This is a genomic window from Pseudoalteromonas aquimarina, assembly GCF_049257255.1.
In the GTDB taxonomy this organism is placed as follows: Bacteria; Pseudomonadota; Gammaproteobacteria; order Enterobacterales; family Alteromonadaceae; genus Pseudoalteromonas.
Map to the genome: position 1 here is coordinate 807401 of NZ_JBMMUG010000001.1, position 230686 is coordinate 1038086.

At 40.2% G+C, this 230686-nt stretch carries 200 protein-coding genes and 22 tRNA genes (2 of these 222 cut by a window edge); 117 read left to right on the plus strand and 105 right to left on the minus strand.

Annotation, left to right across the window (positions count from 1 at the left end):
- The 4 genes in view from AAEU29_RS03700 to AAEU29_RS03715 are tightly spaced (at most 57 nt apart) and all read right to left on the minus strand, a layout consistent with a single transcriptional unit that may run on beyond the window.
- Positions 1–298, minus strand: the 5' end (the start) of a protein-coding gene (locus AAEU29_RS03700; RefSeq protein ID WP_421972117.1) for an alpha-amylase family glycosyl hydrolase. 1505 nt of this gene lie to the left of the window's left edge; only the first 298 of its 1803 coding nucleotides appear in the window; its start codon is at positions 296–298; its stop codon lies beyond the left edge, outside the window.
- Entirely contained in the window at positions 299–1795 is a 1497-nt protein-coding gene (locus AAEU29_RS03705) for a tryptophan halogenase family protein (protein WP_421972118.1), read from the minus strand.
- 57 nt (positions 1796–1852) lie between these two features.
- Positions 1853–4648, minus strand: a complete 2796-nt coding sequence (locus AAEU29_RS03710) for a TonB-dependent receptor (RefSeq protein WP_421972119.1) — start codon at positions 4646–4648, stop codon at positions 1853–1855.
- 26 nt (positions 4649–4674) lie between these two features.
- On the minus strand, positions 4675–4818 hold the full coding sequence (locus AAEU29_RS03715) for a hypothetical protein (protein ID WP_421972120.1): 144 nt from the start codon (positions 4816–4818) through the stop codon (positions 4675–4677).
- Between the two features lie 475 nt (positions 4819–5293).
- Between AAEU29_RS03715 and AAEU29_RS03720 the strand changes: the two genes are divergently transcribed.
- Positions 5294–6895, plus strand: coding sequence for an alpha-glucosidase (locus tag AAEU29_RS03720; RefSeq protein WP_421972121.1), 1602 nt, complete (start codon positions 5294–5296; stop codon positions 6893–6895).
- A 112-nt stretch (positions 6896–7007) separates the two neighbouring features.
- Here the strand turns inward: AAEU29_RS03720 and AAEU29_RS03725 are convergent, their stop codons facing one another.
- The 4 genes from AAEU29_RS03725 to AAEU29_RS03740 form a co-directional block, all read right to left on the minus strand.
- Positions 7008–7406, minus strand: coding sequence for an FAD synthase family protein (locus tag AAEU29_RS03725; protein ID WP_421972122.1), 399 nt, complete (start codon positions 7404–7406; stop codon positions 7008–7010).
- A 141-nt stretch (positions 7407–7547) separates the two neighbouring features.
- Positions 7548–8618, minus strand: coding sequence for a CDP-glycerol glycerophosphotransferase family protein (locus AAEU29_RS03730; RefSeq protein ID WP_421972123.1), 1071 nt, complete (start codon positions 8616–8618; stop codon positions 7548–7550).
- Positions 8619–8687: 69 nt separating this feature from the next.
- Positions 8688–9746, minus strand: coding sequence for a CDP-glycerol glycerophosphotransferase family protein (locus AAEU29_RS03735; RefSeq protein ID WP_421972124.1), 1059 nt, complete (start codon positions 9744–9746; stop codon positions 8688–8690).
- A gap of 40 nt (positions 9747–9786) precedes the next feature.
- The gene (locus tag AAEU29_RS03740) at positions 9787–11076 is read right to left on the minus strand and encodes an NCS2 family permease (protein ID WP_421972125.1); all 1290 of its coding nucleotides are present in this window, start codon (positions 11074–11076) and stop codon (positions 9787–9789) included.
- A 143-nt stretch (positions 11077–11219) separates the two neighbouring features.
- On the opposite strand from AAEU29_RS03740, the gene AAEU29_RS03745 reads away from it, so the two are divergent.
- From AAEU29_RS03745 to AAEU29_RS03755, 3 genes are all read left to right on the plus strand, one after another.
- Entirely contained in the window at positions 11220–11690 is a 471-nt protein-coding gene (locus AAEU29_RS03745) for a tetratricopeptide repeat protein (RefSeq protein WP_421972126.1), read from the plus strand.
- A gap of 83 nt (positions 11691–11773) precedes the next feature.
- Positions 11774–12211: a SulA-like leucine-rich domain-containing protein gene (locus AAEU29_RS03750; protein WP_274760025.1), complete on the plus strand. Its 438-nt coding sequence runs from the start codon at positions 11774–11776 to the stop codon at positions 12209–12211.
- A gap of 63 nt (positions 12212–12274) precedes the next feature.
- A complete protein-coding gene (locus AAEU29_RS03755; RefSeq protein ID WP_421972127.1) occupies positions 12275–12697 on the plus strand; it encodes a YchJ family protein in 423 nt (140 codons plus the stop codon).
- A 136-nt stretch (positions 12698–12833) separates the two neighbouring features.
- Here the strand turns inward: AAEU29_RS03755 and AAEU29_RS03760 are convergent, their stop codons facing one another.
- Positions 12834–13343 (minus strand): VC2046/SO_2500 family protein, encoded by a 510-nt coding sequence (locus tag AAEU29_RS03760; protein ID WP_421972128.1) that lies wholly within the window; start codon positions 13341–13343, stop codon positions 12834–12836.
- A gap of 112 nt (positions 13344–13455) precedes the next feature.
- Here AAEU29_RS03760 and AAEU29_RS03765 point away from each other — a divergent pair.
- Positions 13456–13540: transfer RNA gene (locus tag AAEU29_RS03765), tRNA-Tyr, on the plus strand.
- A 331-nt stretch (positions 13541–13871) separates the two neighbouring features.
- A tRNA-Tyr gene (locus AAEU29_RS03770) sits at positions 13872–13956 on the plus strand.
- Between the two features lie 16 nt (positions 13957–13972).
- On the opposite strand, the gene AAEU29_RS03775 is transcribed toward AAEU29_RS03770, so the two are convergent.
- Positions 13973–14662: a M48 family metallopeptidase gene (locus AAEU29_RS03775; protein ID WP_421972129.1), complete on the minus strand. Its 690-nt coding sequence runs from the start codon at positions 14660–14662 to the stop codon at positions 13973–13975.
- A gap of 60 nt (positions 14663–14722) precedes the next feature.
- Here AAEU29_RS03775 and AAEU29_RS03780 point away from each other — a divergent pair, with 60 nt between their 5' ends.
- Both AAEU29_RS03780 and AAEU29_RS03785 read left to right on the plus strand, forming a co-directional pair.
- Entirely contained in the window at positions 14723–16369 is a 1647-nt protein-coding gene (locus AAEU29_RS03780) for a response regulator (protein WP_421972130.1), read from the plus strand.
- A gap of 56 nt (positions 16370–16425) precedes the next feature.
- Positions 16426–17403 carry a pentapeptide repeat-containing protein gene (locus tag AAEU29_RS03785; RefSeq protein WP_274763156.1) on the plus strand — a complete coding sequence of 326 codons (978 nt, stop codon included), beginning with the start codon at positions 16426–16428 and terminating at the stop codon, positions 17401–17403.
- 382 nt (positions 17404–17785) lie between these two features.
- Here AAEU29_RS03785 and recD read toward each other — a convergent pair whose 3' ends face one another.
- The 3 genes from recD to recC are packed head-to-tail and all read right to left on the minus strand — an operon-like array spanning position 17786 to position 26430.
- Entirely contained in the window at positions 17786–19600 is a 1815-nt protein-coding gene (gene recD / locus AAEU29_RS03790) for an exodeoxyribonuclease V subunit alpha (protein WP_421972131.1), read from the minus strand.
- A complete protein-coding gene (recB, locus tag AAEU29_RS03795) occupies positions 19593–23162 on the minus strand; it encodes an exodeoxyribonuclease V subunit beta (RefSeq protein ID WP_421972132.1) in 3570 nt (1189 codons plus the stop codon). The genes recD and recB overlap by 8 nt, the downstream gene beginning before the upstream one ends.
- Positions 23149–26430: an exodeoxyribonuclease V subunit gamma gene (recC, locus tag AAEU29_RS03800; RefSeq protein WP_421972133.1), complete on the minus strand. Its 3282-nt coding sequence runs from the start codon at positions 26428–26430 to the stop codon at positions 23149–23151. Before recC ends, recB begins: the two co-directional genes overlap by 14 nt.
- Positions 26431–26575: 145 nt before the next feature.
- Here recC and xthA point away from each other — a divergent pair, with 145 nt between their 5' ends.
- The 3 genes from xthA to rlmA all read left to right on the plus strand — a co-directional run bounded on the left by xthA (position 26576) and on the right by rlmA (position 28939).
- Entirely contained in the window at positions 26576–27382 is an 807-nt protein-coding gene (gene xthA, locus AAEU29_RS03805) for an exodeoxyribonuclease III (protein ID WP_421972134.1), read from the plus strand.
- Positions 27383–27397: 15 nt separating this feature from the next.
- Positions 27398–28045, plus strand: a complete 648-nt coding sequence (locus AAEU29_RS03810; RefSeq protein WP_421972135.1) for an energy-coupling factor ABC transporter permease — start codon at positions 27398–27400, stop codon at positions 28043–28045.
- A gap of 84 nt (positions 28046–28129) precedes the next feature.
- Positions 28130–28939 (plus strand): 23S rRNA (guanine(745)-N(1))-methyltransferase, encoded by an 810-nt coding sequence (rlmA, locus tag AAEU29_RS03815; protein WP_421972136.1) that lies wholly within the window; start codon positions 28130–28132, stop codon positions 28937–28939.
- 62 nt (positions 28940–29001) lie between these two features.
- Here rlmA and yfbV read toward each other — a convergent pair whose 3' ends face one another.
- A complete protein-coding gene (gene yfbV / locus AAEU29_RS03820) occupies positions 29002–29448 on the minus strand; it encodes a terminus macrodomain insulation protein YfbV (protein WP_421972137.1) in 447 nt (148 codons plus the stop codon).
- 139 nt (positions 29449–29587) lie between these two features.
- On the opposite strand from yfbV, the gene AAEU29_RS03825 reads away from it, so the two are divergent.
- The 7 genes from AAEU29_RS03825 to AAEU29_RS03855 all read left to right on the plus strand — a co-directional run bounded on the left by AAEU29_RS03825 (position 29588) and on the right by AAEU29_RS03855 (position 36047).
- A complete protein-coding gene (locus AAEU29_RS03825; RefSeq protein WP_421972138.1) occupies positions 29588–30784 on the plus strand; it encodes an acetate kinase in 1197 nt (398 codons plus the stop codon).
- Complete coding sequence (gene pta, locus AAEU29_RS03830) at positions 30784–32931, plus strand: phosphate acetyltransferase (RefSeq protein ID WP_421972139.1); 2148 nt, start codon at positions 30784–30786, stop codon at positions 32929–32931. Before AAEU29_RS03825 ends, pta begins: the two co-directional genes overlap by 1 nt.
- 79 nt (positions 32932–33010) lie before the next feature.
- Positions 33011–33397 carry an ACT domain-containing protein gene (locus AAEU29_RS03835; protein WP_274762103.1) on the plus strand — a complete coding sequence of 129 codons (387 nt, stop codon included), beginning with the start codon at positions 33011–33013 and terminating at the stop codon, positions 33395–33397.
- Positions 33397–33909, plus strand: a complete 513-nt coding sequence (locus AAEU29_RS03840; protein WP_421972140.1) for a PTS glucose transporter subunit IIA — start codon at positions 33397–33399, stop codon at positions 33907–33909. The genes AAEU29_RS03835 and AAEU29_RS03840 overlap by 1 nt, the downstream gene beginning before the upstream one ends.
- On the plus strand, positions 33902–34246 hold the full coding sequence (locus tag AAEU29_RS03845; RefSeq protein WP_421972141.1) for an ArsC family reductase: 345 nt from the start codon (positions 33902–33904) through the stop codon (positions 34244–34246). Before AAEU29_RS03840 ends, AAEU29_RS03845 begins: the two co-directional genes overlap by 8 nt.
- Positions 34243–35376 carry a succinyl-diaminopimelate desuccinylase gene (dapE, locus tag AAEU29_RS03850; RefSeq protein ID WP_421972142.1) on the plus strand — a complete coding sequence of 378 codons (1134 nt, stop codon included), beginning with the start codon at positions 34243–34245 and terminating at the stop codon, positions 35374–35376. Before AAEU29_RS03845 ends, dapE begins: the two co-directional genes overlap by 4 nt.
- Positions 35364–36047 carry a M15 family metallopeptidase gene (locus AAEU29_RS03855; protein WP_421972143.1) on the plus strand — a complete coding sequence of 228 codons (684 nt, stop codon included), beginning with the start codon at positions 35364–35366 and terminating at the stop codon, positions 36045–36047. The genes dapE and AAEU29_RS03855 overlap by 13 nt, the downstream gene beginning before the upstream one ends.
- On the opposite strand, the gene AAEU29_RS03860 is transcribed toward AAEU29_RS03855, so the two are convergent.
- Both AAEU29_RS03860 and AAEU29_RS03865 read right to left on the minus strand, forming a co-directional pair.
- Positions 36028–37245, minus strand: a complete 1218-nt coding sequence (locus AAEU29_RS03860; protein WP_421972144.1) for a pyridoxal phosphate-dependent aminotransferase — start codon at positions 37243–37245, stop codon at positions 36028–36030. The two genes, AAEU29_RS03855 and AAEU29_RS03860, sit on opposite strands and share 20 nt — an antisense overlap.
- Before the next feature lie 204 nt (positions 37246–37449).
- Positions 37450–37791: an Hpt domain-containing protein gene (locus AAEU29_RS03865; RefSeq protein ID WP_421972145.1), complete on the minus strand. Its 342-nt coding sequence runs from the start codon at positions 37789–37791 to the stop codon at positions 37450–37452.
- A gap of 133 nt (positions 37792–37924) precedes the next feature.
- Here AAEU29_RS03865 and AAEU29_RS03870 point away from each other — a divergent pair, with 133 nt between their 5' ends.
- Complete coding sequence (locus AAEU29_RS03870) at positions 37925–39835, plus strand: putative bifunctional diguanylate cyclase/phosphodiesterase (RefSeq protein ID WP_421972146.1); 1911 nt, start codon at positions 37925–37927, stop codon at positions 39833–39835.
- 60 nt (positions 39836–39895) lie between these two features.
- Positions 39896–40486 (plus strand): tRNA-uridine aminocarboxypropyltransferase, encoded by a 591-nt coding sequence (locus tag AAEU29_RS03875; protein ID WP_421972147.1) that lies wholly within the window; start codon positions 39896–39898, stop codon positions 40484–40486.
- 2 nt (positions 40487–40488) lie between these two features.
- Here AAEU29_RS03875 and dcd read toward each other — a convergent pair whose 3' ends face one another.
- Both dcd and apbC read right to left on the minus strand, forming a co-directional pair.
- Positions 40489–41079 (minus strand): dCTP deaminase, encoded by a 591-nt coding sequence (gene dcd, locus AAEU29_RS03880; protein ID WP_421972148.1) that lies wholly within the window; start codon positions 41077–41079, stop codon positions 40489–40491.
- 2 nt (positions 41080–41081) lie between these two features.
- A complete protein-coding gene (gene apbC, locus AAEU29_RS03885) occupies positions 41082–42194 on the minus strand; it encodes an iron-sulfur cluster carrier protein ApbC (RefSeq protein WP_421972149.1) in 1113 nt (370 codons plus the stop codon).
- 171 nt (positions 42195–42365) lie between these two features.
- On the opposite strand from apbC, the gene metG reads away from it, so the two are divergent.
- Positions 42366–44393, plus strand: a complete 2028-nt coding sequence (metG, locus tag AAEU29_RS03890; RefSeq protein WP_421972150.1) for a methionine--tRNA ligase — start codon at positions 42366–42368, stop codon at positions 44391–44393.
- 99 nt (positions 44394–44492) lie between these two features.
- On the opposite strand, the gene AAEU29_RS03895 is transcribed toward metG, so the two are convergent.
- The 4 genes from AAEU29_RS03895 to AAEU29_RS03910 all read right to left on the minus strand — a co-directional run bounded on the left by AAEU29_RS03895 (position 44493) and on the right by AAEU29_RS03910 (position 50403).
- The gene (locus AAEU29_RS03895) at positions 44493–47147 is read right to left on the minus strand and encodes an ATP-binding protein (protein ID WP_421972151.1); all 2655 of its coding nucleotides are present in this window, start codon (positions 47145–47147) and stop codon (positions 44493–44495) included.
- Between the two features lie 21 nt (positions 47148–47168).
- Positions 47169–49400 (minus strand): TonB-dependent receptor, encoded by a 2232-nt coding sequence (locus AAEU29_RS03900; RefSeq protein ID WP_421972152.1) that lies wholly within the window; start codon positions 49398–49400, stop codon positions 47169–47171.
- Positions 49401–49471: 71 nt separating this feature from the next.
- Complete coding sequence (locus AAEU29_RS03905; RefSeq protein ID WP_038641204.1) at positions 49472–49744, minus strand: acylphosphatase; 273 nt, start codon at positions 49742–49744, stop codon at positions 49472–49474.
- Positions 49745–49779: 35 nt separating this feature from the next.
- Positions 49780–50403 carry a dienelactone hydrolase family protein gene (locus tag AAEU29_RS03910; RefSeq protein WP_421972153.1) on the minus strand — a complete coding sequence of 208 codons (624 nt, stop codon included), beginning with the start codon at positions 50401–50403 and terminating at the stop codon, positions 49780–49782.
- 97 nt (positions 50404–50500) lie between these two features.
- Here AAEU29_RS03910 and AAEU29_RS03915 point away from each other — a divergent pair, with 97 nt between their 5' ends.
- Positions 50501–51691, plus strand: a complete 1191-nt coding sequence (locus AAEU29_RS03915) for a class I SAM-dependent methyltransferase (RefSeq protein ID WP_421972154.1) — start codon at positions 50501–50503, stop codon at positions 51689–51691.
- A 514-nt stretch (positions 51692–52205) separates the two neighbouring features.
- Complete coding sequence (locus AAEU29_RS03920; protein ID WP_421972155.1) at positions 52206–53042, plus strand: pirin family protein; 837 nt, start codon at positions 52206–52208, stop codon at positions 53040–53042.
- 202 nt (positions 53043–53244) lie between these two features.
- Here the strand turns inward: AAEU29_RS03920 and AAEU29_RS03925 are convergent, their stop codons facing one another.
- From AAEU29_RS03925 to AAEU29_RS03940, 4 genes are all read right to left on the minus strand, one after another.
- A complete protein-coding gene (locus AAEU29_RS03925) occupies positions 53245–53517 on the minus strand; it encodes a hypothetical protein (protein ID WP_421972156.1) in 273 nt (90 codons plus the stop codon).
- Positions 53518–53655: 138 nt separating this feature from the next.
- Positions 53656–53952, minus strand: coding sequence for a PilZ domain-containing protein (locus AAEU29_RS03930; RefSeq protein WP_274762084.1), 297 nt, complete (start codon positions 53950–53952; stop codon positions 53656–53658).
- 92 nt (positions 53953–54044) lie between these two features.
- Positions 54045–57938 (minus strand): ATP-dependent RNA helicase HrpA, encoded by a 3894-nt coding sequence (gene hrpA / locus AAEU29_RS03935; protein ID WP_421972157.1) that lies wholly within the window; start codon positions 57936–57938, stop codon positions 54045–54047.
- A gap of 112 nt (positions 57939–58050) precedes the next feature.
- Positions 58051–59067, minus strand: coding sequence for an isoaspartyl peptidase/L-asparaginase family protein (locus tag AAEU29_RS03940; protein ID WP_421972158.1), 1017 nt, complete (start codon positions 59065–59067; stop codon positions 58051–58053).
- A gap of 154 nt (positions 59068–59221) precedes the next feature.
- On the opposite strand from AAEU29_RS03940, the gene AAEU29_RS03945 reads away from it, so the two are divergent.
- Complete coding sequence (locus tag AAEU29_RS03945; protein ID WP_421972159.1) at positions 59222–59536, plus strand: TraR/DksA family transcriptional regulator; 315 nt, start codon at positions 59222–59224, stop codon at positions 59534–59536.
- Positions 59537–59548: 12 nt separating this feature from the next.
- On the plus strand, positions 59549–59797 hold the full coding sequence (locus tag AAEU29_RS03950; protein ID WP_421972160.1) for an HP1242/YdcH family protein: 249 nt from the start codon (positions 59549–59551) through the stop codon (positions 59795–59797).
- 62 nt (positions 59798–59859) lie between these two features.
- Here the strand turns inward: AAEU29_RS03950 and AAEU29_RS03955 are convergent, their stop codons facing one another.
- On the minus strand, positions 59860–60570 hold the full coding sequence (locus AAEU29_RS03955) for a SapC family protein (RefSeq protein ID WP_421972161.1): 711 nt from the start codon (positions 60568–60570) through the stop codon (positions 59860–59862).
- A gap of 249 nt (positions 60571–60819) precedes the next feature.
- Here AAEU29_RS03955 and AAEU29_RS03960 point away from each other — a divergent pair, with 249 nt between their 5' ends.
- The 3 genes from AAEU29_RS03960 to AAEU29_RS03970 all read left to right on the plus strand — a co-directional run bounded on the left by AAEU29_RS03960 (position 60820) and on the right by AAEU29_RS03970 (position 64620).
- Positions 60820–62364, plus strand: a complete 1545-nt coding sequence (locus AAEU29_RS03960; RefSeq protein ID WP_421972162.1) for a tryptophan halogenase family protein — start codon at positions 60820–60822, stop codon at positions 62362–62364.
- A 7-nt stretch (positions 62365–62371) separates the two neighbouring features.
- A complete protein-coding gene (locus tag AAEU29_RS03965) occupies positions 62372–63871 on the plus strand; it encodes a tryptophan halogenase family protein (RefSeq protein ID WP_421972163.1) in 1500 nt (499 codons plus the stop codon).
- 86 nt (positions 63872–63957) lie between these two features.
- Complete coding sequence (locus AAEU29_RS03970; RefSeq protein ID WP_421972164.1) at positions 63958–64620, plus strand: DUF6445 family protein; 663 nt, start codon at positions 63958–63960, stop codon at positions 64618–64620.
- A gap of 97 nt (positions 64621–64717) precedes the next feature.
- Here the strand turns inward: AAEU29_RS03970 and AAEU29_RS03975 are convergent, their stop codons facing one another.
- The 4 genes from AAEU29_RS03975 to pgi all read right to left on the minus strand — a co-directional run bounded on the left by AAEU29_RS03975 (position 64718) and on the right by pgi (position 72718).
- Positions 64718–67318: a TonB-dependent receptor gene (locus AAEU29_RS03975; RefSeq protein WP_421972165.1), complete on the minus strand. Its 2601-nt coding sequence runs from the start codon at positions 67316–67318 to the stop codon at positions 64718–64720.
- Between the two features lie 875 nt (positions 67319–68193).
- On the minus strand, positions 68194–68907 hold the full coding sequence (pgl, locus tag AAEU29_RS03980) for a 6-phosphogluconolactonase (RefSeq protein ID WP_421972166.1): 714 nt from the start codon (positions 68905–68907) through the stop codon (positions 68194–68196).
- Positions 68907–70376, minus strand: coding sequence for a glucose-6-phosphate dehydrogenase (zwf, locus tag AAEU29_RS03985; protein ID WP_421972167.1), 1470 nt, complete (start codon positions 70374–70376; stop codon positions 68907–68909). Before zwf ends, pgl begins: the two co-directional genes overlap by 1 nt.
- 698 nt (positions 70377–71074) lie before the next feature.
- Positions 71075–72718, minus strand: a complete 1644-nt coding sequence (gene pgi / locus AAEU29_RS03990; protein WP_421972168.1) for a glucose-6-phosphate isomerase — start codon at positions 72716–72718, stop codon at positions 71075–71077.
- Between the two features lie 288 nt (positions 72719–73006).
- Between pgi and AAEU29_RS03995 the strand changes: the two genes are divergently transcribed.
- Positions 73007–74035 carry a LacI family DNA-binding transcriptional regulator gene (locus AAEU29_RS03995; protein WP_421972169.1) on the plus strand — a complete coding sequence of 343 codons (1029 nt, stop codon included), beginning with the start codon at positions 73007–73009 and terminating at the stop codon, positions 74033–74035.
- 97 nt (positions 74036–74132) lie between these two features.
- Here AAEU29_RS03995 and AAEU29_RS04000 read toward each other — a convergent pair whose 3' ends face one another.
- Together AAEU29_RS04000 and AAEU29_RS04005 are read right to left on the minus strand one after the other, a co-directional pair.
- A complete protein-coding gene (locus AAEU29_RS04000) occupies positions 74133–75980 on the minus strand; it encodes an aminotransferase class V-fold PLP-dependent enzyme (RefSeq protein WP_421972170.1) in 1848 nt (615 codons plus the stop codon).
- Between the two features lie 164 nt (positions 75981–76144).
- Positions 76145–77482, minus strand: coding sequence for an ankyrin repeat domain-containing protein (locus AAEU29_RS04005; RefSeq protein WP_421972171.1), 1338 nt, complete (start codon positions 77480–77482; stop codon positions 76145–76147).
- A gap of 132 nt (positions 77483–77614) precedes the next feature.
- On the opposite strand from AAEU29_RS04005, the gene AAEU29_RS04010 reads away from it, so the two are divergent.
- Positions 77615–77794: a DUF2897 family protein gene (locus AAEU29_RS04010; RefSeq protein WP_274761534.1), complete on the plus strand. Its 180-nt coding sequence runs from the start codon at positions 77615–77617 to the stop codon at positions 77792–77794.
- Here the strand turns inward: AAEU29_RS04010 and AAEU29_RS04015 are convergent.
- Both AAEU29_RS04015 and bamC read right to left on the minus strand, forming a co-directional pair.
- Positions 77791–79191 carry a YjiH family protein gene (locus tag AAEU29_RS04015; protein ID WP_421972172.1) on the minus strand — a complete coding sequence of 467 codons (1401 nt, stop codon included), beginning with the start codon at positions 79189–79191 and terminating at the stop codon, positions 77791–77793. The genes AAEU29_RS04010 and AAEU29_RS04015 overlap by 4 nt on opposite strands.
- A 159-nt stretch (positions 79192–79350) precedes the next feature.
- A complete protein-coding gene (bamC, locus tag AAEU29_RS04020) occupies positions 79351–80415 on the minus strand; it encodes an NlpB/DapX family lipoprotein (RefSeq protein ID WP_421972173.1) in 1065 nt (354 codons plus the stop codon).
- A gap of 254 nt (positions 80416–80669) precedes the next feature.
- Here bamC and AAEU29_RS04025 point away from each other — a divergent pair, with 254 nt between their 5' ends.
- A complete protein-coding gene (locus AAEU29_RS04025; RefSeq protein WP_372770353.1) occupies positions 80670–81203 on the plus strand; it encodes a glycine cleavage system transcriptional repressor in 534 nt (177 codons plus the stop codon).
- 11 nt (positions 81204–81214) lie between these two features.
- Positions 81215–81688 (plus strand): thioredoxin-dependent thiol peroxidase, encoded by a 474-nt coding sequence (bcp, locus tag AAEU29_RS04030; protein WP_421972174.1) that lies wholly within the window; start codon positions 81215–81217, stop codon positions 81686–81688.
- 71 nt (positions 81689–81759) lie between these two features.
- Here bcp and rluB read toward each other — a convergent pair whose 3' ends face one another.
- From rluB to rnm, 5 genes are read right to left on the minus strand one after another with little or no spacing between them, the layout of a single operon-like run.
- A complete protein-coding gene (rluB, locus tag AAEU29_RS04035; RefSeq protein WP_421972175.1) occupies positions 81760–82635 on the minus strand; it encodes a 23S rRNA pseudouridine(2605) synthase RluB in 876 nt (291 codons plus the stop codon).
- Between the two features lie 53 nt (positions 82636–82688).
- The gene (gene scpB / locus AAEU29_RS04040; RefSeq protein WP_421972176.1) at positions 82689–83267 is read right to left on the minus strand and encodes an SMC-Scp complex subunit ScpB; all 579 of its coding nucleotides are present in this window, start codon (positions 83265–83267) and stop codon (positions 82689–82691) included.
- Between the two features lie 17 nt (positions 83268–83284).
- Entirely contained in the window at positions 83285–84079 is a 795-nt protein-coding gene (locus tag AAEU29_RS04045) for a segregation and condensation protein A (protein WP_421972177.1), read from the minus strand.
- A gap of 24 nt (positions 84080–84103) precedes the next feature.
- Positions 84104–84724, minus strand: a complete 621-nt coding sequence (locus AAEU29_RS04050) for an L-threonylcarbamoyladenylate synthase (RefSeq protein WP_421972178.1) — start codon at positions 84722–84724, stop codon at positions 84104–84106.
- Between the two features lie 9 nt (positions 84725–84733).
- Positions 84734–85591 (minus strand): RNase RNM, encoded by an 858-nt coding sequence (gene rnm, locus AAEU29_RS04055; RefSeq protein WP_421972296.1) that lies wholly within the window; start codon positions 85589–85591, stop codon positions 84734–84736.
- Positions 85592–85731: 140 nt separating this feature from the next.
- Between rnm and AAEU29_RS04060 the strand changes: the two genes are divergently transcribed.
- From AAEU29_RS04060 to AAEU29_RS04110, 11 genes are all read left to right on the plus strand, one after another.
- Positions 85732–86577, plus strand: a complete 846-nt coding sequence (locus tag AAEU29_RS04060; RefSeq protein WP_421972179.1) for a DMT family transporter — start codon at positions 85732–85734, stop codon at positions 86575–86577.
- A gap of 393 nt (positions 86578–86970) precedes the next feature.
- On the plus strand, positions 86971–88554 hold the full coding sequence (locus AAEU29_RS04065) for an anthranilate synthase component 1 (RefSeq protein ID WP_421972180.1): 1584 nt from the start codon (positions 86971–86973) through the stop codon (positions 88552–88554).
- On the plus strand, positions 88554–89153 hold the full coding sequence (locus tag AAEU29_RS04070; protein ID WP_421972181.1) for an aminodeoxychorismate/anthranilate synthase component II: 600 nt from the start codon (positions 88554–88556) through the stop codon (positions 89151–89153). Before AAEU29_RS04065 ends, AAEU29_RS04070 begins: the two co-directional genes overlap by 1 nt.
- Positions 89153–90160: an anthranilate phosphoribosyltransferase gene (trpD, locus tag AAEU29_RS04075; protein ID WP_421972182.1), complete on the plus strand. Its 1008-nt coding sequence runs from the start codon at positions 89153–89155 to the stop codon at positions 90158–90160. The genes AAEU29_RS04070 and trpD overlap by 1 nt, the downstream gene beginning before the upstream one ends.
- Positions 90153–91514, plus strand: coding sequence for a bifunctional indole-3-glycerol-phosphate synthase TrpC/phosphoribosylanthranilate isomerase TrpF (gene trpCF, locus AAEU29_RS04080; RefSeq protein WP_421972183.1), 1362 nt, complete (start codon positions 90153–90155; stop codon positions 91512–91514). The genes trpD and trpCF overlap by 8 nt, the downstream gene beginning before the upstream one ends.
- A gap of 1 nt (position 91515) precedes the next feature.
- Positions 91516–92706, plus strand: coding sequence for a tryptophan synthase subunit beta (gene trpB / locus AAEU29_RS04085; RefSeq protein ID WP_105171562.1), 1191 nt, complete (start codon positions 91516–91518; stop codon positions 92704–92706).
- A complete protein-coding gene (gene trpA, locus AAEU29_RS04090; RefSeq protein ID WP_421972184.1) occupies positions 92703–93509 on the plus strand; it encodes a tryptophan synthase subunit alpha in 807 nt (268 codons plus the stop codon). Before trpB ends, trpA begins: the two co-directional genes overlap by 4 nt.
- 113 nt (positions 93510–93622) lie before the next feature.
- The gene (locus tag AAEU29_RS04095; RefSeq protein WP_421972185.1) at positions 93623–94201 is read left to right on the plus strand and encodes an inner membrane-spanning protein YciB; all 579 of its coding nucleotides are present in this window, start codon (positions 93623–93625) and stop codon (positions 94199–94201) included.
- A 415-nt stretch (positions 94202–94616) separates the two neighbouring features.
- Positions 94617–94856, plus strand: coding sequence for a hypothetical protein (locus tag AAEU29_RS04100; protein WP_421972186.1), 240 nt, complete (start codon positions 94617–94619; stop codon positions 94854–94856).
- A gap of 228 nt (positions 94857–95084) precedes the next feature.
- Positions 95085–95594, plus strand: a complete 510-nt coding sequence (locus tag AAEU29_RS04105) for an HNH endonuclease (protein ID WP_421972187.1) — start codon at positions 95085–95087, stop codon at positions 95592–95594.
- 85 nt (positions 95595–95679) lie between these two features.
- Positions 95680–96012, plus strand: a complete 333-nt coding sequence (locus tag AAEU29_RS04110) for a hypothetical protein (RefSeq protein ID WP_421972188.1) — start codon at positions 95680–95682, stop codon at positions 96010–96012.
- Between the two features lie 29 nt (positions 96013–96041).
- Here the strand turns inward: AAEU29_RS04110 and AAEU29_RS04115 are convergent, their stop codons facing one another.
- Together AAEU29_RS04115 and AAEU29_RS04120 are read right to left on the minus strand one after the other, a co-directional pair.
- Positions 96042–96599, minus strand: a complete 558-nt coding sequence (locus AAEU29_RS04115; RefSeq protein WP_421972189.1) for a hypothetical protein — start codon at positions 96597–96599, stop codon at positions 96042–96044.
- A 150-nt stretch (positions 96600–96749) separates the two neighbouring features.
- Positions 96750–98186 carry a sodium-dependent transporter gene (locus AAEU29_RS04120; RefSeq protein WP_421972190.1) on the minus strand — a complete coding sequence of 479 codons (1437 nt, stop codon included), beginning with the start codon at positions 98184–98186 and terminating at the stop codon, positions 96750–96752.
- A gap of 149 nt (positions 98187–98335) precedes the next feature.
- On the opposite strand from AAEU29_RS04120, the gene AAEU29_RS04125 reads away from it, so the two are divergent.
- The 5 genes from AAEU29_RS04125 (at position 98336) to AAEU29_RS04145 (ending at position 101389) form a co-directional block, all read left to right on the plus strand.
- Positions 98336–98635 (plus strand): YciI family protein, encoded by a 300-nt coding sequence (locus AAEU29_RS04125; RefSeq protein WP_274761513.1) that lies wholly within the window; start codon positions 98336–98338, stop codon positions 98633–98635.
- A gap of 67 nt (positions 98636–98702) precedes the next feature.
- Positions 98703–99014 carry a PepSY domain-containing protein gene (locus AAEU29_RS04130; protein ID WP_421972191.1) on the plus strand — a complete coding sequence of 104 codons (312 nt, stop codon included), beginning with the start codon at positions 98703–98705 and terminating at the stop codon, positions 99012–99014.
- Positions 99014–99688, plus strand: a complete 675-nt coding sequence (locus AAEU29_RS04135; protein WP_421972192.1) for a response regulator transcription factor — start codon at positions 99014–99016, stop codon at positions 99686–99688. Before AAEU29_RS04130 ends, AAEU29_RS04135 begins: the two co-directional genes overlap by 1 nt.
- Positions 99682–101007, plus strand: coding sequence for an ATP-binding protein (locus tag AAEU29_RS04140; RefSeq protein ID WP_421972297.1), 1326 nt, complete (start codon positions 99682–99684; stop codon positions 101005–101007). The genes AAEU29_RS04135 and AAEU29_RS04140 overlap by 7 nt, the downstream gene beginning before the upstream one ends.
- The gene (locus AAEU29_RS04145; RefSeq protein WP_421972193.1) at positions 101000–101389 is read left to right on the plus strand and encodes a hypothetical protein; all 390 of its coding nucleotides are present in this window, start codon (positions 101000–101002) and stop codon (positions 101387–101389) included. Before AAEU29_RS04140 ends, AAEU29_RS04145 begins: the two co-directional genes overlap by 8 nt.
- Positions 101390–101421: 32 nt before the next feature.
- On the opposite strand, the gene AAEU29_RS04150 is transcribed toward AAEU29_RS04145, so the two are convergent.
- Positions 101422–102177, minus strand: coding sequence for a Nif3-like dinuclear metal center hexameric protein (locus tag AAEU29_RS04150; RefSeq protein WP_421972194.1), 756 nt, complete (start codon positions 102175–102177; stop codon positions 101422–101424).
- Between the two features lie 152 nt (positions 102178–102329).
- Here AAEU29_RS04150 and AAEU29_RS04155 point away from each other — a divergent pair, with 152 nt between their 5' ends.
- Positions 102330–102722, plus strand: a complete 393-nt coding sequence (locus tag AAEU29_RS04155) for a hypothetical protein (protein WP_421972195.1) — start codon at positions 102330–102332, stop codon at positions 102720–102722.
- 341 nt (positions 102723–103063) lie between these two features.
- On the opposite strand, the gene AAEU29_RS04160 is transcribed toward AAEU29_RS04155, so the two are convergent.
- Genes AAEU29_RS04160 through AAEU29_RS04170 form a run of 3 tightly spaced genes read right to left on the minus strand, consistent with a single transcriptional unit; the run spans position 103064 to position 105219 of the window.
- Positions 103064–104041, minus strand: coding sequence for a glutathione S-transferase family protein (locus AAEU29_RS04160; protein ID WP_421972196.1), 978 nt, complete (start codon positions 104039–104041; stop codon positions 103064–103066).
- A gap of 10 nt (positions 104042–104051) precedes the next feature.
- Positions 104052–104750 (minus strand): pirin family protein, encoded by a 699-nt coding sequence (locus AAEU29_RS04165; protein ID WP_421972197.1) that lies wholly within the window; start codon positions 104748–104750, stop codon positions 104052–104054.
- A 16-nt stretch (positions 104751–104766) separates the two neighbouring features.
- Positions 104767–105219 (minus strand): DoxX family protein, encoded by a 453-nt coding sequence (locus tag AAEU29_RS04170; RefSeq protein WP_421972198.1) that lies wholly within the window; start codon positions 105217–105219, stop codon positions 104767–104769.
- 142 nt (positions 105220–105361) lie between these two features.
- Here AAEU29_RS04170 and AAEU29_RS04175 point away from each other — a divergent pair, with 142 nt between their 5' ends.
- The gene (locus AAEU29_RS04175) at positions 105362–106255 is read left to right on the plus strand and encodes a LysR family transcriptional regulator (protein ID WP_421972199.1); all 894 of its coding nucleotides are present in this window, start codon (positions 105362–105364) and stop codon (positions 106253–106255) included.
- On the opposite strand, the gene AAEU29_RS04180 is transcribed toward AAEU29_RS04175, so the two are convergent.
- Positions 106252–107073: a M90 family metallopeptidase gene (locus AAEU29_RS04180; RefSeq protein WP_421972200.1), complete on the minus strand. Its 822-nt coding sequence runs from the start codon at positions 107071–107073 to the stop codon at positions 106252–106254. The genes AAEU29_RS04175 and AAEU29_RS04180 overlap by 4 nt on opposite strands.
- Before the next feature lie 63 nt (positions 107074–107136).
- Complete coding sequence (locus tag AAEU29_RS04185) at positions 107137–108084, minus strand: TRM11 family SAM-dependent methyltransferase (protein WP_421972201.1); 948 nt, start codon at positions 108082–108084, stop codon at positions 107137–107139.
- 65 nt (positions 108085–108149) lie between these two features.
- On the opposite strand from AAEU29_RS04185, the gene AAEU29_RS04190 reads away from it, so the two are divergent.
- Positions 108150–110516 (plus strand): helicase-related protein, encoded by a 2367-nt coding sequence (locus AAEU29_RS04190; protein ID WP_421972202.1) that lies wholly within the window; start codon positions 108150–108152, stop codon positions 110514–110516.
- Between the two features lies 1 nt (position 110517).
- Here AAEU29_RS04190 and AAEU29_RS04195 read toward each other — a convergent pair whose 3' ends face one another.
- From AAEU29_RS04195 to AAEU29_RS04205, 3 genes are all read right to left on the minus strand, one after another.
- Positions 110518–111165, minus strand: coding sequence for a CatA-like O-acetyltransferase (locus AAEU29_RS04195; RefSeq protein ID WP_421972203.1), 648 nt, complete (start codon positions 111163–111165; stop codon positions 110518–110520).
- Between the two features lie 106 nt (positions 111166–111271).
- Entirely contained in the window at positions 111272–112312 is a 1041-nt protein-coding gene (locus AAEU29_RS04200) for a Leu/Phe/Val dehydrogenase (RefSeq protein ID WP_421972204.1), read from the minus strand.
- A gap of 552 nt (positions 112313–112864) precedes the next feature.
- A complete protein-coding gene (locus AAEU29_RS04205) occupies positions 112865–114391 on the minus strand; it encodes a fumarate hydratase (protein ID WP_421972205.1) in 1527 nt (508 codons plus the stop codon).
- Between the two features lie 156 nt (positions 114392–114547).
- Here AAEU29_RS04205 and pabB point away from each other — a divergent pair, with 156 nt between their 5' ends.
- The 3 genes from pabB (at position 114548) to AAEU29_RS04220 (ending at position 117968) form a co-directional block, all read left to right on the plus strand.
- Positions 114548–115903: an aminodeoxychorismate synthase component I gene (gene pabB / locus AAEU29_RS04210; protein WP_421972206.1), complete on the plus strand. Its 1356-nt coding sequence runs from the start codon at positions 114548–114550 to the stop codon at positions 115901–115903.
- A gap of 20 nt (positions 115904–115923) precedes the next feature.
- Positions 115924–116496, plus strand: a complete 573-nt coding sequence (locus AAEU29_RS04215) for an NUDIX hydrolase (RefSeq protein WP_421972207.1) — start codon at positions 115924–115926, stop codon at positions 116494–116496.
- Positions 116497–116591: 95 nt separating this feature from the next.
- The gene (locus tag AAEU29_RS04220) at positions 116592–117968 is read left to right on the plus strand and encodes an L-serine ammonia-lyase (protein WP_372769442.1); all 1377 of its coding nucleotides are present in this window, start codon (positions 116592–116594) and stop codon (positions 117966–117968) included.
- Between the two features lie 113 nt (positions 117969–118081).
- Here AAEU29_RS04220 and cysB read toward each other — a convergent pair whose 3' ends face one another.
- The gene (cysB, locus tag AAEU29_RS04225) at positions 118082–119059 is read right to left on the minus strand and encodes an HTH-type transcriptional regulator CysB (RefSeq protein ID WP_421972208.1); all 978 of its coding nucleotides are present in this window, start codon (positions 119057–119059) and stop codon (positions 118082–118084) included.
- 178 nt (positions 119060–119237) lie between these two features.
- Between cysB and AAEU29_RS04230 the strand changes: the two genes are divergently transcribed.
- The 3 genes from AAEU29_RS04230 (at position 119238) to AAEU29_RS04240 (ending at position 122385) form a co-directional block, all read left to right on the plus strand.
- Positions 119238–120827 (plus strand): response regulator, encoded by a 1590-nt coding sequence (locus AAEU29_RS04230; RefSeq protein WP_421972209.1) that lies wholly within the window; start codon positions 119238–119240, stop codon positions 120825–120827.
- Between the two features lie 2 nt (positions 120828–120829).
- Positions 120830–121513, plus strand: a complete 684-nt coding sequence (locus AAEU29_RS04235; RefSeq protein ID WP_421972210.1) for a sensor histidine kinase — start codon at positions 120830–120832, stop codon at positions 121511–121513.
- Positions 121514–121623: 110 nt separating this feature from the next.
- Complete coding sequence (locus AAEU29_RS04240) at positions 121624–122385, plus strand: hypothetical protein (RefSeq protein WP_421972211.1); 762 nt, start codon at positions 121624–121626, stop codon at positions 122383–122385.
- A gap of 49 nt (positions 122386–122434) precedes the next feature.
- Here AAEU29_RS04240 and AAEU29_RS04245 read toward each other — a convergent pair whose 3' ends face one another.
- From AAEU29_RS04245 to AAEU29_RS04255, 3 genes are all read right to left on the minus strand, one after another.
- A complete protein-coding gene (locus AAEU29_RS04245) occupies positions 122435–123031 on the minus strand; it encodes a CBS domain-containing protein (RefSeq protein WP_421972212.1) in 597 nt (198 codons plus the stop codon).
- 91 nt (positions 123032–123122) lie between these two features.
- Positions 123123–125300 carry a response regulator gene (locus tag AAEU29_RS04250; RefSeq protein WP_421972213.1) on the minus strand — a complete coding sequence of 726 codons (2178 nt, stop codon included), beginning with the start codon at positions 125298–125300 and terminating at the stop codon, positions 123123–123125.
- A gap of 201 nt (positions 125301–125501) precedes the next feature.
- On the minus strand, positions 125502–126302 hold the full coding sequence (locus AAEU29_RS04255) for a M48 family metallopeptidase (protein ID WP_274762305.1): 801 nt from the start codon (positions 126300–126302) through the stop codon (positions 125502–125504).
- Positions 126303–126504: 202 nt separating this feature from the next.
- On the opposite strand from AAEU29_RS04255, the gene AAEU29_RS04260 reads away from it, so the two are divergent.
- Positions 126505–127683, plus strand: a complete 1179-nt coding sequence (locus tag AAEU29_RS04260; protein WP_421972214.1) for a multidrug effflux MFS transporter — start codon at positions 126505–126507, stop codon at positions 127681–127683.
- A gap of 72 nt (positions 127684–127755) precedes the next feature.
- On the opposite strand, the gene grpE is transcribed toward AAEU29_RS04260, so the two are convergent.
- Together grpE and AAEU29_RS04270 are read right to left on the minus strand one after the other, a co-directional pair.
- Complete coding sequence (gene grpE, locus AAEU29_RS04265; protein ID WP_274762303.1) at positions 127756–128337, minus strand: nucleotide exchange factor GrpE; 582 nt, start codon at positions 128335–128337, stop codon at positions 127756–127758.
- A gap of 56 nt (positions 128338–128393) precedes the next feature.
- Positions 128394–129338, minus strand: coding sequence for an HrcA family transcriptional regulator (locus tag AAEU29_RS04270; protein ID WP_421972215.1), 945 nt, complete (start codon positions 129336–129338; stop codon positions 128394–128396).
- 71 nt (positions 129339–129409) lie between these two features.
- Here AAEU29_RS04270 and nadK point away from each other — a divergent pair, with 71 nt between their 5' ends.
- The 3 genes from nadK to recN all read left to right on the plus strand — a co-directional run bounded on the left by nadK (position 129410) and on the right by recN (position 132666).
- Positions 129410–130288, plus strand: coding sequence for an NAD(+) kinase (gene nadK, locus AAEU29_RS04275; RefSeq protein WP_372768794.1), 879 nt, complete (start codon positions 129410–129412; stop codon positions 130286–130288).
- Between the two features lie 33 nt (positions 130289–130321).
- Positions 130322–130840, plus strand: coding sequence for a hypothetical protein (locus tag AAEU29_RS04280; protein WP_421972216.1), 519 nt, complete (start codon positions 130322–130324; stop codon positions 130838–130840).
- A gap of 158 nt (positions 130841–130998) precedes the next feature.
- The gene (recN, locus tag AAEU29_RS04285) at positions 130999–132666 is read left to right on the plus strand and encodes a DNA repair protein RecN (protein WP_421972217.1); all 1668 of its coding nucleotides are present in this window, start codon (positions 130999–131001) and stop codon (positions 132664–132666) included.
- Positions 132667–132744: 78 nt separating this feature from the next.
- On the opposite strand, the gene AAEU29_RS04290 is transcribed toward recN, so the two are convergent.
- From AAEU29_RS04290 to AAEU29_RS04305, 4 genes are all read right to left on the minus strand, one after another.
- Positions 132745–134160, minus strand: coding sequence for an FAD-dependent oxidoreductase (locus AAEU29_RS04290; RefSeq protein WP_421972218.1), 1416 nt, complete (start codon positions 134158–134160; stop codon positions 132745–132747).
- A 10-nt stretch (positions 134161–134170) separates the two neighbouring features.
- Complete coding sequence (gene gltB / locus AAEU29_RS04295; protein ID WP_421972219.1) at positions 134171–138628, minus strand: glutamate synthase large subunit; 4458 nt, start codon at positions 138626–138628, stop codon at positions 134171–134173.
- Between the two features lie 476 nt (positions 138629–139104).
- Complete coding sequence (locus AAEU29_RS04300) at positions 139105–140004, minus strand: substrate-binding periplasmic protein (protein WP_421972220.1); 900 nt, start codon at positions 140002–140004, stop codon at positions 139105–139107.
- A 78-nt stretch (positions 140005–140082) separates the two neighbouring features.
- The gene (locus AAEU29_RS04305; RefSeq protein ID WP_274762296.1) at positions 140083–140415 is read right to left on the minus strand and encodes a Grx4 family monothiol glutaredoxin; all 333 of its coding nucleotides are present in this window, start codon (positions 140413–140415) and stop codon (positions 140083–140085) included.
- A 234-nt stretch (positions 140416–140649) separates the two neighbouring features.
- Between AAEU29_RS04305 and AAEU29_RS04310 the strand changes: the two genes are divergently transcribed.
- The 4 genes from AAEU29_RS04310 to AAEU29_RS04325 all read left to right on the plus strand — a co-directional run bounded on the left by AAEU29_RS04310 (position 140650) and on the right by AAEU29_RS04325 (position 146221).
- Positions 140650–141231: a Fe-Mn family superoxide dismutase gene (locus AAEU29_RS04310; RefSeq protein ID WP_010560387.1), complete on the plus strand. Its 582-nt coding sequence runs from the start codon at positions 140650–140652 to the stop codon at positions 141229–141231.
- A 224-nt stretch (positions 141232–141455) separates the two neighbouring features.
- A complete protein-coding gene (locus tag AAEU29_RS04315) occupies positions 141456–143378 on the plus strand; it encodes a PrkA family serine protein kinase (protein WP_421972221.1) in 1923 nt (640 codons plus the stop codon).
- A gap of 38 nt (positions 143379–143416) precedes the next feature.
- Positions 143417–144697 (plus strand): YeaH/YhbH family protein, encoded by a 1281-nt coding sequence (locus AAEU29_RS04320; RefSeq protein WP_421972222.1) that lies wholly within the window; start codon positions 143417–143419, stop codon positions 144695–144697.
- 15 nt (positions 144698–144712) lie between these two features.
- Positions 144713–146221, plus strand: a complete 1509-nt coding sequence (locus AAEU29_RS04325; protein WP_372768776.1) for a SpoVR family protein — start codon at positions 144713–144715, stop codon at positions 146219–146221.
- Between the two features lie 50 nt (positions 146222–146271).
- Here AAEU29_RS04325 and AAEU29_RS04330 read toward each other — a convergent pair whose 3' ends face one another.
- Entirely contained in the window at positions 146272–149418 is a 3147-nt protein-coding gene (locus AAEU29_RS04330; RefSeq protein ID WP_421972223.1) for an HD domain-containing phosphohydrolase, read from the minus strand.
- An 84-nt stretch (positions 149419–149502) separates the two neighbouring features.
- Positions 149503–151236, minus strand: a complete 1734-nt coding sequence (radD, locus tag AAEU29_RS04335) for a DNA repair helicase RadD (RefSeq protein WP_421972224.1) — start codon at positions 151234–151236, stop codon at positions 149503–149505.
- A gap of 196 nt (positions 151237–151432) precedes the next feature.
- On the opposite strand from radD, the gene AAEU29_RS04340 reads away from it, so the two are divergent.
- From AAEU29_RS04340 to AAEU29_RS04385, 10 genes are all read left to right on the plus strand, one after another.
- Complete coding sequence (locus AAEU29_RS04340; RefSeq protein ID WP_421972225.1) at positions 151433–152038, plus strand: 50S ribosomal protein L25/general stress protein Ctc; 606 nt, start codon at positions 151433–151435, stop codon at positions 152036–152038.
- Positions 152039–152057: 19 nt separating this feature from the next.
- The gene (gene pth, locus AAEU29_RS04345) at positions 152058–152648 is read left to right on the plus strand and encodes an aminoacyl-tRNA hydrolase (RefSeq protein WP_421972226.1); all 591 of its coding nucleotides are present in this window, start codon (positions 152058–152060) and stop codon (positions 152646–152648) included.
- A gap of 32 nt (positions 152649–152680) precedes the next feature.
- Entirely contained in the window at positions 152681–153772 is a 1092-nt protein-coding gene (gene ychF, locus AAEU29_RS04350; RefSeq protein WP_421972227.1) for a redox-regulated ATPase YchF, read from the plus strand.
- 617 nt (positions 153773–154389) lie between these two features.
- A tRNA-Met gene (locus AAEU29_RS04355) sits at positions 154390–154466 on the plus strand.
- Between the two features lie 110 nt (positions 154467–154576).
- Positions 154577–154661 (plus strand) — tRNA-Leu (locus AAEU29_RS04360).
- A 37-nt stretch (positions 154662–154698) separates the two neighbouring features.
- Positions 154699–154773 (plus strand) — tRNA-Gln (locus AAEU29_RS04365).
- Between the two features lie 22 nt (positions 154774–154795).
- Positions 154796–154880 (plus strand) — tRNA-Leu (locus tag AAEU29_RS04370).
- Between the two features lie 166 nt (positions 154881–155046).
- A tRNA-Gln gene (locus AAEU29_RS04375) sits at positions 155047–155121 on the plus strand.
- Positions 155122–155123: 2 nt separating this feature from the next.
- Positions 155124–155200: transfer RNA gene (locus tag AAEU29_RS04380), tRNA-Met, on the plus strand.
- A gap of 51 nt (positions 155201–155251) precedes the next feature.
- Positions 155252–155336: transfer RNA gene (locus AAEU29_RS04385), tRNA-Leu, on the plus strand.
- Between the two features lie 139 nt (positions 155337–155475).
- Here the strand turns inward: AAEU29_RS04385 and AAEU29_RS04390 are convergent.
- Complete coding sequence (locus AAEU29_RS04390) at positions 155476–156633, minus strand: FAD-dependent oxidoreductase (RefSeq protein WP_421972228.1); 1158 nt, start codon at positions 156631–156633, stop codon at positions 155476–155478.
- Between the two features lie 223 nt (positions 156634–156856).
- Between AAEU29_RS04390 and miaB the strand changes: the two genes are divergently transcribed.
- The 6 genes from miaB to AAEU29_RS04420 all read left to right on the plus strand — a co-directional run bounded on the left by miaB (position 156857) and on the right by AAEU29_RS04420 (position 164817).
- Positions 156857–158287, plus strand: a complete 1431-nt coding sequence (gene miaB, locus AAEU29_RS04395) for a tRNA (N6-isopentenyl adenosine(37)-C2)-methylthiotransferase MiaB (RefSeq protein ID WP_421972229.1) — start codon at positions 156857–156859, stop codon at positions 158285–158287.
- 50 nt (positions 158288–158337) lie between these two features.
- Positions 158338–159390 (plus strand): PhoH family protein, encoded by a 1053-nt coding sequence (locus tag AAEU29_RS04400; RefSeq protein WP_421972230.1) that lies wholly within the window; start codon positions 158338–158340, stop codon positions 159388–159390.
- A complete protein-coding gene (ybeY, locus tag AAEU29_RS04405) occupies positions 159390–159839 on the plus strand; it encodes an rRNA maturation RNase YbeY (RefSeq protein ID WP_421972231.1) in 450 nt (149 codons plus the stop codon). Before AAEU29_RS04400 ends, ybeY begins: the two co-directional genes overlap by 1 nt.
- Before the next feature lie 99 nt (positions 159840–159938).
- Positions 159939–160826 carry a CNNM family magnesium/cobalt transport protein CorC gene (corC, locus tag AAEU29_RS04410; RefSeq protein WP_372770639.1) on the plus strand — a complete coding sequence of 296 codons (888 nt, stop codon included), beginning with the start codon at positions 159939–159941 and terminating at the stop codon, positions 160824–160826.
- Between the two features lie 29 nt (positions 160827–160855).
- The gene (gene lnt / locus AAEU29_RS04415) at positions 160856–162364 is read left to right on the plus strand and encodes an apolipoprotein N-acyltransferase (RefSeq protein WP_421972298.1); all 1509 of its coding nucleotides are present in this window, start codon (positions 160856–160858) and stop codon (positions 162362–162364) included.
- Between the two features lie 104 nt (positions 162365–162468).
- Positions 162469–164817: an ATP-binding protein gene (locus AAEU29_RS04420; RefSeq protein ID WP_421972232.1), complete on the plus strand. Its 2349-nt coding sequence runs from the start codon at positions 162469–162471 to the stop codon at positions 164815–164817.
- 113 nt (positions 164818–164930) lie between these two features.
- Here AAEU29_RS04420 and AAEU29_RS04425 read toward each other — a convergent pair whose 3' ends face one another.
- Together AAEU29_RS04425 and AAEU29_RS04430 are read right to left on the minus strand one after the other, a co-directional pair.
- Entirely contained in the window at positions 164931–167321 is a 2391-nt protein-coding gene (locus AAEU29_RS04425) for a Lon protease family protein (RefSeq protein WP_421972233.1), read from the minus strand.
- Positions 167322–167415: 94 nt separating this feature from the next.
- Complete coding sequence (locus tag AAEU29_RS04430) at positions 167416–167892, minus strand: zinc ribbon-containing protein (RefSeq protein WP_421972234.1); 477 nt, start codon at positions 167890–167892, stop codon at positions 167416–167418.
- A gap of 238 nt (positions 167893–168130) precedes the next feature.
- On the opposite strand from AAEU29_RS04430, the gene leuS reads away from it, so the two are divergent.
- From leuS to lipA, 13 genes are all read left to right on the plus strand, one after another.
- The gene (leuS, locus tag AAEU29_RS04435) at positions 168131–170719 is read left to right on the plus strand and encodes a leucine--tRNA ligase (RefSeq protein ID WP_421972235.1); all 2589 of its coding nucleotides are present in this window, start codon (positions 168131–168133) and stop codon (positions 170717–170719) included.
- Positions 170719–171207, plus strand: coding sequence for an LPS-assembly lipoprotein LptE (locus AAEU29_RS04440; RefSeq protein ID WP_421972236.1), 489 nt, complete (start codon positions 170719–170721; stop codon positions 171205–171207). Before leuS ends, AAEU29_RS04440 begins: the two co-directional genes overlap by 1 nt.
- Positions 171207–172262, plus strand: a complete 1056-nt coding sequence (holA, locus tag AAEU29_RS04445) for a DNA polymerase III subunit delta (protein ID WP_421972237.1) — start codon at positions 171207–171209, stop codon at positions 172260–172262. The genes AAEU29_RS04440 and holA overlap by 1 nt, the downstream gene beginning before the upstream one ends.
- On the plus strand, positions 172259–172873 hold the full coding sequence (gene nadD, locus AAEU29_RS04450) for a nicotinate-nucleotide adenylyltransferase (protein WP_421972238.1): 615 nt from the start codon (positions 172259–172261) through the stop codon (positions 172871–172873). Before holA ends, nadD begins: the two co-directional genes overlap by 4 nt.
- Positions 172874–172934: 61 nt before the next feature.
- Positions 172935–173252 carry a ribosome silencing factor gene (rsfS, locus tag AAEU29_RS04455; protein ID WP_038641035.1) on the plus strand — a complete coding sequence of 106 codons (318 nt, stop codon included), beginning with the start codon at positions 172935–172937 and terminating at the stop codon, positions 173250–173252.
- A gap of 4 nt (positions 173253–173256) precedes the next feature.
- The gene (gene rlmH, locus AAEU29_RS04460) at positions 173257–173727 is read left to right on the plus strand and encodes a 23S rRNA (pseudouridine(1915)-N(3))-methyltransferase RlmH (protein WP_372771258.1); all 471 of its coding nucleotides are present in this window, start codon (positions 173257–173259) and stop codon (positions 173725–173727) included.
- Between the two features lie 16 nt (positions 173728–173743).
- Entirely contained in the window at positions 173744–175618 is a 1875-nt protein-coding gene (gene mrdA / locus AAEU29_RS04465; protein WP_421972239.1) for a penicillin-binding protein 2, read from the plus strand.
- A complete protein-coding gene (rodA, locus tag AAEU29_RS04470) occupies positions 175615–176718 on the plus strand; it encodes a rod shape-determining protein RodA (protein ID WP_421972240.1) in 1104 nt (367 codons plus the stop codon). Before mrdA ends, rodA begins: the two co-directional genes overlap by 4 nt.
- 4 nt (positions 176719–176722) lie before the next feature.
- Entirely contained in the window at positions 176723–177466 is a 744-nt protein-coding gene (locus AAEU29_RS04475) for a septal ring lytic transglycosylase RlpA family protein (protein ID WP_421972241.1), read from the plus strand.
- A 59-nt stretch (positions 177467–177525) separates the two neighbouring features.
- On the plus strand, positions 177526–178677 hold the full coding sequence (locus AAEU29_RS04480) for a serine hydrolase (protein ID WP_421972242.1): 1152 nt from the start codon (positions 177526–177528) through the stop codon (positions 178675–178677).
- Positions 178678–178892: 215 nt separating this feature from the next.
- A complete protein-coding gene (ybeD, locus tag AAEU29_RS04485) occupies positions 178893–179171 on the plus strand; it encodes a DUF493 family protein YbeD (protein ID WP_274762989.1) in 279 nt (92 codons plus the stop codon).
- Between the two features lie 5 nt (positions 179172–179176).
- Positions 179177–179821 (plus strand): lipoyl(octanoyl) transferase LipB, encoded by a 645-nt coding sequence (lipB, locus tag AAEU29_RS04490; protein WP_421972299.1) that lies wholly within the window; start codon positions 179177–179179, stop codon positions 179819–179821.
- Between the two features lie 3 nt (positions 179822–179824).
- On the plus strand, positions 179825–180790 hold the full coding sequence (gene lipA, locus AAEU29_RS04495; RefSeq protein ID WP_372769981.1) for a lipoyl synthase: 966 nt from the start codon (positions 179825–179827) through the stop codon (positions 180788–180790).
- Between the two features lie 33 nt (positions 180791–180823).
- Here the strand turns inward: lipA and AAEU29_RS04500 are convergent, their stop codons facing one another.
- Together AAEU29_RS04500 and AAEU29_RS04505 are read right to left on the minus strand one after the other, a co-directional pair.
- Positions 180824–181324, minus strand: a complete 501-nt coding sequence (locus tag AAEU29_RS04500; protein WP_421972243.1) for a DUF2867 domain-containing protein — start codon at positions 181322–181324, stop codon at positions 180824–180826.
- A complete protein-coding gene (locus AAEU29_RS04505) occupies positions 181314–181514 on the minus strand; it encodes a hypothetical protein (protein WP_421972244.1) in 201 nt (66 codons plus the stop codon). The genes AAEU29_RS04500 and AAEU29_RS04505 overlap by 11 nt, the downstream gene beginning before the upstream one ends.
- Before the next feature lie 122 nt (positions 181515–181636).
- Between AAEU29_RS04505 and AAEU29_RS04510 the strand changes: the two genes are divergently transcribed.
- The gene (locus AAEU29_RS04510; protein ID WP_421972245.1) at positions 181637–182167 is read left to right on the plus strand and encodes a TetR/AcrR family transcriptional regulator; all 531 of its coding nucleotides are present in this window, start codon (positions 181637–181639) and stop codon (positions 182165–182167) included.
- 108 nt (positions 182168–182275) lie between these two features.
- Positions 182276–183061, plus strand: coding sequence for an META domain-containing protein (locus tag AAEU29_RS04515; RefSeq protein WP_421972246.1), 786 nt, complete (start codon positions 182276–182278; stop codon positions 183059–183061).
- 54 nt (positions 183062–183115) lie between these two features.
- Here AAEU29_RS04515 and AAEU29_RS04520 read toward each other — a convergent pair whose 3' ends face one another.
- Entirely contained in the window at positions 183116–183964 is an 849-nt protein-coding gene (locus tag AAEU29_RS04520; RefSeq protein WP_421972247.1) for a 23S rRNA (adenine(2030)-N(6))-methyltransferase RlmJ, read from the minus strand.
- Positions 183965–184135: 171 nt separating this feature from the next.
- On the opposite strand from AAEU29_RS04520, the gene AAEU29_RS04525 reads away from it, so the two are divergent.
- From AAEU29_RS04525 to AAEU29_RS04550, 6 genes are all read left to right on the plus strand, one after another.
- Positions 184136–184360: a DUF904 domain-containing protein gene (locus tag AAEU29_RS04525; RefSeq protein WP_421972248.1), complete on the plus strand. Its 225-nt coding sequence runs from the start codon at positions 184136–184138 to the stop codon at positions 184358–184360.
- Between the two features lie 3 nt (positions 184361–184363).
- Positions 184364–184639, plus strand: a complete 276-nt coding sequence (locus tag AAEU29_RS04530; protein WP_421972249.1) for a cell division protein ZapA — start codon at positions 184364–184366, stop codon at positions 184637–184639.
- 659 nt (positions 184640–185298) lie between these two features.
- A complete protein-coding gene (locus tag AAEU29_RS04535) occupies positions 185299–186654 on the plus strand; it encodes a LysM peptidoglycan-binding domain-containing protein (RefSeq protein ID WP_421972250.1) in 1356 nt (451 codons plus the stop codon).
- A 60-nt stretch (positions 186655–186714) separates the two neighbouring features.
- Positions 186715–187194 carry an FKBP-type peptidyl-prolyl cis-trans isomerase gene (locus AAEU29_RS04540; protein WP_274762981.1) on the plus strand — a complete coding sequence of 160 codons (480 nt, stop codon included), beginning with the start codon at positions 186715–186717 and terminating at the stop codon, positions 187192–187194.
- 3 nt (positions 187195–187197) lie between these two features.
- Positions 187198–187923 (plus strand): SDR family NAD(P)-dependent oxidoreductase, encoded by a 726-nt coding sequence (locus tag AAEU29_RS04545; RefSeq protein ID WP_421972251.1) that lies wholly within the window; start codon positions 187198–187200, stop codon positions 187921–187923.
- A complete protein-coding gene (locus tag AAEU29_RS04550) occupies positions 187904–188764 on the plus strand; it encodes an amidohydrolase family protein (RefSeq protein WP_421972252.1) in 861 nt (286 codons plus the stop codon). Before AAEU29_RS04545 ends, AAEU29_RS04550 begins: the two co-directional genes overlap by 20 nt.
- 6 nt (positions 188765–188770) lie before the next feature.
- On the opposite strand, the gene AAEU29_RS04555 is transcribed toward AAEU29_RS04550, so the two are convergent.
- From AAEU29_RS04555 to AAEU29_RS04650, 20 genes are all read right to left on the minus strand, one after another.
- A complete protein-coding gene (locus tag AAEU29_RS04555; protein WP_421972253.1) occupies positions 188771–189727 on the minus strand; it encodes a phosphotransferase in 957 nt (318 codons plus the stop codon).
- A 98-nt stretch (positions 189728–189825) separates the two neighbouring features.
- Positions 189826–192429 carry an ExeM/NucH family extracellular endonuclease gene (locus AAEU29_RS04560; protein WP_421972254.1) on the minus strand — a complete coding sequence of 868 codons (2604 nt, stop codon included), beginning with the start codon at positions 192427–192429 and terminating at the stop codon, positions 189826–189828.
- Positions 192430–193222: 793 nt separating this feature from the next.
- Positions 193223–193312, minus strand: a tRNA-Ser gene (locus AAEU29_RS04565).
- A gap of 105 nt (positions 193313–193417) precedes the next feature.
- The gene (gene nadA, locus AAEU29_RS04570; protein ID WP_274762976.1) at positions 193418–194476 is read right to left on the minus strand and encodes a quinolinate synthase NadA; all 1059 of its coding nucleotides are present in this window, start codon (positions 194474–194476) and stop codon (positions 193418–193420) included.
- A gap of 125 nt (positions 194477–194601) precedes the next feature.
- Positions 194602–194677, minus strand: a tRNA-Lys gene (locus AAEU29_RS04575).
- Between the two features lie 163 nt (positions 194678–194840).
- Positions 194841–194916, minus strand: a tRNA-Lys gene (locus AAEU29_RS04580).
- A 41-nt stretch (positions 194917–194957) separates the two neighbouring features.
- Positions 194958–195033, minus strand: a tRNA-Lys gene (locus tag AAEU29_RS04585).
- 22 nt (positions 195034–195055) lie between these two features.
- Positions 195056–195131: transfer RNA gene (locus AAEU29_RS04590), tRNA-Lys, on the minus strand.
- Between the two features lie 23 nt (positions 195132–195154).
- Positions 195155–195230: transfer RNA gene (locus AAEU29_RS04595), tRNA-Lys, on the minus strand.
- Between the two features lie 42 nt (positions 195231–195272).
- Positions 195273–195348: transfer RNA gene (locus tag AAEU29_RS04600), tRNA-Lys, on the minus strand.
- Positions 195349–195557: 209 nt separating this feature from the next.
- A complete protein-coding gene (ybgF, locus tag AAEU29_RS04605; protein WP_421972300.1) occupies positions 195558–196319 on the minus strand; it encodes a tol-pal system protein YbgF in 762 nt (253 codons plus the stop codon).
- A gap of 16 nt (positions 196320–196335) precedes the next feature.
- A complete protein-coding gene (gene pal, locus AAEU29_RS04610) occupies positions 196336–196863 on the minus strand; it encodes a peptidoglycan-associated lipoprotein Pal (RefSeq protein ID WP_274763611.1) in 528 nt (175 codons plus the stop codon).
- A gap of 38 nt (positions 196864–196901) precedes the next feature.
- On the minus strand, positions 196902–198257 hold the full coding sequence (tolB, locus tag AAEU29_RS04615; RefSeq protein ID WP_421972255.1) for a Tol-Pal system beta propeller repeat protein TolB: 1356 nt from the start codon (positions 198255–198257) through the stop codon (positions 196902–196904).
- A gap of 8 nt (positions 198258–198265) precedes the next feature.
- Positions 198266–199153 carry a cell envelope integrity protein TolA gene (gene tolA, locus AAEU29_RS04620; RefSeq protein ID WP_421972256.1) on the minus strand — a complete coding sequence of 296 codons (888 nt, stop codon included), beginning with the start codon at positions 199151–199153 and terminating at the stop codon, positions 198266–198268.
- Between the two features lie 2 nt (positions 199154–199155).
- The gene (gene tolR / locus AAEU29_RS04625; protein WP_421972257.1) at positions 199156–199581 is read right to left on the minus strand and encodes a protein TolR; all 426 of its coding nucleotides are present in this window, start codon (positions 199579–199581) and stop codon (positions 199156–199158) included.
- Entirely contained in the window at positions 199581–200267 is a 687-nt protein-coding gene (tolQ, locus tag AAEU29_RS04630; protein ID WP_421972258.1) for a protein TolQ, read from the minus strand. Before tolQ ends, tolR begins: the two co-directional genes overlap by 1 nt.
- Positions 200268–201108: 841 nt before the next feature.
- Entirely contained in the window at positions 201109–202116 is a 1008-nt protein-coding gene (gene ruvB, locus AAEU29_RS04635) for a Holliday junction branch migration DNA helicase RuvB (RefSeq protein ID WP_421972259.1), read from the minus strand.
- Between the two features lies 1 nt (position 202117).
- On the minus strand, positions 202118–202735 hold the full coding sequence (gene ruvA / locus AAEU29_RS04640) for a Holliday junction branch migration protein RuvA (protein ID WP_421972260.1): 618 nt from the start codon (positions 202733–202735) through the stop codon (positions 202118–202120).
- Positions 202732–203256 carry a crossover junction endodeoxyribonuclease RuvC gene (gene ruvC / locus AAEU29_RS04645; RefSeq protein WP_421972261.1) on the minus strand — a complete coding sequence of 175 codons (525 nt, stop codon included), beginning with the start codon at positions 203254–203256 and terminating at the stop codon, positions 202732–202734. Before ruvC ends, ruvA begins: the two co-directional genes overlap by 4 nt.
- 114 nt (positions 203257–203370) lie before the next feature.
- On the minus strand, positions 203371–204459 hold the full coding sequence (locus AAEU29_RS04650) for a DUF418 domain-containing protein (protein WP_421972262.1): 1089 nt from the start codon (positions 204457–204459) through the stop codon (positions 203371–203373).
- Positions 204460–204730: 271 nt separating this feature from the next.
- Here AAEU29_RS04650 and AAEU29_RS04655 point away from each other — a divergent pair, with 271 nt between their 5' ends.
- Complete coding sequence (locus AAEU29_RS04655) at positions 204731–206578, plus strand: methyl-accepting chemotaxis protein (RefSeq protein ID WP_421972263.1); 1848 nt, start codon at positions 204731–204733, stop codon at positions 206576–206578.
- Positions 206579–206645: 67 nt separating this feature from the next.
- Here the strand turns inward: AAEU29_RS04655 and aspS are convergent, their stop codons facing one another.
- Entirely contained in the window at positions 206646–208418 is a 1773-nt protein-coding gene (gene aspS, locus AAEU29_RS04660; RefSeq protein ID WP_421972264.1) for an aspartate--tRNA ligase, read from the minus strand.
- A 174-nt stretch (positions 208419–208592) separates the two neighbouring features.
- Here aspS and AAEU29_RS04665 point away from each other — a divergent pair, with 174 nt between their 5' ends.
- Positions 208593–209441, plus strand: a complete 849-nt coding sequence (locus tag AAEU29_RS04665) for a DUF72 domain-containing protein (protein ID WP_421972265.1) — start codon at positions 208593–208595, stop codon at positions 209439–209441.
- 1 nt (position 209442) lies between these two features.
- On the opposite strand, the gene AAEU29_RS04670 is transcribed toward AAEU29_RS04665, so the two are convergent.
- Positions 209443–210108, minus strand: a complete 666-nt coding sequence (locus AAEU29_RS04670; RefSeq protein ID WP_421972266.1) for a M15 family metallopeptidase — start codon at positions 210106–210108, stop codon at positions 209443–209445.
- Between AAEU29_RS04670 and AAEU29_RS04675 the strand changes: the two genes are divergently transcribed.
- Entirely contained in the window at positions 210099–210632 is a 534-nt protein-coding gene (locus AAEU29_RS04675; RefSeq protein WP_421972267.1) for a M48 metallopeptidase family protein, read from the plus strand. The two genes, AAEU29_RS04670 and AAEU29_RS04675, sit on opposite strands and share 10 nt — an antisense overlap.
- Positions 210633–210713: 81 nt before the next feature.
- Here the strand turns inward: AAEU29_RS04675 and AAEU29_RS04680 are convergent, their stop codons facing one another.
- Positions 210714–211397, minus strand: coding sequence for a DUF3334 family protein (locus tag AAEU29_RS04680; protein WP_372771449.1), 684 nt, complete (start codon positions 211395–211397; stop codon positions 210714–210716).
- Between the two features lie 183 nt (positions 211398–211580).
- Here AAEU29_RS04680 and cmoA point away from each other — a divergent pair, with 183 nt between their 5' ends.
- From cmoA to AAEU29_RS04705, 5 genes are all read left to right on the plus strand, one after another.
- Complete coding sequence (gene cmoA, locus AAEU29_RS04685; RefSeq protein ID WP_421972268.1) at positions 211581–212303, plus strand: carboxy-S-adenosyl-L-methionine synthase CmoA; 723 nt, start codon at positions 211581–211583, stop codon at positions 212301–212303.
- An 11-nt stretch (positions 212304–212314) separates the two neighbouring features.
- Positions 212315–213283, plus strand: coding sequence for a tRNA 5-methoxyuridine(34)/uridine 5-oxyacetic acid(34) synthase CmoB (gene cmoB, locus AAEU29_RS04690; protein ID WP_421972269.1), 969 nt, complete (start codon positions 212315–212317; stop codon positions 213281–213283).
- A 191-nt stretch (positions 213284–213474) separates the two neighbouring features.
- Positions 213475–214515: a phosphoribosylformylglycinamidine cyclo-ligase gene (gene purM / locus AAEU29_RS04695; RefSeq protein ID WP_038640961.1), complete on the plus strand. Its 1041-nt coding sequence runs from the start codon at positions 213475–213477 to the stop codon at positions 214513–214515.
- On the plus strand, positions 214515–215153 hold the full coding sequence (purN, locus tag AAEU29_RS04700) for a phosphoribosylglycinamide formyltransferase (protein WP_421972270.1): 639 nt from the start codon (positions 214515–214517) through the stop codon (positions 215151–215153). The genes purM and purN overlap by 1 nt, the downstream gene beginning before the upstream one ends.
- Entirely contained in the window at positions 215104–215856 is a 753-nt protein-coding gene (locus AAEU29_RS04705; RefSeq protein ID WP_421972271.1) for a DUF3108 domain-containing protein, read from the plus strand. Before purN ends, AAEU29_RS04705 begins: the two co-directional genes overlap by 50 nt.
- Before the next feature lie 68 nt (positions 215857–215924).
- On the opposite strand, the gene AAEU29_RS04710 is transcribed toward AAEU29_RS04705, so the two are convergent.
- Positions 215925–216689 carry a class II glutamine amidotransferase gene (locus tag AAEU29_RS04710; protein ID WP_421972272.1) on the minus strand — a complete coding sequence of 255 codons (765 nt, stop codon included), beginning with the start codon at positions 216687–216689 and terminating at the stop codon, positions 215925–215927.
- A 242-nt stretch (positions 216690–216931) separates the two neighbouring features.
- Between AAEU29_RS04710 and fadE the strand changes: the two genes are divergently transcribed.
- Both fadE and AAEU29_RS04720 read left to right on the plus strand, forming a co-directional pair.
- Complete coding sequence (gene fadE / locus AAEU29_RS04715; protein WP_421972273.1) at positions 216932–219382, plus strand: acyl-CoA dehydrogenase FadE; 2451 nt, start codon at positions 216932–216934, stop codon at positions 219380–219382.
- A 93-nt stretch (positions 219383–219475) separates the two neighbouring features.
- The gene (locus AAEU29_RS04720) at positions 219476–220636 is read left to right on the plus strand and encodes a hypothetical protein (RefSeq protein WP_421972274.1); all 1161 of its coding nucleotides are present in this window, start codon (positions 219476–219478) and stop codon (positions 220634–220636) included.
- A gap of 48 nt (positions 220637–220684) precedes the next feature.
- On the opposite strand, the gene AAEU29_RS04725 is transcribed toward AAEU29_RS04720, so the two are convergent.
- Together AAEU29_RS04725 and AAEU29_RS04730 are read right to left on the minus strand one after the other, a co-directional pair.
- On the minus strand, positions 220685–221761 hold the full coding sequence (locus AAEU29_RS04725; protein WP_421972275.1) for a DUF6136 family protein: 1077 nt from the start codon (positions 221759–221761) through the stop codon (positions 220685–220687).
- Complete coding sequence (locus AAEU29_RS04730) at positions 221754–222344, minus strand: ABC transporter ATP-binding protein (RefSeq protein ID WP_421972276.1); 591 nt, start codon at positions 222342–222344, stop codon at positions 221754–221756. Before AAEU29_RS04730 ends, AAEU29_RS04725 begins: the two co-directional genes overlap by 8 nt.
- A 132-nt stretch (positions 222345–222476) precedes the next feature.
- Between AAEU29_RS04730 and AAEU29_RS04735 the strand changes: the two genes are divergently transcribed.
- Entirely contained in the window at positions 222477–223004 is a 528-nt protein-coding gene (locus AAEU29_RS04735) for a prepilin-type N-terminal cleavage/methylation domain-containing protein (RefSeq protein ID WP_274762934.1), read from the plus strand.
- 32 nt (positions 223005–223036) lie between these two features.
- On the opposite strand, the gene AAEU29_RS04740 is transcribed toward AAEU29_RS04735, so the two are convergent.
- From AAEU29_RS04740 to dnaQ, 9 genes are all read right to left on the minus strand, one after another.
- Entirely contained in the window at positions 223037–223303 is a 267-nt protein-coding gene (locus AAEU29_RS04740; RefSeq protein WP_421972277.1) for a hypothetical protein, read from the minus strand.
- 296 nt (positions 223304–223599) lie between these two features.
- A tRNA-Asp gene (locus AAEU29_RS04745) sits at positions 223600–223676 on the minus strand.
- 22 nt (positions 223677–223698) lie between these two features.
- Positions 223699–223775, minus strand: a tRNA-Asp gene (locus AAEU29_RS04750).
- A 28-nt stretch (positions 223776–223803) separates the two neighbouring features.
- A tRNA-Asp gene (locus AAEU29_RS04755) sits at positions 223804–223880 on the minus strand.
- A 35-nt stretch (positions 223881–223915) separates the two neighbouring features.
- Positions 223916–223992 (minus strand) — tRNA-Asp (locus AAEU29_RS04760).
- 31 nt (positions 223993–224023) lie between these two features.
- Positions 224024–224100, minus strand: a tRNA-Asp gene (locus AAEU29_RS04765).
- A 23-nt stretch (positions 224101–224123) separates the two neighbouring features.
- Positions 224124–224200: transfer RNA gene (locus tag AAEU29_RS04770), tRNA-Asp, on the minus strand.
- Between the two features lie 123 nt (positions 224201–224323).
- On the minus strand, positions 224324–225664 hold the full coding sequence (locus tag AAEU29_RS04775; RefSeq protein WP_421972278.1) for a TIGR03503 family protein: 1341 nt from the start codon (positions 225662–225664) through the stop codon (positions 224324–224326).
- Positions 225664–226380 carry a DNA polymerase III subunit epsilon gene (gene dnaQ, locus AAEU29_RS04780; RefSeq protein WP_421972279.1) on the minus strand — a complete coding sequence of 239 codons (717 nt, stop codon included), beginning with the start codon at positions 226378–226380 and terminating at the stop codon, positions 225664–225666. The genes AAEU29_RS04775 and dnaQ overlap by 1 nt, the downstream gene beginning before the upstream one ends.
- Positions 226381–226442: 62 nt before the next feature.
- Here dnaQ and rnhA point away from each other — a divergent pair, with 62 nt between their 5' ends.
- The gene (rnhA, locus tag AAEU29_RS04785; protein WP_421972280.1) at positions 226443–226913 is read left to right on the plus strand and encodes a ribonuclease HI; all 471 of its coding nucleotides are present in this window, start codon (positions 226443–226445) and stop codon (positions 226911–226913) included.
- Between the two features lie 61 nt (positions 226914–226974).
- Positions 226975–227829, plus strand: coding sequence for an MBL fold metallo-hydrolase (locus AAEU29_RS04790; protein ID WP_421972281.1), 855 nt, complete (start codon positions 226975–226977; stop codon positions 227827–227829).
- Here the strand turns inward: AAEU29_RS04790 and AAEU29_RS04795 are convergent.
- The gene (locus AAEU29_RS04795; RefSeq protein ID WP_274762352.1) at positions 227822–228592 is read right to left on the minus strand and encodes a class I SAM-dependent methyltransferase; all 771 of its coding nucleotides are present in this window, start codon (positions 228590–228592) and stop codon (positions 227822–227824) included. The two genes, AAEU29_RS04790 and AAEU29_RS04795, sit on opposite strands and share 8 nt — an antisense overlap.
- Before the next feature lie 60 nt (positions 228593–228652).
- On the opposite strand from AAEU29_RS04795, the gene gloB reads away from it, so the two are divergent.
- A complete protein-coding gene (gene gloB, locus AAEU29_RS04800) occupies positions 228653–229411 on the plus strand; it encodes a hydroxyacylglutathione hydrolase (RefSeq protein ID WP_421972282.1) in 759 nt (252 codons plus the stop codon).
- 99 nt (positions 229412–229510) lie between these two features.
- Positions 229511–230686 carry the 5' portion of a LysM peptidoglycan-binding domain-containing protein gene (locus AAEU29_RS04805; protein ID WP_421972283.1) on the plus strand. The gene runs 396 nt beyond the window's last position, so the window shows 1176 of its 1572 coding nt (coding positions 1–1176); the start codon lies at positions 229511–229513; the stop codon falls past the right edge of the window.

Here is a 230686-nt window from a genome sequence, read left to right on the forward strand (position 1 = left end):
CAGTGTAATCGTCAGCCATTGCATGATGCAGCACACCTGTGTACCAAATGTGGCTAACGCCCATGCCTTTAATTTCATTAAGTGCTTTTGGTGTAAAGTCATCAAATTTACCAATACCGTTTTGTGCTTTACTACCCCAGGGTTTATTGGTGGTATTTGTATTACCGAACAAACGTGTAAATACCTGATAGACCACAGGCTTCTGCTCTGCGTTTTTTTCTTCAACTAGTTTTGATTGGGCACTGCCATTATGCGACACCATTAAAAGTGCAAATAAGGCATACATCTTCTTTTTCATTTAATTACCAAATCGTTTTAAAAATTCGTTATGGGACGGTAGCTGTTCGCTAGTATGGCGCATCAATACTTTTAAATTAGCCAGCATTTCGGTTAATTGCTGAACGGTCAGATTATCTGCCAATGGGTGATATTGTTTTGGCGTAGCACCTTGTCCTAGCATCACTTGCTGCCACGCAATTTCACTAAAAAGCTCATCGTCTTGTCTAAAAAACAAGGCATTTTCAATAAACAACTGCATTTTATGATCAAGGCTTGGGGGAATTTCCATATGTTTACATTGGCGCCAAAATGCACTGTCTTCGCGTTTCGTTAATTTGTAATGCAGAATAATAAAATCACGAATACGCTCAAATTCAATTTGGCTTTGACGATTGTATTCGGTCACCACTTCATCAGTTATGCCCATCAGCGGGAAATGTTTTAGTAAACGAGTAGCTGCCGTCTGGATGAGGTGAATACTAGTAGATTCAAGTGGCTCTAAAAAGCCGCTTGAAAGCCCTATCGCTATCACATTTTTATGCCATTGCTTTAAGCGGCGCCCTGTGCGAAAGCGAATAAGCTTAGGCTCTGCAAGTGCTTTGCCCGGTAAATTATTAAGTAATAACGCTTTGGCATTGTCATCTGAAAGGTGTTTACTCGCATAGACTAAGCCATTACCAATGCGATTAGTCAGTGGAATTTGCCATTGCCACCCTGCAGAATGGGCAATTGAGCGTGTATAGGGTTTTATTTCACTTTCACCATGTTCACATGGCACAGCCAAAGCACTGTCGCATGGCAACCAATGGCTCCAATCTTCAAAGCCAACATTCAAGGTTTTATCTAGCAATAAACCATGTAAACCTGAGCAATCGATAAATAAATCACCATTTATTTGTTGCTGGTTATCTAGCAGTAGCTCAGTAACAAAACCGTTTGTGACATCCGTTTTAACCTCAATTACTTTTCCTTCCATGCGCTTAACGCCAAGCTTTTCTGCATGACCTCGTAAGAACTTCGCATACAGGTTGGCATCAAAGTGATAAGCGTAAGTAATTCCGGGTAATTGGGTATTGGGTATGGCCGCTAATTTATTAAAGCGATTACGTTTTGCGGCTTGGTAGTTTATTGAGTAATCCCAAAAACAGCTGTCATCACCTAGTTTTTTTGCTTTTAGCCAGTAATTCAAGAAATTACAAAATGGAAAGTCTTTACCAAAACCACCAAAAGCATGCATATAGCTTTCGTCTTGTTGCCCCCAGTTTTCAAACTGAATACCCAATTTAATGGTGGCATTAGTGGCTTTGATAAAGTCTTTTTCGTCAACACCAATTGCGGCATTAAACGGAATAATTGGCGGAATAGTTGCTTCGCCCACACCAATGGTGGCGATTTGTTCAGATTCTACAAGTGAGATGTTTATTTGCTTGCCGAGAACCTTTGCTAACAGGCTCGCAGTAAGCCATCCTGCCGTTCCCCCACCAACAATGACCACATTTTTGATTTGTTTTGTCATAGCAACCTCACATAAAAACAAAGCCCTTTTCAGGGCTTTGTTATTTTTATCAAACCATTAGAACTGGTAGTTCACACCTAACAAGTATGTGCGACCGTAGTCTTGGTAATCACGTACTTGCAGTGCATTGTCGCCTGATAATGACACAAATGGCTCTTCAGTGATGTTCTGTACTTGGAAAGTCACTGTCATGCCCTCTAAGCTCTTTAAGCCGCTTTCAGAGAAATCATAACCAATTTGCGCATCCCAAATTGTTTCACCAAGGATATCAACTTGTTGTGAGTCGAAACCACGGCCGTATACATCACCTTTAAAGTCATCACGCTTACGCATGCTAGCACGCGCTTGGAAACCAAAGTTTTCATAGTAGAACGTTAGGTTTTGAATACTCTTCGATAGACCTGGAATTTCATAATCGTTGCCATCTTGGTCAACCATGTCAGAACTATTTACAGTGTGACTTGCAATAACACCAAAGCCATCAAGTACATCTGCAAAGTAATTAAATGGTAATGTTACTGAGAACTCTGCACCTTTTACTGTGCCGTCACCACCGTTTACTTTACCGTTACCTGTACCGTCTGGATTAGCTGGAATTGCACCTGTTGATGGGTCTGCAACACCTGTCATATCAATATAGTAGCTACCGTCGAAGATCCAATCTTTTAGGTCTTTGTGATATAGCGCAACTGAGAAGTAACCTTCAGGGCTAAAGTAGTTTTCGTAGCTTAAGTCAAAGTTAATTGCTTGGTACGGTTCAAGTGACGGGTTACCACCACTAACTACCCAGTTACTGCCGTTTTCATCTGGCTGTTGATTGTACGTTGCATTTACAGACGCGTTCATTTCGTCCATACGTGCACGTGAAATCGTCTTAGCTGCACCAAAGCGAAGTGATTGTTGCTCATCAATCGCAAGTGATAAGTTCAGGCTTGGTAACACATGTGAGTAATCGTGCTCAATGTGCGTAGGAGACGTAATAACCTTGCCATCTTGCGTATTAAATGCGCTGCCTTGTGATTCTTGTTTGGTATTCACATAGCGCACACCTACATTACCAGTTAACGGCATACCAGCAACTTCAGTATCTACATTCGCTTTAACAAATGCGCTAGTAAGCTGCTCTTTTACCGTCCACGATTTCGTTGCGTGGCTCGGATCCGTTAAGCTTTCAGCAAGTAAGTCAAAATAACCGTCTTCAACCATGGCACGTGAATTAAATGCAATCATGTCGCCCATGCCGATGAAATCAAGGTTTGCTGTACCTAGGCGGTATTCTTCTGGCACCATCATCATGCCTGGGTTATCAAGCGAGAAACTTGAAACTGTTAAGAAGTAACCTTCAGAACGCTTCGTCTTTTCACGTTCACTGTAAGAAAGACCAAATTCAAATGAACTTACATAGTCATTCTCAACAACTTTAGTCGCAGCAAGTTTTAGTGCATTTAACTCATCGTCAACTTCTGGTGTATTTAAGAAACCGTCTTGTAGTTGGTTTTCATATTCTGTGCCTACAACACCGTATTTTTCGTTAAGCGCTGAGCTCCAACCCCAAGAAAGTGGACCACCGATTTGAATAAGGTTGTAATCGCTGTAATCAAGACCATGCGTAAATGTTGCGCCTGCATTACCTGCATTTAATGTATAACCTAAGTTATCTGCAACACCGCGCGAATCACCACGACCGGTACCTGCGTAACTTTCCATACTCCAAATACGGCGCTCAACGCTTGAATGGCTTGCATCAAATTCAAGTGACCATGAGTCATTTAAATCATATTCAACGTTAAAGCCAAATGACGTTAGTTCTGCGCTACGATCTTCGTAGTCGTTACGTACAACAACGCGTTGACCTTCAGTAATCGCTGACGTTACAAAACCTGTTTCAGCGTCAACAACAGCAGTATCAGGGCTGATTGAACCTTGACCCCAAGCAAATGGAATTTCGATACCACGTAGAATTTTTTCATCAACAAAATCAACATATAGCGTATCAAATACCATGCGAAGTTTATCGCTAGGTACATATTCAATTACCGCCATTACAGAGTCACGCTCAAGTGTTGATGAACGTACAAATGGTTTTGCACCACCTAATACAGAGTATGTTTGACCATCTTCACCTGTGAATTCTGGGTAACCCCACGAGTTCCAGCGCTTTTCTTGGTTTGGAGAAGACATTGTATTAAATGCAACTGCAACACCTAGAGTGTTATCTGCAAATTGGTCAATATATGAAAGCGTGCCACGGAAACCGTTGTCGTCTGCATCTGGGTTTAATTTATCGAAACCAGTTTGTTCGTACATCGCATTAACTTTAACAACACGCTCATCCATTGAAAGTGGTTTGATTGTTTGTAAGTCAATAACACCCGCTAAACCAGAAGCTTCTAGGTCTGCACTTGGTGTTTTATATACTTTTACCGCACTCATAATTTCAGACGGGTATAAGTCTAATTCTGCACCACGGTTATCAGTGATTGATACTTGCTCACGGCCATTGAATGTCGTACCAACATGATCTTCACCAAAACCACGAATAGTCACTCGGCTTGCGCGACCATCTAAGCGCTGTGCAGCAAGGCCTGGTAAACGTGCAATTGATTCAGCAATTGATGAATCTGGTAATTTACCAATGTCTTCTGCAGAAACTGATTCTACAACTTCTGGAGAAAAACGTTTGGTGTTAATCGCTTTCACTAAACTTGCACGAAAGCCCTTAACTTCAATAACTTCAACTTCTTTTTCTTGTTCTTTGTCGTTACTTGCGTTCTCTGCTGCATAAACAGTTGCTGATGAAACACCCGCGGCGATCATCGCAAGAGTTAGCATGCTTGGTTTAAAAATAGACATAAATTTCTGTTCCCGTTTGACTATTACTAGTGCAAATCATGGTGCGAAATACCATCACTATTAACATTACGTTTAGTCACAATATTTGTAGCAGTTGCACCAAATGAGTTCGCGTTTGTTGCCGACGGTGATAGTAACGCTATAAATTTAGCAACCACAACAAAATGCATACGTATTCAAATTTATGCAAAGACGCAAATAGTTACAATTTTTTTACATTTAATATTCCTTACTTGTTGATATATATAGGATTTTATTTTTTAAACCCCATTAAAAATAAAACTTAAACAAAATGACATAAATTGATCACAAAGTTTAACCAAAACTGTGCAACCACCTTAAAATTTAACATGCTGTGCACCTTTAAAGTGCAAATGACTTTAAATTATAAATTGGTAAGACCAATATTAGACCTAATTTTAAAGGGGCAGCGTTAGCTTGGCACAAATTGGTAATATAGTGTGACCAATCTGCCTGATTAAAAATAATATTCAACATAAAACTATTTTCAATGCATACGTATGTAGGCTTTTTACTCGCAACTAAAAGATGACGTAAGCTGAACGCTATTCGCTTGAAGAAACAGCTGCGAATATACGATTAAATAAATTAAAACGAATAGCATCAATTAGTAACGAGAACACGATGTCGAATTTAACAGCGCAATTACATTGGTGGAAAGGTGCGGTAATTTACCAAGTCTACCCACGCAGTTTCCAAGACACTACCAATAATGGTGTGGGTGATTTAAAAGGAATTATAAAGCGACTTGATTATATTAAGGCTCTCGGTGTAGATGCTGTTTGGATATCACCGTTTTTTAAATCACCGATGAAAGACTTTGGTTACGACATTAGTGACTACCGTGATATCGATCCCCTATTTGGCTCGCTTGCTGATTTTGATGAGCTAATTGAACAAGCGCATCAGCGAGACATTAAAATTGTGATTGATCAGGTATTAAGTCATACCTCAGATCAACACCCATGGTTTATTGAAAGCCGTGAAGATAAAACCAATGAAAAAGCAGATTGGTATGTTTGGGCCGATGCAAACGAAGACGGTTCGCCACCAAACAATTGGCTGTCGATTTTCGGTGGCTGTGCATGGCAATGGGAACCTCGTCGCTGCCAGTACTATTTACATAACTTTTTAACGCAACAACCGGATTTAAACTTCCATAACGAAGACGTGCGTAAAGCGGTTTTAGATAATGTTGAATTTTGGCTTGCACGCGGTGTAGATGGCTTCCGTTTAGATGCGATTAACTTCTGTTACCACGACAAAGAACTACGTGATAACCCAGCAAAACCAAAGCATTTAAGACAAGGCCGTGGTTTTAGTGAAGATAATCCGTATGCCTTCCAGTACCACTATTATAATAATACGCAGCCTGAAAACTTAGCGTTTATGCAAGCTATTCGCAGCCTAATGGATAAATACCCTGGCGCTGTAACCTTGGGCGAAATTTCTTCTGAAGATTCGCTTGCGACCATGAGCGAATACACATCAGGTGGCGACAAATTACATATGGGCTATAGCTTTGAGCTGCTAACCAAAGACTACAGTCCAAGTTATATCCGAAATACAGTCGAAACTCTCGAGTCGCAAATGACTGAAGGCTGGCCATGCTGGGCATTTAGCAACCACGATGTTGAACGTGTTGCCTCGCGCTGGAGTAAGGACGGTGTTGTAAACACTGAGCAAGTTAAAATGCTACATGCGCTTCTTGCAACACTGCGTGGCAGTGTGTGTATGTATCAAGGTGAAGAGCTTGGTTTAGGGGAAGCTGAAATTAGTTTTGAGCAATTACAAGACCCTTACGGTATTACCTTCTGGCCAAACTTTAAAGGCCGTGATGGTTGTCGTACTCCACTCCCTTGGGAAAATGAAAGTGCGTTTGGTGGATTTTCACAGAGTGAAACATGGTTACCTGTTGTTGAAGCGCATAAAGCCGTTGCAATAAATAAACAGTTGGCTGATAACAACTCTCCGCTTATTCATTGTCAGCAGTTTTTAGCTTGGCGAAAAGAGGTTGAAGTATTGCTCTATGGTGATATTACCTTTACGCAAAGCGATGAATCTATTCTTGCTTTTGAGCGTAGTTATAACGGTAAGACACTTTGTTGCTACTTTAATTTAAGTGCAGAAAGTCAACCGCTTACACTGACAGGCAAGGTACTTAAGGCAAATCATTTTGATAACGCAACATTAAATAGCTTTGGTTATGTGATTGCAGAGCGCTAAGAAAAGTTACTAACGCAGGGTAAATGGAATTACCATTTTAATAAATTGAAAGATTTACGTATTGTTCTTCCCATGTGAACGTGAGGCTAACCCATCTGGGTTAGCCTTTTTTTTAGCGTTCTGTAGAGCGAACGACTTCTATAATTTCAGTAGTAGAAATAGACGGAGTGCGAGGTAAATATACTACTTCACATTGCGAACGGAAATTATCAAACTTGCCTTGCCAATCATCGCCCATCACCAGAACATCTGCTTTGAATTGCTCAATATAATCACCTTTTAGCTCTAGTGACTCTTCAAAAAACACTTCATCAACAAATTGCAAAGATGAAATAATCTTCTTACGATCTTCTTCTGAGTATATTGGGGTACGCCCTTTTTTTGAAAAATTTAGCGCATCTGAAGAAACACCAACAATTAAATAATCACCAAGTTCTCGTGCGCGCTCTAAAATTCGCACATGACCAACGTGAAACACATCAAAGGTGCCAAAAGTAATAACTCTTTTCATTAAAATGCAATAATTCTGTGATATGAAACTTGGCACGTACTATATCACGAGTACACACCAAGATGACCTATGAGAGCAATAAATTCTAAAATGGCGTAAAATACTGGCTAAGCCATTCTATTTGTAAATGTATAAAAAGGATTAGTGCTTTATCAGGTAATCAACAACTCGCTGAGCACAATTTCCGTCTACATCACCTACATATTCTTTTGTGATATCAACTCGAATTGCGTGTTTTGCCTGAGGGTTTTCAACTGCATTCGTCACGCACTTGGCAAGTGCTTTGTAATTTGCAGCACGTTCACAGAGTTGATGGAAAACCTCAATGCTCTCATCGATACGCTTTTTGAATCTAAATGCGAAAATGCCACGGTAACTCCAGCGTAGCTTATAAAAATCACACCAAATAACGGGTTTATCTAATGCTGCAAACTCAAAGATAGCAGAAGATGCATCTGATATCAGCACATCAGAAATCGCCATAAACTCTAACAGGTTATATTCTTCAACCCCTGCTAAATAAACATTGTCTTGCTTAGCCCAATTTTCTAACAAGGCTTTTTGCTTTTTATAACGCGGTTTTGTGAGCGAGAAAAAGTGCGGCTTTAAAATAATATTGTAATTGGCAAAATCATCCGGGAATGATTTTGCAAACAACTCAATTGAGCTTGGGTAGAAGGTCGGTGCATACAATAAAGTAGGTTTAGTTTCATCAAGCCCAAGTGAGGCTAAACTGCGCGTGGCTGTTTGATTGTTAATCGCAGGGTCTAGCTTGGCATAACCGCTGTCTACAAAATTTCCGCTTGGAAACATAGCTTGAAGATTACCAAGGCGCTTTTCACCTTCAACAAAACGCACTGTTGTAGGATTTTTTGATACATCATAGTAACAACTTTTAGGGCCAACACCGTGCTGCATCAGTACTGTTTTGCTCACTTCATGCAGTTGCTCTAAATCAGATACAGCATTACCAAAGACAATCCAATCAGCTTTTTGAGCTAAATAATGTGTTAACGCTTCTTGCCAATTTTGCACAATTTTAAGTGGCAAGTTCGTCGCTTGAAGAGCCTTTTCAACAATGCGGTTTAAATCTTCATCATCTGTTTTGTAACCGATCAACTCAATATCGGTATCGTGCTGTTTTAACACATCGATTACCGGTAAATATTGCGGTAAATAATAGAGATGTTGAATATCGAAAATAACCTTCATTGCGCTGCCTAAATCATTTATGTGACATTTTTATGATCTCACAAAAACTTAATGTCAGGCAAAAGCTTTTTAGCTGAATTTCCAGTATTTAAGTTTTTTTCTTAATTTAAAATTGCGCAGCAAATTTAGCGGTTTGTTTTTTTCTGTCGTGAGTTTACCTTGCAGCACTTGTTCAACCGCTTCAAGTACACGTGCACTTGATTGGCCGTCTCGGTAAGGGTGCAACTGCTCAATGTACTCGCTTACACTGGTTTGTAAACTGGTTGGAAACTGAAGCGCAAATGCCAGTTTTTCTTCAAGTAATTCAGGCTCTGTAAAATTCACCATATAGGGTTGTGGCTCGATGTTATTGAAGGTAACTACTGGTTTATTTTGTACCAAAAACATTTGAATAACCGATGATGTATCGCACAGCATAACATCTGCCTGTGTTAATAACGGCAATACATTGTCGGTTTCAACAAAGGTTAAATGTTCGCTTTCGAGGGATTTATATTGGTCAACAATCTGCTTGGGCATTTTGGGGTGAAACTGAACAAGCCAACGCCACTTACCCGTTGCGCTCAGTTTTTTAACTTGCTCAAACAAATGAGGCGCACAGGTCAAATTACGTGAAAAGGTTGAGCACATAAGTACCGTTTTCTTATCACTTTTAATATTTGAGCTTTTATTTTCGCTGTCTACTGATTTGAAAAGTGGATCCAGCGTCGGCCAGCCGGTTTCAACTACATTAAAATAACCATGCTGTTTCGCTAACTTTTCAAACGTTTCTGTGGTGTTAGGGCCTTGTGTGCAATAAAGATCAAAACACTGGCGAATATTAAAATGGTCGTTCTGACCACGGCGATTAATTTTCCCAGCATTAAAGCCATGAAATACGGCAACTTTAACCCCAGGAAAAAATCGAGGAACGGTATTACCCGGCACAAAAACCGCATCGGGTTGAAATGCTTTTACCTCATCAACTGTATGAAGTTGTAATTCATCTTCTTTTAGATAACTCGCATTTACTTCATTACCCCATAAAAACCACGCTGCGGTATCGCCACGACGTAATATTTCCTGTTGTAATGGTCTTAAAATAGCATAGCTATAGTTTTGAGAAATAAAAAAGAGGTACTTACGCATACACGTTCCATTGATTTAAAGGCGCATTAAGCGCCTTGAATTATAATACTGCGAACTTAACCACAAAAAGGATTGATAATATCCATACACTGATACTGACTTCATTACCGCGATTACACATTACTTTCACCGCAGTGTAAGCAATAAAACCCAATGCAATACCATGTGCGATTGAGAACGTTAATGGCGTCATTAATAACACAACTGCAACAGGTACAGCTTCTGTCATATCATCCCAATCTACTAGTTTTAAGTTTTGTAACATCAGTACTGCAACATACAAAATAGCACCCGCCGTTGCGTAAGCCGGAACCATAGCTGCAAGCGGTGCAAAAAACAGCATTAGTAAAAAGCAAATACCAACAACCACAGCGGTTAAACCTGTTTTACCACCAACAGAAACACCTGCCACCGACTCAATATACGATGTTGTTGTTGATGTACCTAACGTTGCACCAGCAATCGTTGCACAACTATCTGCACTAAGCGCTCTTCCCATTCGCGGAATGTTGCCCTTTTCGTCAGAAAATCCTGCTTTTTGTGAAACAGCAACTAAAGTGCCTGACGTATCGAATAAATCGACGAATAAAAACGCAAAAATAACACTTAACATTGAAAGCTCAAGCGCACTTGCAAAGTCGAGTTCCATCCAAGTTGGTGCAAGTGAAGGTGGCATAGATACAATGCCATTATATTCAACTAAGCCAAGTGATAATGCGATTGCGGTTACACCTAAAATACTAAATAACACGCCGCTTTTAATATCACGGTACAAAAGCGCTGCGATAAAGAAAAAACTAATAATCGCAAGTAAAGGACCAGCTTGGGTAATAACACCTAATTGCACTAATGTCGCTGGACTTGCCACAATAATGCCTGAATTTTTAAGGGCAATTAACGCTAAAAATGCACCAATACCTGTGGCAATTGCACGTTTTAATACTAATGGGATCGCATTGATTATCCACTCTCTTACTTTAAATAAACTTAATAGTAAAAAGATAATTCCTGAGAAAAACACGGCTGCCAATGCACTTTGCCAACTATAACCCATGCCAAGTACAACACCGTAGGTGAAAAAGGCATTTAAGCCCATACCAGGTGCAAGTGCGATTGGGTAATTTGCCCAAAAGCCCATAATAAAACAACCAATCGCAGCTGCTAAACACGTAGCAACAAATGCCGCACCTTGATCGATTCCCGCTTCTGCAAGCATTGCAGGGTTAACGAATACTATGTAAACCATAGTGACAAATGTGGTGATACCAGCTATCACCTCACGCTTAACCGAACTGCCCTGTTGGTTTATTTTAAAAAGTTGTTCAAACATGATTACGTTACTGTGTCTTAAGGGGGTTGTGATCATACCAGTGACACACAAAAAATTAAATTTTTAAGTCATTGTGAATCGAAATTAAGTGAAAAAATCAAAAGCTTCTAAACTTACTTTAAGTTCACTTTATTTGGGGCATCATGGAAAACACGAATCAACACATAGAAATAGACGCGTTAACAATCGCTGAAGTTGAACAACTTATTCTCTCTACGTTACTTGCAATAAAAAAAGAGCTCAGTGAAAAACACGCCAAGGCTGACGCAAAAGACAGCGAACGACTATTTGCCACTTCGGTATCGATGTCAAAAGCACGTAATGATGTCGGTGCAGCAAAATATATGCGATTTGCCGCTATGCAAGGCCATGTCAAAGCGCAATTTTATTTAGGCATGATGTTCGCAAAAGGTTCGGGGCTGCCTCAAAGTGTTTACCATGCATATACCTGGTTATGTTTAGCTGAAAGCCAAGGGTCAATTGAAGCAGTCGAGGCGATAGGCAAACTTCAACCTCTTTTACAGGCAAAACAAATTACGGATGCAAAAAAGCAAGCTGCTGATTTATATGAACTTATCCATGACAATATATTTAACAATGAAAAAATTGTGTAAAAAATAGCAAAAAACGCTTGAAACAGATTACTGTATAAAATACTGTATAGATAATTCCACTGTATATTTAAACAGGTATCGTTATGTTACAAGCTCAGCACCTTTCAACACAGCAAACGTTAGAAATAAGTGAAATCGCGTCAGACAAACTGAAAGTAATAAATGTGCAAGATGATATTCAAGAGACACTTGCTCTCATTGAGATTTTGCAAAAACATACCTGTGAAAATAAATGGACTTTGCTGTTAGCACCAGATGCAGTACCAAGCAAATCATTATTAGAAAGCCTATCGATTGATCACAGTAAACTTCTAATTATTCGTAAGCGTCATTTAATTAACATTGAATATGTTGTTAACTCAGCGCTTAAAAACGGAAATTTTGGTGCAGTTGTGTCGTGGACAAATATGTTAGATGAGGTGACATTAAGTTCGCTTGCGGCAAACCAATCTCACTTTAATGGCTATTTTTATCATTTTGCAGCAAGTAAAGGTATGACGACTAAACCTACACTTTGCTAAAATACCTTTTTAACTTAACGAAACGAAACTATGTGTTATTGCGGAAATTCTATTGCATTTGAGATGTGTTGCTTACCGATTATTAACGGTGAAACAAAAGCTGAAAATGCTGAACAACTTATGCGTTCTCGCTACAGTGCATATTGCATAAATAACAGTGACTATATTCATAACACCTATGCAAGTTCTAAACAGGCAGAAAATAGTGTTCGTGATATTGCTGCATTTGCCGAACTAGCAAACTTTATTGGTCTCACTGTTTATAATTTTGAAGAAGTTGATAACACAGCAACAGTGCATTTTAAAGCTGACTATTTGTGTGATGGTTATTATTGTCAATTAGAAGAAACTTCAAACTTTATAGTGGAAGACAATCAATGGCGTTACTTAGATGGCACTATTACACAGCACGCTGAGGAAAAAGTAGGTAGAAATGACCCATGCCCATGCGGTAGTGAAAAAAAATACAAAAAGTGCCACGCTTAATAATTAATACACAACCGTTTTAATTAGTGTGTTCACAAATAAAAAAGGCGATAACTATTATCGCCTTTTTTGTGTTTTAAATTGTGTGTGTTTTAGAATGATTCAAGTGTTATTAATGCTTTGCTTATTATTAAGCCTAAGCAACGGAAGCAAAATCGTAGTTTTGACTTTTTTCAATACTGCTATAAAAGCCGTCAATATCCATTTTTTTATTTGTTAAAGCCACATTCTTGGCTGCAATTAATTTTTTTTGTGTTGCAGGTGGGCAATTGTCGATAACAACCGGAGAAATGTATTTTGTATCATTTTTGCAAGTGAATGGTTCTGGATTCAAGCATTCGTTAAGATGAATAGCATTTAAGCCTTGCTCGATTAGTAACAGACAGTTTTGTTGACCTATCAATCCATTAAATGGCTCAGCAGCTAATGGCTTTTTCGGGCCAGCTCCTTGCTTAGCAAACTCAAGTAATGGATCACTGAGTAATTCTTTTTCACTTTGCGGAAGATTAAACTGTGAAAATTCGGTTGCATCATGACTAAGCATGGCAAGTAAAAATGCAAAATCACTTTGACGATCTGTAGCAACACTTTGGCAGAGTTGTTCTCCAAGTTGCGCTTCATGTGTGATGATCTGTTCAATTTGCATTTTTAATAATCAATTTGTTCAATAACAAAGCTGTTATCGACAAAAATATAAAAAACTTTAGCTTTAACCTTTACTTAATTTTTTAGTTTGTTAATATTCGCCTCGTTCTCGTGGAGGGGTTCCCGAGCGGCCAAAGGGATCAGACTGTAAATCTGACGGCATTGCCTTCGATGGTTCGAATCCGTCCCCCTCCACCACTTCTCTTTTATTCCAAATTCCAAATTCCAAATTCCAAATTCCAAATTCCAAATTCCAAATTCCAAATTCCAAATTCCAAATTCCAAATTCCAAATTCCAAATTCCAAATTCCAAATTCCAAATTCCAAATTCCAAAAAGTTAAAAATCTAAGCCTCTAATGAGTCAAGTTTCTTTGTTTTAAAATCGTGGCCAATTTGTGTTTTTATCGATTTAGAGCATGCTTGTATGAAATTTAACTATTGTGGCTGGTTTTCGAGCAGTTAAACGCTAAATTTTAAAAAGTACTTTACAGCTAGATAAAGCTTCTCTAATATTGCGCCTACTTCAGTGGAGGGGTTCCCGAGCGGCCAAAGGGATCAGACTGTAAATCTGACGGCATTGCCTTCGATGGTTCGAATCCGTCCCCCTCCACCACTTTCTTTCTGAAGTTTCAAACCTTAAATATATCTAACTTAAATCCATTTTCTTTTAGCCAACTTTCAGCCTTTTTGTATTCTGGATAAAGCATTTTTACTACTTGCCAAAATCGGTAGCTGTGATCCATCACCTGCAAATGTGCAACTTCATGAGCAATTACATAATTAATCACCCAAAGTGGTGCACTCGATAATTGCAAATTAAATTGCAAACGCCCTTTTGTATCACATGACCCCCAGCGGCTTTTAATATGTTTTACACTCACCATTTGGAAGCTCACTTTCAATTTATTAGCCATATCAGCTGCTTTTTCTTCGCAGTAGCTTGTAAGTTGCTGAGCAGCAAATTGCATTAATAAACTAAGTTGTTTCTCTTCAATATGTTTAACACGCTTAGAAGTGTTAATGCGAAGTACGTCACCATCCAGCATTACTTTGGATTGAACAGAATCTGATTCATAAACGAGTGAATAAGTCTTACCCATGAATGTTACACACTCTAGCTCTAAAACTGATTTGGCTAGCGGTCTTTTTTGCTGATTAGCAAGGTGCTTTTCAATCCAATCTTGTTTGCTAGTAAGCCATTGTTCAATCACATTAAGCGCAAGGTAATTTGGTGCGTATACTAATACTTGATTTTCCTTAATTTTTATTGCCAAGGTTTTGCGTTTTTTACTGCGTTTTAACTGATATTTGATCGACATTATTTTCTATTGTGGTTAACTTGCTATAGTTATAAGTATCTTGCGCTAATACGTATATAAATGAGCCAAATCAGCGAAAATTCTTTAAAAGATAAGAGCATTCTTATTATTGATGACCAAAAGTCGTTCCAAAAACTACTTAAAGGTATGCTGGTACAACTCGGTGCTAACAATATTTCATTTTACGATTCGGGTGAAGCTGCGCTTAACAAAATCGAAAAAGATTCCGTAGATATTGTATTTATTGATTATAACCTTGGGCAAGGTAGAAACGGTAAACAGTTTCTTGAAGAATTAAAATACTTAAATAAACTCTCGCGCCACAGCATATCCATTTTAGTCACAGGTGAAAGCACACGCTCAGTTGTATTATCTGTACTCGAAATAGAACCAGATGATTATCTAATCAAACCATTCTCAAGTGGTATGTTAAAAACACGTCTAAATAAACTCTCTGCGAAAAAGAAGTTATTTTATCACGCCAATCAAGCGATCGAAGACGGCCAACTCGCACTCGCTGCTGAGCAATACCTTGAAATTTCAAAAAAAGGTGCTCGCAATGCGCAATTTTGCTTTAAGCGTGCTTGCCAAGTTTATTTTGATTTAGGCGAAAACCAAAAAGCATTTGATCTACTTAATTCAGTGCTCGAAAGTGCAAGGCCAACATGGGCACTGACCTACCTAGCGCAAGCCTGTTTTTATTTAACTAAGTATGATCAGGCCATTCGCATATGCGATGAATTGTTAGGCCAAAATCGCTTTAATATTGATGCGTTAGATATAAAAGCCCTTTGCCTTAATCAACTTAACCAAGGGAAAGAGTCTCTGTTTTTAATAGAGCAAAGCTGTAATATTTCGCCACACTCTTTTGCTAGGCAACGCACTTTTGCAGAAATTGCCCAGGCAAATAATGATCTTGATGCGCTTGTCAAAGCGCAAAATACGTTACTTGCGATGTCGAAAGGTACTGCGTTTGCACATATTGATTACCAATTTAATTATATTCGTGCCATGTTTAGCCAACTCAATAATGCAAACTCTAAACATGAAAAATCAGAGCTAACATCGCAAATTAAAAGCTCGCTTCGTCAAGCACAAAGTGACCCAACGGTTGTTGAGGAGCCTATTCTTTTTAATGAGTTTAATACCTTTTGTGAAGCACGATTGAGTGTCAGTGAAGGAGAATATTTAACTGCCAAGAAAATCATTGCACCGCTTACTGCAGAGCAATCGTTAAGCCATTCCATTTTGCCTGATTCAATTATGACGTTATTCGATTTGGGCGAATTTGATGATGCCAATGCCCAACTTGAAAAATACCAATCGTCCAAACAAAGTAATAGCCAAGTATTAGCCCAATTACACAGTCGCAATGATGACTTAGCTTCTAAACAATCAGAGTTTCAGCAACATAATACAAAAGGTATTGAGCTTTATAAGCAAGGTAACTTTCAAGACGCTATTGTACAATTTGAAATGGCGCTCAAGCATGCGCCTATGAATACCGGTAGCGCACTAAACTTATTACAAGCATTACTGCAATTACTGCCACGCGCAAGCCAAGCTGCCGATGTTATTTTAGAGAAATGCCAAAGCAACTTTGTTCTTGTTGATGGTATGGCATTGCCGCCACAGCACGCCAAACGTCTCGAAGATCTTAAGTTTGAATACAATAAGTTAGCCAAACTCTATTACCAAGAAAGTTAGCAAAATAAGATTCAAGTGCTAGGCTTACAATATTGCAAGCCAGCTAAATATTGCCTATGAGTCATGCACCTAAATGCCAGTATGTTTCCCCTGAAAATGAACAATGTTGTGAATTGGATATGGGTGGCGGTTACTGTTTTTGGCATGACCAAAAATATGATAAAAGCGGTTTAGCACTTACTGAAAAACTTGAACGCTACGCCCAACGTGGTGGTTTATTAAAAGGGCTGCAACTTAAACGCGCAGATCTCACTGGTTTAAATTTGGTGAACCACCAAGGTGAACATTTCAATTTATCCTACAGCAATTTTTATCGCGCCAATATGCAAAATGCACATCTTTATAATACCTGTATTCGCAATGCATCGCTTATGAAAGCAGATTTGCGGGACGCTAATTTACACTGTGCCAAGCTCGAAGGTACTAACCTACTTGGCGTAAAATTAATTGGTGCGCGCATCGATAATATGAAACTTGGCCACACCCTGCTACAAGAAGACCTTGCACGCAAAGCTGAAAAACAAAATGACAGCGATAAAGCGCTCGACTATTTTGAGCAATCTGAAGAAATTTATCGAGACTTAAGAAACGCCGCTGAAAATCAGGGGCTTTTAGAAGTATCAGGCAAGTTCAATCACAAAGTGTTGATAATGCGCCGCCATCAATACCCTAAATGGTCTCGTCATCGTATGGCATCTAAATTTTTTGATGTGTTGTGTGGCTACGGCGAGCGCCCTGTTAATGTGATTTTCTTTTCAATGATGTTAATTTTGATTTGTGCTCTTTGTTACTTTGCGTTTGGCGTGAGCTATAACGAACAAACCTTACAATTTAACCCAGCTCACAGTTTAAAAGACAACTTAATGGCACTTGGTAACAGCTTATACTTTTCCGTTGTCACCTTTACTACCCTTGGCTATGGCGACATAACACCGCTTGGATATTCGCGCTTAATTGCCGCAGTCGAAGCCTTTTGCGGCAGTTTTTCGTTAGCGCTTTTCGTGGTTGTGTTCGTTAAGAAAATGACACGATAACATCAATGAATGTTACCAATAATAAACAACATCATAAACACAACACTAAGCAATCTAAAAAAGAATAGCTGACCTTTTAAGCTTCTAACCTGTTTAGAGGTTTTAAATACTTTTAACTCTAATGCTTTACAATATTCTCGACTAATCATAATAGGATCCTCATCAATTGGGTTTAGCCCTATCAGTTTTGCCACCTTTGGCATCTCACGTTAATGCATGCATAAATGCGACCAAGTTTTGGTGACAATTTTACTTATTGTGATCCCTAACGTTACATTAATACCAACCATGATTACCTTATTAATACGTAATAAACCTTCATTAGGTTGATATTAACTGCGTCCTATTTTAACCATCGGCCAAACTGCCTAAATATTGAGCGCTATAAGCGAGTTTGTTGAAATCGTCCAAATAACCCTGAATAACGCGATACGGTTTTTGCCATTGCCCTTTCTAAACCACCAGCAAGCGATATTAATTCAAACGAAGTTTTCGCGCGGGTAATACCAGTGTATACCAGCTGGCGATTAACTACTGGAGAGTTTGCAGGCAATACCATGGCAACATCTTTAAATTCAGACCCTTGCGATTTATGTATGGTCATAGCATAAACGGTATCAAACTGAGGCAAACGGGTCGTAGAAATCACCCTTTCCGCTCCTTGGTCATCAATAAAACTTGCCATTAAACGGTCGTTTTCGTCTTTGATAATAATGCCAATATCTCCGTTAAACAGATTCAACTGGTAATTGTTTTCGCTCACCATAATTGGCATACCAATATAAAAAGCACCACTGCGCTGGATCAAGTTGCTGTTGCTTAACTCTTTTTCAATTTTTGTATTTAGCTCATTGGTGCCATAAGGCCCAACGCGGGTTGCACAAAGTACTTGATAATTGGCAAATGCACTGTGAATTTCACTAATTGATGCGCCTTGTTTTATTGCAGATAAATACGCTTCATACTTACTTGCAGCACGTTCAACAAATACTTTGAAATCAGTCTCTAATGAGCTAAACGTTAAGTCACTAAAATTATCTGAATAAACCTGATGTAGCGCATTAATATCATTGCTGTTTACCGCTTTTGCCAAACACCCAATACCACTGTCTGATTTAAAGCGATGACTCACCTGTAAAAAGGCTAGATTATCATTTAATAAATAGTCATTTTGCTGTGTTGCACTAATAGGTTTACCTAATAACTGTGCAAGTTGCTTTGCCGTTTGCCCAGTATAAGAATGATCTTTACCTAACATCAGCGGTTTACATAAGTCCGACAACACATTACCAGTATCAACTGATGACAATTGATCTTTATCACCTAATAAGATCACGCGTGCATGCTTAGGCAAGGCATCAAACAACTTAGCTAACATGGCTAAATCAACCATGGATGCTTCATCTAAGATAACTAAATCGACATCCAATGGGTTTTGTTGATTATGACGAAATTTATTGGATAAATGGATCACCCCCAATAAACGGTGCAGCGTTTGCGCTGTATCAGGGATATGCTTTGCAATTTGCGAATCAATATTCAAAAACTGTTTTGCATTAGCAATCGACTCGCTTAATCTGGCAGCGGCTTTACCAGTAGGTGCAACAAGTTGTACTTTTAATGGCACTTTACTGTAAAGCGATTGCAAAATTGCCAATAGCTTTGTCACTGTGGTGGTTTTACCTGTCCCAGGCCCGCCCGAAATAATACAAAAGCGCTTAAGGCAAGCAACCGCACACGCCACTTTTTGCCAATCTATGTCGTTGGTCGGTTCAAAATAGTTTGTTAGCAAGTTTTTTAGTTGCTCATTATCTAAATTAAGCTCTAATGCGTTACGTGCTGTAATGGCGTTAACAAACACCTTTTCATAATCGTCATAGCGGGCAAAATAAAGGTTGTCGTTATATAAACGCAGTGGCTTGTCATCACCTACTGCAATATGTGATGTCAGCAGTGCTGCAAAATCATCCTCTGCGGTAAAAGGTGATTCTTTTTTACCATGGCTTGTTAACGCTAAATGAAATGGATCGTCTCTATCAATACTCGTAAGCGGTAAACACGAATGTTGCGAACGCACTGCACGGCTTAATAACAACACTAAATAAAATACGGGTGAATCTGATTCTGCTACTAAAATGTCAGCAAGTTGAATATCAAACGCATCGATTTTGTCATGTTCAATAAGTAACTTACGCATTGAATGTCCCCTTATCGAATAAACTATCGAGTGCCAATACTTGCTCTATACTGGGCTCTTTATAATAAATGCCATGCCCTGATGGCATACCACGCATAAACAAATAAAAGCTGCCGCCCAAATGGGTATGAATATCATAATTTCGAATACGGCTTTTTAATAAACGGTGTAGTGCAACGGTATACAGTAAATATTGTAAATGGTAATGGTGAGAACTCATGACACTTTCCATATTATCTTGGCTGTAATCATCCCCACTCTCACCTAAGTAATTCGACTTATAATCAAGAACATAATAACGCCCGTCATAACAGAAAATTAAATCGATAAAGCCCTTTAACATGCCACTAATGGTGGCATTGGTAAGTGGCGTAAAATGGTCACGGCTTTGCGTTAATAAAATATCGTTTAGTTTTCGGGTAACAAGCGCATTTACCGGCAGCATAAATTCCATTTCAATTAAACACTGCGCCATATTTAAATCACTCATTGCTACAGTAAGTGGCGCTAATGGCTTTGTAAGTAATTGCTTTATCCAATTTTCAACCACACTTTGCCATTCACTTTCTATTTGGTAAGCCAAGAGTTGTTTTTCAACCACCTCACTGAGCGGCAACTTTTGTTGATAAATAGGTGTGTTGGGTGCATTAAAATCAATTTCTTCCATAATGGCATGTAAGCAACTACCCGCATTTGCACCTTTTGGAAAACTAAACTCATTTTGTAATTGGGTAATGACTGCTGTTTGCCAATCAAGCAAATGCATTTCATCATTAGCACCTTGTTTATAGTCAAACGCTTCGCTATCGCCATGACTTACTTTTGTTAGCGATGAAAAGCTGGTTAATCGCCATTGATTAGGTACAGCTTGCTCTTTTCGTTTTACTAGGCACTCAGTGTTTGCGCTGCTCTCTGATGTATAAATTTCAGCGGCTTCTGGCAAAGAGTAACAGCTTGCGCTTAGCCCAGTATGTCCAGCACAAAAGGTGCTGAGCTGTGCGTACCAATCATGGCCGGTATCGATATCATCTTTATCAAACAACAGATGACCAAGCGGCGTTTTGCTTAAACCGGGGGTTTTACTACGTCCGTCTTTGCAGTTATAAAGCCCAACCACCAAGTAGTGCACAGCCCGTGTAAGTGCCACGTAGAGCAAACGCAAATCTTCTGCAAGGCTTTCTTTATTGGCAATAGCTTTAGCGTCATCCGATGGGTTTAAATCGTAAATAAGTTTGCCGCTTTCATCGTGGTATACCGCTTCGCTGTTTTCTCTAAAACTAGCGGCAAAAGGCATATAAACTACCGGGTATTCAAGGCCCTTCGAGCCATGCATAGTCACGATATTTACCAATTGCTGATCGGTTTCTAAACGAAGTTGCGAACCTTCTGCGGCAAATTTAGTAATTTGATCATGCAGCCAATGTAATAAACGATGATAGCTATTCAATGACAGTTGTTTCTGCTGCAGTAACTCACCTAAGTGACGAATATCTGTGAGTAAGCGCGCTACATCCCAGCCTTTTTGTTGCCAACGGCTCGGCAGTGCGTTTTGCTCAACCAGCGACTCAATAACCGCCATCACGCCTTTTTGCTGTAGCAATAATTTAAGCGCGGCAAAGGTATCTAAGGTGTATTCCCAAGCTTTGGTATTTTGCGTAAGTTGATGCACATCCGCATAATTAAGGGCAAAAAGCGGCCCAACTAACACTCCGCGAAAGGTTGCCTCATTGTAGGGTGCAAGTAACGCTGATAAAAACGTTAATAAATGGCTTGCTAACGGTGTTTCAAACACACTATCACGAGAGAGAAACACGCTAGCAACACCTAGTTTTTGCAGCGCCGTTTTAATCATATTCGCTTGGTTTCTATCACGCACCAATACCGCAATATCACTCGCTTTAAGTGGCACTTGTTCGATTACGGCGCGTTTATCTTTTCCTGCAGTCAGTAACGATGAGATTTGGGCTGCACAAATGGCGGCCAGTTGGCTATCACCTGCGCCTTTGGCAATGGTGTCTTCCAGTTCATCAAGCACACAAAAATGAATGCCCGATTTGCCTTTACCATCAACAAATAAACCATCTTCTGCACTTTTACCAAAGGCATTTACTTTGGCAAAAGGAATGTCTTTATTGAAAATAAAGCTATCGTCTTTCAGCGAGAAAATACTGTTAACGCCATCCACAATCTGCTTGGAAGAACGATAGTTGGTATCAAGCGTATAATGACTATCAATAGGTACTTGGTGCTTTGCATCAATGTAGGTAAATATATCGGCACCACGAAAGCCATAAATGGCTTGTTTTGGGTCGCCAATCATAATCAGTGCATTGTCTTTGTCTGATACGCTGCTATTGCGTAAATAGATATTGGCGAAAATACCGTATTGAATTGGGTCGGTATCTTGGAACTCATCAATTAATGCCACTGGGTACTGCGCTAAAATGGCATTGGCCAGTTCACCGCTGGTGTTACTTTCAAGCGCTTGGCTTAAGTTTTTTAACAAGTCATCTGGGTTAATCAACTGATGCTTTTGCTTTTCGCTTAGAAGCCAATCAACTAAATAATGATAAGCACTAATTAAAATAGACACCGGCAGTGCAGCCTCGGCTTTTTCTTTAAGTACGCTTAATTCATCAAACTGTGCCGCAAGCGGATGAGTAACAGGTGTTTTATCTTTTAAATAATTGCCTTTGTCGGCAAATGCCCCCTCACCCCATATTTCAAACGAACGATTTGAAGCGCCGACAAAGATAACCTCATCACTCTCACAATAATCCTTTAATAAGCCTAAGTTTTTACTGCTGGCAATCGGTTTAGATTTTTTAAATGGCGTATTCTCAATAAAACCTATAAATTCTTCTGCTAACACTTGGTCTTTTAAGTTATTAGCTTTTTCAACTAACTGACTTTGCAGTAATAACGCATCATCAAAGCTATATTGCGGGGTGATTTCTATGCCTGTACGACTGAGTAAACCAAATAGGTTTTTAAGGATCGCATCTGGTGATGAAAAACAGTTGGTGACTGCGGCATAACTTTGTTTATTAAGCGGAAATACAAACTGGCGCCAAAAATCTTTAATCGCCGTTTCAAGCAGTTCACTTTGATCCATAATAAACTGCAAATTAAACGCCATACCCGATTCAAACGCATGCTGCTTTAACATGCGTTGGCAAAAGCCGTGAATGGTAAATATCGCAGCATCATCGAGTGATTTAACTGCGCTATCAATGCGGTAAAATGCATTGTGGTGATCGTCAATCAATTCAAACAGCTGATTAACCACCTCGTCTTTTGTGTCTTTACCCAGCAGTTTATCGCGCAGCGTAATTAAGCGCTGACGCACCCGGTCTTTAATTTCAGCGGTGGCGGCCTCGGTAAACGTCACAACCAGAATTTGTTCGATGCTAAGCGGTGTTTGTTTTTCACCCTCGGTGCTAAAGCCCAGTAATAAGCGCAAATAAAGCGCGGTAATGGTGTAAGTTTTACCTGTACCGGCACTTGCTTCAATTAAGTTCGCGCCACACAGTGGCATCGCCATTGGATTAAGCTTTTGCATGTTTATGCTCCGTGATAATGGCATCGATTGGTGCAAGGTAAGATTCTGTTAATGCGATAAATTCATCTGCCACACTCTCAAGTGTGGTGAAATCAAGTGAAATGTAAGGGTCGCTTACCTCATTCCTGCCAACAAACGGCGTGCCAGAGAAAACAGCTTCAGCTGAGGCAAGTTCACGTTTTTGTAAATAACTAAAACCAGCATTAGCGAAAAACGGTAACGGACGCGTAAATATTTGGGTATAAAGCGCAACCCACTTTTCAAGCAGTGCATAGGCGTCGTCTTCTGCTAATTTTTGGTACTCTAAATAGCCATTTAGTGATAAAAATAAAGTGGTGTTCACATTACCTGATGCACAGCCTGCAAGGTGATATAAATACCCAGCTATTTTATCTTTTGCTTTCAAGGCCCCTGTTGGCCTGTAGAGGTATTGATTCCCTAGGGATACTGATTTTAATGTGCCATTAAGCTGTAACTGCTTAAATGCTAACTCAATACGAATAAGTTCATTGCTTTGTGCTTGCTGTGTAATAACCTGATGACGCTTAAGTTCAGTTAACAGTGGCGTTACTGCAGTAACCATTGTTTCTAAAGCAAGCTCTGCCCCAGCACCTTGGGGTAAATCACCTCTGGCAATAATAGCATCAAGGTTTGGCGTATTATCAAGGTAATCTTGTTCAATAATTTCTTGATAATAGCGATAGCGTGTTAAGCCATCTAACACAAAGGTTTCATCATCTTGGTTATTATATTGATAGTCGCCTAAGCGTGCGCCTATGGTGTAGCGATAAAATGATTGCTGTGGCGCAAGCAACTGCTGAATAAACATCGCTAGGTCAATTTGCGAGTCTAATTCAGGCGCAAGTGACTCAACATGTGTACTCGTTAATTGTGCTTTGGGTAGCCAAATCGGGTTGTAACTTTGCATTGATGATACTTGGTAATACGCAGGGTTAAACGGCTGCAAGTAATGATTTACCGTGAGTGAATCGATTAGTTTATTTTCTGGATGGGTAAATACTCGCGCTAAATAATCCGTCAGTTCACTCACCAACACGCTAGGAAGACGCTCTGAATTATCAACGCACGAATTGCCCATATAACTTAAATACACGTGTTCGCGCGCACTTAGTAGCGCCTCTAGGAAGAGATAACGGTCGTCCATTTTACGCGAACGGTCGCCTTTTTGAGGTTTACTGTGTTGCAATAAATCAAAACCAAGGGGCTGCACACTGCGCGGATAATCGCCATCGTTTAACCCTAAAATGCATACCACTTTAAACGGTACTGCACGCATTGGCATTAAAGTACAAAAGTTAACTTGCCCCATAAAAAAGCGCTGTCCAACGCCTTTTTGCATTAGCTGTTGTTTTAAAATGTGTACCATTAAGGTTTGCGACACTAATCCGCTATGATCGCCATTATCAAAATGCATAAGCATTTTTTCTAGCGCTTTTTGAATAAAGCTTAAGTCGTTATTTTGACTGGCGTCCGTTGCATAAAAACGCATTGCTAACTGTTGTAGTTGCCCTACTTTATTTGCTAAATTCCCGCTCACTTTAAGTGCACTTTGCGTGTCTTCTAAGGCTTCAAAAAAACGAATTAACTTTGCCAGTGTTTCCACTGCCATGCCTTCCACTTCATCTGCGGCATAGAGCGAATTAAATTCAGTGGTTTCATCTTTCATGGCAAAGCCAAGCACTAAACGGGAAAGTCCTTGGCGCCAGCTGTTAATATCGATTTGAGGTTGGTTAAACTCACCTTTATGTTGGCCATCGATGCCCCAACGAATATTCACTTGCTCTAACCAATAACTAATTTGAGTAAGCTCTTCACTGGTAATCTCAAATTTTACTGATATCTCGTCAACTTGCAGTAAATCGAGAATATCTGAAACGTAAAAACGACAAGACCCTATATCGGCAAGCTTGATAAAGCTGTTCACTATCGGTTTTTCTTGTTCTACACCTAAATCAGATATCGCAAACGGAATATAACGATTGTCTTTGGCACTACCAAACACCGCTTCAATATATGGGCTGTATTGGCCAGAGTCTGGCATCATTACAATAATATCGCGCGGGGTAAGTTCTGGGTTTTCAGTAAACAAATTAAGTAAATGGTCGTGCAAGGCTTCAACTTCACGCAGCGCATTATGACAGCGTGAAAACATCAGTGATGGTAAGGCTGAGCTTTCACTAAACGAAAGTTTGCCCTCATCTGAGACAAACCAGGTTGGATCGCTGGCCAGTGGCACGCCTTTAAAGGCTAATTCAAAAATCTCTTGTTGTAATTTGCCGAGCAAATTTTCTTCAAACTTTTCAATATATAAATCAGTCCACTGTGCATCTAGCTCTACTAATTGCTCTAAATATTCGCGCCCGAGTTTACCCCATGAAGCTAACAGTGGATTACCAACGATATAGTAGTCTTCACCTTCAGCATCGATATTTGGCTTTACTTCATAATTGGCAATGATTTTTGCTTTGGTTTTTTCATCAACCACATCACCCCAATAATGCTTACTGGGGTTGCACAAATAAATATATACATCAATGTGCTCTGCCAATGCTTGAAATACTTCAAGTTGTTGGCTTGGTATTGCTGAGAGACCAAAAATATATAAATTTTGATGGCTAAGTGAAACCGGCTTGGTGGTAAGAGCACTGATTAATTCTTGATGCAAATTAGCTCGGTGATACGGGTTTTGCCCCAAAGTTTGAGTGTGTTCAAGTAACTTACGCCAAAGAATTGGCTGCCAAGGTGCAATTGATATATCTACATCCGCTAATTTATCATTCCCTTGTTGCCAACTTTCTAACCACTGAGGGCGGTACATTAAATATTGGTCAAACGCATCGGCAATTTTTTCACATAATCCAAATAAACGCGTGTCACTATCAAGTGCGGTTTTAGTCTCAATTAAATACTGCTTCAACAGGGAAAATTCCGTTTGGTCTAAACAACTTGGCAAAATGTTAAACAGCTTCCACGCCATATTATTTTTATTAAATGACGAATCTTCCGGTACATCGGGCAGTAAATTTTGGTACAAACGCCAGATATAACTTGATGGCAGCACATAATCAATTTGCCCAGTAACACCATGCTGCTCGGCAATCAGAACCTTTAACCACTGCGCCATACCGGGTGATTGCACCAGCACTTGCTCTTGATCAAAAATGCTAGGGTTGGGACTGTGCAGTAACGACTGAGATAAGTGAAGCTGAAGCGCTTCCATACGGTTTGATTGAATAATATGCAGCATTTTTAGAACAAACTAACTAATTGGTTTACCTTATATTAATTTAAATAAATGCGGCTGACTATGAAAGAGTAAAAAGCTAACGTGCCGCTATTCTTTTTGTTAGACTAAAGGCATTTAAACACCCATAAATATTTTTAGGTGAACAATGAAAGTAATCAGTTTTAATATAAATGGCTTACGTGCCCGTTTACACCAACTTCAAGCAGTGATTGATAAGCACCAACCTGATGTTATCGGCTTGCAAGAAATTAAAGTGCATGATGAAGCGTTTCCGGTTGCAGATGTTGAAGCAATGGGTTATCACGTGGCATTTCATGGTCAAAAAGCCCACTACGGTGTGGCGGTACTAACAAAGCAAGCGCCAATCGCCATTGAAAAAGGCTTTCCAACTGATACCGATGAATCGCAAAAGCGTATGATTATCGCAACGGTAACTGATAAAAATGGCAACCCAGTTAAAATCTTAAACGGTTACTTTCCTCAGGGCGATAATATTGCCCACGAAACTAAATACCCATATAAGCGTCAATTTTATTCTGACTTAATGACTTACCTTGCTGATCATGATCCAAATGAGCAGATTATCGTAATGGGTGATATTAATATCTCACCAATTGATTTAGATATTGGTATTGGCGAGCCTAACCGTTTGCGCTGGCTTAAAACGGGTAAATGTTCATTCCAACCAGAAGAGCGCGAATGGTTAGCGCGTTTATTAGATTGGGGCTTAGTTGATACCTTTAGAGCATTAACGCCAGATGCCACTGAAAAATACTCGTGGTTTGATTATCGCTCTAAGGGCTTTGATGATAACCGCGGCCTGCGTATTGACGTTGTTCTTGCAACCAAAGGGCTTGCTGAAAAATGTATTGAGTCAGATATTGATTACGAACTACGCGGCATTGAAAAACCATCGGATCATGCACCAATTTGGGCGACATTCGATATTTAACCTCAGGTACGCTTTGTGGAATTTGATTTAGCTGAATTAAACTGTTTACTGTTATTTGCTATTGCGCTAATTAAATCGCTCGATGCAAAAACACGCAGTATTTTATTTAGCAATCAAGTTGTTCAGCGAAGTGTACTTGCCATCAGTTTAATGCTGGTGGGGTTTTGGTCTTTAAAGGCTGGGCTTTACCCCGGCCTTGATATTCATGTTTTAGCACTAACTGGCGTAACACTGACACTTGGCCCTCGCCTCGCGATCATTACCGCAGCGCTTAGCCATAGCTTGCAATTGGGCCTTGGTTTGGTGCCTATTGAACAAATCGGCAGTTATGCCCTGCTTACTTCCTTAGCGCCAATTTTATTTAGTTATGCCCTGTTTTTGCTGTGCTATCAGTATATTACTCGTCATTTATTTGTTTATATTTTTGTAAATAGCTTTTTAGGGGCTGGTCTTACCGCCATATTTCATATTGGCTTAATGACTGGCTACCACTATTTTTCGGGTCATTATGATTGGCAAACCCTATTTGATAACTACACCTTTTTAGCAAGTTTAATCTGGTTTCCAGAAGCCACAATCAATGGCATGGCAATGACGGTACTGATAATTTACCGCCCACATTGGGTAAGAACCTTTTACGATAACGAATATTTAGCAAAATAAGCCTCTTATTTAAGACGGCAAATCTCGAATCCATGCTGGGTTTAAGGTTATAATCACTCAATTATTTACTGCTTTGCTATGCTAATGTCACAAATCTATTTTTGCCCACTTTGCCAAACGCCCCTTTCAAATGACACACATCGTCTAATATGCAGCAATAACCACAGCTTTGATAAAGCCAAAGAAGGCTATGTTAATTTGCTGCCAGTACAAAATAAAAAAAGCAAAGATCCCGGTGATAATAAAGACATGGTAATCGCACGTCGCGAGTTTTTAGCGCGCGGATATTATGATTTTTTACGTGAAGCAATGTGCCAAAAAATAAGCGAAGTTGCAGGTGAAAATACGTTGTTAGATGTGGGCTGTGGCGAAGGCTTTTACACCCATAAGTTTAATGAGTGTGGCAATGTGATATCAACGTATGGCCTTGATATTTCGAAGCCTGCTGTAAAATACGCGGCTAAACGCTTTAAAGACTGTCACTTCAGTGTTGCCTCCTCATCAAATGCTCCATTCGAGAATAATGCATTTGATATTGTCACTAGTGTTTTTTCGCCTCTTTTTGATAAAGAACTTGCACGTCTAACCAATGACAATGGCACACTTATCGTGGCAAGCCCAGGTGGCAATCATCTAACAGAATTAAAAGCGCTTATTTATAAAGAAGTTAATCCGCACCAAGCCGTAGAAGCACCTAGTGGATTTGAGCTTGTTAATCACAACTTACATACCGAGGTGGTAGAGCTTGAGCTTGAAGCGTTAACTGAGCTGATAAAAATGACGCCGTTTGCTTGGAAGTTTAGGCCAGAGCATTGGCAATCGCTTGCGCAAAAGGTGCCTTTTAAGGTGACTTTATCATTTTACGTCAGTGTCTTTAAAAAAGTGAAAGCTTAAACATAACGCTCATACAAAAAGTGTCGCTTTAAATGCGACACTTTTGTTGACTCTGAACGTGTTTAAAAAAGATCGCGCTTAAATGCATTATCCATTTTTTCATACACTTCTTTAAGTAGATACGCCAAATCACCATAGCGCGGCTTGGTAATAGATACGGGAGGTTCTACTCCGTGTTCAGTCATTTTACCGTACACCTCTCGAAACCAAATTGCCTCTTGTGGTGGCAGTAAGGTATTCGCGCGCTTGCCAAGCCAATATAGGCCTTGCACTGGCATTGAGAGTAAAAATAATGAAAAGGTTAATGCTTGCGGTAAGTAATCCGTTGTTAGAAAGTTAACTTGCACAAAAATACTTAACACAGCGAGTAACGGCACAATTTTAATCGCCAACCTTGTAGCTTTAATTACTCGGAACTCAAGAAAAACTGCACCTAGCTTTGGCTCTAGCGGCCATGTTTTGCTGTAATGATGCCCATCAGAAATTTGCGCTAACATTGATTTTTGCATTACCACCTCGAAATTGCATTGAGCCTCTATAATTACCTAACGAAAAAGTAATTTTTAGGGTAAAATTGCAACTATTAAAGTCAAGTATACCATAGTCTGAAATGACTGCCGAAAAATCTGTTTAAGGAAACTATTAACTATGTCGCACAATGTGCTCGTACTAAATTGTGGAAGTTCAAGTTTAAAATTCGCCATTATTGACGCAACCTCTGGCAACGCTAGCCTGACAGGTCTTGCCGAATGTTTATCACTGGATAATGCATCGCTAAGCTACAAACTTAACGGCGAAAAACACAAAATAGACTTAGCAAAAGGGGCACAACACGACGCTGCAATCGCAGAAATTGTTAACTTAATTAAACAACAGCATTTAAATGAAAGCCTAATTGCTGTTGGTCACCGCGTAGTTCATGGCGGTGAAGCATTTACCGGCTCAGTTATAATCGACAATGCAGTTATCAATGGTATTGAAAACAATGTTGCCCTTGCGCCACTACATAACCCAGCTAATTTAATGGGGATTCGCGCTGCGCAAGCTGCTTTTGTAAATTTACCTCAAGTAGCTGTATTTGACACTGCGTTTCACCAAACTATGGAAAAGCAAGCATATCTCTACGCCCTGCCATTATCACTTTATAAAGAGCACGGTGTGCGCCGCTATGGTTTCCACGGTACAAGCCACTTTTTTGTTGCAAACGAAGCAGCTAAGTTAATTAACAAGCCAATTGAACAAAGTGCGATTATCACTGCGCATTTAGGCAATGGCTGTTCTGTGACGGCAGTTAAAAATGGTAAAAGCGTTGATACCAGCATGGGTTTAACACCGCTTGAGGGCTTAGTGATGGGCACGCGCTCTGGTGATTTAGACGCTGGTCTTTATAACTATTTATCTGCCACTTTGAACTACTCAAATACACAAATTGACGCAATGCTAAATAAGCAAAGTGGATTACTTGGGTTAAGTGAACTTTCAAGCGATTGCCGTGAAATTGAAGAAGCCGCAGAACAAAATCATGTGCAAGCAAAACTTGCCTTAGACGTGTTTTGTTACCGCTTAGCAAAATACATCGCTTCATACGTTGTGCCATTAGGCGCATTAGACGCCATTGCATTTACTGGCGGCATTGGTGAAAACTCATCGCTTATACGTGAGAAAGTAATTAATTTACTTAGTTTTTTTGCTTTTGACCTTGACCATGATGCCAACCTTGCAGCGCGTTTTGGTAACGCTGGCGTAATTGCAACAAACCCATTAGGTGCAAAAGTACTCGTTGTACCAACTAATGAAGAATGGGTTATTGCGATGGATGCGCATAAGCTTGTGGAGGCAAAATAATGTCTCATCGCATTATGCTTATTCCAGTATCAACCGGTGTTGGTTTAACGTCTGTCTCTGTTGGCTTAGTACGCGCCCTTGAAAAAAAATCGGTTAAAGTAAACTTCTTTAAACCAATTTCTCAGCCTCGCGGCAAGAAAAATGGCCCTGAGCTGTCGTCTGAAATTGTCAAAATTGGTTCCACAATAAACCCTGCCCCCTCTTTTGATTTGCACACAGCAGAGCAAATGATTGGTGATGGTAAAACAGAAGTATTACTTGAAGAGATTGTTGGGCGTTTTGAAAAGCACGTTGGCAAAGATGACGTAGCGATTATTGAAGGAATGGTGCCAACCCGCAAACAACCTTATGTTGGCCGCGTAAACCGAGAGATTGCACAAACCCTTGGCGCGCACATTGTGTTTGTTTTAACCCCTAGTAACGATGATGTTGATGAAATTGAAGATCGTATTGAGCTAGCTGCTAGTTTATATGGTGGTGTAGAACACCCTCGTGTACTTGGTTGTATTTTCAATAAAGTAAATGCGCCGCTTGATGAAGAAGGCAATATTCGCACAGACTTTATTGAGCCAAGCAACGATGACAGTTTGCAAATTGAGCTTAATCGCATTGCTTCATTGCCACTATTTCGTAAAAAACCGTTTAAACTTTTAGGCGCTGTGCCTTGGTATCAAGATTTAGTAGCCCCACGTGTGATGGATCTTGCTAAGCACTTAAATGCTGAAATTTTAAATTATGGCGACATTGAACACCGCCGTCTGCGAAGCGTTACTTTCTGTGCGCGCACAGTGTCTAATATTCTTAATCACTTCTCTCCTGGTGCATTATTAGTGACCCCAGGTGATCGTTCTGATGTACTGGTCGCAGCCTGTTTATCCGCAATGAACGGTACCAAACTTGGCGCGGTATTGCTTACTGGCGGTTTTAAACCGGAAGAACGTATTTTAAAGCTTTGTGAACAAGCGTTTGACACTGGCTTACCAATTATTTGTACGCAAAATGATACTTGGCGCACCTCAATCCTATTACAAAGCTTTAACTTAGAAGTTCCTGTAGATGATGAACAGCGCATCGAAAAAGTTAAAGATCATAATGCCCGTCATATTGATAAAGACTGGTTAGAGTCACTAACGCAAGGTGTTGCCTTAAACCGTAAAATGTCACCACCTGCGTTTCGTCATTTACTGTCGTCAACGGCACGCTCAGCACAAAAAACCATTGTTCTGCCTGAAGGTAACGAACCACGTACCATCAAAGCGGCTGCGATTTGTGGTGAGCGAAATATTGCACGCACCGTGTTATTAGGTGACCGTGAAGAAATTGAACGTATTGCTGAACAACAAGGTGTTCAGCTTAACGATAACGTTGAGATTCAAGACCCTAGTGTTGTTCGTCAAAATTACATCGCACCGATGGTTGAACTTCGTAAACATAAAGGGTTAACCGAGGTTATCGCTGAAGAACAACTGCAGGATAATGTGGTGCTTGGTACCATGATGCTAGCCGAAAATAAAGTTGATGGCTTAGTGTCTGGCGCAGTTCACACCACTGCTAATACCATTCGCCCACCACTACAATTAATTAAAACCGCGCCAAACAGTTCACTGGTTTCGTCGGTATTTTTCATGTTATTACCGGATCAAGTACTGGTTTATGGTGACTGCGCAATTAACCCAGACCCTACTGCTGAGCAATTAGCGGATATTGCTATTCAATCTGCAGACAGCGCTGCAGCGTTTGGTATTGAGCCACGTGTAGCCATGATAAGCTACAGTACTGGTACTTCAGGCACCGGCGATGATGTTGAAAAAGTACGTTTAGCAACAGAACTTGCGCAAGCAAAACGCCCTGATTTATTAATTGATGGACCACTGCAATATGACGCTGCAATTATGGAAAGCGTTGCAAAGAAAAAAGCGCCAAACAGTAAAGTAGCAGGTAAAGCAACCGTATTTGTCTTCCCTGATTTAAATACAGGTAATACAACTTACAAGGCTGTTCAACGTAGTGCGGACCTTATTTCAATCGGCCCGATGCTGCAAGGTATGCGCAAGCCAGTTAATGACTTATCACGCGGCGCATTAGTCGATGATATTGTTTACACAATCGCGTTAACAGCAATTCAGGCGACACAAGAAACCCGCTGATTTGCTTGAAAATAGCCTTACAGACATCAATATTTTTGATATTGTAAGGCTATAAATCAAAACGAAATATGGGAGCTTTATGTCACAACAAACGTTAGCCGTAATGCAAGAAACATTTACGATACATAGTTTTGACGTAGACACGCCTATTCCGCAAGCAGTTTATCAAGCCAAGGTCTTTTTTATCGCCCGAACGTATGATGAACTGTCAGTTGTTTGCCCATCTTATGTTGAGTTAGATTCAAACGAACAAGAAGATGACTGGGCTGCACTAGAAGTGCTTGGACCACTGGGGTTTTCAATGACAGGGATCTTATCAAATATTTCTGGTGTCTTAGCGGCTGCAAAAATCTCCATTTTCGCCATTTCAACATTTGATACCGATTACATCTTGGTAAAAGAAGCACGTATTAATGATGCAATCTCCCACTTAAGCAAAGCCGGTTATAAAGTGGTGAACAGTTAATGCGGGTATTAAAGCAAGATTTTTATGCTGTAAAACATACCGCCCTTATAATCCACGCCCCTTTCTCTGGGCGGATTTTGCCGCAACGCGAGTCAAGCAACCCGTTAGTCAGCAATCAGTTACTTGGTTTAGGTGTTGAACTTGAAGTCAGTAATTATCAGCTCTATGCCCCGTTTAACGGCACCCTGTTGTCGGTAAATCAGGGAGGTTTAGAGTTTATTTTTAAGTCAAAGCAAGGGGTTAAGTTATTAGTGCTAATCACGCTAAAAGATGACTTTGGTCCGATGACAGGCTTTAAACAGCACTTTAAGCTTGGTGAGCAATTTAGCGCAGGGCAACTTATTGCAAGTTTTGATTTTCGAAAACAACAACACACAGTTCACGCCAGTGTTTTATTACTTGATACTGAGCGATTAAATAAGGTGCTTGATAAATGTTACTATCAAGCAAACCGCGTAACTGCTGGCAATGATATTCTCTTTAAACTAACAAAACGAATTAACCATGATTAAACTTTTTGGCATTCCAAACTGCGACACGATTAAAAAAGCAAAAAAATGGCTTGAGCAAAACAATATTGAATATACCTTTCACGATTACCGCAAAGACGGTATTGATGCACAAATGGTAACTCAATTTTGCCAGCAACTTGATTGGCAACATGTCTTAAATAAGCGTGGCACAACTTATCGCCAACTGGACGATGCAACAAAAGAATCATTAAATGCCGAGTCTGTAGTGTCTTTATTAGTTGAACAACCAGCCATGATAAAACGCCCTATTTTAGACAAAGAAGGTGAGCTTCATTTGGGCTTTAAAGCAGAACAATATAAAAGTATTTTTGCATGAGTTCAAATGATGTAATTAGCCTAACGCAGGCGCTTATTCAAAAGCCGTCGGTAACGCCCGATGATGCTGGCTGCCAAGAGATAATGGCAGATATTCTTAGGCCGCTAAACTTCAATATTGAAGAGTTATTCTTTACCGATACGCTTAATATGTGGGCACGAAAAGGAAAAACTTCGCCTGTATTTTGTTTTGCAGGTCATACTGATGTGGTACCAACTGGGCCAGTTGAAGAGTGGCATCAACCGCCTTTTTCTGGCAACTTGCTCGATGGTTATATTCATGGCCGTGGCGCCGCTGATATGAAGGGCTCTCTTGCGGCAATGCTCATTGCCACAGAGCGTTTTGTAAAAAAACACCCAGACCACAAAGGTAGCATTGCATTTTTAATTACCTCTGATGAAGAAGGCCCGTTTATTAACGGCACCACAAAAGTAATCGACCTGTTAGAAGCGCGCAATGAAAAAATAGATATGTGCTTAGTGGGCGAGCCATCATCAAGCCATACCCTTGGCGATGTAGTTAAAAACGGCCGCCGAGGATCATTAACAGGCTTTGTCACTGTTAAAGGTATTCAAGGGCACGTTGCCTACCCTCATTTAGCAAAGAACCCTATTCATTTAGTTGCTCCTGCACTTGATGAGCTTGCTAATACAACATGGGATAAAGGTAATGACTACTTCCCTGCGACCAGTTTTCAAATTTCCAATATCAATGGCGGTACAGGTGCCGGTAATGTGATCCCAGGAAGCGTCGAGGTTCAATTTAACTTCCGTTACAGCACAGAAGTTACCGCTGATGAGCTTACTGCGCGCACCGTCGCGATTTTAGACCATCATGGCCTAGACTATGATATTCGATGGATCTATAACGGACTGCCGTTTTTAACTGACTCAGGCCCGCTGCTAGAAGCAACGGTCGCTGCAATTAAAGATATTCAGCATATTGATACATCTGTGGAAACCACTGGTGGCACTTCAGATGGTAGGTTTATTGCGCAAACAGGCGCACAAGTAGTTGAGCTTGGCCCTATTAATGCCACCATTCACAAAGTGAACGAATGTGTGAATGCACGTGACCTTGAAGTGCTGACCGACATTTATGAAGCGATTTTGGTTAAATGTTTAACTTAGTTGAGCAAGCCTCACTTGGCTTATCGCAAGCTCATTTATGCGATTTTCAAGGTCGATTAGTCGAACATAGGATTAAACGCGATCTTGAACAAATGGTTAGTGCCGCTAAAAAAAGCGGCATTACCCTCACATTGGCATCAACGTTTCGTGATTTTGAAAGACAGTCGCTAATTTGGAATAACAAATTCAATTTAATCAGGCCTGTTTTTGATATTCACGATAATCCAGTAGACATGGCCTCTCTTAACGATGCCGAGAAGTGTTTTGCGATAATGCTTTTTAGTGCAATTCCGGGGGCTAGTCGGCATCATTTTGGCACCGACATGGATGTGTTTGACGCAAGTAAAGTCGCTGATGACTATCAGTTGCAATTGTGCCAAGCAGAATACAGTGAACATGGGCCGTTTTGTGAGCTCAGTAACTGGTTAGTTAATAACGCTGAAAAATACGGCTTTTTCTTACCTTATAAACACTTCAATGGGGGTGTTGCCAAAGAGCCATGGCACATTAGTCATATTGAACGTTCTGAGTTTTATATGAATGTGCATTCAGAACAATTATTAGTTGATGCTTTAAAACAGTCTAATGTTGCGGGTTGGCCAACCTTAGTTGACCAACTCGATGAAATTTATCCGCGTTTTGTTACTAACATCACACTTGCTGGTAGCTAGCAAAAAAGCGTTGAATACCTTCAATTGCCGGTTTGAGCTGATCTTGGTGAGGTAAAAACACTAATCTAAAGTGATCTGGCTTTGGCCAGTTAAATGCTCGACCGTGTACCAACAGAATACGTTCTTGTTTTAATAGGTCGAGTATGAGTTTTTCGTCATCTTTAACGTTGAAGCGTTTGCGGTCAAACTTCGCAAAACCATAAAGCGCACCTTTTGGTTTAACGCACGATACACCTTCAATTGCATTCAAGCCTTCAAAAATAATATCGCGTTGTTGATATAAACGGCCACCTGGCAGGATCAGCTCGTCAATCGATTGTACACCGCCTAACGCTTGCTGAATTGCATATTGTGCCGGCACATTGGCACAAAGACGCATTGACGCGAGCATCTCTAACCCTTGAATATATTCTTCAAGTTGCGATATTTTACCGCTTAATACCATCCAGCCCATACGTAGCCCTGCTGCACGATAGGTTTTCGCAAGACCGTTAAAAGTAATAATTGGCACATCATCACACAGACTTGCTATCGAGGTATAAGGTATGTTGTCGTAAATAATCTTTTCGTAAATTTCATCACTAAATACGAGAAGATTATGTTCACGGGCCAACCCTAATAAATCATTTAACAACGCTTCATCATACACAGCACCGGTTGGGTTATTTGGGTTGATTAGTACAATCGCTTTGGTTTTAGAAGTAATCTTACTTTTAATATCATTAATATCTGGGAACCAATCTTGCTCCTCATCACAAATGTAATGAACAGGATTGCCCCCAGCTAATTTTACCGACGCAGTCCAAAGCGGATAGTCAGGTGCAGGAATAAGCACTTCATCATTACTATTTAGCAATGCTTGGGTTGCCATTTGAATAAGTTCACTGACCCCATTTCCGATAAAAATATTGTCTATCGACAGGTTGGTAAACTTTTTATTTTGATAATATTGATAAATAGATACGCGGGCTGAATAAAGCCCCTTTGAATCACAGTAGCCTTGGGCAGCGCTTAAATTACGAATCATGTCTTTTAACATATCCTCTGGCATATCAAAGCCAAAGGCGGCTGGGTTACCAATATTTAGTTTTAATACTTGTTCCCCTTGATCTTCCATTTCACGTGCCATTTTTAAAACTGGCCCACGAATGTCATAACAAACCCCTTGTAATTTATCGCTTTTTTTAAACACTGCCAAACGTCCCCGAATACAAATAATGTGAGCGTTTTGTGTAACACTCATCGAATTAAAATGAAAACAAAGACATGCACCCTTGTTTAGTAAAAATTAAACAAGAAAATCATACTAGAAATGAGAGTAAGAAATAGCGCATGCTTCCACCACAGGCTACCCCATTTGCATAGAAAGCGAAAGTATAAAGCGCTTTTTAGAATAAAATAATTAAATGACTTTATTAATGGCTTCTTTAGTAGCTGAAATATGCGCAGGCAAAGCTTCTCTCAGGCTTTGCGATAACGTCATATCCCCTTGTCCTAACGCATGTTCAAGTTCTTTTGCAAGTTGCGCTAGAGAGTCTGCACCAAATTGTGCAGCGTTCGATTTTAAACTATGTGCATGACGTATGGCATCGGTAGTATTTACATCAAAATCACGCTCAAGATCGGCCTGTAACCTGTCAAATTCTGTTAAACAAAACTCAAGGGTTGGTAAAAATTGGTCTTGTAACAGGTCTTGCATAGCAAACAAGGCATCGGAGTTAATGTTTACGGCTAAATCACTCATAAAAACGCTGGTTTGTTAGTGTAGTTACTTTAACCTTAAACCAAGTTTCATAAATTTTCTATCAAGATTTGAAAACTTCTAAATCTCTCCTATAGTTACGTGAACAAATATAAATATAAAAACAAACTTATAGATGATTAATCGGATTAATACTGAGTTAACGGAACTAATATTTAATAGCCATCAGGCTGGCGTTTTGATCGTTTCAAATACCCATCAATTGCTTTATTCAAATAAACAAGCCTTACACCTCAATACAAAACAAAAAACTTTCTTTTGTGACTCATCCGATAAATTGACCCATTTGCAGCTCAAAGAAAATTTACATACTCATAAACAATTTTCGATTAAAAACCTTACCGTTTCGATAGTGCCGATTGAATACAATAATCAGCCCTGTAAATTGATTAGCCTTGATGAAAATGCACCGCAAGCGGATGTGGTTAGTAAGCTCAATTTAGGCCTAATTTCGTTTGATATGAACGGCAATATCATCTCAACCAATGATTATTTTGATGATATTTGTAAAAGGCAGGTAAAACACATAGAAGAGCTTCTTTATGATCCTTATTCGCAAATTTTTGATGCTGTAAACCCCTGTCCAAACACACACTGCCATTGGCAAAGTATTAAACTGAAATATTTACCGCGAAACCGCCATTATGAATACGTAATAAATCAACATCATCAACATTATTTACTGCAGATACGCGACGTAACAAAGCTCACACTGAAACACCGAGAATTACAGCAACAAGCAGCATTAGACCCACTCACAGGGCTAGCTAACCGACAGGTATTCGAAGATAGATTAAGCCAAGCCCTGATCCGTACCAAACGTAATCAACAAAAATTAGCCCTCGCTTTACTCGATTTAGATGACTTTAAACAAATTAATGATTCCCTTGGTCATCATGTTGGCGATCAACTACTTAACGCGATTGCACATCGCCTAAAAGAGCATGTAAGAAAATCAGATACTGTAGCACGCCTTGGGGGAGATGAATTTTGTATTATCTTTGAACAAGTTAATTCTGAGCAATCGGTAAGAACTAAACTACGTAAATTAAATGACGTTTTATCACGTCCAATCATGTTACAAGGGCATACCCTCTACCCTAAAGCCAGTCTAGGTGCATGTATTACTGATGGTAGCCTTGACGAAAACGAGATTTATAAACGCGCGGATGCCGCCATGTACGGCGCTAAAAATATGAAACGCGGCTCGGTAAAATTACACCAAGTAACGGAAAGCTTTAATCACAGCTCATCAATTAAAGAGCAGCTTAATAATGAAATTGATTACAGCCAATTCGAGCTCTTCTTTCAACCCTCAGTGACAACCAATGATCAGCAAATTTGCTCAATAGAAGCACTGTTACGTTGGCGTGAAAATGGCAAACCTAGTCTACCAAAAGAATTTTTTAACGTGATTGAAAGTGAAGGACATGCCAATAAAATTGAAAGCTGGGTTATTCATGAAGCATGTCGTTGCCGTAAAACATGGGCTGAGAAAAAACTAATTGATAGCTCAGTGCCTATTAGCATTAATATTTCTAAATCCTATTTTTATCACCCTAATTTTTTACCCCACCTGCATAACGAAATTGCGCGATTTAACATCGCACCTGAGATGATAGAACTCGATATTCAAGAGTCTTGTTTAACCTCATCAGAAAAAAAATCATTTCAAATCACTAAAAAGCTGGCTGACTTAGGTGTGAAGATTGCCATTGATCGCTTTGGCTCAAGCCATACGTCACTTCGCACATTGCATGATTACCCGATTGACCGCATTAAGTTAGATCGCAAACTAGTTACTAATCTAGACACAGTAAATAGCTCTTTAGTAAAAAGTATTATCAATGCAGCACAGCAGCTCAATATTGAAGTCGTTGGTGAAGGTGTCGAATCTGACGAGTTAGCTGATTTTTACACGGATTGTTGTTGTGATGCTTTACAAGGATATATGATTTCAAGGCCTGCAAAACAGCATAATTTAGAGCAATTTTTGAGAAGTCACTGTGAAGCCGTATATCAATAAGGCTTGAAAGCCTTATTGCAGCTATTTAAAATACTGCGTTTTCACTTACACCACTATTTTATGTCCCGCTCTCTTTGTGAAAAATGCCAATTTGTCTTAGCTGATTGCATCTGTGATCAGTTACAAAGCGTCAATAACAAAATACATGTTGTTGTACTTCAACATCGTTCTGAAGAAAATAACGCTAAAAATACAATTCGATTGGCTAAGTTGCTGTATAAAAGAATCACGGTTTTAACTGGCGACAATAGCGACGATTTTAGTGAGTTAAACAGCTTACCACTTGCAACAACTGCACTACTTTACCCTGGCGCAGATGCTGAGACACTCGATAACACAAGCACAGATTTAAACTTAACTCATTTAATCGTGTTAGATGGCACCTGGAAAAAAGCCAATAAGCTATTTTTTACTATCGATATTCTGAAGCAGTTGCGCCAAGTGAGCTTCGCACAATTGCCAGATAATCGTTATCACCTGAGAAAGGCAAATCGCAGTGATAGTTTATCAAGCCTTGAGGCTATTGCGTATGCCCTGTTTTGCGCGGAAGCATTACCTATGGCACCTGCTTATTCAGCGCTCGATGCAATGATGGAAAATCAATTTAAGTACATGCCCGCCGAAGTGCGAGCACGTTATAAATCAAAATAAGATTATGACTGGCTATCGTCACTAATACGCGAAGCCACGGCGCCAGACTGCCCTTTATATTTTGCGTCTTTACGGCGGTTATAAGGGTTTTCAGCAGGACCAGACATAGTTTCAAAACTAAGCGCACCAATTTTCATATAAGGGCGAAGCGCTAAAGGTAATTTTCCTGAATTATAAAATTCAAGTACGATATTACCCGACCAGCCCGGATCGATACGGTGTGCAGTCACATGCACCATTAAGCCTAAACGCGCAAGTGATGAGCGCCCATCAAGCCAACCTACAATGTCATCAGGTAAAGTGACACTTTCATGTGTAATTGCAAGCGCTAGTTCCCCTGGGTGTAGAAAAAAAGCTTCACCCTCTTCAAGAATAATTTCATCGCTCATAATTGATTCCATAGCAGCAGAAACCAATTCTTTTGGTCCACTTAAATCAACATAAGGCGCTTTGTGATCTTGAAAGACACGAAACTTATTACCTAACCTTAAATCTACCGTGACACCAGAAATCATGTCTTCTTTTGGCGCAGGTTCAATACTAATTTTACCCGCAGCTAGATGTTCTTTAATATGGGTATCACATAAACGCATAGTTAATCGTCCGTTATAATAATTTCGACGGGATTGCTGCCACTTCCTTGATAAAACAAATGACTAGCAACAAGTTTTGCCGCCCGATTATAAATGGCAACGAGCGCCTTGTCAGCATTATGTGAAAGAAACTCACCTTGCTCACCTACCTCTCTAATGCGATGTGCTAAAGGAACTTGTCCAAGTAAAGGAATATCAATACGCTGTGCCAGTTCCTTTCCGCCATCTTCGCCAAAGATATGGTTAACGCCATTACAATGTTGGCAATTAAAGTAACTCATATTCTCGATTAAGCCGAGGATCGGCACTTTCACTTTATTGAACATATCAATGCCTTTATTGGCATCTGCTAATGCTAAATCTTGCGGCGTTGTCACAATAACCGCACCACTGGCTGGAATTTTTTGTGACATGGTAAGTTGAATGTCGCCCGTACCAGGTGGCATATCAACAATTAAATAATCTAAATCTGGCCAAGCGGTTTCATTGAGAAGCTGCATCAATGCTGTTGATGCCATTGGCCCACGCCATACAGTGGCATCGCTTTTACCCAATAAAAACCCAATAGACTGCGCGACAAGTGCATTTTTTTCCATCGGTAAGAGGGTTTTATCATCTTTCGCTACGGGTGTTTCGTCTTCAAGACCTAATAACAGAGGAATAGATGGCCCGTAAATATCGGCATCTAAAATACCTACCTTGGCACCATTTTGCTTAAGTGCATTTGCAAGATTAACCGCACTGGTTGATTTGCCTACGCCACCTTTGCCACTTGCCACCAAAATAATATGTTTAATAGTACCGTGACGGTTAGGCTCCAATAGCTGAACTTGCACTCTAAGCGCAACAGGTTGCCCTAACTTCTCAGATAAAAAGTTTGCAATATCAGGTTGTTCACTTGATGCAGCAAAATGCAAAAGTAGCGATACGTTTAAGCTATCGCCCACTTCAACAGAAAGTAAGGTGGTTGCTTGCTGTAAACCAACGGGGAAAGTATCAGAACGATAATCTGCCAACAGCTGCGTAATACGTTCAATCAGTGATGAATTTTGCGCGTTAGTAACGGCTTTATCAGCTTGTTTTGACCCTGAGAAAAGATTTTTAATATTAAACATGTAAATCTGCATTTGGCTAATGAAATACGCGCTGGAATTATGTAATATTCCTGACCTTAACTCCAGTTATATACTTAGCTTGTTACTACATGAATTTCTATGTAACAGGTTAAGGGTTACCTAATGGGTAAATTTTTGGTGTTGTCACCACACTAGTTTACGGTAAACGATATGTCGCAAAGAAAAATCTTAATTACAAGTGCATTACCTTATGCAAATGGCCCAACGCACTTAGGCCATTTACTTGAATATATTCAAACTGATATCTGGTCTCGTTTCCAGAAGTTACGTGGTCATGAAGCGTATTATGTATGTGCCGATGATGCGCACGGTACGCCGATCATGCTTAACGCACAAAAACAAGGTATCACTCCAGAAGAAATGGTTGCCAATGTGAGTGTTGAGCGCCAACGCGATTTTGCCGATTTTCATATTAAGTTTGATAACTATCACAGTACGCATTCAGAAGAAAACAAAGCGTTTTCTGAGCTTATTTATAATCGTTTAAATGACGGTGGCTACATCAAAAAACGCACTATTTCGCAATTATTTGATGAAGAAAAAGGCATTTTCTTACCAGACCGCTTTGTAACGGGTACTTGCCCGCGCTGTAAAGCAGAAGATCAAAATGGCGACAGCTGTGATGTGTGTGGCGCAACCTATAGCCCTACTGAATTAGAATCACCAAAATCAGTAATGTCAGGTTCAACGCCTGTACTTAAAGATTCAGAGCACTACTTCTTCGACTTACCAGCGTTTGAAGACATGCTAAAAGCATGGCTAACATCTGGCGCAATCCAAGGTGAAATGGCAAACAAACTAAATGAATGGTTTGAAGATGGTCTACAGCAGTGGGATATCAGCCGCGATGCACCTTATTTTGGTTTTGAAATTCCAGGTGCCCCAGGCAAATACTTTTATGTATGGTTAGATGCACCTATTGGCTACATGGCAAGCTTTAAAAACTTATGTGATAAAACCGGCCTTGATTTTGACGCATTTTGGTCAACGGATTCAGAAGCTGAGCTTTACCACTTTATAGGTAAAGACATTGTCTATTTCCACAGCCTGTTTTGGCCTGCGATGCTTGAAGGTGCTGGCTTTAGAAAACCAAATAACGTATTTGCCCACGGTTTTGTAACCGTAAATGGCGCAAAAATGTCTAAGTCGAAAGGGACCTTTATTAAAGCCCGTACTTACTTAGATCACATTGAAAATCCAGAATATTTACGTTACTACTTTGCAGCTAAACTTAATTCAGGCATTACCGATTTAGACTTAAATCTGGATGATTTTGCCCAGCGAGTAAACTCTGACCTTGTAGGTAAAGTTGTTAATATCGCAAGCCGTTGTGCGGGTTTTATCGCTAAGAAGTTTGACGGTAAGCTAAGTGATGAAATTGCAGAGCCTGAGCTACTTGCTGAATTTGTAAATGCACAAGAGTCAGTAGCAGCGTCATTTGAAAACCGCGAATATAGCCGTGCGATTCGTGAAATCATGGCACTTGCAGATAAAGCAAATCAATACATTGATGCCAAAGCACCTTGGGTGTTAATTAAAGATGAAGCAACACAGCGTGATGCGCACTTGGTTTGCTCTATGGGTATCAACTTATTTAAGTTATTAATGACTTATTTAAAGCCTGTGTTACCTGCAATGGCCGAGCAAGTTGAAACCTTCTTAAATACCGAATTAACGTGGCAAAGTATCAATACTGCGCTAACTAGTCATGAAATCAGCAAGTTCAAAGCATTAATGCAGCGAGTTGAAATGGATAAGGTAAATGCTATGGTTGAAGAATCTAAAGAAAGTTTAGCGCCAGCAAAACCTCTGATTGATCCTAATAGCCCACTTGCGAAAGAGCCAATCGCAGATGAAATTGAGTTTAATGATTTTGCAAAAGTAGATTTGCGTGTGGCAAAAATTGCCAAAGCTGAACACGTTGAAGGCGCAGAAAAGCTGCTTAAACTAACGCTTGATTTAGGCGGCGAAACACGCCAAGTATTTGCAGGTATCAAATCAGCATATCAACCTGAAGATATCGAAGGCAAACTAACAGTGATGGTTGCAAACCTTAAACCGCGTAAGATGCGCTTTGGCATGTCAGAAGGTATGGTACTTGCAGCAGGCCCTGGTGGAAAAGAGATTTATATCTTAAACCCAGATGACGGCTCAGAGCCAGGTATGCGTGTAATGTAATTACCAAGCACAAGCAAAAAAAACCGCTATTTAGCGGTTTTTTTGTTTTAAGGCTTAGCGAGAATAAACTCAATAGCATCTTACATAAGCAATTGGTGATTACGCGTGGATCTGTTTGATTGAACGCATAAAAGACTGATATGCGGTACTAATTTCTTTTTGTGAATCATTCTTCAAAGCCTGCTCTAAAGATTTGGCCATATTGCCAAGCTCAGCAAAACCAAACATGCCCGCAGCGCCATAAATTGCATGGCAAAGTTTGGCAAGTTCTGGATTGTCTCCCAAACAAAATAAATGTTCAGCAAGGGCTTTTTGCTCAGTTAAGTTATTGATAAATTGCAGCCGCATAATTTGTAAGTCTTGCTCAGGAATTGCAGCCACCTCAATTGGCACATCAATATACTTGCTCAATTTCTCATAAAATTCGTTTTTATCGATTGGTTTTGCAATATGATCGTCAAAACCGACAGATAAATAATGTTTGATCTCATCAGTCATTGCATTAGCAGTAAGCGCTAAAATTGGGCACGACACACCGGTAGAACGCATTAAATCATGGGCTTCTAAGCCATCCATCACTGGCATTTGAATATCAAGCAGGATAATGTCAAATTCATCATTAAGCGTGGCTTCAACCGCCTCTTTGCCGTTATTCGCACTGACAATGCTAAAACCTAAGTTTTCAAGCATGCGTTTTATCAGCACTCGGTTGTCTGGGTGATCTTCTGCAAGCAAAATTTTACCTTCAAGTTTTTTAATTGCCGCATTACGTTTTGTGCTTTGTTCGCTTTCTTTAGTTATTTGATATGAATCGAGCCACTGCGTTTCCGTAGTCGTATAACATGGCAAGGTAAAACTAAATTTAGAGCCTTTGCCTTCCTTACTAGATACCGACATAGTGCCACCTAAGCGCTCAACAAGGTTCTTTGAAATATGAAGGCCTAATCCAGTACCGCCATATTGTCTGGTAGTAGACAGATCCCCTTGATGAAACGGACTAAATAACTTTTCAAGTGATCCTTTATCCATACCAATACCGGTATCCACAATCGTCACTTTTAGATCGTCATCTTCCATTTCAACTTTAATGCTCACACTGCCTTTTTGCGTAAATTTAACTGAGTTACTGGTGAGGTTCAGTAAGATTTGGCGTAAACGCACAGGATCCGACATAATTTTATTCGGCAGTGGAAAATGATAATCAATATTAAATTCGAGCCCTTTATCACGTACTTGACGGCCAAGAATAGATCCCACCTCAGACATTAACTGGAAGATATTGGTAGGCACTTGTTCAATTGTCAGCTTGTTGGCCTCGATTTTGGATACATCTAATATATCGTTAATCAAGCTCAATAAGTGTTTACTGTTTTTTTGAATTACTCTTAGGCCATGGCGCTGCTCGTCAGGCGTTAGCGTATCGTCGCTGTTTAATGTATCAATGTAGCCTAAAATCGACGTCATGGGTGTGCGAATTTCATGACTCATATTTGCTAAAAAGCGCGACTTAGCAAGGTTTGCGTCTTTTAGCTCTTCGGTTAGCACTTCAAGTGCAGTGGTACGTTCTTTTACTTTTAACTCTAGGTTTTGGCTTAAATCGAAATTTTGTTTGTTAATTAAGCGAAGCTTATCTGCAACGGCAAACGCTAATAATAATGCATCGAGGGTTGTGCCTATTAAGCCATACAAATAAAAATTAGCATTAAAATCTGGCAGTAAACCAAGGTTATTTAAATTGCCCACCATATTTGGCAGCAACATCGCAATATAAGCCAAAATAAAGTATCGGGCAGGTTTAAAACCATGTTGCCAGCTTAAAAGGCCAGCCGCCATTCCAATCACCATCATAATGCCGGTAACAATCGTTGCCCAAATAAAGCCAAAACCCGGCATAAAAAAGCTAATAGGTACACCAACTAATGCCACAATACCTATGCCAATGGCTGCTTTAGCAAGTTGTGGGAAGCGCTCATCTAATCTTAAAAATGGAATGAAAAAGAGCGCGTTGGTGAGTGGTAGTAAAATAAACCCTAGCCAGTGTACTTGCGCACTGTTAATACCAAATAGCTGTTGTGGAATTAAAAAGAAATGGCTCCATGCAAACACCCAAGATGCGGTAAACAGCGCATAATGTAGATGCATTTTTTCACGTGATACGAAGTAAATAAGTAAATTATATAATCCAAGCGCAATACCAATGCCGAAACAAAGCAACATGATGGTCGAATTAACCGTCGATGATTGCGCGAATTCAGCATCTTCATAAAGGGTGATTTTTGGCGCAGTATAAAAATAATCACTGCTAATACGCACAATAACCATGTAGTGCTCGCCTTTGGCTAATTGCACTTTATTGGCAAAATGAAAAGGCGTATTTAGTGGATGATCTGCCCCAGAAACGGAAACTTGAGTATTACGCTTGTCATATACACGCAACTCAATGTTATCAGCCATAAAATTGGCTGGCGCAAACACGTAGTCACCTGAAGGTAATTCATTTTTAAATGATAAAGCGTACCACACCTCATCACCGAAAATATTTGGCCGTTTTGTTTCGTGTTTTTTGTGTTGCCATGTCGTTGCTTCAGCATAATTAAGCGGGAAACTAAGGGGCTGTTCTGAACCTATTTGAATTGACTTGGCGAGTAAATTGGTTGAAAGCTCATTTTCAGTCAATGTGATAGATGCCAGCACTTGTTTGCTGAACAATAAAACACAGATTAATGCAAAAATAGTAACAAGTGTTTTTCTCATCTACCACATTCCGAGCAAGGCTTAAAATTGATATCGAAGATTTATACCATATTGACGCCCTTGCGCTTTAAAATCTTCTAACATGCCTAAAAATGAACTTAAGTCGAATTTTAAATGACTGTAGTGCTCATCTGTTAAGTTCTTGCCCCACAGGTTAACATGCCAACTAGCAATGCTATATGAAATATTTGCGTGCCATAGCAAAACATCGTCTTGCATTGCTGATTCGTTCATATTTTGGTCAAAGTAATATTCAGATTGGTAATCATTACCTATTGAAAATGCCAACTCACCACTACTAATATTCATTGAATAATTTACATTAGTTGCAATATTCCATTCTGATGTAAAAGGTAAACGGTGGTCGGTTAACTTATTACCAAGGGGATCGGTATATTCATCAAATTCAGCATGGGGTAAATAACCAATATTAAACGACACATCTAAATTACTGCCCAAATACCAAGTATTTTCAATTTCAGCACCATAAATCGTCGAAGATGCAACATTTTCAAGTAATTGTAATGGCGGAGCAGTTGGAATAGCACTCGCCTGATTCATAAAAACTTGCTGATCTTGATAATCATAATGAAAGGCTGCAGCTGAGATTTCCCAAGTGTTATCAAACAGTTCTGTGCGAAGGCCAAGCTCATTAGCAAGTAAATATTCAGGGCCGTAAGCAGCAAGTGCGGCTTGTTCTGGGGTTGCAATAAAACCACCATAATAGCCTCCACTTTTATACCCATTTGAAAGCGAGTAATACACTTGCATTCCACTTAAAGTTTGATAATTAAGTGCAATTTTTCCTGATACCTGATCATCGCTTTCACTGCCTGAAACAGTATAATAATCAATTGTCTGACCATTTAAATCACTCGGGTCTAAGACAATATTTAAATCACTTTGAGATTCGTAACGCGTTGTTTCATCGGTATAACGCGCACCTAGCACAACCGTAAATTGATTACTTACTTTCCAGTCAAACTGCGCAAACAATGCTGTCGATTCAATGTTAATGTTATTGTCGTAATAAAAGGTCGTGGTTAGTGTTGGATCTAATATTCCTCTGAAATCACGTAAAATATCATTAAAATTAGCTTGTTTAATATCTTCATGAAGGTAATAAATACCCGCCATTAAATGGCCCATGTCAAAGGCACTTGATAAACGTAACTCTTGGCTAAACGCATCATCTTTGGTGCCTAAGTGCCCTTCACACAACTGTGCTGGACTACCATCGCAATTAAAACCATGGTCACGATTAAGCGAGTTATAAGCAGTAATACTGGTAAGTTCAAGTTTGTCATTAAATTGGTAATTCAGTTTTAATGAAGCCCCAACATTTTCAGTATCATGTTCTTGTTCGTTGTTTACCATGACATCAAAAAAGCGCTCACTGCCATCATTAAAGCCAAAAGCATCAAAGCAATCATTTGAGCCTAACTCACCCACGCTACACAGCACACCATTAGTAGGATCTTTAAAAATACCGATAGAGCCAACGGGATTTACCGTGCCATTCCAATCGTTGCCATTGATTTTAAAGAGCATATCTAACTTATCCCACTGCCCTAATAAGGCAACGCGATAATCAGTTTGCACCATACCAGCTTGTTTTGAACCAGGTAGTAAATTGTTGGTAGAGTAATCATATTCTTTACTGCTCACAGCAATTCGCGTAGCTAAATTGTCAGAAAGCGGGAGATTGGCAACACCTTCCAGTAAACCAAAATCTAAATTGCCACGGCCAACTTTAATGTAACCATCTAGAGTGTTGAGCTCAGGGAGTTTATTACGAATTAAAATCGCACCGCCTGTGCTATTGCGTCCAAATAACGTGCCTTGTGGACCACGAAGTACTTCAATACTTTCTAAATCAAATAAATTCACTAGTTGGTTATTTGCAGCTCCAACAGTGACATCATCTTGGTAAATGGCGATGGGTGAAGTATTAGACGTGTTGTAATCTATTAAACCAACACCACGAATATTAATTGCGGGTGTTGTGCCTTCAGCGGCATTTTGTGAAATTTTAACATTAGGAATGAGATGGCCTATCGCAGTAACATCCTTTAATTGCTCTTTATCGACTTGTTCGCCATCAATAGCCGAAAGCGTAACCGTTACTTGTTTAATCGGTTGTGCACGTTTGGTGGCATAGACTTCTATGACTTCCATATCTTGTTTTGATATTTGCGCAAAAGAAGGGGCGCAAGCGAGAGCACAGGCAACATAAAGTGAGCGTAATTTCATACGAAAGCAATCTTTTTGTTAGTTATAAATCTAAGTATAATCAATGAATTGCAAAGGTACTAATTTTTTAACTATTGTACCTCAAACCCATCAAACTGTTTGGTTTGAATATAATCCCAAGATACTTTTTCAACGTCAGCTTGGCTGGGACCTTGTTCTAGAAACTCAGTAAACTTAATCAATTTTAAATCTTGGCCAGTTGCTTCAACTTCAACCTCACCATTGGCAAGGTTTTTTGCATAACCACAAATGCCTAATTGTTCAGCCACCTGTTTAACCGATGCACGATAAAAAACACCCTGTACTCTGCCAGCAACAATGGCTTTTAAAGTTCGCTCAGACATAACAACACCAATTTAAATCGATTGTTTAATCAAACTTAGTCGGTGACTATGGGATTGCCAAATTTTTCATAATATTTTGCAAATTCAGCCTCTAATTTGGCTGTTTGATCAGTTGCTTTTAAATTTGAAAAAAAGTTAAGTGCATTTTTGCGGCCAGTTTCATTAAAATTTTCAGACTGAGGATTAATAAAGCCATGCTCAAAAGGTGCACGGTACAGTGACAAGTTTTTATTTTTGGCAAGCGTGTTAAGTACATCTTCTTGATTAAAGTGGCGCTCAAATTTTGCAAACACTATTTGCCATGGGCAAATGACGTTAGTCTCTAAATAATGACGTATTTGCCCTGGGTAAAACGCAATCCCTTGAACTAACGCCGGAAAAGTATTTTGACTTGCCCAAATAGCTGCGCCACCGGCACTGAAACCCAGTACAACTTCTGTCTCATTGGCGCCTTCTACAGTGTTAATGCGGGCAGTATAATTTTCCATACCACCCATCTTTAAAAAAGTGTGATATGCATCCGATTCACTGTTAAATCGCGGCGGGGTTTGTACGTAAGGAGAGATAGAAGTGACTAAATGGTATTTACTTAAGCGTTCACAAAGTTCCAAATGCGATGCGGTTTCACCAAAAATATCACTCGCTATAAGTATGTTCATTGCAATAAGCCCTTGCTCAAAAGCGTATTCTACTTGTAAGCACCTACGAGGTTAACTAAAATAACGACCTTTTTTAGCTGCAACAATTGGAGCCACTATGTCTGGGGTTATTTATCTTCAACCAGGGCGTGAAAAGTCGCTAAAGCGCAAACACCCATGGATTTTTTCTAAAGCCATTAAAAAAGTCAAAGGCAACCCAGGCTTAGGTGATACCGTAAGTGTTTATGATGCTGATGGTAAATTCTTAGCAATCGCGGCTTATAGCCCGCAATCACAAATTCGCGCACGTGTTTGGTCATTTGATGAAAACACGATGATCGATACTGACTTTTTCTATCATCGACTAAAACAAGCCCTGAGTCTTCGTGATTACGTCATTGAAGAAGGAGGCTTAACCGGATTTCGTCTGTGTGCAGCTGAATCGGATGGTTTACCGGGCATTACCATCGATAAATTTGATAACTATTTAGTGTGTCAATTATTAAGTGCAGGTGCAGAGCGCCATAAAGGGGATATTGTACAAGCACTTATTAAGCTGTTTCCAGGTTGTAATGTTTATGAACGCTCAGATGTGGATGTACGTAAAAAAGAAGGCCTTGAACCAATTACAGGCGTATTACACGGAAACGCGCCAACAAAGCCTGTAAAAATTCTGGAAAATGGCCTGGCATTAGAAGTTGATATTTTAGGCGGCCACAAAACTGGCTTTTATTTAGATCAGCGTGACAGTCGCAATGCTTTAAGCCGCTTTTCAAAAGATAAAACGGTACTTAACTGTTTCAGCTACACAGGTACATTTAGTTTATATGCACTAAAAGCAGGCTGTGAAAAAGTGACTAATGTGGATGTATCTGAAAGCGCATTAGCCATTGCAAAACGAAATGTTGAACATAACAATTTAGATTTATCTAAAGTGGATTTTATCAAACAAGACGTATTTAAATTGCTTCGTGAATACCGTGAGAAAGGCGTGCAATTTGATACCATCGTAATGGATCCACCAAAGTTTGCCGAAAGCAAAGCACAGCTAACGGGTGCCTGTCGTGGTTATAAAGACATTAATATGATTGCGATGCAAATTCTAAAACCGGGTGGCACGTTACTTACATTCTCATGCTCTGGCTTAATGGAACAAAACCTATTTCAAAAAGTGGTAGCAGATGCCGCACTTGATGCTGGACGTGAACTTCGTATCATGGAGCGCTTAAACCAAGCACCAGATCATCCGATTGCAGGTGAGTACCCTGAAGGGTTTTACTTAAAAGGCCTTATTTGTAAAGTGCTTTAGGTTTATTCAATAACCGTTCTACAAGGCATTTTCAACTACAGAGTTGGCCTCGCCCAACTCTCACTTCTAAATATTAAAGCGGGCGTTTGTTCGCTTTAATATGATAACTGCAACAAAAAATCCGCAAATACAACTCTATTGATAGCCACAAGTAGCTTATGCATACTTACCTTATAAATACTTTGCGCGTTATCTTAAGCCAACACAATTACACTTTACCTTAGCAACATACTACAGAATGGCAACGTCCTAGCATTCGAAATAGTGCTCTCCAAATTTGATCGAAATACGGGAAATCGCGTATGTTATGGTTATTTAAATCCCTCCGGAGTCATTAATGAGCGCAATCCAACAAACCTTCAAACTCGGTTTTCCCTGGCAGACATTCGACCCTTTCCTTTTTTGTGTCTACCACAATGATAAATTCCCCAAAGGTAATGGCAACTTTGGGCCAAAAGCGTCACTAGAAGGCAGAAATATAGGCCAGGATTTCGCGTGGAAAGACGGTTGGAATATGTACCATGGAACAAAAGTGCCTGGGTTCCCCGGCCACCCGCACCGAGGGTTTGAAACCATAACAGTGGTTAATGAAGGGCTGGTCGATCATGCGGATTCACTTAGCGCTGCTGGACGTTACGGTGGTGGTGATACCCAGTGGATGACGGCCGGAAAAGGCGTGCAGCATTCAGAGATGTTTCCGCTGGTTAATACCGATTCACCAAACCCGTTAGAGTTATTTCAAATATGGCTTAACCTCCCCGCTGTTAATAAAATGAGTTCACCTGACTTCAAAATGCTATGGCGAGAAGAAATACCTGTTGTAAATGTGAGTGATGGTAATAAAACCTCGACGATTAAGATTATTGCTGGCGAATTTGAGGGTCATAAACCGCCATCTCCACCAGCAAATTCTTGGGCTGCGGTGTCATCAAACGAAGTAGCGGTATGGCAAATCAAAATCCCGCAAGGTGGCTCAATAACAATACCCGCAGCCTCAAAAGGTTTAAATCGAGTGCTGTATTTGTTTGAAGGTCAATCGGTGAACATAGACAAACAGGCTTTGTCATTGAATTACGGTGCAAAATTACACTCAGACCATGCAGTAACAATCACTGCTGATGAAGAGCCAGCACAATTGTTAATGTTGCAGGGACGCCCTATCAACGAGCCCATCGTACGATACGGTCCGTTTGTGATGAATTCGGAAGCAGAAATACACCAAGCCTTTGAAGACTTTAGACAAACTCAGTTTGGTGGCTGGCCTTGGGATTCGATTGAACCGACCCACGAACACGCCAAAGGACGCTTTGCTAAATATATTGACGGACGCCTAGTCGAAAAGGAGCTCTGAGTTCCGCTCTTTATATGAAGTAAAACCAGAGCCTAACTGCTCGGGATTGCTTACGAATCAAAAACTTGTGAACGAGTAATTTTGTTGAGCTTTTGCGAGCCTGAAAGGTTAACATGCAAAGGCTTTATTTGTAATATGCTTTAGCCTAATGTCAGTCAGATCCTATTTATGGATCTTACAGCTAGTTTTATATTGTTCGGAATTAACAATCCCCGCCTCCGCCTGAACAATCACTTCCCCCGCTTGAGCTACCACTGCCACTCATAAAGCCACCACCACCCAAAAATCCGCTGCTGTCTGCACTACTGCGGTCACTAGCAAAACTCGGGTTAATTGCTGCTTTTATAATTGAAGTAATAATTAGCAGTGTAAAAATAAGTGGGCAAACAATTGCTTGCATCGTTGAATCGGAATACACATCCGTACAATACCCAGATGTCACTAAACCAAATAAAATGATTATCCATGATCGCATATTTAAATCCTTTGCTTGAACTCACAACATCTTCAACAGTATCAGTTAAAGTAGTTAAATTCAAAGCGAGAGACAATCAATAAATTGACTCAGCAATGCGTACTTTGAACATTAAAAAAGGAGCTTAATGCTCCTTTTTTAGTTTATTTCTAACACTTCTAATCCCAGTAAGAATTCTTTTTCTTCTACTTCACTGCACCTCACAACTCTCGCTAACGCGTCAAGTGATGGCACACTGTTGTTACTGGCATCAATTCGCACTTTTACCTCTGTTGCTACTTCTAAAGGTTCGTCAATTTCAATCGACATACCACTGGCACTTAAATCGCGGCATACTCCATCAATTTTTCTTCCGGCTTCAGAGTCTAAAATGACGAGCTGCGCTTCTGCATTTACCAGCATGCGAAAAAAATTACGTTTATCTTCATACAACATTAGATTTCCCCTAAACTTCCTGTCGCAGGACTATTATTACCACAGCAAAATGCGTTTTCCAATAACAAAAAATTTACATTTCTTTCTGTTTTTTATTCAGAACCGCACTCTTTAATCGCGTTTTGTATACGCTTCAACGAGATAGGATACGCTGTTCCTAAATTCTGGGCAAATAAAGAAATGCGTAACTCTTCTATCATCCACCTGACTTCTTCAAGTTTTTGCTTTTCTGTATTAGAGCGCGCCTTGCCAATGGCCTCTTTTAAAATGTGCTCAGCCTTTTCAACATCCAGCATTTTTAATTTATCTTGATGTGGATCGATAGGCAGTTTTTCTAATCGGCGCTCTACGCCTTTTAGATAGCGAATCACATCTTTAATGCGCGCCGCACCATGGCTTGTTACAAAGCCTTTAAATATCAGTTTTGAAAGCTGCTCTTTAATATCACCTTGCGCCATGATCATGGTGAAATCCGATTTGCCTTTCAGTTTCTTGTTAAGGCTACTGACCAAACTCAGTGCCGCTTCAACATCTAGGGCAATGGCAACAACGGCATCGCCGAGTTCGCCACGAATGGTTTCTTTGACATTATTAAATGACTGTTCATCACGAATATTACTATTCGACGCTAAAATGCTGTCAACCGCAGCCGCAATACAATCATCAATAAGCTCATTAATTTTACCAAACGGATTAAAATAAAGGCCTAGCTTGGCTTTGTTTGGCAGCTTTTGCTGTAAATATTTAATTGGCGATGGAATATTCAATAGCACTAAACGACGCAGGCCTTTCAAATGTGCCTCATCCGCTTTTTCTTTGGCATCAAACAACTTAATGCTGGTTGCTTTACCATCATCAACAAGTGCTGGATAGGCTTTGACTTCGTATTGACCTTGCTTTTGAACGTACGACGAAGGCAGCTCGCCAAAAGACCATTCAATTAAATCACTTTGCTCAATGCCTTTCTCTGCCACTTTGGCAAGGTTATCGTTGACTTTACCTTTAAGTTTTTCTTTAAGTTCATCTAAGTCAAAGCCGCTGGCAAGTAACTTATTGTTTTCATCTTTCACCGCAAATTGCAGTTTCAAATAAGCCGGCAATGCGCCGAAATCCCATTCTTGGCTTTTAATTGTCACACCCGACATGCGCAATAGGTGTTTACTAATAGCCTCAATAAAACTGCCCTGCATTGGCTCAAGCGAAGCCATTACAGCATCAGCATAATTCGGTGCTGGCACAAAGTTACGGCGTGTGGTTTTTGGCAATGATTTAATCAGCGCAGTAATTAACTCATGACGAAAAGCCGGTATATGCCAATCAAATCCCGTATTTTCAACTTGGTTTAGCAAGGCCAATGGAATTTGCACGACCACACCATCAAGTGCCTGTCCTGGTTCAAAATGATACTCAAGTGGTAAAAACAGGTTGTTCTGCTGCCAAACGTCTGGGTAGTTTTCTTTACTGATATGCGCAGCATCATGTTGCATTAATGCCGCTTTATCCATATGTAAGAATTTAGGTTCCGCTTTTTTCTGTTTCTTCCACCAAGTATTAAACTCGACACGGCTGGTGATATTGTCTGGCAAGCGTTGGTGGTAAAAATCCATCAAGGTTTCTTCATCTACCAAAATGTCGCGACGACGTGCTTTGTGTTCAAGATCTTGTACTTCATCAATTAGTTTTTGATTGAAGTTTAAAAAGCTTTCACTCTGGCCAAGTTGCTGTTCAACCAATGCACTACGAATAAAAATTTCGCGGCTTAATTTGGCGTCAATTTTGTTAAATTGCACGCTTTTACGCGAAACGATGGTTAGGCCATACAAAGTTTGTTGCTCAAATGCCATAACCGCACCCGTTTTCTTTTGCCAGTGCGGTTCACTGTAACTGCGATTCACTAAATGCTGTGCCAGCGGTTCAACCCAAGCTAAATCAATTTTCGCATTAATACGGGCAAACAGTTTACTGGTTTCAACCAGTTCAGCCGCCACAAGCCATTTCGGTGATTTTTTGAAAAGGCCAGATCCTGGGAATACAAAAAACTTGCTTTGACGGGCCCCGGTATACATTTGGTTATCGTCTTTCATACCAATGTGACTGAGCATACCTGCCAAAATTGATTTATGAATTGCTTCATAATCACTGGGATTTTGATTAATCTTAAAACCCATTTCTTCACAGGTAGACACCAACTGGTAAACAATATCTTGCCATTCACGCACACGCATATAAGCCAAAAACTCGCTTTGACAGAGCTTTCTGAACTGGCTGCGCGATAACGCTTGTTGTTGCTCTTCTAAATAGCGCCATAAATTTAAATAGGCAATAAAGTCAGAGTCTTTATCAGCAAAACGGCCATGGCTTTCTTGTGCTTTGGCTTTTTTATCTTGAGGAAACTCTCGCGGGTCTTGAATCGATAACGCTGCCACAATCACAATAGCTTCAAACATAGCATCAAAGCCGTTGGCAGCATGGACTATTTTGGCAAGACGTGGATCAACAGGTAAACGGCTAAGCTCTTTACCCGCTTTTGTTAGCTTATAATCCTTTTTCCGAGTAACCGGTGTAATTGCTTGAATTTCTTCAAGTAAACGTAGGCCATCGGTAATATTTCGGTTATCTGGCGCCTGTACAAATGGGAATTCACTAATATCACCTAAACCAAGGGCTAACATTTGTAGAATGACTGAAGCAAGGTTTGTTCTTAAAATTTCAGGATCGGTAAATTCTGGACGACCTAAGAAGTCTTCTTCTGAATAAAGACGAATACAAATACCTTCAGCCACACGACCACATCGCCCTTTTCGCTGATTAGCACTGGCCTGCGAAATAGCCTCTATTGGAAGGCGCTGTACTTTGGTGCGATAGCTGTAACGGCTTATACGCGCTGTACCTGGGTCAATAACATAGCGAATGCCCGGTACCGTTAACGAGGTTTCAGCCACGTTGGTTGATAACACAATACGACGGCCCGAGTGCGAGGCAAAAATACGGTTTTGCTCAGCATTGGAAAGCCGCGCATAAAGTGGCAACACCTCAGTATTTGTAAGGCCACGTTTTGTGAGTGCATCGGCAGTATCGCGAATTTCACGCTCACCATTCATAAAAATAAGAATATCGCCCGGCCCTGCTTGCATTAGTTCATCAACTGCATCAAAAATCCCTTGTAGCTGATCGCCCTCAGCTTCCATTTCGGTTTTGTTGATTTCAGTTAACGGACGATAACGCACTTCCACAGGGTAAGTACGGCCCGACACTTCAATAATCGGCGCATTATTAAAATGTTTTGAAAATCGCTCTGGGTCGATGGTCGCAGAGGTAATAATCAGTTTTAAATCGGGGCGTTTCGGTAACAGGTTTTTCAAATAACCTAAAATAAAATCGATATTTAAACTGCGCTCATGCGCTTCATCGATAATAATGGTGTCGTATTGATTTAAAAATCGATCTTGTTGAATTTCCGCAAGTAACACACCATCTGTCATCAGTTTTAAATAGCTTGATTGTGAAACTTGATCGCTAAAACGAATTTTAAAACCCACTTTATCGCCAATGGTGGTACCAATTTCTTCAGCAACACGGGCTGCAACGCTTCGCGCCGCTAATCGACGTGGCTGGGTATGGCCAATTAGACCAGCAACACCACGGCCTAATTCCATACAAATTTTTGGCAACTGCGTGGTTTTACCTGAGCCGGTTTCACCCGCCACAATCACCACTTGGTTTTCACTAATAGCTTTTTTGATATCGTCTTTTTTCTGACTGACTGGCAGGTTTTCTGGGTAGCTTACTTTCGGTAGCTGCTTTAAGCGTAACTCACGCGCTGCAATACTTTTTTCAATATCTTGGGTGATAGTTGTTAGTACTTTTAACTGTTTTGCTTCATCACTTATTTTTTTGACACCATCAAGACGACGTTTAAAGAGAAACTGATCTTTTTTAAGGCAATTTTTTAGAAGTGAATACAGTTGCTGTTGTGGATTAGCCATAGATAGAATAAAGCGGAAATTCAAAAGCCTAATAATACCAAATTGATCACCATAAAATAAGGGAAGCGATGTGCTTCCCTTATTTTAATTTTACTAAACGAAAAAATTAGCTTTATTCGTCTTTAAAAATTGCCACATAGGTTGGCTTACCCGCCATTTTAGATGCGCGATACATGCCTTTGGTGTTAAATGGCAGACTGATATTGCCTTTGTTATCGACAATAATTACACCCCCTGTACCCCCTATCGGCTTAAGTACATCATGAATAACTTCATCACCCGCTTGTTTAATGGTTTTGCCTTGATATTGCACACGAGCACAAATATCTGATGCCACACTGTAGCGAATAAAATATTCACCATGACCAGTAGCAGACACCGCACATGAGCGATTATCAGCAAACGTACCTGCACCAATCACTGGAGAATCACCAATACGACCAAAGCGTTTTGCTGTCATGCCGCCAGTAGATGTACCTGCGGCAAGGTTTCCGTGTTTATCTAAAGCCACAGCACCGACGGTGCCCATTTTATATTGCTCAGGCAGAGCGCGATGATTAGCTTGGTAGTTTTCAGTTTTGTTAAGCTTCTTTTTGGCTCGCTCTAACGCTTCAAAACGGTGTTCAGTATCAAAAATACTGTTATTAACGAGCTCCATGCCGTTTTTCTTAGCAAACTGCTCAGCGCCTTCACCGCTAAGCATCACATGCACTGACTGTTCCATCACCATACGCGCTAAATCAATTGGGTTTTTAATATGTTTTACCCCTGCGACCGCACCTGCTTGACGGTCGCGTCCATCCATAATTGAGGCATCAAGCTCGTGGTGGCCATCATAAGTATAAACAGCGCCAATACCTGCATTAAAAAATGGCGAATTTTCTAAGATATTAATTGCTGTGGTCACTGCTGTTAAGCTCTCACCACCGTTTTCAAGCACTTTATAACCAGCCTCTACCGCTTCTTGCAGTTTAGCGCGATATGCCGCTTCTTTTTCAGGTGTAAATTTACTTTTATCTATGGTGCCAGCGCCGCCATGAATGGCGATAGAAAATGGCTGCTCACTTACAGCAAACGCACTGGTAGATAAAAGCGCTGTAAATAGCGCCGTTGCGAGTGATTTATTCATTATTATTTTCCTTTTGTTACTGTTTAATTTGCAAGGCAAACGCGTCAATTTCAAGCATTTTCGATGAACCGCATAAACACAGTGTTTTTTTGTTCTAGATCAACGCAATTGCATCACAGCGGCGTAGATTAAGAATTAAAGAACAGGAGGCGTTATGAACAAAAACGCGATTTTAATTGAGCTTAAAGAAAAACAAATCGAACTGAGTAAACGCATCAATGCGATCAGTTCAGATTTTAAAAAAGGTCGTTCGCAGGATTTTGCTGAACAAGCCACTGAAAGTGAAAATGACCAAGTGCTCGATAGTATTCGTCACGAAGCAAATTTAGAACTTCAACAGGTCAATGCGGCCATCACTCGCTTAGAAAATGACAGCTACGGCATTTGTAGCCGCTGTGATAGCGCGATAGCAAGCGAGCGTTTAAAAGCATTACCGTATGTACAAACTTGTATTAACTGTGCCCAATAAGGAATAACAACCATGTTTATCGAAAAACACGACATGCACCATGAATTCCCTGAATTTAATGAAGAAATTCGCGAATTAAAAATGACTAATGCGCACTTTTCAAAATTATTTAAAGAATATCACGAGCTCGACCATGAAGTGATCCGCATTGAAGAAGGTGTTGAGAATACTTCAGATGAGTACCTTGAAAAACAAAAGCTACGTCGTTTACACCTAAAAGATGAGCTTTATTCAATGCTTAAATCGCATAAAGAAAATTAAATAATAGCTACAAAAAAAGCGCCAATTGGCGCTTTTTTTTATTTAACGTTTAACCGTTAAAATTAAGCATCTTGCTCTGCTTTAAGACGTGCAAGACGATTAACTTGAGGCATTGACGTTAAGAATGAGTAGATTGGTGGTAAGTAACCACGCTTACGAAGCTCTAAGAACTCTTCATCAGACATTTCATTTAGCTTCTTCTCGTCGATTAGATAGATACCATTGATATCACGCTTTTCGCCTTTGATTTCAAGCGTTAATGTTTGTGCAATTAGTAGCTCTTTATCTGCTAGGAATTTAGTGAACGCAGCTGTTACTTGAGAAAATTCAACAAATGCAATTAAACCTTCTTTACGACGCTTAAGGTAATCTGTCTCTTCACCTTTCTCATCGAAAAGTGCATTACCTTCTTCTTTGTTTACAAGGTCGCTTGACTCATTGATACCAACAAATAGTTGATCTTCGTTTTCTGGGTTTTTGCTAAGTACTAACGGGTAACGCGTAAGTGCGTGTGGAAGGTAAGCACCCTGCCATTTGCCATCTTTAACAAATAGGTTTTCGTTTGGCTCTAAACCAAGCATTGCAACTGGCTGGAATTCACCTGTTTCGTTGTTTTTAACAAACACAATTGGGTATTCATTAGCTACACGTGCAAATTCGTGCGCTACAACTGGTACTAAGTGTTGATCTTTAACTAGGTCTGTGTTGAAACCGTTTTTAATTTTAACATCTTTGTGTTCAACATTATGAAGAGGCTTTACTACGTCCGTCATCTTACTGCTCCAATGGGATTCTAATTATTTATAATAGTGCTGCTAGGCTAGCGGTTTTAATTGTAAAAAGAAAGTAAAAACCTCGTTTCTTTTTAATGTATGTAAACGTCTATTCTTTACCTAACATTTCATTACAAAATGATATAAGGACGAACAATTATTTTTCAAGGGAACGGGTGACAAAAAGCGACAATTTGTGTCTAATTGATAACAATAAAACAGCGCTGTCATTTATTAAGTAGTGTCAAAATGCAAACAAAGCCGATTCAATCAATTATTATTTTAGGTGGTGGTACAGCCGGTTGGCTGGCTGCAAATCATCTCGCAATTAATCTAAAACCAAAAGAACAACAAGGTGTTAAGATTACCGTGATTGAATCTCCCGACAACCCAACCATTGGCGTAGGCGAAGGTACTGTGCCTTTGATGCGAAATACACTAAAAGAATTTGGTATCAGTGAAGAACAATTTATTAAAGAGTGCGATGTTTCCTTTAAACAAGGCATTCAATTTGATAACTGGATGAAGCCTGTAGATGGCAAAATACACTCGTACTATCACCCTTTTGACTACCCTATTTTAGATAATGACAGTGTTGCTGCTTGGTTACAAAACCCTGAAATACCATTTTCTCATGCGATGAGTCGCCAAGCACTGTTGTGTGATAATCATAAATCTCCTAAGGCTATTACCGACCCAGAGTTTGCTGGGCAAGCAGCTTATGGTTACCACTTAGATGCCTATAAATTTTCTGATTTACTTAAACACCATGCGATTGAGAATCTCGGCGTGGAACATCTTGTGTCACATATTGAAGATGTAACACTTACCAATAACGGCGAAATTAACAGCCTAATTAGTTTGCAAGGTGACGTATTTAACGCTGATTTTTACCTTGATTGTTCAGGCTTTTGCAGCAGACTATTAGGGCAAGCATTAAATATTCCGTTTATTGAAAAAAGTGATGTGCTGTTTGTCGATAAAGCACTTGCTATTCAAGTCCCATATGACAGCGAACAACCTAAACTACCCTCTTCGACTATTGCAACGGCATGTGATGCAGGTTGGATATGGGATATAGCGCTTCCAACCAGGCGCGGTATTGGTCATGTATTTTCATCAAAGCATTGCACTTTAGATGAAGCAAAAGCCACGCTTGCCAACTATTTAAACACATCAGTAGATGAAATAAATCCACGCTTAATCGATATGAAAATTGGTCATCGTGAAAAATTTTGGCATAAAAACTGTGTTGCCATTGGACTATCTCAAGGGTTTGTTGAGCCACTTGAAGCCACTGGCTTGCTCGCTTTTGATGCTACCGCTAAATTACTTGCTAAATCGTTCCCTACCAATACAGCACAATTAGCCCAAGCTGAAAAACGCTATAACAACTATGTGAGTGGTTTATGGCAAGGGGTAATTAATTTTATCAAAATGCATTATGCCGTATCGGACAGAGACGATACCGCATTTTGGCGTGATAATCGTGATACAGCTAGTTGGCCTTTAGAATTACAAGAAAAGCTTGAGCATTGGCGCACACATATTCCAAGCTTATATGATTTTGAACGCGGTTTTGATGCGTTTCGCTTAGAAAATTATTTATACGTTTTATACGGGATGAATTACCCGACCAAGATTGGTGATACCGCTTATCGATATCAAGCACCAGACATTGCACAAAAACAGTTTGATTTAATTCAAAGGCAAGCAACTCAGGTTGCTGACTATTTAGAAGATAATTTAACGGTTATAAATAAAATCAAGCAATTTGGCTTAAGCAAGGTGTAAATACGGTATGGTAATTCCAAAGAAAATAGTAGTAGTTGGCGGTGGCTCTGCTGGGTGGATGGCAGCAAGTCTTTTACATCACAGCTGGGCAAGTAAAGGGGTTGAAATCACCCTGATTGAATCCGACATGATTGGCGTTGTTGGCGTTGGTGAAGGCTCTACTCCCTCGTTAAAATATTTTTTTGATAAGCTACAAATCGCCGAAAATGAATGGATGCCATTTTGTAATGCGACTTATAAGTGTGGCATAAGCTTTCCAAATTGGACTTCACACTTAGAAGAAAACGAATATTTTCATCCCTTTTACTCTGATCATGACTGGAAGACAGGCCAAGCGTTTATCCATAACTGTAACGTAAGACGCCAAGGGTTTGATATTCAAACCAGGCCAAATCACTATTGGCTACAAGCAAAATTAGCAAAGAATAAGCTCAGCCCTAAACTCAAACAACCACAAAATAAAGAGCTAGATTACGGCTATCATTTTGATTCGCAAAAGCTAGGCGAGTTTTTAAAAAATCGCGCTATCAAGCTAGGTATAAAGCAAATTATTGGTACCGTAGAGGTTGTTAATAATGATGACAAAGGCGTACACAGCCTAACATTAAACTGTGGTCAAACCATTAACGGCGATTTATTTATTGATGCTACTGGCTTTGCCAGTTTATTGCTGCAAAAAACGCTGAAAGTGCCTTTTATTTCATACCAAGATTATTTACTGAATGATAGTGCCATTGCCATTCCAACCGAAACGCAAACAGATAATGAGATTTCACCTCAAACGGTGTCTCGCGCTTTAAGTGCTGGTTGGGCATGGACAATTCCGCTTAGAAACCGAAACGGCAATGGTTATGTGTATAGCAGTAAATATATTACACCTGAAGATGCTGAAGCTGAGCTGCGCGCTTATTTAGGTATTAGTAAGCGCGATGATATTAAAGCACGTCATATAAAAATGCGTTTAGGGCGTGTTGCCAAACACTGGCATTTAAATGTACTTGGCGTAGGGTTATCACAAGGGTTTATTGAACCGCTAGAAGCCACTGCATTAAGCTGTATTCAATACACTGTTGAACATTTTATTGAAACAGTTGATCAAGGTGGCAATGATGAAACGACCCAAGAGCAATTTAATCAACAGATCAATACTGTTTATGACGCTATTCGGGACTACATCAGTGCTCATTATCGATTAAACACCCGAGATGACAGCGCTTATTGGCGAGACAATCGAGGTGCTGCTTCTCCAGAAAAGTTATCAAAAATACTCATATCTTGGGATGATCCAGACAGCCAGTTCGAAAGTACATTACAAAAGCTAAATGCGGAAGTAATGTATTTTTCGCCAAGTTGGTATTGTTTGCTTGCAGGAAAAGGGCGATTTAACGAAACAACTCACACACTGCCCCAGTCAGTTAAAGTTGCTAATGTGGCTGATATTGATAATTACTGTGAGCAACAATCAACATATTTCAAACCGCACTCTCAGGCCCTTAACAGTGATTAACGTTTAATTGCTAATTTTTTAGTCAAGGGATCTGACGAATTTATTTTTAAAGGATTATTTTGTTCTCTATCAACACGCAATTTGTTGTGTCTGAATCATATATTTCAGGCACAGACCATAAAATTATAATAATTGATAATGCATTTAATGAATTAGATAAAATCATTAACTATGCTAACAACACCGCTTATTATCAGCCTCCAGGAAAAGACGGTACGCTCTACCCCGGCAGTCGCGACGAAATGCCGGAACCCTACTATCAAGCATTCTCTTCGCTTTTAGCGCGTGTTTTTACATCTACAGTGAAACACCAAGTTGCGCGCTGTTGGTTATCAAAGATTACTGTTAAGCCTGATCAACTTTCACCACTTCAAACCATGCCTCATTATGATTCATTGTTAAGTGAAGATATGGCAGCGGTGCACTATTTATCCGGCAGTGAGTTAGGTGGCACAAATTTTTATCGCTATCGTAAGTACGACAAGGTTATGCTTTCGAAAAGCGATGAGCCGATTATTGTAGATATGCTAAAGCAACATCAAGCGTCGAATGCTCAAGGTTATATTGATGAGTCAAATGATGTATTTGAAAAGATTCACAGTGTTGAGGCAAAGCCTAATCGTGTTGTTATCTACTCGGGTAATATTTTACATAGCCCTTCCGTTACAGCAAAAGTAGAGTTTGAGAAAAATAGCAACAATAGCCGCACGTCAATTAATTCATTTTTTAAACGTTTAAACAAAACTTGAGCTGAAGTGATGTGCTTCAGTTTATGCTCTTACTATTTTCTAAGCACAAAAAAAAGCCTCGCAATTGCGAGGCTTTTTATAAGTATTAACTTTTAGCTTAGAAGCGGAAAGCTACACCCACTTTATAGCGTGCTTCACCTTCAAAGCTCCACGCTGGGTAACCGTTACGAAGGTCAGCTTTAACTTCTGCATCACCTGTCGCAGTACCAATTTGGATGCTGTCTTCTTCAGTGATGTTAACAGCTTCAAATGTTAGGTCTAGGTAATCAGTTACTGAGTACTTAGCCGTTAGGTCAAGTGTACCGTAGTCTTGGTGCTCGCGGTTACCGTAGAAACCAGGTAATTCACGTACCATGTATTCTGAACGCCAGTTATACGCTAAACGTACGCTGTATGTTTCAGTCTCATAGTAACCTACAAGGTTAACTGTGTGATCTGAAGAATCAGAGAATAGTTCGATACGGTCTGGGAAGTTTTCCGCAGGTGCTTCTGAATCTACGTAAGTATAGTTAGCTTGGTAACCAAAACCATTGTCGAAGCCATCTTGAATTTGTAGCTCTAGACCTTGGATTTCACCACCAGAACCAGTGCCTTTAGTTGCAACAGTCCAGTTATCTTCACCTGTATTAGGGTCGATAATACCAACACTTTGGTTAAGCTTCTGGTCAACCTTAGTGAATGATGAAATATCTTTGATGAAGTAAGTAGCACTGATCATGCCGTCACCATCAAAGTAGTATTCAATACCAACATCAGCTTGTGTTGCTTTGAATGGCTCAAGACCGATATTACCAGTAGTGATAACTTCGTTACCTAAAGTACCATCGTTATAACCAGCAAGCGTTGATGCCGCAAACATATCTGTGTAGTTAGCACGTGACATTACTTGCGCTGCTGAGAAACGTAAGATTACGTCTTGAGTAAGGTCAAATGCAACGTTAACACTTGGTAATACTTCGCTGTAATCAGCAGTATCAGTTGTTAAGTTATTTGCATAGTTTCCGTTTGCATCAAGCGCATAGTAATCAGATGATGCATCAGTTGAAACATAACGAAGACCGAAGTTACCACGTACGCCTTCACCTGAGAAATCAGCCATAGCGTAAAGTGAAATATTTTCTTCGTTTACTGTACCGTAACCAGATTTGTATGCAATCGATGTGTTATCGAAGCTAGTAATAGCCGCGTAACCATCAGCAAGCATTTGGTCTAGGTTTGGTGCAGGTAATGTGTAACCTGCGCCAGAACTCATAGTGCCTGAATAGTAGTGTGACGCATCGTATGCTGGGATGCTATCAACTAAGTTCGCAGTATAAGTTTCTTGCTTAACGTCATGGTCTGCCCAACGGAAACCAGTTTTGATTGCAGTGATTGCACCAAACTCAACTGGGAATTTTAAGTCAAACTGCGCATACGTTTCTTCGTCTGAGTTAGGTTGCTTTTTAAGTGCCCAACCAGCAGAAGATAATTGACCTTGGAAGTCATCAGCAGTGAAGTTTTTATTAGCAACATCAATCTTAATAACTTCACCTGTTGCATCGTAAGTACCTGCGTAATCAGCTGGTGTACCTAGCCAGAAACCGTAGTTTGAAGTTAGATCTGTACCACCGTCAGATTGTGTATTACCTACACGACCTTCAAGTTCAAAGTTTTCACCAACATATTTAAAGTCGAAGTCAACAGTGTCTGATGTCATCGAACCTGCACGGCCCCATGTTTGTGCCCAACCAGGGTTAGCACCAGTACCTGTGCGACGGTAGAAAGTACATGTACCATCAGCGTTTACTGATTCACACGCAGCTTCTTTATCATCTGGGAAAATAGCAAATAATGACGTGTTTGCGTTATTTGCAGAAAGCTCAAGGCTCATGATGTTTAAGCCGAACTCTAGGTTGTCAGACGGACGGTATTGGAACGCAGCATTGATTGCTGTACGCTCACGCTCTTGTTGGAATGTTGTTGGAACAATGTCACCCCAACCAACAAGTGATTCGATACCGTTACGTTGGTAATTAGTTTCTGAGTAAGCAGCAGCAACTAATGCACCAAATGTTTCGTTGTCGTTTTTCCAGCTGTATAAACCAGAAACTTCAGGATCTGTCTCTTCAGAAATCGTACCGTAGTCAGCTTTAACGCTACCGAAGATAGTGTTTGCATCTAAATCTAACGGCTTACGTGTATTAACGATAACAGTACCACCGATACCACCTTCTACAACGTCTGCTTGAGACGATTTGTAAACTTCGATACCGCCAACCATTTCAGGTGGAAGAAGTGTGTAGTTAAAGCTACGGTCGATTGCTTGTTGGTCATACCAACCAGTTGAAGCAACTGAGTGACCGTTAAGAAGTGTACGTGTTAATTGTGCTGATGCACCACGGATTGATACTTGCTGACCTTGACCGAATGCACGGTTAACAGCGATACCAGAAATACGACCAAGTGCTTCACCTACATCGCTATCTGGAAATTTACCTACGTCTTCTGCTGATACTGCATCAACTACAGAATTAGAAAAACGTTTAGTGTTAAGAGAAGCTTCTAGAGAGCGACGAATACCACGTACCTCAATTACTTCTACATCTTCTTTTGCTTGAACTTCTGAATCAGCTGCAACAGCAACGCCTGAAAAACCAGCGCCCATTGCTAAACCGATGTTAACTGCTAATAAGCTTTTTTTGAAATTTTTAGCTAACACAGGATTCCCCTTGAATCATTTTGTTTTGGTTTAATTCACTTTCTGCCCAGTGAGGATGACAGCGTTGTCATCTACTAACAAACCTTACACGTAAAATTACAATATCGCTACAATTATTTTTGCATTTTTTAAACAATTCCCCCCTTTCAGATATAACAAAAGAGAACAATTTATTTACAAACGCAATAAAAAATAAACACAACCCCTTGTAATTAAAGGGCTAGCGATGGAAATACTATAACACAGGGTAAATAATATCTGTAAAGTGAAATATGTAAGAAAAGTTTATTATTAGAGAGGTCGGATCTGATAAGTGCGACTACAAAGTAGTAACAAAAAAAGTTCAGGCAATAATTTTTTATTGCCTGAATAAGCGCTTTGCTCAACTTAGTTGGTTAAACCTGGTTAGCTAATTGAGGGCCCCTATCACTGGGCAGAATGATAGAAGTGGAGCCCTCAAATCTTAATTCATTTAACTTAGGGGAAATAACAAATGACAGCGCTGTCATTTGTTAACAGAGATAATAAAGACACCGGTGTCATTTGTCTAGCGTTATTTTATTTTTTTATACAGATTTAACGTAATGAAGATTTTGAAACTATAAAAACGATGTGATCTGAGATTAAAAAAATATAAGTGAATCAAAAAGTGTTCAAACTTTTAGTTTTTGCTCTCACGAACAAACAAAGAAACTTCCTTGTAATAGGAAATTTAAGTTGAAGAAATGATGTTTTATTAAGAATCGCGATTCGCCTGCCCTATTTAAGCCGAAATACATCAGCAAACTTTATTTACAGAATGGCTCACAATATTTAAAGCAAAAAAATACCCAAACCTAGGTTTGGGTATTTCAGTTATACAAAACAGTTTTACTTTATGCTGTCCAATACACTTCAACAGGGACATCAGTTTGCTGTAAAATAGCGCGAAGCGGCATATCAGCAACTTCCCCACCTGCTTTTGCTTCTTTATAAACAGCCAGCTTTTCTTCACCGCTGATAAGTAACTTAATCACTTTCGATTGTAAAATTGCAGCACGTGTTAATGTCATGCGTTCTGTAATATCACCAGTTACTTCACTTTTAATAGCTTCAATTGCAGCTACCAAATCTGATGTTGTAAGCGCATTATCAAGACCTTCAGCGTGCGGGAATAATGATGCAGTGTGACCATCTGGTCCCATACCTAATATAGTTACATCAAAGCTCGGTTTAAGTTCCGCATACGCTTTTTGACACTCAGGCTGACCTAACTTTGCCGACTCAGCTTCATTTTTCATAGTAACTAAATTTGCAACAGCCGCTTTATCTTGTAATAACGTTGATTTGATAAATGCTTCATTGCTTTTATCATGATCCGCATCCACCCAGCGCTCATCTACCATGGCAATATCGATTTTATCCCATGCCATATCTAAACCGCTTAAATAACGATAAGCAGGCGCCGGTGATGAACCACCAGAAACCATCAGTACAGCGCGGCCATCTTGCTCAATACCGTTTGCTAAACATGCAGCTAAGTCTTCACCAAGTGCTTTATTGTAAGCATCTTTTGAATCAAAAAACTTTTCAATAATATTGGCTGACATTAATCCTTGCTCCCAGCGTTATACCAAGTGTGATTATTTTCCGCTAAAAGCTCATCGGCATCATCAGGGCCCCAAGTACCCGCACGGTAAAGTGCTGGCATACCTGCTGTTTTCCACTGATTGATAATTGGATCAATCCACGCCCATGCTTGGCGTACTTCATCACGGTGAATAAACAGTGACGCATTACCTGCAGCTGCATCTAACATTAAGCGCTTGTATGCATCTGAATGGAAACCATTTTCATAGTTTTTCGATAAATCTAAATCAAGCGTCACTGGTCGTAATTGCATTTCTAAGTTATCTAAGCGCTTAGACATTAACGTTAATTGAATGCTTTCTTCTGGCTGCAGGCGAATAACCAAACGATTCGGTTCAATGCCACCAACCGTTTCATCATACACATTGTGCGATACGTTTTTGTATTCAACGATAATTTCTGCACAACGCTTTTTCATACGTTTACCTGTTCTTAAATAGAAAGGTACACCTGCCCAACGCCAGTTATCAATGTGCGCGCGGATTGCAACAAACGTTTCTGTTTCGCTGTTTTCACCAAGTTCCTCTAAATAACCTGGTACTAATTTACCGTCTAATTGACCTGGCACATATTGGCCACGCACTGTATTTGCTTCAACGTCAGCATCTACAAGTGGGCGCAATGCTTCTAATACTTTTAACTTCTCAGTTCGAATGCTTTTAGCTGAAAGTTTATTCGGTGACTCCATTGCCACTAAGCATAATAATTGTAATAAGTGGTTTTGCACCATATCGCGAAGCGCACCAGCTTTATCATAAAAACCAGCACGGCTTTCTAAGCCAACCGTCTCAGAAATACTAATTTGGATATTATCAATGGTTTTCGCATCCCACATGTTTTCAAACATCACATTTGAAAAACGCAGTGCCATTAAGTTTTGTACCGTTTCTTTACCTAAATAGTGGTCAATACGGTAGATTTGGCTTTCTTTGAAATATTCTGCAATCTTTGCGTTAATTTCTTCTGCAGAGGCACCGCAGTAACCAATTGGCTTTTCAACAACAACACGTGTTGATTCAGTAATCAATTGGTTATCTGAAAGTAGCTCACTACAGCGGCCATAAACAGCAGGTGGTAATGAATAATAAAAAACGCGAGCTTTGTCTTCTGCGTCCGTTTCTAAAAACTCTTTTAATACAAGCCAATTATCATCTTGCTCGGTAACGTTAACCACAATTGGTTTTAAAAAGGTTGCAAATGCCTTCCAGTCTTTGCTGTTGTATTCACCTTTGCCAAGAAATGATTTTAGGCTTTCTTGCACTTTATCAATAAATTCTTGTTCGTTTGCTAATGCCCTAACCGTTGGCACAATTCGTGTCCCTTCCGGTAAATTTCCTTCTTGATAAGCACGGTACATCGCAGGTAGCAGTTTTCTAAGTGATAAATCACCGCCGCCACCAAAAATAACTATATCGAATGGGTTTAGCATATTTGTTCTCTTGGTTTTAATAACTTGTTGTTAAGTACAATATAGAAGTTGTTTTAGTTCGCTATGTTAGCACTAATTGCGCTTTGGGTAAGCAATTTATACATGCTAATTTATAATGAATTCGTATGTAACTGATTAACGATTGAAATGTAATCTGAAAAAGAGTTTTCAGGAGTAACGATGCTCTCACCCACCGTTACCCCTGAATACTCAGCGCTACTCAGTTCACTTAGTTAAACGGATATGAGCATTGGAAACGTCAACTCTCTCACCAATTGACGTCCCAATCGACTCAGCGCTACCCGTTCAAAGGTATTTGTTTACTTTGAAAATCTAAAAGAGTGCTCTTCAAAGTGTATTGTGTGCAAATTTGTGCTGTTTTGTGACTCAACAGCAGTTGGTAGAAAGGAGCTTTGGGAACATCAACTCTCTCACCAATTGAAGTCCCAAATAACTCAACGCTACCCGTTCAAAGGTATTCTTTTAAAAGCGACCTATCGCTTTTCTTATTCTGTTGCCGAATGTGCATTCTCACATTCAGCTTAAACGGATAAGAGTTTTGGAAGCGGCAACTCTCTCACCAATTGACGCTCCCATTAACTCAGCGCTACCCGTTCAAAGGTATTTTGATCTACTGCTGCTAGCAGAAAAGCCGCGCAGTTTATCTTAATATCAGGCTATAAACCCTGACATTTATCCTATTTTTGACGCTTATTTTTATATAAAGCAATTAGACCCGCGGTTGAACTATCGTGCTCAAAGCGCTCGTCTGTCTCTAATTCTTTTTGAATCGCGTTTGCAAGACCTTTACCAAGCTCAACACCCCATTGATCAAATGAGCAGATCTCTAAAATAATGCCTTGGCAGAAAATTTTGTGTTCGTAAAGCGCAATTAATCGACCTAAATGTTTCGCATCAATTTTATCCAGTAAAATTGACGTCGTTGGGCGATTGCCTTTATGAACTTTATGTTCAACCAATGCATCTATTTGCGCTTGAGATAATCCTTTGTCTGTCAAGTCAGCAATAATTTGCTCTTTTGTAACGCCCGTCATCATGGCTTCTGTTTGCGCAAAAAAGTTTGCCATTAGAATTTCATGATGATTATTAACGTCTGTCACAGGTGTGATTGAACCAATAAAATCTGCTGGCACAATCGTAGTACCTTGGTGAAGATACTGATAAAACGCATGCTGACCATTAATTCCTGTCATACCCCAAATCAGTGGCACGCTAGTATAATCAATCGCTTTGCCATCAAATGTCACTGACTTACCATTACTTTCCATTTCCGCTTGCTGTAAATATGCCGGTAACATATGCATGCTTTGGTCATATGGTAAAATAGCTTGCGCTCGTGCATCTAAAAAGCTGGTATTCCACACGCTTAAAAGCGCCATTAATACTGGAATATTGTCTTCAAATTTTGCGTTTAAAAAGTGCTCGTCTACTTCAAAGGCACCTTCAAGTAGTTCAACAAAAATATCAAAACCGAGGTAAAGCGCGATTGGTAAACCAATTGCTGACCACATCGAGAAACGACCGCCAACCCAATCCCACATGGTAAATACGTTGTCAGGATTAATACCAAATTCAGATGTTTTTTCTAAGTTGGTACTTACCGCAGCAAAATGTTTGGCTATGGCTGAGTCACAACCTGCTGCATTTTTTAACCACGCAACAGCTGTTTTTGCGTTTGCCATGGTTTCAGAGGTTGTAAATGTTTTACTCGAAATAACAAATAAGGTCGTTTCTGGGTTTACCTTAGCGAGCACGCTTGCGATTTGCATACCGTCAGCATTTGATGCGTAGTGCACATCTAGAGTGTTATCTGCATAAGCTGCTAACGCTTCAGTCGCCATTTGCGGACCTAAGTTAGAGCCGCCTACACCAATACTGACCACATCAGTGATGCGTTTTCCGGTATAGCCTAACCACTCACCATTACGCACTTTTTCAGTAAATGCTTTAATTTTTGCAAGTTCGCTATTCACCGCGTCAACAACGTTTCCACCATCCACATAAACAGCTTGGTTATTACGTTTGCGAAGTGCTGTATGTAACACCGCACGGTTTTCAGTGAAGTTAATTTTTTCACCTGAAAACATTTTGTCGCGCCACGAAGCCAAATCAACTTCATTTGCCAGTTCTAATAACGCTTTTTTAACATCTTGAGTAATGAGGTTTTTTGAGTAATCAAAGAAAACACCGTCAATGTGCGTTGAAAAACGTTCAAATCGCTCAGCATCATTAGCAAACAAATCAACTAAGTGTTGTTGTTTTAACTCACTTGCTAGACCTGCTAGTGTTTGCCAACTTGCTAAAGAAGAACGACCACTCATATTTTACCTTTACTCTATTTATACTTATGCATGTATTTGAACCTTGAATTTAGTCAAACACTTGCTAAAGTTACTACTTGTTAAATTTTGTACGTTAACAATAAGTAAAAATGACAACGCTGTCAATTGGCAATTTCAACTTTTTGACACCGGTATCAACCAGCTCGATTCTGTATAAAATATGAAACATAACTACAGACTTGAAAAAAAAACAGTTAGAATGGCAACTTGTGTGCTATTTCTCCTATGCGTTATGCAGGAACCATCAGCAAAAGAAATAATAACAATATGAAAGTCACCATAAACGATGTTGCTCGCCTCGCTGGCGTATCAATGAAAACTGTGTCTCGTGTTATGAATAACGAGCCATCGGTTAGAAAAAAAACCTCAGATAAGGTTATGGCTGCGGTAAAAGAACTCAACTACAAGCCGAATTTAGCAGCGCGTAGTTTAGCGGGAACCAAATCATTTGCCATTGGCTTAGTGTACAGCAACCCTAACGCTTATTATGTTATTGATATGCAAAATGGGATCTTATCGCGCTGCAAAGAAGAAGGCTATGAACTACTTATTCACCCTTGCAGTAGCACTGATGAAAACGTATTAGACGAAATACAAACCATGATTGAGCGTTCTCGCTTGTCAGGCTTGGTATTAACGCCTCCCCTATCGGAGCGTGAAGATGTCATTGAGTTACTTGATTCAATGAACATTAACTACGTACGTATTTTGTCAGGTCGTGAACCAACGGAACAAGAAGGTAAATCAAATGCCATCTTTGTAAATGACCACGATGCCGCCTACCAAATTACTGAACATCTTATTTCGCTGGGACATAAACACATTGCATTTATTACCGGTGAAGAAGAGCACAAATCAACACTTGAACGTTTAGCCGGATACAAGTCTGCTTTGAGCGATCATAATATTTCCCTTGATGAATCGCTGATTTTCCCAGGTAAATATTCATTCGAATCAGGTGTGGAAGGTGCAAAAGCTCTCATGGCTAAAAACAGTAAAGTGACTGCCATTTTTGCCTGTAACGATGAAATCGCAGCGGGTGCATTATTTGCATCGCGCTTAATGGACATAAAAATTCCAGAACAATTATCTATTACGGGTTTCGAGGATTCACCCTTCTCAAAACAGACATGGCCAAAGCTGACAACTGCACATCAGTCAAACCAAGATATCGCAACGCAGGCCGCTAAGCTTTTATTTGCCAATAGTCGCCCGACTAAAATCAAAGAAGAAAAGATGGCTGTTTGTTTTACACCTGAATTGGTTGTTCGTGATTCAACAGGGCACATTGCCTAACGTCATATTTGACTTATGCGTGATGGCTATAAAGGTCAATACGCTCTAATAAAAAAGCAGCGATATCGCTGCTTTTTTATTAGGTGATAAAGCCTTTTTAGATAAACGCAACGCCACCAGCAAGATTGGTCAGGTTGGTAAAGCCAAATTCATTCAGTAGTGCACAACAGGCTTTTGAGCGGCGACCACTTCTGCACACCAAAACATAACGCTTTGATTGCGCTAATCGCCCTTCTATCATTTCATTAAATAAGCGATGACTTGGGATATTACTTATCATATCACTTGGAATATTTAAGAAGTCCCCTAATTCACCTTCTTGATGTTCGTAATTCTCACGAATATCCACAATACCATCAACTTGCTCGGCAACCAGCGCTTGTTTAAGTGATGCACTGTTAATTTCAGTAATGCTCTCGCAAGGCAAAAAATGTAATGGCATTTCAACACGGTGGTTATTACTATGTTTGTAAAGCACGCCTTGATTAATTTCAACATCAAAATCAGGCAAGTGCGCGTCATTTGTTAAGTCATATTGTTTCGCATTAGCAAAAATAGCAGCAACGTCAGTATCAACATTAATTAAACCCGTTACTCTTAACCCTTGATTTTTAATTAATCGCTCAATCTTTCGCAGCTCGCTTGCTTTTGCGTTAATCAAAAGAGCATTTAGAGACTCATTAACAATTACATACATGATTTCGTTATTCAGTACATACTGATTTACACCAACAGCACACGGGGTTTCTTTGCTTCTCTCAAATAGCATACAGGCGTTTGCTAACTTGTCTTTTAACGAGCGAATACGCGCACACGCATTATTAATTTCTTGCTCTGTTGCCATTGGGCCAAACGATAAGCGTATGGCATTTTCACTTTGCCAAGGCGCTAAATTCATCGCATCTAATACAAAGCTACTCGCTGCGCCCGAACTACAAGCAGAACCGGCACTTACACGAATACTAGCAGCATCAAATAAGTTCATCACTTCACTGCCCGCAATATTTGCAACACTAAAATTAAGCGTCGTCGGTACAGAAACATCAAAGTCATTGTTAAACACAATTTCATCAAAAGTATATGAAAGCGCTTCGGCAAGGTCTGCACGGTAGCGTTTTAATGTTTCTAATGGTTTGAATACGTTGCTTGTATTATCCAGCATCAGTTCAAATAATTTTTTCAGTCCTGCAATGCCCGGTAAATTTTCGGTGCCAGAGCGCGCACCACTTTCTTGACCACCACCTGCAATAAACGGTGTTAATGGTGCATTTTCACTTAAGTATAAAAAGCCAATACCTTTTGGCGCATACAGTTTATGACCTGAAAACGGCGCGTAGTTAATGCTTGTTTTATCAAGATTCAGCGCTTGCTTACCAAGGCCTTGTACACAATCCACCATCCAAAACACATTTGGATTATTGTCACGGATCACTTTATCTAGCGCGGTTAAATCCTGCGTTGCACCTGTTTCATTGTTTACGATCATGGTGCAGATCATCAGCGCATTTTCGATGTGCTTAGCTATAAAGTCATGATCTAAAATACCTTTGCTATCCACAGGGATTGCAATTACCTCAGCATTGATTTCGAGTATTGCATTCCAATGTTTTAAAGTGTTGGGTACCGCTTTGTGTTCTGTTGCACCGTAAAGTAAAACTGGCTTTTCAATATTATGAGATTTAGCAGCAATTAATGCCGATACAACCGACGTTTGAATGCCTTCTGTAGCGCCAGATGTAAACAACAATCGGCCTTTTTCTGTGCCGATAAGTTTTTTACCTAAGTTACGCGTGTCTTCCATTAAACGCTTAGCTTTTAAGCCAGTAATGTGTGACGATGATGGGTTACCAAATTCAACTTCCATACAATGCATTACTTTTTTAGCAATCTCACTGTAAACCGGTGTAGTTGCGTTGGCGTCTAAATAAATTAACGACTGACTCATACTTACTGCTTTATTACTTAATGGAATATCTTATAACATTATTTCAAACATCCTCTTTAAAGGCTAATAATATTTCGTTTTGATATGGCCACTTTTTATAAAGCTTTTAGTAAAAACAAAAAAGGCCACTTTCACAGTGGCCTTTTTGGGAATAAATATAACGACTAGCTCAGCACAGTAGTCAGAATAACCATTAATAATAACAGTGCCAAAATCAAACACACTGGCGATAAAAACCGGATAAGTGTTAATGCAAATGGGTGTTTAATATTGGGGTATAAATTACTACGCTTGAGCGAAAGTGCATACGCAAATGCCCCTAGCGAAATAAGCGTTGAAACAATGCTTATTTCCGTTTTGATTGATATTGAGTCTGAGAAAATTAAGAAGATCTGTAGTGGCAACATAAAACATACCAATGCATGTAAAAAATGTACCATCTGGATCAGTTTTAGCTGCCCTTCTGCACTTAGTTCTTTGATGCCAAATTTATGCTCAAAGTGCTTAATCACCTCAGGTAATTCTAGCTCAACCGCTAAGCGATACGGCGTAAGACCGTCAGCGTCTTTTTGCTGATAGTTAACACCACCGTTGAGTGCTTTGCTGATAATATCTAAGCTGCGTGCACGTACGGCAAAATGCAGTAAGTTATTACCTTTTAAATCGCATTCGCCTGCGCGCTCTTTGGTAAGCAGTGCATCAAACACATTGGCGAATCCTTGCTTTGCTGACCAAATTAGCGCTGTTAAGCCATCTTCGTCTGTGATCTGGCCTTTTGCACCTTGCTCAATAAAGCGCATACATAAGCTTTGTTTCGCATCTTCTTGCGAAATATGAGACAGCAACGCACGCTCTAATAAACGGTTATCTACTTCGCCATCTGAAAGTGCAAGAAGCAAGTCAAAAAAATCTTCGCCTTGCCTTAATCTGTCGGCAATTTCTTCAGCTAATAGGTTTGTATCATCGCTCAAGTTACTTTTAATAAAAGGAAGTGCAACTTCACGAAAATCGTCATCGGCCCAAATCGCTAAAACATCGTCTTGGCTAAGCGGCATGCCCAGCTTCAAAAATTGCTGAAACAGTTTAAACAATCTTAAATGCATGCACAGCGAAGTCAGTGTCAACTCGTTTTGCATTGCAACTTGTTGCCCTATTGATGCGTATTGATCAATACGTGACAAAAGCAATTCACTGGTTGCTTCTTTACTACCTAGTTGTTGCTGTAAATGCTGTAATGCCGATTCGATGTATTGCTGGGCAGTATCATCATATTCAAAAATATGCTGATAAAAACACTGCTCAAAAGGCTCTGCTGGTTTTTGCCATAACAGGTAGTACAAAGGGGGTAAAACACTTGTGCTGATGCCCTGCGCATCTTTGGTCACTTCACACTTTGGCCAAGCTTCAAGTGCGTCTAAAATAAACGCGCCATTTTGCTCCAATAAGCCTTTTAATAAAAGTGGATAAGCCTCAGGCCAAACTAATACTCGCTCAAGTGACAACGCCGTGCTCCATAAGAATTTAAATTACGCGAAACGCGCTAATAGTAACAACTATTTAATTGATGAAAAAGAACTTATTAAGTTCCATTTACTGGGTTAAAATTAAAGAAACCACCATAAAGGGGCAATTTAATGAGTATCTGGGCCACTATCTTAATAATTGCAATCGTGCTTGGAGTTGTATGGAGCAATATTGCGCTGTTAAAACATTCAGCAAAGATGGATATGAAGAACTTTAATCAAGACCCAATTGAAAAGGCTCGCCGTTCTTTAGAAGAAAAACAACGAGCCGAAAAAGATCAAGAAAATTAACCTACTAGCCAATGACCCATTAGGGCAATCACTGGTAATGTTACTAAAGTACGCAAGATAAAAATCATAAATAACTCAAAGATATTTACTGGAATTTTGCTACCAAGTAACAGTGCACCAACCTCTGACATATAAATAAGTTGAGTAACACTCATTGCTGCAACCACAAAGCGTGTCAGTTCACTATTGATATTTTGTGCCGCTAAGATTGACGGAATAAACATATCAGCAAAACCAACCACCACTGTTTGCGCCGCTTTTTCTGCTTCTGGAATTTGCATTAGTTCAAACAACGGAATAAATGGCGTACCTAACCATTGAAATACTGGCGTATATTCAGCGATTACTAAAGCGATTGTACCAATCGCCATCACCACAGGCAGTACTGCAAACACCATATCAACTGCATTTTTAACACCGTCAATCATGGTTTCTCTGATAGTTTGAGCATGACGCGCTTTATCAAGCGCAACATCAAGTGAATGTTTAAAAAGCGTTTTGCCCTCTGGCAATGCTTCTGGGTTACCCTTTACTTCTTCACCATCAATGTAGATATCTTTTTTGTATCTAAGTGGAGGTAAACGCGGCACAATCAATGCAGCAGCAATACCAGCCATACACACAGTTAAATAAAACGGCGCAAATAAGTGAGCCAGTTTCACTTGGCCAATAACCACTAAACAGAAAGTAATCGAAACTGCTGAAAACGTTGTACCGATGATTGCAGCTTCTCGCTGAGTGTAGTGTTTTTCTTCATACTGCTTTGCAGTCATTAAAATACCGACACTACCGTCGCCTAACCAAGATGCAACACAGTTAACCGCACTGCGTCCCGGTACACCAAACAGCGGGCGCATTACTTTAGTCAGCAAAGTACCCACTAATTCAAGCAAACCAAAATTCAGTAATAATGGCAGTAACATTCCCGCAAGAATAAATACTGAAAATAAAATTGGCATTAATTCATGCAGTACTAGACCACCAACAGCATCTGAGTAGATTTCAACGGTTGTTTCGCCAACAGTAAAAGCACCCGCTTTCAAATAGGTCATCATCACAAAAATTGCACCTAGTGTGCGCGCTACTAACCAAATCGGGCTAACAATGAGTAAATGGCGAATAAAGCTGCCTTCTTTTAAGAACTTAGGCTTGAGTGCTGTAGCCAGCATCGACACCACCGCCATCAACACAATCACCGATGTCACAATTAATGTGATGTGATCAGCCAATAAGCCTTTTAAAAGCTTCGCTAAAATTGCAATTGGAATAGTAAATTCACCGCCATGACTAATTGGTGTCATAAATAAAAACACGCCAATTAATGAGGGAATAAGAAAAATCATTATGGTCGCAAAATTACTGCGTGGTGCAGTGGCGTTATTAGCTTCCAAACTCATACTTGTTACCTTTAAAGTGATAGCGGTAATCGATTTGCATAACTGTGCCAACAATATGCATAACCATTTACTTAATTTCTATTATATTCGCTATTTTTAACTACCGATTAAAAGCAAAAAAGAGCCAATGGCTCTTTTTTACTCAACCTTCAAAAATATTTATTGAACGTCAACACCACGCTCTTTCAGCATTGCAAGAATCACCTGCAAGCTATCGCTTAACGTACCTGGCTCAAGCGTTTCGCCTTCTGAATCAAGCCAAGTGATTGATGTACCACCTGTTTTAGTCTCTGAAACGACTAGCTGATATTGTCCAGCTTCAAGTGGTAATTTACGAACATCATCACCCCAAATTGAATCCCAAACACTTTCATCTGGTGACTCATACGTTGCGAAAATAACATTGCGTGATTGTTCAATCTCATCAATGTTGAAGCCAACTCGCTCAAGGAAGCCTGGGAAGCGTTCAAAAATATCACGTGTTTTTTGCTCAGTTACAAATGCCGCGTTACCTTTATCATCAAAGCCCATTTGCAAAGAAACTATGCCGCGTGCTTTGTTAAGCTCTACCATCAATTGACGGTAGTTAAAGTCAAACTGTTCAATAAACGCATTCAATGCTGCAACTTCTAAACGCTGTTGCAATACGCCAGTTAAGTCATCATATTTTGATGCAAAATCAGCAAGTTCTACTTTTACCGATGCGGTACGTTTATGTTCTTCAGACTCAACAATAAACTTGAATTTTTGGCGAGATAATTCGCGCTCTTCTTGCCACCACCAAACATCAACTGGCTTCTCAATTGAATGCCAATTAGTGGTAATATAGTTTTCTGCTTTGTTTTCAGCTGTTACTTGGCGTTCAATAAACAAATCATCAATTGCTTGCCAAATAAAGCTTTCTAAATCTTGAATACCTTCGTTTTTATCAAAGAAAATTCGCGCTTCTTTATCGCCTTCATTAATCCATGAACCCTGTGCAAAAGTAAGTACTTGAGCAGGCGCTTTAACAAGATATTCAGCACTTTCTTCTGCTGATTGATACTGCGCAACTGTAAGATCATAAGCGGGATCTTGATATGGTTTAGATAGGTGACTAGGCACTTTAAGTTCATCATTAACACGGTAATTGCGTTTATGATGCGAATCATTGGTAAACACTGAACACGCTGTAATCGCCATTGAAATAGCGACCACCAATGAATTTCGGATCCAATACTGCACAAATTTCTCCTTGGTGTGCTTTTTCTTATTTTCATGCTTTGATGAAGCACACACTGTTTGGTTCATAATTTTTTTCTCAAAATTGCCGCCTATGTTACTTTTCCTCAAGGGTAAACACAAGGAAGCGCCGCGTTAACTTTAATTAAAAACGCACAATTCGCTATAATTTTCACCACATCATATATTTACAATGGTTGAACAGCGATATATTTGCTAAAATTCGCGGCCACGTTATTAACCCGTTGAGACTAAAAATGACGTTAAACACTGGAAATCAACTTGTTGTCACAGCCATTGGCGAAGATCGCCCTGGCATTGTAAGTCAACTAACCAAACTGGTTAGTGAGACCAATTGCAATATTATCGACAGCCGTATTGCAATTCTCGGCAATGAATTCACCTTTATCATGTTGCTTGAAGGCGATATGGCCGCCATTAGTCGTGTTGAATACAACATTCCAACGAAAAGTGTTGAGCTCGGTCTATTGACCATGATGAAACGAACTAGCCAACACCAAGAGAAAGAATATAAAGCAGGTTACAAACTTACTTACCACGGCCCAGATACACCAGGGACATTGAGTAAAGTAACGCAGTTAATGGCTGACTATCATGTAAATATTGCGGCTTTAAAATCAGACAGCCTAGAGCAAGATGGTGAGTTAATAATGCGCTCTGAAATTGACATTAATTTCTCGCGTGAAGTGGATGAAGCTGAATTTAAACATCAGCTTGAGATCATTTTCTCAAAGTCTAACGTAGAACACATTTTAAAACGTATTCGATAGGAAATTGTAATATGAACACGCTTAAAGCTGGCGACAAAGCACCTCTTTTCAAATTAGCCGATCAAAATGGCGATATCGTAGAACTTGCTGAATTACTAAAAGAAAACAAAGTACTTGTTTATTTTTACCCAAAAGCGTCAACACCGGGCTGTACAGTACAAGCAGAGAATCTACGCGATCATAAAGAAGAACTTGCTGCTCTTAACACAGTAGCAGTTGGTATCAGCCCAGATCCAGTAAAGCGCCTAAAGAACTTTGAAACCAAAAAAGAGCTTAACTTCCCTCTTTTATCTGATGAAGACCATGCAATTGCAGATGCTTTCGGTGTGTGGGGCTTAAAGAAGTTTATGGGCAAAGAATATGACGGTATTCACCGTTTATCTTTCCTAGTAGGTCAAGATGGTACCATTGAGCATTTCTTTGATAAATTCAAAACCAAAGACCATCACCAAGTGGTAATTGATTATTTAAAAGAAAATGCTTAATTAAAAACAGTATTTCAAATTAAAAAAAAAGCGCCGATGGGCGCTTTTTTATTAGTAACGTTTTACGCGAATTATTTTTTCGGCGCTCGACGTTTATTACCTGTAGTAACACGTTGGTTGTGCTTTTTAACCGCTTTACGGATCTTATTAATTTTCGCGCGGCGGTCTTTACGCTTCTCTGGCATTACCGATAGTTTGGTTTCAGTTTCGCGGCGAAGACCCACAGTTTGACGTAAATAGTTTACATCTTTTAGGTTTAACTCTTCCCAACCACCTTGTGGTAAGCGTTTATTAAGTAATAAATTACCGTAACGAACACGAATAAGGCGTGATACTTCAACTTCTTGCGACTGCCATAAACGACGTACTTCGCGGTTTCGACCTTCTGTGAGCGTAACATTAAACCAGTTGTTTAAGCCGCTGCCACCTTGAGGCACAACCGACAGGAATTTTGCAAAACCATCATCAAGCTCAACACCATTTGTCACGTTTTTTAACGTTTGCGGTGTTACTTCACCAAATACACGTACTGCGTATTCACGCTCAACTTCATATCTTGGGTGCATTAAACGGTTAGCAAGCTCACCATCATTGGTAAATAACAACATACCTGAGGTATTGATATCCAAACGACCAATTGCAATCCAACGGTCATTTTCTAGCGGTGGTAAACGGTCAAATACTGTGCGACGACCTTCTGGGTCTTTGCGTGTACACAGTTCGCCTTCAGGCTTATGGTACATTAATACACGACAAACGCGCTCGTTTGACGCTTCAATCTTAACAGTGTGCCCGTCTAAACGGATTAGTTGGTTTGGTTCAACTCGGTCACCTAAACGGGCAACCTTACCATCTACACTAACACGGCCCGATTCAATAAAGGTTTCACATTCACGACGTGACCCTTTGCCTGCACGTGCTAATACTTTTTGTAACTTTTCGCTCATTATTTTCTCATGTAACTTCGCAGTTAGGAATTGTAGGGTATTCTAGCACACTGCTAATCAAGTTGCGCTGGCTCACTGAGGATTTGTGAGATTTTTTCGTCTTGAGCTGCTGGTAATGGCGGTAATTCATTCAATGACGACAACGAGAAGTGATCTAAAAACTGCTTGGTTGTGCCATAAAGCGCCGGTTTACCCGGTACCTCTTTGTACCCCACCACTTTTACCCAATTGTGCTCTAACATGGTTTTGATGGTTTGACTGCTCACCGTTACCCCACGCACTTGCTCTATTTCACCACGCGTTATTGGTTGACGATAGGCAATTAAGCTCAGTGTCTCTAAAAATGCTCGGGAATATTTAGGTGCTTTTTCTTGCCAGAGTTTATTAAGCCATGGCGATAAACTACTACACGCCTGAAAACGATAACCTGACCCAACTTTGACTAAACGTACACCGCGCGTCGCGTAGTGCGCCATAATGGCATCAATTGCAGTTTGAATTCGTTTAAGTGATATCTGAAAGTCACTGAGCACTGTGTCACGCAATTTATCTTTGCTAAGCGGCGTATTTGCCACAAAAATTGCAGCTTCTATAAGCTCAATTAACTGTTCGTCTGAAAGTCGCTTTGCCATAGCACCTTGTTTCGTTGTTATTTTAATTTAAGGTAAATCAACGAGTTTATATCGCTTTGCTGAACCACAATCAAGCTTTCCTTCACCAGCTCTAAAATGGCGATAAAACTCACCACAACCGCTGCTTTGCCTTCAATATGTTCAAACGCCTGAGAAAATGGCAAAAAGCCATCATTTTCTGTTAAAAGCGATAAAATATGTGACATTCGTGCACGAGTTGAAAGTACCTCAGCACTGACATGGTGATGCGTTAATGTTTGTGCTCGAGCCATTACATCGCTAAGTGCCAGCAATAGCTCTTTTACACAAAGGTCGGGTAGCTCGACATCTTGCGACTGTGTCTCATCTAACAGCGCATGGGCAATATGAATATCACGCTCAACCCGTGGTAACGCGTCAAGGTTTTCGGCCGCCTTTCTAAATTGTTCGTATTCTTGTAAGCGCCTAATAAGTAATGCCCGTGGATCTTCTTCCTCTTGTTCAAGCTCTTTGTGCACAGGTAGTAGTAAACGCGATTTAATTTGTGCAAGTAACGCTGCCATCACCAAATACTCTGCGGCAAGCTCTAACTTAAACTCTTTCATCATCTCAACATACTGCATGTATTGCCCGGTTATTTTGGCAATCGAGACATCGAGGATATCGAGTTTGTGCTTTTTAATTAAATACAGCAATAAATCAAGCGGACCTTCAAATGCCTCAAGTGCCACTTCAAGTGCATCGGGCGGAATATAAAGATCCTCAGGCTTATCAGTAACTGCTTTGCCATGTAAAAAGCCAAGCGGTAACTTTTGCTGCTGCATTTCGCTCATTACGGTTACTTAATGCTCTGTGTTTTATTCAAATGGTGCAGGGTCGCCAGCGCCCACACGAATAATCTCAACGGTGTCTTCCGAGAAATCTACAACGGTTGTTGGCTGCTCAGAGAGATAACCACCGTGAATAATCAAATCCACTTGTTTTTCTAATTGAAAACGAATTTCTTCTGGATCCGCTTCTGCAAATTGCTCACCGGGTAATATTAGTGAACACGACATTAACGGCTCGCCAAGTTCAGCCAAAATCGCTTGAGTAATAATGTGATCAGGTACGCGAATACCAATGGTTTTCTTTTTCTCATTAAGCAAACGACGTGGCACTTCTTTGGTGCCTTTAAAAATAAAAGTGTATTGCCCTGGCGTATTATTTTTAATTAAGCGAAACAAACTGTTATCTACACGGGCGTAAGTAGCAATTTCTGATAGGTCACGACATACCAAGGTAAAGTTGTGATGCTTTTCTAAGCCACGAATACGGGCTATACGCTCCATTGCATGTTTATTACCTATGCTACAGCCGATTGCATAACCTGAATCCGTTGGAAACACAATTACATTGCCTTGCTGGATCATATCAACCGCTTGACGCACTAAACGCGCCTGCGGGTTTTCTGGGTGAATATGGAAAAACTGGCTCATTAGATATCCTTAATTTAATTCTTGTTCTTTGGCAATCGCCCAATCCTGCCAAATTGGCACACTGGCTTTAGGTAAGTATAAGTTCTTTCCAAGTTCTAACCAGTTGGTTGCAAAATGAAAATCCGAACCTTGTGATGAAAGCAGCTGATATTCTTCTGCAAGCTGCGCTAAAAATTGACGATCACTTGGTGCTTGTTGTGGCAGTGCCACTTCAATGCCATCGCCACCAGCGTGTTTAAACTCTTGCAGTAAACGGCGCAACCATTTATTGGATAATTTATAGCGACTTGGGTGAGCTAATACGGCTTGACCACCTGCAGCTTTAATTGCCTTAACAGCAGTTGCAATATCACACCATTCACTTGTTACATAACCTGGTTTTCCACGCACAAGGAACTTTTTAAAAACCCCTTGTAAGGTTTTAGCTGCCCCTTGCGCTTGTATCACCTGTGCAAAATGAGCGCGGGTAAGCTGCCCTTTGTTTGCTAAGGATTTGGCTTCTGCTAATACATTTTCAAAACCGCGTTTTTCGAGTTTTTCAGCCATTTTCCCTGCACGGGTCGCACGTTTTTCAGTTTGCTCGTCAATCAGCGATTTAAGTAGGTCATTATCTGTGTCGATGTTTAAACCAACAATGTGTACTTCGAACGTTTCCCACTTTGTTGAAAATTCTATGCCTTTAACTAGCGTGAGTGGTAACGCCTTAGTATTAATATGTTGCTCAGCAATTGAAAGCCCTTTAACGGTATCGTGATCCGTAATAGCCAAAATATCTACGCCTTTTTCAACAGCGCGTTCTACTAGCTCTTCTGGGGAAAGTTTACCATCGGAAAAATACGTATGGCTGTGTAAATCAAATTTCATAATTGCGGCTTTCGTTGGGATTGCGTGTAATCATACCAAATTCAGCCGTTAATTACTCTTGCTGAATTTTTTAACTTAGAAATTTGCCAACAAAGGTCTTTATCTGTTTAAACTCAATTAATAATAAATAGCGCACTTTAATTATGAGAATACTGTTAATAACTGTTTTGTCACTTATCGCCTTTGCTGGAAACTCTATTCTTTGCCGAATAGCTCTTGGGCAAGGGCAAATTGATGCAGCCAGTTTCACCTCAATTCGTTTATTATCTGGGGCGATAACGCTTTTTATTCTTTACGCCCTATTTCATAAAAATAAACAAACAGTGAGCAAAGGGTCTTGGTTTGGCGCCGTTTATTTGTTTACTTACGCCGTAACCTTTTCCTATGCCTATATTTCACTTGAAACCGCTATTGGGGCACTTGTGCTTTTTTCATCGGTGCAATTTAGCATGCTTGCTTATACCTTTTTATCAGGTACCAAAATTTATCCTATCGAATGGTTCGGCGCGCTAATTGCGTTTATTGGTTTTAGCTACTTAGTGCTGCCTGATATTTCATCACCTTCTCTGATTGGTTTTGTGCTTATGGTGGTTTCGGGTATGGCGTGGGCGGGCTATACCTTAGTTGGCAAAAAATCATCTAATCCCCTTGCCGATACCGCCTTTAATTTTATGCGCACCATACCTTTTATAACGTTACTAAGCTTGATGACACTCAACTCAATTAATGCCTCAACCACAGGGATTTTACTCGCTGTGATAGCTGGCAGTGTGACATCAGGTATTGGTTACGCCATTTGGTATATTGCACTAAAACACTTAACCTCAGTGCAAGCAGCTGTATCGCAGCTCTCGGTACCCATTATTGCCGGTATTGGTGGATTTTTGTTTTTATCCGAACCTATCAGTGAACGACTAGCGATTTCTGGAGCTATTATTCTAATCGGGATTTTGCTGGTTGTACTTGGTAAAAAGCCACTAACGCCCTGATTTTATAACTGTTTAAACACTGCTTATAACCAATAAACACTAACAAATCCGATTAGTTATAAAAAATGGCGGTTTTGTGTTGACTCATGTATACAATCTGGGGTTTACTATGGCTGAAACATTTTAGGAATCGTTTAAATGCAATTAGTAACTTCACAAATCAAAACAGTATGGTGGTGGCACTCGTAATCGCGGGTGGGAATAATTGTATCTAAACTATTCTTAAAACCCGCACAATGTGCGGGTTTTTTTATGTCTAATTTGAGGTGAATAATGAGTAATAACAAACAACTAATCCAATGGTGGTGGTTCCTGTAATTAACGCGGGAGGATTCTGTTTGTCTATTATTCAGCCCGCCTTCTAAGCGGGCTTTTTTGTATAAGGAATGAGGCGTGATATTTAGTCATATATCAACCGAGGTCGGTAAAGTTACCAGCATTTCGCTGGCGCGGGACTACATTGAGAGTCCACTGGCACTTTACAGCGCGGTATGTAACAACCCGACTAACTTTAATAGCTTATTGTTAGAATCAGCGGAAATTGATTCAAAAGATAATGTAAAAAGTTTAATTTTAGCCGATGCTGCTATTCGTATTGAATGTAATGGTGACACGGTAACGTTTGACGCAAAAAGCAATAACGGCAAACAACTACTACCCCATTTAGCTGGCTTTTTTAAAGATCACAAAGTTGAACTTGCAAACTCAAGCCTAAGCATTGTGTTTGAACGCGATACCAGTTTGATGGATGAAGCTAGTCGCTTAGTGGCTGACAATGCATTTACCGCTTTAAGACAATGTATCAATAATATTGAAAGCACCACAGAGTCTCATTTTGCAGTATTTTTAGGCGGCACTTTTGCCTACGATATGGTTGCCAACTTTGAGTCGCTGCCAGACGTACCAAACGGCGATAACACAACCCCTGATTTTGTTTTTTATCTTGCAGAAACACTGATTGTTATTGACCATCAAGCAAATACCACAGAACTTATTGGCAATGTATTTAGCGGCCCCGACGCACACGCCAACTGTTTTGAAGTAGGCCAAAAGCTTGAAGCACTTAATAAGTTGTGTGACGATTTACCAAATTACAATGCCCCAACCTTTCCAGGCGCTGTAAACGAAAGTGTTGATATTGACGACGCAACCTTTTGTCAGCAAGTCGAAACCCTTAAAAAGCACATTGTTGATGGCGACATTTTCCAAGTAGTACCGTCTCGCTGTTTTTCATTACCATGTGCTGACTCACTAGCGGCATATCATCAACTTAAAACACAAAACCCTAGCCCTTACATGTTTTACATGAAAGACGAAAACTTTGTGTTATTTGGTGCATCACCAGAATCTGCGCTTAAATATTGCCAGAGCACAAATCAAGTAGAGGTGTATCCAATTGCTGGTACGCGTGCCCGTGGTAAAAATGCAGATGGCAGCATTAACTTTGACCTTGATAGCAAAATTGAACTCGATTTGCGCGATGATAAAAAAGAGCGCGCCGAACACATTATGCTAGTTGATTTAGCACGTAACGACATTGCCCGTATTTCAACACCGGGTTCGCGTTATGTAAAAGAATTATTAAAAGTTGACCGCTACTCGCAAGTGATGCATTTAGTGTCGCGCGTGGTAGGTCAATTAAAACCTGAGCTGGATGCACTGCATGCCTACCAAGCGTGTATGAATATGGGCACCTTGGTTGGCTCGCCAAAAGTAAAAGCGGCCGAGCTGGTGCGTATTACCGAAGGTAAACGCCGTGGCAGCTACGGTGGTGCTGTGGGTTATTTAACTGGTGATGGTGCAATGGACAGCTGTATTGTTATTCGCAGCGCCTTTGTTAAAGATAATATGGCATACGTACAAGCTGGTGCAGGCGTAGTATACGACTCAGTGCCGCAACTCGAAGCAAACGAAACTCGCCAAAAAGCACAAGCGGTTATTCGTGCAATTAAGTCTATCTATCAAGGAGAAGCCTAATGGCGCAGGCAAAAATTTATTTTATCGATAATTTTGATTCGTTTAGCTACAACTTGGTGGATGAATTTGAGCAATTAGGCTTTGAACTGGTGGTTTATCGTAATCATGTGCCGGCCGACACCATTTTAAGCAAAATGGCAGAGGAAACTTGCCCTGTAACGTTAGTGCTTTCACCTGGCCCTGGCACACCAAAACAAGCGGGCAACTTAATTGAGCTAATCAACAAAGCTAAAGGCCACTACCCTATGCTGGGTATTTGTTTAGGCCACCAAGCAATTGTGGAATGTTACGGTGGTGTGGTTGGTCACGCAGGTGAAACAGTGCATGGCAAATCATCACTTATAGAACTTAAAGAGCACGTAGTATTTAGTGGCTTACATTCGCAAATACCAGTGGCGCGTTACCATTCACTCATGGCAACCGAAGTACCAGATAGCCTTGATGTTATTGCCAGCTACGACACAATTCCTATGGCAATTATTCAAGAGCAAGATAAAGTAATTGGGTTTCAGTTTCACCCAGAATCAATTTTAACGCCAAATGGCTCACAGCTGTTAAAGCAAAGCCTTGCTTATTTAGCCAATGTGGAGGGCGCATAATGCAACCACTGATTAATCTCCTAATTGAACAACAAGATTTAACGTTTGAGCAAAGCAGCGAGTTTTTTAATCTTGTAATGACAGGCCAAGTAAGCGAAATCGAGCTTGCAGCAGCGTTAACTGCGCTTAAAATTAAAGGCGAAACCGACAACGAAATTGCAGGTGCTGCAAAAGCCATGCGCGATAATGCAGTGACATTTACTAACCCAAGTGCCATTAGTTTTGACTCATGTGGTACCGGTGGTGATGGAGCCAATTCGATTAACGTATCAACCACTGCTGCCATTGTAGCCGCGAGCATGGGCGTTAATATGGTAAAACACGGCAACCGCAGTGTTTCAAGTAAATCTGGCTCGTCTGACTTACTTAATGCCCTTGGCATCAATATTAATATGAGTGTGGCACAAGCAGAAAACTGCCTCGCAAAAACCCATTTTACCTTTTTATTTGCACCGCTTTACCATGCTGGTGTGAAATATGCGATGCCAGTGCGTACCGCACTTAAAACACGCACCTTATTTAATATTTTAGGGCCGTTGGCAAACCCTGCAAAACCAAGCCATCAACTGCTTGGTGTTTATACCCCTGAATTACTGCGCCCAATGGCGCAAACGCTTAAACTACTTGGCTGTGAGCGTGTTATGGTAGTACACGGCGCAGGTACCGATGAAATTGCCCTGCACGGTGAAACACACGTTGCAGAACTAAAAGACGGCGAAATTACTGAGTACACCTTACAGCCGCAAGATTTTGGCCTTGATAACTATGCACTTTCTGATATTGAAGGTGGCGAGCCTGAATATAATGCAGCGGCAAGCCTTGCGATTTTAAAAGGTGAAGGCAAGCCTGCGCATAATGCAGCGATTGCCGCGAATGTTGCAGCGGTGCTAGTAATGCAAGGCGACTACAATAATTTTAAAGACGCAACACAGGCAGTACAAAACCACTTGGCAAGTGGCGCGGCGTTTTCACACTTATCACGCATTATCGAGGTGTCTCATGGCTAATGTATTAGAAAAAATAGTTGCCGATAAACGAATTGAGCTTGAATCGCGTAAAGCCAATAAGCCTCTTAAAAGCTTTATTGATGAGGTGGTACCAACCGAGCGTGATTTTTACGGCGAACTGGCAAAACCCGGCACTAACTTTATTTTAGAGTGTAAAAAAGCCTCACCTTCTAAAGGGCTTATTCGCGATGATTTTAACCTTGACGAAATTACCGGTGCTTACAAGCATTACGCTGCGTGTATTAGCGTACTTACTGACGAGAAATACTTTCAAGGCAGTTTTGATTACTTAACCAAAGTACGTTCATTGGTGAATCAACCGCTTATTTGTAAAGATTTCTTCATCGATGAATACCAAGTGTATTTAGCACGCCTGCACGGTGGAGATGCAATATTACTGATGCTAAGTGTACTTAATGATGACCAGTACTCCGCGCTTGCTAAGGTGGCAAAATCGCTCAATATGGCAATTTTGACCGAAGTGAGTAACGAAGAAGAAGTACACCGCGCATTAGCACTCGACGCTGAGATTATTGGTATTAATAACCGTAATCTGCGTGATTTAAGTACTGATCTTGCCACTACAGAAACCCTTCGTGCGTTAATTCCTGCAGGGAAAGTGGTTATTTCAGAGTCAGGCATTTACACTCACGCTGATGTAAAACGCTTAAAATCACTGTGTAACGGCTTTTTAGTTGGCAGCTCACTGATGGCTGAACAGAACCTTGACTTAGCTTGTCGTAAGCTGATTTTAGGTGAAAATAAAATTTGCGGCTTAACGCGCTCGCAAGATGCGATTGCCGCATATAATGCGGGCGCGGTATTTGGTGGCCTAATTTTTTATGCAAAATCGCCACGTTACGTTGATATTGACTGCGCAAAACCAATTGCCGATAGCTGCGATTTAGGCTTTGTTGGCGTATTTGTAAACGAAACGATTGGCACCATCGTACATATTGCCGTTGAGCTAAAACTGGTTGCAGTACAGTTACATGGCGATGAAGACGAAGCATACATTTCTGCGCTTAAAAAGGCGCTACCAGCAAGTGTACAAGTATGGAAAGCCGTTGCGGTAAGCGATGTGATTGAACATAAGAGCCAAGGTGCCGACCGCTATTTATTTGATACCAAAGTGGGTAACCAAAGCGGTGGTACAGGGCAAACCTTTAATTGGGATGTGCTGATTAACGAGCGCAACTACATGCTTGCAGGCGGCTTAAATAACGACAATATTCAAGACGCGCTTGCAACCCAAGCCATTGGCCTTGACTTAAATTCGGGCATTGAAACAAGCCCAGGTAAAAAATGTCATCAACAAATTAATTCTGTGTTTTCTAAGATAAAGGAATCTTGAGGTGGAAAATAAAAACCCAGCCTATTTCGGCGATTTTGGCGGCATGTACGTACCAGAACTTCTGGTACCCGCCTTAAAACAACTTGAAAGTGAATTTAACAAAGCAAAGAACGACCCAAGCTTTCATGCAGAGTTTGAAAAGCTGCTTAATGAATATGCCGGTCGCCCTACGCCACTGACGCTTACCCGTAATTTAGTGAAAAACCCTAAAGTAAAACTTTACCTAAAACGTGAAGATTTATTGCACGGTGGCGCACATAAAACCAACCAAGTGTTAGGTCAGGCATTACTAACAAAACGTATGGGCAAAAAAGAAGTCATTGCTGAAACCGGTGCTGGTCAGCATGGTGTAGCAACCGCCCTAGCTTGCGCATTACTTGGCTTAAAATGCCGCGTTTACATGGGTGCAAAAGACGTAGAGCGCCAGCAACCAAACGTATTTAGAATGAAACTAATGGGCGCAGAAGTCATTCCTGTTACCGCAGGTTCTGGCACATTAAAAGATGCGGTTAACGAAGCAATGCGCGACTGGTCGGCAAACTACGATACGGCTCACTACTTACTTGGTACAGCAGCAGGCCCGCACCCATTCCCAACACTTGTACGCGACTTCCAAAAAATGATTGGTGAAGAGGCAAAACAACAAGTACTTGATACAGAAGGCCGCTTGCCAGATTACGTGATTGCGTGTGTTGGTGGTGGCTCTAATGCAATTGGTATGTTTAATGACTTTATCAAGGAAGAAAGTGTAAAGCTGGTTGGTGTAGAGCCCGCAGGTAAAGGCCTTGATACTGACGAGCATGGCGCGGCAATTTGTAAAGGCACAAAAGGCATTTTACACGGTGCATACACCTTCATTATGCAAGACAGCAACGGCCAAATCGAAGAGTCTTACTCTGTATCTGCAGGTCTTGATTACCCAGCGGTTGGCCCTCAGCATGCATACCTTGCTGAAACAGGCCGTGCACAATACGTTGGCATCACCGATGACGAAGCGTTAGAAGCATTCCAGCTACTTGCGAAAAACGAAGGGATTATTCCGGCGCTTGAATCAAGCCATGCCCTTGCTTACGCATTAAAGCTGGCTGAAGAGCAAAGTGAAGAAACCATTATTGTAGTGAATTTAAGTGGCCGTGGTGACAAAGATTTAGCACACGTGCATACAGTGTTAAATCAAGGAGGCAAACTATGAGCCGCTATCAACAAGCATTTCACGCATTAAATGAAGTTAATCAAGGTGCGTTTGTGCCATTCGTTACCATTGGCGACCCAAACAAAGAATTAAGCTTTGAGATTATTAAACGCCTAATTGACGGCGGCGCTGATGCGCTCGAGCTAGGTATTGCATTCTCTGATCCAATCGCTGATGGTCCGGTGATTCAGGCGGCAAATATTCGTGCCCTTGAAAATCACATCACTACAGCTGAAAGCTTTGAAATCATTCGCAAAGTACGTGAGTACAACGCAGATATTCCAATTGGTTTACTGCTTTACTCAAACCTGGTGTTAGCACAAGGCATTGATAACTTTTATCGCACAGCAAAAGAAGTGGGCGTTGATTCAATTTTAGTTGCTGATGTGCCACTACATGAGTCAAAAATGTTTAGACAAGCGGCTATGCAAGCTGAGATTGAGCCTATTTTTATTGCTACGCCAAATGCCGATGACGATACACTTCGCCAATGCGCATCTTACGGCCGTGGCTATACCTATTTGCTATCGCGCGCAGGTGTTACGGGTACTGAAACCAAAGCGCAAATGCCTGCGGATTCTATGATCAAAAAGTTATTAAACTTCCATGCTGCACCAGCATTACTGGGTTTTGGCATTTCAACACCGGAAGATGTACAAGCTGCAATTGCCTCAGGTGCTGCAGGTGCCATCTCGGGCTCTGCTGTGGTTAAGATCATCGAGAATAATCTTGATGCACCTGAAACCATGCTAAACGAGCTTGAAAGCTTTGTACGCAATATGAAAGCTGCAACACAAAAATAACGTTTAAGTTAAGTAATAAGGGCGCTAAGCGCCCTTTTTTTAAAGCCAAACTCTGGTGTTACGTATTAATTCTGGTGTAAGGTAAATGTTCAGCATCAGTTATGAGGTAAACAATGCTCGCGTTATTTGAATATGCTCCCCTGATTTTATTTTTCATTCTCTATAAAACCATGGATATTTTTTGGGCAACGGGTGTGCTTATCAGTGCATCTATCTTACAAATTGCCTATTACTTCTTTATCGAAAAGAAAGTGGCGACAAAACATTGGGTATTGTTTGGTTTAGCCGTTGGCCTTGGTTCACTCACTATTCTTTTCCAAGATGAGCAGTTTATTAAGTGGAAAGCAACTGTGGTTTATGCAGGCTTTGCTACCATTTTATTAGCATCGCGCTATTTCTTTAAAAAGAACCTAATGGCAAAAATGTTAGGCTCAATCTTGGCTTCAACCAATGATACAGGCCAGAAAATTGAAGTACCTGAGCCACTTTGGGATAAAATCAATTTACTCTGGAGCGCGTTTTTATACCTAATCGCGGTAGTTAATATTTATGTAGCTTATGCGTTTTCATTGGATTTTTGGGTTAACTTCAAAGTGTTTGGTATTACCGCTGCCACTTTTATTGCACTTATCGTTACCATCGCCATGCTTTATCAATATTTGCCTGACGATGAAGAACAAAAAAGCGAATAACCATAATAATTGTTAGTATGGTTTAAATATAAAAAGGAGCGACAATCGCTCCTTTTTAGTAAATTGCTGTTTTACAACCCTAAAAAGTCAAAACATTACGCCTAAATTTCCTTGTTACGCTCTCCCCCGCTCATTTAATTTTATGCTGAAATACTCACAAATTACTTACCTTAAATTTGCGCTGACAAAGGTTAATTGACGCCTCTAGTTAGCAGCTGACGAACTGCAAAACCACAAATATAACTCTTTGAACTTTGATAATTAGGAAAATTTATTAAATCGATCTAGTATTAAATTGAACATTTAATAACCTGTTGCGTTTTCTCAAAGAATTATATCGAGATAAACAGGCCCGAAGAAAAACTAAAACTCAGCCACTTAAGTGGTTACAACAATAATATTAGTCGAGGCTTTAATGAACACAGATAACCAACAAGAAAAAGAATACGAAATCAAAAACGAAAACCTATTTAAAACATTACTTTGCTTACCTATAGGTATTGGCTTTGCCGTATTTATGATGAGCGCATTTAATAATTCAGGCTTCAATGTAGGCACTTTTTTACTCTTTGTACTTACCGTGTACTTTACCCTTAGTGGCATCGCCTACGCCGCTTTTTACACCAATGAAAAGTTTGATTGCACACCGCATTAAACGACTATAACTTTCTACAATATATTTAAAGGGCGCTTATAAGCGCCTTTTTTATAGCGAAAAAATTTCCCCAATCGACTATCCGTACATAACCAGTTTATTTATCTTACACTCTGATTTAATATGGATTTTTAAAAAGCGAAGTTTAAGATTAAAAACATCTATCTTACAAGATCGGTAACTTTGTGAGGTATCGCAAGTAAGTTGTTAAGTGCTAAAAGGAGCATCATGGCACGTAGTAAATCTGACATATCAAATAGCGCCATCAGAATTTTCCTACAAGACGTTGGGAAATTTTATGATGAGGCTAGAGGTTTTGATCCATTTGGTCCAAAAGTAGCTCAAAAAGATGAGTTGTTAGAGTTTTTTAATTACCAATGTTGTTTTTGTGGTGCATCCATTGATCGCAAGTCCTTGTCCCAAGATCATTTAATCCCAATGAACAAATCTTCGCTTGGCCTACACGCATGGGGAAATGTGGTTCCATGCTGTGCTCCTTGCAACAATGAAAAGCAACAAAGACCTTGGCTGGAGTTCATTATTACAAAAGCTGGCAAAGAAGCTGCTGCCCGTACACAGCGCATAAATGAATTCGTTGCATCTAAAAATTATGATCCCACGCTAAACTTACACGAGTACGCTGATAACTTGTATGAAGATGTAGGACAAGTAGCTATGACGCTTATAAATTTAAGGTACAAACAGGCACAAAGTGGCATTAAAAAGCTTCTTGGGTAAAGCACTTAACAAATAGGTCAACCCGACCCCCAATGCGTTGCTCACTGCTTAACGCGATATTATATATTCTGGAGAAGTTACTAATTTGAACGAAAATTATAAGTATGCAACCCATATTATTTCTTGGCTTGAAAGGCTTGGTATACCTGAGATTCCTTTGGGAAAAAATGCTTTCTTACAACTTAAAGAATATTGGATTGAACATAAAGATCTTAAACTTGAGCAGGTAAGAGACGACTTGTGGACTTGGGTTGATTGTAACGATGGTTACAACATATCTATACCAGAAGTAGCAAAGATGAGAATTCTTTTGTGCTTAGCTTATGAAGATAATCGAGAATTAGAAAATGTTGGTTATTTTGAGGAATTATTAATAAGTCTGGACATCTCACACCAAGAGGCATATGAGCGCGCATAATACCCATTTAAAATTCTCACAAATCCCCCCTACAACATCCTTACTTTCGGATCTCGTACATTCAAACGATAACTACGCTTCACTTCTTGCATCTTCTCTACATAACTTATTGTTAAGTAACAACGCGTGCCTGAATGAAGTTTGATTTGTGTGGGTAGCGTAAAGGTAAAATCAAGCAAGGTGGTATCGCCGTCAAAATCAAATGTTAATGGCAAAGTATCAGACCAAATTTCATTTAAAGCGCTTTCATAACCAGGCGCGAGTATTTGAAGTGTCGCGGTGTTAAACTTCTTAAAATGCGGCTGATTAATGACTATTTGCCCTTTTGTTTCAACGCCTAACATCACAATCTTACTATCTAGCATTAAAGGCGCTTTACCCAACACCAAAAAGCGATTATTTGCTGCCTGTGAAGCAATTAGAAAGCCAACAATACATAGCGCCACAATCACAATAAGCAGCCAATTGAATGTATTGTTTAATGTAAGTTCAAAAAGACAACCAGTAATGAAAACCACAGAAAGTGTGTAAGCAATCAACTTAAATTGCGCACTTCGCTTGCTTTGTTCACTGTTAATTTTGACCATCTACTACCCTAATTTAACTATCTAATTTTATTAACTATTCTACATTTTTAAATTATTAAAATTCGCCCTTCCATCACCTTATTTTGCCATTAAACACAAAAAAGCGGAGCAATTGCTCCGCTTTTAACTTAAGTCTTTATTAAAATCGTATTAGAAACCTAATAAATTGTAAGCAAAGAACTTATTAGCAACTGTATTGATAAATATCAGCGCCAAAATAAATGGAATGAACGTTGATAGTGAGAAGTTTACATACTTCTCGGTAAAGCTACCTGCATAATCAGGAGCGCCTTGGCTGAGCTCTTCTGTTAGCTTCGCTTTCTTCCAACGGTACATTACGAATAAACACACCATTAAACCATTTAACGGCAAGATAGTGTCGTAGAAAACATCGTAAATGAAATCAAATAGGCTCTTCTTAGTTTCAGGATCATGGTCGCCATAGTTAAACATGGTGCTTAACCATTCATTCATACCGAACGACATAGTACATAAAATAGTTAAAATACCCATGCTACCAGCTAGAATCATCAACGCTTTAAAACGCGATACGCCTTTTTCTTCAATTAATGTCGCTGTTGGTACTTCAATAATTGAAACCAGTGAGGTAATTGCTGCAAAAAACACTAACAGGAAGAAAATAACTGCAATCGCACTTGCGCCTACATAACCAATATCTTGCTGCATCGCTAAGAAGATTTTTGGTAAATAAACAAAAATCATTGATACCGATGAGTCCGATAACTCAGCAGGGTTGGTATTTGGGTTAAAGCTGAAAATCGCTGGAAGAACCATTAAACCCGCAATAAATGCGACTAATGAGTCGGTAACTGCAACCATTTTTGCACTGCCTACAATATTTTCTTTCTTAGAAATATACGAGGCGTATGTCATTAAAATACCCATACCGAGCGACAGAGAGAAAAACGCTTGCGACAGTGCGCCATTTAATACACTGGCGTTTACTTTACTAAAATCAGGCACAACGTAGTAACGCAGACCTGCACTTGCATTATCAAGGGTTAGCACATAAGCAACTAAGCCTATCAATAATACAAACAGTGCTGGCATTAATACTTTTGCAGCTTTTTCAATGCCTTGTTTTACACCACCAAGTAAAATAAGGTTAACCAGTACACCCACACCAACCATGTAATAAAACACGCTGGTTTGGTTTATAAACTGGCCGAAGTTACTTGGGTTTGCTAGCGCGTCAAGGTTACCAATAGCAGCTTGTACTAAATAACCAAAGATCCACACCGTGATCACCATGTAAAACACACCAATCATAAATGGCGTAAGCACAGCTAAAAAGCCTGGGAACTTCCACTTGCCTGCATTATTAGACAGCTTGTTATATGCACCAAGCGGATCTTTTTGCGCGCTTCGGCCCATCGCCATTTCTGCCATCATAACGGGTAAGCAAATTAAAATAACAAACAGTGCATAGACCACTAGAAAAGCGCCACCACCATTTTTTGTTGCAGATACAGGGAAACCAACGAGGTTTCCAATGCCAACTGCACTACCTGCAGCGGCCAAAATAAATCCGAGTTTGGAGCTAAAATGCTCTCTCGATGCACTCATGCTGAACCTTAGTATTATTGTTTTCAGTTCTGGATGCTAACAGTGTTAAACCTACTGTTTCAAGTTTTCGCGAAAAATGATTTTTAGTTTTATCCTTTCTGTTGATAGAATTATTTTTATATTCAAAGAAATAACCAAACAGGTGCTGTATGTGGTACATGATTTACTCAATAGATGTTGAAAACAGCTTGGCAATGCGAAAAGAAGCACGCCCAGCTCACCTAGCGCGATTAGAAGCGCTTAAAGCAGAAGAACGCCTTTTATCTGCCGGCCCATTGCCAGCGATTGACAGCGAAGATCCAGGTGAAGCTGGTTTTACTGGTTCGCTTGTGATTGCTAAATTCGATTCGTTAGAAGATGCGCGTAGTTGGGCTGCTGATGACCCATATATTGAAGCAGGCATCTACAAAGAATCTATCGTTAAACCATTTAAATTGGTTTTACCTTAATTGGTTCAGAATAAGTTCAGTGTGGCGCTGCTACATTGAGCTTATTCAACGTTGTGGCGAGTATAGAATGAAATATTTAATCGGCCTTTTTAGTTTTTTTGCGTTATTTAACGCCCATGGTGCTGCTAATAATATTCCTGCACAAAAACAGCCTCAGCATAAAAGAATGCATAACCCTGCCCTAAAAAATGTGAATACATTAGGACTTAATAAGCGCAGTGCCGCAAGAAAAGTATCCCAAGAGTATCCGGGCAAGGTATTAAACGTAAAAGAAAGCTCGCAGTTTTATAAAGTGAGAATGTTACAGCCTCAAGGCAAGGTCGTTGATTTTAAAGTATTGAAATCGAACGGCGCTATAAAAAAGGAAAGCAAAGACTAATGCGTATTTTAATCATTGAAGATGATCTTCAACTTGCTGATAACCTAAAACATGCCCTTGAAAAAGCGCGTTACAGTGTTGATATGTGTAACGATGGCGAAGCCGGCCTTTTTCACTTAACTGAATACCCACTTGATTTAGCCGTTGTTGACCTTGGCTTACCAAAAATGGATGGTATTGAAGTAATTAGTCAGGCGCGTAAGGCAGGCATTGATATTCCAATTCTTATTCTAACAGCGCGCGACCGCTGGCAAGATAAAGTCGAAGGCCTAGATGCAGGTGCTGACGATTACCTTACCAAACCGTTTCATAACGAAGAATTAATCGCCCGTTGTAATGCATTAATTAGACGCAGCGCCGGAAAAGCCGACCCAACCATTACCGCAGGTCCTATTCGTATTCATACCCGTTCACAACAAGTATGGGTAAACGAAAAAGAGCTAATGCTTACAGCATACGAATACAAAGTACTTGAGTACTTAATGGTTAACCCTGAAAAAGTAATTTCAAAATCAGAATTAACCGAGCATATTTACGATCAAGATTTCGACCTTGATTCAAACGTGATTGAAGTATTTGTGCTTCGCTTACGTAAAAAGCTTGATCCTGATGGCTCTATCGCGCCCATTGAAACATTACGCGGCCGTGGCTATCGCTTAAGCGGTAAATTGTGATCCATCGTATATCGCTCAAAATTAGGCAAGGATTTATCCTTGTCTTTTTGCTTCTAGTGCTAATGCCTGCCATGTTCTTTTCGATTGGTAAGGCACTTTACGCAAGTTTAGTTGATAACACCGAACGCACCCTTGAAGCGCACCTCTACTCGTTAATGGCAAAAGTTGAAATTGAACAAGGGCAGCTTGCGCCAATTAATTTAATTGCCCCTGAACTCACCCGCGCGGTTTCCGACACCTTCGCGTACATTTATTTAAATAAAGAAATCGCTTGGCAATCTGAATCGACTTTAGGTTATCAGTACATTCCAAAACATGCTGCCAGTGCCCCGGGGGTAATGGACTTTTCAAAAATAGAAGAGCTCGAAAAGGATTTTAGGCAACTTAGCTTTTTGTTTTTTATGGATGCCGATGGCATTGAATACCAAGTCACTGTGCTTGTTTTAAAAGACGAAGAATCAATACGCTCGCAGATGCAAGATTTCCGCGAAACCTTGCGCTATTGGTTAGCAATTATCGCCTTGGTAATGGGCTTACTGATTATGCTGGGCTTTTTATGGAGCAGTCATCCACTTAAACGCCTTGATAAAGAAATTGTTGCAATTGAAAGTGGCGAAGCCGACCAAATTACAGGTGAGTACCCAGAAGAACTGGAAAAAATACAGCAAGATCTCAACTTATTATTAGCAACCCAACAACGGCAAAAAGATAAATATCGCGCGTCTTTAAGTGATCTTGCTCATGCACTCAAAACACCGCTTGCGGTTTTAAAGTCAAGCGACCTTGCAAGCCATGGCGATGGGCAAGAACAACTCGACCGCATTAGCAACATGATTGAGCATCAGCTGAAAAAAGCCGCTTCAGGCGGTACTGACACTTGGAAAAAGCAAACCAGGGTAAAACCGGTACTCGATTCTATTTTAAACGCCATGGGCAAAGTGTATCGTGATAAAAATATTCAGTTTATTCAGTCAATTGATGCAGAAAGTGTGTTTATGGGCGATAAAACTGATTTAATGGAATTGCTTGGCAATATTCTCGACAATGCCTGCAAAGCGTGTGATGCTTTAATTGAAATAAAAGTTAAGCAATCAGGCCAAAAACTGATTATTGATATTGCTGATGATGGACCTGGCATACCTGCCGATAAAATAGAAGAGCTAACAATTCGTGGCAAACGCTTAGATACGTATGAACATGGACACGGTGTTGGTATGGCCATTGTTGGTGATTTAATCGATGCCTATAACGGCACAATGACAATTGGCACCAGTAATCTTGGTGGCGCCCTTTTCACTTTGGTATTTGATTATGAATAAACAGCGTATACTCGTTTTACTGACATTGATTGCATCACCGCTATTTGCACAAGAGTCAACCGCAACACCTTGCAGCAAAGGCGATATTGTTTTGCAATTACAATGCCTTGATCAAGCAATAATTGATCACAAACGCACACGTCAAACTTGGATAACCAAGCTCGAAAAGCAAGTAGAATTAAAACAAAACCATACCGGCAATACCCAGCTATTTTTAAGCTTTCAACGCAGTAAACACAGCTTTGATAGTTATATTTCTGATAGTTGCCAATGGCGCTATCTAAACGAATTACCTGACACAAAACACGCTGCTTTAAAATACAAACGCTGTGAATTGAAAATAATCGACCAACAAGTCGAAATTTTAAAAGGTCAGTTTTAAAAAAAGCAGCTTTTACGCTGCTTTTTTATTACTTAAACCGGATTATCGACATCGATAAACTCAACATCTAAGCCAAATTGCTCAGCTAAATACTCGCCAACAGCTTTTACACCATAGCGCTCAGTCGCATGATGCCCCGCGGCAAAAAAGTCGATATTTTGCTCGCGCGCACTGTGTATTGTTTGCTCTGACGCTTCACCGGTAAGGTATGCATCAATGCCTTGGCTTGCGGCTAAATCAATATAACCTTGACCGCCGCCTGTGCACCACGCAATGGTTTCAATTTTTTTGCCGCGCACACTTTCAACTAACGGTTTGCGATTGAGTGCACTTTCTATTTTTTCAGCAAACTCTTCTGCCGTGAGTGGTGTTTTTAAGCGACCTTTTACTGCAATGCTTGGCTCGCTGAATGGTTCAAGTCCTGCTTCATAGTCAATATCTAATAGCTCTGCGAGTTTGGCATTGTTACCAAGGGTTGGATGCACATCAATTGGCAAATGATAGCCAATTAAGCTGATATCATTTTTAATTAACGCACCGATACGGCGTTTTTTCATACCAGTAATTGGATAGGCTTCGCCTTTCCAAAAATAACCATGGTGCACTAAAATGGCATCGGCATTTTTTTCAATCGCCGCATCTATCAACGCTTGGCTTGCCGTTACACCCGTTATAAGTTTAGTAACCGTTTCCCTTCCTTCGACTTGTAAGCCATTTGGGCAAAAGTCTTTAACCTTATGAGGGGTTAATAAAGCATCTAATTCTTGGAGCAATGTAGAAAGCTGCATATTGCTGACCTATTAGTTGTTTTCGATCATTGAATTGTCCTTAACCTACCGTCAAAAATAAAGAAAATTCTCAAAAAATTGAAAAATGACGTGAAACTAGGTATAAATGTATTTTTAACAGTAATCTTCGTATCAAATAAACGGGATATACGATGAGTAAACTCGATAAAACTGAAGTGCTAGCAGCGTTTGAAAAAGCGTATGAAGCAGCAAATGGTAAAAAACCTGAGATCACAGCGAAAAGTGGTTGGTACAGTGTAGATGGCGGTAAAAATCTTCGCCTAGCTGACCTAGCAACGCTAACTGAAGAACTTTCATCTGGCGCAGCACCTGCAGCAAAAGAAGAAGCTCCAGCTAAGCCTGCTGCTAAAAAAGCACCAGCTAAGAAAGCAGCTACTAAAAAAGCAGCGCCAGTAACTGCAACTAAACAAAAAGAATACACAGTTACTAAGCCAAACCCTGAAGGCTTTACTGCTGAAGAGTTCTGGATTAAAGAGCTTGCTGAGCGTGACCACGACACACGTCTTCCGCGCGGTGTTGTTTAATAACAAATTCGTTATTAATTAAAAAAGGCAGCTTTCGCTGCCTTTTTTATTACCTGAAATTAGGGTCTGCTGACCTTTCAAGTTCGTTTTTGCAGCAGTTTGATTAGGTTTTATACAAGGAAGAGGCTGCGTGGCATAGTTATTCTATGTGAGTCAGCCGATAACACAGTAGAAAACCCAATCAAGCGCTGCCGAACGGTTTTTTTGAGCGCACTTTTCTCATTGTTGCTCGATATTCGCTTAGATTGCTAGGCTACACATCGAGCGCCGCGATAAAAGCACGCTCAAAAAGAACAAAAATAGAAGAGCAAAGATCAACAGACCCTATACAATATTCTTTTTTAAAATGACGAACGATTATGCGCGCTGCTGTAATCCACTTTTGGCCCAACGGGTACCACTTGCGTTGGGTTAAGCATGGTATGGCTAAAATAGTAATGGCGTTTAATATGATAAAAATCGACCGTTTCATCCACGCCCGTCACTTGATAAAGCTCGCGAATATAATTTGCTATGTTCGGATACGACTCAAGCTGACGTTGATTACATTTAAAGTGTGAAAAATAAACCGCATCAAATCGAATTAAGGTAGTGAACAAACGCCAGTCTGCCTCGGTAATTTGTGTACCCACCAAGTAGCGCTGTTTAGCCAAAATAGCTTCAACTTTATCAAGGGCATTAAAAAGCGCAATATACGCCCCTTCATATGCGTCTTGTGTGGTCGCAAAACCCGCTTTGTATACCCCGTTATTAATATTGTGATAAACAAATTCGTTAATTTCATCAATTTCAGCACGTAAATGTTCAGGGTAATAGTCATGCTCGTTGCCTGTTAAATGATTAAAGGCGGTATTAAACATGCGAATAATCTCTGATGACTCATTGCTGACGATACAGTTTTGTTTTTTATCCCATAGCACTGGCACAGTAACACGGCCGCTGTAGTTTGCGTTATTACGCGTATATATTTGATGCATATAATCAAAATCAAATAATGCATCGCCCGTGCTGTGCTGTGTTTTATCAAATGTCCAACCATGCTCTAACATGTCTGGGCTTACAACTGATACAGAAATATGCTGTTCTAGCCCTTTTAATGCGCGAAAAATTAGGGTGCGGTGCGCCCACGGGCACGCCAGCGACACATATAAATGGTATCGACCTGATTCTGCGACAAACCCACTTGTACCTGAAGGACCCGCTTCACCGTCTTTTGTTACCCAGTTACGCAATTGCGCAGCTTCACGTTCAAACTTACCTTTACTGTTTTTGGTGTCGTACCACTTATCGTGCCATTTACCTTCAACTAATAATCCCATGTTCTGCTCCTTAAACCTGTGGTAATTCAAAAATAATTAATGTCGCTGGGGTGTTAGATACGTTTTCAAATACTAATTCAGTTTCATCTAATACTTTTGCACCATCACCACTTTCAATTTGAATAGCATTCACTAGACTGCTGCCTGAAACTTGATGTACATAAACAGGTGCATTATTTGATTCAAATAGATACTGTTGTTTTGGCTCAAGGATCAGTTGATGTAGCTTTGCATCCTGTTTTATCGCAAGCGTGCCATTTTCGCCATTTGGCGTCACAATCGTCGTTAAACCAACGTCTTTACCAAAATCTTTTTGTTGATAACCTGGTTTGTCGCCAAAACTATTCGGCTCAATCCAGATTTGTAAAAATCTCAGTTGTTCTTCATTTGATGCATTGTATTCACTGTGAAAAATCCCTTTGCCTGCCGACATTAACTGAAATTCACCCGCTGGAAGCGTTTTGATATTGCCCGCACTGTCTTTATGTTCAATGGTGCCAGACAATACATAGCTAATAATTTCCATATCGCGGTGGCCATGGGTATCAAACCCAGCGCCCGGTGCCACAACATCATCATTGATAACACGAAGGGCTGAAAAGCCCATGTGTTTTGGGTCGTAGTAATTTGCAAAAGAGAAAGTATGTTTGCTCTTAAGCCAGCCATAGTCAGCGCCGCCGCGCTCATTTGCTTTTCTAAGTGTGATCATCGTACTTTCCCCCTAATTAAGCGTGTTGTGTCAATTTATCTGAAATAAGCGCATCCAGTGAGGCTTTACCCGCACCCGAGAACACCAAAGAAATACTTGCCGCCAATAATGCTAAGCCAAACTCATAGCCATTGTTAGACATAAACAGTCCGTTTTCAAAGTGCACAGTAAAGATTGCAACAATCATAGTGCCTGCAAGTGCCAATGCCGCTGGGCGAGTTAATAAGCCAAGTAAAATAAATAAACCGCCAAAAAACTCTGCACTGCCTGCCATTAGCGCCATTAAATAGCCTGGTGCCAAGCCAATAGACTCCATCCATGCACCCGTGCCATCAAGGCCATAACCACCAAACCAAGCAAATAATTTTTGCGCGCCATGTGCCATAAAAATAATGCCGATAGGTAATCTTAACGCCAGTGCTGCGTAACCTGCTTGGCTTGATGTAAGTGTTGTTAATAGTGTTTTCATAATTTATTCCTCAAAAATTTTAAACTTATCTAATTTGTTAAAGCATCTGCTTAACTGATGAAATTAAGTATAAGCATGCTAAACTCAATAAAAAATCGGAACATTTTGAACTCTTAGTTCAATTTTTTTGAATAAAAGAATTATGTATCAAGCCATCACTATTGACGCCTTAAAAGCACTCGATGCTATCGATAAAAAAGGCAGTTTTGCCGCCGCAGCCGAGTCACTTTATAAAGTGCCTTCGGCGCTAAGCTATACCATCAAAAAACTTGAAGAAGACATTGGTACGCCACTGTTTGACCGTTCAAAGCAGCGTGCTGTACTTACCCCCGCGGGAAAGCTGGTGTTAGAACATGGCAGGCAAATTTTGCATTCCACCAGCAAAATGCTCGATGCTGTAAGCCAATTAGAATCAGGCTGGGAAAAACGGCTGCGCATCGCCCGTGATACCGTGATCCCAGAAGACGTCATTTTTGAGCTATTAAAAGAGTTCACCAAACGGCCTGAGCAAGTTGATATTCAACTAAGCGTAGAGGCTTTAGGTGGCGGCTGGGATGCCTTACATAGTAAGCGTGCCGATATTGTTATCGGTGCAACAGGCGAGTTGCCAAAAGGCGTGTATCGCACCCACAAAATCGCAGAGCTAAGCTTTATCTTTGCTGTAGCAGCATCACACCCATTGGCAAAGGTTACTACGCCACTGGACGACGATGATTTAAAACACTACCCCGCGATTGTGGTATCAGACACTTCCACTTTGCTGCCAGAGCGAAGTACCGGGCTATTTAGTGCCAAACAAGTAATCAATGTTAATTCTATGCAGGCAAAACTCGCAGCCCAACTTGCCGGCATTGGAGTGGGATTTTTGCCAAGTCATATTGCTAAACCATATCTTGCAAATGGCGAGCTAGTACAAAAAGAGTGCACCATTCCAAGACCAAAACAAGACTTATATATTGCGTGGCATAAAGATAATCAAGGCAAAGCCTTTCAATGGTTTATTGAACGGCTATGCCAAGCTAACTGGCAGATTTAACTCCAGCGCCTTGGATCAAAGCCAAAGTAGTTCAGTAATAGATCAAAAATAACCGGATCATATGCTTTTAATTCGCTGGGTTTTTCAATAAAGGTTTCGGTGATCACCGCGAAAAACTCTGCTTCATTGGTGGCACCGTAACTGTGAATAACATGGGGCATACCATACGCCACATGCGCTTTTAACACATTGTAGGCGCGGGAAAATTCGCGTCCCCAACTTTCATATGTGAGTTTGTCTTTTAATAGCGGCGTGCCTGTTGTTGCACCAGTTTCTTGGTCGAGTTGATGGGCGAACTCATGAAATACTAAATTATGGCCATCGTTTGGTAAACGGTTACCGTTAAGTACATCATGCCATGAAAGCACTAAAGTACCTCCTGGCCACGACTCCCCTTGCCTAACCGTTTGGTGAAAACTTACAAGGCCTGCGCCATCACGGCTTTCTGAATTTGCATAATAGGCACTTGGGTAAAGCAAAATTTGCTTCACATTTTTATAAAGCGGCCACGGTTTATTTAGCACCAACACACAGGCATCGGCCGCCACAATCAACTTCATTGCGTGGTTTACCACTAGGCCATCGCGCCCTAAAAAGTCTTTGGTCGCTAAAAACCAGATGATGTGTTTTTCTAATCGTGCGCGCTCGCTATCTGTCATTCGGCGATAAATCGGCATGTACTTGAGTAATACATTGCGATCGCTCTCGCTTAATGTGCGATCTTTTAGTTTATGTTCCCAGTAAATATTGCGTAGCGCATCAAAATGCCAATAAGCTGCGATAAATACCAAGGTTAATATTATTAATATGAAGTCCATGCTTCCCCCTTCTCTATTTAATTGGGTGAAGCATGGTATTGTTCAAGGCAGGGAATATATTTTTTAGTTCTTTCTTAAAACAACAACGTCACGGAAAATTGATTCGCTCATGCGATGTGGCGCTTCAAACTCAAGCGCGCTAAGGCCTGCCGCTTCAAAAACCGCAATTAACTCTTTGCGTTTTGGAATGTATTTATTAAACGCAATAACGCAAATACCATCTTTGTGAAGTAACTCCGCCCATTGCGGCGCACATTCTTCTAACACAGCAATTGGGTTACGGGTTTTTTCAGTCGTAAAGTGCTGCACACCGTAAGGAATATCACTAATGATTAAATGCTGCTTTTCACGTTTTAATAAATCACAGGCGGTCGTCGCATTGCCATTAATAATACGGGTATTAACGCCCTCGGCGGTGAAATCAATAAACTTACCCTTGTTTTGTTTATTGGCTTTACCAATAAAACCCTCTTTTAGCTCATGCTTTTGGCGGTGAAGCTTAGTCCATTTTTTAGCAAAGGTTCTAAAGTCCAAAACGGCATTCGGGTCTTGCTCAATGCCTTTTGACTTAATGCCATAGCGCATTGCCCACATTAAAGTGGTACCGCGCCCGCACATAGGGTCGAGCAATTTAATCTTGCTGACGTCTTTTTCTTTACAGAAACTTAAACCCACATTTAGCAACAACTGGGTTAAAATTTCATTAGTTTTGCCTTTGTACTTGCTACCAAATACAAAGTCACTGTGTAAGTTAAGATCAGTATTTAGCGATAGCGGCGTTAACGTGCCCGAATCATGACTAAAAATACCTTGTACAAACGATAAACGAGCTAACGCCTCAAGTTTTTGCTCTGGCAATTGAGTTTGCAAAAATTGCATGCCGCCAATCTCGTTTAGTGTAAGGTCATACTCGCCAATACACTGTTTAAACTCTTTTTGTGCAATATCGATGGTTTCGTTAAAATAAGCACCGTTTGCAACAGGTGATATCAAAATCGCAATGTCTTTCAAAACATTATCCTAATAGACAAATAATACCGTTAATTATATCGCGACTCGGACAAAGAAATAAACGCATGCTACCAATCAACCAGATTAAAACCGATTTTTTAGCCCATATTGGCAACAACAATAGCTATCAACCGATTATTGTGAGCGCCAACACAGGTACGGGTAAATCTACTCAATTGCCAAAGTGGTGCACACAAACTGGCAAAGTATTGGTCATTGAGCCAAGGCGTATTGCATGTACTAGCCTTGCCGAGCGCGTCGCAAACGAAATGCAAACGCCCCTTGGCGAAAAGGTGGGTTATGCCATTCGCTTTGAAATACAAGCAAACGACAACAGCGAAATAGTGTTTGTTACCCCAGGTGTGGCACTGCGCTGGTTAAACGAAGGGTTATTAAACGATTTCAATACCATTATGCTCGATGAGTTTCATGAGCGCCGCTGGGATACCGATTTACTGCTGGCTTTACTGCTTGAACATAATAAAACCAGCAATCATCCCTATCAGCTGGTGATCACCTCTGCCACATTAAACGCTGAGCAACTCATTAACTATTGCCAAGGCATACATTTACATGCCGAAGGTAAAGTGTTCCCGGTAGATGAGCATTACCTTGCCCCGGCCATGCGTGATATGCCACACAAAGACAACCTCACTGAGCGCATGGCATTTGCCGCCGAAAAAGCGTATCAACTTGGCTGCCAAGATGTATTGGCATTTTTGCCCGGCAAAGGGGAAATTCAGCTTTGCGCCAGTTATTTGCGCGCACGATTGAACGACCAATTCGATATAATCACCTTGCATGGTGCAAGCCCCATCAGCGAGCAAAAACGCGCTTTGCAACCAGGGGAAAAACGCCGCCTTATTTTAGCGACTAACGTGGCAGAAACATCCTTAACCATTCCCGGTGTTGATGTGGTGATTGATTCGGGGCTTGAGCGCCGCACGCATATTCGTAACGGCCAAAGTGTGTTGGATTTAACCGCAATTGCTAATGACTCCAAACTACAACGCCGCGGCCGCGCTGGGCGTATTAAACAAGGTGTTTACTTAGCATTGTTTGGTCAACATGCACCGCTTGAAGCCCATACACCACCTGAAATCCAACGTGAAAACTTAACGGATATGATGTTGGCAGCCGCGGCAAATAATAATGCCCTTGGCAATTTGCGCTTTATCAACCCACTATCACAACAAGCCCATGATTTAGCCTTTTCAACGCTTAAAACCATTAACGCCATTAACGATGCGGGTATTGCAACTGACTATGGTAAATCCCTTGCGCCACTGCCCATTGACGTTTCGCTTTCCCATTTAGTGGCAAGCATGCCGAATAACCGCCTTAAACAGGCAATGGCCGACCTTGCAGGTGCCCTAAGCGTGCCAGCCAAACTGTACACCCTAGATAAAAACTCAGAGAAATTCCTGCAATTAGAAAATGACTTTCCGAACCTATGTGACTTTAGCTTGCTCATTGGCTTAGTGCGCGGCCAGTTTTTAGAGTATATCAGCACCGAAGAGAACGCCCTTGTTGAAGCAAAGCAATTTGCCAGCCAGCTGCGCAGCCATTTTGATTTACCCGATCTAAGTAAATACGCCAGTTACAACATCACTGAATTGCAACACGCCATTGCCGCTTTACTGCCAAGCTGCGTGTATATTAAAAAGCAAAATCGCCGTGGCAGTTACAACAATGGTCAGCAAGAAGTGGTGATTGCCAAAGACAGCTACATCGGTAACGAACCCGACGCCCTATTGGTACTTAAAACCTACAGCCTTGCTGGGCGTGCAGTAAAAGACCGCAAAACACTGGCTACCAAAGTAAGTCCCATCAGCAGCAGCGTTATTATTGATAATGACTTAGGTGAGGCAAAGCTTTGTTCCTCTGAGATTACTGAGCAAAATGAATTAATTGGCAACTACCACTACCAATACGCAGGCACATCTTTAAAATCGTTTAGCGCTTTAATAAAAAGCCATGAATTTATAGCAGCCACCGTTAACCTAATTGAAACTGGTGCACTTTGTGAATCGCTTTTTGAAAAATTAACACAGGAATACCAGCAACTTAGTCTTTACCAAAACGTACACAGCACCGACTGGCAATTATTAGCCCCACACGAACATATCACACGAGTATTAAGTGATTTAGAAATTAACTCGCTTGATGAGCTGGCACTTCTTGATAACAGTGATTTTGCCTATGGCTTAGTTGATGACTACATATGGCAGCAATTTTGTGAGCTGTACCCGCTAACAGTGGTGTTGCCACAACAACAACTTAGGGTGGAGTACTTTATTAGCGCAAAACGCGTAGTGCTTCATTACATGAGTGGCAAACGGGTTGAAGCACCTAAAAAGTGGGAGCTACCCAATTTTAATGGCGCAAAAATACAATATCGCCGCGCCAGTAAATTGGTGGATATTAAGTAGGTTAATCTAGGTTCTTTGCAAGTGCTGCCATTTCTTGCTGTAGTACATTAACAAACTGCGCAACATGAAAACCGTCCATTAACCCGTGGTGCACATCAATATTGAGTGGCATGGTGCCAAGTTGTTTATCGAATTTACCAAATACAAATTTGGGAATGCCATTTTGCTCACCAAACGGTGTCGCGTGGGAAAAACCGGTAAAATCAAGCCAAGGTAACACCGATACATGAATACAGTTAAGGCGCCCTTCTATTGAGTTAAATTGCTCTGAGAAAAATGGCTGACTTATTGCTGTTTCGAATGCAATTTTGCCTTTTTCACTAAATTCAGCAAAGCCTTCGGCATAAGGTAAGTACGAAATTTTAAAGAGGTTTTGCTCATCCAATTGCACCGCGTTGATTTCAATTTTATCGCACAACCACACTTGATTGTTATCAATACGATGACAAACGGGTTGATAGCTATTATTGGCTCGCAGCAAGGCGTAAAGGCAAGCTAAATAGAAAGACTGACCACTTTGCTTACATGCAGCAAACAATGCACCCGCATCTATACGCACACAGACCGAAAAATACGGGTTTGCTAAGTCTTTAAAAAATGAGAAGTGTTCGGAGCGTTGCCAAGTAGAGAGGTCGATTTGAGTTGCCATAATCTTAAAATAAAAATGCCCGCAATTGCGGGCACCTTACCGAGCATAGCATGAACTTTCAAGCTCATTCTTTTACTCTCGCTTTTACAAGCAAAAAACGGCTACATTACAAACCGTTTTCGATGATTTCTTGTGCTAGTTCGTCTGCAATAATGTGCGTTGACTTTTGCTCATCTTCCGAACGTTTGAAGATTTCGCTTAGTGTATCGAAAATACCTTCAACGTGCTTAGTTGCAGCTTCTGCACTGTAACCTTCTGGCGCTGTTTCGTAGTAAACGTTGATGATGCCACCTGCGTTAATTACGTAATCTGGCGCGTATAAAATGCCTTTTTCACGTAAAATTTCACCGTGACGAGGCTCTGCTAGCTGGTTATTCGCACAACCTGCGATAATGCCAGCTTTAATGCGCGAAATCGTATCATCATTGATTGTTGCACCAAGTGCACATGGCGCGTATACATCAACATCTAGGTCGTAGATTTCGTCAATGTTAACCGCAGTTGCGTTAAAGTCGTTAACTACACGGCTAACACGCTCTTCGTTGATATCTGTTACAAACAGCTCAACACCTGCTTCGTGTAGGTATTTACATAGTGTGTAAGAAACCGCGCCAAGACCTTGTACTGACACTTTTACACCTGCTAAGTCTTGATGACCGTGCTTGTGCTGGTAAGCCGCTTTAATACCTAAGAACGTGCCTAGTGCAGTAAATGGTGATGGGTTACCGCTTTTACCTTCAAGGCCAAGCACATAGTTTGTTTCAGTATTCATTACTGCAACGTCATCACAAGTGATGTTTACGTCTTCTGCTGAGTAGTAGCTACCACCTAAACGCTCTAAATGACGACCAAATGCTTTAAATAGCGCATCTGATTTGATTTCTTTTGCGTTACCAATGATTACCGATTTACCGCCACCAAATGGTAAGCGCGCAACTGCATTCTTATATGTCATGCCTTTAGATAAACGCAGTACATCGTATACTGCATCTTCGTCACTTGCGTAATCCCATAAACGACAACCACCCACTGCTGGGCCCAATTTAGTGCTGTGTACAGCAATAATTGCTTTTAAGCCAGTTTCTTTGTCTGCACAAAAAACAACGTTTTCGTGGTTATCAAATTCAGTACGATTAAAAACAGTCACACGACTCTCCAACTTGTAAATGTTTAACGCGTATAATAACTATGGCGTTAAATGAACGGGTTATTCTTGGTTTGCACCGACTCTAACATTATCCTTTCATCAAGACTACAATTTTAGATGAACAACCCAGTTAAACTTACAATTAAACATATTCAATTCCACTTAAGTTTCATTTAATAATAAACAATGCAATTACAGACCTATTCCAAGCAAAATATCGCAAAGATCCGCTAATATTTAAATTGCAGATTGACGTTTACGTAAGCGATAAGCCAACAAGATGGGTGAGCGTAAAGAAGAAGTTACAGCTTTTAGGGTTCAGGATTCAGGATTCAGGATTCAGGATTCAGGATTCAGGATTCAGGATTCAGGATTCAGGATTCAGGATTCAGGATTCAGGATTCAGGATTCAGGATTCAGAGCTTAATCAATGCGCGAATACAGCTCAAGTACAATTTTATGCATTGGTTATTATTTAAATTCTAAAACGTGGTAATAAAAAAGAGCGCATAAGCGCCCTTTTACTTTTTAAACTTTTTGCTCAACCAAAAATTATTTTAGTTTTGCGTCTAGCTCTTCAATTTTTGCTTTCCAGATTGCTGGGCCCGCGCTGTGCGCGTTGTTACCTTCGCTATCTACCGCAACAGTTACTGGCATATCTTCTACTTCAAATTCGTAGATTGCTTCCATACCTAAGTCTTCAAACGCAACCACTTTTGCTTTCTTAATTGCTTTTGATACTAAGTAAGCTGCACCGCCCACTGCCATTAGGTAAATTGACTTGTTGTTTTTGATTGATTCAACTGTTGCAGGACCACGCTCTGCTTTACCAATCATGCCAACAATGCCTGTGTTCTCTAGCATTAAGTCAGTAAATTTATCCATACGCGTTGCTGTTGTTGGGCCCGCAGGACCTACCGCTTCGTCGCCTACTGCATCTACAGGGCCTACGTAGTAGATAAACTTGTTTGTGAAATCAACACCTTCAGGTAAGCCTTCACCTGAATTAATCATGTCTTGTAAACGCTTATGCGCCGCATCACGACCAGTTAAGATTTTACCGCTTAACAGTACTGTTTCGCCCATTTTCCAATCGGCTGTGTCTTCTTTTGTTAAGGTATCAAGGTTTACACGGCGTGTATCTTCACCTACTTCAAATGTTACTTCTGGCCAATCTTCTAGCTTAGGCGCTTTAAGATCAGCAGGGCCTGAACCATCTAATGTGAAGTGAACGTGACGCGTTGCCGCACAGTTAGGGATCATCACAACAGGCTTAGATGCCGCGTGTGTTGGTGCTGTTTTGATTTTAATATCAACAACGGTAGTTAAACCACCAAGGCCTTGTGCGCCAATACCGGTTTTGTTTGCGCGCTCAAAAATCTCTAAACGTAGCTTTTCTTCTGCTGTTTCTGCGCCGCGCTCCATTAACTCATGAATATCTACCGGATCCATCAGTGATTCTTTTGCAAGTACCGCTGCTTTTTCAGCTGTACCACCAATACCTATACCTAACATGCCCGGTGGACACCAGCCCGCCCCCATAGTTGGTAGCGTTTTTTCAACCCAAGCAGCAACATCATCAGATGGGTTAAGCATAACCATTTTAGTTTTGTTTTCAGAGCCGCCGCCCTTCGCTGCAATCATTACTTCAACTTCAGCGCCTGGCACCATGTCGATATGCACAACTGACGGCGTGTTATCTTTGGTGTTTTTACGGCTGCCTGCTGGGTCTGCAACAATTGATGCACGCAATGGGTTATCTGGGTTAAGGTATGCGCGGCGTGTGCCTTCATCAACCATTTGCTGAACCGTCATATCGGTTTTATCCCATTTAACGTCCATACCAATTTTAACGAAACACGTCACAATACCCGTATCTTGACACAGTGGGCGCTTACCTTCTGCCGACATACGTGAGTTAATTAAGATTTGTGCAATCGCATCTTTAGCCGCTTTGCTTTCTTCTTTTTGGTACGCCTTATCAAGCGCTTGTACGAAATCTAGTGGGTGATAAAACGAAATGTATTGCAATGCATCTTCGATGCTGTCAATAAAGTCTTGCTGACGGATAGTGCTCATTATGTATCCTTATTATATGCCGTGACGGTGGCAAATGTTTACAGTGTGAATAGTGTCAAACACAGCTTACTCATGCAATCTGTGCAGTAATTCGTTAAACTATGCATGTATAATAACCTCCCAACTCGTTTGCGACCAGTCTGGTAGTTAAAGTTAATGATAAATGAACAATTAATATGCAAAAAATTAGACTTAGCGCTAACTAGCGAGCACGTTTTTAGTTTTTTTGCAGATTTGCAGTATGCCATTTTCTTAGATTCGGCAAACCCAGCACACCCAAATAACCGTTTCGACATTATTGTGATTGACCCAATTTCACTGATTGAAGTGAAAAACAATGTGACTTTTGTTGATAATCACCAAAGCGAGTGTGATGGGTTTAGTGCAATACACCACGCAATCAGCCCATTTGTAAAAGACAAAGCCCCATTTGATTTACCGTTTTCTGGCGGTGCTTTAGGTTTATTCAGTTACGATTTAGGCCGCTCAATCGAAGTGATGCCCGAAATTGCGAAAAACGATATCGATTTAGGCCAAATGCTCGTGGGTATTTACCCCGATGCCCTGATATTTGATCATCACGAAAACCAGTGGTTTTATATCGCACAGCCATGTTGTGATAGCGAAACACGGCTTAATAATTACCTTGCACCACTTACAGGCGCTGAAAGCGAGCGCATGCCATTTGCCTTAACAACTAAATGGCAATCAAACCTGAGTAAAGACGGTTATGGTGCGCGTTTTAATAAAGTGCAAGAATATTTAAAAAGCGGCGATTGCTACCAAATCAATTTAGCACAGCGCTTTGATGCTAGTTTTACTGGCAACCCTTGGCTTGCCTATTGTAAGTTGCGAAGTGCAAACCAAGCACCCTTTTCTGCTTATATTAATACGGGTGAGCAACAAATACTTTCACTTTCACCTGAGCGTTTTATTCAGGTAAAAGAGCGCAATGTTGAAACTAAGCCAATTAAAGGCACAGTGCCGCGAAGCCAAGATGCAAACATTGATGACGCCAATAAAGCACGCCTTGCAAATTCAACGAAAGATCGCGCTGAAAACGTGATGATTGTTGATTTACTGAGAAACGATTTAGGCAAAGTAGCAAAACCTGGCACCGTAGCAGTACCTAAGCTCTTTGATATTGAGAGCTTTAACGCAGTGCATCATTTGGTATCAACGGTTACATCAACCCTTGCTGACGGTTACAACGCGATTGATCAATTAAAAGCAGCATTTCCCGGTGGCTCGATTACTGGCGCACCCAAAATCCGAGCAATGGAAATTATTGAAGAGTTAGAACCTCACCGTCGCTCGATGTATTGTGGCTCAATTGGCTATATTTCGGCCTGTGGCACCATGGATACCAGCATTACCATTCGCACCCTGGTTTGTGAAAAAGGTAAAATTTATTGCTGGGCTGGCGGTGGCGTGGTTGCCGACTCAACTCTTGAGTCTGAGCTGCAAGAAACATACGATAAGGTAAATCGTATTTTACCTGTACTCGAATAGGTATTTGCTTAGGACGTGTTATGCAGTTAAATGAATTTCTCGCCCGTTTTCATATTCAGCAACCAAATAATGAGGTTGGCTTTCCTGTACAAATGCGCAATATCGCCAAGCAAAGTGCAGTATTGGTGCCTCTGGTTAATGTGAACGATGAAATTCATTTATTGCTGTGTAAGCGCCCAGAGTATTTAAAGCATCACCCCGGGCAAATTTGCTTTCCAGGCGGAAAACTTGAAAATTATGACGCCAACTTACTTGCCACAGCGCTTCGTGAAACACATGAAGAAATTGGCATTGTGGTTGATAACAATCATGTAATTGGCGATATGGATAGTTATTGGACGCTCACTGGATTTGAGATAAAACCTTATATTGCCCTACTGCCTGAAAAACCCACATTAACCCTTGCCACTGGCGAGGTGGCAAATGCTTTTTACCTGCCGCTTGCCACTTTAATTGATCAAACAAATTGGCAAGATATTCAGTTCACTCGCCGTTTTTCGGCCTATACTTTAACTGGGTTTCAAACCGAGTATGGCTTGCTTTGGGGTGCAACTGCACAAATTATTCGTAATTTGATTAAACATCTAAATTAAGCACATAAGCATTAATCATACTAATTAAAGTTAACATGTTTATAAATTAGAGTTATGATACTCGGCCGTTCAATGGTTAAGTAAGAGATATTCGTATGATAAGTGCATTCGATATGTTTAGTATCGGCATTGGCCCTTCTTCGTCACATACTGTGGGTCCGATGCGCGCTTCAAGACTGTTTGTAAAGTCGCTACAAGAGCAAGGTATTTTAGACGACATTACCAGCGTGCGCTGTGAGTTATTTGGCTCACTTGGGCAAACTGGTGTCGGTCATGGTTCGGGTAAAGCAGTTATTCTTGGTCTGGCAGGTTTTGATCCTGAGTCAATCGATGCGGATCGTGTGCCGAGCATTTTAGAAAAAATTGAAAAAGAAGAAATCATCTATCTTGATCAAAGCCATGCTGCGGCGTTTCCTAAAAAAGATGCAATTATTTTCCACCGTCGCAAAACACTACCAAAACATTCTAACGCAATGGAACTTCAAGCGTTTAAAGGCGAAGAATGTGTTTTCCGCGAGATTTTCTACTCTATTGGTGGTGGTTTTATCGTACGCGATGAAGATTTCGAAAAAGAAAAACAAGCTGCACTAACAATTCGCGAAGAAAATCCTGCACCTTACCCGTTTGATTCGGGTGCTGAATTAATGGCGCAATGTAAAGAGCACGGTTTAAGTGTGCCAGCACTAATGATGGCAAACGAAAAAACCCTTAAAACTGAAAGCGAAATCACCGACGAGTTATACAATATTTGGCTTGTGATGAAAGCCTGTGTTGAGCGCGGCATGCGTACCGAAGGTATTTTACCTGGCGGTTTAAAAGTAAAACGTCGTGCACCAAGCTTGCACCGTCAACTCAATGTAGAAACCCACAATGACCCACTGCGTGCAATGGAATGGGTTGATTTATTTGCCCTTGCGGTAAATGAAGAAAACGCAGCTGGCGGTCGTGTTGTTACTGCGCCAACTAATGGTGCAGCGGGTATTCTTCCGGCTGTACTGATGTACTACCACACCTTTATTAAAGAGGTGGATAAAGACATTGCAACGCGTTACCTGCTTACCGCTGCTGCGATTGGTATTCTTTACAAAAAGAATGCGTCAATTTCAGGTGCTGAAGTAGGATGCCAAGGTGAAGTCGGTGTTGCCTGTTCAATGGCCGCGGGTGCACTTACTGAAATTTTAGGCGGCAATGTCGATAAAATTGAAAACGCTGCTGAAATTGGTATGGAGCACAACTTAGGTTTAACCTGTGACCCTGTTGGTGGCCTTGTACAAGTACCGTGTATTGAACGTAATGCGATGGGTGCGGTAAAAGCAATTAACGCATCACGCCTTGCAATGCGTGGCTCAGGCGAGCAAAAAGTATCACTTGATAAAGTAATCAAGACCATGTGGGATACAGGTAATGATATGAAAACCAAATACAAAGAAACCGCTCGCGGTGGCTTAGCGGTAAATATCATTGAATGTTAATACCAATTCACTTAAGTTGCTGAACACATACTTAAAAGAATTGGTATAATACACATTAAATAGCCATAAAAAAAACGCCACTTTAAGTGGCGTTTTTTTTAATAACTTACCAATTAGCGTATTGGCAGTTCGATGTCTTTAAATAAATAATCTACATCGTCTTGATTACGTAGCATACATGCACGCTCAACAATGGTTTTATCCAAGTGCGGTGCAAAGCGCTCAATAAAGTCATACATATAACTGCGAAGGAACGTGCCCTTTCTAAAGCCAATTTTTGTGGTACTTGCTTCAAATAAATGGCTTGCATCAATTACCACGAGATCTTTATCGTTCATTTCATCAATGGCCATTGATGCTACAACACCCACGCCTAAGCCTAAGCGCACATAGGTTTTAATTACGTCAGCATCGGTTGCGGTAAACACGATTTGCGGCTCTAAACCATGTTTAGTAAAGGCTTTATCAAGCTCTGAACGCCCTGTAAAACCAAATACATAAGTAATTAACGGGAACGCAGCAACATCTTGAATTGTTAAGTTATTTGCTTTAGCAGCAAGGGGATGATCTTTTGCTACCACAATACTGCGGTTCCAGTGATAACACGGTAGCATAATTAAATCAGTATATAAGTGAAGCGCTTCTGTTGCGATTGCAAAGTCTGCATCACCACGCGCAGCGGCATCTGAAATTTGCTGCGGTGTACCTTGATGCATGTGCAGTGATACTTTAGGGTATTTATTCATAAACCCTTGAATGACGTTTGGCAGTGCATAACGTGCTTGAGTATGCGTTGTTGCAATATTTAACTTACCTTGATCAGGTAAAGTATGTTCATTTGCAACCGCTTTAATACTTTCAACTTTCGCCAGTATTTCGCGGGAGATATTAATAATATCTTTACCTGCAGGAGTAACGTGCGTTAAGTGCTTACCGCTACGACCGAAGATTTGCACACCTAGCTCATCTTCAAGCATACGCACTTGTTTTGAAATACCTGGTTGTGAGGTATATAAGTTTTCAGCGGTCGCTGAAACATTAAGGTTGTGATTTAGTACTTCAACAATGTACTTAAGCTGCTGTAATTTCATAGCGAGTATTTTGTATTTGTTATTACCTTTATTTATATACTTTTGTCAGTTTTATGCCAAGCATAAATTTAAAACTAACGTATATATTCCATTTTTAATCACAAAGATACAGCAAGTTTTTGTAAAAGTAAGAAAAAAGCGTCTAAATTATTAGTATCAAAAATAATTTTCGGTTTCTATGGTCAACCCTTTACAAAGATACAAATCAATCTCAGTGCTGATTCTGGATGACTTCTCTGAGTTTCGTCTTTCTTTGAAACAAATGGTCGAAAGTTTTGGTGTGCATCACATTGATGTGTGTACCAATGCAGAAGATGCTCTCGCCTGCTACAGCGAACACCATCACGATATTTTATTGGTTGATTACAATTTAGGTGATGGACTTAATGGCTTACAATTACTAGCTGAGTTAAATCACCGTAATTTATTAAAATATGGCACTAACTATGTGCTTATCACTGGCGAAACAGCTTCTGATTTAGTGATGGGAGCACTTGAATATCGCCCCGACGATTATCTTGCAAAACCCTTTACTAAAACGACACTAAAATCGCGCCTCGATAAATTGGTTGAAAAGAGCCTTGCCTTTAAACCGATTTATACCGCGTTAAATCAAAACAAGCCTAAAACCGCCCTATCCCTTTGTGACCAATTAATGGCAGAAAATAAACGGGTTGGCATTGAATGTTTTCGGCTAAAAGCTGAAATCTATTTAAAACAGCTTAACTACACTCAAGCCTTAAGTATTTATAATTCTATTTTACATAAGCGTGAACTCAGCTGGGCGCAAATGGGGGCTGCGGTGTGTTATTTAGCGCTCGGGGAAAGTCATCAAGCACTCGAACTTTGTAAGTTAATTGCCACTAAGAACCCAAGTGCGGTTGAAGCTTATGATTTAGCATGTGAATGTTTTGTAGAGCAACAAGATTTCGAATCAGCCTACGCCATTACGCAAAAAGCCATTGCGCATTCGCCCAATTCGATTGTTAGGCAACGACAATTGGCAATTTTAGCCACCCGCTATCATGAACTGGAAGTTGCATTTAATGCATACAAACGTGTGTTACAACTCGCTAAATACTCTTGTTTGGCACAATTGGATGATTATTTAAATCAGTTATGTGTGTGTACAACGATTCAGCTGAACGACAGCGGTGCCGGCGCACGGCGTGTGAAAAAAGAATATCCCAATGTTTATCGTTCGATAAGCAAACTTTACCCCAGTATTCAGTCACAGCTTGCTATTGAATTACACCAAAACTTTGTTGAATATTTAGCTGATAAAACAGGGAAAAAAGGCGAAAAGCTGATTCTAACATGCGATAAAGTCGCTGAATTTCCAGACCCGCTTAACCCTGCTTTTGTGAACATCTTAGAGCTGGTGATGAAACATGCTGATATTGAACGGATCAACAGCACCTTGGACCCTATCGTCACCAAGGAAAAAGCCAAACTAATATCTCACGATGATCATGAAAAATCGGAGAATTTTAACCACCAAGGTATGGTTAAATATAAAGAAAAAGCATTCGAAAGTGCTCAAGGCGCCTTTGCAACTGCCTTAGCAAATGCCCCGAACAACCCAAATATCGCACTCAACCTTTTGCAAGCGGCCTACCAATTACATAAACAACAGCAGAAGTTTACGTTAACCAAACGTCAATTTGCTTTGTCATTTAACGCATTGAAATCCCTTGCTCCACATGATCATCGCCATAAACAAAGTCAAAGTCTGTTAAACTTTGCTAAAGCTAAATTATCGGGATAGCTATGGAAGATAATAAAATCGACTTTTCAGTGGTACTCGGTGCCAGTATGCATGATATGAAAAACTCTTTGTGCATGTTGCTACAGTCAATGGAAACCATTAGCCAAAGCATTGAACACACACCTCAAGCACAATCAGAATTTGCAAAAATTCATTACGAAGTTGCCCGTGTAAACTCAAATTTATTACAAATTTTAGCGCTCTACCGCGAGCATAATGCTCAACTACCACTCAATATTGAAGAACATTTCCTTGATGATGTGATTGACGAATTACTGGCAAAAAATGAAATGTATATCACCAATAAAAACATTTCTGTTGAGTGTGAAATTGAGCAAGATTTAGCATGGTTTTTTGACGCGGACCTTATCTCAAATCTGCTCAATGATATTCTGATAAATGCCCTAAAATATACCTCTAACCAAATTTTAATTTGTGCAAAGCAAGTTGATGATTCTTTAGTGATTGAAATACACGACAATGGTGATGGTTATCCCGAGAGTATGTTAGAAAAAGCCAATAATAAGATGACTTCAGCCTTGCTTAGTCAAGGACGTACCGGTCTTGGCATTTACTTTGCCAACTTAATTGCTTCGGCACACATCAATAAAGATCAAAAAGGGTACATCCAACTGGCTAACGACGGGCGCTTCGGTGGCAGCCGTTTCACATTGATTTTGCCTTAAGTAAAAGCTGATAATAAAGTGGTATTATTAGTATTTTCCTTTTAAGAACACTACACTAAGTAAATAGAATTAGTTAAGATTAAGCGAATTATAATAATGAGAAAGACTCTATGGTAGTTTACATAATCATTACGCTAATTGTAGCTTTGATTGTAATTGGTGTTTGGGTCAATGCAATTCAGCAGCATAAAGAAAAGCAAAATGCTGAGCGTCGCCTTGAGCTAACAAAGCAGAAAAAGATCATTGAAGAAACTGAAGAAGTTTTAATGAATTCTGCCAACATTCCGATGTCTAGAGCACTTTACTCTGTTTTATACCGCCGTATTTATGCCGCATTAGTTGTTATGGCTGAACTTTCACCTACCTCTAAAGAAATTAAAAACCGTTTAATAGAAGCCAAAAATCGTATTGAAAATTCATCAAGCCAAGATACATCGGCTGAACGTGTTGCGCTTCCTGATAATGAAAAACAAGTCATTGCTCTTTTACAAGGCGTAAAAAAACTTCGCAGCATCGTTCGCTCTGAGCATTCTAAAGGGAAAATTGATACTCAAATTTTTCTTAACGAAGATAAGCGCTTAGAAAAAATGCAGTTGCAAGTAAATATCGACAGCCAGCTTAAGCGCGGAAAAGCAGCGCGCAATGCCAATATGCTTGGCTCTGCTCGCCAATACTTTGAAAAAGCATTGGCGGTGATAAACTCTTTAAACTTTTCTGATGAGTATATCGCTTCGAGAAAAAGTGAACTTGAAGATTTACTCAATGAAATTATGTCTGAGCTCAAAGCAACCAATGCCACGGATGCTAAGAAGAAACTCGACAACGAGAAAGATGACTTAGATGTGCTATTTGCACCGAAGAAAAAATGGTAGTTTAAATAATAAACTATTTAAAAGGGCGTACTTCACGCCCTTTTCTATTTTAGCTGGATTTCTTTTTCTCTAACTGGGCAAATACCACGTCAAAGATTTCCTTAAAGGTATGTGCTTTTTCATTAATGTTAATCGGTATGTGCAGAGCCCTGGCTATATCACTGGCAGATATCAGCCCTCTAAGTGCATGATCTTTATCTATCAATAAGACATGCTGCTGCCCCAAATTACGCAGCGTTGCAAGTACATCACCAATGGTATAATTACTAATTTTCGAAAAGTTAATTGCCCGCATATCTTCTTTTTTAACCATTAGGTTTTCAACGGTTAAATCAGCTCTTGGCACGTTCCGAAGTTGTGCATTATGCAGTACCTTATAAGACGATAAATCGCTTGAGCTAATGACCCCCATAAAGTTTTCATCATGATCAATGACTATTTTTGACCTAACATGGCCCATTTTCATCATATATAAAGCTTCATCTACCGAAACATCTTTTTCAATAAATTGGGGACGTTTTTGATTAAAGTCAGTAACAATATGGGACGCATTACTAGAAATATCGAGAGCTTCAGTATCACACATGCTAGAAATAGATTGCACATTACTCATTGGAATGGTTTCAATCACTCTAAAATCCGTCATATAACCTCCTCACAGGTGGGGAATTATGATTTTATCAATGTGCATAGGCACTAAAATCTGTGTGGGTTATTGTTAACTATGGTAAAAATTTCTATTTTTTCAAATTATTAAATGCATTATGTTGTTCTATTCGTGACTTAAATTGCGATAGCACATCTAATAACTCGATAGGTAAAAATGGTTTAAAGAGTACTTCATCAATACCGTAAGACTTACAATAATTGTATTCATCTTCCCTATCACTTGAAGTAACAGCAATAATTGGCACACCTGGCATATCTGCTGGTTCTGACATTCTTATTCTTTGAGCAGCATCATAGCCATTCATTTTTGGCATCGCACAATCCATTAAAATGATGTCAATTTCATGTTGATGTTGCTGCCATAGCTCAACAGCTTCTTGTCCATTGCTGGCAATCAGTACGTTGTCACCTCGATTCATTAAAATTGCACTTAACACACGTTGACTGATTGGCGCATCATCAGCGATTAACACAGTTAAAGGTGATGCGTCAGGCGCAACCGTAAAGCCAATATTGGTATTAATTTGATGAATTAAATCCGCTTTGATTTCTGTTGGATGTTTAGGTAATTGCCATACTTTGTTATAGCCAACATTGAGTAACTGACTGATTTCGCCATCACCTATTTCATCACCAAAAACAATTAAGGTTGCAGGGCGATTAAACCTGTGGCGGTTAATTTTTTCGTAGAAGCTTGTTAACTGATCACTCAGCTCAGAATGCGACAGAAATACAAAATCAAAGCTAGTCTGCCTTAAATCGTCCCCTAACATGTAGTCGAGTGCTAACTCAGCATCTTGCACATGGGTGACTTGCATCTGCCAATCAGCAAATAACTCTCCCAGATATCGTGCCAAAAACATTCTGTTATCAAGAATAAGTACGCGTTTATTGATCAGTAACGAATCATCATTAAAGTGATTTTCAATTACCGAACTGTTTGGTAATGCAAGGGTAAAACGCATATCAGTGCCAAGGCCAAGCTTAGAATTAATAGATAATTTACCACCCATTAAACTCACTAAGTTTTGTGAGATGGTTAACCCTAGCCCTGAACGGTTTTTATCATGAATACGCTTTGCCTTAGGTAAATTCAATTTTGCTAAGGTTGCTTCATCAATACCGTGGCCACTATCTCGCACACTAAATGTTAACTCAGATAGGCCTGTAGTTACTTCAGCATCAACCGTTAAATTAATTTCACCACGATCCGTATATTTAATCGCTTTATTAACCAAGTTGCTTAACACTTGCTTTAAACGCACTGAATCGCCGACAAGATAATGATTAATTGCTGGGTCTACATAAGTCAGCAAACGTAAATTTTTTTCTTGTGCTTTTAATTCACACTCCTGAAAAACATCACGAACAAGTGTATGAATATCAAAAATGTGTTGATCAAGAGACAGCTGACGATGTTCTATTTTAGAGAAATCAAGCACACTATTGAGCAACTCAAGCATGTTAAATGCACTTTTCTGAATAACATTTACGTAACTGTGTTGGCGGTGATCAAGTTTTGTTTCTGACAGTAAGTGGGTCATTCCTAGCAAGCCATTCATTGGCGTTTTTACTTCCATGCTTATATTTGCTAAGAACTCACCTTTTAATTTATTGGCGTTTTGCTCAGATTGCTTCTGTTTTTTAAGGTCGCTAAACGATTTAGACAACGCCGCCATCATTTCATTAAATTCAACCACTAGGCGATTAATTTCATCATCACGTGATTTTTTCCTGTCTAACTTAAATTCCTCTGGCGTTGACATATTCACATGGCTCATCGCATAGGCTAGATGATTTAAATGACGGGTAACAAGCAAGTGCACTAATGTGAAGATAATCAATGAGACAATAAAGGTTTTAGCACCTTGAGTTAGTAGCGTTACCACCACTTTATCAGCAAGGTAACCATACACACCTGACATATCCATGACGACAATAAGCTCACCAAGGTGATACTTAGTGCGGTTGAAACGATAATCAACAGCCCATGATTTTTGTTTTGCGTATTTGGTTTCGGTTTTATTTACCGACAGACGTCTAGCATTGTCTTGCCAAATGGCCACAGAAGAAACATTGGGTAGTTCACTTATCCCTTGTAATAGCAATTCAAGTTGCTTTTCGTCTTCCGCCCAAAGAGCGTTCGTTACTGAGGGTAAGTGGCTTTTTTCGATTTGTGCAAAGCCCTGATCGATAACACTGAGATCACGCTTGTAGTCCATCCAAATAATGGTACTTGTGATCATTAAAGTCAGCACAGAGCTGGTAAGTAAAATACCTAAAAGTAACTGTTTTGCTAAGGGATGTTTAAGTTTCAACGGACTAGGGTAAATTATAATTATTCTTGTTTATAAATGTAGACCAAGATGTCGTTTTTTTAAACTTTTTGTTGCAACTTCTAATTGAGTAATTGTCAACTTACTCAATTAGAAGTGAATTTTTGAAGATTATTCGCAGTGAGGCTGTTTGTTTTGCGACTTAGCTTGATTGTGCAACGCCATCGCATCTGGCATCCAGCTGCGTAAGTCACTAATACGTGTATCTGAAGATGGGTGCGTTGATAAAAACTCTGGTGGCGCGCCTGTATTATTAGCTGCCATATTGCGCCAAAGTTCAACTGACTCTTTAGGATTAAAGCCCGCTTTAGCCATCAGCTCCAAACCAATTTTATCGGCTTCACTTTCATGCATGCGGCTAAATGGCATCATGCCTAAGTATTCAGTGCCAAGACCCAAAGCCATCATGGTTTCATTGTGCAAGCGGTTCCCCTGAGAGCGACTGTAAGCATCTGCAACTTGAAGACTTGCTTGCTTAATACCAGCTGCTGTCATGCGCTCATTAGAGTGCTCTGCAATTACATGCCCTACTTCATGACCTAATACAGTTGCAAGTTGATCTTGCCCTTTTGCCACTTTTAAAAGGCCTGTATGCACACCAATCTTACCACCAGGTAATGCAAACGCATTTGCAGATGGTTCTTCAAATACCACAACTTCCCATTGCTGTTTGGCATATTTTGCTGGCAGAACTGAAATCACATTATCTGCAACACACTGCACATAACGATTCACTTTAGTGTCGCTATTAATCGGTTGTTGCTTTTTCATTTGCGCAAAACTTTGCTTGCCGAGTTGATTCATTTCAGCTTCAGAATACATTGCAATTTGAGTTCGCCCTGTTGGACTGGATTTGCACCCAACTAGCGTTGCTGCTAATGAAATTGAAATCACTAAATGAGATAGTTTCATACCCTTTTCCCTAGTGTAATTTTGCGCTGTTAAATTGGTACTTAAGCATTTACACACTGCAATATAAGCGATTGCTAGGTAATAAATTAAAATGCCTTAATACACTGTTACATTTTGACTGTTGCTATTCACAGCTCATGGTTTCAAAGACTTTATTTTACACGTAAAATGAACAAGCACTATACCCTGACTAAGAATTTCCGTGACTGATAAAATCCTTTCAAAATCAATCCTTCCTCTTTTATCGGCACTGGTGGCAACGACGCCACTTGCAATTGACCTTTACTTGCCTGCATTTGTCGCAATCTCCGCTTATTTCGATACAAATATGGCAAATGTACAACTTTCATTAAGCAGTTACTTGGCCGGTTATGCCATTGGTATGATGTTATTTGGGCCACTGATAGATCAAAAAGGAAGACGACTTTTTGCTCTGTTTGGCTTGCTCGGTTTTGCCTTGTGTTCATTTTTACTTACGGTAACAAAATCAATTGATACTTTTATTGCACTTAGATTCGCGCAAGCATTTTTTGGTTCCGCAGTAACCGTTGTGGTGCCCGGCATTATTCGCCATATGTACCAAGAAAACACAGCAAAAGGCATGTCATATGTCTCAATGATTATGATGTTAGCGCCATTGCTTGCACCTAGTATAGGCAGTGTATTAATGATCACTTGGCATTGGCATGCGATTTTTTACGCTTTAACACTCTACGCTTTAGTGTTATTCACGCTGGCATATTTCTTTTTGCAAGAAGTACCCATTCACCCGAGCAAATTGAGAGGGGCAGCTTTATTTTTATCAAATTATCGAATCGTATTAACAAATCACAAGGCTCGTTTTGATATTGTGATTTCAATGCTCGCCTCGTTTGCTTTCTTTTGCTTTTTAACCAAAGTTTCAGCAATTTATATGGAGCACTTTAAAGTCAGTGAAAGCGAATTTGGTGTACTTTTCGCCTTTAATGTTTTAGCACTGATGTTGGGTAATTTTATTAATACTCGCTTGGTACCACGATTTGGTTCTCGCAAGATGTTAAATCTCGGGCTGATGGTGAGCTTTGTTTCTGTAACATGCTTAATTTTTGTCAGTACTTTTACAGAAAATGTGTATTTAGTAGCGGCGTTTATTGCGCCCTTGATGATGAGTTTAGGCATTATGGTGACCAATGCTGATGCCCTTATTTTAATTAACTTTAAAAAGAAGTCTGGTACAGCAACTGCGGTAATTGGTACCTTGCGTTTTGGAAGTGGCGCACTTGCTGGGCCAATTTTAGCGTTTATTCCATTACCGCCAAGCACAGGCTTTGCTGTTGCCATGGCGATTGCTGTAAGCGGTATTTTAATTTGCCAATTAAAACAACTTAAATATGGTCATTAAAAGTAGTAAATAACAATTCAGGCATAAAAAAAGCTGTAACCAAGTTACAGCTTTTTTTAAATTTAGGGCTGATTATTCAGCTGCTTTCGATACCATTACCATGGCTGGACGAAGTAAACGACCATTAAGTAGGTAACCTTTTTGCATTACTGCAATCACAGTGTTTGGCGCTACATCAGCAGATGGCTGAATTGACATTGCCTGGTGGAATTCAGGGTTAAATGCTTCACCTTGTGGCGATACAACTTCAACACCAAACTTAGCAACTGCGTCTACAAAGCTTTTTGCTGTCATTTCAACGCCTTCGATAACAGACTTCACTGCATCATTCTCTTTGTCAGCAAACTCAATCGCACGCTCTAAGTTGTCAAGCACTGGTAATAGTTCATTTGCAAACTTTTCTAGTGCAAACTTATGTGCTTTTTCAACATCTTGTGCTGCACGGCGACGCATGTTTTCTACTTCTGCCGCAGCGCGAATAACACTGTCTTTTTGCTCTTCGATTGTTTGTTTAGCCGCTTCAAGCTCCGCATTTAATACTGCGATTTCAGCTTCTGCGCTTAACTCTTCACCACCTTGAAGCTCTTCAGCTACTTGCTCAAGGTTTTCCTGTGCTTCTACTTCTTGCTCTGGCTGATTATTTTGCTCAGACATTGATACTCTCCGAATCTTTACAACTGATGCTAATTATGGGGATGGAAAAATGCCTTTCAAGAGTTAATTGCGCAATTAATCGATATTTCATTAATAATTGCTTCAATTTTCGCCGACTTTGGACAAAGCACACACAAACGCCCTTGATATATTTCTTGTGAAAAGTAAGGAATACTCAGTAATAGATAATCGTCAAGCTCAGCGATGGGCAACTTATCTTGATACATCACAGAGATCCCCATTTTCAAAGCCAGCTTTTCTTCAACATAATCTAAAAACGGCGCGCCTACTTGATTAAGTTGTTCTGTCGATAAATCGCCATATAAATAGTGACTGCCAATCACAATGCTGTTTTCAACTTGTAATTGTTCTGCCAAAGCTTTAATCCACATGCCAAGGGAGCCATGACAGAACATCGGCGCACTTTGACGCATTGCAGCCATGCGGCGCAAACCTTCTGCAAGGTTGTGTCCTGAAAAAACGGTGTTTAACCATGCATTAAACTGATTACGTAAAGCATCATTGGCTTCACGCGGTTTTGCTATTTGAATGTTCTGGCTATTACCTTCTCTATCAAAGAGTAAAATAAGCCAATTCTCGACACTGAAATCAAGCACTTCAGCGCGGTAAATATGCTGCTGCATCGCTTCAGGCAGGCTCACTAAAACACACACTTGATAAAGCTGGCTTAAGCGATGGGAAAATTCGGTAAGTTGTTGTGCCGATGGTTGCCAATAATGGGCAATTTCAGAAAGTTGAAAAAACTCATCAAACCAATAACTAAAGCCAAGCTCAGTCGGAACACGCCCTGATGAGGTGTGCGGAGCGTATAACAGCCCACATTTTTCCATGCGCGCCATGGCATTGCGTACGGTTGCACTACAGATGTTAATTTGTTTCTGCTTAACAATATGGCTAGAGGCAACAGGTGTGCCTTCACCATTGCAATACAAGTCCATTACGGCAGAAAAAATAAGTTGATCACGGGCGCTTAATTTCATGTTTATTATTTATGGCCTGATGATAAAAAATCAAGATATACTGTAGGCACGACTTTATCAGCGACGATTTTATGGCACAAGTATTTAATAACATTGGATTGATTGGTAAACCTAACCATAAAGGTGCTGCAATTACCTTAGCTAAATTGCATACATTTTTAACTGCACTTGGCTATCAAGTGTATGTTGAAAATCGTGTGGCTGAACCTTTAGTGGGTGAGGAATTTAGTTCATCACTTGTTGAGATTGGCCGCAATTGCGACTTAGCCATTGTTGTGGGCGGTGACGGCAATATGCTAGGTGCTGCACGCGTACTTGCTCGCTTTGATATTGCAGTAATTGGGGTTAACCGTGGTAATTTAGGTTTTTTAACTGATCTTGACCCTGATAATTTTGAGCGCGAACTCGAGCAAGTATTGGCAGGTAAATTTAGTGAAGAAAAACGCTTTTTACTCGAAGTCGAAATTTACCGTCATGAAAAGCTAAAAAGCTCTAATACCGCGGTAAACGAAGCAGTACTTCACGCCAATAAAGTTGCACACATGATTGAGTTTGAAGCATTTATTGACCGCGAATTTGTGTTTTCGCAAAAGTCAGATGGCCTTATTGTATCAACACCAACAGGCTCTACTGCTTACAGCCTTTCAGGTGGCGGGCCAATTTTAAACCCAAAACTCAATGCTATTTCGTTAGTGCCTATGTTTCCGCATACTCTTACTAGCCGTCCGCTGGTGGTCGATGCCAATAGTGAAGTGAAATTAGTGCTTAGCCCAGCTAACGATGTTGACCTTCAAGTAAGCTGTGATAGCCATGTGGTACTCGCTGTTTTAGCGGGTGATGAAATTGTCATCAAACGCAGTGAACAACACTTACGTTTAGTGCATCCAAGCAAATATTCGTATTACAATGTTTTGCGCCAGAAGTTAAACTGGGGCAGCAGATTATATTAACTTAAACTTCAACGTTAGAAAGGAAAGTAAAAAATGGGGTTTGTTGTATTCTTAGCCACCGTTTTATTAATCGTTTTATTAACTACTTTTTTAGTGATAGACAATAACCGAAAAAAAGCCATTGCGCTTGAAAAACAACAACAAAATGAACGGATTGAAATTGTCAGCTCACGCTATCAAAAAGTAATCCAAAACTACAGCAAAGCGCGTATTATAAAGCCTAAAGATTCAAGTAGCTTGATGAAAATCAGTAATAATTTTTTTGTTATGCAAAGTAAGAACGAAGAAAACATTAGCAGTTACGAAAAAATAATTGGTCAATTAACTGATCTTCTTGAAGTGGAATTAAGTAAGTTTGAGCTTGCTGAAGATAAATTACTACTAAGCAAACAAATATATGCCTTTACAGGACAATTACCGTCTGCTGGTCATCAATTTAATAGTGACTTTTATTTACATCAATTGCCGTCTTTAAGCCAGCAAGTAATCACCACTCAGTATCAAACCATAAATGAAGAGCCAGAAGAATCGCTGCTTGAAACTGAAGTTTAATATTGCAAATGAATCTGAAGTGCTAACAGTTTAGCACTTCTCCCCTACCTATAAATTTAATCCACGTAAATCCAACTAAAATAATCGTAATTTTTAACTTGCCTATTTTTTAATTACTGTATAAATTACCAGTTAATGTACTGTATGGATAATCAGTTATGTTAACGTCATTACAAGTAACTAATTTTGCAATTGTTGAACACCTTGATATCGAGTGGCAATCAGGCATGACCACTATTACGGGTGAAACTGGTGCGGGTAAATCTATTGCGATTGACGCGCTTTCTCTTTGTTTAGGCGAGCGCGCAGAAGCCTCGATGGTCAGAGAAGGCGCAGATAAAGCGCAAGTATCTGCAGTATTTGATATTCAACACTTACCTGCGGCAAAACACTTTATAAATGAGCACGAACTTGGCGATAATAGCGAATGTGTAATTCGTCGTGTGGTTGCAGCAAATGGCCGCAGCAAAGCATTTATAAACGGGGTTATGGTACCTGCTGGTCAGTTAAAAACACTTGGCAATTTATTGATTTCAATTCATGGCCAGCATGCACATCAGCAGCTCAATAAAGCTAACTATCAACTGTCTGTGGTCGACAGCTTTGCTGGTCACACTGAGCTTTTAAACGAAGTTAAAACAGCGTACAACCAATTACAATCGCTTGAGCGAGAGCAAAAACAGTTAGCTCAAACGCTACAACAAGCTGCAGCTGAAAAACAACTGCTTGAGTACCAGGTTGCTGAATTAGATGAGTTTGCATTAGCCACTGGCGAGTATGAAGAAATTGAACAACAACATACCCTATTAAGCAATGCAAATTCGTTGTTAGAAGGCACACAAAAAGAACTACAAATTATCTATCAACAAGATAACTACAACGCTTACTCAATGGTGCAATCAAGCGCAAACCAAATAGCAGAGCTTGCGAGCCTTGATAAGAAACTTGCGCCTATTGCAGACTTACTTTTTGAAGCAGGCATCACGCTTGAAGAAGCTGCTCGTGAACTAAGCCATTATCAAGACAGTGTTGAAATGGATCCAAGCCAACTATCTGAGCTTGATGAGCGTATATCACGTGCGCTTGATTTAGCTAGAAAACATGATATTACTCCGGAAGAGTTGCCAAACTTGCATGCTGAGTTACAACAAAGCCTTGCAAATATAGAGCAAAACGATGAGCGATTTAATGAGTTAGAAGCTGAAATAGTCAAAGCAAAAGAGCAGTATTACGCATGTGCTGGCGTGCTTTCTGAAAGTCGCTCAGCGGCGGCAAAGGCGCTATCAGAGCAAGTCACCAAATCGCTTGTCAGTTTGTCGATGGAAAATGCAAAATTTGCGATTTGCATCGAACAGCAAGAATCAGTTGCCAGCAGTAAAGGGTCTGACACGGTTGATTTTCAGGTTGCTGCCAATACGGGCCAACGCTTACAACCACTGCATAAAGTAGCGTCTGGCGGTGAGCTTTCTCGAATTAGCCTTGCTATTGAAGTGATCATTGCTGACAAGATGACCACTCCAACGCTTATTTTTGATGAAGTAGACGTAGGTATTTCAGGACCAACTGCTTCAGCTGTAGGTAAACTACTTCGTCAGTTAGGAAAGAGTACACAAGTAATCTGTGTTACTCACTTACCGCAAGTGGCATCAAGTGGTCATAACCAATTTTTTGTCAGTAAAACTGACGATGGTAAACAAACTAATACGCGCATGGCAGTACTTGATAACACTGGCCGTATTGATGAAATTGCACGTTTACTAGGTGGTACAAATATCAGTGATATTACACGCACTAATGCCTCTGAATTGTTATCGCAATATCACTAAGCGATAAAAATTTTCAAATAACAAAAAGGTGGGCTATGCCCACCTTTTTAATTGCTTAGTAAAGCTTATCTAGCATGATTAAACTTCTAGATAGTCCATAATACCTTCTGCAGCATTTCGCCCTTCATAAATAGCGGTAACCACTAAGTCAGAGCCCCTAACTGCATCACCACCAGCAAAGATTTTTGGGTTAGATGTTTGGTGAGTAAATGCACCTTGTTCTGGCGCAACAATGCGCCCCCATTTATCGAGTTCAACATCGAACTCGCTGAGCCAAGGCATTGCATGAGGTTGGAAACCAAACGCCATAATCACAGCATCGGCTGGCAAAATGTGCTCTGAACCAGCAACTTCTTCAGCACGTTGACGACCATTTTGATCCGCCTCACCAAGTTGCGTTTTAACCATTTTAACACCAGTAACTTTACCGCTGTCATTTAGCACTACGCCCTTAGGTTGCACATTAAACATAAACTCAACGCCTTCTTCTTTGGCATTTTTTACTTCACGTACAGAACCAGGCATATTTGCTTCATCACGACGGTAAGCACACACTACGCTGCTAGCGCCTTGTCGAATTGAAGTGCGCACACAGTCCATCGCTGTATCACCACCACCAAGTACCACTACACGCTTGCCTTGCATATTAATATACGCATCGGAGTTATTATCGTAACCCATTTGGAAATTGGTATTGGCAATTAAGAACGGTAATGCATCATACACACCGTCAGCATCTTCATTTTCAAGACCCGCACGCATGTTTTGATAGGTACCAACGGCTAAAAAGACTGCATCGTATTCATCAATGATTGTCTGAAGTGCAATGTCTTTTCCAACTTCCGTGTTAAGTACAAATTCAACGCCCATACCTGAAAATATCTCGCGGCGATTTTCCATCACCGACTTCTCGAGTTTGAACGACGGAATACCAAAAGTCAGTAAGCCACCAATTTCTGGATGACGATCAAATACCACAGGTTTTACACCATTGCGCGCTAGAATGTCAGCACAACCTAAACCAGCCGGACCCGCACCAATAATAGCGACTTTCTTGTCACTCCAAACGACATGCGACATATCAGGCTTCCAGCCCATTGCGAAAGCGGTATCAGAAATATACTTTTCGATATTACCAATGGTCACAGCACCAAACTCATCATTCAGCGTACATGCACCTTCGCATAGTCTATCTTGTGGGCAAACACGCCCACACACTTCAGGAAGGCTATTAGTACGGTGAGATAGCTCAGCAGCTTCAATTACTTTGCCCGCTTTAATTAACTTCAGCCATTGTGGAATGTAGTTATGCACGGGGCACTTCCATTCACAATATGGATTTCCGCAATCTAAACAACGATCCGCTTGCGAATCTACTTGCTTTGCCGAGAATGGCTCATAAATTTCAACGAACTGCTTTTTACGTGACGAAATAGGCTTTTTACGCGGATCGACACGCTGCACATCGATAAATTGATATACGTTTTGCGACATACTACTTCTCCTATTGCGCCTGTATTCTAAGTTCAGCACTTGAACGTGCTCTGTGACCAAGTAATCCTTGAACATCGCTTGATTTAGGCTTAACTAATCTAAACTTGCTAATGAAATGCTCAAAGTCAGCGAGAATTTCTTCAGCACGATTCGACTGCGTTGCCTCTAAATGTTCGCCAATTAAACCGCGTAAATGCTCATGATGAATATTTAAGTCTTCAAGTTCTACTAGCTCTACTAACTCTGTATTGATGCGTTTATCAAAGTCTCCTTTTTCATCAAGCACATAAGCGAAGCCACCTGTCATACCAGCACCAAAGTTAATGCCTGTATCACCTAGCACACACACAATACCGCCTGTCATATATTCACAGCCATTATCGCCCAAGCCTTCAACTACTGCGATTGCACCTGAGTTACGTACCGCAAAGCGTTCACCAGCGCGACCTGCAGCAAATAAGCGTCCACCCGTAGCACCATATAAACAAGTATTACCAGCAATGGTTGCTAAATGAGATTTAAACGATGAACCAATTGGTGGGCGCAGTGAAATTTTACCGCCTGCCATGCCTTTACCAACATAGTCATTTGCATCGCCAGTTACATGCAGTTCCAAACCACCGGCATTCCAAACACCAAGCGATTGCCCTGCTGTACCTTGCAGCTCAATAATAATTGGATCAGCAGCTAGGCCCTGATTACCATGCTGATCCGCAATATAACCAGACAACAACGCGCCTACTGAACGATCGGTATTACGAATTGCAGCGCGAAGCTTGATAGATGTTTTGCTATCAATTGCCTCTTTCGCTTGCGCTAGTAACTGCTCGTTTAACTTACCTTCATAATGCGAAGTATTAACAGCGCTACAATAGAGCGTTTCACCACTTTTATTATTTGGTGTTGCAATTACAGGCGAAAGATCGAGCTTACTTTGTTTTGCAGTTGTACCTTCAAGCACTTCTAGTAAATCGGTGCGACCAATTAAATCCACGAGTTTACGAACACCCAAACTTGCCATAATTTCACGGGCTTCCTGTGCAATAAACTTAAAGTAGTTCATCGCCATTTCTGGTAAGCCATGATAATGCTTCGCACGCAGTGTTTCGTCTTGCGTTGCAACACCGGTTGCACAGTTATTTAAATGGCAAATTCGTAAGTATTTACAACCCAGCGCAACCATTGGACCCGTGCCAAAGCCAAAGCTTTCTGCACCTAGAATTGCTGCTTTAATAATGTCTAAACCGGTTTTTAAACCGCCATCTGTTTGCAGACGAATTCGGTGTCTTAAACCATTTTCAACAAGCGCTTGTTGCGTTTCAGCAAGGCCTAACTCCCAAGGACAGCCAGCATATTTAACAGACGTTAATGGTGATGCGCCTGTACCGCCGTCGTAGCCTGCAATTGTAATTAGGTCTGCGTACGCTTTGGCAACACCTGTAGCAATTGTGCCAACACCTGGTTCAGATACCAGTTTTACAGAAATCATTGCATCTGGATTAACTTGCTTTAAGTCGAATATCAGTTGTGCCAAATCTTCAATAGAATAAATATCGTGATGTGGCGGTGGCGAAATTAACGTGACACCAGGTACTGAGTAACGTAGCTTAGCAATGTATGGCGTTACTTTTTCACCTGGTAATTGACCACCCTCGCCTGGTTTTGCCCCTTGCGCTACTTTAATTTGAATTACATCGGCATTTTTAAGGTAATGTGGCGTTACACCAAAACGACCTGAAGCAACTTGCTTGATTCGTGAGTTCTTTTCAGTACCGTAACGTGCTACATCCTCACCACCTTCACCCGAGTTAGAACAGCCACCTAAGCGGTTCATAGCGATTGCTAATGCTTCGTGAGCTTCTGGTGATAACGCACCAATACTCATCGCTGCAGAGTCAAAACGTTTGTATAACTCTGTTGCATCTTCAACTTCGCTTACATCAATCGCGGTTTGATCTGTTTTTAGTTTTAATAAATCACGAATGTTGGTCACAGGACGATTATTTACCAAATCTGCGTATTTTTCGTAGTCTTGGTAATTGCCCGAACGTACCGCTACTTGCAATGTTTGAATAACATCTGGGTTATACGCATGGTATTCACCGTTATGCACGTATTTTAATAATCCACCATGATCTAGTGGTTTACGTTTAATCCAAGCTTTACGTGATAGGTTCAGCAAATCTTGATGGAAGTCGCTAAAATCAGCACCTTGAATACGTGATACCACGCCCGAGAAGCAAAGATCAATAACTTCATCGCTAAGTCCTACAGCTTCAAACAACATTGAGCAGCGATAACTTGCAACTGTGCTAATGCCCATCTTCGACATGATTTTGTATAAGCCTTTGTTTATCGCATTGCGATAAGCCAAAGTTACATCACGGTATGATTTATCTAAGCTACCGTTATCAACCATTTGTGTCAGTGTTTCATACGCTAAATACGGATAAATAGCCGTTGCACCAAAACCTAACAACACCGCAAATTGGTGTGGGTCACGACAGCTCGCAGTTTCAATAATGATGTTCGTATCGCAACGTAAGTTTTTACTTACTAAACGACGCTGTACTGCACCAACTGCCATTGCAGCTGGAATTGGTAATGTATCTGGTGTTAAACCTTTATCGCTTAACACAATTAATACGGTACCTTGACGAGCCAGTTCTTCAGCTTGATCGCACACTGTTTCAATAGCTGACAGTAACGACTCATCTTTATCGTAGTTAATAGACAATGATGCAAACGAATAATGCGCCTGATCAGCCGATAAAAGCTGAGTCATATCCGAGTACGTAAGTACCGGCGAAGAAAACTGTAGACGCTTAGCGTGACCCGTTGTTTCATTAAATACATTTTGTTCACGGCCAATACAGGTGGCCAGTGACATTACATGATTTTCACGTAATGGGTCGATTGGCGGGTTAGTTACCTGCGCAAATTTTTGACGGAAATAGTCATACACTAAACGAGATTGCGATGAAAGCACAGCAAATGGCGTGTCATCTCCCATCGAGCCTGTCGCTTCTTGGCCCGAATTACCCATTGGACGAATAACTTGGTCTAGCTCTTCATTGCTATAAGCAAATTGTTTATGGTAAACAGCGAGCAATTCATCATCAAATTCACGTTGGCCAATAAGGTTTTTGTCTTCAAGGTCTTCAAGCGGCTTTAAACGTTTAACATTATCACTAAGCCATGCTTTATACGGGTGGCGTGCTTTTAAATCTTCATCAATTTCTGATGACTGCCATACTTTGCCATGCAGCGTATCAATAACTAATAACTCACCAGGCCCTACGCGGCCTTTTTCTTTAACTTCGTCAGCTGTGTAGTCCCAAATACCCACTTCTGAGGCTAAGGTAATGTGATTATCTTTAGTGATTACATAACGAGCTGGGCGTAAACCATTACGGTCAAGGTTACAGGCTGCAAAACGACCGTCTGACATTACAAGGCCAGCCGGACCATCCCAAGGCTCCATATGCATTGAGTTAAAATCATAAAATGCGCGGAGATCTTCATCCATCGCACGGTTTTTTTGCCATGCAGGTGGCACAAGCATGCGCATCGCACGGAAAATATCCATACCGCCAGCTAAAAACAACTCAAGCATGTTATCTAGGCTCGAACTATCAGAGCCAGACTCGTTAACAAACGGCGCTGCTGATTGTAAATCAGGTAGTAATGGCGAAGAAAACTTGTAAGCACGTGCTCTCGCCCATTGACGGTTACCTTCAATGGTATTGATTTCACCATTGTGCGCTAAATACCTAAACGGTTGCGCAAGCGGCCAACGCGGCTGCGTATTAGTAGAAAAGCGTTGGTGGAATACACAAATTGCAGACTCCATGCGCATATCAGCTAAATCAAGGTAAAAGTTTGGTAAATCAGCAGGCATCATTAAGCCCTTATAAACTGTTACCAAGCCTGACAAGCTTGCAATATAGAAATGCTCATCATTGATTTGCTTTTCAATGCGGCGTCTTGCAATGTACAAGCGACGCTCTAAATCTTTCGGGCGCCAACCTTCCGGCGCTGAGATAAAAATCTGTTGGAAACTTGGTAACTGCTCAAGTGCAATTGGCCCTAGACTCGCAGGATTAACTGGCACATCACGCCAACCCACTAGGGTCAGTGTTTCTTTTTCTAATTCATCACTAATAATCTGTTTATTTTGCTGTGCAATAACAGGGTCTGGACTTAGGAAAAGCATACCCACGGCATAGTTTTTACCTAAGTGCCAATCATTTTCAGCAGCCACCGCCCTGAAAAAGCTGTCTGGCTTTTGGAATAGTAAGCCACAACCATCACCGGTTTTGCCATCAGCTGCAATACCACCTCGGTGCTGCATTCGATCTAACCCGGTAATCGCCGTGCGAACTAACTTGTGACTCGGTTGACCTTCAATATGCGCGATAAGGCCAAAACCGCAATTATCTTTTTCTAATTTCGAGTCATATAACATGTTGGACTCCTCCCTTGCTACAGCTTAAGTGAACAATACAGTTGTGATTGACGGAAGTGTTGGCTTAACCCTATCGAACAAATATTTCAGTTCGATAAGTCGCAACATTTTTGTTAACGCGAAACAAAGGTTGCATAAGTGGTTTTGCCGTGTGTTCACCCGCGCGATTCTCAAAATTAACCAAGATAAGGTATATAGTCAACACAATTATGAATACATATTCACCTTATTGAATATTTTTCATTTATACATAAATTCAACAAAAGTACCGCTTAAGCGCCCATAAAAAGGGTTTTTAAATTATTTAGATCACTTTGACACCGGTATCATATTAATACCATGTAAATAGAAATAAGTCTCAAATGTAGTTTACGTAAACGTAAACTATGCACATGTTTGAATAATTATTCATGGTAATACCAATTAACCGAATTTTGCTTTTTTAAGTTGAATAAACTTGCAGATTACAAATTGTTTTACTTTGCAGATGAGCAGTTTCCTGCATTTTGTTGAATTGAGGCAAGTGTGCCTGAGTCAATAAACTCGGCGAGTTTTAAGTTTATTTCAGTTTGTAATGTTTGCCACTGACTGGACTTTTTACTAATAGCAAAATAAAAGTCATTCTCTTGAAAAGGTGGGTGAACCAGCTTAATGGTGTTTTTGTACTCACTTTTACTATGCCCAAGCAGGTAATTAGCTACATTAGGATCAGCCACAATATAATCAACACGCCCTGCTAACAGCATTTTTAAGTTTTGTGCATCATCACGTGCTTCGATTGCGTTAAAAAACCCCAAATCAAGATGCTTATCAAATTCAGGGGTATTTTGATAACCTCTCACAACCCCTATTTGAGCACCTTGAATGGTTTTAAAAGTACCATCATAGGGAGTACTAAAATCAGCACGTGTAATAAGGCCAACTAAGCCACCAGCATAGGGAGCTGAGAGCGCAAGATTATTAATACGAAAACTATTTGCAATCACATCACTTGGCGCGGTAACTTCTATAAAGTATTCAGGAAACAAAATATCTGCTTGCCCTAACTCAGCCATTCGCACAGAACGCGCCCAAGGAAAAAATTCAACGCTCATACTGTAGCCGAGTTCATGAAAAAGCGCTGCGGTGAATTGAAAAACCCAACCTTTACCACATATATTTCTATCTATATAAGGAGGCCAATCAAGTGTTACAAGACGCAATTGCGTTTGCGATGAAGCACCTACTTCAAATCGAGTTGTTGAAACTTGTTTAATTTCCAGCGTTTTAACTTGTTGTTGATGCTGATATGAAAAGTATTCGCTATTAGCAAAACTTTGTTTGCTAAAAATAAGCAGAGGAATTAAAAAGAAGAAAAAACGGTTTGAGTACATCATGTTAAGCTTAAAGCATCAATTCAATGCTTTAAGCTTAGCAAAAATTGAACAGAATCAATCAGTAGTTAAATACTATTTTTATTCCGCTTCTTTATTTTTTGCTGCAACTTCAGCAATTAACGGCTGTAACTCACCGCGTTGGAACATTTCAACAATAATGTCACAACCACCAATTAGTTCACCTTCTACCCATAACTGCGGGAATGTAGGCCAATTTGCATAAGCTGGTAGCTCAGCACGGATATCTGGATTTTGAAGAATATCAACATACGCAAACTGCTCGCCACATGCCATAAGCGCTTGTGAAGCTTGTGATGAAAAACCGCAGCTCGGTAATTTTGGAGAGCCTTTCATGTACAGTAGAATCGAATTTTCTGCGATTTGTTGTTTGATCTTATCTAAAGTTTCCATTTACTACCTCGACACCCTAGTCACATAAGGTGAATTTTCTTTAAGTTAATACTATGCTATTTGCCTGAATTCGTGGTTTAACAGTGACTAACTGACTATAAAATAACCGCAAATTTTTATCTAGCATTGCTGTTTATAAAAACTTGAGTAAAATACTCGGGTATAGTTTAACACTTATATCGGACATCTTCATGTAAAAAGTTGTCCGCATTTTAACGCCAACGGAGAAATAAAATGGCTTTTGAACTACCGTCACTACCTTATGCAATCGATGCGCTTGAGCCGCATATCTCAAAAGAAACTCTAGAATTCCACCACGGCAAGCACCACAACACTTACGTTGTAAAGCTAAATGGTTTAGTTGAAGGCACTGACTTCGAAGGTAAAACACTTGAAGAAGTAGTATGTAGCTCAGAAGGCGGTGTATTTAACAACGCAGCTCAAATCTGGAACCACACTTTCTACTGGAACAGCCTATCTCCAAATGGTGGTGGTGAACCAACTGGTAAAGTTGCAGAGCTAATCAACGCAAAATGGGGTTCTTTCGCTGAATTCCAAGCTGCTTTCAACGACAAAGCTGTTAACAACTTTGGTTCAAGCTGGACGTGGTTAGTACAACTAGCTGACGGCAGCCTAGATATCGTTAACACTTCAAATGCTGCAACACCACTTACAGAAGCTGGTGTAACACCAATTATCACTGTTGACCTTTGGGAACACGCTTACTACATCGACTATCGTAACGTTCGTCCTGAATACCTAAACGGTTTCTGGGCATTAGTTAACTGGGAATTTGCAAACGCAAACCTAGCTTAATATGTTGCCAATGTTAGTAAAGCATCTTTGCTTTACTAACATTTCTTGTCTACCACAAGAAAACCCCACCTACTATTGCATATTATTCAACGCTCTGAAAAATATTAAAGATTTTTCTTTAAATATCTTTTATTTATCTCGCACATTCAAAAATCCCGTCTAACCTTATTAATAGTGGCTAGTTTTATTGCAGTTGCAAACTTTCCGGTATTTAGGAGGTCTCTATGACAATTTTTGATCATTTTCAATCTCGTTACGAAGCCGCAAAAGAAGAAGAATTTACTATTGCCGAGTTTCTTGAGATCTGTAAAGAAGACAAATCAGCCTATGCTAGCTCAGCTGAGCGGCTATTAATGGCGATTGGTCAACCTGAAATGGTGGATACATCACAAGATCCCACCCTGAGTCGTATCTTTTCTAACCGAGTGATCCCGCGCTACCCTGCCTTTAAAGAATTTTATGGCATGGAAGAAAGTATTGAGCAAATTGTGGCTTATTTAAAACATGCTGCACAAGGGCTTGAAGAGTGCAAACAGGTACTTTATTTGCTCGGTCCAGTAGGTGGTGGTAAGTCATCACTGGCTGAAAAATTAAAGTATTTAATGCAAAAAGTGCCAATTTACTCATTAAAAGGCTCGCCCGTAAATGATCACCCTCTTTGCCTGTTTGACCCTGTTGAAGATGGTGAAATTCTTGAAAAAGAATATGGCATTAGCAACCGCTATATCAAAACCATCATGTCACCATGGGCAACAAAACGTCTTCATGAATTCAATGGTGACATCACTCAATTTAAAGTAGTTAAACGCTATCCATCGATTCTTGATCAAGTGGCTATTGCCAAAACCGAACCTGGTGATGAGAACAATCAAGATATCAGTGCGCTGGTTGGTAAAGTGGATATTCGCAAACTCGAACACTTTGCACAGAATGATGCTGATGCCTATGCCTACTCAGGTGCCCTTTGTCATGCAAACCAAGGTTTGATGGAGTTTGTTGAAATGTTTAAAGCACCCATTAAAGTGCTTCACCCATTATTAACAGCAACTCAAGAAGGTAACTATAACGGTACTGAGGGTCTGTCTGCCCTGCCTTTTAACGGCATGATTTTAGCTCACTCTAATGAGTCAGAATGGCAAACATTTAAAGGTAACAAAAACAATGAAGCATTTTTAGACCGTGTTTATATTGTAAAAGTACCTTATTGTTTACGTGTTTCCGAAGAAATTAAGATTTACGATAAGCTTTTACAACACTCAGAACTTAACGATGTGCCATGTGCACCTGGTACGCTCGAAACACTCGCGCAATTCTCCGTTCTTTCGCGTATTAAAGAGCCTGAAAACTCAAGCATTTATTCAAAAATGCGCGTGTATGACGGCGAAAGCCTAAAAGACACCGATCCCAAAGCGAAATCTTATCAAGAATACAAAGATTACGCCGGTGTTGATGAAGGCATGAATGGGCTATCAACACGTTTCGCGTTTAAGATTTTGTCTCGTGTATTTAACTTCGACCACACCGAAGTTGCAGCGAACCCTGTGCATTTATTCTATGTGCTTGAACAACAAATTGAACGTGAGCAGTTCCAACAAGAAACGCAAGAACGCTATCTTGAGTTCTTAAAAGGATTTTTAATTCCGAAATACGTAGAGTTTATTGGTAAGGAAATTCAAACCGCTTATTTGGAATCTTATTCAGAATACGGACAAAATATCTTTGACCGATACGTCACTTATGCCGACTTCTGGATCCAAGATCAAGAATTCCGCGACCCTGATACTGGCCAATTATTTGATAGAGCAGCGCTCAATGCTGAACTTGAGAAAATTGAAAAACCAGCGGGCATTTCAAATCCAAAAGATTTCCGTAATGAGATTGTTAACTTTGTGCTTAGAGCACGTGCCAATAACAATGGCAAAAACCCAATTTGGACAAGTTATGAAAAACTAAGAACGGTCATCGAAAAGAAAATGTTTTCAAATACCGAAGACTTGCTTCCAGTTATTTCATTTAATGCGAAAACCAGTGCTGAAGATCAGCAAAAACATGAGGATTTTGTTAATCGTATGGTCCAAAAAGGCTACACCGCGAAACAAGTTCGCTTGCTCAGTGAATGGTATTTACGCGTTCGTAAGTCGCAGTAATTGAGTAGTAATAGTAACTAAGACTTACGGAGGCGTGTATGGCACATTTTATTGACCGACGCTTAAATGGAAAAAACAAAAACACGGTTAACCGCCAACGTTTTATTCGACGTTACAAACGCCAGATAAAAGAGGCGGTGTCCGATGCAATTGCCAAACGAAGCGTGACAGACGTTGAGAACGGCGAAAGCATTTCGATTCCTAGCCGTGATATGCAAGAACCAATTTTCCATCAAGGAAAAGGTGGAAAACGGGAAATGGTACACCCTGGTAATGATCAATTTAGTCAAGGGGACAAAATAAAACGTCCTCTTGGCGGCCAAGGTCAAGGGGCTGGCGAAGGCGATGCCAGTGATTCAGGTGAAGGCCAAGATGATTTTGTATTTTCAATTTCTAAAGATGAATACTTAGATTTACTTTTTGAAGATTTAGCACTGCCCAACCTTAAAAAGAATCAGCTTAATAAGCTTGTTCAAATGAAAACGCACCGCGCTGGCTACAGTAACGATGGCGTACCTTCCAATATTGATATTGTTCGTTCATTGCAAGGCTCAGTGGCAAGACGTATTGCCATGACCGCAGGTAAAAAACGTCAGTTAGCTGAGCTAGAAGAAACACTTGCGAAGTTACAAAAAAATAAGAAAGAGAATCAAAGTGAAATTGCCCTACTTGAAAAAGAAATTGAGCAATTAAAAAATAAAATCGCCACAGTGCCTTTTATAGATACTTTTGATTTACGCTTTCGAAACTATGAAAAACGCCCAGAACCAAGTTCAAAGGCAGTGATGTTCTGTTTAATGGATGTGTCTGGCTCAATGGATCAAGCAACCAAAGAAACTGCAAAGCGCTTTTATATTTTGCTTTATCTATTTCTTACCAGAACATACAAAGACATTGAAGTTGTTTATATAAGGCATCATACCCAAGCGAAAGAAGTCGATGAACACGAATTTTTCTATTCGCAAGAAACAGGCGGCACTATTGTCTCTAGCGCATTGAAGTTAATGGATGAAATCATTAAAGAGCGCTACGACTCTGAACAATGGAACATTTATGCGGCTCAAGCTTCAGATGGTGACAATTGGGCTGATGATTCACCGCAATGCAGTGACTGGCTCACCAATAAAATCCTGCCTGTTACTCGTTATTATGCGTATATCGAAATTACCACACGAGCGCACCAAAGCTTGTGGCGCGAATACCAAGTACTTGCAGATACTCACGAAAACTTTGCCATTCAACATATTAAATCTGTGGAAGATATTTACCCAATATTCAGAGAGCTATTTAAGAAAGATGCAACCGCAGATGTAGCTTAATTAAAAGGACTAGTTATGAGTAGAAACATACTAAGCGATGGTCCTGATTGGACATTCGATTTACTCGGGGAATACCAAACCGAGATTGCTAGAGTTGCAAAAATTTATCGCCTTGACACTTACCCAAATCAAATTGAGGTGATCACCGCTGAGCAAATGATGGATGCCTACTCCAGTGTGGGTATGCCAATTGGTTACAGTCACTGGTCATTTGGCAAAAAGTTCATTCAAACAGAACAAAACTACAAACGCGGGGCCATGGGGCTCGCATATGAAATTGTGATCAATTCAGATCCCTGTATCGCGTATTTAATGGAAGAAAATACCATGCCAATGCAAGCACTGGTTATGGCGCATGCATGCTATGGGCACAACTCTTTTTTCAAAGGCAATTACTTATTTAAAACATGGACAGATGCCAGTTCAATTATCGACTACCTACTATTTGCCAAAAATTATATTGCCGAATGCGAGCAAAAATACGGTGTAGATGAAGTGGAAAAGTTGCTCGACTCATGCCACGCATTAATGAACTATGGTGTTGACCGTTACAAACGGCCGCAGCAAATATCCCTTTTTGAAGAACAAAAACGGCAAAAAGAACGCGAAGATTACCTGCAATCACAAGTTAATGAACTGTGGAAGACGATTCCGTCACAACATAACGAAGCTGAAACACAAAAAGCGCGTTTTCCTAGTGAACCGCAAGAAAACATTCTCTACTTTATTGAGAAGCGTGCACCGTTATTAGAAATTTGGCAGCGAGAAATTATTCGTATTGTGCGCAAAATTTCACAGTACTTTTACCCACAAAAACAAACCCAAGTGATGAATGAAGGTTGGGCTACATTTTGGCATTACACCTTGCTTAATCACTTATATGATGAGGGCAAGTTAAGCGATGCCTTTATGCTAGAAGTGCTGCAATCGCATACTAATGTGGTGTATCAGCCTCCTTATAATTCACCCTATTATTCTGGTATTAACCCCTACGCACTTGGTTTTAACATGATGGTCGATATTCGCCGCATTTGTGAAAACCCGACTGAAGAAGATAAGTATTGGTTCCCCGAAATTGCTGGTAGTAATTGGCTGGATACACTGCATTTTGCAATGGAAAACTTTAAAGATGAGAGTTTTATTAGCCAATTTTTATCACCCAAACTAATGCGAGATTTTAAATTCTTTTCGATTTTAGATAATGAAAAAGAAACCCATTTAGAAGTTAGTGCAATTCATAATGAGTCTGGCTATCGGGCTATCCGCCAAGCATTATCAGAGCAATACAACTTGAGTAATTTGGAACCAAACATTCAAGTATTTAATGTTGATATTCGTGGCGATCGGTCACTTACACTACGCTATACACCGCATAACGATATTCCGTTAGCAAATACAAAAGACCAAGTGATAAAACACCTTTATCGCCTTTGGGGTTTTGATGTGATATTGGAACAGGAAACCGAGAGTGGCGAAATAAAAGAGCTTGCACGCTGCCCGCTTGCGACCGCTGACAACGTTTAATATTAATCGGATGATAAAAAGGCTGAAAATCAGCCTTTTTAATTTTTGCACTACAAATATTTATTGATATCCACTTCATCTATCTGCTCATGCGGCATGTATTTTTCTGCGTAGTTTTGATAAATACCAGAACGTAAAAATAATTTAAACACTTCAATATCAACGTGTTCATCCAAGCACATTTTATGCAAAATATCGATTGCCACACTAAGTGGCTTGGCTTTTTTATAAGGCCTGTCTGACGCAGTTAACGCCTCAAATATATCAGCTAGTACTAAAATACGTTCAGGAATCGATAAGTCTTCCGCTTTTAGCCTTCTTGGATAACCCGTGCCTTTTAATGTTTCATGGTGGGTTGATGCAAAACGCGGCACATTTGCTAGCTCTTCTGGGAATGGCAACGAATCTAGCATTTTAATCGTGCCAATAATGTGTTCATTAATAATAAAGCGGTCTTCACTAGTAAGAGTACCGCGACCCACTTTAAGGTTATAAAGCTCACCTAAATTAGCTTTATGTTCAGGTACATCAACATTAATACCTAAGTGAGGTGCATATTCCACTGCGTGCTCTCGTTTTACAATGTGTGATGCTTTATCTGCAAGTAGCTGTTCTTTAACTGGCAAAGATTCGTCATCACTAGTTAAAAACAATTCTTCAAATGGTGATAACCCTACTCTATCACTGAGATTACGCTGCCAAGTACGTTTTGCAATTGTTTCAAGGCGCTCAATTTTATCGTCTTCCATAAACTCACCACCTTGGTTAGTGGTCGCAACAAATTCGAATTCATTAGATAGCCTAGTTTGCATTTCAATTAATTCGGCTTTTAACTCAGCTTCTCGCTCAGGCGCCTTTATCAGTGCCTTGTAATAATCAATTTCGGCATCGCGAAGTAAAACTTCAAATCGCATACGTATTTCGTGTATGCGATTGTAAATACACTCCAATTTACTGCCTTTATCAACAATATGCTCAGGTGTGATTATTTTGCCGCAATCATGAAGCCAAGCAGCCAGTTTGAATTCTCTTTTTTTATCGTCGCTATCGAGTTTAAAGTCTTTAAAATATTCATCTTCACTGTCACTTGCATAACTTCCAAGTAATAAGCCTAATTCAGGAACGCGATTACAGTGTCCTGCTGTATAAGGCGATTTATCATCGATTGCTTGTGCTATCAGTTTTACAAATGAGTCCAATAATTCAGCTTGTTTTGCTTCATAATCTTGAATTGAGTCAGACATTTGCACTAAAGACTCAAAGACATCATCTATTTCTTTGATAAAGCTGTGTTCAACATCGATCTTATGATATTGACGGCGTTTAATTTTGGTATTTTCAGCACTTAAACGTCGCATTGCAGTCACTATTGGGCTTGCAACAAACCATGTTAAAGGCATCAAAAAAGCTAAAATAAGCGCTGTAACCAGAATTGATTTAGAAACATAGCTCAACCCCTCTGAATAAGCCGATTGGGTTGGGATTAATAATGCTAAAAAATTGATATCAGCTGTACCAAGGGTTGTTGGTGCAATAAACAATAAATAGTCAATATTGTTTATTTCAATTACTTGTAGTTTATTATGGTGAATAGTATCTGATGCAAGTGTAATTAACTCTTTATAGGGTACAACCGATGAATCGTTAACTTGCTGCGTGTTGTGATCAAAATCAAGCCACTTTTTCGCTAAATAGTCCAATTCATTTTTACTTAAATCCGCAATTGCAAAGTTGAGTAAATCAATAAGTTGTTTATCTTTCGCAACCATTCTTAAATTAGTGTCAAAACTAAGTAAGCTGGCATCAATATTTTGATGAAATTGAATATCATCAATAAAAAACATTTTCGCGGTATACGCAAGAATCAGCTGGCTATCAATTGCAGCATCCACATCACCGTGTTTAACAGCATTCAGTGCGGCTTGTAAATCTGCGACTTCAACAATCTCAATATCTGGATATGCATGCGAGATCGCAGCAATTAATGACCAGCCTTTTGGAATAGCCAAACGCTTGTTGGTTAAATCTGAAAGTGAGTTGATAGCATTTGTTTGTGGGCGTGTTGCAATTGTAAGCGGTAAATTTAATAGTGGCGCAGAGTAAACTCCCCATTGTTTATTGCTGAGAGTTTGGTGTACAGGTTGTAGTACATCAATTTTTCCATCCTGGTAAAGTTCTACTAACTCAGGCCAGCTATATCCATTGATAAAGCTAATGGGTAAACTTAGTTTCTTACTCAGGATATTTAATAATTCTGGTGTATATCCCTCCGGTCTTCCCGATATTGAAAAATCAATTGGCGCCCAATCTAGCTCATTACTCACAGTTAATTTATCAATTTCTGCAATCAGCGCTTGTTGCTCTGTTGATAAAACTAGTGGCTTTACTTGAATGGCTTCTTTTTTATCTAAAACGGCATTACTTAACAGCAACTCCCCTTTTTTATCAAAAATATACGCCTCAATATGCTCAGCATTTTGAGAGTGTTCAAAACTTCCATTTAACTGCTTAGCAATTGTTTCGAGTGTTAAGTCGATTGCCACTACATGGCCCGTACCCTCAACTACTTTAGAATACGTTTGTCCTGTTGCTTGTAAATGCTGGAAAAGGTAAGGCTGTGACTTCACTACCTGTGATGTATTAGCATTGATAAACCAGTGGCGGCTACTGGCATCGTAATCACTTTGTTCAATTCTTGAAAAACGCACTTTGAGTTTTTCATTAAGGTAATCTGTCTTTTTAAAACGGTTTTGGCCATCACCATAAATATGAATGCGGACAAATCTATCTTCCATCGCAGCACTAAGCTGCTTCCTGATCTTAGTATTCGTCTCTAAATTGATTAATTCGTAAAAGTCACCGTTGTCAAAACCATAATAAATCGCATAAAAATCATTATGATCAACGAGTAATTCCGTCAGTATGTGGTCAGCTTTTTCAATAACGGTATGGCCATCAATTAATGATGAATACTTAGCTAAAAGCGAAGCTGTATTTTTTGCCGTATCATCCATTTTAGACACTGACAATTCAATTTGTCTCGACACTTGTTCGGCAAATTGTTGACTGCTACTGACAATGATTTGTTTTGAAAAGTAGTATTGAAGCCCTATTGCAACACATGCGGTGATAACAGCAATCAATAAACAGATTGAAGCCAGTGTTACTCGAAAGGTTATTCTTGTTGTTGAAAACATCGTCCCTGCTCGCTTTCTTTTTGTTCAGCTTAGTCTTGTTTTCACATAACTCCAAATACTTATTGCTTGTTTTATATAAATTTTTTATCTTAACTCATTCGCTTTTCTAAATTGACCTTGATAATCAAAAATACGCTCTATCACTTTGTATTTTCCTTTATCTCGTTTTGCTACTACAAAATCCGGCAATTTAAGTAATGCTTGCTCGCTAATAACTGAGTTAGGGTTAGCAAAATCAATGTTTGTTGTGACACCCAAACGTAAAAATAGATGTTTAAAATAACGCGCAGCTTTATCTGAAGACAAGCTGAAAAATTCACTCACTTGTGCACCATCTTCATCATGGTAAGTTACTTTTAAGCGTTGTTTTAACGCTTCTAATTGCATGCCGCTTACTCGTAATACCAAGGCATTTTTTAAATTAAGCGCATCGCGTAACTTGTCATCAGGATCAACAATAGGTTGATGACACTGATGACATTGCCTTGCGGCAATATCGTTTTGTGCACCGCAGTGCTCACACTCTTTAAAGCGAAAACGAAAGTCACACTGCTCACTAGAGTAGCCATCGTCTAAAATGCCCTGACAGCGCCTGCCAAAATGTTCAATCACTTTGCCATCACTATCAGTTTTACCCCAAAAAGTGTTGGCAAAACCACAACCAGGGCAAAGCACTTGCACAGGTTCACTATCACTATTAGGTTTAACACTGCCGACCTCTGGGTGAAATAAATCAAAGCCATTTGCCGCATAGTCAATCACTAAGCAGTCATTTTTGCCTTCTGCTAAGCGTAACCCCCGCCCCACAATTTGTTGATACAAACTCACCGATTCGGTCGGCCTTAATATTGCAATAAAATCGACGTGCGGCGCATCAAAGCCGGTTGTAAGTACCGATACATTAACCAAGTATTTAATTTGCTTTGCCTTAAACTTGCGAATAATCGCATCACGTTCAGCATTATGCGTATCACCAATCACCAGTGCCGTTTCATCGCTTGGCAAATAACTAATAATTTCTTGGGCATGCTGAATGGTTGATGCAAATATCATTACGCCATGACGGTCAATAGATAAGGTTAGTACTTGATCAATAATGGCTTTTGTTGCCCGTTGATTGTCATTTAATAGCTGATTGATGTCCTTTTCGCTGTAGCGACCAAACGCATCTTTATTGAGTGAGTCAAAATCATAGTGGGTAATCGCAGCATTTATCAATTTTGGCGGTGTAAGGTAATTATGTTTAATCATGTACCTTAGTGGTAACTCATAAATACAGTGCTCAAAAGGTGCGCTTTCATCCCCTCTAACAAAACCGTGATAGTGAAAGCGATAAATAAAGCCCGAGCCTAACCGGTAAGGTGTGGCTGTTAGACCTAATACTTTGAGCGCCGAATTATTACTTTTAATATGTGATATTAATTTTTGGTACTGGGTATTTTCATCACCAGAAACTCGGTGACATTCATCAATAATAATCAATGAATATTCATCATTTAGCGCATCGAGGTTATTCCCCAATGACTGCACACTGGCAAAGGTAACTTGATGAGCAAGTGACTTTTGTTTAAGCCCGGCGGAATAAATACTCGCTTTTAAACCAAAACTTTCGTACTTCTCGTGGTTTTGTTCCACTAATTCTTTAACATGGGTTATCACTAAAATTTTCTTTCGTGCAAGCCTTGCAAGCTCAGCAATTACTAAGCTTTTACCTGAACCCGTGGGCAATACAATGACTGCCGAACTATTCGACTTTCGAAAATGTATAAGGGTTTTTTCTACCGCTTCTTGTTGATAAGGTCTTAGTTGGTACGCCACAGTTAACTTGCTTACATCTATCACTGATATGTGATTATGCCACTTTGCTTAGAAATCATGAAATTTAACGCCCTATTTAAAACCACAATAAAGGTTTCTTTTATCAGGTGGCAGTGTTACTATAGCGCGCCTTTTTTAGGTGAGAGCTTTGGTCGCGAAGCTTTCAACTTACTTTAAATTAATATTGGAGACATTCATGTCTAACGAATTATACACATTAGATGCAGAAGTACGTTCTGACTTAGGTACTGGTGCGAGCCGCCGCCTACGCCGTGCTGACAAAGTTCCTGCTGTTCTTTACGGTGCAGAAAAAGAAGCTGTATCTCTAACTTTAGCTCACAACAAAGTGATCAAAGCGCAAGAAGATGAAGGTTTCTACAGCCACATCCTTACTTTAAACATTGGCGGTGAAAAAGTTGAAGCTATCCTTAAAGATATCCAACGTCACCCGTTCAAGCCTAAAGTTATGCACTTAGATTTCCAACGCGTTGACGCTGCTCACAAGATCCACACTAAGGTTCCTGTACACTTCATCAACGAAGAGAAAGCAACTAAAGGCGGTAACACTGTTGCTCACCACGTAACAGAAATCGACGTTACATGTCTTCCAGCACAACTTCCTGAGTTCATCGAAGTTGACGTAGCTGCTATCGAAGTAGGTGCAACAGTACACCTTTCTGACATCGCACTTCCAGCTGGTGTTGTTTCAGTTGAGCTTGCTAAAGGCGCAGATCACGACCAAGCTGTTGTGACTTTAAACGCTCCTAAAGGCGCAGCTGCTGCTGAAGAAGCTGCAGAATAATTATTAAGGTGTTAGCACCTTGAATAATATTCAAATGCTTGTGGGCCTGGCTAATCCAGGCCCCGAATACGCAAAAACCCGTCACAATGCTGGTGCATGGTTCATCGAAGAACTTGCCAAACGCTACAACTGTATTCTCAAACACGATTCTAAACATCACGGCCTAGTTGGCAAAGTGATCATCCAAAATCAAGAATTTAAATTACTGATCCCTACTACCTATATGAATTTAAGTGGTAAAGCCGTCAGTAGTTTAGCCAATTTTTACAAGATACCTGTTGAAAATATTTTAGTCGCTCACGATGAAATGGACCTTGAGCCGGGCATCGCCAAATTAAAAAAGGGTGGTGGACACGGTGGCCATAACGGACTAAAAGACATTATTAGTAAAATGGCAAATCAAAAAGAATTTATGCGTTTGCGAATTGGTATTGGTCATCCTGGTCACAAAGACAAAGTAACTGGTTGGGTACTTGGCAAAGCACCAAGTGCAGATCAAGCTTTGATTGACGATGTAGTAGACGAGGCAGTTCGCTGCATGGAAATACTAGCAAAAGACGGTGTGTTAAAAGCACAAAACAGATTACATACATTTAAACCAGTCGCCTAAGGCTGGTTTAACTTAGTTTAAGGTTTAAAATTATGGGTTTTAAATGTGGCATTGTTGGTCTTCCTAATGTAGGTAAATCAACACTTTTTAATGCATTAACGCAGGCTGGAATTGAAGCTGCTAACTTTCCATTTTGTACTATCGAGCCAAATACAGGTGTGGTAGCGGTTCCTGATGCACGCCTAGATCAACTAGCTGCAATCGTAAATCCACAAAAAATATTAGCAACAACAATGGAATTTGTTGATATTGCTGGCCTTGTTAAAGGTGCATCGAAAGGTGAAGGTTTAGGTAACCAATTTTTAGCAAACATCCGTGAAACGGATGCAATTGGTCATGTTGTTCGTTGTTTTGAAAATGAAAACATTGTTCACGTTGCAGGTCAAATTGACCCAGCAGACGATATTGACGTTATCAACACTGAACTTGTGCTTGCAGATATGGAAGCAGCTGACCGCGCTGTACAACGCAATGCTAAAAAAGCAAAAGGCGGCGATAAAGACGCTAAATTTGAATTAGTTGTTCTTGAGAAAGTAAAAGCACACCTTGATGAAGGCCTAACGCTTCGCTCTCTTGAGCTTGAAAAAGAAGAAAAAGCAGCAATTCAATACATCAACTTCCTTACAATCAAGCCAACAATGTACATTGCTAATGTGAATGACGATGGCTTCGAAAACAACCCATTCTTAGATAAAGTGCGTGAAATCGCAGCTAAAGAAAATGCAGTTGTTGTTCCTGTATGTGCAGAAATTGAGTCAGAACTTTCAGAGCTTGAAGAAGAAGACAAAAAAGAGTTTATGGAAGACTTAGGCATTGAAGAACCGGGCTTAAACCGTGTAATTCGTGCTGGCTATGAATTGCTTAACTTACAAACTTATTTCACCGCAGGTGTTAAAGAAGTTAGAGCATGGACAATCCCTGTTGGTGCAACTGCGCCACAAGCTGCTGGTAAAATCCACACGGACTTCGAACGTGGCTTTATTCGCGCACAAACTATTGGATTTGATGATTATATCGAATTCAAAGGTGAATCAGGTGCTAAAGAAGCAGGTAAAATGCGTCAAGAAGGTAAAGAATACATTGTTAAAGACGGCGATGTAATGAACTTCTTATTCAACGTATAAGTGTTTTGCTTATGAAAAGGCTCGCATCGCGAGCCTTTTTTGTTTCAGACAGTTTAATCTACAATCACTCATTATTAATTCCCTTCTATTTACACAAACAGTTGTCTATATAAAGCGGAAGCAATCAACTTAGTTACCAACGAAAATGACATTTACGCTATGCAAAATAGATGATTTCGTTGTACGCCATCTAGCTGTGCTAGCAACATAGGTGATATGTATTAGAAAAAGTCTGTTAAACATTATCTATAAGCTGGATTCATTTTATATAGAGTCTGCATTTAACCGCTGAGTTTAATAAATTAGTGGCTGACAAAAGATAAATGCGCATGATTTTTAAGCTAAAAAACGCTACTTTAATATTTGCATTCAATTATAAACAGTTTGAAAGACAAATTATTCAATACAGCTATACTGTTAAATTCAAAATTAAGTAAAGCTGTTTGTATAATTTTTAACTTAATTAATGGTGTGTTGTACGGTTTTTTGTTCAGTTCGAATAAAAAAAACGCAAACGGTTCGGAATATTCATTTTTTTGAAAAAAAGGTGTTGACGGATTTGGGGGTAATCAGCATAATACGCCCCGCATCAGCGATGATGACAACAAACAAAACATGGCTACGTAGCTCAGCTGGTTAGAGCACATCACTCATAATGATGGGGTCCCCTGTTCAAATCAGGGCGTAGCCACCATGTTTTAAAACATGCTACCATAGTTTTGTTTATGTATGCATAAGTTGCGGAGTTGGCCAACGTTTTGAATTAGACGCTGGATTTAGGTTCCAAATATACTTAAGCAATATGCGGGAGTGGCGGAATTGGTAGACGCGCTGGATTTAGGTTCCAGTATCTTCGGATGTGAGAGTTCAAGTCTCTCCTTCCGCACCATGTTCTGATAGGAACTAAAACTATCTACTACCATTGCTGGAGTATCGCCAAGCGGTAAGGCAGCGGGTTTTGATCCCGCCATTCCCAGGTTCAAATCCTGGTACTCCAGCCATCTCTTTTAGAGATAACCTTTTGCGGGAGTGGCGGAATTGGTAGACGCGCTGGATTTAGGTTCCAGTATCTTCGGATGTGAGAGTTCAAGTCTCTCCTTCCGCACCATGTTCTCGATAAGAACTAAACTAATCACTTTCTCGAAAGAGTAATCGTTGGAGTATCGCCTCGACACGAAGTGGAAGCGGTAAGGAAGAAGAGAGAAGGTTTTGATCCCTCGCTCGTTCATCACCAGATTCAAATCCTGGGTTCAACATTGATTTGAGATTTTCGTTGGAGTATCGCCAAGCGGTAAGGCAGCGGGTTTTGATCCCGCCATTCCCAGGTTCAAATCCTGGTACTCCAGCCAATGGCTACGTAGCTCAGCTGGTTAGAGCACATCACTCATAATGATGGGGTCCCCTGTTCAAATCAGGGCGTAGCCACCATGTTTTACATGGACTACCAAAAAACAGTTCTCTGTTTTGAAATATCCTTGTGCGGGAGTGGCGGAATTGGTAGACGCGCTGGATTTAGGTTCCAGTATCTTCGGATGTGAGAGTTCAAGTCTCTCCTTCCGCACCATGTTTCTTTTAGATTTATCCTTTTATCCTTTTATCCTTTTATCCTTTTATCCTTTTATCCTTTTATCCTTTTATCCTTTTATCCAAAATATTTTAGTCGCCGTTATTACGCTATTTCTTTCTCTTCAGAAAAAAGGCCATTATAAATAATGACCTACTGCATATTTTAACATCTGACTTTTTACTGGACTCAGTTTACTTAAGCCAGCAATTGCACTTTGCCGTAATAATTTTAATGGTGTTAGTTCATTTGAAAACGCAAAGTAACATGCATCCATCATACTCATCATTGCCAAGTTAGGGATCCGGCGTTTTTGTTCATAATCCTTTAAGACCTTTGTCAGGCAAGTTTCTTTAGATAAGCTTTTAACTAATTGCGCAACATCTTTAAATCCGAGATTGACTCCCTGCCCTGCTAATGGATTAATCGCATGTGCAGCATCGCCTACAAGTACACAGTTACCTTTGCTGTATTGATTTGCATGTTGGCGCGTCAGTGGGAAAACTGCCGTTTTGATAATTTCAAAATCACCTGGAAGCGATGGATAGTTTGCTAAGATTGCATCTTTTAAATTGCTTTTAGTACCGTCAGCTAATTTTCTTAACGTGTCTTCGTGGTTATACCAAATTAAATTAGCGTAAGGTGCCTGCATTGGTAAAAATGCGACAGGACCAGTTGCTTGAAACTCTTGCCAAGTAATATCTTGCTGCTCAGCATCAAGTTTAATTAATACACCCATACACGCTTGTTGATATTGCCAACCAGTCGTACCAATACCTAATAGTTCACGTGTATGAGAACGTGCACCATCAGCAACAATCACTAAATCAGCTTCAAGTGTTTGAGATTCATAGCATAGCGATGTTTTGTCACTGCTATGTAAAATCCCTTCTAATTTGCCTAAACCACTTAGTACAGTAATAGTGTGATGGCTGAATTCTTGCCAAATACTGGCTTGGATCACGCTGTTTTCAATAATATGACCTAAATGTGATTCACCAATTTCCGCATTGTTGAAAATAAGCGGCGATTTTTGATAGTCCTGTACACTTAAGCGCTTGTATTCAGCACTACGTGATTGCGCAATATGCTGCCACGCCCCTAACTCTGAGAGTAAATTTTCAGAAAATAAATTAAGTGCTGAAACCCGTATATCTATGTGTTCACTACTTAGCACATTTGCAGCTTCGATGGGATTATTTTCAATGAGCTTTATGGTATGTCCTTGTTTTGCCAAAGCAACTGCCGCAGCAGCACCTACCATGCCACCACCAATAATACAAATAGATAAACTCATACGAAAAATCCCTCAAACTTTACTGCCTGTTATTCTAACGTAAGCCCTTAGCAAAAGTTTGATTTTGATTCATATTTTTTAAGAAAAATTAAAAAGAGAGTAATCGCCTTATTGTTTTGATGAATAACTGCTGATGATTTTGCAAACATATTTGAATCCACCTACGCTTAAGGATAAAATACGCGTCCTTTAAGCTGTAAGTAATTTGTTGAGGCACGATAACATGGGTAAAAAGCTGCATATCAAAACATGGGGCTGTCAAATGAACGAGTACGACTCGCAAAAAATGGCAGACCTATTAGATGCTAGCAATGGTTATGAATTAACTGAAGAAGCAGAGAATGCAGATGTTATTCTTCTAAATACGTGTTCAATTCGTGAAAAAGCACAAGAAAAAGTATTTCACCAATTGGGCCGTTGGAAATTGTTAAAAGATGACAACCCGAATTTAGTGATTGGTGTAGGTGGTTGTGTTGCTTCACAAGAAGGCGAGACAATTCGCCAGCGCGCACCATTTGTCGACATTGTATTTGGTCCGCAAACATTGCACCGTTTACCTGAAATGATCAAACAAGTGCAGGAAGAAAGCGGCTCTGTAATTGATATTTCGTTCCCAGAAATTGAAAAATTTGACCGTTTGCCAGAACCAAAAGCAGAAGGTCCAAGTGCGTTTGTATCAATTATGGAAGGTTGCTCTAAATATTGTACTTTCTGTGTTGTACCTTACACACGTGGTGAAGAAGTAAGTCGTCCACTTGACGATGTATTACTTGAAGTTGCTCAGCTTGCTGAACAAGGCGTACGTGAAGTAAATCTTCTTGGCCAAAACGTAAATGCTTATCGCGGTGAAACGCACGATGGAGAGATTTGTTATTTCTCTGATTTACTGCGTTATGTTGCTGCAATTGATGGTATTGACCGTATTCGTTATACCACGTCGCACCCAGTTGAATTTACGCCTGACATCATTGAAGCCTATGCAGACGTGCCAGAACTAGTTGATCACTTACACTTACCAGTACAAAGTGGTTCAGACCGCATTTTAGCACTTATGAAACGTGGTCACACTGCACTTGAGTACAAGTCGACGATTCGTAAATTACGTAAAATTCGCCCTAACCTAAGCATGAGCTCTGACTTTATTATTGGTTTCCCGGGTGAGTCTAACGCAGATTTTGAAGCGACCATGAACCTTATTAATGATATTGGTTTTGATATGAGCTTTAGCTTTATCTACAGTGCACGTCCTGGTACGCCAGCAGCTGACTTACCAGATGATGTACCTGAGTCTGAAAAGAAAGAGCGTTTATACATTTTACAAAACCGCATTACACAAATGGCGCAAGATATCAGCCGTAAAATGTTTGGTACTGAACAACGTATTTTGGTTGAAGGTCCATCGAAAAAGAATCCAATGGAGCTTCGCGGCCGTACAGAGAACAACCGTGTTGTAAACTTCGAAGGCCCTCATTCAGTAATTGGTCAATTTGTTGATGTAAAAATTACTGAAGCCTTACCAAACTCGCTACGTGGTGAACTAATTCGTACCGAAGCCGAAATGGATCTGCGTAAAGACGTTGCGCCAAGTGATATCTTAGGTAAAGCACAAAGCAAAGAAGCTAACGAATTGGGTGTTGCAACATTTACACCTTAGATTTAAATTTGGTGTGGCATTAAATGCCACACCAAGCCAAGGAACCCATTTTGAGTACCCAGTTAAAAACTTTAGAAACTTATCTCGAACCTTCTGACAACAAACGTCTTGCTTCACTGTGTGGCCCATTCGACGAAAATATAAAACAAATCGAACGTCGTCTTGGTGTTGAAATCGCACATCGTGAAAACCACTTTAAAATCACCGGTAACGCACACAATGTAATTGCTGCAACCGAGATTATTAAAAATCTCTATATTGAAACACAGCCAGTGAAAGGTATTTGTAAAGATATCGAACCTGATTTAGTGCATTTAACCATTCAAGAAACCACAGTACTTGAGCAAGACGATGATTTATATCGAGATGAGCTTGTAATCAAAACCCGCCGTGGTGTAGTTAAACCTCGTAATCCAAATCAAGCAACCTATATCAAAAACGTGTTATTACACGATATTACCTTTGGTATTGGCCCTGCGGGTACTGGTAAAACGTATCTTGCTGTTGCTGCCGCTGTCGATGCGCTAGAACGCCAAGAAATTCGCCGTATTTTGCTTACTCGACCTGCGGTTGAAGCAGGTGAAAAATTAGGTTTTTTACCGGGTGATTTAAGCCAAAAAGTCGACCCATACCTACGCCCACTTTATGATGCACTTTTTGAAATGTTAGGTTTCGAACGTGTTGAGCGTTTAATCGAGAAAAACGTGATTGAAGTAGCTCCGCTTGCATATATGCGTGGTCGTACTTTAAATGATGCCTTTATCATTTTGGATGAAAGCCAAAACACCACGGTAGAACAAATGAAAATGTTCTTAACTCGTATTGGCTTTAATTCAAAAGCAGTGATTACCGGCGATATCACTCAAGTGGATTTACCACGCGGTGCTCGCTCAGGGCTTCGTCATGCAATCGAAGTATTAAGCGATGTAGAAGCGATTAGCTTTAACTTCTTTAAGTCAAATGATGTTGTACGTCATCCTGTTGTTGCAGCGGTTGTTGAAGCATACGAAAAACATGATGAAATTGAACGCTTGAAGAAAATCGAAAAGAAAAAGCAGCAAGAGCTTGAAAAAGCGAATGCAGAAAATGAGTCAAAAGCCTAATGATTGAATTAGATTTACAAATTGCCCATGAATTTGACAACTTGCCAACATTTGAGCAGTTTGAGCTATGGGCAAATAAGGCGCTTACAAATTTAAAACCAGACGCAGAGCTGACTATCCGCATCAGTGATGCCAGCGAAAGCCAGCAATTAAATCATGAATATCGTGGCAAAAATAAGCCAACTAATGTGCTCAGCTTTCCATTTGAGGCACCACCAGGCATAGAGTTACCGTTAATTGGTGATTTGATCATTTGCCCAGAGGTCGTGCTGCAAGAATCTGTTGAACAAGAAAAATCGTTTCATGACCATTTTGCCCATATGGTAATTCATGGCTGCTTGCATTTAATGGGCTATGACCATATAGATAGTGAAGAAGCATTGGAAATGGAATCGCTTGAAAAGCAGTTGCTTGCTGAATTAGCGATAGCCGATCCATATCGCGATTAATTTTATTTTTGAAATTTTTACTAAATTTGATATAACAAGCGTGGATTTACAGAATAGTTAAATCCTTACTTTTTTTAAAATGGAGCTAATAAAGCGCTTATGAGCGACGAAAATTCGCAATCTAGTCAGGGTTCTTCTGGTAAAACTTGGTTAGATAAAATTACCCAAATGTTACAAGGGGAACCCCAGAATAAAGAGCAGCTTGTCGAAGTCATTATCGATGCTGAAGAAAGAGACTTGATCGACCCAGAAACCAAAGAAATGATGAAAGGTGTTTTGGGTGTATCGGAACTAAAAGTTCGCGATATCATGATCCCGCGCTCGCAAATGATTACACTGGATGTAGAACAAACAATCGCTGAACTACTGCCTATTATGGTTGAGTCATCTCACTCCCGTTTTCCGGTTGTGTGCGAAGACAAAGATCATGTAGAAGGCGTGCTACTGGCGAAAGATCTGTTACCGCTTATTTTAAAAAACCAAGATGAGCACCCGCCATTACGCGACTATTTACGCCCTGCCGTTATCGTGCCTGAGAGTAAACGTGTTGACACTCTACTTAATGAGTTTCGCCAACAACGCTACCATATGGCAATTGTAATTGATGAATATGGCGGTGTTTCTGGTTTAGTTACCATTGAAGATATTCTTGAGATCATTGTCGGTGAAATCGAAGATGAGCATGATGATGAAGAAGAAACGCAGGATATCCGTCAAGTAGCTAAGCACGTTTACTTAGTGCAAGCACTGACGCCACTTGAAGATTTTAACCAGCACTTCGGTAGTTATTTTGATACAGATGAAGCAGGAACCATTGGCGGCATTATTTTGCACGCGTTTGGTCACATGCCATCACGCGGTGAAACAATTGAAATCGATGGATTGCAATTTAAAATCACCAACGCTGATAGCCGTCGCATTCTGCAAGTACAAGTAACGTTACCTAAGAGCGATGATAATAACGAAGACGTTCAGACAGATAATTAAACGTGACTCTATCAAACGTAAAATCAAAAATGCTGGCATTATTTGCCGGCATTTTTATGGTGTTAGGTTATGCACCATTCAATCTCTGGCCGATTGCGCCTCTCGCTTTAGCAACCCTTTTTTATCTCAATCACAATGCATCAAATAAAACAGCGGCAACGAATGGCTTTTTATTCGGTTTAGGCTGGTTTGGTGCAGGCATCAGCTGGGTACATGTATCGATAGCCCAATTTGGCGGCCTGCCCTTAATTGCCTCTTTGTTACTAATGCTGTTGTTAGTCTCCTATTTAGCAATTTATCCAGCATTAGCTTGCTGGTTGACGCATAAATTTTGCGCTAAAAATTCGTTATCCATTTCATATATTGCTTGTTTTATACCGCTCTTTATTTTGATGGAATACCTACGTGGCACACTTTTAACAGGTTTCCCTTGGTTAAGCTTTGGCTACACACTTACCGATAGCCCTTTTGCAGCATTAGCCCCCTGGATTGGTGAAATGGGATTAACTGTAGTGGTATTACTTATTGCATATGCCGTATTTGCTGCAAGTAAAAAGCACTTTAAACCGATTATCGTCTGGTGTGTCATTATCTCTACTGCACTTGTCTGCGCACACTTTGCAAGCCGTGTAAGTTATAGCGATAAAACAATCGATGTTGTGCTAGTACAAGGTAATATCAAGCAAGAGTTGAGATTTGCCCCAGAAAACTTCTGGCCTACCATGGCAAAATACCAAGATATGACACGCCCAAATTGGCAAGCTGACTTAATCGTTTGGCCTGAGGCGGCTATTCCTGAAATTGAAGTATTAGTCGATGATTACTTAGCAAATCTCGATAAAGCAGCTGCATTTAATAATACCGCGCTAATTACCGGTGTTTTAGACTATCAACTGGGCACAAAAACGGTTTATAACAACCTTGTTGCTGTGGGCAAAAAAAATGCTGATGATACAACAGGCCACTATCACTACTTACATACTAATCGCTATAGCAAACATCAACTTTTACCAATTGGCGAGTTTGTGCCATTTGAGCAGTTGCTCCGCCCTATTGCGCCACTATTTAACTTAGATCATTCCTCTTTTACCCGAGGTGAGGCAAAGCAAGCTAATTTAGTCGCTAACGGCTTTAATGTACTGCCAGCAATTTGTTATGAAATAGCATTTACCGATTTAGTTCGTGGTAATTACACTGAGAATTCGGATCTTTTGTTTACTGTTAGTAATGATGCTTGGTTTGGTAATTCACATGGCCCGCACCAACATATGCAAATTGCGCGTATGCGAGCGCTGGAGCTTGGCTTACCGCTGATTCGTGTAACTAATAACGGAATAAGCGGTGTCTACGACCCAGTAGCAAAACAGGGGCAATACTTGCCACAGTTTGAAGCCGCTGTAGAGCGCTTAAAACTGCCATTACTTACTGGCAACACCTTCTTCAGCCAATTTGGCAATCATATTTTATATGCCTTTTTGCTGCTAAGTTTATTACTCAGCCAAGTTCTACGATACCGCGCTCGTAATATCTCTCAATAACCAGTTTCAGCTTTTTTAACATTGAGTTAGACGTAATTGTTTTATCCAATAATTACGTCTAAATTTAATTTGTGCCTTGTTAAAGCAGCCTCTAAGGAACTGTATTGTTTCAACTCAGTGAAACTCATCGCTTGAGCAAAACCATTGTAGTCACTATTTTTCTCAGTGCGGTAATTCATTTGTCTACGTTTATTCTCGCAAAAACGTTCATGTCTGACTGGCGTTGGGTGAATATTCCCGTGCATACTGCTGTCGAAGTATTAGGCGGTGTCATAGCGCTCTTGGTGTGCTTCTTATTGGTCAATTTAGAGCAAAGTAAACGCGGTACCAGTTTCAATATTATTATCGCTGCAGCCATTGGTGTAATGGGGATTTTAGATATTGCCCATGCCTTACTTTCACCGGGAAATACCTTTGTTTGGCTGCACAGCACCGCCACTTTTTTTGGTGGCATGATTTTTTCATTAATGCTTTTACCAACAAAATATGCATCTGCGTTTAACGCAAAGTTTGTTTGGCGAATGTTATTGTTTGCGGTTTTACTCTCGTTGTTTGCAATCTTACAGCCACACCTTATGCCAGATATGGTGGCGAACAAGCAATTTACACCTTTAGCTGTTTTGCTTAATATTTTTGGTGGTGCGGCTTTGTTGCTGTGTGCAATAAAGCTGTTTTTTCAGTATCGAAAATTTAGAAAAGTTGACGATTTACTGTTTATTCTCCACTGCTCAATGTTCGGCTTTGCCGCCATCATGTTTCATCAGTCTTTCCTTTGGGACATTTCATGGTGGGGTTGGCACCTATTACGCCTTCTCGCTTATGGTGTTGCACTTTGGTTTGCGCTGATGAACGAACGCTTTTTATTTTCACAGCTACAAAGTTCTAACGAATCGTTAGTAGAAAAAGAAAAAGAGACTAAAGCCTCATTAGATATTGCTCAAAAGCGTATTGCGATTTCAGAAAAGCAACAAGCCGCGGTGCTTGCAGGCCTCTCTGATGCCATCATTGTTATCAATAACAAAGGTATTATTAAACTTTTTTCTAAAAGTGCTCAAAGTATGTTTGGCTGGCATAAGCGCGAAGTATTAGGAAAGAATATTACTTTATTGATGAATGAAAAGTTCGCAGCTCAGCATGATGATTATGTGGCTAATCATCAAATTAAAAGCTCCCCTTCTGTGATAGGCAAAAATCGTGACCTTGTTGCTAAACGTAAAAATGGCGAAGAATTTCCAATTGAGCTCACGATTAGCCATATTCTACTCGACGAAGAACACCATTTTGTGGGTGTGATAAGAGATATCACGGACAGAAAAGCACAAGAAGCCATAATCAAACAAGCAAAAGAAACCGCTGAAAGCGCGAATATCGCAAAGAGTGCCTTTTTAGCCAATACTAGTCATGAAATTCGCACTCCCATGAATGGAGTTTACGGCAACCTGCAATTACTCAATGAGTTACCACTCAATAAAACGGCTAAAAGCTATGTTAATAATGCACTTACGTCCACAAAAGCATTAATGACAGTTGTTAACGATATTCTCGATTTCTCTAAAATTGAAGCGGGTAAATTAACCATTGAAAAAACAGAGTTTTTACTGACAGATATACTCGATAATATTCACTCTAACTTAAGCCAAATCGCCCACGAAAAACACATTGCATTTCATATTCTGAATCAAGTTGAACACGATAATTGGATAGGCGATCCGGTGCGAATAAAGCAGGTACTGCTTAACATCGCTGCCAATGCGATTAAATTTACGCAGCAAGGCAGTGTAACCTTGTCTGTGTTATACGATGGCAAAACGAAAACTATGTCATTTATTATTAATGACACGGGCATTGGTATGACAGAGCAAAGCATCGATAAACTTTTTAAGCGCTTTGAACAAGCTGACGATTCAATTACACGTCAATATGGTGGAACTGGGCTTGGTATGTCTATCACACACTCTCTGGTTGAACTAATGGATGGTAGTATTGAAGTGACAAGTGAGCTTAACCAAGGCTCCTGTTTTATCGTAAAGCTTCCCATTAATCAAAGTTATATTGAGCAAACCGAAACGCTAAAACCATCTGCTGCGCTTGATTTAGCGAATAAACATATTTTGCTAGTAGAAGATAACCCTATCAATCAATTACTGGTAAAAGCCATGCTAGCGCCAAGCAATGCTAAAATCACACTTGCAGAAAATGGTGAAATTGCACTCCGCGCTTTTGACGAAACTATTGATTTAGTATTAATGGACATGCAAATGCCGGTAATGGATGGCATTACAGCAACCACAAGAATAAGAGAGTTTAACCAAACTACGCCGATAATTGCTTTAACAGCTAATATTATAGAATCTGATTTACGTAGCTATTACGAGGTTGGGTGTAATGATTGGGTCGGCAAGCCAATCGAAAAAGCGTTGTTACTTGAAAAGTTAAAAACCTATTTAAGCTAACAAAAAAGCTAGCCATTAAGGCTAGCTTTTTAACTAAATAACCTGAACTCTAGTTAAGAAGTTAAGTAAAAATCATAATACATAGGTTATGATGTTTGATATCTTCTAGCTTGCTATTCTTCAACACCGCCATTAATTACTTCAGCAAAATGACTAAGGCGACGTAAGGCTAAGTCATGGATTGTATCTTTACCATACGTACCTTTTGCCGATAATTCACCGGCAGGCTTGTTCAATAAGATTTCAAACGCTTGGTCTACTTTATCAACAGCGTAAATCGTAAACAGCCCTTTGGCTACCGCATCAACTACCTGCGCATTTAAAACTAGATTATGTACATTAGATTTCGGAATGATCACCCCTTGCGCACCATTCAATCCACGCATTTGGCATAACTTGAAAAATCCTTCGATTTTTTCGTTCACACCACCAATCGCTTGTACTTCACCATGTTGGTTAATTGACCCCGTTAAAGCGATTCCTTGATTAATTGGCAAACGTGTAATTGCCGAAACCAGAGCGCAAAGTTCTGCAAGTGATGCACTATCACCATCAATCGTGCCATAGCTTTGCTCGATGGCAATGTTAGCACTTAGGGTAAGTGCGAAATCTTGCGCGTATTTGTTACCTAAATAACCGGTAAGCAACATCACCCCTTTACTGTGAATAGACTTACCTAAATCCGCTTCACGTTCGATATCTAAAATACCATCACTGCCCGCATACACAGTTGCCGTAATACGTGCAGGTGTACCAAAGCTCGTATCGCCAATATGAAGCACTGTTAAGCCATTAACACAACCTACTTGGCTACCTTCAGTTTGAATAAGCACATGACCTTCTTTAATTTCGGTCATAAAGGATTCACTAATTTGCCCAGTACGGTATTGCTTACCTATTAATGCTTCATCAATATGGCTGTCATCGATCGTGGTATCACCATCCTGTCTTGCAAAAAACGCAGCCTCATTAGTGAGCTCAATCACATCGGCAAAGCGCGCTGAAAGCTTGCGCTGGTGCTCAGCTTGGCGGTGGCTAAATCGTAATAACGCAGCAAAAGCTTCTGGCGAAAGTGTCATATTTAGCGTATCTGATGCGTACTTTTGCACCCGGCTAATAAGTTGGAACTGATATTTATCCGTGGCAGGAATGTGATAATCAAAATCTGCGAGCACTCTAAAAAGCTCATTAAATTCATCATCATACTCTTGCATTACGTAATACAAATCACGCGAACCTAAAAGAATGATTTTGACATTCAACGGAATTAGCTGCGGTTTTAGTGTAAAACTGCCACCAACACTTGAATCTTGTGCCGCAAGATCTGTTTTTATCTGCTTACTTTTAAGACTAAGTTTAAGTGCATCCCACACTTGGCTGTTGGACATTAACTTTTCTGCGTCCATTACCAAGTAACCACCGTTGGCACGATGCAGTGCACCTGATTGAATCGAACGGAAACTGGTTACAATAGAACCCGATTGCGAGGTGTATTCAACCTTGCCAAATATATTGCCAAATGTCGGGTTAGGCTCGTAAACAACTGGCGCACCTTCCTCTTTATGGCTCACGATGATGTTTGGCGCAATATACTCAGTGAGCATTGCGCGCTTATCGAGATCTTCTTTATTGCTGTCGTCGCTGTCTTCACCTAACCATTCAAGTACTGCGTCAATTAACTCTGCTTTAAGCTCTTTTAAATACTTAACTATACCAAGGTGGCTGGTGTACTTATGCTCTAAGTCTTTTAACAGCGGTTTAATTGCTGTTTCGACCGTTTTTTGTTTAAGCTCACGCAATTTTTCTGAAGACTCACGCTTCCAACGTGGAAGCTCGATCAAGGCTTCATTTAATGCATTTTCTAAGCGTGAAATAACATCGTAGAAATATTGTTTTTGTTCATCATCAAGGCTTGCAAATTCCGCATCATCAAGTTGTTTGCCATCAATCACAGGGGCAAAACTGATAACCCCTGACTCTTCAAATAACGCCACGTTATGCTGATTTGCAATTTTTTCGACGATTTCCAGAGCTTCATCGTATTTTTCATTAAAACTGCTATCGATTGCTTTTTTCTGACGTTGATAATTTGGGTTATCAAACGCAGCTGGAAAGGTATCTAAAATCTCATCAATAAGTGAATCAATATCATCACAAAACAGTTTACCCTCGCCTGCTGCCATAAATATGGCACTCGGTTGACGGTGTTCATCAAAATTATTTAAATAAAGCCAATCTGGTGGCGTTTGCTTGGTACGGCTTTGGGCAGCTAATTTTTCTTGCACCATAGTAAATCGGCCTAGTGCAGGCTCCCCCATCACATAAATATTGTATCCGGGTAAGTCCATGCCTAAAGCAAAATCAATGGCACTTTGAGCGCGTTTTTGGCCAATGATGGTATATTCATCTGGATATGCCTGTGCCATACAGGTTTCTATTGCGTGCAACTCTATTTGAGGTGCTAAAACATCTGCACCTAATTTATTCTGTTCGCCAATGTTCATTTTACTACCGTCCTTATTAGCGCTTGCTCGCTATCGCATTTTTTGTATGAGTCTACTCAAGTCCTTATAAAATAACACCTGAAAGTTTAAATATTTATGGCGCACTAGCGATACGATGAAATTCAATGGCATCGCACTCAATACACGCATCAAGCTGACTTGGGTGAGTGAAATGTTTAATCTCGCCACATTGACGACATTGGAACTCACCGAATGAAACCCATTCACCTTGTTTGTAAATACCATTATGTTCAAAATCATCTAAAATGAGTGACCACTCCAGTTGAGTTTTATCAACTAAATGGGAAAGCGCTAACCACCATTCTTCATTAAATTCTGCGCTCGCAAGATCATTTGTGTTTTGTTCTTCATGCCGTTTTTTGAAATCTTCAAGATCGCGTTTAAGGTAGTAGCTGTAATCTTGAATTTGTTCTTTTGAATATTTCCCTAATGCACTCAACTCTTTTTGAAAATCAAAAAACGCCTTTTGAATGCCTTTTAATTCATGTTCGCTCAAATCAGTGAGCCATGATTGAAAACGCTTAATGTAGTTGTTGTAACTGTCTTTCATTTTGCACCTCCATTTCCTTTTTAGTTAAGTATAGTCATGTTACAAAAAATATCTTGTTTCAAGCAGTTAACTGAACATTAATGCAGCGATTTAAACCTAACTTTACAACTTTTAAAGTGCAGATAAATGTACATAAAAAACTTAACCATAATCGGCAGCTAAGGGTGTATTAGCGCCGCAATTTACGCTATGCTAAGCGCCAATTTTTATTTATTTTGCAAGTAGTTTGGAAATTAGAATGCAAGAGCAATACAGCCCGCAGGATATCGAACAGAAAGTTCAAAAATATTGGGATGAAAATCAAACATTTAAAGTAACTGAACAAGAAGGTAAAGAGAAGTTCTATTGCCTATCAATGTTCCCTTACCCAAGTGGTCGCCTGCACATGGGTCACGTTCGTAACTACACTATTGGTGATGTAGTATCGCGCTTCCAACGCTTGCAAGGTAAAAATGTAATGCAACCTATGGGTTGGGATGCATTTGGTCTGCCTGCAGAAAATGCTGCAATTAAAAACAACACTGCACCTGCAAAATGGACTTACGAAAATATTGACTACATGCGTAACCAGTTAAAGCAACTTGGTTTTGGCTACGACTGGGATCGTGAAATCGCGACTTGTCACCCAGAATATTACAAATGGGAACAGTGGTTCTTCACCAAGCTTTATGAAAAAGGCTTAGTATACAAAAAAATGTCAACGGTTAACTGGGATCCAGTTGACCAAACAGTACTTGCAAATGAGCAGGTAATTGACGGCCGTGGTTGGCGCTCTGGTGCCATTGTTGAGCAAAAAGAAATTCCACAATGGTTTATTAAAATCACTGATTATGCACAAGAGCTACTTGACGATTTAGATAAACTTGAGCACTGGCCTGAGCAAGTTAAAACCATGCAGCGCAACTGGATTGGTCGCTCTGAAGGTTTAGAGATTGACTTTAAACGTGCAGATAATGGCGAAACATTTACGGTTTATACGACTCGTCCAGATACTTTTATGGGTGTAACTTACGTTGGTGTTGCAGCAGGTCACCCTATTGCACAAGAAGCCGCAAAAAATAACCCTGCCGTTGCTGCATTTGTTGAAGAATGTAAGAACACCAAAGTTGCTGAAGCTGATATGGCAACAATGGAGAAAAAAGGCATCGACACTGGCTTTAAAGCCATTCACCCATTAACTGGCGAAGAAGTGCCTGTATGGGCTGCTAACTTTGTACTAATGGACTACGGCTCAGGTGCGGTAATGGCAGTACCAGGTCACGACCAACGTGACTTTGAATTTGCTACTGCCTACGGCCTTGAAATCAAGCAAGTTATTGCACCTGTTGAAGGTTCTGAACTAGAAGCAAATATCGCTAATGAAGCATTCACTGAAAAAGGTGTGCTAATCAATTCTGGCGAATTTGATGGTCTTGAATTTGAAGCGGCATTTAATGCGATTGCTGACAAACTAGAGGGCATGGGCGCTGGTAAGCGTAAAGTTAACTTCCGTCTACGTGATTGGGGTGTGAGCCGCCAGCGTTACTGGGGTTCACCAATCCCAATGTTAAATAAAGAAGATGGTTCTGAGCTTGCTGCAACAGAAGACATGTTACCAGTACGTCTTCCTGAAGATGTAGTAATGAACGGTGTCACATCGCCAATCAAAGCCGATCCTGAGTGGGCGAAAGCAACGATTAACGGCGAGCAAGTGTTCCACGAAACTGATACGTTCGATACCTTTATGGAATCGTCTTGGTACTACGCACGTTACTGTAGCCCACGTTATGATGAAGGCATGCTAGAGCCAGGTGCAGCTAACTACTGGTTGCCTGTAAACCAATATATCGGTGGTATCGAGCACGCAATTCTGCATTTACTTTACGCACGTTTCTTCCACAAGCTTTTACGTGACTTTGGCCTAGTTAACTCAGATGAGCCTTTTGAGCGCTTACTGTGTCAGGGCATGGTATTAGCTGAAACTTATTTCCGTAAAGACGAAAAAGGCGGCGATATCTGGATTTCGCCAAGCGATGTTGAAAACGAAAAAGACGATAAAGGTCGTATCGTTAAAGCATGGCATAAAGACGATGGTCAGCCAGTTGAGTCAGCTGGTATGAGCAAAATGTCTAAGTCTAAAAATAACGGTATTGATCCGCAAACGGTTATTAACCAATACGGTGCGGATACAGTTCGTTTATTTATGATGTTTACAGCGCCACCAGAGCAAACACTAGAATGGTCTGATTCAGGTGTTGAAGGTGCGCATCGCTTTATTAAGCGTGTATGGAAATACGCGGCTGAAGTAATGGCAAATGAGCGTACAACGCTTGATGCAGCATCACTTTCAAGCGAGCAAAAAGTACTTCGTCGTGAACTGCACAAAGCCATTGCTAAAGTGTCTGATGATTTAGATCGTCGTCAAACATTTAATACTGCAATTGCAGCGGTAATGGAGCTATTAAACAAACTCGTTAAAGCACCATTAAACGACAGCAACGATATTGCGATTGGCTATGAAGCGCTTGAAGCAATGATCATCATGCTTTCACCAATTACACCACACGTATGTCATGAGCTTTGGTTAAGCTTAGGTAAAGACGGTGATGTAGTTGATGCACCATGGCCAGCAGTTGATCAATCAGCAATGGTTGAAGACGAAAAGTTAGTTGTTGTACAAGTTAACGGTAAAGTACGCGGTAAAATTACTGTGGCTGCTGATGCAGACCAAGAAGCAGTAGAAAAAGCTGCGTTTTCTGAGCCAAATGTGACTAAGTTCACTGATGGTTTAACTATCCGTAAAGTTATCTTTATTAAAGGTAAATTACTAAACGTGGTTGCGAACTAATGTTTGCACCACGCTTTTTACAAAACACAGCATTATTGCTGTGTTTTGTATTACTCGTTGGCTGTGGGTTTAAACTGCGTACCGCATCTGTGTTACCAAAAGATTTACAAAACCTGGTGGTGACTGCAAACAACCCTGATTCGCAACTGTTTGCCGAGCTGCAAAAAAGCTTAGCGTTAAGTAATATCAATACAACAGATGAATCACACGCAAGTGCTGAACTCAAACTGCTAAATGATTCATTAACGCGACGCACTTTAAGTTTGTTTCCAAATGGTCAGGTTGCTGAACACGAGCTTATTTATACCGTTCGCTATCAACTTATCCGCGACCAACAAAAACCAATTACCAACAGTTTCGAGCTCACCCGTAATTATCAGGATGACCCTGACAATGCACTTGCTAAATCGCGTGAAATGGAGCTTATTTTAAGCGAGTTACGAGCGCAGGCGAGCAACCTGATTATCCGTCAACTTGGGCAGTATTAATGCGCATTTACCCAAATCAAGTAGCAAGTAATTTAAAACAAGGCTTAGCACCTTTTTACTTACTGTTTGGTGAAGAAGCATTTTTACTCAATTTGGCAGCCACTCAGATTAAATCAGCAGCGAAATCGCAAGGTTTTGATGAAATAATCCGTTTTGCTGTATCGCCTCAATTTGACTGGCAAGAAGTGTTACAAGAATACGCCAGCTTATCACTCTTCTCCAATCGCAAAATAATTGAACTTGAGTTAGGTGACAGTAAACCAAATGCTGCTGCCAGTAAATTATTACAATCGCTCGCACAAAATCCGAATCCTGATTGCATTTTAATGCTTAAAGGTGAAAAAGTTGGCAGCGATATTCAGCGTGGTGCATGGTTTAAAGCTTTTGATAAAGAAGGCATTTTCATTCCTTGTTATGCATTACAAGGTAACCAGTTATTTGCTTGGTTAGAGCAACAATGCCAACAGCACCATTTACAACTTACAGCTGATGCTAAATCTTTGCTGGTCGAATACAATCAAGATAATTTGTTTGCAATTGCGCAAGAGCTCGAAAAACTCTCTTTGCTCGATTTAAAAGGCAGTATTAGTGCTGAGGTACTCGCGCCTACTTTAGTAAATCAGTCGCGTTTGGATGTTTTTGACTTAAGTGATGCATTACTTAAAGGTGATAGTGAGCAGATCAGTAAAATTGTACTCAAACTAAAACAAGAAAATGTTGAGCCAACCATTATTTTATGGGCACTTGTTAGAGAGTGCGAAAGCTTAGAGGCGATGGCTCACGCTGTATCTCTTGGTGATAGCATCAGTAATGTATTGCAACAGTTTAAAGTATGGAAAAACAAACAAGCACTTACTGAGCGTGCCCTAAGACGTATTGATCAATCACAGCTAAATGCAATTATGACGGCACTAGCTGAATTCGATTTAGCCTACAAACAACACTTGCATATCGACGCATACCAACATTTGCTGCATATTTCATTGATGTTTGTTGGCCCTCTGCCCTTTGCTGTACCTTTCAATAATAAAGTCGAGCAATACGCAAATCTATGATTGTTATTTTAGGTGGCACTTTTGACCCTATTCATTCGGGTCACCTCGCCTTAGCCAAACAAGCAAATCAGTTACTTAAGCCAGACAAAGTGCTTTTTATGCCGTGTAAGCAACCTGTACACAAAGCAACGTCTGGCATTACTAGTGCGCATCGCATTAATATGATTACTCTCGCGATCCAAAATGACGCTAATTTTGCTATTGATTTACGTGAAATAAACCGTGACACTCCAAGCTATGCGCTCGAAAGCTTGATTAGTTTTCGTCAGCAATACCCAACAAAACCAATTTTCTTTCTGATTGGTATGGATTCACTCAATACCCTACACACTTGGTTCAAATGGCAAGAATGCCTAGCCAATAGCAACTTTTTAGTATTTCAACGCCCTGGTGAAACCTTCAAGCCAGCCTCTCAAGTCGCACCCTATATCCAAGGAAATATAAACGTCTCTCTGGAGCAGCTTCCGCTTGCAGGTCATATTTATTTAGCTCAACATCAACAAGTCGCCATATCATCGTCAGAACTACGCTCAAATCTTATGCAATTGAAAAATGATTTCTTGCCAGAAGCGGTTTCTGACTACATAAAACAGCATCGTCTCTACCAATAAACCCGCTTGCCGTGTTAAAATTTAACAATTACACGAAATAAACCAGTTACTAGGAAATATTTTGGATCCACGCGAGTTATTAGACTTTGTTATCGACAAAGCAGACGATATTAAAGCTGTTGATATTACCACCCTTGATATGACAGAAAAATCTTCAATCACTGACTATATGGTGGTGTGCTCAGGTACCTCTAAACGCCATGTACAATCAATTGCTAACAATGTTGCATTAGAAGCAAAAGCACAAGGTATTGAAATCATCGGTACCGAAGGTCAACAAGAAGGTGAATGGGTACTGCTCGACCTTGGTGATGTTGTACTGCACGTGATGCAAGAAAGCGCCCGCGATTTTTATCAGTTAGAAAAACTTTGGAGCTAATATTGTGCGCATTCAGCTAATTGCTGTTGGCACAAAAATGCCAGCATGGGTTGAAACTGGTTTTCAAGAATATCAGCGTCGCTTTCCACGCGATATGAGCTTGGAGCTAATCGAAATCCCCGCTGGCAAACGTGGCAAAAATGCCGATATTAAGCGCATTTTGCAACTAGAGGGTGAAAAAACCCTCGCAGCCATTCCTAAAGGGAACAAAATAGTTACTTTAGAGGTCACAGGTAAAGCACTCGATACTCATCAACTCGCCAAAGAAATGAGCAAATGGCAACTGGATGGGCGCGATATTAGTTTACTTATTGGTGGTCCCGAAGGACTTGCTCCTGAATGCATTGCAGCTTCAGAGCAAAAGTGGTCGTTATCAAATTTAACACTGCCCCATCCGCTAGTTCGAATTATTGTCGCAGAAAGCTTGTATCGTGCATGGAGTTTGAATAATAATCATCCGTACCACAGAGAATAAGAATAAAATCAAATAGATGTTAAAACAACGCGCTACTATCAGGGATCATTCAGCCGAGGCTAATTTAGTCGCTCGTCGTGCATTTGTGGCATTTGTTTTTGTTTTAATTGTGATCGGCATTCTGTTTGTTAACGTCTTTAACCTGCAAGTTAAACAGCACCAAAGCTATAAAACACGCTCCAACGAAAACCGCATTAAAGTTATTCCTATTGCGCCAAACCGAGGTTTAATCTACGACCGTAATGGTGTGCTGCTAGCTGAAAATCGCCCTGTGTATAATTTGGAAGTAATCCCAGAAGAAACACAAGAACTAGATAAAAGCCTCAAAGAAATTGCAGCGTTATTTGACATTACCCCTGAGCAGCAAGAAGAGTTCTTAAAAAGCATCAAACGCAAACGCCGCTTTAAAAGCCAAATTCTAAAATCGCGTTTAACCCCAGAGCAAGTTGCCTTATTTTCTGTCAATCAGCATAAATATCCGGGTTTTAGTGTTGAAGCACGCTTGGCAAGGCATTACCCATATGGTGATGCGCTCACTCATGCCATTGGCTACGTTGCAAAAATGAATAAAGCCGAACATCTCGAACTAGAAATGGAAGGGCGAGATGTTAATTACCGCGCAACGCGAGATATTGGCAAACTAGGCATCGAAAAGTATTACGAAGAAATTTTACATGGTGTGGTTGGCAGTGAAGAAGTTGAAATTAATAACCGCGGTCGAATTCTTCGCACCTTAAAATCAACGGATCCAGAACCTGGCAAAGATCTTATTTTGACCTTGGATATTGGTTTACAACAAATTGCACAAGCTGCACTCGCTGAGGAGCGCGGCGCAGTCGTTGTTATGGATGCAAGGGATGGTGGTATTTTAGCGTTTTATTCAAACCCAAGTTACGACCCTAACCTGTTTGTTCATGGAATAAGTGGCGCGGACTATAAATCCCTACTTAACCCAGATAGACCTTTAGTGAACCGAGTAACCAAAGGGGTTTATCCGCCTGCATCAACCATTAAACCACATCTAGCAATACTAGCGCTTGATGAAGACGTGGTAACCGAAACAACTCAAATCCACGACCCGGGCTTTTTTAAGTTACCTAAAGCAGAGCACCGTTGGCGTGACTGGCGACCTTGGGGACATGGTAAAGTTGACGTGTATAAAGCCATTGAAGAAAGTTGTGATACCTACTTTTATGAAGTGGGCTATCGCTTAGGGATCGATAAAATCAGTGAGTTTATGTACCAATTTGGTTTTGGCCAACTCACAGGCATTGATATTTATGAAGAAAAAACCGCTAACCTGCCATCGCGTGAATGGAAAGAAGTAACCTATAAATTACCTTGGTATCCGGGTGACACGCCTAATATTTCGATAGGTCAAGGTTACTGGACAGCCACACCGATGCAAATTGCCAACTCAATGAGCATTATGGTGAATAAAGGCCTGCGTTTTCAGCCACATCTCGTATCTGCAACCAAGCTAAGTGATCAGGTGCAAATTATTGCCCGCGATGAGAAGCCACCAATCCAACTTAAAAATGAGGCAAATTGGGATATTGCGCTTCGTGCGATGTACAACACTGTGCATTTGAAAAACGGTACAGCACACAAAGCATTTATTGGTGCGCAATATACAGCAGGCGGAAAAACCGGTACAGCGCAAGTAAAAAGTATTGCTCAGGGTGAACGCTATAATGCTGAAAAACTCGATGAGCGTCATCGTGACAATGCCATGTACGTAGGTTTTGCACCTTATGAAAAACCAGAAATCATCGTAGCGGTTACCGTAGAAAATGCCGGTGGAGGCTCTATAGTGGGTGCACCGATTGCACGTACCTTAATGGACTATTACTTTTCAAATAAACCTGAATCACTGGTAGGTAAACCGTGAAGGCGCTCAATCATAATAAAACCATTTGGGATAGATTGCACTTAGATTGGCCTATGTTGGTAGCCATTTTGGCCTTAATGGCAGGCAGTTTAGTGGTTGTCTACAGCGCCGGTGGACAAAACATTGATTTGGTAATTCGCCAAGCTACACGTATAGGGCTTGGCTTATTTGTGATGTTTGCCCTTGCACAAGTATCACCAACTAACATGCGTCGTTGGGCGTTGCCAATTTACCTTGTTGGCGTTGCATTACTTGTTGCTGTTATGTTTTTTGGTGTGTCGAGTAAAGGCGCACAGCGTTGGCTCAATATTGGTATTCGCTTTCAACCCTCAGAAGTAATGAAGCTCGCCATGCCCATTATGGTTGCTTGGTACATTAGTCGCTACCATTTACCACCAAAATACCGCCATTTAGCAATAGGTCTTTTAATTGTTGCCGTCCCTACCCGATTAATAATGAAACAACCTGACTTAGGTACATCAATTCTGATTGCCAGTTCGGGTTTATTTGTGTTGTTTTTTGCAGGCCTTCATTGGCGACTAATTCTAAGTGCTTTGGCTGTTGCGCCGGTAGCTATTTATGGCTTTTGGCATTATGGCATGCACGACTATCAAAAGACTCGCGTATTAACCATGCTTGACCCTGAGAGCGATCCTCTCGGTGCTGGCTATCATATTATTCAGTCAAAAATTGCTATTGGCTCTGGCGGTATTGAAGGTAAAGGTTGGATGCATGGAACGCAGTCACAACTTGAATTTTTGCCTGAGCGTCACACCGATTTTATATTCTCGGTACTTAGCGAAGAATTTGGTTTAATTGGTGTCACAGTTCTACTTAGCTTGTATTTATTTATTATTGCTCGTGGTTTATTTATTGCTGTTAGCGCACAAGATGCGTTTGGCAAATTACTTGCTGCGAGCATCACCCTGACCTTCTTTGTTTACGTTTTTGTAAATATTGGTATGGTATCAGGATTATTACCTGTAGTAGGGGTTCCCCTTCCCCTTATCAGCTATGGCGGTACGTCCATGGTAACCCTGCTTGCGGGGTTCGGTATTGTTATGTCTATTGCAACCCATAAGCGTATTTTGGTGAAATAACACAATGAAACACCTACTACTTTTAATTATTTTAATTTTAATCTCAGCCTGTGCACCTTCTGGGCGCTACAGTATGCGTCATGATGCAGCACCGCTTCGTGCACCCTACCCAGAAGAAATGCAAGATGTGACTGTTACTTCTGAAAAGAAAAGTATTTCAGCCAGTCAGCCTTATGAAGTGCTTGGTAAACGATATATCCCACTGCACAGTGAAGCTGGTTTTACTGAAACAGGCATTGCTTCATGGTATGGCCGTAAATTTCATGGTCACGATACGTCTAACGGCGAGCCTTACGATATGTTCGCTATGACGGCTGCACATAAGACCTTACCTTTACCCAGTTTTGTTCGTGTAACAAATTTAGAAAATGGCAATACTGCTATTGTCCGTGTGAACGATCGTGGACCATTTCATGATGATCGGATTATTGATTTATCGTATGCTGCAGCCTATAAACTTGGCTATCACCGCCAAGGTACAGCAAAAGTAAAAATTGAAGCGCTACTGCCAGAGACAAATCATCACAATGCCTATATTCAAATTGCTGCTGCGCAAAGTGTGGAGCAATTAGGTATACTCGCGAAAGAGTTAACCTATGAATACCAGGTAGACAGTAAAATTGTAAAAAAAGATGGAATTTATCGTCTACGCCTTGGTCCAATCGACAACGCGCAAGTAGCCAAAGAATTACTCGATAAAATTAAAGCTAACAGTCATCAAAACGCATTCATGCTTTACAGTGACTGATTGCTTTAGGATAATTAACTTAAAATACCCAAAACTAATACAATTGACCCAAAAAGCCAATGAATCGAATTAAAAAAACAGTTATTGCTGCGATTGCAGCAGCGTCGTGCTTTTCTCTGCAAGCACAAATCATCCCTGCTCCGCCTCAAATTAATGCCAAGGGTTATTTCTTAGTAGACTTTACTACCGGTAAAGTCATTGCTGAAGGTGAAGCAGATACTAAATTAGCACCAGCCAGTTTAACCAAAATGATGACGAGTTATGTTATCGGCCTTGAAGTTGAAAGCGGCAATATTTCACTCGATGATCAAGTTACCATCAGTGAAAAAGCATGGGCTAAGAATTTTCCTGATTCTTCAAAAATGTTTATCGAAGTAGGTAAGCAAGTATCTGTTGAAGATTTAAATCGCGGTATCATCATTCAATCAGGTAACGATGCGTGTGTTGCTATGGCAGAGCATATTGCAGGTAGCGAAGCCGCATTTGCTGATTTAATGAACGCTCATGCGCAAAAGCTAGGCATGACAAATACGCACTTTATTAATAGCCACGGTTTAGATACCACTGAACATTTTACAACTCCACGTGATATGGCGACTTTGGGTGTGGCGCTTATCCGTGATGTACCTGCTGAATATGCACTGTATGCTGAAAAATCATTCACTTATAACGGCATTAAGCAGTATAACCGTAACTCTTTGTTATGGGATGAAAACTTAAATGTTGATGGTATTAAAACAGGCCACACAAGCGAAGCAGGTTATAGCCTTGTAACTTCAGCTAAAAAAGGCAATATGCGTTTAGTTTCAGTAGTTATGGGCACAAAAAGCGAGCGTTCTCGTGCAACAGAAAGCCGCAAGCTACTTAACTATGGCTTCCGTTTCTTCGAAACTGTAACACCGTATAAAGCAGGCGATAGCTTTGCTGAACAACGCATTTGGATGGGCCATAAAGAAACAGTTTCACTTGGTATTTTAGAAGATACGCCAATCACTATTCCGCGCGGTCAGATGAAAAACCTTAAAGCAAATTTTGAACTTGACCAAACATTAGAAGCACCTTTAGCTAAAGGCGTTAAAGTAGGTACTCTTTTCCTACAACTTGACGGTGAAGATATTGCACAGTATCCGCTTGTAACACTTGAAGAAATTAATGAAGGTAGTTTCTTCAGCAAGATTTATGACTATATTCGTCTGCAAATCAGCAATTAGTCGTTAGCAAGTTATAAAAAAGCGCCAATTGGCGCTTTTTTTGTAAACTTTTAGAATGACTGAACTTACTTCAAACTATCAACACAGATAAACAACCGCTAAAACACAGATAAGCATTATTAATAAGCCTTTTATCGAATTTATGGTAGACTAGCGGGCATTTTCTTAAGGCCAGCCAAATGGCCGTAATAACCCTATAATTACTGAGGTGAAATGTGGTTAATCCGGTTACAAATACAAAATTTGACGAGTTTTTAGAGTTTCCTTGTCCGTTTACTTTTAAAGTAATGGGTTTGGCAAATGTTGACTTAACTTCGCAAGTTTTAGCTGTGATGCAAAAATTAGCCCCTGGTGACTATGCGCCTAAAACAAAAGCAAGCAGTAAAGGGAATTATGAATCGGTAAGTTTAGTAGCTACAGTTACAAGTAAAGAACATATCGAATCAATTTATACTGAGCTTGGCTCAATTGCAGACGTACGTTACGTGCTTTAAGGCTTATTAACATGCCTAAATTAATTGTTCGACAACTTAATCGTCAAGATTACGAACCTGTATGGCAAGCAATGCAACACTATACAGATACCCGTGATGACGATGCCGCTGATGAAATTTGGTTAGTTGAACACAATCCTGTGTTTACCCAAGGTCAAGCTGGCAAAGAAGAACACTTATTAATGACCGGTGATATTCCGGTAGTTAAAGTTGATCGCGGTGGCCAAGTAACTTATCACGGACCGGGTCAACAGGTATTGTATGTGTTATTCAATTTACGTCGCCTTAAAATTGGTGTGCGAGAGCTTGTTACCTGGCTTGAAGAAACGGTAATCGATACACTGAAAGATTTTGGTATTGATGCATATGCAAAAGCCGATGCCCCAGGCGTTTACGTTGACGAAAAGAAAATAGCCTCTTTAGGCCTGCGTGTTAGACGCGGCTGTTCTTTTCACGGTCTTGCACTGAATATTGATATGGATATGGAGCCGTTTTTACGGATCAATCCATGTGGCTATGCTGGCATGGAAATGCTCCAAACCAAACAAATAAATGGTCCACAAACGCTTGCAGAAGCGTCAGACGGACTGGTTAAGCACTTAGTCAAACGACTAGGTAACACTGAATATGAGCAAGTAGTAGGTTTTTAATCGATGACTAAACCTGTAAAAATGCAACCGGGTGTAAAACTCCGTGATGCTGAAAAAATGGCACTTATCCCCGTCAAGGTTATGCCAACTGAAAAAGAAGAAATGCTTCGTAAGCCAGAATGGCTAAAGATCCGTTTACCGAAATCAAGTGAACGCATCGATGGTATTAAAAGCGCAATGCGTAAGCATGGCCTTCACTCAGTATGTGAAGAAGCATCTTGTCCAAATTTATCAGAGTGCTTTAACCACGGCACAGCCACCTTTATGATTTTAGGTGCGATTTGTACTCGTCGTTGCCCGTTCTGTGATGTTGCACATGGTCGTCCTTTAAAGCCTGATGCCGAGGAGCCAGAAAAACTAGCGCTTACTATTAAAGATATGAAGCTTAGCTACGTTGTAATTACCTCAGTAGACCGTGATGACTTACGTGACGGTGGTGCCCAACATTTTGCCGATTGTATTCGTGAAATTCGTAAGCACAACCCAGGTATTACAATTGAAATTTTAGTGCCAGACTTCCGTGGTCGTATGGAAAAAGCGCTCGAGATTTTAATTGATACGCCACCAGATGTATTCAATCACAACCTTGAAACTGCCCCTCGCCTGTATAAACTTGCGCGCCCAGGTGCTGATTATAAATGGTCTCTTGAGTTACTTCGCCGCTTTAAAGAAGCGCATCCAAATGTGAAGACTAAGTCAGGTTTAATGGTTGGTTTAGGTGAAGAGATCAGCGAAATTGAAGCAGTACTTCGCGATTTACGCGAACACAATGTGGATATGTTAACTGTTGGCCAGTATCTACAGCCTTCGAAACATCACCTACCAGTAAAACGCTACGTGCCACCAGCAGAATTTGATGCACTTAAAGACTATGCTGATGAAATTGGTTTTAGTCACGCAGCATGTGGCCCATTTGTTCGCTCAAGCTACCACGCGGATTTACAAGCCGCAGGTAAAGAAGTGAAATAAAAAATTATAAAAAAGCCAGCGACTCGCTGGCTTTTATATTTTCCCTTGTCGTAATGCACTGTGAATACAAAGTGGCGCAATCACCCGATGAAATGGCTTAATTAACGCCATATAAATACGGGCTTGCCAAGTCCGTAATTCAACCCGAGTTGCTATGACGAAAGAGTTATCCTCAACACGCTTTACCGATAACCACATTGCCATATTGCGCTCTTCACAAAAACTCACGATTTCACCTTCACTTACATGCACATACTCTAAAAAGCCGGCTTTCTGCCCTACCCGGATATTGTTTAGGCTCCCAGCCATGGTGCTTTCACTCGCTTTGAAACCAAAGTAACGAACAATTTTGTTTCTAAGCCTCAAAAGTAGCGTTACCCCTTTTGGTAAATCGGCAAATATGGCGAAATAAACCTGCGCTGCACTAAGAGACTGTTTTGTTGTCGTAACTAAAAAAGCATCTTGATAACACGGAAAGTGACTTTTACACGGTATATTCAAGTCAGATGGGAATTCTGCTGATTTAACCTTCATTTACTTTCGCTTCTGATTTAAAAGCATTTATTAATACTAAGACCCCCTCTTTATATCCCAGAATAAGCAACAGTAATGCAACTCCTCCGGGGATCAACACAGCCATAAGTAAAGGTCCCACAATATAGCTATAACAGCCAATAAAAGGCATAAATATTAAAACACCAAGTATTCTTTTTAACGTATCCATACATTTCCTTAACTTTTTTGAGCGCGCTCATTTTAAAATTGAGCGCGCTCAAAAATCAACTCAAAATTTTATTGCGTTAAATTCTGAAGCTGTTTTAATAAGCGCAAAGCAAGGAGTAACGTGTGTCGAAAAAAGAACAAACAAAACAACTTATATTAGAAGCAGCATGGCAACTTTTTCAAAAACAGGGTTATCAAGATACCAGCACACGCGATATAGCAACCCACGCGAAGGTTGCCAATGGCACTGTTTTTAGTCATTTCAAAAGTAAAATAGACATCTTAAAAGCAGGGTTTGAAGCGCAATTAGAAAATGTGCTGCTTGAAGCTAGTAAAACCGATATAAGCAAAACAGCCGCTGACCGCATGTGCCATTATGCCAATAGCCTTTACCCTTTTTACTTATCAAAGCGAGAGTTTAGCCGTGAATTACTCGCAACCATTATGTGGCAACAAGATGAACTCGCTCCACAATTAGCGCGTTTTAAAGCATTGCTTATCCATGATAACGATGCCAATGAAATGCAAGCTGAGATAATCATCGATCTTTATTTTATGACCTTACTGCATGGACTCAATCAAATAGACAGTACAACTAGTTCACTGATTGCCTTGTTAACATCAAAATTAACGAATTTAAAATTACCTAATTAAGAAACAATTAGATGCATTTGATTTAAATTAAGCGTAAGTTAATAAAAGGAAAGTAGAATAACCATAAATTCAACTATTTTTGCAATCACTCAAAATAAAGGAACTACTATGAATCGCTTTGCTAAACCATTGCTTTTATGTTCACTCATCGCTACTGGCTCAATGACATTAGCTGGTTGTCAATCAGCACCCGAAGTTGAGGAAAAGGTAATGAACAGTCTACAAACTGAAGTTTACTATCTAGATCGCAGCATGCTGCCGCCTAATTCAGAATTAACTGTAACCCTTGAAGATGTTTCAAAAATGGATGTTGCATCTACCGTGATTAGCAGTAAATTAGTCACCCTGAATAGCGCACCGCCTTATCAGGTGTCACTCGATTATGATAACGCCTTAATTAAAGACAATATGCGTTACAATGTGCGCGCACAAATTCGTAAAGACGGTAAATTGCTTTATACCTCAACGCAATCAAATAACCCTTTTGCATCTGACGAGCCATTAAAAATTCGTGTGACAAAAGTAGCTCCACCAGTAAAACCAAACGTATCGCTTACCAATACTTACTGGAAAGCAATGGTGCTTAATGGTGAATCGGTTAATACACCACAGGGTGCACGAGAGCTGTTTGTGCAATTAAAGGCTGATGGCAGCGTTAAGGGTTTTGCTGGCTGTAATAACTTTATGGGCAGTTTTATTGCTAAAGAATATGGCCTACGCTTTAAAGGCATGGCATCTACAATGAAGATGTGTCAAGGCCGTGCAAACGACTTAGATAGAAGTATGCATCAAGTTCTGCAAGATACATTTGAGTATAAAATTAAAGGTGAAACACTTACCTTATTTAACGAATCAAAAGTGAAGATCGCACAATTTAACGCTGTTTATTTTTAACAGCAAAGTGGTAAAAATAAGTATATAAAAAAGCCGCTATTAAGCGGCTTTTTTTTATTCTTCTACCAATTGTTCACTGCGGTAAAAACCACCCTCATCTGCTAATAAGGAAACAAGTTCAGGTAAACACTCATCCATTGTTTGTTTTAGTGTCCATGGTGGATTAATGACTATCATGCCCGACGCTGTCATGCCTAACTCTTCAGAGTCTGCGCTAGTGGCTAATTCAAATAATTGAATATTACGAATACCTGAATTTATTAAGCCTGCTTCCATAATGTCAATGCGCTCTCGAGAAACCACAGGGTACCAAATCATGATGGTACCGCTATTAAATTTCTCATAGGCTTTTTTAACCGTTTTAACAACTTGCTCGTAATCCGATTTAATCTCATAAGGCGGATCTATCAATACACAACCGCGTTTTGCTTGTGGAGGTAATAGGCCTAGTAAACCTTGAAAACCATTTTCTTTTCGCACAAAGGTTTGTTTACGACGATTGCTTAACTCTGCCATATTGTTTTTAAGGCTTTCGCTGTCTTTAGGATGAAGCTCAAACAACCAGCGCTTATCATGCTCACGCAATAAGCTATCAGCAACCATTGGCGATCCAGGGTAAACTTCAAGTTCACCTTGATTAAACTGTTTTACCTTGGCGACGTAATTGGCAATTGCGTTATGATCACCTTGGTATTGCCACAACTTTGCTATGCCATCCAAATACTCTTGTGTTTTTTGTGCCTCAGCCGTTGCTAAGCGGTAAATCCCCACTCCTGAGTGCGTATCGATGTATTCGAGAGGTTTGTCTTTTTTTGTTAAATAAGAAAGCGTTTCAATTAACACTAAATGTTTAATAACATCTGCAGGATTTCCCGCATGAAACGAGTGGCGATAGCTCAGCATAAACAGCCCTAAATGTATTTTTAAGCCATTATACCCCTTTTCTTAACTGAGTATGGGTAGATTTTGTTCGGTTGAATCGAAATTAGCAAAATAACCTGAACTTAGCCTTGGTATTGTCATCAAAAACCCATATTTATGTCATATCTATTCTTTTTTTAAAGGCGTGCTATTATGAGCGACAATTTATACTCTACGCTACATACGCTAGTTGATCAGTTAATTTCCCAAAACCAAAGTCTCAAGCAAGAAAAAATTAACCTTGAGCAAGCATTAGCAAAAACCAAAGATGAGCTTGAAACTACTCAGCTTGAACTCATGGAGTTAGAAGAATCTGCGAATTCCCAACATGCATCGTTAAATGAACTCGTATCTAAGCTTAACCAAGCGGCAAGCTAATTTATGACTCAAGGTGATAATCGCGGACTCGCAATTACCCTACTCGGCAAGCAACATATGGTTGCTTGTCCAAAAGGCAAAGAAGATGATTTGCTGGCTGCTGCACAAAGATTAAATACTGAATTAAATGAGTTTAAACTGCGTGCACACACTAAAAGTGACGATAAAGTGTTACTGATGGTGGCATTAAACCTCTGCCATCAGTTGCTTAGCACTGAATCAACGCATTCAGAGCAATTAAATGGACTGGTGAATAAGTTGTTACTCGCAATTAAATAGCAGTTCATTTTTATTTACTGCACATCTCATTACACGTTTACTTATTTTTAATTTAAATACCGCTTAAAAAGAGTAAACGTGTTTTCACTTCTCAATTCACGGGTTGTCTTCGTTTTCATAAAAGTTGAACCCATAACTATTTTAATTTGTTCAACTTATATCTCAGATTTTGCTGGAAATTATTATCCTATTACGATATTAATGTGACACTTTCAATTTGCTGAAACTTGCTTGGCTATGCAAACATCACAACTATTTGGCATAAAACTACTGGTGATAAGTTTTGTTTTTTTTGTCATTTTAATTGTCGATGCAGTGGTAATTTGCCAACTTTTAAACACCAATAATTCAGTAACGGTATTACAAGTTCAGTTGTGGGGAAGCTGTTTGGTAGCAGGTGGTATTGTTGGCGGTATTTCCCTTTTGCAGCTAAAAAAAATCAGCGTAATACGTGTTTCAAGTTACCTAATTATGGCCTTGATTTTTATAGCCTTACCTTTTGTATTCGCAACAAGCCCTTATTCTTTAACAAGTTTTTTTAATTTCTTTTAAATCCTAAAGTTATAAACTTTTTTCAAATCTGTCATTTGTGATACTTTTTTCTTGTCTACACTTAGTTTAATCAGGGTTTAAATTAGCATGATAAAAGGCTCGTTTTTATGTCGCAGCAATGGCATTTAAAAGTAATCGTTTTTGTACTTTCGGTACTCTTTTTGAATACCCATGTTACTGCTGCCACCGCTAAAACAAACCTTTGGCTTACTATTGCAAATAACCAACAGCTACCCTACCAAAAGCACCCATTAATAGATGAAAAGTTGAAGTGGTATTTACAACAATCGTTTTACGCTAATTCAATTTCTCTCAGGGCAAAACCTTACTTACCTTATATTGTTGCTGAACTTAAAAAACGCAACATGCCGTTAGAGCTTGCATTGTTACCGATTGTTGAAAGTGAATTTAAAATGACTTCTTCACAACGTGGTGCCGCGGGGATTTGGCAGTTAATGCCGATAATCGCAGAATACTACAATGTGCCTATTAACGAACACTATGATGGGCGTTTTGATTTAATGCTCTCTACTCAAGCAGCGTTAAGCTATCTGCAAGATTTATATTTAGCATTTAATAAAGACTGGTTATTAGCAATTGCCGCATACAACAGCGGTGAAGGTAAAGTTAAACAAGCGATGTTGCATAACAAACGCAACAAAAGACCAACCGATTTTTGGCATTTAACCTTGCCGCAAGAAACCCGTGAATACGTACCAAAATTATTGGCGCTTGATAAACTGGTTAAAACCAAACCTCGATTTTTTAACGCGATAGAGCACAAACCAACAACACGAATGATTGATATAGAGCAGCCGTTTTCAATGCTAGTGATTGCTGAGTTATTAAAAATCCCAAATACAGAGTTACTTAAACTTAATAGTGCCTATATTGCCGATAAAAGTGCACCAACAGGGCCTTTCCATTTGTTGTTACCAAACGAATTAGCCACCACACTTGAGCAAATCCTCCTATTTAGCCGAGTTGGGCTGGAAAAAGGGTATCGTGTTAAAAAAGGAGATTCATTGTATCGCTTAGCTAAATTAACCAATACCTCAATTGCCAAACTTAAATCTCTCAATCGCTTAACGTCTGATAAGCTGTTACTAGGGCAGGAACTTATTCTGCCAGCAAGCAGTAAGACTATGCCTAACCTAGTGCGTGAATATGCAATAAGCCGCTACATTAAGCGAGTAAAGCCTGAAGTAGAAACCCTTGAGGTTAATTACGTTGTAAAACCAAGTGATTCACTTTGGCATGTTGCTACCCTCTTTGATGTTACTGTAAAACAACTGCGTGAATGGAATGCGCTTAACCACACCACCATTATTAAACCGGGCCAAACACTTAATATTAAAATTACCCAATCAAAGAAACCCTCATCACAACACCAGCTTATTACAGACATTGCTTTGCAAATTCCGTATTTTTCACTCACCAATACCGCGCCATTAAACAATTGATTTTCGCGTCTTAAATCGATTTCATATATACTGCGGAAAATTGTTAAAGTTAGGATTGTTATGCAAATCGCAAAAGATACTGTTGTAGAATTTCACTACACCGTTTTTGAAGGTGAAAACCAATTAGAATCAAGCAAAGATGGCGCACCATTAGCGTACCTTCACGGCCATGAAGGCATGTTACCAGGCTTAGAAAAAGCACTTGATGATAAGTCTGCAGACGATAAATTTAGCGTTGAGCTTGAAGCGAAAGATGCATACGGCCCGCGTCATGATAATGCGGTGCAACGCATTCCACTTAAGCACCTACAAGGCGCTAAAGTATGGAAACCAGGTATGACTGCATTAGTTCATACAGATCAAGGTCAACGTCAAGTAACGATTATCAAAGTGGGTCGATTCAATGCTGATTGTGATTTAAACCACCCATTTGCTGGTAAAGACCTAAAGTTCGATATTGAAGTTGTATCAGTACGTGCAGCTACAAGCGAAGAGTTATCGCATGGCCATGTGCATGGTGCAGGCGGCTGCGGTCACTAATCAATGAGTAAAGTTGCAATCGTAACAGGTGGAAGTAAAGGCATTGGCGAAGCGACTGTGGCGCGGCTAATAGCTGATGAGTATATCGTTTATAACTTGGATATTACTCCATCAGAAACAGGTCAACATATTCTTTGTGATGTAAGCGATGTTGATGCTGTTGCCAATGCGGTAACCACAATCGGTCAAAAACACGGGCAAATTGACGCGTTAGTTTCAAATGCGGGACGTCATCTTTCAGCTACTATTGAAGACACCTCAGAGCAGATGTTTGATGATCTCTTTGCACTTAACGTAAAAGGTGCTTATAGCCTGATTAAACATGCATTACCGTTTATGAAAACGCATGGTGGTGCAATTGTGCTGGTTGCTTCTGATCAAGCGCTTATTGGCAAAAAGAATTCCTTTGCTTATAACTTAACAAAGGCATCTCTTGCCTCAATGGCGCGCACAACAGCGCTTGATTATGCAAAGCACAACATCCGTGCTAACGCTATCTGCCCAGGTACGATTGAAACACCTCTTTATCATAATGCAATAGACAGCTATTGCGAAAAAAGCGGTGCCAATAAAGCTGAAATTCATGCTGAAGAAGCGGCTTTACAGCCATTAAATCGATTAGGTCAAGCGACTGAAGTTGCTGACTACATCGGTTTTTTAGTGAGTGATAAAGCTAGTTTTATTTCAGGCAGCCTACAGGTCATTGACGGTGGTTACACAGCACAGTAACGCTATTTTCGACCCTCACCTTCATCTTTTTTATTTAGATGAAGGTGATTATTTTTGGCTCAAAAATGCCCTTCCCCCATGGCCTCAACTTGCCATGTTGCAAAAAAACTTTTCAGTCAAAGACCTTATCTTAAATAGTGATTATACACTCTCTAATTTTGTGCATATTGAGGCTGGATTTAATAACCAACAGCCAGAAAAGGAAATCGCGTTTCTTGAAAACGCTATTGGTAAGTTACACAAAGCCATTGGGTATGCTCAAATAGATCTCGCGCCAAGTGTATTTGAAGAACAAATAAAAACCTTACAAAAGTTCAGCTCGTTTGTGGGAATTAGGGATATCACGGAAGGTAACGATGCAATGCGTTTACACGCAGATAGCGTTAATCACAATTTTGCCTTACTGGCGAAAAATAAACTTATTTTTGAAGCGCAATTTGAAATCAGTGAATTGCCTCACACAACGCGTTTATGTGAGCTTGCTAAAGCACACCCTAATTTAAACATCGTGCTTAATCACGCAGGCCTTGTCACACCAAAAAATTATGAAAATTGGGTAACAGCGATTGTATTGCTGGCAAAAATTCCGAATATTTACATTAAATATTCAGGTTTTGAAATGCAGCAAATGACGCTTTCAAACACGTTTCGTAAGCAAATTTTTAAAGATATAACAGAGAATTTCACGTTTGAGCGCGTTATGTTTGCCAGTAATTTCCCAATTTGCTTAATGACATCAAGCTATTTATCACTGTGGCAACATTATAAACAGCTCTGTGCTAACGATGCGATATGGCAAAAACTAAGTTTTGACAATGCATCACAGCTTTATAAATTTTAAAGATGCTTAACCAATAAGTTTGAGCGCTTTTTCTACCTGATGCCAAGCATAATCATGTAACTTCCAATGCCCCGGTGACCAACCATCTAAAAACCGTGCAAAATCAGCCCATGCTAAGGGATAAAGCGCTAACCAAGAATCAATAACATAATTTGCAGTGGCCACAGAAAAACCGTCACATGCTTCAAGGAACGCTTGTTTATAGTATTGCAGCAAGTCTTCTTCATATTTAAAACACTGCTCACTGGTAAACGCACTGCTTAGCAATAACATCACATCGATAATGCCAATCCCACCACCAACATACTGAAAGTCGTAACCAACAATACTGTTACCTGCTTGCATAAAATTAGCAATTTTTGCATCACCATGAATAAGCGTTTGGTACTTACATGAATGCAGCATTGTATCTAGCTCGAAAGCCGATTCCTTTAAAGCAATGTGTGACATTGCGTTAAATTCTTTTGGTCGCGTTGCCAAATGCCAGTAACTTCCTTGAGGCCATAAGCCCTCAGGGCATTTACCAAGATTTTGCGCATGAAAGTTCGCGAGCCAAACTAAGATTTGTTTTACAGAGAAAAGGTCTTGCTCTGCAATTTCATGAAAACCTTCTTGCGCTAAATCACTTAATAACAAGTACTGTGTGTTTTCATCTTCAATAAATCCTAGGTAGCGAGGTGTTTTAACATTCAAATGCATCGCATATTGCCGATAAAACGCTTGCTCTACACGGTACGATTTAAGTTTACGCTTCGATGCAAAGTCACTGCTCCACCCTTTGGGGTGGTTAATTTGATTAGGCATAGAAATGGATTTTACAACAATGCTTTTTTGCTCAGGGCCAAATGACATGCGCTGTAAACTGCCAAAACCACTCCAAACTGTTTTGAAGGATTCAACGTTACAAATATGACGCTCACCTAGAACATCACAAATTTTCTTTTGTATTTGCTTGCTTAGCATATCTAACCCTGTAAAACCAACTGGGCTAGCTTAACATAATTAGATTTAGTGCAAAAAAAAGAGCAGCACTAGCTGCTCTTAACATCAACGAATAACAATTAGAAATTCTGTTTAGTCGCTTTATAATTCAAAGTTACACCGTAATAGAAAAAGGTTCCTTTTAAGCCTATATGCCACTCACCAGCTTCAGGTTTTTCTATCATACAACTTTCATTACTACCCCATAAATAAGGACGGCAATCATAATTTCGTTTCGTTGGTTTCTTATCATGTCTTAGGTATAAATCTGCTTCTCCATAACCTTCAATAGATACCTCTAAAGTATCAAAACCTTCTGGAAGCTCGATCATTTGTCTATTCCACCAGAACCAACCAGATAAGTTTTCAATTTTACCTTCGATGATTGTAGGCTCAGGGCGAGTATCAAAGTCAATTACAATAGGGTCATGATCTGATGCACGGTATGGCGTATCCGCATATAAACTAGCTAGGTGCTTTTCAGACTTATATTCCATGTTGTAATCAAGCGATACTGGTTCATCGGCGTTAATATGCCAATCTTGAATGCCCACAACTTTATCGTACATACTGCTTGATGCAAAAGCGTGATCTAAGCTACCAATACGACCTTGATAAACATACGAATAATCACGTGTATGGCCAAAGCGTTGTTTCTTAATGTTAACAAAACCATTATTCACAAATGCGTAGATTGGATCTTCTTCACCATAGGCATTCATATCGCCCAGAATAACCATATCCTCATCAGCAACCGTTGTTGGATTTGTTGCAAGCCATTCGTTTAACTTATTTACTGCATTAACACGTGTTTGGTTCCAACAACCTTGGCCGTCTTTCTGATCTGCATCTAAGCCTTCTGCTTTAGTACAGCTACCTTTTGAACGTAAGTGAGTAATCACAACAGAAAAGGTTTCTTTAGTTAGTTTGTCAGTAAACGTTTGCATTACTGGTGGGCGGTTACCATAGTCAAACGGTTCAGCTTCAGTAAATGCAGCAGTGCCCACTTCTTCAACTTTGTTGCTACGATAGATGATTGCAGACATAATTGCGTCACCACCGACCTGCTCTGTGCCTAAATTAACAAACGCATAAGTATCATTTGCTTGCGCTGCATTTAGAGATGTAACTAAATCCGCAATCGCACTTAAGTCAGAAAAACCATCATTTTCCATTTCAAGCAAACCAATCACGTCAGCATTTAACTCTAAAATTGCATTTACCGTTTTTGCTTTTTGACGCTCAAATTCTTCAGCTGTATCTGCACCACGTGCAGTTGGGAAACCACCACCTTGGCCGTCACCATTAAAGTAATTAAGCACGTTAAAGCTTGCGATACGTACATAGCTGTTTTCAACACTCTCTGGCGCTTCTGTGCGCAGGTTTTCTTGAATAAAGTTTGGCGTTACAGTTGGGTGAATACGGAATTGACTGTAACCATAACCCATCACACCAGTAAGACCTGTCACTTTATCACCAAGACGAAGGGTATTGTACGCGTCAAGTTCAGGCGTAGGATAAGGGATCACTTCAGGGTTTTGTGCACTTGAGCCGTCATCTAATGTGATAGATTTAAGCTGATTTTCAGCTTCTAAAGCATTTGCTGCCTCGCCAGGAAGGGCAACTTGTGTGCTTTGGAATAAACGCTCGGTGCCAAGCTTTAGTTCACCATAACGTGAAAGACCATAAGTATCATTTACTACTAATTCATTTGATACACTTACCAGCATGCCTTCATAAGCTTCTAGGCCATTATCAGCAGGCAGTGACACTTCAACAGGTGCAAAGCTTTCTATGCCACATACTTTTAAATCGCTAACGAAATTAAGCTGCGTTTGGCCGTACTTTTCTTCTACCTTAGCGCGTAGTTTAACAACATCGCCTTCAGCCACTGGTTGTTTGTTGTAATAAACGAAAATACCTTCTGAAGTCATTACATCACTGTCTTGATCAAATGACTCTTCTTGTAAGAAGAAACCTTTTAGCTGATCATCGCCTTGTAATGAGGATGTAACGACGGCTTGTACTTCAACTGTTTCACCGTTCAGTAAACTTGCATCACCACTGCCCTGAATTGCGCTAATGAGTATTGCATCACCACCACACTCAACAGGATCTGGCTCTTCGGTTTGCTGGTTATGACTACCTACATTTGAAAAATCATCTTTTGGCAACGCCATCCACTCAACTTCACCGTCAAACTCAGCAAAAGCATCTACACGACCAGACTTTACAGACTCTAAACGCACTAAAGAACGATCTTGCGTACGTACATCGCCACTAACCCATGCAGAACCTGGATCAACACCGATTTGACCTAAGCTATCGATTACAACGTCGCTATTAGTTAACGTAACTGCGTCGTCACCATTAAACCAACTGCCATCAGTATCAAGTTGCGCTTTCGCTTTTAACTCTTCAAGCGCACGCGAATGCGCTACAACGTATGTCGTATTAGGTGCAAGTTCACCTGATAAAGTAATAGTACGACCTACTTCAGTTTTACCATTGAAGTAGAAGTTAAGTGCATAGGTTGATAAATCGACTGCTGTATCACCTGCATTAAAGATTTCAACTGCTTTATTGTAGCTGCCGCCTTCAACGTATTCTGAAATAATAACGTTTGCATTTGCACTTGCTGTTGCAAGCGTAATCGCACTCGCCAAAAGTGTTTTTTTCAACATTTTCTTGTTCCCGATTTTGTTTTTACCCGACTAAGGAACGTCGTATGCTAGGCATATAAAGTGACAAATCAATTACAAATTAGTCTTTATTTACAGTGATTTACGATTTATTTAACATTTTTGAAACATTTCAAAATAGAAGGACGAATGTCCGGTGTTTTTGCTATTTTTAGGAATAAGAAGGCTAAATTAATTAAATTATGGAATTAGCAGGGTGATTTTTTTATTCCTTTAGGACATATGACCTTGTTGCCAAAGAGTTCGAAAAACAAAAATCGATAACATAAAGCCACATGCTATTAATGAAGAGCAAATATCAAATCATCCAAATTTCACACGCGTATTTAACGAAGCCTTCTAATAAGTAATAAAAACGAGCAAACATAAACAATGTAAGCGCACAAATTGATAGCTGTTTAAGTGGATAAAAATAGTGTAGAGGTAGGAATAAACTGAAACACATCCATGAATTTACCCGCTTCGCGGCGCCTTCGCGATTCAAATTATTCCCGATAATTTGTCGAAACCAAATAGAGGGTCTCACCCAGCCTAAAAACTGCGGGCATAAAAAAACGCCTGAGCATAACTCAAGCGTTTTCTTTAAATCTAGAATGGCGGAGAGGGAGGGATAAACTTAAATACATCCTTGTATTTACCCGCTTAGCGGCGCCTTCGCGGTTCAAATTATTCCCGATAATTTGTCGAAACCAAATAGAGGGTCTCACCCAGCCTAAAAACTGCGGGCATAAAAAAACGCCTGAGCATAACTCAAGCGTTTTCTTTAAATCTAGAATGGCGGAGAGGGAGGGATTCGAACCCTCGATAGGGGTTAACCTATACACGAGTTCCAGTCGTGCGCCTTCGGCCACTCAGCCACCTCTCCGCAAAACATTGCGCTTCGCAATGTGGGGCGTATCTTATGCAATGCATTGATTGTTAGCAAGTACTTTTTAGAACACTGAATGTGAGCGACTAAAATTACAACAAATTAAGTATTGTTTGTAGTTGCCAACTTTAACGATGCCGAAAAGTCTAACATGCGATTAAGCGAACGTAGTGCGCCTTCACGCAGTTCCATATCTACAAATACTTCTTTGCCACTTGCATCTAGTAACGCTTCTTCAATCGCTTTAAGGCCATTCATTGCCATCCACGGGCAATGTGCACAGCTGCGACAAGTTGCGCCTTCACCTTGAGTAGGAGCTTCAAAGAACTCTTTTTCAGGGCACAATTGCTGCATTTTATAAAAAATACCGCGATCGGTTGCCACGATGAACTTTTGGTTGTCCATCTCTTGCGCTGCTTTAATAAGCTGGCTCGTTGAACCTACTGCATCAGCAAGATCAACAATTTCTGCTGGTGACTCTGGGTGTACAAGTACTGCCGCGTCAGGGTGCAGAGCTTTCATGTCTTTAAGTGCTTTGGTTTTGAACTCATCGTGAACAATACATGCGCCATTCCACATGATCATGTCAGCACCAGTTTGCTTTTGAATGTAAGAACCTAAATGCTTATCTGGGCCCCAAATAATTTTATCGCCCTGCTCATCGAGGTGTTCAACTATTTCAAGTGCACAGCTTGAGGTAACAATCCAGTCTGCACGTGCTTTTACTGCTGTTGATGTATTAGCGTAAACCACTACTTTACGATCAGGGTGCTGATCACAAAACGCTGAGAATTCATCAATTGGGCAACCCACATCAAGTGAACACGTTGCTTCTAGGGTTGGCATCACAACTGTTTTTTCAGGTGTTAAAATTTTGGCTGTTTCACCCATAAAACGTACACCAGCAACAACAATCGTTTTTGCTGAATGTTTACTACCAAAACGCGCCATCTCTAACGAGTCAGCAACACAACCACCGGTTTCTTCTGCCAGTGCTTGGATTTCCGGATCGGTATAGTAGTGTGCAACTAATACCGCATCCTTTTCTTTTAAAAGCGATTTGATACGTTCTTTATAAGCCAGTTTTTCATCATCTGATAATGGTGCTGGCTTTGGAGGAAAGATGTAATCCTCTGGCATAATTTGTTCAGCTAAGCTCATTTCTCTCGACCGTGAAATGCTATGGGAAATTGCCGCGCATTATACTGAAAATGGTAGGTGAATAACAGTTTCGTATTTGATTTTTAAAATTGAATTTGCTGAAGATGATTTGAAATTTTAGGAAATGGTGGGTCATGATGGACTTGAACCATCGACCAATGGATTAAAAGTCCACTGCTCTACCAACTGAGCTAATGACCCGCTCTGAGTGTAAGTGCCATTAATACGTCCTGTAGGGATATTCCGGCTCGTCGTCCTGACTCGCGTTTAACTAACTGCGAAACTTCGTTTCGGTTTAGTATCACCCAACTGAGCTAATGACCCGCTCATAGATGCGTACGCTTAAAATAGAAAGATCTGTGAATGGTGGGTCATGATGGACTTGAACCATCGACCAATGGATTAAAAGTCCACTGCTCTACCAACTGAGCTAATGACCCGCTCATAGATGCATTACGCATAAAATAGAAAGTTCTTTGAATGGTGGGTCATGATGGACTTGAACCATCGACCAATGGATTAAAAGTCCACTGCTCTACCAACTGAGCTAATGACCCGCTCAAAGAGAAGGCTTAGAAATGGTGGGTCATGATGGACTTGAACCATCGACCAATGGATTAAAAGTCCACTGCTCTACCAACTGAGCTAATGACCCGCTCTAAGCAAGTGCATTTCGAATGGTGGGTCATGATGGACTTGAACCATCGACCAATGGATTAAAAGTCCACTGCTCTACCAACTGAGCTAATGACCCGCTCAATTCCCAAAGGGAAATACTCGAAGTGCAAAATCTGAATGGTGGGTCATGATGGACTTGAACCATCGACCAATGGATTAAAAGTCCACTGCTCTACCAACTGAGCTAATGACCCAATCAGATTTTTTGCGCAGCGTTTTTGTCTTTCGTAACAAGCGGCTGCGGGCGCTTATAATACTTATTTAAAAAATGAGTGCAACCTAAAATTACAGTTTTTTTAAGTTTTATGACTCAGTTGGCTAATTTTATACCAACATCTTAAGATTAGCCTAATAAGTGATTATGTTTTCACTTTTCATTTACAAAAAATGAATCTGGCGAGTCTTAATTAAGACTCGCTAGTTTTTCAACCGCTAATTTTGCTGGGGTTGAATCTGGGTATTGTGCAACCAAATCATTTAAGATTTTTTTCGCACGTGCTGTCTCGCCTTCTTTAATGTAGGTCGTTGCCAGCTTTAACATTGCATCTGAGCGCTTATTTGAATCTGGAAAGCCATTTACTAAGCTCTCAAAGTGCGAAAGTGCGCCTTTACTATCATTTTTAATCGTCAGCAATTGCCCTAACCAATAATGCGCATTTGGTACATATACTGATTCTGGGTAATTTTCTAAGAACGATTTAAATTCTGGGATAGCCGCATCATAGCGCTTATCTTGCATAATTAATTGCACAGCACGGTCATAAGCATCATTTTCATTTAAATTGCTGCTCATTGTACCAGCGGTGCTATTTGTTAGGGTGTCAGTAACAGGCGTTGTCGCTGTGAGACTGCTTGAAACTCGCGTTTCAATTTCTTGGTATAACTCACGTTGACGCTGTAATACTTTTTCTAACTGGTAGCCCTGCTCTTCAGTAATGCCACGTAACTGGCTAACTTCTTCTTGCAGAGATTCTAATTGCTGTTGCAGCTGTAAAAACTGCACATTTCTGTTTGCAACCATGCGTTCCAAAGTTTGTAAGCGAGTTTCAAATGCCGTGGACGACATACTTGAGCTTGCACCTACCTCAGAAACAGGAGCGGGAGCAGCCAATAACTGACTGCTCCCGCTAAGTAACATGGTTGCCAAAATAACTTTCGGCTTAATCATATTAACTTCTATATTAGTATACTAAAACTGCGCGACGGTTTTTCGCGAAAGCATCTTCAGTACGAGTCTTAACCATTGGCTTTTCCTCGCCGTAGCTAACTACTGAGATTTGGCTTTCAGCAACACCTAGGCTTTGTAGGTATTTAGCAACTGCTTGACCACGACGCTCACCTAGTGCGATGTTGTACTCTGGTGTACCGCGCTCATCAGCGTGGCCTTCAACAAGTACTTTTACACTTGGGTTCTTAACTAAAAAATCAGCGTGTGCTTGAAGTAACTCAACATAATCACTACGTACTGTTGATTTGTCAAAGTCGAAGTATACGATTTGCTCTTGGCGAAGTGCTTCGTATTTTTCAGCAAGAATTTCTTCTGGTGTTTTTTCTTTAACAACAGTTTCAACTTGTACTGTTTCTTCTTGACCTTGGTTGCTTTGGTTCGCAGATGTATCTTCTTCTACAGTTGAAGAAGAGCTACAAGCAGCTAACGTCATTACAGGCACTGCAATGAGTAGGCTCTTTAGTAGTTTGTTAAGTTGCATTGAGTTGATTCCTTTTTTAAAAGTCTAACCTGTAATCTTTACAAAAATGGCGACCACGCAGGTGCCTTAACTTCACCTTCCGCGACAGGAAGGCGAGCTTTAAACCGTCCATCCATTGATACCAATGCAAGGACCTGTTTATTATTATGTAACGTACTATAGATAATCATTGAGCCATTAGGCGCAATGCTTGGCGATTCGTCTAAACGAGTGCGTGTTAACACGCTAAAGTCACCTGATTTTAAATCTTTTTTAGCAATATGGTATCGACCTAATGTGCGATTTACCATAACTAAGTTGTTACCATCAGGTGTGATTGAACCCGCTAAATTCATATCACCATCAAAAGTAAGTCTTCTTTTCTTACCAGTTGCTAAATTTACGCTATAAATCTGAGCATTACCAGCCCTTTCCGACGTAAATACAATTTCTTTACCATTTGGATGCCAGCTTGGTTCAGTGTCGATACTTCTATGTCTGGTAATACGACGAGATTTCTTTGTTTTCAAGTCTAAAACGTATACCTCAGTGGCACCATTTTTGTCTTTTGACAGCACCATTGCTAGCTGAGTGCCATCTGGTGAAAACTTAGGTGCGCCATTAATGCCTTTGTATGCAGTTAAACGTTCACGCTTGCCTGTATAAATGTCTTGAATATAGATTTGGCTTTGACGATTCTCAAACGTCACATACGCTAATTTAGTACCATCAGGTGACCATGTTGGTGACATAAGTGGTTCTTTAGAACGTAATAATGTTTGCTCGTTATAACCATCATAATCAGCAATGACTAATTGGTAAGGACGGTCTTCATTTTCACGCACGATTACATACGCAATCTTAGTTAAGAACGCACCACGTTCACCTGTTAGCGCTTCATATACCACATCACTTATGCGGTGGCCATAACGACGAAAGCTATCGCTACCAATCACCGTTTGGCGCGCATCTAAAATATGATCTTCCGAATTAACTAAACGCCCTTTACTTAATATTTTGGTATCGCCGCCCGTGATTTGACCGCGAATAACATCGATTAGTTGATAACTCACTAAGTAGCGCGCCCCCATCTGCTCAGTAATGGTGCCCACTAAAATGGCTTCAACACCTTCAGACACCCATGCGCTGTAATCAACTTCTGTATCATTACTTGGGCGCTGCGGCATATTAATTGGCGCGACCGGATTAAAACGGCCACTGCGACGTAAATCCGCAGCAATTACATCAGTAATTTCATTTGGTGCTTCACCTGTACCGTTATATTTAAATGGCACGATCCCAATTGGGCGCGCTGAATCCACACCTTCGGTAATTACAATTTCAAGAGCGGCATTCGCTGCAGTACTAACCAAAAGTACGGCGGCAAAAGCCCATTTTTGCAATGCGCTAATCATGTTATCCCTTAAATATCTGGTTGAATGGTTAAATTAATATTTTTCAGCTGCTCAAACACAGCTTTATCTTTGGATACAGGTAATGTATCTGCACGGCGAACCGCACGAATTGTTGCTTCACATACTTGCTTATCGCCGCTTAGGGCTTCCACTTGGGTAACTAAGCCATTAAATGCAAGACGTAAATTCAAACGACACTCTTTACCCTTCATATTGTCGTCTAATAATAAGTTTTGCTGGATCTTTGCGGTAATTAGCGCAGTGTATTTTTCCACCTCAGAAAGTACTTGTGCTTGTTTTGCGCGACTGCGTGCTGCAGCTTCAGCAGCCAATTGCTCTTGCATCATTTTTTCAGCGAGTGCTTTTTGACGTGCCGCTTCTGCATCGGCTTTGCGTTTTGCTTCCGCTTTTTTCAGTTTCTCTTCTTCAGCTTTACGTTTTTTCGCTAATTCTTCAGCTTTCTTTTTCGCATCAGCGGCTTTCTTCTGCTCAGCTTGTTGCTTTTTCTTAGCTTCACGTGCAGCTGCTTCTGCCTTTTTCTTTTCTTTCTCTTTGCGAATACGCTCTTTTTCTAATTTAGCGATACGTCTAGATTCTTCTTCACGTTTCTTTTTCGCATTGGCAGCACGGCGTTCTAAATCACGAATACGTTTAGCTTCGGCTGCTTTTTTGTCCGCTTCTTTCTTTTTAAGCTCATTGATACGCTTTTCAACTGCTTTAGTATCAACGGATACCGCCTTAACAGCTTTTTGCTCTGGTTTATTTGGTGCATTGAGTGTTACTTCCATCACCTGTGGCTTTGACGGTTTTAGTAACCCACCAATAACAAAAGCCACAATAATTGCAAGGTGCAGCAATGCAGATTTGATAAGAGCCGATTTAAGGTCGTTCTTCATAATTACTGCTCAAATGACTCCGTCATTAATCCAACCGACGGTACGCCCGCTCTTTTAAGAAAGTCCATTAGCAGCAGTACTTCTTGGTAAGTTACCTTACCGTCTCCTTTTAACATCACCGGCGTTTTAGGGTCTTTATCTAACGCAAGTTTTACTTGAGCGGCAATATCAACCGCTTCCATCGGTGCTTCAGGATCAATACCAATGCTTGCATAATAATTCCCATCGGCATCAATCGATACCACGATTGGAGGAGTTTCTGTCGCTTCGACAAGTTCAGACTCTTCCATTTTAGGTAAATCGACATTTACGCCATGGGTAATTACCGCGGCAGTTGCCATGAAAATAATAAGCAATACCAACATGACATCAATGTATGGAACAACGTTGATTTCGGCGACGGGGCGACGTTTCTTACGTTGATACATTATTTAGCATCCACATTTGCCACAGCTTGACGATGAAGAATATTAGAGAATTCTTCCATAAAATTACCGTAAGATGATTCTACTTTTTCAACTGTGTGAGAAAAACGGTTAAATGCAATAACTGCAGGAATAGCTGCAAATAAGCCCATAGCGGTTGCAATAAGTGCTTCAGCAATACCAGGCGCTACCATTTGTAGGGTAGCTTGCTTTACTGAGCCAAGTGCAATAAAGGCAGTCATAATACCCCATACCGTACCGAATAAGCCGATATATGGACTGATTGAGCCAACTGTCGCTAAAAACGACAAACTTGATTCTAATTTTTCTATTTCTCTAGAGAGCGTTACTCGCATCGCTCGGTGTGTGCCCTCTAAGATTGAACCTGGCGACGCATGATTATTTTTGGCAAGTCGCGCGTACTCTTTAAAACCTGCTGTAAACATAGCTTCAAGACCATCAACCTCATTACGTGCAGATAGCTCTGCGTAAAGCTTACTTAAATCAACACCCGACCAAAATTTATCTTCAAATTTTTTAGCATTTGCTTTTGCAGCAGTGAGCGCCTTACGGCGTTGAATGATCATAGCCCATGAAAAAATAGACATTAATACTAATGTCAGCATCACCAGTTGCACCACAAAACTAGCTTTAAGTATTAAGTCAAAAATTGAGATTTCGGTGGCCACTGCTCACTCCTGAAATTGTTGATAGTCAAGGGTTAGTTCGCTTGATGCTTTGAAAGTTCCCTCACAGCATTAGATTTAGTTTAACCATACTAATACATGCATACAATGGCTATGCCATAAGATTTGCATTAACTGAACAAAAAAAACGCAAAGATTCAGTTTCCCCTACTAAATGATGACTTTTTACTAAATAAAACTTAAACAAATCCAGCGTTTACTCAATTTCAGTGCATAAATAGGCAAAACTTACAAAAATAGGTGTCACTAAAACAATAAAACTTATAGAGCAATTATCAGGCAATTTAATTTTTTTTGTTTAAATACAAAACCATATAAGTTTACAAAAAATTAACTGGTGATTATCCGCACAACATTAACTTTTTTGACATTAGTTTTTTTAATCTGAAAAAATAATTTTTCTAGTTTGATGAAAATTTCATTCATGCGTAATATACATCCTGTAAACACGAGGACACGCACCCAATTGGTGCCAACCCTAGTTTCATATACACAGTGATTACTGATTTGTCATTGTGTAGCATTGTTAAAATGCGTTCCCTGGATTACTTCCTTCAACTTGTTGTTTGCCCGCTCCCTAGCGGGCTTTTTTTTGCCTAAAATTTACCGAAACTTGTTTCAATTTATTAATCTTTTGATCATTCTCGCGAGTTAAATGACCCATAAACTGCGTTTGAAAATTCTTCAGTAGAACAACTACATGTCGAATTATAAGCCTTGTTGCTGAACCATTTCTCTGTCGCAATAAATGTTCCGCTAGTTAATGTAATTGGTATAAAACAACAAAAAAGGCCGCTAAGCGGCCTTTTGTAGATAAATCGTGTTACGCATCTTTTATTGGAAAACCAAAGTGTTTGTAGGCAAACTCTTGGGCTATTCGACCGCGCGGGGTGCGTTGAATAAAACCTTGCTGTATCAAATAAGGCTCTATCACGTCTTCGATGGTTTCGCGCTCTTCACCGATTGCAGCTGCAATGTTATCAAGACCAACAGGGCCGCCCATAAATTTCTCGATAAGACAGAGTAAATATTTTCTGTCCATATAATCAAAGCCACTTTTATCAACATCAACCATGTCAAGTGCGCTGCCAGCAACTTCGGCTGTTACCACACCATCCGCTTTAACTTCGGCATAATCGCGTACACGGCGTAATAATCGATTGGCAATACGAGGAGTGCCTCGCGCACGGCGAGCAACTTCAATTGCCCCTTCTTCTTCCATTTCAAGGGATAAGAAATCTGCTGAGCGCATTACAATATTTGACAAGTCTTCAACTGAGTAAAACTCTAATCGCTGCACAATACCAAATCGATCTCTAAGCGGTGATGTAAGTGAACCTGCTCGGGTTGTGGCTCCCACTAAAGTAAACGGCGGTAAATCTAACTTAATTGAACGCGCAGCTGGCCCTTCACCAATCATAATATCGAGTTGGTAATCTTCCATGGCAGGATAGAGAATTTCCTCAACATGTGGGCTTAAGCGATGTATTTCATCAATAAATAACACATCGTTTTCTTCTAAATTGGTCAGCATTGCTGCCAAATCACCAGCTTTTTCAAGCACTGGGCCCGATGTGGTTTTTATATTTACATCAAGCTCGTTTGCAACAATATTGGCAAGTGTGGTTTTTCCTAAACCCGGCGGACCAAAAATCAATAAATGATCAAGCGCTTCTTCACGTGAACGCGCTGCCTCAATAAAGATTTCCATTTGCTCTTTTACATGAGGTTGACCACGATAATCTGACAGTAGTTTTGGACGAATTGCTCTATCAATTACGTCTTCATTCCCTTTTTTTTCGGGTTCGATTAGTCTATCCGCTTCAATCATTTTACATCATCGCCTTAAGCGCTTCTTTTATAAGAACTTCACTGGTAAGCCCTTGACCTTTGATCGCTTTTACTGCTTTTTCTGCTTGGTTTGCCTTGTAGCCAAGCGCCATTAGTGCAGCAATAGCATCATCTTGCGCATTTCCTTTAATGGTAGGATCTTCCTGCATTTCTAAAATGGCACCATCAGTATACGGTGTAAACAGATCCATGCCCCAGTCTTTTAGCCGATCTTTCATTTCAAGTACTAAGCGCTCAGCAGTCTTTTTACCAACACCAGGCAATTTAACTAAGCTTGTTGCATCTTCGTTATGAACACATGCAACAAATTGCTCTGCAGACATACCCGATAAAATAGCAAGGCCCAGTTTTGGACCAACACCATTTGCTTTTAGTAATTCACGGAACAACGCGCGCTCAGTTTTATTATTAAAGCCAAACAATAATTGTGCATCTTCCCTTACTACAAAATGGGTGTAAACAACTGCTTCTTCACCTTCTTTCGGTAACTTATAAAAGCAGGTCATTGGCATATTCACTTCATAGCCCACACCACTTACTTCTAATAGAATTTCTGGGGGCTGTTTTTCAATTAAGATACCGCGTAATCGCCCTATCATCGTCTTAATCGTCCTCTTACTGTTTTACTTGCTTGGCCTGAGAGCTTTATTAAATGTTGCTGTGAATGACCATGGCATATTGCAATTGCTAATGCATCCGCGGCATCGGCTTGCGGCGTTCCTGGCAATTTTAAAAAACTTTTAACCATGTGTTGCACTTGAGACTTATCCGCGCCACCTGTGCCTACCACAGCTTGTTTAACTTGCCTTGCGGAATATTCGAATACATCTAACGATTGTAAAGAAGCTGCAACTATTGCAGCACCACGTGCCTGACCAAGCTTAAGCGCTGAATCGGGGTTTCTGGCCATAAACACTTGTTCAATCGCAAAACTATCAGGTTGATATTGCTCAATCAGTTGCGTTACACCTTGGAAAATAATTTTTAGGCGTTCAGCCATGGGCTTTTCGCCCATTTTAATACAGCCGCTGCCCAAGTATTCAAACTTCATGCCTTGCTGTTTAATTAAACCGTATCCGGTAAAGCGAGAGCCTGGATCGATACCAAGTATGATTGCCAAAAAGCACCTTCAGCGATTATTTTTATAATTGCTTTATAATGACCAATAACTGTATGGATTACCAGTGTTAATTCGATTATTTAAACTGCTTGCTCATTAAATAACACATCAGAGCTAGCTGCTGTAGGCTTTTCGCCATAGCCATTCAATCGGTCCTACAATAAATAACCTAAAGTAAATAAATGCGAAGGCCAGCTGTACAAACGAAAATACAACACACAAATACAGATAATCCATACGCGTTGCCTGATTTATAAAATCAACGTCGATGTATCTAAAAAATAAAGCAAATACGATAGATTGAAGAATATACAGTGAAAATGCCATGCGTCCTGCGGGAGCAAAAACAACATTGAAAAGCTGAACTTTAGCTACCAGTTTAATAATGATGTGGGCATATAAAAGCGCGCAAAATAAAGCAGATAAAGTCGCTAGTGCCATATTAAGCTCAACAAGTTCTGGAGATGTTACTCTTATAACAGCATCAATAATTGAAAGTATTAGTGTGATAGCAAATGTAAGCGTTAACTGTGTTTTTGTTAATCCTTCACGAAAGAAGTTATCCCGATATAAATAAACACCAAACAGCACAATGCCTGCAGTTACCCAGACAAAACAGACCAAACTGAAAACAAACATAATAGTTGTAAAAACAGCTTGTTGGATAAGCTGTGTACCATAACCAAGTTGCCATTCATTAACTATCTCGTAATACTGCTCGCTGCCTCGGTAAATTGGATCAGTTGGGATCAAGGAGAACACAAACAAAACCGCAAAACCAATCACAAAATAGGCTTTTGCTTTTCTCAATATAACATCTTGGTTATTACCTAATTCTCGATAAACTAAAAAACCTGCAAGAGCATAATTAACTAGAATGTCACCTGAAAATATCAATACGCTGTGAAGCACACCAAAAATTAATAACCATTTGAGGCGACTATGGAGTAGCGGTAACGCATTATCGCGCCCATGTTTGTCATACAAAATTGTCAGCCCCACACCAAATAATAAACAAAACAAAGTGCGAAATCGCCCATCGATAAAGACGGCGTTAATAACATCAATCGCCAAATCACTTATTGGCTGAGTTGGTAAAGGGCTATAACCAACTTCAAATAAAGCGTGGTAATAAATATTCATAAACAAAATGCCAATAACAGCAACACCACGCAAACTATCTAATACAGTAACTCGAGACATAATTCAGATTAAAAAAGCAATTTCAACTCATGTTGTGCCACTGTTCTCCTGCTGTAAAGGCAAGAATGATAAACGGCGTAATAAAGTGATTAGTTTTAATAACAACCTGTTTAACAAGCCATTTTACTTACTTCTTATTTACCTTCGATTTTTTGTATCAATTTTTATTACATTTTTATGGCAATAATTAAAAACCGATCCTAGCCTTATTGATGATTAAGAAATCAACCAAAAGACTGAGTTAATTTCTATTTGTGAATAAGGAGTGTTCATGTCTATTAAACGTTCGTTTATTTCCCTATCCATACTGATTATTTTTGCAATGGCCATTATGGCCAGCTTAATTTGGTATTCAACGAATCAAATGGCTGAACTTGGTAATGAATTAGCACTGAGTAAAGAGCTAAGTAACAATATGTTGATGTTAAGACGCCATGAAAAGGATTTTTTGCTAAGAAAGGATGAAAAATATGTTGATAAGTTTAACCAGCGTATTTCATTAATTAAGCAAAATATTAATGCACTGCATCAAGCGTTAGACACGATCCCTTCGTTAAAAAATCAACTTGCCAACACACATGAATTAATTGAGCAATATGAAACTCAGTTCTTAACTTTAGTGTCTTTAGATAAACGTATTGGCTTGACTAAAGATCAAGGTTTGCGTTTAGCATTTAATCAAGCTGAGGTAAGGCTTAAAGAAGAAGTATTAAATACAGGTGATACCGCAGCTATCAGTTCAATGGTGAGACTAGTATTACTTGAAAATGATTTTCAATCATCACTTGATATTGCTGTAAAAAATCAAGCACAAGAAAAGCTTAGTACAGTAAAAACCTATTTAACTAGCCATACAACGGCTTCGAGTGTCACTTTAACTAATTTTGAAAATGCTGCAGCTAACCTTGCTGATGCCTTAAAGCAACGCGGTCTTTCTGAAGATGATGGTTTACGTGGTGCGCTTCGGGGCAGTATTCACCAAGTTGAATCAACATTAAATGAGTTAACCACAGGTATAAATGGTGAAATTTCCAATACGTTAACGGTCAGTAAAAAACAAGGTGCCATAGTCTCTGGCGCCATTACCGTTGTAATTTCGCTAATTTTACTCTGGCAAACCTATCGTATTATTCATCGCCTACACAGTGCAAATGAAAAAATGGCGGATATTAGCCATGGTAATGGCGATTTAACACAACATATAGAACTAGAAGGTAAAGATGAACTGTCAGATTTTACCGACAGTATCAACGAATTTATCGACACAACTGCAGATATCGTGCGTGAAATTAAACATAAAGGTGAAGCAGTTGAGAAAGGCGCTCATCACTCTGCTGAATTAAGTTTACGGTCGCAATCTGCAATTGAAGACCAAAAAAATAATACCATTGCCGTTAAACAGGCTGTTTCTGAGCTTGTTAAAGCAGTCGAACTCATAGCACAAAGTAGCGTTGAAGTGGAAGCAAGTGTAGAACAAGCTGAGCAAAATATGCGTGAAGGTACCGCTGTAATGAGTCAAACGCATCAAAATATGGCATTACTAAAATCACAAGTTGAATCAACCAGCGGCATTATGAATGAATTAACTTTATCAAGTCGGGATATTGAAGGTGTAACAAGTGTCATTAGTGAGATCACAGAACAAACTAACCTACTTGCCCTTAACGCAGCGATTGAAGCAGCACGAGCAGGTGAAACCGGCAGAGGCTTTGCTGTGGTAGCTGATGAAGTGAGAACATTAGCGAAACGCACACAGCAATCCACTGTTGAAATTGGCAAAATGATAAAAACCTTACAAGACCTCGTTTTGCGCTCAGAACAAGCTATGGAAAAAAGCTTAAATCTAACAAGTGAGATGAATTCATCGCTTGATACAGCAAGACTAAGCATGGATCGTAATAAACAATCGCTTGATGCAATACGCGACAGAGTAATTCAAATCGCAGGCGCCACTCAAGAACAAATGTATACAGTGAAAGAAGTTGAAAGTGCTACTGAAAATATTTCAGTATCTGCCGAGCAGCTGTTTATCGATTCCTGTGAAAACAGTGAAAACTGTCACGCACTTGAAATAGATGCACAAAATATGAAGCATGATGTCGCGCGTTTTACAGTTTAATTTTTCCCTTTGCAAGCAAACAAAAAAGGCGTACTTAACAGTACGCCTTTTTTTAAAAACATATCAATTAAGCGTCTTTTGGCTCAACCGTTACTGCAACACCTAATTCAGCAAGTGCCTCTGGGTTAGCAACACTTGGTGCATTTGTTAATAAACAAGATGCTTGAGTTGTTTTAGGGAATGCAATTACATCACGGATATTTTCAGTACCACAAAGCAGCATTACTAAACGGTCAAGACCAAATGCTAAACCTGCATGTGGTGGTGTACCGTACTTAAGCGCATCAAGTAAGAAGCCAAACTTATCTTCTTGCTCTTTAGCTTCGATACCTAAGATGCGGAATGCCGCTTGTTGCATTTCATTATTATGAATACGTACAGAACCACCGCCTACTTCGTAGCCGTTAAGAACCATATCGTACGCATCTGAAATAGCTGCTGCTGGATTCGCTTCTAACTCTGCAGCTGAAATATCTTTTGGTGCAGTGAATGGGTGGTGAACTGCGTGCAGTGTACCTTCGTCGTCTTCTTCAAACATTGGGAAATCGACAACCCAAAGTGGCGCCCACTTATTTAAGTCTGTGATTTCTAGGTCTAAACCGATTTTCAGACGAAGTGCACCCATCGCTTCGTTTACAACGTTACGCTTATCAGCACCAAATAGAATGATGTCGCCTGATTGCGCATTAGTACGCTCAAGTAATTGGCTAATCACGTCTTCAGTTAGGAATTTAGCAATTGGTGATTGCACACCTTCAACGCCCGCCTCACGGTCGTTAACTTTCATCCACGCTAAGCCTTTCGCACCATAAATGCCAATGAACTTAGTGTAATCATCAAGTTGCTTACGCGATAATTCAGCACCGCCTGGTACAGTTAGTACAGCTACGCGGCCTTTTTCATCATTAGCTGGACCTGAGAATACTTTAAACTCCACGTCTTTAACTAAATCAGCAACGTCAACTAATTCCATTGGGTTACGTAAGTCAGGCTTATCAGAACCAAAACGACGCATCGCATCTGCATAAGACATCGTTGGGAAAGTACCTAAATCAACGTTTAATAGCTCTTGCCACATATCGTGAATTAGCTTTTCTGTCATTGCACGCACTTCATCTGAGCTCATGAATGACGTTTCTAAATCGATTTGAGTGAATTCAGGTTGACGATCAGCACGTAAATCTTCATCTCGGAAACACTTAACGATCTGATAATAACGGTCAAAACCCGACATCATTAACAACTGTTTGAACAGCTGAGGTGACTGAGGTAATGCGTAAAAACTACCATTGTGAACACGGCTTGGCACTAAGTAATCGCGAGCACCTTCAGGTGTTGCTTTAGTTAGTACTGGTGTTTCAATATCTAAGAAACCATTGTCGTCTAAGAAACGACGTACAAACGATGACGCTTTAGCACGTAGCTTAATGCGCTCGCTCATTTCCACACGGCGAAGATCTAAATAGCGATACTTCAAACGCATTTCTTCTGAGTTCTGCTGGTTAAAATCAAGAGGTAATGGCTCAGAACGGTTGATGATCTCTAACCCTTTACCTAAAATTTCCACTTCACCCGTTGCCATATCTTTGTTGATTTGGCTTTCTGGGCGAGCACGTACAATACCAGTTACCTTTACGCAGAATTCATTACGTAATTGGTTTGCAGTGTCCATTAAGCCTTCAACTTCAGGATCAAATACCACTTGCACAACACCTTCACGGTCGCGTAAGTCGATAAAGATTAAGCCACCTAGGTCACGGCGTTTATTGATCCAACCACACAGCTCGACCGTTTGTTCTACGTTTGATTTATTTACTTGTCCGCAATATATAGAGCGCATATCTATCCTGTCCGTAAAAGACTTATCAAATATTCGAGCGCTAAAATGCCCTCGAAATAGTCATCACTAAAAAAATAAACGCCAATTATACTTAAGCGCTTTAAAAATGCGAGTGTAGAGAGTAAATTCCGTGTTTGATATGCTATAAAAATTCACTCACGATAAAGAAATGAAATGCTGTACTTAGGTTGCCCACAATGGTCCAGTAATCACTGGAAAGGACGTGTTTTTACAACACACTGTAAAAACAGTGACATGCTCACACAATACAGCCAAATTTTTAATACTGTTGAAGGCAATACCAGCTTTTATGCGGACCCGAGCCCTGCAGCAATCAATAACTGGTATCACAGCACCGGCGATGATTTTCGTTTTACCTTTAAAATCCCTAAACGCATCTCGCATCAAATGGCGTTGGAGGGAGTAAACAGTGAAATAAAAGCATGGCTTAATTTATTTGAACCGCTATTGCCAAAAATAGGTTCAATTATGTTACAACTTCCTAAATCTTGCTCACCAGAATTTGTACCACGTATTGCTTCATTTTTTGAACAATGGCCAAAATCAATCCCGCTTTCCATTGAAGTGCGGCATTTAGGTTTTTTCCAAAAAGACGATAACGAAAAGCATTTTAACCAACTGCTAATGCGCCACAATGTTGACCGCATTATTATGGATACCCGTGCACTCTTTTCTGAGCCTGCAAATACCGATGCCATAATAGACGCACAACAAAAAAAGCCGCGGGTGCCCGTAAACGTGATTGCCACAGGGCAACGACCAATTATCCGATTTGTTGGCTGTTCTAACTTAGCTGATAATTCGGCGTTTTATGCTCCTTGGATTAAAAAAATTACCGATTGGCAACGTGAAGGTAAAACACCGTATTTATTCTTTCATACCGCAGATAATCATGATTCAGCACATCTAGCACGACAATTTTGTTTAGAAAGCAAATTTAATCATGCAGTTACTTTACCTTTTCCAGCTGAAAAGGAAGCAAAACAAGCCGACCTATTTTGAGTCACTCAATGGGTATATCAAAATAGCTATTCTTATAAGGCTCATCTTTTAAAGTGAAATGCCACCACTCTTCTTTGAGTGGTTTAAATCCATGCAGAGCCATTACTTTTGCAAGCAACATCCTATTTGCTTTTACCTGCGAAGATAAATGTGGATTTTGCCCTGCCGACAATGGTGAAAAATAATCCCAAGGCGTGCCCATATCTAATGGTTCGAGACTGTCTTTTTCAACCAAGGTAATATCAACGGTGCTTGCTCGAGAGTGCCCTGATTTTGCCGCAATATAGCCTTTACTAAAAAGCTCATTTTTTGCCTCTTTAGGGTAATAAAATGCCTTCATCTTGGTGTCGTTAATATCGTTAGCCCACGACACAAAGTGGTCAACTGCTCGCTGTGGACGATAGCAATCAAATACTTTGATGGTTAAACCAAACGTTAAAAAATCAGATTGTGCAGCAACTAATGCGCTAGCAGCTTTTTCACTGAGTAAACATTTAGCGCTTTGATAGCCATTAATTATTGTACCAACAAAATTATTGTCAGTGAAATAACGCATTTCCGTTACAATACCACTTTTATACTCTGAAATATCAACCAGCTTAGGCTTCGCATCAACTGAAAAGCAGTAACTAAGTAATAAAATAATAGCGAGAGAATATGGCTTCATCGACACGTCCTGTTGATTTTATGAACTACTTTAGCGCGTACCCAGAACAAATAAAAGCGCAAGTTGAAGCATTAATAAACTCTGGCAAATTGGCTCGTTATTTTGAAAAGAAATACCCTATTGCCCATCAATTTAAATCTGAAAAAGCCTTATATGATTTTGCCACTGGCTTGAAGCAGCACTATTTAAAAAATGCGCCAAAATTAAACTCAGTAAAATATGAAAAACAAAAAGACCTTGTGCTCAATGCCCTAGGAACGCATACCTTTAAACGCCATGCACACGGCAAAAAACTAAAAGCTCAGCACCACATTGCAATTGCGAATCAACTAAAATACGCACCAGAAGAAATTTTAAAAACATTAGTAGTGCATGAGCTTGCGCATTTTAAAGAAAAAGACCACAACAAAAGCTTTTATAATTTATGTTGTCATATGCAGCCGGACTATTTTCAAGGCGAGCTCGACCTTCGGCTATTTATGGTGTTATGTGATCGAGGTGAAAACTTTTACGAAACATTGTAAAAGCAAGCATGCTATTGAATGTATAACAAGGTATGAATAAAAAAGGCCTCAAGTTGAGGCCTTAAAAGAAATAGGTAGGTTTTATAGTCCAAGCTCGGCCATAAAATCATCATCAATATCATCATTTGCTGATGACGTTACATCGGGCTTTTTCGCCGGTTTTGCCTTTTCACTGGCAATAATATCGTCAGGGTCAACCGCTTCTGAAATATCAAAGTCATGTAACTTGATAAATTCTGTTTTATCCATTGCTAGTTCTAGATAGAAAATATGTTGATTTTCTGTAGTGAAGGTAACGCGTCTTGCTTGTGGTCTATCCATGGTGGTATCAACTGATATCTGTACTTGCTTGTTGATTGCCATCATTTTAGGTTGGTTTTGCGTGATTGATGTGTGTAACTGCTCGCGTACTTTATTAGTAAAATCACCTACCACTTGGTTCATTAATTCACCAAGCACATTAGACACATCATCTGACAAATGACTTTTCGCAATTTCGCTTTCGGGCATACCCATATTACGCATGTAGTCGCCATAAATTTCCATCGCAGCTTGTGCGGTAAAGTTCTTAACCACAAGGCCCGTAAAGCCACCATCAAACAGTACAAAACAACCGATATCGGGGCGCATGCAAGTACGGGTAATTTTCTGCACCATGGCAGAATACGTAATTTGGTTATTGGTTGCCGCCGAAAGCACTTCGGTTACTGATTTACATAAAGTCGCTAAAATATCTTCGGTGCTAATTGTATTATTTTTTCTCATTCTCACTATGCCTCAAACTGCAACTATATTGAGTATAGTCAGCAAACTACACCTAATTAACAAAAGAGAAAACTAAATTTTACTAAAAACATCAAAATTTTAATTAATGATTGTGTGAAGGCACTGACTAATGACGAGAAAAAACGTAAAATATGCCGATTAAAAGCTTGAGAGATCACGTAAGTGAGTAAAGACACTATTTACGCCAACCAACAAGCCGTTAAGGATTTCACCTTTGATGAGCGTGTGGTTGAAGTATTTCCAGATATGATCCAGCGCTCTGTACCTGGCTATGCAACCATTGTAAGCACAATGGGTAAGCTTGCGGGCCAATATGCGCAAAACAACTCTAATTTATATGATTTAGGCAGCTCGCTTGGCGCGGTAACGTTGAGCATGCGCCGAAATATCGACAAACAAAATTGCCAAATTATCGCGGTTGATAATTCAGCAGCAATGGTTGAGCGCTGCAAACTTCACCTTGAGGGCTTTCGCTCGGATGTACCTGTAACTGTTGAGTTGGCCGACATCAACGACATTGAAATTAGCAATGCATCGGTTGTAGCACTTAACTTTACATTGCAGTTTATTCCTCAGCCGCAGCGCTTTGCGTTATTAGAAAAAATTTACCAAGGATTAAATCCGGGTGGGGTGTTACTACTCAGTGAAAAAATTAAGGGTGAAAATACCTTAGTAGACGATTTACTGATTGATCTTCACCATGACTTTAAGCGTGCCAACGGTTATTCAGAACTTGAGATTAGCCAAAAACGCAGCGCTATTGAAAACGTTATGCGCCCAGAAACACTGACTGCTCATTTTGAACGCTTATCTAACATTGGCTTTCAACATACCCAAGTGTGGTATCAGTGTTTTAACTTCTGCTCAATGATTGCAATTAAATAATAGGGTTAAAAATGAATAACTGGTTTACTGATTTTTACGCAGCAATTGCAAAATCGCCTTTGAGCCACTGGTTAGAAACATTACCAGCACAACTTAGCCACTGGCAACGCGAAGCGCAACATGGCGATTGGCCTAAATGGGAAAAAGTACTTAAGAATTTACCTGAGTCAAATACCAAGCACATTTACATTCAAGATAAAGTTGAGTTTGGTGACGCGTCGGAGTTAAGTGAAGGGCATACAAAACAGCTTGAGCATTTGCTAAAGCGCATGATGCCTTGGCGTAAAGGCCCGTTTACCATTCATGGTTTGCATATTGATACTGAGTGGCGCAGCGATTGGAAATGGGATCGTCTATTACCACATATTTCAGATCTTTCTAAACGCACTGTGCTCGATATTGGTTGTGGCTCGGGTTATCACTTATGGCGCATGCGCGGCGCAGGCGCTGAGTTTGTTGTGGGTATTGACCCATCCGATTTATTCTTAAGCCAATTCCAAGCGATTAAACACTTTAACCCAGATCCTAATGTGCATCTTTTACCGTTAGGCGTAGAGCAATTACCTGAGCTAAAAGCGTTTGATACGGTATTTTCGATGGGTGTGTTATATCACCGTCGCTCACCGATTGATTTCTTATCACAACTAAAAGCACAGTTACGCCCTGGTGGTGAGTTAGTGCTTGAAACTTTAGTGGTTGAAGGTGATGTCAATACCGTATTAATGCCAACTGACCGCTACGCAAAAATGCGTAATGTTTGGTATATCCCAAGTACCGCAGCATTAACTTTGTGGTTAGAGCGCGTTGGTTTTAAAAATGTGCGTGTAGTAGATAACGACCAAACCTCACTCGCAGAACAACGTAAAACGGATTGGATGACAACAGAATCACTAGCCGATTTTCTTGATCCAAACGATGTAAATAAAACTATCGAGGGCTACCCTGCTCCGCTTCGTGCCATCTTAATTGCCGAAGCCTAATCGTGCTCACACTCTAAGTTACTCTCAAGCAAGCGATTATTTGTTTGCTTGAGAGCCACACCCGACACTTCTTTAAACTTCTTGGACAAATGTCCTCATCCAGTTGCAATAAATGTGGTAGCAACGCTTGAAATCAGGTAAAATGCGCGCAATTTTTTATGCAACCCACATGCAACCGTTAAGGAATTTCCGTGAGCGAACAGAAACAATCTTTAAGCTATAAAGATGCAGGCGTAGATATCGACGCTGGTAACGCATTAGTTGAACGTATCAAAGGCGTAGTTAAGAAAACTCGTCGTCCAGAAGTAATGGGCGGCATTGGTGGTTTTGGCGCACTTTGTGAACTACCAACTGGCTACAAAGAACCAGTACTTGTTGCAGGTACCGACGGTGTTGGTACTAAATTACGTTTAGCAATTGACCTTAAAAAGCACGATACCGTTGGTATCGACTTAGTTGCTATGTGTGTGAACGATTTAATCGTTCAAGGTGCTGAGCCACTATTTTTCTTAGATTACTACGCAACTGGTAAACTAGACGTTGATGTTGCTGCTGACGTAGTAACGGGCATTGGTAAAGGTTGTGAGCTTTCTGGCTGTGCACTTATCGGTGGTGAAACTGCTGAAATGCCTGGCATGTACGAAGGCGACGACTACGATATGGCAGGTTTCTGTACCGGTGTTGTTGAGAAATCAAAAATCATCGACGGCACTAAAGTAGCTGCAGGCGACCAACTAATTGCGCTTGCATCAAGTGGCCCTCACTCAAACGGTTATTCATTAATTCGTAAAGTACTTGAAGTATCTGGTGCTGATACAAATGCTGAGTTTGAAGGTAAAACATTAGGCGAGCACCTAATGGAGCCTACACGCATTTACGTTAAATCAATTTTAGAACTGCTAAAAGATGTTGATGTACATGCGCTATCACATATCACAGGCGGTGGTTTCTGGGAAAACATTCCACGCGTATTACCTGAATCTGCAAAAGCAGTGGTTAAAGGTGATAGCTGGCAGTGGCCTGCTGTTTTCAACTGGTTACAAGAAAACGGCAATATTGAAACTCACGAAATGTACCGTACATTCAACTGTGGTGTAGGTATGATTTTAGTAGTACCTGCAGACAAGCTTGAGCAAAGCTTAGAAATCTTAAAAGCGCAAGGCGAAGATGCATGGCACATTGGTGAAATCCAAGCTGCTAGCGCTGGCGAAGAGCAAGTAGAAATTATCTAATGACTAGTAAAATCGTCGTTTTAATTTCTGGTAGCGGCTCGAACCTTCAAGCCATTATTGATTCGGTAAAAGCTGGTCAAATTAATGGTGAGATCTGTGCGGTTATTTCTAACCGCCCAGATGCTTATGGCCTTACTCGTGCTGAAAATGCTGGGATTAATACACTGGTATTAGATCATAAGGCATTTGCTAGCCGTGAAGACTATGACGCTGCGTTAATGGAAAAAATTGACGCTTTTAGTCCAGATCTAGTTGTATTAGCTGGTTTTATGCGTATTCTAACTCCTGGCTTAGTGCAAAATTATTTAGGACGAATGTTGAACATTCATCCATCTTTGTTGCCTAAGTATCAGGGTCTGAATACCCACCAAAGAGCATTGGATGCAAAAGACAAAGAGCATGGAGTAAGCGTACACTTCGTTACTGAAGAATTAGACGGCGGTCCTGTTGTTTTGCAGGCCAAAGTTGCTATTGAGTCAGACGATACAGCGCAAACGTTAGCCGAACGTGTTCACCAACAAGAGCACATTATTTATCCTTTGGTGGTTCAGTGGTTCTGTGAAAAACGACTAACAATGGAAACAGATAATGCAGTTCTTGATGGCCAAGTTCTTCCAAAGCAAGGCGCTACAATCTAAATTTCTTATGGGTGCGGTTCTTACCAGCGCCCTTTTCTCGCCATTTCTCTCGGCATCAACACATCAACTTCAATCTTACCAAGCTGAATACGATATTTTGCGCCAAGGCGAACGCCATGGTAGTGCATTTCGTCGCTTAACTGTTACTAATGATAGCTGCGAACTCAGTTATAAAAGTGATATCAAGTGGATGATTTTTAATGATAAGCGCTCTGAACAAGCAACTTTTGATTGTGCCAATGGTGAAATCAAACCGCTGCAATATGTAATGGAGCGAGAAGGCACAGGCCCTGACCGTAAATATACATTAAACTTTGATCACCAAACTAAGCAAGTAACCTCGAATGCTTCAAAATATCCGCTTGATATTAATTGGGAAAATGGCCTTCAAGACTTAATTAGTTATCAAGCACAAATGCGTTTAGATTTGTTAGCGGGCAAAAAAGAGTTTGATTACCCTATCGTTGATAAAAAAGGTAAAGCTCGCCATTACCGCTTTGAAATATTAGGCACTGAAACCATCACGCTACCCTTTGGCAACGTTGAAACCATTAAAGCCAGACGTGTTTACAATAATGATAAACGCCAAGCGCTCGCATGGTTTGCACCAAGTATGGATTACTTACTGGTACGCATGTGGAAAGGTGAAAAAGGCGTTGAGCAATTTGACGTACAATTGAAAAGTTACGAAGTTAAAAAGTAATTTTGAATCTATTCCAAACAAAAAAGCAGCGACAATTCGCTGCTTTTTGTCTATGAAAGATAGTGTTTTTAAACTGCTACACCAAGCTTAAATAAAACAAATTCGCCAGCTTCCATTTTATGCCATGATTCATTATCTGTAAGTGGACGCGTGGCAATCACAGTAACAATATCATTCGGTGTGGTTTCTTTTTTGAAATCAACAATTAAGTCTGCATCAATTAAGCGTGCTTCACCAAAAGGTGCTTTACGGGTGATCCAATGTAAATTGTTTGAACACACCGCAAGTACATAGATGCCATCACTTAACAACATGTTAAATACACCTTTTGCTTGTAACTGTTTCGCAAGCTTTGCTGCATAGCGAAATACCACTTTCATATCGCTCGGCTTTTTAGGGTATTTTTTGCGGATCTCATCCAAAATCCAACAAAACGCAAGTTCACTGTCGGTATTACCAACAGGTTTATAAAAGTCGGGTTTTAAGTCTTGGTAGTTAGAAAGTTGCCCATTGTGCGCATACGTGATTTCCCTACCCCATAACTCACGCGTAAAAGGATGGGTATTTTCAAGACACACACGGCCGCGATTACCTTGCCGTATATGACTGATGACAGAACAACTCTTAATTGGGTAAGCTTTAACAAGTTTAGCAATCTCAGACGTGCAGCTTGGCTCTGAGTCTTTAAAGGTACGACAGCCTTTACCTTCGTAAAAAGTAATGCCCCAACCATCTTTATGCGGTCCTGTATTACCACCGCGCTCTAATAATCCAGAAAAGCTAAAACAAATATCTGTTGGCACATTCGCTGACATGCCGAGCAACTCACACATTGCATCTACTACCCATATAAACTTAATGAGATTATTCTAACTTATCAGTCAATTACCGCAAGACAGGAAAACACTGAAAGCGACTTTAATTTAGCTATACTTATTAGAATGTAATTAAGGTAATTACACTGTTTGAGAGCACATTTGTACGCTCAAAAAAGCAATAATTTGTCTTGAATCTCTGGTACTGAAAAGCTAATCTTAAAGAGAATCTGGTCAGACCTCTTACAAGGATAATATCTATGACTGCTTTATTTGTACTCGGTTTGCTTGGTTGCTTAGCTGTTGCTAGCTACCACAGAGCAAACTGGCATACTCATTTAACCGTTACCGCTGCGGTATTGTTGATTGGCTCATTTATGGGTGCTTTCTCAATGATCAGTTGGTTAATTTTCTTAGCGATTGCTATTCCATTGTCGGTGACGAGCATTCGCCGTCAGTACATTGTTGAGCCTATTTTCAAAGCATTTAAAAAAGTGACGCCAAGCATGAGCGACACAGAAAAATCAGCGATTGATGCAGGTACTACATGGTGGGAAGCAGATCTGTTCTGTGGTAACCCTAACTGGAAAAAAATGCACCAGTACCCTGTGCCACGTTTATCAGCTGAAGAGCAGGCATTTCTTGACGGCCCAGTCGAAGAAGTGTGTGCAATGTTAGATGATTGGGAAGCAACCCATGAACTAACAGACTTACCGCAAGATGTTTGGCAATATCTAAAAGACAATAAATTCTTTGCCATGATCATCAAAAAGCAATACGGTGGTCTAGAATTTTCAGCCTACGCACAATCATGCGTGCTACAAAAGCTAACATCGAAATCAACACTACTTTCATCAATTGTAGGTGTACCTAACTCGTTAGGCCCAGGTGAGCTTCTGCAACACTACGGTACTCAAGAACAAAAAGACCACTACTTACCTGGCCTTGCCAAAGGTGATGAAATCCCATGTTTTGCGCTTACTTCACCAGAAGCCGGTTCAGATGCGAGCTCAATCCCTGATTTTGGTATTGTTTGTAAAGGCGAATGGAACGGTGAAGAAGTGTTAGGTATGCGCCTAACATGGAACAAGCGTTATATTACACTCGCGCCAGTTGCAACCGTGCTTGGTCTTGCATTTAAACTACGTGACCCAGATGGTTTACTAGGTGATAAAGAAGATTTAGGTATTACTTGTGCCCTTATTCCAACAAACACCCCAGGCGTTAAAATTGGTCGCCGTCACTTCCCGCTAAACGTGCCGTTCCAAAATGGTCCTACGCAAGGTGAAGAAGTATTTGTACCTATCGATTACATCATTGGTGGTGCGAAAATGGCTGGTCAAGGCTGGCGTATGCTGGTTGAATGTTTATCGGTTGGTCGTGCTATTACATTACCATCAAACTCTGCAGGTGGTATTAAAGCACTTGCGCTTGCCAGTGGTGCATATAGCCGTATTCGTCGTCAGTTCCGCTTACCTATCGGTAAAATGGAAGGTATTGAAGAGCCACTAGCAAAACTTGGTGGCTATGCTTACAGCTCAGATGCTGCAGTTTCAATGTCTACAGGTGCTGTTGATTTAGGTGAAAAACCGTCGGTAATTTCAGCTATTTTAAAGTATCACCTAACAGAGCAAATGCGTGATTCAACTAAACACGCTATGGATATTCATGGCGGTAAAGGCATTTGTTTAGGCCCAAATAACTACCTTGGCCGTGGTTATCAAGGTGCGCCAATTGCGATTACAGTAGAAGGTGCAAACATTCTAACACGTAATATGATTATTTATGGTCAAGGTGCCATTCGTTGTCATCCGTTTGTGTTATCAGAGCTTGAAGCATGTAACATTGAAGACAAAGAAGCAGCACTTGCACAGTTTGATAAATCTCTGATGGGCCACATTGGCTTTACCATTTCGAACTTTGCACGCACTGTATGGCTTGCACTAACAGGTGCACGTTTTACTAAAACGCCTTATGATGATGAAACAGCGCTATTTTATCGCACCGCAACGCGTTACAGTGCATCGCTTGCGTTAATGTCTGATATTTGTATGGCCGTTTTTGGTGGCTCACTAAAGCGTAAAGAGCGTATCTCAGCACGTTTAGGTGACTTGTTAAGCTATCTATACTTAGTATCTGCAACGCTTAAGCGTTACAACGATGAAGGTCGTCGTAAAGAAGACTTCGCCCTTGTTCAGTGGAGCTGTCAAGATCACTTATATCTTTGCCAACGTGCACTAGCTGATCTTATCAACAACATGCCGTTTGCACCGCTTCGTGGTTTCTTAAAGCTCGTGTTATTCCCGTGGGGTCGCCCAATTCGCAAACCAACAGACGAATTAGAGCAAAAAGTAGCACGTTTACTGCAAACACCAAGCGAAACGCGCGATCGTTTAGCACATAATATTTATGTTACTAACGAGCCATTAAACCTAATTGGCCGCCAAGAGCAAACGCTAAAAGACATTCTTGCTGTTGAACCTATCTTCGACAAAGTATGTCGTGCTAAAGGCGATAAGCTGCCATTCTTTGCACTTGATAAAGTGGCAGAGATGGGACTTGAGCTAGGTGCAATTACAAGTGATGAAGCCGAGCAATTAAAAGCTGCAGAAGTAGGTCGCTTACAAGTTATCAATGTAGATGATTTTGACCCTGCAGACTTATTGGCAGGTAAAGCTGCTCACTCTGTTAAGAAGGTAAAAGCTGCATAAGCTACTTCTTAACCTATTGATTGTGTTATAAACTAAGCCAGCATTTGCTGGCTTTTTTATGCCCAGCTGAAAATAAGAATGAAAGGAATCAGAGTGAAAAAAATTGTATTCATAATAGCTTCTGTTTTAGCTTTATGTATTTTTTACATTTTATTTGGTGCTAACCTAGCGCGACCCGAACCTTCAATACAGATAGTGTCGAAAAGTAAAACAAACACTGAAAATATATTGCTTCAAAATAATGTTCAGAATGCTTCGCAACTCCCAAACAAAGAATTAATAAGTTCCCACACTGAAGCTAAAACAGAATCTCATACAAAAGATCATAAGATAGCCACATGTGACAAAGAGCCTAACTTTGATATCTATAGTTATTTTGCAACAAAGCACAAGTCAGAGGTTAATATCTTCGATGAAAATTATTTCAGCAAGTTTCTTAAAGATAATGCTGTCACATTAGAAAGTAAAACCACTGAAGCGCTCTATTCTTTAGCTATGAATTCAGATTTAATCAGCTCGTTACTTTCCCTCTTTCAAGATTTTCCCGATAACAAACTGATTGCTTATCACGTGTTAGTTGCGTGCAAAAAACAAAAATGTGATGAAAAACTTATTACGAACGCACTTTATACTGACAGACATAATGGTGCGAGCTGGCTTGCATACGCGAATCTAATTCACAATGAAACTTCACCTGAAGACACAATTAATGCACTCATAAATGCAGCTAATGCACCAACTTACACAGAATATTGGTCAGAAAGCTATACCCTAGTTGAAGAGACCCTTAATCAATTAGGAATTAATACTGATTACTCTCCTATGCTAGCTATATCTATATCTTCAGCATTCCCCCTTCCTAGTTTTCAAGTGATTAATAAAATTTGTCAGGATGCACAGTCAAACAACATTAAATTAATTGATGCGTGTATTAATCTAGGTAAACAATTAGAGCAAAGCCAAAGTACACTTATTTCTGCTGCAATTGGCATCGGTTTGCAAAGAAATATCTATGAAAAATTAGGTGATGAAAATGCACTTAGTTTTTTAAAAGAAAAATCGCAAGAGTTTAATTTGCAGCTTCTGCGAGGAGCCAAAGCTTCACAACTAGTGTTACGAAATAAACAACAAGCTCTTGCCTATTTTGAACATTTAAAAAATAGCAGTGAAGTCGAAGCAAATACCTATATTATCGACCAAGCAATAGCGCTTAGTAATCAACCACACTTAGATCCTTGCGAAATTAACTGGTGATTGAATTTAGCTTCCACTTCAAAATGTTTACTTGTGTGACGAAAGTTCTTAATACACCCAATAGTTAATCGTTACCATTAAGCCATTAATGACAAACCAACCAAGGGCATAATGGGTTGGTTTATACTTAGCAACCGCAATTGTTAACACACCAGCGACGGCAAAAATAATTAAACTTTGCATACTTACTACAATTAATTGCAAACTCATTAAACCAATCACTGCCAAGCTCATAGGCACAACATATTGACCATAAACTAACGTATTCGCATTGCGTAAACTGTTTAACCACAATTTATACTGCAACACGCATTCGTTCTGATTAAGTTGCTGACTTGAAGCAATATAAACAATAAACGGCGATATAAAACAATGAACAAAAAATCCCAAATCTGGCCGTTGTAAATTTAGTACATTTGCACATACCCATAAGGCAAGTAATATTAATACACGCCACCAAATTTCAGCGAAAGCATGGCAATGATAACTGACCCAAAAGCCAAAATTAAATCCCACCAACCGTTTGAAAAAAAGGCTATTTGGCCAAAATGCAACGCCAACTAACAGTGCAATATAACTGCTTAGTAACGTCTGTAAGCTCAAATCAAATAGCACTGGCAGTAGAATTACCGAGATTATATAGAGCTTTATTCGTGCAGGTTTGAAGGTGGCAACAAAGCCACTGCCGAGCACACAAATACTAAACACTACAAAATGAAGAGCTTGTTGCCATTTGCTCAAATCTAACGACAGCAACAAAGGCACACTCAGTAAAAATACTAAATTACCTGCTAAAGCCAAAACGTAATCACATAGTACGCGCATTGCTTTACTGGCGAATGAGCGTTGAAAAAGGCGGTGTTTTATATCAAGCGCACCTTTACTCAATGCAACACTGAGCTCACTTTGCATAACGATTAATGCAACCGATAATAAAATACTTAACGAAGGGTCCTGCGTCATAACTTTGCCAAGCGCAAGGTAAATTAACAGAATAAGCGCAGGAAAAGCGGTATACATAAACAGCGCTAAAATAACGCCTAATTGCTTTAATTGACCTAATTGTTCAGCAATATAATGATGATAAGCCGATATGCGGTATTCGAAAAATGAAAACTTACGCACTTATCAACGCCTGTATTTCAAATCCAGATTGTAGAAATGGTTCTGGCTCATGGCTGGTTAAAATGACTTGGCCTTTAAACTCATCAATACATGCAAGCAGCACAGGCACACTTTTATGCTCAAGTGCCGCAGTGGGCTCATCCAATAACAACACTGAGGCTTTGCGCATAAACGCATTTATCAGTTGAAGCTTTTTAAGATTTCCACTCGAAAGATTAATCACTTTAGTATGTAAAAAGTCATTAAAGGCAAATCGCTTTACTAGGTTTTCAAGATTGTCACAATCTTGATGCATAAGAGTTAGATCTAATACTTGTTTAGCTGTTAGAAACTCTGGAAAGATAATTTTATCACTCGCTAAAGCGACATTCGTTTGTAAAAACCGAGCATTGGCGCTTTGGTCTTGCAGTAAAATCTCACCTTGTTGAAATGATTCCAACCCTGCAAGCATGGCTAATAGCGTTGATTTACCAAGACCATTTGGTCCGGTGATTAAGACACGTTGAGAAGTTAATTGGCAGGTATAATCTGAAAACACAACTTTATCAAAATAAAGTTTGGTTAAACTGCGGATTTGAAACAAACGACCTTCCCTTCCATCTTGAATGCGTTTTGATGAGTAATTTTGCTTATTTATACACCCATAGTCAAAGACTTATGATTGGCTATACTATAAACTACAAAAAATATCGCAGTCATCAGAGGCAATAAACCAATGAAAAACCATGGCTTTACACTTATTGAGTTGATCATTGTGATTGTTATTCTAGGGTTACTCGCCGTTGTCGCGGCTCCTCGATTCTTAAATCTACAGCAAGCGTCACGTATTAGTGTACTAGAGGCAACAGCTGCTGCCATGAAAACAACAGCAGAGCAGATAAAAGCCAAAGCATTGGTACAAAACGTTAAAAATGGCAACGTTGAACTGGATGAGCTTGGTATTAATGTGCTGGTGTATAACGGCTACGTTGAAGGTTATTGGAATGGCGCATGGCGTTATATTTTAAATATTGGTAAAGAAATCCCCTTTACGTCAGCAACTGCAGTTTGCACTTTAAATGATCTATGTGGCGTTGGCAGGCAACGCACTGCGCCCGGTTTCCCACTAACCACAAATGGTTCTGCAGGACTTATTTTAATTTGGCCAAATGGATTGCGTCTCTCAGATCAATGCTACGCTTATTATTACAATCAAGAAGATGGCACAACCCCAAATACAGGTGTTGTTACCGCTGGGTGTTAAAAGCCAACAATTGTTGACTGATATTGAGAGTTTTAGTTTTGCGTATTATCAAAACACTGCTTCAAGCTAAACAGCATGCCCTTTTTCAAACCATCAACATATAAACTTGATCGTAGAGTGCCTTCAGCAGTTTCGCCCCGCATAATGCCACCAGCAGTAAATTTGAAAAGCACTTTATTACCTCTCACCTTTTGACATAACTCACGCTCTTTGACTTGGTAACCGACCGCGAATCCTACAGGCCACATTGCAACCAACATCCCAACAACAGTAAGCATCAATATCACAACTTTTTTCATTACTCTCTTTCCCAAAAAAATTTGCCATAGCCTAAACCTGGGAAACTGAATATCGGATTAATTAATCACAAAAACTAGTGCGCTACGAGTTAGTGAGTTATTTAATTTACATCACACACGGTTTTGATCAGAAGGCTAAAAAATAAAAGCGATAATAAGCGTGAAAAAAGGACTAACAGAGTGAGATTACAAATGATATTGATGTTGAAATAAAGTTTTAGATTGCTGATTTAGTAAAAAATGAGACTGAAAGCTAAAAGCTTATCGTTAACAATTGAATAAGGGGATAAATAAAATGGCGGAGTGGACGGGACTCGAACCCGCGACCCCCGGCGTGACAGGCCGGTATTCTAACCAACTGAACTACCACTCCGCATCGGGGAGAAATTTGCTAATGGCGGAGTGGACGGGACTCGAACCCGCGACCCCCGGCGTGACAGGCCGGTATTCTAACCAACTGAACTACCACTCCGCTGAGCAAATTTTTAAATGACATAAGATGGCGGAGTGGACGGGACTCGAACCCGCGACCCCCGGCGTGACAGGCCGGTATTCTAACCAACTGAACTACCACTCCGCAGCGAATATCATTTTAAATTGTTTTATTCCTAATGGCGGAGTGGACGGGACTCGAACCCGCGACCCCCGGCGTGACAGGCCGGTATTCTAACCAACTGAACTACCACTCCGCGAAGGAATAATGGCTACTCTTTAAATTAATGGCGGAGTGGACGGGACTCGAACCCGCGACCCCCGGCGTGACAGGCCGGTATTCTAACCAACTGAACTACCACTCCTAAAGAGTAACATTTGAAATAATTGGCGGAGTGGACGGGACTCGAACCCGCGACCCCCGGCGTGACAGGCCGGTATTCTAACCAACTGAACTACCACTCCGCATCATTTCAAACCTGCTAGAACTCACTTCTGACTTGACTCTCAGTGCTCCTTGACAGCGGCGTGAATAATACGAATCACCCCTATAAGAGTCAATAGTTTTTTTGTTTTTTTCTCGCTTTTTTACTCATCTGGCAGCGAAAGGTTCAAAATTTCATCTGAACTGTCTGATTTCTGCTCAGAACTCGCTACTTTTTGTTCTTTCTCGTCTTTTTTGTTTTTCTTAAACTTTAACGCCAAACCACCTAATAACGGTTTTTTCTGGATAAAGACACGGATAACAATAAAGCCAATGAGCATAATTAGTACATTACCTACCACAGCCCAAAGAATAATTTGTTCAACATCTAACTCAGGTTCAGGCGGTAACTCAGGCTCAAGGTTCATTTCCGGTACAATTGGTTTATCTTGCTCCGGCACTTTCTCAATTGGTTTGTCTATTTCAAATTCTTGCTTATCAACTTTAGCGACAAATTCGCGTCCATTTATATTGCTACCAAATAAGGTAAGTTCGACCTCATAAACACCCCAGTCATAATTAACGAGTTTTAATTCTCGTACCGCTTTGTCTTGTGCTTCTAAATTAAATACCTGCGTTTCACCATTTGGGTAAAAAATCGTGCCTTGGTAAATAAGCGAGTCAGCCTGCACTTTTTCAGTATTAACATTAATTGCTAAGTGATGGTGCTCTTCCCCTTCCGAAGCTTTCGTAAATTCAAAGCTAATAGGAGATTGTTCTACTATGATTGGGTCTTTAACTAAGCTACGTCTTAAAATTGGTGTGCGAACTTCATATTCCGGTTGCCACTCACCTGAAGCAAAGTTAAGTTCAAACTCACCAGTAAATACGCCATCACCGGGTCTTTCATCATAGCCTTTGCCATCATCCATTAATTCGGCAATAGGAACAGGCTTTGCGCCAAAGTTAAAGTACTCTTTATTATTGGTACTTACAAAATCCACATTTAGTGTTACTAAATCGCGAAACAACCCCTCTTCTATTGGCTTGCCGCCATTAGTTAATCGGCCTGTTACTTTAATCGTTTCGCCTTTAAATAATAGTGGTGGTAGCGCATCAACATGCAATTCAATGTCACTTAAAATCATTAATTTGCTTTCAGGCAGAATTTTGCCAATGGCTTGCCAGGGTCCTGGCATTGGGTTTTTCATTTTGACAATATCGTAGGTTTCATCATCAAACCATTCAATACTGGTATCGCGCAGAGATTCAGTGGCATAAATTTTACTGCCATCTGGCCGCACAAGAATTACTGCAGGAGTGCCTTTTTCACGAAAAAAGAGTAACGTTATTTCATCAACTTGATAATCGATACGAAAACGGTTGTCGAAAATTTTAAGTTCATTTTGATTGCTGTTTCGTTGAATAACCTCTAATTCGGTCTGGTTAGCAAAACAATGCGATATCAAAAATAAACTAAAACACCCTAACAACCATTTTTTCATTATGCTTCCTCAGTGAGCCAAAGGCAGTGGCCGCCCTTTTCATTAACTAAATTCAAGCGTTCAATATGCGCCGCTTGTTCTTCGTTATCGGCAAAAACCACATTTAGTCGAGGCCTATCCGGTGAAAGCCTGCGAATACCTTTGGTATTATCGCCACTTTGCCCTTCTTGATTAGCCAAATTTAAACTTACTTGGCCACCTGTCATGCCTAAATAGACATCAGCTAAGATCTCGGAATCGAGTAAAGCGCCGTGTAATGTTCGTTTGGAGTTATCAATATCATAGCGACGACAAAGTGCATCGAGGTTATTCTTTTGCCCAGGGTGCAAATCACGCGCCATCGCAAGTGTATCGAGCACTTGGCAAACATCATGGGTTTTCGGGTAGTTTTGTCTTAGCAGTGCAAATTCATGATCCATAAAGCCGACGTCGAACGCTGCGTTATGAATAACGAGTTCAGCACCTTTAATGTATTCTAAAAACTCAGCTGCAACATCACGGAACTTAGGTTTACCAGCAAGAAAGTCAGAGGTAATACCGTGAACAAAAATTGCTTCATCTTCAATATCGCGTTCAGGATCGATATACACGTGAAAGTTATTACCGGTTAGTCGGCGGTTCACTAATTCAACACAACCGATTTCAATAATGCGGTGCCCTTGTTTAGGATCGATACCTGTTGTTTCAGTATCCAGTACTATTTGCCTGTGAGCCATATCGTCAAATCATAAATTTTGTTATGTTAATAACTTCATTCTACATAAATAAAAGGCAAACTGTGCAAAAAAACGTAGAGATTTTTACCGATGGTTCGTGTCTTGGTAACCCAGGTCCTGGCGGTTATGGCACTTTACTTCGTTATAAAGGTCATGAAAAAGAGCTCAGCCAAGGGTATAAACTCACCACCAATAACCGAATGGAACTGCTTGCCGCAATTGTTGGCTTAGAATCTTTAAAAGAGCCTTGCCAAGTGATCCTTACTACCGATAGCCAATATGTTAAACAAGGTATTGAGTCGTGGCTCGCGAATTGGAAAAAACGTGGTTGGAAAACGGCTAGCAAGCAAGATGTAAAAAATAAAGATTTGTGGCAACGCCTTGATGTTGCCAATGCTAAACACCAGGTCGAATGGCGTTGGGTTAAAGGTCATGCCGGACATACAGAAAACGAACGCGTGGATGATTTAGCACGAGAAGCAGCAGAAAGTAGTCACTTACTAGAAGATAGCGGATTCGAAGCGCAAAGCTAGACCTCTTTATTACTCTATGATATATCTTATGCCATATTTGATATATCAAGTTTGCACACGTATGAACGTAACTATTGAAAGCTTCTTTCACAAACAATCGTCAACTATCAGTTATGTGGTATTCGATAATCGCAGCTTAAAAGCCATGGTTATCGATGCTGCACTTGATTTCGACTTGTCTTCTGGTGATATCGGTTATCAATTTGCCGACTCACTTATTCACTATATTGATAGTCACCATCTCGATGTAGATTGGATATTAGAAACCCACGCCCATGCAGATCATCTTTCAGCGGCACAATATTTAAAACAAAAACTGGGTGCCAAAGTCGCAACAGGAAAATACATCACGCAGGTTCAACAGCACTTTACTGAAGTATTTAACCTCACTACACCAACCGATGGCAGCCAATTTTGTCACCTGTTCGAAGATGGTGAAGTATTTTACCTAGGTGAAGAAGCAGTAACTGTGATGTTTACACCGGGGCATACACCAGACAGCGTCACTTATATTGTGGACCGCAATGCATTTGTTGGAGACACCTTATTTATGCCTGATAGCGGCACTGCCCGCTGCGACTTCCCAGGTGGTGACGCAAGTCAGTTATATCATTCTATTCAACGTATTTTTGAACTTGGCAACGACACACATTTATATATGTGTCACGACTACCAACCAAACGGCCGAGAAGTAAGTGTGGTTACAAGTGTAGAAGCACAAAAACAATATAATGTGCATTTGAAAAATGGTGTAAGCCAACACGATTATGTAAAAACAAGAGAATCACGTGATGCAGGGCTGGCTGTACCAAAATTAATTCACCCTTCTATTCAAGTAAATATCAATGCAGGGCATTTCCCTGAAGCCGAAGCCAATGGCACACGTTATTTAAAGATCCCGCTTAATTTTATTTAGATTCTCGTTTTGAACCATAAGAAGCGCTTCTCGGGGTGCTTCTTAGCCCTACACCCCTTACCGCTGGGTTAAACTGAGGCCTAGCATGCCATTTTGGCTTTATTGGCGTTAATGGTGCAACACGTTTTCTTGCCACAATCACATACACACTGCCTATTGGTTTTAAATAATGCTGACAAAATGATTGCCAAGCAGCAAAACGAGATAGCCTCTTACCGCGAGCAAGCGATGAGTAAATCGCCCGCTCTTCAAACACCACTTCAAAACCTAATAAATGCAGCCAATCCTTTACCCGTGCTGGGGTAAAAAAGCGCCCACTCCAAGGCAGTTTTTGTTTGGCAAAGGGTAATATCCTAGCAAGTCCGCAAAAGCTCAGCGGATTAAAACCACTTAAAACTAAATAGCCACCCGGCATAAGCACTCGGTGTACTTCGCGAAGACAATGATGTGGGTCTGTCACATACTCAAGACCATGACTTAAAATACAACCATCAACGGTCTGCTCCGAAAAAGGCAGTTCGTCGATATGCGCTCTTACACCCGCTTTACTCGAATTTGCGACATTAACTTGGTGTTTGATAACACAAGCTGAGGTATCAAGCTCTGCGCTAAGTTCGCCAATTTTTAATAAATGGTAACCAAAAATACGATTAAGCCACGGTGTGAAGATTTGCTCTATTTCTTCTTTCAAATATTCACCATGGGGAAAGTCATACCATGAATGTGGCTGAATTGGATTTTGTAAACTTAGCGCTGGTTTCAAGTATTTGCCTCGTTATAATGAAGTACATAGCACATAGTAAACATAACAGAGCACGTTAACATGGTACAAGTAATTCCCATTCCCGCATTTAATGACAACTACATTTGGGCCTTAATAAATAACAAGAATGTTTACGTGGTTGACCCAGGTGATGCTGCACCTGTTTTGACATATTGCCAAGAGCACCAATTATGTCTACAAGGTATTCTAATTACACACCATCATTGGGATCATACCAATGGCGTTGAGCAACTAGTTGCCCAGTTTCCTAAGCTGACGGTTTATGGACCAAACAACAGTCCATTTAAAGGCATAACTCATAAACTGGATGATAAACAAGTAATAAGCTTAGATGAGTTAGGCATCTCATTAAATGTTATGACGGTGCCAGGTCATACCCTTGACCATATCGCTTATTACAATGAAGAAATGCTATTTTGTGGCGACACTCTATTTAATGGAGGTTGCGGTCGTTTATTTGAAGGAACCCCTGCGCAAATGCTGACATCGCTTTTGCGCATCAAAGCGCTACCGAATACAACAAAGGTATATTGCACCCATGAATATACACGCGCCAACTTAAACTTTGCTGTTTTTATCGAACCAAACAATCAAGATTTAGTTAGTTACCGCGATGAACTGTCCAAACATAACAACATTTCATTACCCACAACAATTGCGGAACAAAAAGCAATAAACCCGTTTTTGCGCTCACACATTGATGACGTAAAAAACAGCATTATGACAAAAACAACAATAAACAATACCGATGACGTGAGTATTTTTGCGGCATTAAGGGAACTAAAAGATAATTATTAAATCTATTTATTAATTAATGATAAAAACAAATGAAATTGGCAATTTTTAGCCAAGATCGGTATTATTCTGCGTTCCGTTTTAACTCGGTAATTTGTATTAATGACTTATAAGCAATTAATTGCCCTAAGCGCCAGTGTGTGGCTTGTGGGTTGTCAAACGACAAATCAATCTCAATCAGAAAATACAATAGAGCCAAACTACAAAGTTGCAAGCTCTCAAGATGTATATGATGCATTAACCGTACTCGCACTTGCTGAAGAAGAGCAAGAAGTCATTGAACAAATCCCTGAATTTGATGATGTGTGGGAGCGAATTCGCTACCAACTTTCTATTCCTGTGCCACAAAATCGCGCGGTTGTAGCTGAGCGCAATTATTACGCGAAGCACCAGAAGTATATTGATCGTATTGCCAAACGAGGCGAGCCTTACCTTTACTATATCGTTGAGGAAGTTGAAAAGCGTCAAATTCCTATTGAAATTGCCCTTTTACCTATCGTTGAAAGTGCTTTCGACCCATTTGGTTATTCACATCGCAGCGCATCAGGCATTTGGCAATTTATGCCAGCAACCGGTGAGCGTTTTGGTTTAAAGCAAAACTGGTGGTATGACGGTCGTCGTGACATCACAGAATCAACACGTGCTGCGCTTGAATATTTAACTTACCTGCACAAAACGTTAGACAGTGATTGGTTAAATGCTATCGCTGCATATAATTCAGGTGAAGGACGCGTATTACGCGCCATTCAGAAAAACCGAAAAAAGCAATTGCCAACAGATTTCTGGTCGCTTGATTTACCACAAGAAACCACACAATATGTACCAAAACTTTTGGCTCTTTCAGACCTACTCGCTCGCTCTGAAGAATTTAAAATCACCTGGAATAAAATTGCTAACAAACCTGCCGTTGAATTGGTTAATACTGGCGGGCAGATTGACTTAGCCAAAGCCGCTGAAATGGCTGATATTCCAGTTACTGAACTATATAAATTAAACCCTGCGTTTAATCGCTGGGCTACCGACCCAACGGGACCTCATAAATTATTAGTACCTGTTGATAAAGCCTATGCTTTTAAAGCTAAGCTTGCCAAAATGGATGCTAAAGATCGCATTCGTTGGCAGCAGTACACAGTTAAATCTGGTGATAGCCTGTCAAAAATCGCAAAACAGTTTGATACCAGTAGCGATAGCATCAAAACAATTAATAAATTGCCGAATAACACCATTCGTATTGGCCAACAATTATTTGTGCCACTGAGTAATGGTGAAATAGATAAC

Coding starts and splice junctions, on each gene's coding strand:
- recN (WP_421972217.1), top strand. CDS start 130,999: ATGTTAACGTCATTACAAGTAACTAATTTTGCAATTGTTGAACACCTT.
- AAEU29_RS03845 (WP_421972141.1), top strand. CDS start 33,902: ATGATTAAACTTTTTGGCATTCCAAACTGCGACACGATTAAAAAAGCA.
- AAEU29_RS04735 (WP_274762934.1), top strand. CDS start 222,477: ATGAAAAACCATGGCTTTACACTTATTGAGTTGATCATTGTGATTGTT.
- AAEU29_RS04710 (WP_421972272.1), bottom strand. CDS start 216,689: ATGTGTGAGTTGCTCGGCATGTCAGCGAATGTGCCAACAGATATTTGT.
- xthA (WP_421972134.1), top strand. CDS start 26,576: ATGAAAGTAATCAGTTTTAATATAAATGGCTTACGTGCCCGTTTACAC.
- AAEU29_RS03875 (WP_421972147.1), top strand. CDS start 39,896: ATGTCCCGCTCTCTTTGTGAAAAATGCCAATTTGTCTTAGCTGATTGC.
- AAEU29_RS03865 (WP_421972145.1), bottom strand. CDS start 37,791: ATGAGTGATTTAGCCGTAAACATTAACTCCGATGCCTTGTTTGCTATG.
- trpCF (WP_421972183.1), top strand. CDS start 90,153: ATGGCTAATGTATTAGAAAAAATAGTTGCCGATAAACGAATTGAGCTT.
- AAEU29_RS04675 (WP_421972267.1), top strand. CDS start 210,099: ATGGCTTCATCGACACGTCCTGTTGATTTTATGAACTACTTTAGCGCG.
- AAEU29_RS03905 (WP_038641204.1), bottom strand. CDS start 49,744: ATGTCTGAGCGAACTTTAAAAGCCATTGTTGCTGGCAGAGTACAGGGT.
- AAEU29_RS04130 (WP_421972191.1), top strand. CDS start 98,703: ATGAAATATTTAATCGGCCTTTTTAGTTTTTTTGCGTTATTTAACGCC.
- AAEU29_RS04560 (WP_421972254.1), bottom strand. CDS start 192,429: ATGTTGAAAAAAACACTTTTGGCGAGTGCGATTACGCTTGCAACAGCA.
- AAEU29_RS04060 (WP_421972179.1), top strand. CDS start 85,732: ATGAGAATACTGTTAATAACTGTTTTGTCACTTATCGCCTTTGCTGGA.
- AAEU29_RS04545 (WP_421972251.1), top strand. CDS start 187,198: ATGAGTAAAGTTGCAATCGTAACAGGTGGAAGTAAAGGCATTGGCGAA.
- hrpA (WP_421972157.1), bottom strand. CDS start 57,938: ATGGCTAATCCACAACAGCAACTGTATTCACTTCTAAAAAATTGCCTT.
- AAEU29_RS04215 (WP_421972207.1), top strand. CDS start 115,924: ATGCAGTTAAATGAATTTCTCGCCCGTTTTCATATTCAGCAACCAAAT.
- pabB (WP_421972206.1), top strand. CDS start 114,548: ATGATAAATGAACAATTAATATGCAAAAAATTAGACTTAGCGCTAACT.
- tolB (WP_421972255.1), bottom strand. CDS start 198,257: ATGATTAGCGCATTGCAAAAATGGGCTTTTGCCGCCGTACTTTTGGTT.
- AAEU29_RS04100 (WP_421972186.1), top strand. CDS start 94,617: ATGAACACAGATAACCAACAAGAAAAAGAATACGAAATCAAAAACGAA.
- holA (WP_421972237.1), top strand. CDS start 171,207: ATGCGCATTTACCCAAATCAAGTAGCAAGTAATTTAAAACAAGGCTTA.
- cysB (WP_421972208.1), bottom strand. CDS start 119,059: ATGAAATTACAGCAGCTTAAGTACATTGTTGAAGTACTAAATCACAAC.
- AAEU29_RS04300 (WP_421972220.1), bottom strand. CDS start 140,004: ATGATGTACTCAAACCGTTTTTTCTTCTTTTTAATTCCTCTGCTTATT.
- AAEU29_RS04070 (WP_421972181.1), top strand. CDS start 88,554: ATGGCGCAGGCAAAAATTTATTTTATCGATAATTTTGATTCGTTTAGC.
- gloB (WP_421972282.1), top strand. CDS start 228,653: ATGGTACAAGTAATTCCCATTCCCGCATTTAATGACAACTACATTTGG.
- AAEU29_RS04655 (WP_421972263.1), top strand. CDS start 204,731: ATGTCTATTAAACGTTCGTTTATTTCCCTATCCATACTGATTATTTTT.
- AAEU29_RS04015 (WP_421972172.1), bottom strand. CDS start 79,191: ATGAGTTTGGAAGCTAATAACGCCACTGCACCACGCAGTAATTTTGCG.
- AAEU29_RS04525 (WP_421972248.1), top strand. CDS start 184,136: ATGAGCGACAATTTATACTCTACGCTACATACGCTAGTTGATCAGTTA.
- AAEU29_RS04480 (WP_421972242.1), top strand. CDS start 177,526: ATGAATCGAATTAAAAAAACAGTTATTGCTGCGATTGCAGCAGCGTCG.
- AAEU29_RS03725 (WP_421972122.1), bottom strand. CDS start 7,406: ATGAAAAGAGTTATTACTTTTGGCACCTTTGATGTGTTTCACGTTGGT.
- AAEU29_RS04530 (WP_421972249.1), top strand. CDS start 184,364: ATGACTCAAGGTGATAATCGCGGACTCGCAATTACCCTACTCGGCAAG.
- ybeY (WP_421972231.1), top strand. CDS start 159,390: ATGATTGAATTAGATTTACAAATTGCCCATGAATTTGACAACTTGCCA.
- metG (WP_421972150.1), top strand. CDS start 42,366: ATGTCGCAAAGAAAAATCTTAATTACAAGTGCATTACCTTATGCAAAT.
- gltB (WP_421972219.1), bottom strand. CDS start 138,628: ATGTTATATGACTCGAAATTAGAAAAAGATAATTGCGGTTTTGGCCTT.
- AAEU29_RS03955 (WP_421972161.1), bottom strand. CDS start 60,570: ATGACGGACGTAGTAAAGCCTCTTCATAATGTTGAACACAAAGATGTT.
- recC (WP_421972133.1), bottom strand. CDS start 26,430: ATGCTGCATATTATTCAATCAAACCGTATGGAAGCGCTTCAGCTTCAC.
- AAEU29_RS04305 (WP_274762296.1), bottom strand. CDS start 140,415: ATGGAAACTTTAGATAAGATCAAACAACAAATCGCAGAAAATTCGATT.
- AAEU29_RS04190 (WP_421972202.1), top strand. CDS start 108,150: ATGCTACCAATCAACCAGATTAAAACCGATTTTTTAGCCCATATTGGC.
- AAEU29_RS03900 (WP_421972152.1), bottom strand. CDS start 49,400: ATGAAATTACGCTCACTTTATGTTGCCTGTGCTCTCGCTTGCGCCCCT.
- pal (WP_274763611.1), bottom strand. CDS start 196,863: ATGCAACTTAACAAACTACTAAAGAGCCTACTCATTGCAGTGCCTGTA.
- ruvB (WP_421972259.1), bottom strand. CDS start 202,116: ATGATTGAAGCGGATAGACTAATCGAACCCGAAAAAAAAGGGAATGAA.
- AAEU29_RS03870 (WP_421972146.1), top strand. CDS start 37,925: ATGATTAATCGGATTAATACTGAGTTAACGGAACTAATATTTAATAGC.
- AAEU29_RS04740 (WP_421972277.1), bottom strand. CDS start 223,303: ATGAAAAAAGTTGTGATATTGATGCTTACTGTTGTTGGGATGTTGGTT.
- miaB (WP_421972229.1), top strand. CDS start 156,857: ATGGGTAAAAAGCTGCATATCAAAACATGGGGCTGTCAAATGAACGAG.
- AAEU29_RS03965 (WP_421972163.1), top strand. CDS start 62,372: ATGGTAATTCCAAAGAAAATAGTAGTAGTTGGCGGTGGCTCTGCTGGG.
- rluB (WP_421972175.1), bottom strand. CDS start 82,635: ATGAGCGAAAAGTTACAAAAAGTATTAGCACGTGCAGGCAAAGGGTCA.
- AAEU29_RS03730 (WP_421972123.1), bottom strand. CDS start 8,618: ATGAAGGTTATTTTCGATATTCAACATCTCTATTATTTACCGCAATAT.
- AAEU29_RS03735 (WP_421972124.1), bottom strand. CDS start 9,746: ATGCGTAAGTACCTCTTTTTTATTTCTCAAAACTATAGCTATGCTATT.
- AAEU29_RS03785 (WP_274763156.1), top strand. CDS start 16,426: ATGAGTCATGCACCTAAATGCCAGTATGTTTCCCCTGAAAATGAACAA.
- lnt (WP_421972298.1), top strand. CDS start 160,856: ATGCTGGCATTATTTGCCGGCATTTTTATGGTGTTAGGTTATGCACCA.
- AAEU29_RS04325 (WP_372768776.1), top strand. CDS start 144,713: ATGAGTAGAAACATACTAAGCGATGGTCCTGATTGGACATTCGATTTA.
- AAEU29_RS04170 (WP_421972198.1), bottom strand. CDS start 105,219: ATGAAAACACTATTAACAACACTTACATCAAGCCAAGCAGGTTACGCA.
- yfbV (WP_421972137.1), bottom strand. CDS start 29,448: ATGCAAAAATCAATGTTAGCGCAAATTTCTGATGGGCATCATTACAGC.
- AAEU29_RS04155 (WP_421972195.1), top strand. CDS start 102,330: ATGAGTAAACTCGATAAAACTGAAGTGCTAGCAGCGTTTGAAAAAGCG.
- AAEU29_RS04555 (WP_421972253.1), bottom strand. CDS start 189,727: ATGCTAAGCAAGCAAATACAAAAGAAAATTTGTGATGTTCTAGGTGAG.
- AAEU29_RS04175 (WP_421972199.1), top strand. CDS start 105,362: ATGTATCAAGCCATCACTATTGACGCCTTAAAAGCACTCGATGCTATC.
- AAEU29_RS04430 (WP_421972234.1), bottom strand. CDS start 167,892: ATGAAAGACAGTTACAACAACTACATTAAGCGTTTTCAATCATGGCTC.
- AAEU29_RS04670 (WP_421972266.1), bottom strand. CDS start 210,108: ATGAAGCCATATTCTCTCGCTATTATTTTATTACTTAGTTACTGCTTT.
- AAEU29_RS04535 (WP_421972250.1), top strand. CDS start 185,299: ATGTCGCAGCAATGGCATTTAAAAGTAATCGTTTTTGTACTTTCGGTA.
- AAEU29_RS03750 (WP_274760025.1), top strand. CDS start 11,774: ATGTTACAAGCTCAGCACCTTTCAACACAGCAAACGTTAGAAATAAGT.
- AAEU29_RS03925 (WP_421972156.1), bottom strand. CDS start 53,517: ATGCGATCATGGATAATCATTTTATTTGGTTTAGTGACATCTGGGTAT.
- AAEU29_RS04280 (WP_421972216.1), top strand. CDS start 130,322: ATGGGGTTTGTTGTATTCTTAGCCACCGTTTTATTAATCGTTTTATTA.
- AAEU29_RS03710 (WP_421972119.1), bottom strand. CDS start 4,648: ATGTCTATTTTTAAACCAAGCATGCTAACTCTTGCGATGATCGCCGCG.
- AAEU29_RS03835 (WP_274762103.1), top strand. CDS start 33,011: ATGTCACAACAAACGTTAGCCGTAATGCAAGAAACATTTACGATACAT.
- AAEU29_RS04390 (WP_421972228.1), bottom strand. CDS start 156,633: ATGAGTTTATCTATTTGTATTATTGGTGGTGGCATGGTAGGTGCTGCT.
- mrdA (WP_421972239.1), top strand. CDS start 173,744: ATGTTAAAACAACGCGCTACTATCAGGGATCATTCAGCCGAGGCTAAT.
- AAEU29_RS03945 (WP_421972159.1), top strand. CDS start 59,222: ATGAACAAAAACGCGATTTTAATTGAGCTTAAAGAAAAACAAATCGAA.
- ychF (WP_421972227.1), top strand. CDS start 152,681: ATGGGTTTTAAATGTGGCATTGTTGGTCTTCCTAATGTAGGTAAATCA.
- tolR (WP_421972257.1), bottom strand. CDS start 199,581: ATGTATCAACGTAAGAAACGTCGCCCCGTCGCCGAAATCAACGTTGTT.
- AAEU29_RS03760 (WP_421972128.1), bottom strand. CDS start 13,343: ATGCAAATTGAACAGATCATCACACATGAAGCGCAACTTGGAGAACAA.
- rlmA (WP_421972136.1), top strand. CDS start 28,130: ATGTCACAAATCTATTTTTGCCCACTTTGCCAAACGCCCCTTTCAAAT.
- AAEU29_RS03775 (WP_421972129.1), bottom strand. CDS start 14,662: ATGTCGATCAAATATCAGTTAAAACGCAGTAAAAAACGCAAAACCTTG.
- nadD (WP_421972238.1), top strand. CDS start 172,259: ATGATTGTTATTTTAGGTGGCACTTTTGACCCTATTCATTCGGGTCAC.
- purN (WP_421972270.1), top strand. CDS start 214,515: ATGACTAGTAAAATCGTCGTTTTAATTTCTGGTAGCGGCTCGAACCTT.
- AAEU29_RS04160 (WP_421972196.1), bottom strand. CDS start 104,041: ATGGGATTATTAGTTGAAGGTAAATGGCACGATAAGTGGTACGACACC.
- nadA (WP_274762976.1), bottom strand. CDS start 194,476: ATGAGCTTAGCTGAACAAATTATGCCAGAGGATTACATCTTTCCTCCA.
- AAEU29_RS03855 (WP_421972143.1), top strand. CDS start 35,364: ATGTTTAACTTAGTTGAGCAAGCCTCACTTGGCTTATCGCAAGCTCAT.
- AAEU29_RS04195 (WP_421972203.1), bottom strand. CDS start 111,165: ATGGCAACTCAAATCGACCTCTCTACTTGGCAACGCTCCGAACACTTC.
- AAEU29_RS03720 (WP_421972121.1), top strand. CDS start 5,294: ATGTCGAATTTAACAGCGCAATTACATTGGTGGAAAGGTGCGGTAATT.
- AAEU29_RS04270 (WP_421972215.1), bottom strand. CDS start 129,338: ATGAAATTAAGCGCCCGTGATCAACTTATTTTTTCTGCCGTAATGGAC.
- AAEU29_RS03715 (WP_421972120.1), bottom strand. CDS start 4,818: ATGCATTTTGTTGTGGTTGCTAAATTTATAGCGTTACTATCACCGTCG.
- AAEU29_RS04515 (WP_421972246.1), top strand. CDS start 182,276: ATGAATCGCTTTGCTAAACCATTGCTTTTATGTTCACTCATCGCTACT.
- AAEU29_RS04205 (WP_421972205.1), bottom strand. CDS start 114,391: ATGAGCACTATCCGTCAGCAAGACTTTATTGACAGCATCGAAGATGCA.
- AAEU29_RS04425 (WP_421972233.1), bottom strand. CDS start 167,321: ATGAACATTGGCGAACAGAATAAATTAGGTGCAGATGTTTTAGCACCT.
- AAEU29_RS04250 (WP_421972213.1), bottom strand. CDS start 125,300: ATGATCACAAGTACCATTATTTGGATGGACTACAAGCGTGATCTCAGT.
- corC (WP_372770639.1), top strand. CDS start 159,939: ATGAGCGACGAAAATTCGCAATCTAGTCAGGGTTCTTCTGGTAAAACT.
- AAEU29_RS04240 (WP_421972211.1), top strand. CDS start 121,624: ATGGTAGTTTACATAATCATTACGCTAATTGTAGCTTTGATTGTAATT.
- AAEU29_RS03745 (WP_421972126.1), top strand. CDS start 11,220: ATGGAAAACACGAATCAACACATAGAAATAGACGCGTTAACAATCGCT.
- AAEU29_RS04790 (WP_421972281.1), top strand. CDS start 226,975: ATGAACGTAACTATTGAAAGCTTCTTTCACAAACAATCGTCAACTATC.
- AAEU29_RS04220 (WP_372769442.1), top strand. CDS start 116,592: ATGATAAGTGCATTCGATATGTTTAGTATCGGCATTGGCCCTTCTTCG.
- AAEU29_RS04125 (WP_274761513.1), top strand. CDS start 98,336: ATGTGGTACATGATTTACTCAATAGATGTTGAAAACAGCTTGGCAATG.
- AAEU29_RS04105 (WP_421972187.1), top strand. CDS start 95,085: ATGGCACGTAGTAAATCTGACATATCAAATAGCGCCATCAGAATTTTC.
- AAEU29_RS03895 (WP_421972151.1), bottom strand. CDS start 47,147: ATGAGAAAAACACTTGTTACTATTTTTGCATTAATCTGTGTTTTATTG.
- ruvA (WP_421972260.1), bottom strand. CDS start 202,735: ATGATAGGGCGATTACGCGGTATCTTAATTGAAAAACAGCCCCCAGAA.
- AAEU29_RS03930 (WP_274762084.1), bottom strand. CDS start 53,952: ATGTTGTATGAAGATAAACGTAATTTTTTTCGCATGCTGGTAAATGCA.
- AAEU29_RS04230 (WP_421972209.1), top strand. CDS start 119,238: ATGGTCAACCCTTTACAAAGATACAAATCAATCTCAGTGCTGATTCTG.
- AAEU29_RS04315 (WP_421972221.1), top strand. CDS start 141,456: ATGACAATTTTTGATCATTTTCAATCTCGTTACGAAGCCGCAAAAGAA.
- pgl (WP_421972166.1), bottom strand. CDS start 68,907: ATGTCAGCCAATATTATTGAAAAGTTTTTTGATTCAAAAGATGCTTAC.
- dapE (WP_421972142.1), top strand. CDS start 34,243: ATGAGTTCAAATGATGTAATTAGCCTAACGCAGGCGCTTATTCAAAAG.
- AAEU29_RS03755 (WP_421972127.1), top strand. CDS start 12,275: ATGTGTTGCTTACCGATTATTAACGGTGAAACAAAAGCTGAAAATGCT.
- AAEU29_RS04500 (WP_421972243.1), bottom strand. CDS start 181,324: ATGAAGGTTAAATCAGCAGAATTCCCATCTGACTTGAATATACCGTGT.
- AAEU29_RS04320 (WP_421972222.1), top strand. CDS start 143,417: ATGGCACATTTTATTGACCGACGCTTAAATGGAAAAAACAAAAACACG.
- AAEU29_RS04045 (WP_421972177.1), bottom strand. CDS start 84,079: ATGAGCGAAATGCAGCAGCAAAAGTTACCGCTTGGCTTTTTACATGGC.
- AAEU29_RS04115 (WP_421972189.1), bottom strand. CDS start 96,599: ATGGTCAAAATTAACAGTGAACAAAGCAAGCGAAGTGCGCAATTTAAG.
- AAEU29_RS03995 (WP_421972169.1), top strand. CDS start 73,007: ATGAAAGTCACCATAAACGATGTTGCTCGCCTCGCTGGCGTATCAATG.
- apbC (WP_421972149.1), bottom strand. CDS start 42,194: ATGTTTAATATTAAAAATCTTTTCTCAGGGTCAAAACAAGCTGATAAA.
- AAEU29_RS04775 (WP_421972278.1), bottom strand. CDS start 225,664: ATGAAAAAATGGTTGTTAGGGTGTTTTAGTTTATTTTTGATATCGCAT.
- fadE (WP_421972273.1), top strand. CDS start 216,932: ATGACTGCTTTATTTGTACTCGGTTTGCTTGGTTGCTTAGCTGTTGCT.
- dcd (WP_421972148.1), bottom strand. CDS start 41,079: ATGCGTTTATGTGATACCCATATTAAAGAACATCTAGCTGCGGGTAAA.
- AAEU29_RS04340 (WP_421972225.1), top strand. CDS start 151,433: ATGTCTAACGAATTATACACATTAGATGCAGAAGTACGTTCTGACTTA.
- cmoB (WP_421972269.1), top strand. CDS start 212,315: ATGAATAACTGGTTTACTGATTTTTACGCAGCAATTGCAAAATCGCCT.
- recB (WP_421972132.1), bottom strand. CDS start 23,162: ATGCAAAAGCTTAATCCAATGGCGATGCCACTGTGTGGCGCGAACTTA.
- grpE (WP_274762303.1), bottom strand. CDS start 128,337: ATGTCTGAGCAAAATAATCAGCCAGAGCAAGAAGTAGAAGCACAGGAA.
- bcp (WP_421972174.1), top strand. CDS start 81,215: ATGAACACGCTTAAAGCTGGCGACAAAGCACCTCTTTTCAAATTAGCC.
- AAEU29_RS04680 (WP_372771449.1), bottom strand. CDS start 211,397: ATGAGAAAAAATAATACAATTAGCACCGAAGATATTTTAGCGACTTTA.
- AAEU29_RS04440 (WP_421972236.1), top strand. CDS start 170,719: ATGTTTGCACCACGCTTTTTACAAAACACAGCATTATTGCTGTGTTTT.
- AAEU29_RS04665 (WP_421972265.1), top strand. CDS start 208,593: ATGCTGTACTTAGGTTGCCCACAATGGTCCAGTAATCACTGGAAAGGA.
- AAEU29_RS04310 (WP_010560387.1), top strand. CDS start 140,650: ATGGCTTTTGAACTACCGTCACTACCTTATGCAATCGATGCGCTTGAG.
- leuS (WP_421972235.1), top strand. CDS start 168,131: ATGCAAGAGCAATACAGCCCGCAGGATATCGAACAGAAAGTTCAAAAA.
- AAEU29_RS04025 (WP_372770353.1), top strand. CDS start 80,670: ATGACGTTAAACACTGGAAATCAACTTGTTGTCACAGCCATTGGCGAA.
- AAEU29_RS04505 (WP_421972244.1), bottom strand. CDS start 181,514: ATGGATACGTTAAAAAGAATACTTGGTGTTTTAATATTTATGCCTTTT.
- AAEU29_RS03840 (WP_421972140.1), top strand. CDS start 33,397: ATGCGGGTATTAAAGCAAGATTTTTATGCTGTAAAACATACCGCCCTT.
- zwf (WP_421972167.1), bottom strand. CDS start 70,376: ATGCTAAACCCATTCGATATAGTTATTTTTGGTGGCGGCGGTGATTTA.
- AAEU29_RS04520 (WP_421972247.1), bottom strand. CDS start 183,964: ATGCTGAGCTATCGCCACTCGTTTCATGCGGGAAATCCTGCAGATGTT.
- AAEU29_RS04095 (WP_421972185.1), top strand. CDS start 93,623: ATGCTCGCGTTATTTGAATATGCTCCCCTGATTTTATTTTTCATTCTC.
- AAEU29_RS03825 (WP_421972138.1), top strand. CDS start 29,588: ATGTCGCACAATGTGCTCGTACTAAATTGTGGAAGTTCAAGTTTAAAA.
- AAEU29_RS04135 (WP_421972192.1), top strand. CDS start 99,014: ATGCGTATTTTAATCATTGAAGATGATCTTCAACTTGCTGATAACCTA.
- tolA (WP_421972256.1), bottom strand. CDS start 199,153: ATGAAGAACGACCTTAAATCGGCTCTTATCAAATCTGCATTGCTGCAC.
- AAEU29_RS04540 (WP_274762981.1), top strand. CDS start 186,715: ATGCAAATCGCAAAAGATACTGTTGTAGAATTTCACTACACCGTTTTT.
- pgi (WP_421972168.1), bottom strand. CDS start 72,718: ATGAGTGGTCGTTCTTCTTTAGCAAGTTGGCAAACACTAGCAGGTCTA.
- AAEU29_RS04000 (WP_421972170.1), bottom strand. CDS start 75,980: ATGAGTCAGTCGTTAATTTATTTAGACGCCAACGCAACTACACCGGTT.
- AAEU29_RS04165 (WP_421972197.1), bottom strand. CDS start 104,750: ATGATCACACTTAGAAAAGCAAATGAGCGCGGCGGCGCTGACTATGGC.
- AAEU29_RS03705 (WP_421972118.1), bottom strand. CDS start 1,795: ATGACAAAACAAATCAAAAATGTGGTCATTGTTGGTGGGGGAACGGCA.
- AAEU29_RS03740 (WP_421972125.1), bottom strand. CDS start 11,076: ATGTTTGAACAACTTTTTAAAATAAACCAACAGGGCAGTTCGGTTAAG.
- AAEU29_RS04180 (WP_421972200.1), bottom strand. CDS start 107,073: ATGGACTTCATATTAATAATATTAACCTTGGTATTTATCGCAGCTTAT.
- AAEU29_RS04235 (WP_421972210.1), top strand. CDS start 120,830: ATGGAAGATAATAAAATCGACTTTTCAGTGGTACTCGGTGCCAGTATG.
- AAEU29_RS04010 (WP_274761534.1), top strand. CDS start 77,615: ATGAGTATCTGGGCCACTATCTTAATAATTGCAATCGTGCTTGGAGTT.
- pta (WP_421972139.1), top strand. CDS start 30,784: ATGTCTCATCGCATTATGCTTATTCCAGTATCAACCGGTGTTGGTTTA.
- AAEU29_RS04245 (WP_421972212.1), bottom strand. CDS start 123,031: ATGACGGATTTTAGAGTGATTGAAACCATTCCAATGAGTAATGTGCAA.
- dnaQ (WP_421972279.1), bottom strand. CDS start 226,380: ATGGCTCACAGGCAAATAGTACTGGATACTGAAACAACAGGTATCGAT.
- AAEU29_RS03915 (WP_421972154.1), top strand. CDS start 50,501: ATGTCTGGGGTTATTTATCTTCAACCAGGGCGTGAAAAGTCGCTAAAG.
- AAEU29_RS03920 (WP_421972155.1), top strand. CDS start 52,206: ATGTACCATGGAACAAAAGTGCCTGGGTTCCCCGGCCACCCGCACCGA.
- AAEU29_RS04475 (WP_421972241.1), top strand. CDS start 176,723: ATGAAACACCTACTACTTTTAATTATTTTAATTTTAATCTCAGCCTGT.
- lipA (WP_372769981.1), top strand. CDS start 179,825: ATGACTAAACCTGTAAAAATGCAACCGGGTGTAAAACTCCGTGATGCT.
- trpD (WP_421972182.1), top strand. CDS start 89,153: ATGCAACCACTGATTAATCTCCTAATTGAACAACAAGATTTAACGTTT.
- AAEU29_RS04050 (WP_421972178.1), bottom strand. CDS start 84,724: ATGAGCCAGTTTTTCCATATTCACCCAGAAAACCCGCAGGCGCGTTTA.
- AAEU29_RS03910 (WP_421972153.1), bottom strand. CDS start 50,403: ATGAACATACTTATAGCGAGTGATATTTTTGGTGAAACCGCATCGCAT.
- trpA (WP_421972184.1), top strand. CDS start 92,703: ATGAGCCGCTATCAACAAGCATTTCACGCATTAAATGAAGTTAATCAA.
- nadK (WP_372768794.1), top strand. CDS start 129,410: ATGGCACAAGTATTTAATAACATTGGATTGATTGGTAAACCTAACCAT.
- scpB (WP_421972176.1), bottom strand. CDS start 83,267: ATGGCAAAGCGACTTTCAGACGAACAGTTAATTGAGCTTATAGAAGCT.
- recD (WP_421972131.1), bottom strand. CDS start 19,600: ATGCGTAAGTTACTTATTGAACATGACAAAATCGATGCGTTTGATATT.
- AAEU29_RS03940 (WP_421972158.1), bottom strand. CDS start 59,067: ATGAATAAATCACTCGCAACGGCGCTATTTACAGCGCTTTTATCTACC.
- AAEU29_RS03780 (WP_421972130.1), top strand. CDS start 14,723: ATGAGCCAAATCAGCGAAAATTCTTTAAAAGATAAGAGCATTCTTATT.
- AAEU29_RS03960 (WP_421972162.1), top strand. CDS start 60,820: ATGCAAACAAAGCCGATTCAATCAATTATTATTTTAGGTGGTGGTACA.
- AAEU29_RS04120 (WP_421972190.1), bottom strand. CDS start 98,186: ATGAGTGCATCGAGAGAGCATTTTAGCTCCAAACTCGGATTTATTTTG.
- aspS (WP_421972264.1), bottom strand. CDS start 208,418: ATGCGCTCTATATATTGCGGACAAGTAAATAAATCAAACGTAGAACAA.
- AAEU29_RS04145 (WP_421972193.1), top strand. CDS start 101,000: ATGAATAAACAGCGTATACTCGTTTTACTGACATTGATTGCATCACCG.
- AAEU29_RS04650 (WP_421972262.1), bottom strand. CDS start 204,459: ATGTCTCGAGTTACTGTATTAGATAGTTTGCGTGGTGTTGCTGTTATT.
- AAEU29_RS03950 (WP_421972160.1), top strand. CDS start 59,549: ATGTTTATCGAAAAACACGACATGCACCATGAATTCCCTGAATTTAAT.
- AAEU29_RS04150 (WP_421972194.1), bottom strand. CDS start 102,177: ATGCAGCTTTCTACATTGCTCCAAGAATTAGATGCTTTATTAACCCCT.
- AAEU29_RS04255 (WP_274762305.1), bottom strand. CDS start 126,302: ATGAAACTATCTCATTTAGTGATTTCAATTTCATTAGCAGCAACGCTA.
- AAEU29_RS04705 (WP_421972271.1), top strand. CDS start 215,104: ATGCAGTTCTTGATGGCCAAGTTCTTCCAAAGCAAGGCGCTACAATCT.
- AAEU29_RS04330 (WP_421972223.1), bottom strand. CDS start 149,418: ATGTTTTCAACAACAAGAATAACCTTTCGAGTAACACTGGCTTCAATC.
- AAEU29_RS04290 (WP_421972218.1), bottom strand. CDS start 134,160: ATGTCGCAAAACGTATATCAATTTATCGATGTGCAGCGTGTCGATCCG.